Annotated in this window: 190 protein-coding genes, 1 tRNA gene, 4 pseudogenes and 1 riboswitch; of the genes and pseudogenes, 56 read left to right on the top strand and 139 right to left on the bottom strand. The window is 44.3% G+C overall.

Going from position 1 to position 193,330, the window contains the following annotated elements:
• Positions 1 to 129: zinc ribbon domain-containing protein (locus tag BLV90_RS07885; RefSeq protein WP_143035011.1), on the top strand; the 129-nt coding region annotated here is incomplete at its 5' end.
• Between the two features lie 428 nt (positions 130 to 557).
• On the opposite strand, the gene BLV90_RS07880 is transcribed toward BLV90_RS07885, so the two are convergent.
• From BLV90_RS07880 to BLV90_RS07830, 11 genes are all read right to left on the bottom strand, one after another.
• A complete protein-coding gene (locus tag BLV90_RS07880) occupies positions 558 to 1,022 on the bottom strand; it encodes a DinB family protein (protein ID WP_091738877.1) in 465 nt (154 codons plus the stop codon).
• 352 nt (positions 1,023 to 1,374) lie between these two features.
• Complete coding sequence (locus BLV90_RS07875; protein ID WP_091738873.1) at positions 1,375 to 1,815, bottom strand: Fur family transcriptional regulator; 441 nt, start codon at positions 1,813 to 1,815, stop codon at positions 1,375 to 1,377.
• A gap of 70 nt (positions 1,816 to 1,885) precedes the next feature.
• Positions 1,886 to 2,560, bottom strand: coding sequence for an endonuclease III (gene nth, locus BLV90_RS07870; RefSeq protein WP_091738870.1), 675 nt, complete (start codon positions 2,558 to 2,560; stop codon positions 1,886 to 1,888).
• A 136-nt stretch (positions 2,561 to 2,696) separates the two neighbouring features.
• Positions 2,697 to 3,188, bottom strand: a complete 492-nt coding sequence (bcp, locus tag BLV90_RS07865) for a thioredoxin-dependent thiol peroxidase (RefSeq protein WP_245726287.1) — start codon at positions 3,186 to 3,188, stop codon at positions 2,697 to 2,699.
• Between the two features lie 323 nt (positions 3,189 to 3,511).
• The gene (locus tag BLV90_RS07860; RefSeq protein ID WP_091738866.1) at positions 3,512 to 4,870 is read right to left on the bottom strand and encodes a sensor histidine kinase; all 1,359 of its coding nucleotides are present in this window, start codon (positions 4,868 to 4,870) and stop codon (positions 3,512 to 3,514) included.
• Positions 4,860 to 5,546 carry a response regulator transcription factor gene (locus BLV90_RS07855; protein ID WP_091738863.1) on the bottom strand — a complete coding sequence of 229 codons (687 nt, stop codon included), beginning with the start codon at positions 5,544 to 5,546 and terminating at the stop codon, positions 4,860 to 4,862. The genes BLV90_RS07860 and BLV90_RS07855 overlap by 11 nt, the downstream gene beginning before the upstream one ends.
• 87 nt (positions 5,547 to 5,633) lie before the next feature.
• Entirely contained in the window at positions 5,634 to 5,951 is a 318-nt protein-coding gene (locus BLV90_RS07850) for a hypothetical protein (protein ID WP_091738860.1), read from the bottom strand.
• Between the two features lie 67 nt (positions 5,952 to 6,018).
• Positions 6,019 to 6,261, bottom strand: coding sequence for a hypothetical protein (locus tag BLV90_RS07845; protein WP_091738857.1), 243 nt, complete (start codon positions 6,259 to 6,261; stop codon positions 6,019 to 6,021).
• A gap of 23 nt (positions 6,262 to 6,284) precedes the next feature.
• A complete protein-coding gene (locus tag BLV90_RS07840) occupies positions 6,285 to 6,497 on the bottom strand; it encodes a spore germination protein (RefSeq protein WP_091738854.1) in 213 nt (70 codons plus the stop codon).
• Between the two features lie 49 nt (positions 6,498 to 6,546).
• On the bottom strand, positions 6,547 to 6,750 hold the full coding sequence (locus tag BLV90_RS07835) for a spore germination protein (RefSeq protein WP_091738852.1): 204 nt from the start codon (positions 6,748 to 6,750) through the stop codon (positions 6,547 to 6,549).
• Positions 6,751 to 6,816: 66 nt separating this feature from the next.
• Entirely contained in the window at positions 6,817 to 7,287 is a 471-nt protein-coding gene (locus BLV90_RS07830; protein ID WP_091738849.1) for an Hsp20/alpha crystallin family protein, read from the bottom strand.
• Positions 7,288 to 7,391: 104 nt separating this feature from the next.
• Between BLV90_RS07830 and gerPC the strand changes: the two genes are divergently transcribed.
• On the top strand, positions 7,392 to 7,772 hold the full coding sequence (gene gerPC, locus BLV90_RS07825) for a spore germination protein GerPC (protein WP_091738845.1): 381 nt from the start codon (positions 7,392 to 7,394) through the stop codon (positions 7,770 to 7,772).
• A gap of 66 nt (positions 7,773 to 7,838) precedes the next feature.
• Here the strand turns inward: gerPC and BLV90_RS07820 are convergent, their stop codons facing one another.
• The 8 genes from BLV90_RS07820 to BLV90_RS07785 form a co-directional block, all read right to left on the bottom strand.
• A complete protein-coding gene (locus tag BLV90_RS07820; protein ID WP_091738842.1) occupies positions 7,839 to 8,624 on the bottom strand; it encodes an ABC transporter permease in 786 nt (261 codons plus the stop codon).
• A 3-nt stretch (positions 8,625 to 8,627) separates the two neighbouring features.
• On the bottom strand, positions 8,628 to 9,422 hold the full coding sequence (locus BLV90_RS07815; RefSeq protein ID WP_091738839.1) for an ABC transporter permease: 795 nt from the start codon (positions 9,420 to 9,422) through the stop codon (positions 8,628 to 8,630).
• Positions 9,415 to 10,422, bottom strand: a complete 1,008-nt coding sequence (locus BLV90_RS07810; RefSeq protein WP_091738836.1) for an ABC transporter ATP-binding protein — start codon at positions 10,420 to 10,422, stop codon at positions 9,415 to 9,417. Before BLV90_RS07810 ends, BLV90_RS07815 begins: the two co-directional genes overlap by 8 nt.
• 255 nt (positions 10,423 to 10,677) lie before the next feature.
• Complete coding sequence (locus tag BLV90_RS07805) at positions 10,678 to 11,439, bottom strand: sporulation protein (protein WP_091738833.1); 762 nt, start codon at positions 11,437 to 11,439, stop codon at positions 10,678 to 10,680.
• Positions 11,440 to 11,457: 18 nt separating this feature from the next.
• A complete protein-coding gene (locus BLV90_RS07800; RefSeq protein WP_091738830.1) occupies positions 11,458 to 12,198 on the bottom strand; it encodes a sporulation protein in 741 nt (246 codons plus the stop codon).
• Between the two features lie 36 nt (positions 12,199 to 12,234).
• On the bottom strand, positions 12,235 to 13,647 hold the full coding sequence (locus tag BLV90_RS07795) for a class II fumarate hydratase (protein WP_177167951.1): 1,413 nt from the start codon (positions 13,645 to 13,647) through the stop codon (positions 12,235 to 12,237).
• 104 nt (positions 13,648 to 13,751) lie between these two features.
• The gene (locus tag BLV90_RS07790; protein ID WP_091738824.1) at positions 13,752 to 15,797 is read right to left on the bottom strand and encodes a protein kinase family protein; all 2,046 of its coding nucleotides are present in this window, start codon (positions 15,795 to 15,797) and stop codon (positions 13,752 to 13,754) included.
• A gap of 268 nt (positions 15,798 to 16,065) precedes the next feature.
• Positions 16,066 to 17,007 carry a DUF1835 domain-containing protein gene (locus BLV90_RS07785; RefSeq protein WP_091738821.1) on the bottom strand — a complete coding sequence of 314 codons (942 nt, stop codon included), beginning with the start codon at positions 17,005 to 17,007 and terminating at the stop codon, positions 16,066 to 16,068.
• A 149-nt stretch (positions 17,008 to 17,156) separates the two neighbouring features.
• On the opposite strand from BLV90_RS07785, the gene BLV90_RS07780 reads away from it, so the two are divergent.
• Positions 17,157 to 18,461, top strand: a complete 1,305-nt coding sequence (locus BLV90_RS07780) for a glutamate-1-semialdehyde 2,1-aminomutase (protein WP_091738818.1) — start codon at positions 17,157 to 17,159, stop codon at positions 18,459 to 18,461.
• A gap of 42 nt (positions 18,462 to 18,503) precedes the next feature.
• Complete coding sequence (locus tag BLV90_RS07775; RefSeq protein ID WP_091738815.1) at positions 18,504 to 18,893, top strand: globin domain-containing protein; 390 nt, start codon at positions 18,504 to 18,506, stop codon at positions 18,891 to 18,893.
• A 483-nt stretch (positions 18,894 to 19,376) separates the two neighbouring features.
• Here the strand turns inward: BLV90_RS07775 and BLV90_RS07770 are convergent, their stop codons facing one another.
• A complete protein-coding gene (locus BLV90_RS07770; protein ID WP_091738812.1) occupies positions 19,377 to 19,751 on the bottom strand; it encodes an S-Ena type endospore appendage in 375 nt (124 codons plus the stop codon).
• Positions 19,752 to 19,841: 90 nt separating this feature from the next.
• Between BLV90_RS07770 and BLV90_RS07765 the strand changes: the two genes are divergently transcribed.
• On the top strand, positions 19,842 to 20,195 hold the full coding sequence (locus BLV90_RS07765; RefSeq protein ID WP_091738809.1) for a DUF3992 domain-containing protein: 354 nt from the start codon (positions 19,842 to 19,844) through the stop codon (positions 20,193 to 20,195).
• 383 nt (positions 20,196 to 20,578) lie between these two features.
• Here the strand turns inward: BLV90_RS07765 and BLV90_RS07760 are convergent, their stop codons facing one another.
• A complete protein-coding gene (locus tag BLV90_RS07760; protein ID WP_091738806.1) occupies positions 20,579 to 20,953 on the bottom strand; it encodes an S-Ena type endospore appendage in 375 nt (124 codons plus the stop codon).
• Between BLV90_RS07760 and BLV90_RS16830 the strand changes: the two genes are divergently transcribed.
• Both BLV90_RS16830 and BLV90_RS07750 read left to right on the top strand, forming a co-directional pair.
• Complete coding sequence (locus BLV90_RS16830) at positions 20,908 to 21,258, top strand: S-Ena type endospore appendage (RefSeq protein ID WP_425433870.1); 351 nt, start codon at positions 20,908 to 20,910, stop codon at positions 21,256 to 21,258. The genes BLV90_RS07760 and BLV90_RS16830 overlap by 46 nt on opposite strands.
• 616 nt (positions 21,259 to 21,874) lie before the next feature.
• Positions 21,875 to 22,435, top strand: coding sequence for a methylated-DNA--[protein]-cysteine S-methyltransferase (locus tag BLV90_RS07750; protein ID WP_091738800.1), 561 nt, complete (start codon positions 21,875 to 21,877; stop codon positions 22,433 to 22,435).
• Positions 22,436 to 22,601: 166 nt separating this feature from the next.
• Here the strand turns inward: BLV90_RS07750 and BLV90_RS07745 are convergent.
• Together BLV90_RS07745 and BLV90_RS07740 are read right to left on the bottom strand one after the other, a co-directional pair.
• Positions 22,602 to 22,675: transfer RNA gene (locus tag BLV90_RS07745), tRNA-Cys, on the bottom strand.
• A gap of 26 nt (positions 22,676 to 22,701) precedes the next feature.
• A complete protein-coding gene (locus BLV90_RS07740; RefSeq protein ID WP_091738797.1) occupies positions 22,702 to 23,355 on the bottom strand; it encodes a hypothetical protein in 654 nt (217 codons plus the stop codon).
• A 243-nt stretch (positions 23,356 to 23,598) separates the two neighbouring features.
• On the opposite strand from BLV90_RS07740, the gene BLV90_RS07735 reads away from it, so the two are divergent.
• The 6 genes and pseudogenes from BLV90_RS07735 to BLV90_RS07715 all read left to right on the top strand — a co-directional run bounded on the left by BLV90_RS07735 (position 23,599) and on the right by BLV90_RS07715 (position 28,317).
• Entirely contained in the window at positions 23,599 to 24,882 is a 1,284-nt protein-coding gene (locus BLV90_RS07735; protein WP_091738794.1) for a helix-turn-helix domain-containing protein, read from the top strand.
• Between the two features lie 169 nt (positions 24,883 to 25,051).
• On the top strand, positions 25,052 to 25,192 hold the full coding sequence (locus tag BLV90_RS16205; protein WP_177167950.1) for a hypothetical protein: 141 nt from the start codon (positions 25,052 to 25,054) through the stop codon (positions 25,190 to 25,192).
• An 88-nt stretch (positions 25,193 to 25,280) separates the two neighbouring features.
• A pseudogene (locus tag BLV90_RS07730) lies at positions 25,281 to 25,961 on the top strand (ABC transporter ATP-binding protein); the annotation flags it as partial.
• Between the two features lie 218 nt (positions 25,962 to 26,179).
• Positions 26,180 to 27,007, top strand: coding sequence for an ABC transporter permease (locus tag BLV90_RS07725; protein ID WP_143035018.1), 828 nt, complete (start codon positions 26,180 to 26,182; stop codon positions 27,005 to 27,007).
• A 13-nt stretch (positions 27,008 to 27,020) separates the two neighbouring features.
• Entirely contained in the window at positions 27,021 to 27,791 is a 771-nt protein-coding gene (locus tag BLV90_RS07720; RefSeq protein WP_091738785.1) for an ABC transporter permease, read from the top strand.
• A gap of 55 nt (positions 27,792 to 27,846) precedes the next feature.
• Positions 27,847 to 28,317, top strand: coding sequence for a winged helix-turn-helix domain-containing protein (locus BLV90_RS07715; protein ID WP_091738918.1), 471 nt, complete (start codon positions 27,847 to 27,849; stop codon positions 28,315 to 28,317).
• A gap of 240 nt (positions 28,318 to 28,557) precedes the next feature.
• On the opposite strand, the gene BLV90_RS07710 is transcribed toward BLV90_RS07715, so the two are convergent.
• From BLV90_RS07710 to BLV90_RS07675, 8 genes are all read right to left on the bottom strand, one after another.
• Entirely contained in the window at positions 28,558 to 29,190 is a 633-nt protein-coding gene (locus BLV90_RS07710; RefSeq protein ID WP_091738782.1) for a flavoprotein, read from the bottom strand.
• 29 nt (positions 29,191 to 29,219) lie between these two features.
• Positions 29,220 to 30,587, bottom strand: a complete 1,368-nt coding sequence (locus tag BLV90_RS07705) for a lanthionine synthetase C family protein (RefSeq protein ID WP_091738779.1) — start codon at positions 30,585 to 30,587, stop codon at positions 29,220 to 29,222.
• Positions 30,588 to 30,643: 56 nt separating this feature from the next.
• Complete coding sequence (locus BLV90_RS07700) at positions 30,644 to 32,509, bottom strand: ABC transporter ATP-binding protein (RefSeq protein ID WP_091738774.1); 1,866 nt, start codon at positions 32,507 to 32,509, stop codon at positions 30,644 to 30,646.
• Positions 32,493 to 35,681: a lantibiotic dehydratase gene (locus tag BLV90_RS07695; protein ID WP_091738771.1), complete on the bottom strand. Its 3,189-nt coding sequence runs from the start codon at positions 35,679 to 35,681 to the stop codon at positions 32,493 to 32,495. Before BLV90_RS07695 ends, BLV90_RS07700 begins: the two co-directional genes overlap by 17 nt.
• A gap of 68 nt (positions 35,682 to 35,749) precedes the next feature.
• The gene (locus tag BLV90_RS07690; protein WP_091738768.1) at positions 35,750 to 35,893 is read right to left on the bottom strand and encodes a gallidermin/nisin family lantibiotic; all 144 of its coding nucleotides are present in this window, start codon (positions 35,891 to 35,893) and stop codon (positions 35,750 to 35,752) included.
• Positions 35,894 to 35,934: 41 nt separating this feature from the next.
• The gene (locus tag BLV90_RS07685; protein ID WP_091738768.1) at positions 35,935 to 36,078 is read right to left on the bottom strand and encodes a gallidermin/nisin family lantibiotic; all 144 of its coding nucleotides are present in this window, start codon (positions 36,076 to 36,078) and stop codon (positions 35,935 to 35,937) included.
• A gap of 41 nt (positions 36,079 to 36,119) precedes the next feature.
• Positions 36,120 to 36,263 (bottom strand): gallidermin/nisin family lantibiotic, encoded by a 144-nt coding sequence (locus BLV90_RS07680; RefSeq protein ID WP_091738768.1) that lies wholly within the window; start codon positions 36,261 to 36,263, stop codon positions 36,120 to 36,122.
• 181 nt (positions 36,264 to 36,444) lie between these two features.
• Complete coding sequence (locus BLV90_RS07675) at positions 36,445 to 37,614, bottom strand: S53 family peptidase (RefSeq protein WP_091738765.1); 1,170 nt, start codon at positions 37,612 to 37,614, stop codon at positions 36,445 to 36,447.
• A gap of 325 nt (positions 37,615 to 37,939) precedes the next feature.
• On the opposite strand from BLV90_RS07675, the pseudogene BLV90_RS07670 reads away from it, so the two are divergent.
• The 3 genes and pseudogenes from BLV90_RS07670 to BLV90_RS07660 all read left to right on the top strand — a co-directional run.
• Positions 37,940 to 38,620 (top strand): annotated as a pseudogene (locus BLV90_RS07670) (ABC transporter ATP-binding protein); the annotation flags it as partial.
• Between the two features lie 218 nt (positions 38,621 to 38,838).
• A complete protein-coding gene (locus BLV90_RS07665; protein ID WP_091738760.1) occupies positions 38,839 to 39,666 on the top strand; it encodes an ABC transporter permease in 828 nt (275 codons plus the stop codon).
• A gap of 15 nt (positions 39,667 to 39,681) precedes the next feature.
• Entirely contained in the window at positions 39,682 to 40,452 is a 771-nt protein-coding gene (locus BLV90_RS07660) for an ABC transporter permease (protein WP_091738757.1), read from the top strand.
• 90 nt (positions 40,453 to 40,542) lie between these two features.
• Here the strand turns inward: BLV90_RS07660 and BLV90_RS07655 are convergent, their stop codons facing one another.
• Entirely contained in the window at positions 40,543 to 41,394 is an 852-nt protein-coding gene (locus tag BLV90_RS07655; protein ID WP_143035016.1) for a LysR family transcriptional regulator, read from the bottom strand.
• Between the two features lie 141 nt (positions 41,395 to 41,535).
• Here BLV90_RS07655 and BLV90_RS07650 point away from each other — a divergent pair, with 141 nt between their 5' ends.
• Entirely contained in the window at positions 41,536 to 42,831 is a 1,296-nt protein-coding gene (locus tag BLV90_RS07650; RefSeq protein WP_091738751.1) for an MFS transporter, read from the top strand.
• Positions 42,832 to 43,058: 227 nt separating this feature from the next.
• Here BLV90_RS07650 and BLV90_RS07645 read toward each other — a convergent pair whose 3' ends face one another.
• From BLV90_RS07645 to BLV90_RS16200, 5 genes are all read right to left on the bottom strand, one after another.
• Positions 43,059 to 44,177, bottom strand: a complete 1,119-nt coding sequence (locus tag BLV90_RS07645; protein WP_091738748.1) for a hypothetical protein — start codon at positions 44,175 to 44,177, stop codon at positions 43,059 to 43,061.
• A gap of 262 nt (positions 44,178 to 44,439) precedes the next feature.
• Complete coding sequence (locus BLV90_RS07640; protein WP_091738745.1) at positions 44,440 to 44,991, bottom strand: TetR/AcrR family transcriptional regulator; 552 nt, start codon at positions 44,989 to 44,991, stop codon at positions 44,440 to 44,442.
• Between the two features lie 302 nt (positions 44,992 to 45,293).
• A complete protein-coding gene (locus BLV90_RS07635) occupies positions 45,294 to 45,908 on the bottom strand; it encodes a PH domain-containing protein (protein WP_091738742.1) in 615 nt (204 codons plus the stop codon).
• Between the two features lie 255 nt (positions 45,909 to 46,163).
• Positions 46,164 to 47,429 (bottom strand): MDR family MFS transporter, encoded by a 1,266-nt coding sequence (locus tag BLV90_RS07630; protein WP_091738739.1) that lies wholly within the window; start codon positions 47,427 to 47,429, stop codon positions 46,164 to 46,166.
• A 95-nt stretch (positions 47,430 to 47,524) separates the two neighbouring features.
• Positions 47,525 to 47,683, bottom strand: coding sequence for a hypothetical protein (locus tag BLV90_RS16200; RefSeq protein WP_177167949.1), 159 nt, complete (start codon positions 47,681 to 47,683; stop codon positions 47,525 to 47,527).
• A gap of 491 nt (positions 47,684 to 48,174) precedes the next feature.
• Between BLV90_RS16200 and BLV90_RS07625 the strand changes: the two genes are divergently transcribed.
• The 8 genes from BLV90_RS07625 to BLV90_RS07590 all read left to right on the top strand — a co-directional run bounded on the left by BLV90_RS07625 (position 48,175) and on the right by BLV90_RS07590 (position 56,192).
• Complete coding sequence (locus BLV90_RS07625) at positions 48,175 to 49,035, top strand: hypothetical protein (protein WP_091738736.1); 861 nt, start codon at positions 48,175 to 48,177, stop codon at positions 49,033 to 49,035.
• Between the two features lie 219 nt (positions 49,036 to 49,254).
• Positions 49,255 to 49,800, top strand: coding sequence for a sigma-70 family RNA polymerase sigma factor (locus tag BLV90_RS07620; protein WP_091738733.1), 546 nt, complete (start codon positions 49,255 to 49,257; stop codon positions 49,798 to 49,800).
• Positions 49,801 to 50,472: 672 nt separating this feature from the next.
• The gene (locus BLV90_RS07615; RefSeq protein ID WP_177167948.1) at positions 50,473 to 51,684 is read left to right on the top strand and encodes a S8 family peptidase; all 1,212 of its coding nucleotides are present in this window, start codon (positions 50,473 to 50,475) and stop codon (positions 51,682 to 51,684) included.
• A gap of 215 nt (positions 51,685 to 51,899) precedes the next feature.
• Positions 51,900 to 52,616, top strand: a complete 717-nt coding sequence (locus BLV90_RS07610; RefSeq protein ID WP_091738727.1) for a glycosyltransferase — start codon at positions 51,900 to 51,902, stop codon at positions 52,614 to 52,616.
• Positions 52,617 to 52,795: 179 nt separating this feature from the next.
• A complete protein-coding gene (locus BLV90_RS07605) occupies positions 52,796 to 53,740 on the top strand; it encodes a glycosyltransferase family protein (protein ID WP_091738724.1) in 945 nt (314 codons plus the stop codon).
• Positions 53,741 to 53,784: 44 nt separating this feature from the next.
• Positions 53,785 to 54,498, top strand: coding sequence for a class I SAM-dependent methyltransferase (locus tag BLV90_RS07600; protein ID WP_091738721.1), 714 nt, complete (start codon positions 53,785 to 53,787; stop codon positions 54,496 to 54,498).
• Entirely contained in the window at positions 54,495 to 55,238 is a 744-nt protein-coding gene (locus BLV90_RS07595; RefSeq protein WP_091738719.1) for a sulfotransferase family 2 domain-containing protein, read from the top strand. Before BLV90_RS07600 ends, BLV90_RS07595 begins: the two co-directional genes overlap by 4 nt.
• Before the next feature lie 270 nt (positions 55,239 to 55,508).
• Positions 55,509 to 56,192 (top strand): type 1 glutamine amidotransferase domain-containing protein, encoded by a 684-nt coding sequence (locus tag BLV90_RS07590; protein ID WP_091738717.1) that lies wholly within the window; start codon positions 55,509 to 55,511, stop codon positions 56,190 to 56,192.
• Positions 56,193 to 56,399: 207 nt separating this feature from the next.
• On the opposite strand, the gene BLV90_RS07585 is transcribed toward BLV90_RS07590, so the two are convergent.
• The 20 genes from BLV90_RS07585 to BLV90_RS16195 all read right to left on the bottom strand — a co-directional run bounded on the left by BLV90_RS07585 (position 56,400) and on the right by BLV90_RS16195 (position 74,261).
• Positions 56,400 to 57,296, bottom strand: coding sequence for a cytochrome c oxidase assembly protein (locus BLV90_RS07585; RefSeq protein ID WP_091738715.1), 897 nt, complete (start codon positions 57,294 to 57,296; stop codon positions 56,400 to 56,402).
• 19 nt (positions 57,297 to 57,315) lie between these two features.
• A complete protein-coding gene (locus BLV90_RS07580) occupies positions 57,316 to 57,948 on the bottom strand; it encodes a cytochrome c oxidase subunit 3 (RefSeq protein ID WP_091738713.1) in 633 nt (210 codons plus the stop codon).
• Positions 57,948 to 59,804: a cytochrome c oxidase subunit I gene (gene ctaD, locus BLV90_RS07575; RefSeq protein ID WP_091738915.1), complete on the bottom strand. Its 1,857-nt coding sequence runs from the start codon at positions 59,802 to 59,804 to the stop codon at positions 57,948 to 57,950. The genes BLV90_RS07580 and ctaD (BLV90_RS07575) overlap by 1 nt, the downstream gene beginning before the upstream one ends.
• Positions 59,805 to 59,874: 70 nt before the next feature.
• Positions 59,875 to 60,903: a cytochrome c oxidase subunit II gene (gene coxB / locus BLV90_RS07570; RefSeq protein WP_091738912.1), complete on the bottom strand. Its 1,029-nt coding sequence runs from the start codon at positions 60,901 to 60,903 to the stop codon at positions 59,875 to 59,877.
• A gap of 45 nt (positions 60,904 to 60,948) precedes the next feature.
• The gene (gene cyoE / locus BLV90_RS07565; protein ID WP_091738711.1) at positions 60,949 to 61,887 is read right to left on the bottom strand and encodes a heme o synthase; all 939 of its coding nucleotides are present in this window, start codon (positions 61,885 to 61,887) and stop codon (positions 60,949 to 60,951) included.
• Between the two features lie 316 nt (positions 61,888 to 62,203).
• On the bottom strand, positions 62,204 to 63,109 hold the full coding sequence (locus tag BLV90_RS07560) for a cytochrome c oxidase assembly protein (protein ID WP_245726292.1): 906 nt from the start codon (positions 63,107 to 63,109) through the stop codon (positions 62,204 to 62,206).
• Between the two features lie 87 nt (positions 63,110 to 63,196).
• The gene (locus BLV90_RS07555; protein ID WP_091738707.1) at positions 63,197 to 63,502 is read right to left on the bottom strand and encodes a cytochrome C oxidase subunit IV family protein; all 306 of its coding nucleotides are present in this window, start codon (positions 63,500 to 63,502) and stop codon (positions 63,197 to 63,199) included.
• A 3-nt stretch (positions 63,503 to 63,505) separates the two neighbouring features.
• Positions 63,506 to 64,135 carry a cytochrome (ubi)quinol oxidase subunit III gene (locus BLV90_RS07550; RefSeq protein WP_091738705.1) on the bottom strand — a complete coding sequence of 210 codons (630 nt, stop codon included), beginning with the start codon at positions 64,133 to 64,135 and terminating at the stop codon, positions 63,506 to 63,508.
• Between the two features lie 6 nt (positions 64,136 to 64,141).
• Entirely contained in the window at positions 64,142 to 65,983 is a 1,842-nt protein-coding gene (ctaD, locus tag BLV90_RS07545) for a cytochrome c oxidase subunit I (protein WP_091738909.1), read from the bottom strand.
• A gap of 142 nt (positions 65,984 to 66,125) precedes the next feature.
• Entirely contained in the window at positions 66,126 to 67,151 is a 1,026-nt protein-coding gene (coxB, locus tag BLV90_RS07540; RefSeq protein ID WP_091738703.1) for a cytochrome c oxidase subunit II, read from the bottom strand.
• A gap of 125 nt (positions 67,152 to 67,276) precedes the next feature.
• Positions 67,277 to 68,212 carry a heme o synthase gene (cyoE, locus tag BLV90_RS07535; RefSeq protein WP_245726286.1) on the bottom strand — a complete coding sequence of 312 codons (936 nt, stop codon included), beginning with the start codon at positions 68,210 to 68,212 and terminating at the stop codon, positions 67,277 to 67,279.
• Between the two features lie 384 nt (positions 68,213 to 68,596).
• Positions 68,597 to 69,016, bottom strand: coding sequence for an anti-sigma regulatory factor (locus tag BLV90_RS07530; protein WP_177167947.1), 420 nt, complete (start codon positions 69,014 to 69,016; stop codon positions 68,597 to 68,599).
• Between the two features lie 20 nt (positions 69,017 to 69,036).
• The gene (locus BLV90_RS07525) at positions 69,037 to 70,815 is read right to left on the bottom strand and encodes an ABC transporter ATP-binding protein (protein WP_091738697.1); all 1,779 of its coding nucleotides are present in this window, start codon (positions 70,813 to 70,815) and stop codon (positions 69,037 to 69,039) included.
• 45 nt (positions 70,816 to 70,860) lie between these two features.
• Complete coding sequence (locus BLV90_RS16760) at positions 70,861 to 70,941, bottom strand: hypothetical protein (RefSeq protein ID WP_342707311.1); 81 nt, start codon at positions 70,939 to 70,941, stop codon at positions 70,861 to 70,863.
• A gap of 13 nt (positions 70,942 to 70,954) precedes the next feature.
• Complete coding sequence (locus tag BLV90_RS16670) at positions 70,955 to 71,077, bottom strand: hypothetical protein (RefSeq protein WP_281242006.1); 123 nt, start codon at positions 71,075 to 71,077, stop codon at positions 70,955 to 70,957.
• A 302-nt stretch (positions 71,078 to 71,379) separates the two neighbouring features.
• The gene (locus BLV90_RS07515) at positions 71,380 to 71,739 is read right to left on the bottom strand and encodes an NIPSNAP family protein (RefSeq protein ID WP_091738691.1); all 360 of its coding nucleotides are present in this window, start codon (positions 71,737 to 71,739) and stop codon (positions 71,380 to 71,382) included.
• A 124-nt stretch (positions 71,740 to 71,863) separates the two neighbouring features.
• On the bottom strand, positions 71,864 to 72,643 hold the full coding sequence (gene codY, locus BLV90_RS07510; RefSeq protein ID WP_091738689.1) for a GTP-sensing pleiotropic transcriptional regulator CodY: 780 nt from the start codon (positions 72,641 to 72,643) through the stop codon (positions 71,864 to 71,866).
• A gap of 220 nt (positions 72,644 to 72,863) precedes the next feature.
• On the bottom strand, positions 72,864 to 73,391 hold the full coding sequence (gene lepB, locus BLV90_RS07505) for a signal peptidase I (RefSeq protein WP_091738686.1): 528 nt from the start codon (positions 73,389 to 73,391) through the stop codon (positions 72,864 to 72,866).
• Between the two features lie 11 nt (positions 73,392 to 73,402).
• Positions 73,403 to 73,945 carry a DUF402 domain-containing protein gene (locus BLV90_RS07500; protein WP_177167946.1) on the bottom strand — a complete coding sequence of 181 codons (543 nt, stop codon included), beginning with the start codon at positions 73,943 to 73,945 and terminating at the stop codon, positions 73,403 to 73,405.
• Between the two features lie 160 nt (positions 73,946 to 74,105).
• Entirely contained in the window at positions 74,106 to 74,261 is a 156-nt protein-coding gene (locus tag BLV90_RS16195) for a hypothetical protein (protein WP_177167945.1), read from the bottom strand.
• A 213-nt stretch (positions 74,262 to 74,474) separates the two neighbouring features.
• On the opposite strand from BLV90_RS16195, the gene proC reads away from it, so the two are divergent.
• Positions 74,475 to 75,314, top strand: coding sequence for a pyrroline-5-carboxylate reductase (gene proC, locus BLV90_RS07495; RefSeq protein WP_091738680.1), 840 nt, complete (start codon positions 74,475 to 74,477; stop codon positions 75,312 to 75,314).
• Positions 75,315 to 75,567: 253 nt separating this feature from the next.
• On the opposite strand, the gene BLV90_RS07490 is transcribed toward proC, so the two are convergent.
• The 3 genes from BLV90_RS07490 to BLV90_RS07480 all read right to left on the bottom strand — a co-directional run bounded on the left by BLV90_RS07490 (position 75,568) and on the right by BLV90_RS07480 (position 78,301).
• The gene (locus BLV90_RS07490; RefSeq protein WP_091738677.1) at positions 75,568 to 76,866 is read right to left on the bottom strand and encodes a S8 family peptidase; all 1,299 of its coding nucleotides are present in this window, start codon (positions 76,864 to 76,866) and stop codon (positions 75,568 to 75,570) included.
• A gap of 146 nt (positions 76,867 to 77,012) precedes the next feature.
• Positions 77,013 to 77,462 carry a GNAT family N-acetyltransferase gene (locus BLV90_RS07485; RefSeq protein ID WP_091738674.1) on the bottom strand — a complete coding sequence of 150 codons (450 nt, stop codon included), beginning with the start codon at positions 77,460 to 77,462 and terminating at the stop codon, positions 77,013 to 77,015.
• Positions 77,463 to 77,617: 155 nt separating this feature from the next.
• Entirely contained in the window at positions 77,618 to 78,301 is a 684-nt protein-coding gene (locus BLV90_RS07480; RefSeq protein WP_091738671.1) for a hypothetical protein, read from the bottom strand.
• Positions 78,302 to 78,591: 290 nt separating this feature from the next.
• Between BLV90_RS07480 and BLV90_RS07475 the strand changes: the two genes are divergently transcribed.
• Both BLV90_RS07475 and BLV90_RS07470 read left to right on the top strand, forming a co-directional pair.
• Positions 78,592 to 79,818 carry a transporter associated domain-containing protein gene (locus BLV90_RS07475; protein WP_245726291.1) on the top strand — a complete coding sequence of 409 codons (1,227 nt, stop codon included), beginning with the start codon at positions 78,592 to 78,594 and terminating at the stop codon, positions 79,816 to 79,818.
• A gap of 21 nt (positions 79,819 to 79,839) precedes the next feature.
• Complete coding sequence (locus BLV90_RS07470; protein WP_177167944.1) at positions 79,840 to 80,760, top strand: sporulation protein; 921 nt, start codon at positions 79,840 to 79,842, stop codon at positions 80,758 to 80,760.
• Between the two features lie 570 nt (positions 80,761 to 81,330).
• Here the strand turns inward: BLV90_RS07470 and BLV90_RS07465 are convergent.
• From BLV90_RS07465 to BLV90_RS07455, 3 genes are all read right to left on the bottom strand, one after another.
• Positions 81,331 to 82,605 carry a VanW family protein gene (locus tag BLV90_RS07465; protein WP_091738661.1) on the bottom strand — a complete coding sequence of 425 codons (1,275 nt, stop codon included), beginning with the start codon at positions 82,603 to 82,605 and terminating at the stop codon, positions 81,331 to 81,333.
• A 174-nt stretch (positions 82,606 to 82,779) separates the two neighbouring features.
• Positions 82,780 to 83,919, bottom strand: a complete 1,140-nt coding sequence (mutY, locus tag BLV90_RS07460) for an A/G-specific adenine glycosylase (RefSeq protein ID WP_091738658.1) — start codon at positions 83,917 to 83,919, stop codon at positions 82,780 to 82,782.
• 38 nt (positions 83,920 to 83,957) lie between these two features.
• The gene (locus BLV90_RS07455) at positions 83,958 to 84,158 is read right to left on the bottom strand and encodes a hypothetical protein (protein ID WP_091738655.1); all 201 of its coding nucleotides are present in this window, start codon (positions 84,156 to 84,158) and stop codon (positions 83,958 to 83,960) included.
• Positions 84,159 to 84,907: 749 nt separating this feature from the next.
• Here BLV90_RS07455 and BLV90_RS07450 point away from each other — a divergent pair.
• Positions 84,908 to 85,948 carry a mechanosensitive ion channel family protein gene (locus tag BLV90_RS07450; RefSeq protein WP_091738652.1) on the top strand — a complete coding sequence of 347 codons (1,041 nt, stop codon included), beginning with the start codon at positions 84,908 to 84,910 and terminating at the stop codon, positions 85,946 to 85,948.
• A 54-nt stretch (positions 85,949 to 86,002) separates the two neighbouring features.
• Here the strand turns inward: BLV90_RS07450 and BLV90_RS16190 are convergent, their stop codons facing one another.
• From BLV90_RS16190 to BLV90_RS07440, 3 genes are all read right to left on the bottom strand, one after another.
• Positions 86,003 to 86,152, bottom strand: coding sequence for a hypothetical protein (locus tag BLV90_RS16190; RefSeq protein ID WP_177167943.1), 150 nt, complete (start codon positions 86,150 to 86,152; stop codon positions 86,003 to 86,005).
• 46 nt (positions 86,153 to 86,198) lie between these two features.
• Positions 86,199 to 87,095, bottom strand: a complete 897-nt coding sequence (locus BLV90_RS07445; protein WP_091738649.1) for a DNA-3-methyladenine glycosylase family protein — start codon at positions 87,093 to 87,095, stop codon at positions 86,199 to 86,201.
• Positions 87,096 to 87,240: 145 nt separating this feature from the next.
• The gene (locus BLV90_RS07440; protein ID WP_091738646.1) at positions 87,241 to 87,870 is read right to left on the bottom strand and encodes a 3D domain-containing protein; all 630 of its coding nucleotides are present in this window, start codon (positions 87,868 to 87,870) and stop codon (positions 87,241 to 87,243) included.
• A gap of 258 nt (positions 87,871 to 88,128) precedes the next feature.
• On the opposite strand from BLV90_RS07440, the gene BLV90_RS07435 reads away from it, so the two are divergent.
• Positions 88,129 to 88,980, top strand: a complete 852-nt coding sequence (locus BLV90_RS07435) for a DUF6612 family protein (RefSeq protein WP_091738644.1) — start codon at positions 88,129 to 88,131, stop codon at positions 88,978 to 88,980.
• Positions 88,981 to 89,061: 81 nt separating this feature from the next.
• Here the strand turns inward: BLV90_RS07435 and BLV90_RS07430 are convergent, their stop codons facing one another.
• Positions 89,062 to 90,318 carry an O-antigen ligase family protein gene (locus tag BLV90_RS07430; RefSeq protein WP_091738641.1) on the bottom strand — a complete coding sequence of 419 codons (1,257 nt, stop codon included), beginning with the start codon at positions 90,316 to 90,318 and terminating at the stop codon, positions 89,062 to 89,064.
• Positions 90,319 to 90,416: 98 nt separating this feature from the next.
• Positions 90,417 to 91,592, bottom strand: coding sequence for an MGDG synthase family glycosyltransferase (locus BLV90_RS07425; protein ID WP_091738638.1), 1,176 nt, complete (start codon positions 91,590 to 91,592; stop codon positions 90,417 to 90,419).
• Between the two features lie 253 nt (positions 91,593 to 91,845).
• Between BLV90_RS07425 and BLV90_RS07420 the strand changes: the two genes are divergently transcribed.
• From BLV90_RS07420 to BLV90_RS07405, 4 genes are read left to right on the top strand one after another with little or no spacing between them, the layout of a single operon-like run.
• Positions 91,846 to 92,895, top strand: a complete 1,050-nt coding sequence (locus BLV90_RS07420) for a FecCD family ABC transporter permease (protein WP_091738635.1) — start codon at positions 91,846 to 91,848, stop codon at positions 92,893 to 92,895.
• A gap of 2 nt (positions 92,896 to 92,897) precedes the next feature.
• Complete coding sequence (locus BLV90_RS07415) at positions 92,898 to 93,935, top strand: FecCD family ABC transporter permease (protein ID WP_091738632.1); 1,038 nt, start codon at positions 92,898 to 92,900, stop codon at positions 93,933 to 93,935.
• Between the two features lie 37 nt (positions 93,936 to 93,972).
• Positions 93,973 to 94,797: an ABC transporter ATP-binding protein gene (locus BLV90_RS07410; protein ID WP_245726285.1), complete on the top strand. Its 825-nt coding sequence runs from the start codon at positions 93,973 to 93,975 to the stop codon at positions 94,795 to 94,797.
• Positions 94,798 to 94,802: 5 nt separating this feature from the next.
• Positions 94,803 to 95,582: a (2Fe-2S)-binding protein gene (locus BLV90_RS07405; protein ID WP_091738900.1), complete on the top strand. Its 780-nt coding sequence runs from the start codon at positions 94,803 to 94,805 to the stop codon at positions 95,580 to 95,582.
• Positions 95,583 to 95,734: 152 nt separating this feature from the next.
• On the opposite strand, the gene BLV90_RS07400 is transcribed toward BLV90_RS07405, so the two are convergent.
• Genes BLV90_RS07400 through BLV90_RS07390 form a run of 3 tightly spaced genes read right to left on the bottom strand, consistent with a single transcriptional unit; the run spans position 95,735 to position 97,771 of the window.
• Positions 95,735 to 96,742, bottom strand: a complete 1,008-nt coding sequence (locus BLV90_RS07400; RefSeq protein ID WP_091738629.1) for an HPr family phosphocarrier protein — start codon at positions 96,740 to 96,742, stop codon at positions 95,735 to 95,737.
• Between the two features lie 58 nt (positions 96,743 to 96,800).
• Positions 96,801 to 97,211, bottom strand: coding sequence for a DUF6114 domain-containing protein (locus BLV90_RS07395; RefSeq protein WP_091738626.1), 411 nt, complete (start codon positions 97,209 to 97,211; stop codon positions 96,801 to 96,803).
• Positions 97,212 to 97,228: 17 nt separating this feature from the next.
• The gene (locus tag BLV90_RS07390) at positions 97,229 to 97,771 is read right to left on the bottom strand and encodes a DUF6230 family protein (protein ID WP_091738623.1); all 543 of its coding nucleotides are present in this window, start codon (positions 97,769 to 97,771) and stop codon (positions 97,229 to 97,231) included.
• Between the two features lie 257 nt (positions 97,772 to 98,028).
• On the opposite strand from BLV90_RS07390, the gene BLV90_RS07385 reads away from it, so the two are divergent.
• The 3 genes from BLV90_RS07385 to BLV90_RS07375 all read left to right on the top strand — a co-directional run bounded on the left by BLV90_RS07385 (position 98,029) and on the right by BLV90_RS07375 (position 100,327).
• Complete coding sequence (locus tag BLV90_RS07385; RefSeq protein ID WP_091738621.1) at positions 98,029 to 99,225, top strand: helix-turn-helix transcriptional regulator; 1,197 nt, start codon at positions 98,029 to 98,031, stop codon at positions 99,223 to 99,225.
• Positions 99,226 to 99,469: 244 nt separating this feature from the next.
• Positions 99,470 to 99,811: an IDEAL domain-containing protein gene (locus BLV90_RS07380; protein WP_091738617.1), complete on the top strand. Its 342-nt coding sequence runs from the start codon at positions 99,470 to 99,472 to the stop codon at positions 99,809 to 99,811.
• Between the two features lie 81 nt (positions 99,812 to 99,892).
• On the top strand, positions 99,893 to 100,327 hold the full coding sequence (locus BLV90_RS07375) for an RrF2 family transcriptional regulator (protein ID WP_091738614.1): 435 nt from the start codon (positions 99,893 to 99,895) through the stop codon (positions 100,325 to 100,327).
• A 43-nt stretch (positions 100,328 to 100,370) separates the two neighbouring features.
• On the opposite strand, the gene BLV90_RS07370 is transcribed toward BLV90_RS07375, so the two are convergent.
• The 12 genes from BLV90_RS07370 to BLV90_RS07315 all read right to left on the bottom strand — a co-directional run bounded on the left by BLV90_RS07370 (position 100,371) and on the right by BLV90_RS07315 (position 114,524).
• A complete protein-coding gene (locus tag BLV90_RS07370) occupies positions 100,371 to 101,402 on the bottom strand; it encodes an acyltransferase family protein (protein WP_091738611.1) in 1,032 nt (343 codons plus the stop codon).
• A gap of 89 nt (positions 101,403 to 101,491) precedes the next feature.
• Positions 101,492 to 101,686: a YwbE family protein gene (locus tag BLV90_RS07365; RefSeq protein ID WP_091738897.1), complete on the bottom strand. Its 195-nt coding sequence runs from the start codon at positions 101,684 to 101,686 to the stop codon at positions 101,492 to 101,494.
• A gap of 64 nt (positions 101,687 to 101,750) precedes the next feature.
• Entirely contained in the window at positions 101,751 to 103,370 is a 1,620-nt protein-coding gene (locus BLV90_RS07360; RefSeq protein ID WP_091738608.1) for an ABC-F family ATP-binding cassette domain-containing protein, read from the bottom strand.
• Positions 103,371 to 103,502: 132 nt separating this feature from the next.
• Positions 103,503 to 104,786, bottom strand: coding sequence for a TrkH family potassium uptake protein (locus tag BLV90_RS07355; RefSeq protein WP_245726284.1), 1,284 nt, complete (start codon positions 104,784 to 104,786; stop codon positions 103,503 to 103,505).
• A gap of 87 nt (positions 104,787 to 104,873) precedes the next feature.
• Positions 104,874 to 105,533 carry a potassium channel family protein gene (locus BLV90_RS07350; protein ID WP_091738602.1) on the bottom strand — a complete coding sequence of 220 codons (660 nt, stop codon included), beginning with the start codon at positions 105,531 to 105,533 and terminating at the stop codon, positions 104,874 to 104,876.
• Positions 105,534 to 105,691: 158 nt separating this feature from the next.
• Positions 105,692 to 107,056: an ethanolamine permease gene (eat, locus tag BLV90_RS07345; RefSeq protein WP_091738598.1), complete on the bottom strand. Its 1,365-nt coding sequence runs from the start codon at positions 107,054 to 107,056 to the stop codon at positions 105,692 to 105,694.
• 57 nt (positions 107,057 to 107,113) lie between these two features.
• The gene (locus tag BLV90_RS07340) at positions 107,114 to 107,881 is read right to left on the bottom strand and encodes an SDR family NAD(P)-dependent oxidoreductase (protein ID WP_091738595.1); all 768 of its coding nucleotides are present in this window, start codon (positions 107,879 to 107,881) and stop codon (positions 107,114 to 107,116) included.
• A 24-nt stretch (positions 107,882 to 107,905) separates the two neighbouring features.
• Positions 107,906 to 109,306 (bottom strand): glutamine synthetase family protein, encoded by a 1,401-nt coding sequence (locus BLV90_RS07335; RefSeq protein ID WP_091738593.1) that lies wholly within the window; start codon positions 109,304 to 109,306, stop codon positions 107,906 to 107,908.
• A 26-nt stretch (positions 109,307 to 109,332) separates the two neighbouring features.
• Entirely contained in the window at positions 109,333 to 110,787 is a 1,455-nt protein-coding gene (locus BLV90_RS07330; RefSeq protein WP_091738590.1) for an NAD-dependent succinate-semialdehyde dehydrogenase, read from the bottom strand.
• A 279-nt stretch (positions 110,788 to 111,066) separates the two neighbouring features.
• On the bottom strand, positions 111,067 to 112,443 hold the full coding sequence (rlmD, locus tag BLV90_RS07325) for a 23S rRNA (uracil(1939)-C(5))-methyltransferase RlmD (RefSeq protein WP_091738588.1): 1,377 nt from the start codon (positions 112,441 to 112,443) through the stop codon (positions 111,067 to 111,069).
• Positions 112,444 to 112,600: 157 nt separating this feature from the next.
• Complete coding sequence (locus tag BLV90_RS07320) at positions 112,601 to 113,449, bottom strand: DUF6612 family protein (RefSeq protein ID WP_091738585.1); 849 nt, start codon at positions 113,447 to 113,449, stop codon at positions 112,601 to 112,603.
• 145 nt (positions 113,450 to 113,594) lie between these two features.
• A complete protein-coding gene (locus BLV90_RS07315) occupies positions 113,595 to 114,524 on the bottom strand; it encodes a YegS/Rv2252/BmrU family lipid kinase (protein WP_091738581.1) in 930 nt (309 codons plus the stop codon).
• A 97-nt stretch (positions 114,525 to 114,621) separates the two neighbouring features.
• On the opposite strand from BLV90_RS07315, the gene BLV90_RS07310 reads away from it, so the two are divergent.
• Positions 114,622 to 115,116 carry a hypothetical protein gene (locus BLV90_RS07310; protein ID WP_091738578.1) on the top strand — a complete coding sequence of 165 codons (495 nt, stop codon included), beginning with the start codon at positions 114,622 to 114,624 and terminating at the stop codon, positions 115,114 to 115,116.
• Between the two features lie 384 nt (positions 115,117 to 115,500).
• On the opposite strand, the gene BLV90_RS07305 is transcribed toward BLV90_RS07310, so the two are convergent.
• The 5 genes from BLV90_RS07305 to BLV90_RS07285 form a co-directional block, all read right to left on the bottom strand.
• Entirely contained in the window at positions 115,501 to 116,697 is a 1,197-nt protein-coding gene (locus tag BLV90_RS07305) for an SMI1/KNR4 family protein (protein ID WP_177167942.1), read from the bottom strand.
• Positions 116,698 to 116,955: 258 nt separating this feature from the next.
• Entirely contained in the window at positions 116,956 to 117,729 is a 774-nt protein-coding gene (locus BLV90_RS07300; RefSeq protein ID WP_091738572.1) for a hypothetical protein, read from the bottom strand.
• A 110-nt stretch (positions 117,730 to 117,839) separates the two neighbouring features.
• Positions 117,840 to 119,021: a DUF4244 domain-containing protein gene (locus tag BLV90_RS07295; protein ID WP_091738569.1), complete on the bottom strand. Its 1,182-nt coding sequence runs from the start codon at positions 119,019 to 119,021 to the stop codon at positions 117,840 to 117,842.
• A 26-nt stretch (positions 119,022 to 119,047) separates the two neighbouring features.
• On the bottom strand, positions 119,048 to 119,599 hold the full coding sequence (locus BLV90_RS07290) for a YIP1 family protein (RefSeq protein WP_245726290.1): 552 nt from the start codon (positions 119,597 to 119,599) through the stop codon (positions 119,048 to 119,050).
• A gap of 105 nt (positions 119,600 to 119,704) precedes the next feature.
• On the bottom strand, positions 119,705 to 120,340 hold the full coding sequence (locus tag BLV90_RS07285) for a YIP1 family protein (RefSeq protein ID WP_091738562.1): 636 nt from the start codon (positions 120,338 to 120,340) through the stop codon (positions 119,705 to 119,707).
• Positions 120,341 to 120,473: 133 nt separating this feature from the next.
• On the opposite strand from BLV90_RS07285, the gene lepB (BLV90_RS07280) reads away from it, so the two are divergent.
• Positions 120,474 to 120,968 carry a signal peptidase I gene (gene lepB / locus BLV90_RS07280; RefSeq protein ID WP_177167941.1) on the top strand — a complete coding sequence of 165 codons (495 nt, stop codon included), beginning with the start codon at positions 120,474 to 120,476 and terminating at the stop codon, positions 120,966 to 120,968.
• A gap of 69 nt (positions 120,969 to 121,037) precedes the next feature.
• Here the strand turns inward: lepB (BLV90_RS07280) and BLV90_RS07275 are convergent, their stop codons facing one another.
• The 5 genes from BLV90_RS07275 to gatC form a co-directional block, all read right to left on the bottom strand.
• A complete protein-coding gene (locus tag BLV90_RS07275) occupies positions 121,038 to 121,316 on the bottom strand; it encodes a hypothetical protein (RefSeq protein WP_091738556.1) in 279 nt (92 codons plus the stop codon).
• 95 nt (positions 121,317 to 121,411) lie between these two features.
• A complete protein-coding gene (locus BLV90_RS07270) occupies positions 121,412 to 121,708 on the bottom strand; it encodes a hypothetical protein (protein ID WP_091738553.1) in 297 nt (98 codons plus the stop codon).
• A 31-nt stretch (positions 121,709 to 121,739) separates the two neighbouring features.
• Complete coding sequence (gene gatB, locus BLV90_RS07265) at positions 121,740 to 123,170, bottom strand: Asp-tRNA(Asn)/Glu-tRNA(Gln) amidotransferase subunit GatB (protein WP_091738550.1); 1,431 nt, start codon at positions 123,168 to 123,170, stop codon at positions 121,740 to 121,742.
• Positions 123,167 to 124,621 carry an Asp-tRNA(Asn)/Glu-tRNA(Gln) amidotransferase subunit GatA gene (gene gatA, locus BLV90_RS07260; RefSeq protein WP_091738547.1) on the bottom strand — a complete coding sequence of 485 codons (1,455 nt, stop codon included), beginning with the start codon at positions 124,619 to 124,621 and terminating at the stop codon, positions 123,167 to 123,169. The genes gatB and gatA overlap by 4 nt, the downstream gene beginning before the upstream one ends.
• Positions 124,622 to 124,633: 12 nt before the next feature.
• Positions 124,634 to 124,924 carry an Asp-tRNA(Asn)/Glu-tRNA(Gln) amidotransferase subunit GatC gene (gatC, locus tag BLV90_RS07255; protein WP_091738544.1) on the bottom strand — a complete coding sequence of 97 codons (291 nt, stop codon included), beginning with the start codon at positions 124,922 to 124,924 and terminating at the stop codon, positions 124,634 to 124,636.
• A 395-nt stretch (positions 124,925 to 125,319) separates the two neighbouring features.
• On the opposite strand from gatC, the gene BLV90_RS07250 reads away from it, so the two are divergent.
• Together BLV90_RS07250 and BLV90_RS07245 are read left to right on the top strand one after the other, a co-directional pair.
• Positions 125,320 to 127,392 carry a carbon starvation CstA family protein gene (locus tag BLV90_RS07250; protein ID WP_091738541.1) on the top strand — a complete coding sequence of 691 codons (2,073 nt, stop codon included), beginning with the start codon at positions 125,320 to 125,322 and terminating at the stop codon, positions 127,390 to 127,392.
• Complete coding sequence (locus tag BLV90_RS07245) at positions 127,392 to 127,598, top strand: YbdD/YjiX family protein (protein WP_245726283.1); 207 nt, start codon at positions 127,392 to 127,394, stop codon at positions 127,596 to 127,598. Before BLV90_RS07250 ends, BLV90_RS07245 begins: the two co-directional genes overlap by 1 nt.
• A 49-nt stretch (positions 127,599 to 127,647) precedes the next feature.
• Here BLV90_RS07245 and BLV90_RS07240 read toward each other — a convergent pair whose 3' ends face one another.
• Positions 127,648 to 128,889 carry an SGNH/GDSL hydrolase family protein gene (locus tag BLV90_RS07240; protein WP_177167940.1) on the bottom strand — a complete coding sequence of 414 codons (1,242 nt, stop codon included), beginning with the start codon at positions 128,887 to 128,889 and terminating at the stop codon, positions 127,648 to 127,650.
• Positions 128,890 to 129,143: 254 nt separating this feature from the next.
• Here BLV90_RS07240 and BLV90_RS07235 point away from each other — a divergent pair, with 254 nt between their 5' ends.
• From BLV90_RS07235 to BLV90_RS07220, 4 genes are all read left to right on the top strand, one after another.
• Positions 129,144 to 129,755 (top strand): DUF5819 family protein, encoded by a 612-nt coding sequence (locus tag BLV90_RS07235; protein WP_091738532.1) that lies wholly within the window; start codon positions 129,144 to 129,146, stop codon positions 129,753 to 129,755.
• A complete protein-coding gene (locus tag BLV90_RS07230; protein WP_091738529.1) occupies positions 129,752 to 130,732 on the top strand; it encodes an HTTM domain-containing protein in 981 nt (326 codons plus the stop codon). The genes BLV90_RS07235 and BLV90_RS07230 overlap by 4 nt, the downstream gene beginning before the upstream one ends.
• Before the next feature lie 205 nt (positions 130,733 to 130,937).
• The gene (locus tag BLV90_RS07225) at positions 130,938 to 131,861 is read left to right on the top strand and encodes a proline dehydrogenase family protein (protein ID WP_342707309.1); all 924 of its coding nucleotides are present in this window, start codon (positions 130,938 to 130,940) and stop codon (positions 131,859 to 131,861) included.
• A 114-nt stretch (positions 131,862 to 131,975) separates the two neighbouring features.
• Positions 131,976 to 132,728, top strand: a complete 753-nt coding sequence (locus BLV90_RS07220; RefSeq protein ID WP_091738523.1) for an SDR family NAD(P)-dependent oxidoreductase — start codon at positions 131,976 to 131,978, stop codon at positions 132,726 to 132,728.
• Positions 132,729 to 132,805: 77 nt separating this feature from the next.
• Here the strand turns inward: BLV90_RS07220 and BLV90_RS07215 are convergent, their stop codons facing one another.
• The 9 genes from BLV90_RS07215 to BLV90_RS07170 form a co-directional block, all read right to left on the bottom strand.
• The gene (locus BLV90_RS07215) at positions 132,806 to 133,351 is read right to left on the bottom strand and encodes a cysteine hydrolase family protein (protein WP_091738520.1); all 546 of its coding nucleotides are present in this window, start codon (positions 133,349 to 133,351) and stop codon (positions 132,806 to 132,808) included.
• 12 nt (positions 133,352 to 133,363) lie between these two features.
• Entirely contained in the window at positions 133,364 to 134,617 is a 1,254-nt protein-coding gene (locus tag BLV90_RS07210) for a M20/M25/M40 family metallo-hydrolase (RefSeq protein WP_091738517.1), read from the bottom strand.
• 35 nt (positions 134,618 to 134,652) lie between these two features.
• Positions 134,653 to 136,614, bottom strand: coding sequence for a GNAT family N-acetyltransferase (locus BLV90_RS16395; protein WP_218142287.1), 1,962 nt, complete (start codon positions 136,612 to 136,614; stop codon positions 134,653 to 134,655).
• An 836-nt stretch (positions 136,615 to 137,450) separates the two neighbouring features.
• Positions 137,451 to 138,572 (bottom strand): hypothetical protein, encoded by a 1,122-nt coding sequence (locus BLV90_RS07195; RefSeq protein ID WP_091738514.1) that lies wholly within the window; start codon positions 138,570 to 138,572, stop codon positions 137,451 to 137,453.
• Between the two features lie 102 nt (positions 138,573 to 138,674).
• Positions 138,675 to 138,998: a TM2 domain-containing protein gene (locus BLV90_RS07190; RefSeq protein ID WP_177167939.1), complete on the bottom strand. Its 324-nt coding sequence runs from the start codon at positions 138,996 to 138,998 to the stop codon at positions 138,675 to 138,677.
• A gap of 208 nt (positions 138,999 to 139,206) precedes the next feature.
• Positions 139,207 to 140,982: an acyl-CoA dehydrogenase family protein gene (locus BLV90_RS07185; protein ID WP_091738508.1), complete on the bottom strand. Its 1,776-nt coding sequence runs from the start codon at positions 140,980 to 140,982 to the stop codon at positions 139,207 to 139,209.
• A gap of 18 nt (positions 140,983 to 141,000) precedes the next feature.
• The gene (locus BLV90_RS07180; protein WP_091738505.1) at positions 141,001 to 142,182 is read right to left on the bottom strand and encodes an acetyl-CoA C-acyltransferase; all 1,182 of its coding nucleotides are present in this window, start codon (positions 142,180 to 142,182) and stop codon (positions 141,001 to 141,003) included.
• Positions 142,183 to 142,228: 46 nt separating this feature from the next.
• A complete protein-coding gene (locus tag BLV90_RS07175) occupies positions 142,229 to 144,634 on the bottom strand; it encodes a 3-hydroxyacyl-CoA dehydrogenase/enoyl-CoA hydratase family protein (RefSeq protein ID WP_091738502.1) in 2,406 nt (801 codons plus the stop codon).
• A 295-nt stretch (positions 144,635 to 144,929) separates the two neighbouring features.
• On the bottom strand, positions 144,930 to 145,166 hold the full coding sequence (locus tag BLV90_RS07170) for a ferredoxin family protein (protein ID WP_091738891.1): 237 nt from the start codon (positions 145,164 to 145,166) through the stop codon (positions 144,930 to 144,932).
• 376 nt (positions 145,167 to 145,542) lie between these two features.
• On the opposite strand from BLV90_RS07170, the gene tnpB reads away from it, so the two are divergent.
• Entirely contained in the window at positions 145,543 to 146,676 is a 1,134-nt protein-coding gene (gene tnpB / locus BLV90_RS07165) for an IS200/IS605 family element RNA-guided endonuclease TnpB (RefSeq protein ID WP_091738499.1), read from the top strand.
• 369 nt (positions 146,677 to 147,045) lie between these two features.
• Here tnpB and BLV90_RS07155 read toward each other — a convergent pair whose 3' ends face one another.
• The 12 genes and pseudogenes from BLV90_RS07155 to BLV90_RS07100 all read right to left on the bottom strand — a co-directional run bounded on the left by BLV90_RS07155 (position 147,046) and on the right by BLV90_RS07100 (position 159,075).
• A complete protein-coding gene (locus BLV90_RS07155) occupies positions 147,046 to 147,672 on the bottom strand; it encodes a YIP1 family protein (RefSeq protein ID WP_091738493.1) in 627 nt (208 codons plus the stop codon).
• An 18-nt stretch (positions 147,673 to 147,690) separates the two neighbouring features.
• Positions 147,691 to 148,431 (bottom strand): ABC transporter permease, encoded by a 741-nt coding sequence (locus BLV90_RS07150; protein WP_091738490.1) that lies wholly within the window; start codon positions 148,429 to 148,431, stop codon positions 147,691 to 147,693.
• Positions 148,432 to 148,445: 14 nt separating this feature from the next.
• A complete protein-coding gene (locus tag BLV90_RS07145) occupies positions 148,446 to 149,222 on the bottom strand; it encodes an ABC transporter permease (RefSeq protein ID WP_091738486.1) in 777 nt (258 codons plus the stop codon).
• Positions 149,222 to 150,144, bottom strand: a pseudogene (locus BLV90_RS07140) (ABC transporter ATP-binding protein). Before BLV90_RS07140 ends, BLV90_RS07145 begins: the two are co-directional and overlap by 1 nt.
• 18 nt (positions 150,145 to 150,162) lie before the next feature.
• Positions 150,163 to 150,639 carry an ATP-binding cassette domain-containing protein gene (locus BLV90_RS07135; protein ID WP_091738484.1) on the bottom strand — a complete coding sequence of 159 codons (477 nt, stop codon included), beginning with the start codon at positions 150,637 to 150,639 and terminating at the stop codon, positions 150,163 to 150,165.
• Positions 150,640 to 150,709: 70 nt separating this feature from the next.
• A complete protein-coding gene (locus BLV90_RS07130) occupies positions 150,710 to 152,458 on the bottom strand; it encodes a sensor histidine kinase (protein WP_091738479.1) in 1,749 nt (582 codons plus the stop codon).
• Positions 152,455 to 153,171, bottom strand: coding sequence for a response regulator transcription factor (locus tag BLV90_RS07125; protein ID WP_091738476.1), 717 nt, complete (start codon positions 153,169 to 153,171; stop codon positions 152,455 to 152,457). The genes BLV90_RS07130 and BLV90_RS07125 overlap by 4 nt, the downstream gene beginning before the upstream one ends.
• A 45-nt stretch (positions 153,172 to 153,216) precedes the next feature.
• On the bottom strand, positions 153,217 to 154,143 hold the full coding sequence (gene rnz, locus BLV90_RS07120) for a ribonuclease Z (RefSeq protein WP_091738473.1): 927 nt from the start codon (positions 154,141 to 154,143) through the stop codon (positions 153,217 to 153,219).
• A gap of 77 nt (positions 154,144 to 154,220) precedes the next feature.
• Positions 154,221 to 155,039, bottom strand: coding sequence for a malonyl-ACP O-methyltransferase BioC (bioC, locus tag BLV90_RS07115; RefSeq protein ID WP_177167938.1), 819 nt, complete (start codon positions 155,037 to 155,039; stop codon positions 154,221 to 154,223).
• A 65-nt stretch (positions 155,040 to 155,104) separates the two neighbouring features.
• Positions 155,105 to 156,109 (bottom strand): biotin synthase BioB, encoded by a 1,005-nt coding sequence (gene bioB / locus BLV90_RS07110; protein WP_425433869.1) that lies wholly within the window; start codon positions 156,107 to 156,109, stop codon positions 155,105 to 155,107.
• Between the two features lie 190 nt (positions 156,110 to 156,299).
• Positions 156,300 to 157,880 carry a helix-turn-helix domain-containing protein gene (locus BLV90_RS07105; RefSeq protein ID WP_091738467.1) on the bottom strand — a complete coding sequence of 527 codons (1,581 nt, stop codon included), beginning with the start codon at positions 157,878 to 157,880 and terminating at the stop codon, positions 156,300 to 156,302.
• A 460-nt stretch (positions 157,881 to 158,340) separates the two neighbouring features.
• A complete protein-coding gene (locus tag BLV90_RS07100) occupies positions 158,341 to 159,075 on the bottom strand; it encodes a YheC/YheD family protein (RefSeq protein WP_091738465.1) in 735 nt (244 codons plus the stop codon).
• 244 nt (positions 159,076 to 159,319) lie between these two features.
• On the opposite strand from BLV90_RS07100, the gene BLV90_RS07095 reads away from it, so the two are divergent.
• The 3 genes from BLV90_RS07095 (at position 159,320) to ptsP (ending at position 163,099) form a co-directional block, all read left to right on the top strand.
• Positions 159,320 to 159,769 carry a hypothetical protein gene (locus BLV90_RS07095; RefSeq protein ID WP_091738462.1) on the top strand — a complete coding sequence of 150 codons (450 nt, stop codon included), beginning with the start codon at positions 159,320 to 159,322 and terminating at the stop codon, positions 159,767 to 159,769.
• Between the two features lie 1,311 nt (positions 159,770 to 161,080).
• Positions 161,081 to 161,347, top strand: coding sequence for an HPr family phosphocarrier protein (locus tag BLV90_RS07090; protein WP_091738885.1), 267 nt, complete (start codon positions 161,081 to 161,083; stop codon positions 161,345 to 161,347).
• Between the two features lie 33 nt (positions 161,348 to 161,380).
• A complete protein-coding gene (gene ptsP / locus BLV90_RS07085; protein WP_177167937.1) occupies positions 161,381 to 163,099 on the top strand; it encodes a phosphoenolpyruvate--protein phosphotransferase in 1,719 nt (572 codons plus the stop codon).
• A 66-nt stretch (positions 163,100 to 163,165) separates the two neighbouring features.
• Here ptsP and bioC (BLV90_RS07080) read toward each other — a convergent pair whose 3' ends face one another.
• The 9 genes from bioC (BLV90_RS07080) to BLV90_RS07040 form a co-directional block, all read right to left on the bottom strand.
• Positions 163,166 to 163,966 (bottom strand): malonyl-ACP O-methyltransferase BioC, encoded by an 801-nt coding sequence (gene bioC, locus BLV90_RS07080; protein ID WP_177167936.1) that lies wholly within the window; start codon positions 163,964 to 163,966, stop codon positions 163,166 to 163,168.
• A complete protein-coding gene (locus tag BLV90_RS07075; protein WP_091738454.1) occupies positions 163,966 to 164,685 on the bottom strand; it encodes an alpha/beta fold hydrolase in 720 nt (239 codons plus the stop codon). Before BLV90_RS07075 ends, bioC (BLV90_RS07080) begins: the two co-directional genes overlap by 1 nt.
• Positions 164,685 to 165,866: an 8-amino-7-oxononanoate synthase gene (gene bioF, locus BLV90_RS07070; RefSeq protein ID WP_245726282.1), complete on the bottom strand. Its 1,182-nt coding sequence runs from the start codon at positions 165,864 to 165,866 to the stop codon at positions 164,685 to 164,687. Before bioF ends, BLV90_RS07075 begins: the two co-directional genes overlap by 1 nt.
• Positions 165,863 to 166,600, bottom strand: a complete 738-nt coding sequence (bioD, locus tag BLV90_RS07065) for a dethiobiotin synthase (RefSeq protein ID WP_091738450.1) — start codon at positions 166,598 to 166,600, stop codon at positions 165,863 to 165,865. The genes bioF and bioD overlap by 4 nt, the downstream gene beginning before the upstream one ends.
• Complete coding sequence (gene bioA, locus BLV90_RS07060; protein WP_091738447.1) at positions 166,597 to 167,940, bottom strand: adenosylmethionine--8-amino-7-oxononanoate transaminase; 1,344 nt, start codon at positions 167,938 to 167,940, stop codon at positions 166,597 to 166,599. Before bioA ends, bioD begins: the two co-directional genes overlap by 4 nt.
• A 47-nt stretch (positions 167,941 to 167,987) precedes the next feature.
• The gene (locus BLV90_RS16185; protein ID WP_177167935.1) at positions 167,988 to 168,341 is read right to left on the bottom strand and encodes a YunG family protein; all 354 of its coding nucleotides are present in this window, start codon (positions 168,339 to 168,341) and stop codon (positions 167,988 to 167,990) included.
• Complete coding sequence (locus BLV90_RS07050; protein ID WP_143035014.1) at positions 168,341 to 168,547, bottom strand: hypothetical protein; 207 nt, start codon at positions 168,545 to 168,547, stop codon at positions 168,341 to 168,343. Before BLV90_RS07050 ends, BLV90_RS16185 begins: the two co-directional genes overlap by 1 nt.
• A 108-nt stretch (positions 168,548 to 168,655) precedes the next feature.
• Positions 168,656 to 169,066, bottom strand: a complete 411-nt coding sequence (gene speD / locus BLV90_RS07045; protein ID WP_091738441.1) for an adenosylmethionine decarboxylase — start codon at positions 169,064 to 169,066, stop codon at positions 168,656 to 168,658.
• A 322-nt stretch (positions 169,067 to 169,388) separates the two neighbouring features.
• The gene (locus tag BLV90_RS07040) at positions 169,389 to 169,730 is read right to left on the bottom strand and encodes a DUF2512 family protein (protein ID WP_091738438.1); all 342 of its coding nucleotides are present in this window, start codon (positions 169,728 to 169,730) and stop codon (positions 169,389 to 169,391) included.
• Positions 169,731 to 169,867: 137 nt separating this feature from the next.
• On the opposite strand from BLV90_RS07040, the gene BLV90_RS07035 reads away from it, so the two are divergent.
• A complete protein-coding gene (locus BLV90_RS07035; RefSeq protein WP_091738435.1) occupies positions 169,868 to 170,218 on the top strand; it encodes a L,D-transpeptidase in 351 nt (116 codons plus the stop codon).
• A gap of 9 nt (positions 170,219 to 170,227) precedes the next feature.
• On the opposite strand, the gene BLV90_RS07030 is transcribed toward BLV90_RS07035, so the two are convergent.
• The 3 genes from BLV90_RS07030 to BLV90_RS07020 all read right to left on the bottom strand — a co-directional run bounded on the left by BLV90_RS07030 (position 170,228) and on the right by BLV90_RS07020 (position 172,187).
• Positions 170,228 to 170,785 carry a GNAT family N-acetyltransferase gene (locus tag BLV90_RS07030; RefSeq protein ID WP_091738432.1) on the bottom strand — a complete coding sequence of 186 codons (558 nt, stop codon included), beginning with the start codon at positions 170,783 to 170,785 and terminating at the stop codon, positions 170,228 to 170,230.
• Between the two features lie 66 nt (positions 170,786 to 170,851).
• A complete protein-coding gene (locus BLV90_RS07025) occupies positions 170,852 to 171,241 on the bottom strand; it encodes a hypothetical protein (RefSeq protein ID WP_091738429.1) in 390 nt (129 codons plus the stop codon).
• A complete protein-coding gene (locus BLV90_RS07020) occupies positions 171,234 to 172,187 on the bottom strand; it encodes an alkaline phosphatase family protein (RefSeq protein ID WP_091738425.1) in 954 nt (317 codons plus the stop codon). The genes BLV90_RS07025 and BLV90_RS07020 overlap by 8 nt, the downstream gene beginning before the upstream one ends.
• 140 nt (positions 172,188 to 172,327) lie before the next feature.
• On the opposite strand from BLV90_RS07020, the gene BLV90_RS07015 reads away from it, so the two are divergent.
• On the top strand, positions 172,328 to 172,648 hold the full coding sequence (locus BLV90_RS07015) for a DUF1811 family protein (RefSeq protein ID WP_091738422.1): 321 nt from the start codon (positions 172,328 to 172,330) through the stop codon (positions 172,646 to 172,648).
• A gap of 16 nt (positions 172,649 to 172,664) precedes the next feature.
• On the opposite strand, the gene BLV90_RS07010 is transcribed toward BLV90_RS07015, so the two are convergent.
• Both BLV90_RS07010 and BLV90_RS07005 read right to left on the bottom strand, forming a co-directional pair.
• Positions 172,665 to 173,255, bottom strand: a complete 591-nt coding sequence (locus BLV90_RS07010) for a GNAT family N-acetyltransferase (protein WP_091738418.1) — start codon at positions 173,253 to 173,255, stop codon at positions 172,665 to 172,667.
• Positions 173,256 to 173,390: 135 nt separating this feature from the next.
• Positions 173,391 to 173,591, bottom strand: coding sequence for a hypothetical protein (locus BLV90_RS07005; RefSeq protein WP_091738415.1), 201 nt, complete (start codon positions 173,589 to 173,591; stop codon positions 173,391 to 173,393).
• 204 nt (positions 173,592 to 173,795) lie between these two features.
• Between BLV90_RS07005 and BLV90_RS07000 the strand changes: the two genes are divergently transcribed.
• Entirely contained in the window at positions 173,796 to 174,500 is a 705-nt protein-coding gene (locus BLV90_RS07000; protein WP_091738412.1) for a tetratricopeptide repeat protein, read from the top strand.
• Between the two features lie 83 nt (positions 174,501 to 174,583).
• Here the strand turns inward: BLV90_RS07000 and BLV90_RS06995 are convergent, their stop codons facing one another.
• The 5 genes and pseudogenes from BLV90_RS06995 to metH all read right to left on the bottom strand — a co-directional run bounded on the left by BLV90_RS06995 (position 174,584) and on the right by metH (position 184,187).
• Complete coding sequence (locus tag BLV90_RS06995; protein ID WP_091738409.1) at positions 174,584 to 175,090, bottom strand: hypothetical protein; 507 nt, start codon at positions 175,088 to 175,090, stop codon at positions 174,584 to 174,586.
• 74 nt (positions 175,091 to 175,164) lie between these two features.
• The gene (locus tag BLV90_RS06990; protein ID WP_177167934.1) at positions 175,165 to 176,535 is read right to left on the bottom strand and encodes a UDP-N-acetylmuramoyl-tripeptide--D-alanyl-D-alanine ligase; all 1,371 of its coding nucleotides are present in this window, start codon (positions 176,533 to 176,535) and stop codon (positions 175,165 to 175,167) included.
• A gap of 541 nt (positions 176,536 to 177,076) precedes the next feature.
• Positions 177,077 to 178,039, bottom strand: coding sequence for a 4-hydroxy-3-methylbut-2-enyl diphosphate reductase (locus BLV90_RS06985; protein ID WP_091738880.1), 963 nt, complete (start codon positions 178,037 to 178,039; stop codon positions 177,077 to 177,079).
• A 785-nt stretch (positions 178,040 to 178,824) separates the two neighbouring features.
• Positions 178,825 to 180,700 (bottom strand): annotated as a pseudogene (locus BLV90_RS06975) (bifunctional homocysteine S-methyltransferase/methylenetetrahydrofolate reductase).
• Positions 180,701 to 180,716: 16 nt separating this feature from the next.
• Entirely contained in the window at positions 180,717 to 184,187 is a 3,471-nt protein-coding gene (metH, locus tag BLV90_RS06970) for a methionine synthase (RefSeq protein WP_091738400.1), read from the bottom strand.
• A 70-nt stretch (positions 184,188 to 184,257) separates the two neighbouring features.
• Positions 184,258 to 184,364, bottom strand: a riboswitch (SAM riboswitch).
• 400 nt (positions 184,365 to 184,764) lie between these two features.
• Here metH and BLV90_RS06965 point away from each other — a divergent pair.
• The 3 genes from BLV90_RS06965 to BLV90_RS06955 all read left to right on the top strand — a co-directional run bounded on the left by BLV90_RS06965 (position 184,765) and on the right by BLV90_RS06955 (position 188,194).
• A complete protein-coding gene (locus BLV90_RS06965) occupies positions 184,765 to 185,325 on the top strand; it encodes a hypothetical protein (RefSeq protein ID WP_091738398.1) in 561 nt (186 codons plus the stop codon).
• A 524-nt stretch (positions 185,326 to 185,849) separates the two neighbouring features.
• Positions 185,850 to 187,289, top strand: a complete 1,440-nt coding sequence (cshA, locus tag BLV90_RS06960) for a degradosome RNA helicase CshA (RefSeq protein WP_091738395.1) — start codon at positions 185,850 to 185,852, stop codon at positions 187,287 to 187,289.
• 110 nt (positions 187,290 to 187,399) lie between these two features.
• A complete protein-coding gene (locus BLV90_RS06955; protein WP_091738392.1) occupies positions 187,400 to 188,194 on the top strand; it encodes an EcsC family protein in 795 nt (264 codons plus the stop codon).
• Between the two features lie 621 nt (positions 188,195 to 188,815).
• Here BLV90_RS06955 and bla read toward each other — a convergent pair.
• Complete coding sequence (gene bla, locus BLV90_RS06945; RefSeq protein ID WP_091738387.1) at positions 188,816 to 189,616, bottom strand: subclass B1 metallo-beta-lactamase; 801 nt, start codon at positions 189,614 to 189,616, stop codon at positions 188,816 to 188,818.
• 281 nt (positions 189,617 to 189,897) lie between these two features.
• Here bla and BLV90_RS06940 point away from each other — a divergent pair, with 281 nt between their 5' ends.
• On the top strand, positions 189,898 to 190,380 hold the full coding sequence (locus BLV90_RS06940) for an SgrR family transcriptional regulator (protein WP_091738384.1): 483 nt from the start codon (positions 189,898 to 189,900) through the stop codon (positions 190,378 to 190,380).
• 55 nt (positions 190,381 to 190,435) lie between these two features.
• Here BLV90_RS06940 and BLV90_RS06935 read toward each other — a convergent pair whose 3' ends face one another.
• The 4 genes from BLV90_RS06935 to BLV90_RS06925 all read right to left on the bottom strand — a co-directional run.
• On the bottom strand, positions 190,436 to 191,704 hold the full coding sequence (locus tag BLV90_RS06935; RefSeq protein WP_091738381.1) for an MDR family MFS transporter: 1,269 nt from the start codon (positions 191,702 to 191,704) through the stop codon (positions 190,436 to 190,438).
• Positions 191,705 to 192,025: 321 nt separating this feature from the next.
• On the bottom strand, positions 192,026 to 192,151 hold the full coding sequence (locus tag BLV90_RS16665) for a hypothetical protein (RefSeq protein WP_281242005.1): 126 nt from the start codon (positions 192,149 to 192,151) through the stop codon (positions 192,026 to 192,028).
• Entirely contained in the window at positions 192,138 to 193,091 is a 954-nt protein-coding gene (locus BLV90_RS06930; protein ID WP_091738378.1) for a tetratricopeptide repeat protein, read from the bottom strand. Before BLV90_RS06930 ends, BLV90_RS16665 begins: the two co-directional genes overlap by 14 nt.
• 110 nt (positions 193,092 to 193,201) lie before the next feature.
• The coding region (locus tag BLV90_RS06925; RefSeq protein ID WP_143035011.1) for a zinc ribbon domain-containing protein at positions 193,202 to 193,330 on the bottom strand (129 nt) is incomplete at its 5' end.

Here is a 193,330-nt window from a genome sequence, read left to right as displayed (position 1 = left end):
GTGAAGAACCTGAATCTTCGCGCATGGACATGCCCTACGTGCCACTCTCACCATGACCGAGACATCAATGCATCCAAGAACATCTTGCAAGAAGGACTAAAGATTTTTGCGGTTGGGCAGACCGTTTAAGCTTGGAGTATATCCTGTCAGTAGACGGAGTTCCCAAGAATCCCACTGCGCCCGAAGGAAGTGCCCTTGGGGTGCTTCAGCTGTGGAATTGTCAATTGTCAGCCTTTTGGGGACGATGATCGCATAAGAATCATGCTTGCCGATGTATATGTTCTCCGACATCTTTTTCCCTATGGACAAGATGCCTCAGATCGCGCAAAAAATTGCTTGGTTTTCACCACTTTACCACGCTGCTCACTTATGTAGAGGGTTGATCTTGGGGCAATACAACGGACTCTGGATCAATGCGACGTGGTTAATTGTTGCTTCTCTAGTTTTGTTTACTTTGCCAATCGTTCTGATCAGGAAGCGGTTTGCAAGTTAATTACAGAGGAGACCCGGTTCCCTCATGTATCAGGGTTCGGGTTTCCTTCTGTACTTTCCATTATTTAATCCCAAATGTCAGGGCGCGCGATCTGAAGAGTTCGCATGTATTGCATGAGGTACCCCACGTGTACTGAATCATGATACGCGATTCGTAGTAACATATCTCCAAGAGTCCGTTTGTGTCCCTTCTCTCTCTCAATGCTTTTCTCTGCTAGGTCTATGGGAGAGAGGGAATGGATCCAATCGATAAGTTCTTGGCGATAGGGTAAGGAGTACGCGATCTCTTGTTCCACAGAGAGAATAGGAACTTTTTCAAAAGGGACCTCCTCTAGCCTCTGTCCATTGGTCTTCAGCATGTACATATACTCATGATCTCCTACCCAAGTATGGCGAATCGTTTCTCCAAATGAGTAAGCGTCTTTGTCAGGGCGCCAATCGAGATACTGGTCCGAGATCCCCCTCCAAGTAATAATTGATCGCCGTCGTGTTTCTTCAAAATTGTGAATAATAAGGTCAATCGCGTTCACAGTTGCTAGCACCTCCTATAGTATAGGGTATATATTCTGTTGTATTGAGGTGATCTCCTTCTTCGCCCCTTCTACCCCCTAGATGATTCTATTACCTCATAACTTATTAAAATTGAAGAAAAAAACTGGTGCAAGAAACTCGAGGGAAACAAATGAAAGCAGCTGTAAATGGAGCAACTAGATTGGCTAGGTTACCTTGCTTGCCATTGTTATGTTTACAGTCATGATCATTATTAATATCCTCAAGGATCGAACCATCATCAAGTGGCTCTCGTGGTTAACAGTCGTGGTCCTTTTTTAATTATAAAAATCCCCCTGGTGATTATCCAAGGGGATTTTTATTTAGTATGTTTTATTTCAACTGCATTGCTTCATGGCAACTTTTGCATAGCCCATATACTTCCATCCGATGATTTTCTACAATAAATCCAGTTTTCTGAGCCGCTTCCTCTTCCACATCCCTTAGGGAAGGATATTGAAAATCGACAATTTTACTACATTCCCTACAAATGATATGGTAGTGATCATACATATTGGCATCAAAGCGACTCGAGGCATCCCCGTAGGTGAGCTCACGAATTAATTCTGCTTCTTTGAAGACACGTAGATTATTATAAACAGTTGCCACACTCATATTTGGAAACCTGTCTTCTAGTGAGCGGTAGATCTCATCGGCGGTAGGATGGCCTAACGAGGACAGTAAATACTCCAGGATTGCATATCGTTGTGGTGTCATACGCACTCCTGTTGACTTCAACTGTTCAACTGCCTGATTCAAGCGTTTGTTTCCCATCACTACCACCTCGCTATTCCACCAGTCCCAATTCAAAAGAGATTCTCTTTTAATAATGTCTATAAACAGTCTACTTTCCATGTGAGCTTTTTGTCAATGGTTCCATATGGTTCTTCCCATACCAACAGTAGGGTAAGAGGTCACACACTTCGCATTTTGGATTGCGTGCCGCACATACTCTCCGACCATGCCAGATGATGCGATGATGGGTATCCGTCCATTCTTTACGAGGCACACGACGTGTTATTTGCTTCTCTACCTCTAGTGGGTTTTCGCTATCAGCAAGTGCTAAACGATTAGAAACGCGCAATACGTGGGTATCCACAGCAAGTGCTGGAACATCAAAGGCATTGGAGAGTACAACATTCGCTGTTTTTCTTCCCACACCAGGCAGGGCCTCCAATGCTGCCCTCGACTCAGGGACACGTCCACCGTATTGGCTAGTGAGAATTTTACAGGTCTGTAAGATGTTGCGACTCTTATTTCGATATAATCCAAGTCCACGGATCTCTTTAGCCAATTCTTCCTCAGTGAGATCGATATAATTCTCGGGTTGTGGATACCTCTCAAATAATCCTTTGGTAACAATATTTACTTGCCGATCCGTCGATTGCGCGGACAAGATTGTTGCGATCAGCAGTTCAAAGGGATTACGAAAATCAAGTTCACAATGGGCATCTGGATACATCTCTGCGAGCAATTCCAGGATTTTTTTCGTCGCTACTCGTTTTGGTTTTGGCTTCATTGTGCTCCCCTTTCTGATGTACCTCCCTTACCTCAGACCTTCACTGTCTTACTACTTCTCCCTACTAATTCCTGGCTATGCCCACGTCAAAAAAGAAGTTGGGAGACTTCCCTCCCCACCCTCTTCGTATCTCTTATTAAGACTTAGGAGTCAGATTCTCTCGTACCCACTCTAAAGTCTGTTCTACATGATTAGCCACTTTTACCTTCCGCCATTCTGCGGCCAATTTCCCTTCCTGATCGATAATAAAAGTGGAGCGTACGATTCCCATCTTTTTATGACCAAAGGTATTTTTCTCTTGATAAACACCGTATTTTTGTGAAACTTCAGCTTCAGTATCAGCTAGCAAAAGGAAGGGGAGTTGATGTTTTTCAATAAATTTCTTATGAGATGATAGATCATCTAAACTGATGCCTAGAATCACCGTATTTAAATCCGCAAAATCATTTGTGCGATCTCTAAAATCACAGGATTCTGTCGTACATCCTGGTGTTAAATCCTTCGGATAAAAATAGATAACCACGTTTTTTCCTCGATAATCCGATAGAGAGACCCTCTCTCCATTGGATGCCGGTAAGGTAAAATCCGGTGCTGCTTGTCCAATTGTCAGCATGCTGATCACCCCCATAATGTACCCCCTATATTATCACGAGTTGTCTGTCGATGAAAAAAATGAGGACAAGCAAAAAAGTCAGGTGGGTCACCTGACTTCTAAATGATCGCTGTATCCAAATTCTTATTCAACAAATGTTCATTAGAGGGAATTCTTAAACATGTCCACCAACCCTTGAAAACCCAGGTACATCTTCAATCCCCAAACAGGAACCACTAACAAAAAACTGAAGATTTCCATGAAGGTTTTCATAATCTCATCCCCTTTTCTAACTCTATCTTAGTGAAATAAAATGAGAGTATACTGAACTCTGGATGAGATTCTAATGAGAAATTCGTTTATGGCAAGGGGAGAAGGATCCGCACCTCTGTCCACTCGCCTAAGCGACTATCGATCTGAATGCTCCCTCTATGCAGTTGAAGGATTCGTTTCGCTATCGAGAGTCCTAATCCACTCCCTACCTGCTGCTTTCCTCTGACTTGTCCTGAGCGATAAAAGCGATCAAGTACTCGGGAAAGATCCCGTTTCGGAATCCCCACCCCATAATCACGAACCGTAAGACAGGCTATCCCCTCTTCTACATTCCAAAGGACATTCACAGATCCCTCCTTGGAGTATTTATGGGCATTATCTAAGAGAATATCGATAACTTCTTCCCAATCTAAGCGTTGGATTGGAAAATAGATCGGATCCAGATCTCCGGTTAATGTCACCTCTCTTGGCGAAAAAACAGGGATCCAACGATTCACCCTTTGCTGTAGCACTTCTACCAGCTCGATTTGTTCAGTTCCTAGTAGTAGATTACTTTCTCTTCGAGCAAGACTGAGGAGTTTGTCTGTCGTTGCTTCCATTCGATCCGTTTCTTGGTTAATCGCATTCAAGGCTTCCTCCAGGATATCTGGATTTTCTTTTCCCCAACGATTGAGAAGATTGACATACCCACGTATTATTGAAACCGGTGTTTTTAGTTCATGGGAAGCATCTGCTGTAAAGCGGCGTTGTTGCTCCAACAAACGGTAGATGCGGTCGAGGAGACCATTAAAGGTACGAGTAAGCTCTTCAATCTCATCTCCAGTGGCAGGAACATCCAATCGGCTATTTAATCGGGCAGGGTCCAATTCCCTTACTGTTCTTGTAATTTTCTTTACTGGATGAAAAGCCACTCTCGCCATCACATGTCCCCCAACAGCTACAATGACTAACAAAATCGAGGAGCCAATGGTAAGGGCCAAGAGCATCGTATCGAGGTAACGATTTAATGAGGTAAAATCCGTATAAAGCTCTACGCGACCATTTTTTACCCCTTGCAAAGGACGGGCTAAAATAGATACCTGCTTCCCTTCATTTTTATGGACTTTTGTAATATTGTGCCTTGCATCCTTTCCCTTTAGAAAGAATTCTGAAGGGATTCCTTGATTAACCTGCCACTCCACTTTACCATCAATGGTAACTCGAATAGCTTGTCCATTATCAATGAAGGGACTCACCCAACCGGACAATTGATCCTTCAATCGACGGCTATTTGTTTGTTCATGTTTATATATACCCGCCAGTGTAGCAATCTTCTGTTGTAAGACGCGCTGCTCTGTTTCCGTAATCATATTGGCAAACAATTGATATACAAAACCATGGAAGAGCCCAAGGATTATTAGCAAAAAAATAGCTGATAGAAGGGTAAGTCTCCATTTAATCGGCATCTTCTAAGCCTCGAATCACATAGCCAACCCCTCGCACTGTTTCGATCAAATCGGTAACACCTTCCTGGGACAATTTATTACGCAGATAGCGGATATAAACATCGACCAGGTTGGTATCTCCTGCGTAGTCAAACCCCCATACCTGATCTAAAATCTGCTCACGCCCCATGACACGATCCCGATTCTTCATCAGAAAAACCAGGAGGTCAAATTCACGAGCCGTCAGTCGTACATCTTTCTCATAACAAAGGGCCCGTCGCTGTTCTAACAGCAACCGGCAAGGACCATTAATCAAAACCTTCCCTTCGCGTGGTTCTTTTCTCCTGAGGAGCGCCCGTACGCGCGCAAAAAGCTCCTCGATCGCAAAGGGCTTTGTCATATAATCATCAGCACCAGCATCCAATCCACTTACACGATCAGGGATAGCATCCCGGGCTGTTAACAGCATCACAGGAACACTACTCTCCCCGCGAATTCGGCGACATACTTCTACACCACTTAGATCAGGTAACATCACATCGAGTACAATGATATCCCACCTATCTTCCAATGAACGCTGAAGCCCTACTCTTCCTTCAAAGGCAGTCTCAACTGTCCATCCCTCATGAATAAATTCCAACTCCAAAAAGCGTGCTAGGTTTGCCTCATCCTCGATGATAAGCACTTTTTTTTCCATCGTCGATCACACCCTGTCATCAGGTATACATCCTTATTATACCTTTTCCCTGATATCAGTAGATGAGACCTCAATGAGAAAATCACTCTAGTAGGGGGAATACATAGGATACATCTGCTGGCCTTGTCCTGGTGGAATCGTCTGTTGTGGAAACTGCGGAACAGGAAATGTAGTAGGTGGAACCACAGGCAAAATAAGATGGGGGAAAAGGATGATATGGGGCATGATGATATGAGGCATGATGGGCATGATGATGTGAGGCATGACGATATGGGGCATAATGGGTGCTTGAACTACTGGAGGGGCCATCGCACAATGTGATCCAGGCTCATAGGAGCTCACCACAGAGGGTTCACCCATAAATCCAAATGGCGGAGTCACATGATCAACCTTCGTTTGTGACATAACAAACCCTCCTTATGTTTGGTAGCACATTTCTTCAATCTCATGTCAATTCAACATAACCTCCTTTTTAAGGTTGGGAAACGTCCTGTGTTCCCGATTGATCTTGTTCAGGGAGGCTCCCTTCAGGGGGTTTAGGATTCTGTTCATCAGGAAGTCTTGGTGGTACAGTAGGTTCTTGTTCCTTCTCCTGCTCTTCACCTTGAGGGGGTTGCTCTTTTTTGACTAAAAAATTGAGTGTGGTACCGATATTGAGGGAGCCCACTTCAGAGATCGAATGCACTTTAATACTACGAATGCCTATCTGAAACATTGGATCTCCCTCCCCGATCGGCATCAAACAACATTGGACTGATCGATCAAATCTTGATCATTATAGATTGATTCACCTGTGTCGGTATTTTCACCGTAATCTCCAATAACGGATGAACCACCTACAGACTTGGTATTCGACTCAGTTCCTAAATTAATCGTGTTCCCCATATTGACGGATGATGCACCAGATACACTGATTATTTTCAGGATGTTGATGTTATTAACAGTCGCCATCCTCATCCCCCCTGCAGGCCCGGTGCTTAATGTGTTAAAAGTTTACCTATTACACTTGATCAATTAGGTCATTATCCAAATTGCCATTCGCTTCAACTGTCAAATTATTTCCAAAATCCCCGATCAACTGTGAACCACCCACAGCTTTTTCATTGGATTCAGCTCCAACATTGAAGGAGTTTCCAAAATTCATGGAACCGGGCCCCGATACACTTTGGATCTTTAGGTTGAAGATGTTATTTAGTGTTCCCATGACTTGCACCCACCTCCCCACCTGCACCTCATCGTATGTGTTTGCCCGGGGATATGTGCCCATCTCCTAGGAGTCAGAAATACGAATTCTCCTCGGATTAGAACCAGCTGCGATCATTGGCAGGCGGATCTCCAGTACCCCTTTGCGATAGTTGGCCCGACTTTTTTGACGGATAACGGGCACACCGAGAGGGATTGTTCGTTCAAAAGTTCCCGAGTTGCGTTCAGTAAGGATACGTTCATGTTTTTTATAGGCTGTAGGGATACGCCCTTTGATAAAAAGTGTTTCTCCTTCTACTCGAATATCTACAGCATCAATATCGTCAATCCCCGGCAAATCGATCAGTACGATCACTTCGTTCATCGAATGGATGACATCGGCCTTGGCTTGATTGACACTTCCCATCCCCGAAACATCAGACCAGAAATCCTCACCTAAGAAATCCTTAGCTATTTGACGCCATTTATCAAAGTTGGGAGGTCTATTCACTTCAATCACCCCTTCTAAAGACCCAACCATCACCAGTTTATTCTGCAACCCACCTATGGGTCACTGCCTAGAATCTATTCGCCCGACGGCATCTAAAAGGGGCTCTTGCCCCATATACTCTTAGAGAACTGTGTGCCGGAGGTGACAAACCGTTGTATGCTTATCTGTGGGACCGAATAAACCAACTGCAACAAGAGATGGATGCTCTTCGCCAAGAGAATGAAGAAATTCGCAAAAAATTAGACGCCATCGAACCCTTGCGAATTGAAAACATGGATTATAAAGTACAGGAACTCCATGTACAAACCTTAAGCGGAGCATTAAACATCGGTCTCACCCTTACCGGGGATGATGAAAGTATGCTAAAAATGGTAGAACGCCTACGAGAGAAAACCGATTCAAACATAGATCTGGGTTGGAATAATACCGGTGTAAAACCTCCTTGGGATGAAGACGATACCATCCCTATTACTGAGGAAAGCCCTGCTGATAAAAATTCAACAGATCGCAAAAAAGAAGAGGGTGAAGACTAGTTGTCTTCACCCTCTTCTTTTTATTGTTAAAAAATCACCTAATTCCTTGATAGGACCGACCCTCAGTCAGCTCCCTGCTCCACGATAATTCTTGATTCCTAAATTCCACACCAGGACTCCAAGGGAGAACCAAATTAAACCCATCACGGGTGTGAACATGGCAAAGGTGAGCCAACGCTCATCGTGTAACAAGAAACTAGCAGGATAAAAGCCAACAAAGGCAAAGGGCATGAGCCAAGTAAGGACGATTTGGATTACTTTGTTATAGATATCAATGGGATAACGGCCATAGTTCCCTATATTGTACATAATCGGCTGAATATCTGTTTTGGAATCGGAAAAGAGGCTAATACTCGTCAGCATGATATATAATCCACCGTAAACCGCTGCTCCCCCGAGGATAAAGAGAATAAAAAATAGTGGATCATACCAGTAAAAATCCAACTCCATCTCCCATGCAGCCCACCCCATCACGGCTAACCCTGTCACTGCACCACTTAACGACTCGGGTGTCATCGTCTCCATCATCACCTGAAAGAGACTATGAACAGGACGTGTGAGCACACGATCCAATTCTCCTTTAATAATATATCGTTCGTTAAACTCCCATAGATTGAAAAAAGCCGCAAAGATAGAGAAGGGGACTAGGAAATATCCGTAGATAAAGATAACCTCTTCCCGAGACCAGCTGGAAAGTTGTGTCGTATGGGAAAAAACCACGAGGATAAACACCAAGTTGACTGCTTGAAACATAATATCAGTTACCATTTGCACAAGAAAATCGCTTCGATATTGCAAGCGTGTCTTTACATATTGCATGAAATAATCAATAAAAAGTTTACTTGAAGTCATCACTTACCCTCCCTGTACAACCAACCGTCGGCGAGCATTTATCCACAACAAGCGGATCGGTACCCAAAGCAGTACAGTCCAGATGAGTTGCACTTCCAAAAAGGTGATTACCTCTGCCAACGGTACTCCCTTAGCTAGGATCGTACTCGGTACGTAACTAATCCCTTGAAAGGGAAGATAGGATAGGATCTCCTTCGCCCATCCTGGAAAAAATGTGATTGGGATCACCAATCCTGACAGTAGATCGATAATGACCCGCTTCGCCCGGATCATCCCCATATTGTTTAAGATGAAAAACGCCATCAAGCCCGTTAACACATTGATCTGGGTATTGATAATAAACCCAAACAAAAGACTAATAGCAAACCATCCCCAGGTAGAGGCGTCACTGGGAAGTTGGATTGGGAAAATAAATGAGACAATAACCATCCCTGGAACACTAAACAAGAGGAGACGGAAGACCCCTTCACCTAACCCTTGAAAACCTTTCCCCAGCACATAGCTATAAGGGCGGAGCAACTGTACAGCCACGGTGCCATCCCGAATCTCCTGGGCAATCTCTCGATCTAAGTTATTGAAATAAAAAGCCCGCGACATCCACGCTACTGCTACATAGGTTGCCATTTGCACGGAGGAGGTTCCATTGATCGAAGATTGATCCCCATAGATCGCCATCCACAAGAAATAGTAGACCCCAATATTTAAGCTGTAGATGATGATGCCACTATAATAATTCACCCGATAGGCTAACATCATCAAAAAACGAAGGCGCATCAATTCCATGTACTTCTCAAGCATGGGGGACACCCTCCTGATAGATGCGGCGCACAATATCCTCCGTCTTCGCCTCCTCGATCCGGATCTCTTTTATTGAAGCATGGGGAACCACTCTGGAAAGCACCTCGGAGACGGAAGGGTCAGGTCCAGTCAAGCCCACTCGATAGCAGCGACCCTCGATATGTTGCCACTCAGCAGATATATCTTTGGTAAAATCCTGTAACGCAGAGAGCGCCCACTCCTCCTTCAATTCCAAATAGAGACGCGGACCACCACCCCACTGCTTCGATAATTCCGGTAATCCACCGTTATAGATGATTTTCCCCTTATCTAACATCACCACGCGATGACTTAACGCCTCTATATCGGATAAGTCATGGGTTGTTAACAGGATTGTTGTCCCATACTCTTCATTGATCTGCTTTAAGAAGCGACGAATATTCTCCTTCACTAGAACATCTAAGCCAATCGTTGGTTCATCCAAAAACAAAAGACGAGGCTGATGAATGAGGGCCGCTGCAAGCTCACAACGCATCCGTTGCCCTAGGGAAAGCTTACGAACAGGTTGTTCAAGGAGGGGGCCCATTTCTAGCACTTCCGTCAGGCGATTTAAATGACGATGATAGTCCTCATCGGGAATACTATATAGTTTTTTTAACAAACGAAAGGACTCACGGACCGCTAAGTCCCACCATAGTTGACTTCGCTGACCAAAAACGACTCCGATGGTCTTTACAAATTGCTCCCGCTCTCCATGGGGATCATACCCATTCACCTTCAAGTCTCCAGAGGTGGGTTGCAAAATCCCTGTTAACATTTTGATCGTTGTCGATTTGCCCGCACCATTTTCACCGATATATCCCACGATCTCACCTGGGTTAATCCGCAGATCAATTTCATCCACTGCCCGAATCGTACGATACTGCCGATCAAATAAATCTCGAAAAGCCCCTTTCATCCCTTCACGACTCTGCACAATTTTAAAGTCCTTCGTTAAGCCCTGTGCTTCAATGCTGTACATCCTCTCCACCTCAACTTTACCTGCCTCCCTCTTTTATCCCTTTCAAAAGAGCACCCCCAATAAGGGATGCTCTCTCCACCAAATAAAAAGCGGGGGCGTTCTCTCATTTATCTATACTTATACCCTTATACCCTATCTATACACTTGTCCCAATTTACCATGCCTTTGATCAACTAGTCCTCATCATACTACCATAAAATCCACCTAGACATGACAAGGAAACAGGATAGCCTGTTTCCTTGTAAAAAAATAGTATTAGTGCACATGATGGCGAATCAGATCGTCAATCTTTTTCTGCAAATCTTCGGTACCGCCAGTTACATCCTGTTCGTTCACCGATAGACGTAGTGTACGTTGATCCAATTCCAAAGCTTCTTCCAAGGAGCTCATCAGATCTGTCGCCTTGCGATCCAATTGAAGGATCACTTCAACCTCCTTCTCTCCTATGTAAAACATCACTTCAATTTCATCCAGTAACCCTCGTAAATCACCGGTTGGTTTAAATTCAAATTCCTGAATAAAGGGATGGCGAGAGTAATAATTTTCAAATTCAAAATCAATCTCAACCAATTGAAAGCCCACTTTTTCGATTACCGATAAGACCTTTTCTACCAACGGGTGAGGCAGTACTTCAATCCCGTCGTTATCATCCGGGTCAACGGCCCGTTTGATGTCAAGTCCTGTCTTTAAGTAAACTGGGCACCCTCCTGTTGTTACAGGTGTATCATAGGGGAGACGAATTTCAAAGGGGATGACACGCGTCTCTTGTGGGGCAACGGTAAATACCTCAGAAAGGCGATACTCTTCCATTACGTACTCTTGCTGATTTCGTTCATGTTGATAGAGAACGACCAGATAAAGATAGATTTCATCGATCTCCTGTGCCACTTGCCCACCTTGGATATGTACTTCTCCTTCAATATACTCTCCTTGCCTAAACTGCGTCTGCCGAAGTCGGGTATCCACCTTGGCATTACCGACACCTAAACTAGCCAAGGCTTTGGTAAAGATAGACATGAGATTCCCCCTATATGGTTAGTTTTTGAGCAGGGACTGGATAGCAGCTAATGGACTTTTCACTTGCTTTTGTTGACCACCGATCAACATCGACAGCGATCCATCCGGATCTTTCATCTGCCAGGAAAACGCCGTGTTGAGAACACGGCTCCCCCTGCGGATCTCTACCTGCATCTGTACATCATCACTACCTACATCAAAGTAGAGATTCAGTTCATCAAGATAGCCATGGTATCTCTCTGCTGGTTTAAACTGAAATATCTGGATAAAAGGAACTTCCTTGCAAGATGGATCGTGCTCATTAAACATCCGATACATGATAAAACCAGAGCGTTCGATTTCGCTTAGCATCTGCTCCACTGTCGGATGGGGAAACACTTCGATTCGATCTCGATCCTTAGGATCAATGGCACGTTTGATATCCAATCCTGTTTTTAGATAGATTGGATAACGACCACAGGACATCGGGGTTTGATAGGGAAGCCGAATTTGGAAGGGAATGATTTGATCTCCCTTTTCCGAAATGGAAAAGGACTCGCTCAGCCGATATTTTTGCATGATATGTTCTACTTTTTTACCATTATTCAAGTAATGAACGATCAAAAATAGATAGATATCATCCACTCGTTGCAGAGCATGTCCTCCTCGAATCCTCACTTCTCCACGCACGACTTCACCCGGTTGATACTGACTGGTTTCTAAACGCGTATCTACAGTAGCATTGCCAACACCCATGCTTGCAAGGGCTTTGCTAAACATCCAATCACCTCCTCCCAATAGGCTGAGCAAAAAACCTTACCAGTCATCACCCGGAATCATCTTCTCAGGATCTAATGCTTGTTCTACCTCTTCCTCTGATAAATCCCCTTCTTGGCGGATGATTTCCCGGATCGTTTTACCTTCTTTAAAAGCCTGTTTAGCAATCTCTGCTGCTCGATCATATCCCAATGAGGGATTAAGTGCCGTAGCTAGCGAAAGGGATTGCTCCATCCATTCGCGACAACGTTCTTCATCTACTTCGAGGCCCTGCAAACACCGGTCATTAAATGTTACCATGCCATTGCTCAGAATCATGATTGAGTGAAGAAGATTGTGCGCGATAACAGGCATCATCACGTTTAGTTCCAATTGAGAATGCTCGCCAGCAGCAGTAAGGGCCGCATCATTACCAATCACCTGAATACAAATCATGTTCATCATTTCCGCCATCACAGGGTTTACTTTTCCCGGCATGATAGATGAACCAGGTTGAACAGGGGGTAGACGGAATTCAGCAAGCCCTGTACGTGGTCCTGAGGAAAGGAGTCGTAAATCACTAGCCAGTTTCCCCAAATGAATCGCCAGGTTTTTTAAAGCTACGCTTGCCTTCAACGCCGCGCCTGTATTTTGCATGAACGCAAAACGATTGCCTGGCTGGCAAAATGGTAAGCCCGTACGAGAAGCGATCTGTTCGATAGCTGCCCCGGCATAGCCGGAAGGTGTATTAATCCCTGTTCCTACAGCGTTTCCACCCAATCCTATCTGATATAGAAAGGGTAAGCTTTCCTCGATTCCCTCACGAGCATGTCGAATCCCGTAAGCATATCCTAGCAGCTCTTGCCCTACTTTCAATGGGACTGCATCCTGTAAATGGGTCCGACCGGATTTGATGATATCACCAAAATCCACTGCCTTTTGTTCAATGGTGCGAATCAACTGATCTGTAGCAGGGAGAAGACGATGAACGATCTCTTCAGCAGCAGAGATATTTATCGCAACATGAATCGTATCATTTGTGGATTGCCCTCGATTAACATGATCATTGGGGTGCACGAGTGAGTTATCCCCAGGCTTTCCTCCCAGTAACTCTGCAGCACGGCTAGCAATCACTTCGTTAGCATTCATGTTTTGGGATGTACCGGCACCTGCTTGATACACATCCACAACGAAGTGATCGTCCCACTTACCGTCCATCACTTCTTCTGCAGCACAGATAATCGCATCCGCTACGCGGTTGTCTAATTCACCGCAGTGACGATTGGCCTCAGCAGCCGCCACTTTGATCAATCCTTGTGCACGAATAAAAGAGCGGGGTAAACGGAAACCACTGATCGGAAAATTTTCCACAGCACGTTGAGTTTGTGCTCCATAATAACGATCCTTGGGAACCTTTACTTCACCTAGAGAATCTCTCTGTAATCGGTACTCTGCCACTAGAAGCACCTCCATTAGGGATAGCCACAGATTCAATCTATAAAATTGAAATCTCCTGGGACAACAAAAAGCCCCAGGACTTTCGGACCTCTCGCACCGAAAGTCCTAAGTACTTTTCCCTAGCTTTGCCGGTTAAACACATGGCGAATATATTCATCCAATTGGGATGCCAATCGATCATGTTGTCTCCGCTCAGCTTCTTCACCTAGTTGGATCGCTTGGGTAGGTACGCTCTTCTCCACTTCCCGGACATTGCGTTCTTTTTGTTTGGCTTCTTCTTCAGTTGCGCGACGTTTATTTTTATGACGCTCCGCTTCAACACGTGCACGGAATTCAGCATCCCAACGTCTCGCTTCTTCCCTTTCACGAGCTAGACGCTCAGTCTCCTTATGCTCCGCTTCCTGGCGTCTCGCTTCTTCTTGCTCACGGGCCAGACGCTCAGCTTCCTGGCGTCTTATCTCTTCTTGCACACGCATCCGACGCTCGGCTTCCTGGCGTTCCGCCTCTTCTCGAACCAAACGCTCGGCTTCTCGACCGCTCGCCTCTTCCTGTTCACGCGCCAGACGCTCAGCTTCCTGGCGTTTCGCTTCTTCCTGCTCACGAACCAGACGTTCGGCTTCCTGACGTTCGGCTTCTTCCTGCTCACGGGCCAAACGCTCGGCCTCTCGACGTCTCGCTTCTTCTTGCTCACGCGCCAGACGCTCCGCTTCCTGACGTTCCGCTTCTTCCTGCTCACGAGCCAGACGTTCGGCTTCCTTACGCTCGGCTTCTTCCTGCTCACGGGCCAAACGCTCGGCCTCTCGACGTCTCGCTTCTTCTTGCGCTAGACGCTCCGCTTCCTTACGCTCCGCCTCTTCTCGAGCCAGACGCTCCGCTTCCTGGCGTTTCGCTTCTTCCTGCTCACAGGCCAAACGCTCGGTCTCCCGACGTCTCACTTCTTCTTGCTCACGCGCTAGACGCTCCGCTTCCTTACGCTCCGCCTCTTCTCGAGCCAGACGATCAGCCTCCCAACGTCTCGCCTCCTCCTGTTCACGGGCCAGACGCTCGGCCTGTTCACTGGCCAAACGCTCGGCTTCCTGGCGTTTCGCTTCTTCTTGCTCACGCGCCAGACGCTCAGCCTCTCGGCGTCTTGCTTCTTGCTCACGGACCAAACGCTCAGCTTCCTGGCGTCTCGCCTCTTCCTGTTCACGCGCTAGGCGATCAGCTTCCTTACGCTCCGCTTCTTCTCGAGCCAGACGCTCCACCTCTCGACGTCTCGCTTCTTGCTCACGGGCAAGACGCTCAGCTTCTTCTCGAGCTAATTGTTCCGCTTCCAGACGATCCTGTTCCAACTTCGCTAATCTCGACTGTTCCAAGCGTTGTTGTAGCACTTTGGAACTTACTGACTCCTCCGTTTTATCCTGAGCTTTTTGTTGGTTTTCCGTTTTAGCCGCACTCTCACGTGTTACCCAGGTATCCCGAACCACTGAGGGAGTTTTCTCTTCAGGTTTACGAAAGAACTTATCAAAAAAGCCTTTGGAATCTCTCTTTTTTAGATAGGAATCAATCTGAGAGATCACCTGATTTCCCGGTTGGTTTAGACTTTTTTGTAGCACCCTACCCAATGTTTTAGAAAATTTTGTATCGGATGGTATTTTGCGAATGGGTTCTTCTATTACTTGACCAGTAAGCAACATCACCATCAGATTTCCCCAGTCATAAATTATATCCGGCTGGGTCCGTCCCTCTACTCCACAAGCAATCACCATCAGACTTCCGTCTTCGGTTACACCAATATTGGAAGGGTGAAGAACCATATGCATACGTAATGGTTTGCCAAACAATATATGTTCCACTGGCGTAAGCTCCTTCACCCAGAGGAACACTTGATCTTCTTCCTCTGGCCCATGCTCGTGAAGACGCTCCCGAAAAGGAACATAAGGACGAATAAACACCAGCGATCGTTGTTCAGAGAAGACCTGGAGGTAAGGCAGAATCCCCGGATGATCAAGCGATAAATACTGTTGAATGGCTCGGGGTTGGGCTGGTTTGACCAAGGGCGTGTGTTCTAAATAAAAACGCTCTCCGCCGGATTCCGCTACTGCCAGTTCTCCTGCGAGTAGCGGTTCGACGCTCTCGATTCGATAAACATCCCGGTAATAATCCCCTACTGTAAAGAACGCCAACGTCCTCTCCTCCAAAAACTTTATTTAAAGCTACTCGAATCCTTATCAACCTTATATGGGCTAGATATAAGACACCATTTTCAGAATACCATATGCTACTCATAGCGTATAGACAAAACCCATCATAATCATGCCTGCTCCCGATAAAATTCTCCTTGCAAAATTAACTCATCCCCTCTTCAAGAGGCTTCTACCCACTGGATGTGTTGTTCATCCAGAAGGAAGGGAGATTGGTTTACTTATGAAGTGACGATCATCAAATAAATTTTCATTTCTTTAACGAATCAATCTGAACAAGGTTCCCCACATGATCTCTCCTCCATATGTCATTCTGTAAGTGAACACCACCTAACCACCAGTCGATACCTACCACTTGGATTCGGTCCTCTTCTCCTGCTAATACTCTCTCTCCCAGAGCTGTCAGCTTCCAAACTTCCTCAGTTGTGGACGTCTCTTTACAGATTAAGGGGTTTTGCTCAGTAGTCAATTCATTAACAATCGCCGCAAAATGAACATCGCTCAAGCCATCCTCAGGTCGCTGAATGGTTACTTCGCGAAATAAGGACTCGAAGGAGGAAACTCCCGCCTGGATAAGGGACAAGACCATTTCCTCGACGATATTTAACCCCGTGGTTTGCGATGGAAAGTATTCTAGATGACGAGAGAAGGCCGCATTCACATGATCAAATCGACTCTCTTTCTTTAACCGCTCGACAATTCCCCGGGGGTCCTCTGCAATATAATCCTTCCATGCATTGGTTGCCTCAATTAAATGTTCCTCCCCTAGGGGGATTCGTTGATCAAAGAGATGCTTAATCACACTCTTTCCCGCATCTCCAGAGAGCACCCCTGTAGGAATGGTTACAAGATCAATCGTTGAGATACCCAACTCTCGACAACGTTTTAATAGATAGAGAAGCATCATCTGATCATACCGATCCGTATCGAACCACAGAACCAGATGACAGGAAGGCGGCATTCTCTTTAATCGTTGTTCCTGATAAACAAAAGTCATCTTCGTCTGCTCTGAAGGAATTCCCAAACGCTCCTCAAAGAAATCGGCCCGCTTATTGGCTTGCTCAACCATATCCCACTCTATATGAAAAGGACCAAAGTCCAGCATTTCTCGCCATACAAATACCTCACCCTGCTCAGGTGAGTTCTCTCGCAATGTATCTGCCCAAATATCTCCATTAACAAAATGAATCAATCACGACTCTCCTCTCTTAAGCCCGTATTCTTCTTGCCCTTGTACCGTTTTTATCCCCATACAAGATCCATAGGAAACAGGGAATCCCTTGCTCTACTATAAACCCATCGATAGAATAAAAGTCGAAGCACATTAAAGGAGGACTCAATTTGAACGAAACCCGTTCACACTTATTCCATAAAGAAGCTCTCGATGTCATTGTCGGTGGGGTAAATAGCCCCTCCCGATCCTTTAAAGCCATTGGCATGGAGAATCCGATCTACATGAAAGAGGCACAAGGAGCCTACTTTTTCGACGAGGATGACAAGCGCTACATCGATTATCTGGCCGCCTTTGGTCCGATCATCCTTGGCCATAACCATCCTCATGTCACCCAAGCCATTCAAGATACTGCTCATATGGGTACACTGTATGGAGCGCCTACTAAAAAAGAGATTCAATTTGCCAAAATGATTCGCGATGCCATCCCAGCGATGGAACAATTGCGTCTTGTAAATAGTGGTACCGAAGCGGTAATGAGTACGATTCGTCTAGCAAGAGCAGTCACCGGTCGAAATAAGGTGATCAAATTTGCGGGTTGCTATCATGGCCATTCTGATTTGGTATTAGTAGCTGCAGGTTCCGGCCCATCTACGCTAGGAACCCCTGATTCTGCTGGGATTCCACAAAGCATTGCCAACGAAGTAATTACCGTTCCCTTTAACCATATCGATGGTCTTACAGAAGCCTTAGCCCAATGGGGAGAAGAAGTTGCCGCTGTCTTGGTAGAACCCCTTGTCGGTAACTTCGGGATCGTAGAGCCTGCGCCTGGCTTCCTCGAAGCGGTGAATGAACTGGCCCACGATGCAGGTGCACTTGTGATCTATGATGAGGTCATCACTGCCTTCCGCTTTCACTACGGCGGAGTACAAACCCTATACAATGTAGAGCCCGACCTCACCGCCCTGGGTAAAATCATAGGGGGTGGTCTTCCTATCGGAGCCTATGGTGGGCGTCGGGAGCTGATGGGGCGAGTTGCGCCTAATGGGCCCACTTACCAAGCAGGAACAATGGCAGGCAACCCTCTCTCTGTCGCCGCAGGAATCGCTTGTTTAGAGGCCCTTTCAAAGCCAGGAGTATACGAAGAGTTAGATCGCAAAGGGCGTATCCTGGAGGAAGGCATTCTTTGCCATGCACAAAATGCAGGCGTTACCATTCAGGTGAATCGGAAAGGAGGCGCACTAACCGTCTACTTCAGTGATAAACCGATTACGAATTACGAAGGAGCAGAAGCAACGGATAGTGACGCCTTTGCCCAATTTTACCGCCTCATGCTACAGGAAGGCATCTACCTGGCTCCATCCAAATATGAAGCCTGGTTTTTAACAACCGCCCATTGTGATGAAGATTTGGATCACACCCTAAAAGCAACCGAAAAAGCCTTCCATGCCATGACGCGTTCACCATTATCTTAAGTGCTGTTGACTCCTATTTATCCCAACCAGGAGGAAGAATCCATGTCCGAACCCATCTCTCTCTATGAACGAATGGGCGGAGATTCTACAATTCGTCAAATCGTAGAATCCTTCTACCCACGGGTGCAACAAGATCCACTACTTGCCCCCCTCTTCCCTGAAGATATCGCAGAAACCATTGAAAAACAACGGCTCTTCCTGACACAATTTTTTGGGGGACCTCCATTATATAGTCAGATTCATGGCCATCCTCGCCTCCGTGCACGTCATATGCCCTTTCCTATCACACCCCATCATGCTGAAGCATGGCTGCGCAATATGGATGCGGCCCTCGATGATGTGGGGATTTCAGGCTCCTTGCGAGAAGAAATGTGGAGTCGGCTCACCTCCACAGCAGTCCATATGGTTAACCGTCTACCTGAAGAGAGGTAAGATTTCCATAAATAACCACCAATCACTTACAATAGAGGAATCCAAAGCGTCTCCTTTATCTCGCTTCAACTAATCAAGGATTTTTAATTGGCGATCAGAAAAAAGGCCTCAAACCCTTATATATTAAAGATTTGAGGCCTTTTTCATGCAGACAAATCGCCGTTGATCTGTTTCCATAGGTTCGACAAGGAACCCATTACCTGGTCCGGCAATATGAATGAATTAGGTGGTTGTGGGGGGAGTAGTCTGCTCATCCCCCCTTTGCCATTCGTTCTCCCTTCAAACCGTAGCACAGTTAGCTGGTACGAAAGTTTGGAGACACCCGAGGTACATAACTCCGAGTGAGCATGATCACCGCAAAGCAGGAGAAAGCATATTGTCTTCTCCATATTTAGGTTTTAACCCTTATTCTCAAACCCGAGCAGATTCCATCACCACGTAAGAACTAGTGAGTGGTGCATATGGCTGATTGATAGCCCTGCACTAGAAGATATTACGATATAGAGTGATAGAATACTTCCCTGTAATACGTTGTCCACCAGCAATAGCATGAATATTAACTGCATTTACACTCAGTAGGGTGAAACTTTTCGTTGTTCCAGCGGCAATTTCGCTAGCGGGAGGCGTTAATATTATGAGTCCAGCTGGAGTCACAACTTCTACCACCACAGGAAAGGAAGTCGTGTCAGCATAGACATTCAAGGTCATCACATAAAACGGTCCAGGGGTTGAACCGCTACTGGTATAGCTTTTCCAAACGGTATTATCTGTGCCAAGATCTGTAGAGAAATTACCACATATTTCTTCTTGAAACCTAGTCGGATCCGGACAGGTTGCACGTGATGAACAACAAGACATCTTGAATTCCTCCTTAAATTTTAACAAACCGGATAGTACAAAAGAAAAGGAGCTATAAAACATTGTGCGAATTTGGTCAGGTGATCAGAGATGAATTGTGAATTTGGCCAGGTGATCAGAGATGAATTTTGTGGCAAAATTTACATTTCTGGAGAAAATGAAAGCGATCATGAGATCCTTTGGGAATCCTCGTTGATTACCCCTCCGACAGGAACGATCAGTGTTTACAATGAGAGAACGAGTAGCGACTTTTTGACCTTTCGGATTATGCACATGAAAAATCAAAAAACCCTTTCGGTCTCCCCTGGAAACTCGCGTTCTTTTACTTCTTCTGGATTGCAGAGTTTCCAACTAGTAAACATCCGTGCGGTTACAGGGATGTCTCAAGGAACCTACAGCTTGACCATTCACTATGAATTTTTCTTGGAACCTTGCAATGATTAGTAGAGAGATAATTTATTCTATGAAAATATTTAAACTTTGTTCGGGCAAAATGATAGGATAGTAACCAAATTACCTTTTCCATTAACGGAGTTGGATGGCACTATTTTTGTCGGTATTACCAAGGTAAGAGCTGATATGATTATTCTCTCTGGGCTATGTAACAGGATGGAGGCCAAGGGGTTAAGGATCTTTAATTGGCGATCAGAAAAAAGGCCTCAAACCCTTAATACATAAGGGTTTGAGGCCTTTTTCATGCAAACAAATCGGCCGTTGATCTGTTTCCATCAGGTTCGACAAGGAACCTATAACCTGATTCGGCAAGCAGATTCCATCACCACAAAGGATCTAGTAAGTGGTGCATATGGCTGATTGATAGCCCTGCACTAGAAGATACTACGATATAGAGTGATAGAATACTTCCCTGTAATAAGTTGACCAGCAGTAATATCATGAATATTAACTGTATTTACACTCAGTAGGGTGAAACTTTTCGTTGTTCCAGCGGTAACTTCGGTACCGGGAGGCGTTAATATTATGGGTCCAGCTGGAGTCACAACTTCCACCACCACAGGGAGGGAAGTCGTGTCAGCATAGACACTCAGGGTCATCGCATAAAACGGTCCAGGACTTGAACCACTACTGGTATAGCTTTTCCAAACGGTATTATCTGCGGCAAGAATAGTAGAGAAATTACCACATATCGCTTCTTGAAATGAAGTCGGATCCGGACAGGTTGCACGTGATGAACAACAAGACATCATTACTTCCTCCTTTAATTTTATCAAACCGGAAAGTACAAAAGAAAAGGGGCTATAAAACATTGTACGAATTTGGTCAGGTGATCAAAGATGAGAGAACAAGTAGCGACTTTGTAACCTTTCGGATTATGCACATGAAAAATCAAAAAACCCCTTCGGTCTCCCCCGGAAACTCGCGTTCTTTTACTTCTTCTGGATTGCAGAGTTTCCAACTTGTAAACATCCGTACGGCTACAGGGATTTCTCAAGGGACCTACAGCTTGACCATTCACTATGAATTTTTCTTGGAGCCTTGCAATGATTAGTAGAGAGCTAATCTATTCTATGAAAATACTTAAACTTTGTTCGGGCAAACTGGTAGATCAGTTAAACAAATGATAGATTGCGAAGGAGAAAACCTAGCCCTTCAGGTTAGGATGAAAGTAAGCGTCGAATGAGGGAGGGGTGTTTTCCCCTCCCTTAAGTTCAACCACCCCCGTATATAATTGGATATAAGGGAGGAATTCAGTATGTACATGAAGGGCCAAAAACAAAAAAAGTACCTTCCTCTGGTACAATGAGGCACGGTTTCAGAAAAAATTTGGCGACCTTTCTTCCGTGGAATAACGAGAAAAGATCGCCGCTTAAATAAGGTTCTTTTTCTATTGTCTACTTGACGGGGTCAAGACCATGGGGAGGGTGGTTTCTATTCTTTTTTCTAACCATTAGGTGCGCTATTTATTGTATTATTATTTTATTGATGGTCACTTACTCTAAGTTTTCGTGCACGGAATAAATATATAGTTGAGCTAATGATCTGAATAAATATGACTATCAAAACGAAATAAATAAAGTATTCAGGTTTTATTAACTTCTAAAATCGCTACCAAAATAATGCCAGCAGTGAAACTTTAGATCTCTTGAAATGGAGGAAACTAACCGATGAGACTAACCAGAACCTCTGTATACTGGCATTCCTTCATCCATCCAATCTTTCAAAACCGCCCCCTTTATCTCGCTTCAACTGATCAAGGATTATGCCGCATTACTTGGCCTACAGAATCCTTAGAAACCCTACGTACTTGGGTAAAAAAGCAAATCCCTGATGCCACCCTGATCGAAAGCAAAAAACCACTCAATGCTGTCATCGCCCAATTAGAAGAGTACTTTGCAGGCAACCGGGAATCCTTTACTCTCCCCTATGATTTATTCGGTACCTCTTTCCAGACCTCGGTATGGAACGCCTTGGCACAGATTCCCTACGGTGAAACCCGAAGCTACTCGGATATCGCCAACACTGTTGGTAATCCCAAGGCTGTACGTGCTGTAGGGACTGCCAATGGGGCCAACCCCATCCCAATCGTCATACCCTGTCATCGTGTCATCGGCAAAAGTACCGCTCTCACAGGGTTTCGTGGGGGGTTAAAAGTAAAAGAAGAGTTGCTTCAACTGGAAGGATTCCACGACTATACCAAAAAAGGACATGCACGATTTCAATTTTGACATCTCGTTGAAGCAGATCCCCCTCCCGAATGATCCTGTGCCCAATAATGTTACTTGCAGAGAAACTCTTCACTTTGTCAGAGAATGATTAGACCTCGATTTTGTTCACGCCAGGCTAGGCAAAAAAGTACCTTCCCCGTTAACGGAGAAGGTACTTTTTTATCTTTGGAGGTAGCACCCGGATTTGAACCGGGGATCAAGGTTTTGCAGACCTTTGCCTTACCACTTGGCTATGCTACCAAGGATCGGAGGATCTATCTCCTCCCCTAATTTAGTGGGTATTGCGGTTGAATCCAATGGGTGATCAAAATCGGTGATAGGAAAAAGTCAGAGGGTTGTGGCTTCTTGAGGCCACTCGCTAAAGTGGGCACTAAACAAGTCTCCTTTAATCCTCCATGCAGTTGAATTAATTGAGAGAATGATTTCACAGCTGTTTGGATCTCCACAACCACATCATCCCAGCTTACTATTTCATCAATATTCACCAAGGCATATCCCAATGCCACCGCAGACTGGATGTTATTGGTTTGCAAAAAAGATTGAACCTTTTCTTCCACTTCACTATCCATCTCTCTCAAAAACTCAAATCGTTCCTCATTCTTATCATATCTATAAAATCCTGGGAAATAAAAGCCGCTAATCTGACTCTCATTGAGTATAATTAAAATGGGTAACAAATTGTTAAACGTTAGCCCCTGATTGTAAAATGATTCGTAGATCATTTGCGCAAAGGTATTTTTATGAATGAGGTACGAACTATCTTGAACTTTATCTGTATCCTGCCCTTTCTCAATGAGAAACGAAACATTTTTCCCTCTCTTTTCACGCATATTTACCTGAAAAAGTGGCTTTTGTTGAGCTAAGCTAATTTGTTTCAGCCCCTCACTCATCCACGATAATGCTGGGTCGATATCCATCATGGTAAATCCCTCCCTTCTTTTGTCTTTAGATTACACCCCTCACCTAGTTCAATACAATTTGTAAAGTTGCACTAAAAAAATACCATGTGGATACCACTTTCACCGATTTAAATTAACAAAAATACATTTCTTCACCAACTTTTTATCTTCCAATCTATCACTAAGTTACACATTTTGTCCGTATATTGATATAATAGTTTTGGATATGTTTTCATATATAAAACATAGGAGAGGACCAACATCATGGAGATTGGTGAAAAAATACGACAACTTCGCATACATAAAAAAATGACCCAGGGACAACTAGTAGATGGAATCTCCTCGATTACCTATCTAAGCCGAATAGAAAACGGAAATATAAAGCCTTCTCAAGCATTTATACAATCCATCGCACCACGTCTAGGGGTACAAATAGAAGATCTATGGGGGAACAATGAAGAAAGTATAAATAGAAGAATTATCACGATAGCAAAAGAATTTCGCAAGAAGCAAATTCTTACTGAAGAGGAATTATCTTTTCTATCATTACAAGCCAACGAGATTCACTCACTAGAGATATATTTGAATATATACACAACTTTAATAGATTACTACTTAAAATCAAACGAAGATATAGATGGAGCATGGCGAACCTATCAACTAGCTACTAAGTTTATTCCACGCGAATTGAATGAGTCTTTATTGAAGGAATTCTACTATTACTATGTAGTTTGCGGAAACCTGTTTTATTTTAGACAGGATTTCTTTATGGCAAATCAATTTTACTCTTCTGCTGAACAGTTTGTGGAATTGTTTAACGATCCAGTAGAAGAAGCACGGCTATCTTATAATTTAAGTCTAGTCAAAGATGAAATTATAGAAGACAAAACGGTTTGCATCTTTTATGCTCAAAAGGCTTATAATCTTTACAGTGAACAGCAATATGAGCAGGGCATCATAAACAGCTTGATTATATTAGGAATACAACATCACTTACATCAAAACGATGAAAAAGCCCTTACTTATCTTCATCAAGCCATGGAGCTTATATCATCTAAGGACAAGCTCTCACAGGCTTACGTGGAATACAACCTAGGTCAGGTCTATGCTGGTAAAGAGGACGAGGAGAAAGCGATTCAACACTATCTTACAAGCCTCGAATTATACGATCAAATCCCTAGCAATCACCGCAAAATCTACCCTTATCTTCGTCTCATCGAACTCTTCACACGTAAAAAGGATTGGAACCTTGTCGAAGACTACCTCCAACAAGCTCTCTCATTAGTAGATCCAGAAAAAGCCTCATTGATGCATCTAAAATTTCTATCTATTAAAGCCAACACCTATCGCTTACGAGACAATGAATTGCGATACGAAAAGGACATGCATAAAATTATCCAGTTAAGTATTCAAAAGAACCAATTAAAATTAGTGGCTACTTTTGCTAGTGAATTAGCAAATCACTACTATGAGAAGAGAGCATATAAAAAGGCAGCAGATTATTTTGTAACCGCAGAAAATTACACTAAAAAAATGAATTTATCTTAATTCGGTGAATACAGGCACTTCTCACCGTCTTTTTTTGTTTAAATTTAATGATAATTCCAGTAAGAAACCCCTCATAAAAATCATCCTATTTTACTTATTATATTGAACCTCTCTTAAGCTGTATTCTTAATTCAAGACAAACGCACTTCAAAATGTAGGAGGATTAATCATGAAAAAGTCAATCATCGTTATTGCCATGTTCTCCATTCTAACTCTAGGAATTCTTATTGGTAATAAAACGATATCCAACCACTACGCTGGTACAGTAATTGATAATCCATCAGGCACTGAGAGACCTGGCCCCAGCTAAATCTCTGGATATCAGAAACGTACAATAACAAATCTTTTTATTAAACATAATAAAAGAAATGCATTACAGATTTATAAGGAGTGATCAAATGTTCGTTTTAGAAGCTAAAAACGTGTCCAAGAAAGTTGGCTCACGTACGCTAATTAACAACATGTCCTTCGGTGTTGAAAAAGGTCAAATCTGTGGGTTTCTTGGTCCCAACGGTGCTGGTAAAACAACACTGATTCGCCTTTTAACTGGATTGATTCAACCAACCAAAGGCGAGCTCGCGATTAATGGAATTTGTGTCACCAAGGATCGCACTAAGGCATTGATGAATCTGGGTGCGATCGTAGAATCTCCAATCTTCTTCCCTTATTTAACGGGTAAAAAAGCGCTGCTCAACTTGGCTCGATTGCACCCACAGTTGCCACGGACACAACGTAAGGCAAAAGTAAAAGAAGTATTGGAGAAGGTAAGCCTCACTCATGCCGCGGATCAAAAGGTGGGCACCTACTCTCTCGGGATGAAACAACGCCTGGGTATCGCCCAAGCTCTTCTCGGTGACCCTTCCGTCATTATTCTTGACGAACCTGCGAATGGACTTGATCCGATGGGTATGCGGGAATTGCGTAGCCTTATCTTACAACTACGCGAAGAAACCGGGATCAGCTTCTTTATCTCTAGTCATCTATTGGATGAATTGCAACAACTATGTGATCACCTTGTTGTTATTAAACAGGGCAAGCTCGTCTGGCAAGGGGAGCTCGGGGATATTTCTGGCACACCGCTCTTCGCTTATACTCTCTCTCCTGTAGATAAAGCCCAGAAACTGATTCAACAAAGCTACCCCGTACAGCGAATTTCAAAGAATCAACTCAATGTGGAAATCAGTGAGGATGAGATCGGTGAACTCAACAAGGTTTTGATTGAAAATGAGATTCAAGTCCTCAGCGTTGAGAAAAAACAGAAGCGTCTAGAAGACGCCTTCATCGAGATGGTGTCCTCATGATGTCCCTGATTGCAAGTGAGTGGGGGCGATTGTGGAGTCGAAAAGTAACATGGCTCCTTTTTGCGCTTCTGCCCATTCTCATGTTGGTCACTGGTAACTATTATCATGGAAAAAATGATGGCATTGCACCAGGAAGCCCAGGTTATACCACTTGGGATAACTTCCCAGTCATGGCTCTCTCAGACCAGCTCATGACCGTATTTAATATGATCTTACTCCTTCTTTTCGTTTTCTCCATTACAGAGGAGTATCGTACAGGTCAGCTACGGATGGTGATGATTCGCTCCTATTCCTTTACTCAGCTATTGGTTGCCAAATGGATCACCATCATGAGTATCATGGTACTCTTTCACGGCCTCTACTTTCTTCTCAGTTATGGCGTAGGCGGTTTGTTCTTTGACACTTCACCACATCTTTATTTCGCCTACTATCAAGACCCTATAGGTGGTGGCCCTGCTCTCACCTACACGATTCGCTACTATGCTCTCGCCTTCTTAACCTTAGTAGCCGTCTCCTGGCTGATCACGTTCTTTGCTGTCGTCAGTCAATCAACCACCACAGCCATTGGTGTCACATTAGGGTTTCTGCTCATTTCCTTTGGATATCCTCAGATTTTACAAACCTTCACCAAAGGACTCAACCCGCCCCTTGATGCCAAATGGTATTTTATTTCTCTCACTCAGATCCAAACGGAAGGGATCGCATTGGCCCTGGGACAAACATCCAAGTTACTCAACTTTAATGCAGGTGTCCTTTTCATCTACGCCTTCGCCTTCGGGACTGCCGCGTATCTTTTCTTCACCAAAAAGGACCGCTTTATCTAAAGGAGGCTGACATATGAAAGAGCTTTTTCTTAGCGAATGGGAACGTATCTGGGCACGAAAAAAGACAATCGTAAGCCTCATCATCTATGTGGCATTATTAGGATTATTCGCTACTTGGCTTCATCGGGGCGGAATTGGCTTTTATACGCCAAAATTAGAAACCTCCCTCAATGCTCTTAACTTTCCAACCTTTCTCTTAAAAGAGACTGGCTTTATCCTCGCCTTGATTATGCTCCCCATGTTTTTTGTGGATAGCTTTAATGGGGAGTATAGCTCAGGAGCTTATCGCCTCATTTTGATCCGTCCCCATTCTCGGGGAAAACTATTACTTGCCAAATGGCTTTCGATGGCCGCTGTTGTTGCGATTTTTCTTAGCATAGCCTTTATCTTTAGCCATATCCTAGGCCAGATTCTCTACTCTGCACCTAACTCGATCACCTTTTATCCAGATGGTGATTCTTACTCGGCAGCTGGGGCCTTCGGTTATAGCCTTCTCTACTATCTCACTTTTTTCGCCATCTACCTTGCCCTGTTGGGAATTGCTAGCTTGATTAGCTCCTTTCTTCCCAATACGATTCTATCTTTCTTCTTAATCCTTGCTACACTACTGGCTACATTTTACACCCCAGATAGCTATCACTATTTCATCCTCAACGGGGAAGCTGCTTTCCGCGTTCTCAACGGAACTGACACAACAACCTTTATCAGCTCTGTGCTAGGAATCATCGTTGGAACGTTTATCCTCGTCTATACCTACTGGAAACGTCGCAACTGGACCATGTAATCGATTCTACCCTATTGAAATTCACATCCATGGGAGGTGGCAGACTGTGAGTGACATGATCATCTTGGCAGAAAACCTTCATCACTTCCCTATTTGCGAAGAGATTTCAAAGAGATCGGGTGTAAAGCCCATCTTCATTCAATCACGGCAACATTTCGAAGCATTGCTTCATCTCTTAAGGGAAGGTGATTCCACTCCTGTTACATCCAAGGGGGAATGGATTGAACTAGCCCCAGACGTTCGGTTTGACCATCGTCGACACCTTATCCACCGTCATGGAAAAGTATATCCCTTATCCAGTACAGAGTATAAAATTATGCAATCTCTATCTTCTCAGTTAGGAACTCCATGCCCAACGATGGAACTAATTGATGCAGTTTGGGGCATTCATGGTCATGTCGGATTAGATAGTCTTTACGTCTATATCCGTCGATTACGCGAGAAGATCGAAGACAACCCTAGTCGCCCCCAATTGCTCATCACCCACCACGGATTTGGGTATGAACTTCGATCACTAGTATCCTGAACAAATTTCAACTTATCCTAGCTAATCACAATAATAAGGTTAAAGGGCTGTTCTCTCGCACAAGGTTGTGCAAGGGAACAACCCTTTTCTTGTTGAAATAGCACTTAGGTAACTTCCTTCGATAGATGGGCCCTGATTGATCGCTTCGTCACATACACCACATACACACTTCAAATTAAAGAGAGAGCAATTTAAGCTCCCTCCTCAACTATCTTTTTGAAAATCTACGACTCTACAATCTTACGCACTGTGAATCGATGGATTACTAGGCGATTTCGTCGCTGATTGTGCAGGTTCTACTAGTTTCCCCCGCGTCTGAGCCACCTGGATGAGATCACGAAGCACTTGATCCGATGGCGGTAATAACAGGTTGGGACGAACACTGCGGGAGGCGATCTCATAAGCATTGGTACGGATGGGTTGAATAATGGTATGGCCATCTTCTTCTATGGTTTGGACATTTCGTTGAACTGCTTTTTTATCCCACATCAACAAATTCATGTTTGGATACAGAATAAGCGGCTGTGGGGATGCTAAAGCGGTGGAGGTTAACAAGTTGGTAGCCAGTCCATTGGCTACTAGACCAATCACATTGGCCGTTGCTGGCAAAATAATAAAAAGATCGGACCATCTAGCCAATTCGACATGGCTGATAGGCTCTTTCCCCATGGAGGGAGCATATACCTCATCTGCGAACAACGATACCGTAAAGGGTGGAATCATCTGTTCTGCTGAGTATGTCATGATGACTCGTACCTGATCAAAATAGGAGCGAAACATAGCGAGATACGGTGGCAAACCAGCCACCGCGATCGATCCTGTCATCCCTACCAGCAGTTTCTTATCCGCGAGTACTTGGGTAGGAACTTGCATTTTTCATCCTCCTTCTAGCTACCTTTCTGTTAGTGGAGTAACAAGGAACGGCTCCACCCACTTCCTTTTCCTTTCACACAAGAGAGCAGAGATAGGGCAACCCCTACGGCACCCTCTAGCAAGCCCACTTTATCTAAACCCCGGTACCCAATCGGCTGGGGCTCTAAATCTTTATATCCAAAGGGGGAGTCCGGATTAAAATCTTTTAATTGCCGATGGAGCAAGTAATCCCGTTGGATTTGTAAGGTACGATCATTACTATCCCAGTACATCTGCCCTGTCATCTCCAAGAGACCAGCTGTTCCATGACAAATGGTAGGAGAGTCAATATCCCACAAGATTTCGGGACGTTTAAAGATGGATTGATAGGCCAACACACTGGTCTCTTTTAATCCTTCATCCTGCAATGCTTTTCCCGCAAAATAGAGTGCCCGTGCCACTCCTGGAGTTCCATAACACCATGCTTCACGATGCCGATGGGTTAAGCGAGCCCCCTCAACTTCTTCCTCCCAAGCAACGCGATCATACCAATAGGAACCATAGGCATCTTCTTGCTTCCACTGCAGGAGCCACTGTGTCATGCGCTGAATCGCCTCTACCTGGCCCTTTACCTCGACGCCCTGAAGCTTTGCTAAGGATAATAGGGCGAGAGGACCCGGAATACCATGGGCGAGACCACAGTTAAAGTTCCCTTTTGCAAAGGATTGACGGTCATGCTCTGTAAATTGAGCATGCTGGGGGATCCACCACCCTGGAACCGTTTGTCGCTCCACAACAATAGGTTTGGATAATTCAACCAAATCAAGTAGGATCTCATCCAGTAACTCCCTCAACTCCGGTTGATCCTTCTGGATGAGCAGATATCTACCTACTCCGGTAATTCCGACGATGATGTCGTACCATTGAGCGAGCACTCCTTTTTCCTTTGAGCGTCTCTCTCTTTCAATCCTTAATTGTTTTCGTAATGACTCGGCAATCTGGGTGTGGAGTTGTTCCAATAAACGGCCATAACGCTCACCTTCTCGGGAAGCACTCCAGGTGGCAAAGGCAACACCTGTAATCCCCCCAAACAAAGAAATGCTCTGAAAACCCTCCGCTTCCAAATACCTTTGCATGGCTACTAAATGCTGATGGGCTACCTGATCCCAACCTGCTTGAGGGTCAAACCTATCTAACTCCCCATACAATAGCGCCGTACCTGGGTAACCGTGGGAGAGGGATAATTCTCCCCATGGATGAGCTTTGGCCTGACTGGAAACGTTGTTCGGATGAAGAGCTACTTTCCGAATGTACTCTGGATTACGCAAACGATCTGCAATCACACCCAGTACCTGCTCGGCATTTTTTCGTAACGTCACTTTTCTGCTCGTTGGTAACTCTCGCACAGTTGTCGCCATGTTATTCCCTCCTTACCAGAGACTTTGATTTAACAGTGGAAGTAGTATTCATTGATTTAAGCTGGATTTAACTGTTGCTCCTGAGAATCTACATACGCATCCGCTTGCATTTGATAGAGAACTGCATAGGAACCGTTTCGCTTCATGAGGGAGGCATGGGTGCCGCTTTCCAAGATCTCCCCTTGTTGCATGAAAACAATACGATCGGCATTGCGCACGGTGGAGTAGCGATGTGAAATAAAGATCCCCATCTTATCCACAGTTAGCTCAGCAAATTTATCAAAGACTTCCTTCTCTGCCTTTGGATCCAGCGCTGCACTGGGCTCGTCCAAGACATAGAGGGTTGCGTCACGCATATACGCTCGTGCAATCGCAATTTTTTGCCATTGTCCGCCGGATAATTGCACCCCTTCCTTAAACCATTTGCCTAGTTGGGTTTCTAATCCATGGGGCAAACCCTCAATGACGGTGGTTGCTCCAGAGTTCTTCGTAGCAAACTCTACTTTTTCTCCCTCTTCAGCCACACGCCAATTCCCAAGGGCAATATTTTCACGGGCGGTCATTTCATAACGAATGAAATCCTGGAAAACAGTCGCCAATAGTTCCCGCCACTCCTTTACTGAGTAGGAACGGATGGAACGACCATTGTAAAGAATATCGCCCTCCTCCAATTCATAAAGCCGAACCAATAGTTTCACGAGCGTCGTTTTACCGGACCCATTTTCACCGACGATGGCTACCGTCTCCCCAGGTTTTAGCTGAAAGCTAATATTCTTTAGTACATAACGATCCGTCCCAGGATAACGGAAAGAGACATTTTGAAAGACAAACCCCGTATCGTTCTTCTCCTTAGTAGAGATATAAGGTCTCTGCACAATCGTCTCTTCTGATTCTTCAATGTCTAGGAACTCAAACAATTGACTCACATAAAGATTGTTTTGGTACATCACAAAAAGCGTTTGTAAGAGGGAGGAGGATGTCGCTTGAGTCTGAGCAATCGCTTGAATATACGCCATCATCGTGGCGATGGTCAAAACTCCAGCAACGGTTTGTTGTACAACAAGCAATTGAGTACCAATGACCGCCAAAAAACCTATAACCTGAAAGAACAAGGTAATTCGCATTCGCTTAAGCAAAAGCCCTTTGTCTTCCCTGAAAAAACGATCATACAATTTTTGGTATTTACTTAAAAGCAATGAGCCAATCCCAAATACCTTCACTTCTTTTACCGAGGAATCCGTCGTCATCAGACCCAAAAAATAGGACTGCTTCCGACGCTCTGCTGCTCGTTTCCAATCAATTTGAAACTCTTCTTCCCCCACTCGCAAAAAGGAGAAAGAAGAAGTTAAAGGGATCAGTAGCAAGACCAATGCTAGCCACCACTGCCAATAAAACAGCACTCCTGCCACCGACAACAAGGTGATGGTACCGCCGATGATTTGGAGGATCTGCTGGAAAATCTGAAAGGGACGAAAGGTAGAATCTTGCCTTGCCCGTTGCAATTTATCGTATGCATCCGCGTCCTCGAAGTATTTAAACGGGAGGAGATCTGCTTTTTTCATTAATAGGATGTTGATGGAATTACTCAGCAGTTCCGCATAGATTGCCTGATAATTATCACTGATAATCCGGCTAATTTCTCGAAAGATAGCCATGCCAGCAAATAAACCAAATACGATAAAAACCGGTTGAACCACTTCTGTATACTTAGCAATGCCTACTTCTGTCATCAGCATTTGTGTCAACAATACGCTAGCCGCTGGAATCAAACTGGTGATCCCATTTAACCCAAACACCATGATGAAGTAGCGAGGATTGGTTTTCCAAAGGAGCTTTAAGATGCGTGGCCAAAACTTAAAAGACTCCATAACATTGCGAAAAGAGGGGCTAGTAGCCCCATTTATTTCACTGGTTTGTGGCATGCTCTTCCCTTCCTTTATCTCTCCAGTATTTTTGGCTATAGAGAGTATGACGGGCAAAGGCAAGTGCTTGTACTTCTTTGCCTCGATCTACATCCATCAGACGGTTACAATGCATATGAATCAAACTCCCAATAATTTGATGTGGGGTGTTGGATAGAGAAAGCTTGGGATTTTCTGCTCTCACCTTCTCACCAAACTCAGCCAAAAACGGAGCCCGCTGCTTCAGTAACATGTTAAGCACATGACCATTGCGGAATTCCTTAAGCGATTTCCGATTATCCCGCGGATCCATCAGTTTCATCAATTCTCGACGTCGGAGACGGAACTCCTCACGATAATCATCTTTATCCACAATTTCATCGAGGATTTTTAGCTGACCCTCATAGGAAAGGCCAAAATTCTCAAGCAGATCCACAATCGCCAGTGCCGCTACTTCAACCAAGGGGATATCGATCTCTTTATTCCAACTTAATTTAAGTAAATGGGTTGTTAATTTGCTGTCGGCCGCAAACACATCCTCAGCATCCCGAATCATATGAACGCCGCCATAACGCTCCACTTCCCGTTCATAGGTATCGATCATCAGTCGTTTGATGATTCCATCGGACATCAATGGATCCACCCAACGACTTAGTGCAGGGAGTAGCTTACTGACCAAATCCTCCTCGACACCACGGAATCGTATACGAATATGCGGTTCAGGATCGACGTAACGCATATAGAACCAATCTTTTGCAGCGCCACTCTCCACCATCGAGTCGGCAAACTCTTGCATAAATTGTGGGATAAAATCATCCTGCCGGCTTCGTGACACATACAACTTGGCATATAACCAATCCGTTCCTGGTAGACGCACCCGGTCTTTATGAACAACTAGCGGTGCCGAATACTGATACAAGACTGGACTTTCCGGCATCGTCTCCGCGTATTTTTCCACAGGGATGAGACACTCCTGTGAATAGATTCCATCGACACCTGTCACCCAACGATCATCAATCGAGCCTACATGTTCCTTCAATGCCACTCGTTTATTGGTTAGCAATTCTTTTTGGATCTGCTTCACATGATCTTCATGATCGAGATCCAATAGAATTCGGTTATCGGCAAAGGTCATATAGAGGTAGCGTGGAACCATCCACTCTGAACGCCAACGCTTAAGCGCTTCATTCCATAAGTGGGGAGCTACTTGCGCATCCTTAAGACCCAATCGCTCCAAATTGATATTCCAGGTAGCCAGATATATCACGGTTTTTCCATGGGTAACCCTTGGTAGGAATGGACCGATATCGTACTCTCCCCAGGAGAATGGCTGTACATTGCGCACACTTTCGATCGATACTTCCCTCATGAATCGATACACATTGGGTGCGTTCATAAAATTGAGCATATTACCCGAGGTAATAATCAATTCTTTATTATGTTTAGGTGACTTTAGGTATAGACGATCAAGGGATGCCCCAACATATACATCATCCAGGGTCAACCGCTCGTCGCTATAGGCATTGGTGCCAATCGTTAATTCCTGCTTTAACAACGAAGGACTCAAGGATATATTCCCGACTCTCCCGGAAGGAGGGAGATAATTCCCTTCGACGATCAGGGCATTGGGATACAGATTCTCCTCTCGCTTTACCGCACTGCGAATCCGCTCAACTTCATTCTCATCAAAGAGATCTAAGAACCTTCCAAAGGATTGACTAATTCGATGGGAAGCTGCATTGGGTGTCATTACGACACGGTAATCCCCTTGATCGATCGCTTCCTTTGAAGAGGACATGACCTCTACATATAACTCCATCGAGGATGGGGCCTCTTCTTCATCGATCTCGATTTCTTCAAGTCGATTCAATAACTCATCTGTGATTTCCACTTCAATCGATCCTGTGACAAGTGCTTTTTGGATCAACTCAAGTAGAATCGATTCCTTTTCCTTTGAAAAGACAGGTAGATCGTCATCCTTCCGTGTACTTTTGGGGCGCTTATATGGACTGGGGGCACCTAAACCAGTCTCTTCATTGAGAAGTTCTAATATCGGGATCTCGCGCCTCGTCCCATACTTCTCTAAAAAGTCCTTATGATAACTTTTCAAATGACTAACTCCCCGTTGTGGAAGAGAGAGCCGCCACAGAATCTCTGCCGCCTTTGCCACTTCTTCCCCTACTTGTCGATGAAGGCTAATTTTTTGATCCGCCACTCGCATATCGACCTGTACTTGGGAAAGGCTTGGCACGACATCTTTCATCTTTTCATTCAGCTTTAAATATTGGTCCAGTCCTTGACCGATGGGTAAGGCATCATATTCACGGATTAATTGTGCAATTTCTAGCAACAATTGCCGTTCTGCTGTCGCCTCAATGATCCCATCTAACTGATCAATCAGATATTGCAGAGGAGAAGGGTTGGTCATCGGAGGTCGTAGATTACTAATGAGATATTCCTGTTCAAAGAGTTGTTCAATTAAACCAGCGATTCTGTCACGATCTACATCAGGATACACGCCCTTCAAATGATCGAGGAGGTCAGGAAAGGAAATAGACTCCCTTGCGGCTTCAAGCACCTGTAGCACGGGTTCAGAAGCTTGAATATTGATGGACTCACGCAGATCATTATCATTATTGCGCTGTTGACCACACTCGGATGAAAAAGGAAGGATGAGGCGACGTCCACTATATTGCACAGCATGGTTACGAGTAAGGCGAAGCTGTCTAATTATATCGGAACGTTTCTCTAACTTTGCTACAAGGGAGAGTAGCCATTCCATATCGGGACGAGTGCGCTTCATATGATGATCCGATGAGTTCAATTGTGCTTCGGTATAATCCCCCAACTCCCCCATAGTTAGGCCAGCCAAAATCCCAAATGGGGTGGATCGTGTAGCCATGCGGGATAAGTAACGCATGATGCTTGTCTCCGCTTGCCGTTTCTTCTTCGCATCTTCACTATCTAGATTACCTAGTGCCACAAACAAGGATGGACTTGCAATGGCAATCGCCTCTTTAATCTTCGGATCTTGTACCAATTCCTTCAAAACACGATTGGAATCGCTTTGTTGTAATCGTTCAAAGATATCGAAGGGTAAAAGTGGGCTTCTAAACATAAAAAAATCAAGCGGACGATAAACACTCCGTTTTTTCTTGCGATGGGTCCGATGAGTATCAAGTGATGAAGCCATATTCTTACCTCCTTCATATGTAGTAGAAACGGAACATCCTTTCAGATGTTCCGCCTCTTTTCCTTTTATTAGCAGCAGTAGCTGTTGAATGAACCGGTTTCGCCGCAACCGGGGGTACACAAGGAAACGGAAGTGATTTGTGGCTCTACATCGCCTTTTGCTTTGTTCACCTGTACGTCTAGGTCGAATTGATCTTTTTTGTTGTTTGCCATGGTTGTATTCCTCCTCAAATTAGTTAGTGGTGATTAGGCGGTTAGCAGCAGTAGCTGTTGAATGAACCAGTTTCGCCGCAACCGGGGGTACACAAGGAAACGGAAGTGATTTGTGGCTCTACATCGCCCTTTGCTTTGTTCACCTGTACGTCTAGGTCGAATTGATCTTTTTTGTTGTTTGCCATGGTTATATTCCTCCTCAAATTAGTTAGTAGTGATTAGGTGGTTAGCAGCAGTAGCTGTTGAATGAACCGGTTTCGCCGCAACCGGGGGTGCACAAGGAAACGGAAGTGATTTGTGGCTCTACATCACCTTTTGCTTTGTTCACCTGTACATCTAGGTCGAATTGATCTTTTTTGTTGTTTGCCATTTTTTACTCCTTCCTCTCAGGGGGCGTTTTTGTTGTCCCTTCGTGTTTATCTTATATGGATAAGAATCTATTTACCTGAAAATGAGCTAGTAATTTACTTAATTAACATAAACATTCTGTAAGGTTTTCTTTTGAAACAACAGGAAATCCGCTTGTTTCCTGTTGTTTTTAGTGACCTTTATTATTTTTGTAGTTCCTGAATTAATGAAGCACCTATTGGACTACCAAGCCCTGTGACGAGATCGTACCCCACAGTAGCCGAATGCTCTTGATTAGTGCCTGCTACGATATCCCGATACACCCCTTTATCCTTTAGCGCGTACAACCTTTTCACCAGCTGTTCACTGCTTAAGGGCTTGGCTCGTTTCTCATTAATTAATGCGACGATACCGGACCAACAAGGGGTGGATAAGCTTGTCCCACCAAGTAGAAACCAACCCTTATACCCCTGGATCTCCGTCGAAGAGTACACAGCCGCGCCTGTCATAGGATCTCCTACAAAGGAGACATCGGGAACACCTCGAAAATCACCCAATGTTTCTGCCCATAGTTGTTGATAAGCGGGTCTCTTTGTAAAGGCACTAATTCCCCCACTACTACCTGACCAAGCAACCTCACTAAGAAAATTACCACTTTGCTCCATACGGAGGGTGGTCCCTCCAACTGCCAGTACATTGCGTGCAGAGGCCGGCCACAATATCCCTTTCCCATAATCACCTGCTGAGGCGACATAGGTCACTTTTTTGTTGCTAAAAGTAGAGTCCCATTTGTGTGCCTCTTCATCCTCAAAGGAACCCCAACTATTAGAAACGACATTGGCCCCTAGTGCAGTAGCTAACTTTATCGCCTTTACTAAATGTGGAATCTCCTTATCCTTAGCAACGACGAGGGAGATTTTAGCTTTGGGAGCGATGGCATGTACCCACTGTACATCCATGGCAGTCTCTGTGACCCAACGGGGGTTTGTTTCTGTTGGCTTTCCCTCTGGGTAATAAATCTTCAGCTTTGCTTTTGGCAGACTAAACTTCTCACTAAACACAGCAAGATCTTTTTTTATCGTTGGACTCCCATAGGCGACGACGACTGCGATATGTTGTCCTTTTCCCGTTTCCTTCACTTGATCCAGACCATACGCTTTTCGAATATGAAAAGGGGTATAGCCCCGAATCTCATCCAACACTTCTGCTTTGGATGTGCCATTCTTTTTGGCCATATGACTACGATTGATTTTCAACGTGGACTTTACATCGTTTACATCCCCTTCATTGGCATAACTGGTATGAAAGGGATAACTAACTAGTAGAAACCCGAATAGAAAGAGAAAACCTCGTTTTATCCATAATGATTTCATTTATCTGTCCTTTCTTTTAAGTAATCAAGGCACATTCCTCAATTCATCTCTAACCATATTCAATCTGGAAGGTTAAAAAATAGTAGTAAAGTTAGCAATTTTTCATCTAATAAAACGATGCCTTTTCTTCTAGTAAATAGACCTACCATAGCGGATCTACTCGATAACACTAGAAGGTAGAATCCTTTTTTCGGAAAAAAAGTTACAAAAAACAGTTGACAGATTTATCCGCCATCGTGTATTATTACGCTAATACAATATTGTACTGTTTGATTAGTACACTAATACGACAAATAAATTAAACCACCCTATGAGGAGTGATAGGATGAATGTTTTAGAGGCAAAAAATGTTACCAAGCGCGTCGGCTCTCGTACCTTGATCGATCAGATGTCCTTCTCCATAAAAAAAGGACAAATCTGCGGTTTCCTTGGCCCCAATGGTGCAGGTAAAACAACCCTGATCCGATTATTAACAGGGCTTATCCACCCTACCAAAGGAGACCTTTCCATCAACGGCATCAGTGTTACGCAAAATCGTACCAAGGCACTGATGAACATCGGAGCGATTGTAGAGTCCCCCATCTTCTTCCCCTACCTAACTGGGAGAAAAGCACTCCTCAACCTGGCCCGACTACATCCTCAATTAAAAGGAGCACAACGAAAAAGTCGCGTGAAAGAAGTGTTGGAGAAAGTAGGACTCTCCCATGCTGCAGATCAAAAAGTAGGAACCTATTCGCTAGGAATGAAACAACGTCTCGGAATCGCCCAAGCACTGCTCGGTAATCCCTCAGTGATTATTCTTGATGAACCCGCCAATGGATTGGATCCAATGGGGATGCGGGAATTGCGTAGCCTCATCCTAAAACTGCGGGAAGAAACCGGGATCAGCTTTTTCATCTCCAGTCACCTTTTAGATGAGTTGCAACAGTTATGTGATCATCTCGTGGTTATCAAAAATGGAAAATTAGTGTGGCAGGGTGAGATGGAGAGCCTCTCAGGAAAACCCCTTTATGCCTTCACCCTCACTCCAATTGATAAAGCCGCTCCGTTCATTAAGAAGCACTACCCTGTCGATCATATCGAAGGAAATCAAATATACGTGGAGATCCATGAAGAGGATCTCGCTATCTTAAACACCCACTTAATTGAAAATGGCATCCAAATACTTAGTGTAGAGAAAAAACAAAAGCGTCTGGAAGACGCCTTCGTTGAGATGATGAGCTCATGATCTCCCTGATTGCAAGTGAATGGCAACGTATCTGGAGTCGCAAAATCACCTGGATCTTATTTGCGGCCATCCCCCTCGTCCTCTTTGTTACTGGTCACTATTATCAAGGGCTGAACGATAATCTAAAGCCAGACAGCCCCGAATTTGCCTTGATGGATAATTTCCCAATACTCGCCCTCGCCGAACAACTGTTATCCGTCTTTAATATGACGCTTCTCCTCCTGCTCGTATTCTCTATCACTGAGGAATATCGCACAGGGCAACTTCGCATGGTCATGATCCGTTCGTACACCTTCACTCAATTATTTTTTGCCAAGTGGATCAATGTGATGATCATCATGTTCCTCTTTAATGCCTTCTATTTTCTTCTCAGCTATGCTTTTGGAAGCTGGATGTTTGATAGTTCCTCTCACCTGATGCTCTTCTTACATGATGACCCCGTCTCTAATACCTCAGCTTTGTTATACAACCTGCGTTACTATGGCTTTGCCTTTTTAACACTAATTGCCATTTCTGCGGTCATCACCTTTTTTGCTGTCATCAGTCAAACCACAACCACAGCCATCGGCCTTACTCTTGGCTATCTACTTGTCTCCGTTGGCTATTCTCAATTCCTACACACCTTTACCCAGGGATTAAAACCGGCCATTAATCCTGCCTGGTACTTTCTCTCCCTCACCGAGATTCAATATCAGGGAATTGCGTTGGCTCTGGCTGATGAACCAAAGTTACTCTTCTTTAATGCAGGGGTTCTCCTTGTATACACCTTGATTTTTGGCACAGGCGCTTACCTTCTCTTCACCAAAAAAGATCGTTTTATTTAAAGGGAGGAATCATCATTGAGCGAGTTATTTATGAGTGAGTGGGAGCGTATTTGGGCACGTCGTAAAACGATGGTCAGCTTAGGGATCTTCATCCTACTATTGGGAATGTCCACCTTCTTGCTCCACCGAGGGGGTATCGGCTTTTACACAGCCCAACTTGATACACAACTTCATGCATTGAACTTCCCTGTCTTTCTAATCAAGGAGTTAGGATTCATTCTCTCCTTTGTCATGCTCCCCATGTTTTTTATAGATAGTTTTAACGGGGAATATAGTTCAGGGGCTTACCGTCTGATCCTCATTCGCCCGCAAGCTAGAAAGCATCTCCTGTTTGCCAAATGGGGTTCTATGGCAGCTATCACCGCTATCTTTCTTACCGTAGCCTATATCTTCGGCCACATCGCCGGATGGCTTTTATACTCAGCTCCAAGTACCGTCACTTTCTACCCTGATGGTCCATCCTACTCCATCCTAGGAGCCTTTGGTTATAGTCTTCTTTACTACCTTATCTTCTTCTTGATCTACCTTGCCCTCCTTGGTATCGCCAGTCTAATTAGCTCCATTATGCCCAATGCTATTCTCGCTTTCTTTTCGACCATCGCTACGATTTTAGCTACACTGTATGCACCTAACACCCTTCAATTTTTTGTGATGAATAGTGAAATAACCTTTCAAGTACTTAATGGAATGGATCAAATCCCCTTCTTCGGCTCATTATTTGGTATCATCATCGTCACTTACAGCTTGGTGTATGGTGTCTGGGCACGAAAAGGTTGGATGACATAGATTACAGCGATAGGATAATAAAACCTCTCTATGATGATTACTTCCACACAGAAGTAGCTCATCAATAGAGAGGTTTTTGTATATATCCTTTCACTCATTCTCCATCAACTCTACCAATCGGCTCAATGCAGGAGATTGATAACGATCCTTTCGTTGGATGAAAACGGTCGTGGACTGATGATAATCCGTCGAGAGGGGATGGAGTTTTATTTCTCCACGTTTATATTCTTGTGCTACTGATCGCGTTACTAAAGCAACTCCAAAACCAGATTCTACACAACGAAACAATCCCTCTAACGTGCTCAATTCCATCCTCTTAACCGAATGGGCCTTCTCATCGCTTAACCACTGTTCCAACCTGGAACGATAGGAACATCCCACATCAAAAACGAGTAGGGTCTCATGTTGAAGATCCCTTGCTGAATGAATAGGAGGATGATGCGGAGATGAAATCAACACTAGCTCTTCTTCCATAAAGGTGAATGCTTTTAACTCTGGGTGATTGATAGGGCCAACAACAAAAACGCCATCTAATTCATAATGCAGCACTCGTTTTATTAACTCTTCAGAAGAAGCGGTGGTCAAGGATACATCCACTTGCGGATAAGCTTCATGATACTTCATTAATAACGAGGGAAGATGAACCGCGGCAGTTGATTCGGTAGAGCCCAATTTTAATGGACCTTGGGGAATAAGAAACGCATTTTTTGCCTCATTCACCATCTCTAAAATCGGATCCGCGTATTGGATGAGATTTCTTCCAGCAGAAGTTAACGACATCCCTTTCCCACTCCGGTGAAACAACTGCGCGTTTAACTCCTGTTCCAAGCGATTAATTCGATTGGTGACATTGGATTGTACATAATTTAGCTCGTTTGCCGCTTTAGTCACACTTTTATGGCGGGATACTGTTTGGAAAATTTGCAGATCGCGAATATCCACCAACAGCACCTCCAGATCATTTTTTGTGATAGGAAAGATCACAACCAGTAATTTTACAGGATACGCTCCCCTATTTAAACTACCATTAATATCTTCTTGAAAATACGAAGACAATATAATTTAACGTGGGAGTATAATTCTATGTATTTTTCATCTTCTTCGCAAAAATTCCGCTGGATGGTCCTTGGATTGGCCACTGGGACTCAAGCGACTGCTACCTTTGTAACCTATGGGGTTGGACCGTTAGCTGCTATATGGCAACAAACTTTTTCACTATCTCAAGCACAGGTAGGTTTGCTTATATCGATGGTCAATATTGGGCCGCTCATGTCGATGTTATTTATTGGTCGTGCATTAGATCAGCATGGAGAGCGATGGATTGTAGGCGTCGGGTCGATTTTGCTGGGACTTACGATGGGGGTATCCTCTCTACTGAGTAGTTATCTGTCTCTCTTAGTCACTCTTTTATTAGTCGGGATTTTCTATGGGACCGCACAACCTGGTGGTAACAAAGTCGTGATCAAGTGGTTTGATTCTTCCCAGCGAGGACTTGCTACAGGCATCCGTCAAGCCGGCATCCCCATTGGAGGAGCATTGGCTGGTTGGTTGATCCCATTGTTAAGCGTTCGATATGATTGGCCAATCGCTGTTCAATTACAAGCCTCATCAGCCTTTATAGGTGGACTGATGTTTCTTCTAATCTATCGAGATCCTGTTAAAGAGAGTAAAATACCCACGCAACATGTTAACTTTATTGGAGAACTACGAAATCTATCTCGCAAGAAAAGCCTCTATCCACTATTATTTTCGGGGTTTTCTCTCATATCATTTCAAATGGTCTTAGTCGCCCACTTGATGCTTTATCTAAAAAGCAAAATAGAGCATATGACACTCGTTTCCACTGGATTCATGCTATCTCTTTGTCTGTTATTCGGCATGCTTGGTCGGATAACCTTAGCCTGGTTAAGTGATACGATATGGAAGGGCAATCGTATTAAACCCTTAGAGATGATTTTATGGATGTCCGTAGTTGGCCTGGTGGTCTTGGTGGTCTTGCCAGAAAAAATACCTATTTGGTGCATATATGTAGTCTGTTCATGGCTAGGATTTTTTGGAGTCGGATGGTACAGCCTCTACATTGTAGAAATTGGCGAAAAGGCAAAAGAACATTCCGTTGGTTTGACGGTAAGCTACGCCTTAACAATCAATCAGGTAGCGATCATCATGGCACCTTTTTTCTTTGGACTGTTCGTGGACTGGAGTAACTCCTATGCCCTCCCCTGGATTGGGTTAGCTAGTTTGTTATCAGCTAGTGGCATTTGGCTAAGAAAAAGTAGTTCAATTCCATTCATCGAAAAAAGGATGGAATTTAATACACCCATCTCAGGTCAAAACACTCCCCATGAGAAGCGAAAAAAGAACAGAAAGATAGTCTGACGTCTATCGCTACTTTTTTCCCCCATTGCTGAAGTTAGAGATTTTCCCGCTCGCAAAGATAAAAAAGGCTCCAAGAGGTAAAAGCCTACCTACATTGTCAATGGTGATGAAGGCCATAAAAAAGTAGAGTAGCGAGGGTTCTATCCTGCTACTCTACTTTTTAACCATCGGGCTTTTACAATCGCTAATAGGAAGTAGAAGTTGTTTTAACTAGGTTTTTTTTGGAATTATTGTCCCCCAGGTCCAAGATGGGAACCCGGTGTTACGGGATAATACAGTTCTTTGCTATTATATTGGAATGAAGGATTAGCCAACCCTTGTTTAAAACCGAAGTCTCCCGGAAATTCCTCAGCGTTGATCAGTTCTTGTAAACCGGTTCCAGGTTCAAGGGTATAAGTGTTCGTTAATTGATACAATGCTCCTCGATAGACATCATATTGATAAGCTGGATTATCAGCTTTTGGTACTTTAGTTTGATCTTTATATGTTACTTTATCCGAAATAGTAGTCTCTTGGCCAAATGTATTCGTTAACTGCGTACTAAATTCTGTTGTTGTTTTCCCTGGTACAAAACCGCCACCTGCTTCAATACTAAGCTTGAAGCCAATAGTCCATGCAAGACTATATGATTCTGTTTCCGATACACCATGTTCAATATCTAGCCCAGACCACCACTCTGCTGAATTGGCAACGGTGCTTGTTCCAAGTAATTTAAATTTGCTCTCTCTTTTTAACTTGGAGGTTCCATCAAAAGCTTTACTCCAAGCCATCGATGGTCCATATTTTTCTACCATCCATGCTTCGCCGTTCTGAGCCCTCTCCTCATTTAGTTTCTCAAGTGGGGCAGTGTTTGTTGCACCTGTTTTCACTTCATAGAGCCCCTTTTCAATGGTGCCATCCGATTTTTTTTCTAAATAAACTCCAGCATCTGTGAACTCCTCTGACCCATTAAAGTGTGCTTGTACACCATTTAGTTTAAAATATACGATATCTCCTATTTTCCCCGGTGGGTCAGTTTTAGTCGTTCCGCTTTCCAGTGCAGGCGCATAGGGATCTTCGGATAATTTAGGGTAATTGGCCGCATATGGACTAGTGGGTTCATCTGCTTTTGGTGCAACTTTACCTTTGGGTGCGTTATCCGTATTATAAACCGGTGTTTTTTTACCATCTTTATCGATCTTATATCCTTGAATATACTTTTCGGGTAGCTTTTTCTCATTGTCTGGTGCAGCCGAGGCTTTCACCGGGCCAATGAATCCACCACTGAAGACAAAAGCTAAAGCCAAAGCGAAGACAGTCATCATTTTCATCATTTTCACACTTTTCTCACCAATCTTCTTTCTCATGCTTTACATTCCTCCTCTTTTGTGGTAACCCTTTTTTCTTTCTATTCTAAGTAGTGATCCACAAATTAAATATACCGATTAACCGGTTTTATTGCAAGGCTTTTATTGCAGGTAAAACAAGGTAATTAGTTGGATTTAGGGTAAGCTTCTCCAAAAAGAAAAAACCTACCCGCCAAAGGTAAATTTTTATCCCTACTAACTCAATTTCTAATTCACTTACTTCCTAAACCTCATGTAAAAAAGGTAGGCTTCTATCAAAACGTTATATACCACCCTTTGTTATTATTTTCGTCAACTCACCGTGTACTTTATCCCTCGTTTCTTTATCCAATGGTGCTAGTCCAAACATTTCTGCAAACCGTAAACCATCAGCGGCAAGCCTTGCGATAGTCGAATGGACGGGGTCTATTTGATCATTCTGTATCTGTTCTTGAAGCCCTTTATACTGAAGTTGGGCTTTTTCCATTAATTTTGGGTTGGTAAACATCGAAGCAAAAAGCGCTGAACTCATCTTTAAACCATCATCAACCCTCATGAACATCGTCTCCACATAAGCTCGGGTCCATTGCCCTTTTCCATGAAAGGCCTGAAGGTTATCTTTCATATCATTCTTAAAGTCAACGGATAACTCATCAATCATTGCTTGAACTAGATCTTCTTTACTAGGGAAATGATAGAACAATCCACCTTTACTAACACCTGCTTGGTTTGCTACCGCCTCAAGGGTAAGCTTTGATACCCCTTTTTCACTTACTATATTGGATGCAGCTGTTAACAACTGGTTTCTTGTTAAAACACCATTATTCATAGCCATATTGGTTCCAACTCCCTTCTGACGAAAACTTTGATAGAATAACCCTAAGTATGGTATAAGAAAGGCATATCACCATCTGTACCTCACCTTCTAGGGTAACATAGTATATTACTACCTGTTTCTCCGCTGTCATCGCTGATGACGAAGAGGTTCGGAGGGGAACAATCCCTATATTACCCGTGGAGGTTCTATCAAGAATATTTGTTCGCATTTACGAAATTATTTTCTCTTCCGCTATGCTTCCAAAAAACAAGAGAGGCCCCTTCGTTTGAAGGACCTCTCTTGTTTTTATCCACTTACCATTACATATTAATATAGCGCTCAAAAACAAAACCGAAATCCTTGATCCGATATCTTAACCGAGTCTCTTCCAACCAGTCAAAGGCAACTTGATTCATACCTGTAAACTCCTCAACCAAGTTCCCATCTGTTTTGCCCATTCGGCCGAGTGCGGCGGATGCTAACTCTAGGCTTTGGTTTGCAAAGTTCAAGGAAGCCGCGTTGTCAGAGGTGATTTCCGAGATGCGAATTAACGACTTATAAAGATCCTTTAACTCTTCCAGCTGATTTTTATTTACATCGATAGAGTAGTTGATGGAGCCCAATGTGAATTTAATTTCTACATCTCTATCCATAGTGCCAGCTGTCTCTAACATCACATCGGAGATACGATTTGCATGGTAATCATAGCGTCGTAGCATCCGTTTCTTACTGGTCGCACTAGTACCATCCAGATGGATCAACGCTTTATTTGTGAAGCAATACTCATCTGATTTTGACTTGATTAAAAAGTAAATCTTCTCTCCATCTTCATGAAGTACATAATCGTCCGAGTCTACTTTATCGTAATCCTGTGGCTTAATAACGGCACCTACATCACTTAGTCCAAGGACATCAGCGGCTACTTTACCAAACATGTCACTCATCCTCTCCAATGTATTCGCTAAAATAAAGTAAATCCAATATTTTCTTTTCTCTATAAGTATATCATTGTATTTCCTCTGCTTAAAAGAGTTCTTATTTTATTTCAGGTTTGAATATTTATGTAAAATATGTAAAGTAACCGAAGACCCATTTCCATTCCTCTTTGTAGAAACGGAAATAGGCCCTCAGTCAACAGTAGTGCTAGTAATATATTTTATATCTAGCTATACTCGTTTACTATTTTCCAGTTACCCTGTTTCTTGTTTTAAACGGCGGAAGAGGATGTGATATACCCAGGCTCCAGTAAAAGCAATTCCACCAAGGATAAAAAACATCCAGAAGTATCCTACCCAATCTGCTAATGGTATGGCCATAGGAGCAAAGGTTCGACCGATAGAATAGCGCAGACTAGAGGCAGCAAAATATTGACCTCGCATATGTTTTGGAGACAATTCAGAGACAAAGCTTTCCTGAAGCCCAATCACCAATAGTTCCGCAATGGTAAGAAAAACAACAGCAGCAATCGCCACCCAAAGGGCTGTGGAGCTACCAAATATAAGCATCGAAACTCCATACATTAGCGAGGAAACGATAAAAATCCTTCCCACGGGGAACTGAGAAACCCACCGGTTAACCCAAACAGTAAATAAGACGACGAGAATGCCATTTAAGGCGATAAGCCAACCAAAAAAAGTTGCTCCACCAGTATACACAGACCATATTCCTAAGGAAAATAATTTTTGTACGGGAATAGCTTGCGTGACATAAACCGCAACGGCTAAATCCAATTGTATAAACGTCTGGGCAATTAATATCCCTGCAATAATAAACAACATAAAGTTACGGTCTTTGACTATAACCCCATAATCCTTGAGTTGATCAACGATCATCTGTTTCCATTGCCTTTTATCCACTGATTCTCCCTTAGCTAACGAATGAGAAACAGCAGTTTCTCGAACATACCATGCAATCATAGCAGCAAGTAAAAAAGAGGCTCCAGCAGAAGCTAAAAGTAAAGCGAAGAAATGACTGAAAAAAAGAAAACCACCTAATATGGGTCCTATTACTATAGCCATACTGGCAGCTGTGTGAAAAACAGCGAACACTTCATTGCGATGCTTTGGTTCTACTAAGTCAGCGATCATAGCGTCACTAGCAGGATAATATAACATGTTAAATATGCCCAATCCAGCAAAACAAATGAAACTTAACACAGGAGAATCAAACCACGGTGAATTTGCAAAAGCAAATAATAAGAAACATAGTGCTTCTCCGATGGTGGAGATGAGCATGATGCGTTTACGTCCAAAACGATCTGCGCACCGACCACCAATTAAGTTGGCCAAAACACCCAAAAGTTGAGAGACAACAAGTAATATACCTGCTACCTCTTTCCCAAAAGCATCTGAAAAATACACAGCCATAAAGGGAAAGAACATCCAATAAAGAATGTTAATCAACCCTTCACCATATAATCGTGCCTTTAGATTTTGATCCCAATCACGCAAACGCATGATATTCCCTCTTTTCATTATTTCAAAGAAAGGCTTTATACAACAAAAAAGACCCCAGGCAGAATACCTGCCCAGAGCCCTTTTTCAGCTTACGATCAACTACGTAGCCGATGATGGGTTGGGTAAGGAATCCCGCCATAAAAGCAAGGATGGGGAATAACCGATTTGGACACACGAAACAACCCACAGCATGCCTGCATCTGAACCAAAATAATAGAAATGGAGGAAATCTCTTTAATCATCCAAGCTTTCATGGTTCCTTTCACCCCCCGTATAAAATCGCCGCTTTTTCCATATATTGTCATTCTTCGCTTTCTCACTACAATAGGGTTACAAAATCAATTCGCTATAACTCTATTCTTATGCAAATATCAAATATTTTTATACTCTTATTGTATACCACTTTTCGCATAATGGGTACCTTCATCACTTGGTAGGGTCGTCCGACCATTCTCCGTAAACTATTCCTAACTAATTGCGCGATAGTGGCGGGCTTTAACCTATTAGCCCTTTTTCAACTTCCAAAAAAGCTGCTAGTTTTTCTATGCACTCGTGACATTTACATCTATCCCTTTCAAACAGCGACAAATTTTAACCTAAATAATGGAAGTGGAATCATGTCATAAAACTTACTTTTATGGGTTCTAGTAAGTATAAGGAAATTTAAGAGAAGGAAGGAGAGGACCCATACTACTTATATTTTACAGAATACCAAATTTAAAAATGGGGAAGGAGAATGAGATCTATGGGCAAACTCACCAAAACACTAGTATCTGGGGTGGCTTCCGCCATTATATTAGCAGGTGCTTTGAGTGTTCCACAGATTCAAGCTGCGGTGAGCAATAAGATTCAACCTGCAAAGATTCAAAAGGCAAAGAATAATATCATTCGAGTTACGGATACTGATCTAGCCCAAATGAAATCAGCGCTAGAGAAAGAGGGTATAACCCTATCCAATTTAAAAGAGTTGGGTAGTTATGATATTAAACGGGATGAGCCTGCCTCTAAATCTTATACGTCAGTCGAACAGGCTAAAAAAGCGGGCTATGATCTGCCCCTCTCAACCCCTCAAGGGTATCGCTTTGATGGGATTTCCGTAAAGAACCCTTATAGTGTAGAATTTACATTAAATGCAAATCAGATCAACGACCTATTACGAAAATTAAATGTAGACGTACAATTAGGAAATGAGCTAGATGGTAAGAAAGTTACTGTGAACCAATCCGAAGCAGTCAGCACAAAGTTCTCAAAAAACAATTCTGCTCATGGCCTCATTTCTTATGAGGAAACAAAGATTCCACAAATCGATACCAATATTGATAAAGAAAAACTGCTGGCACTGAAGAACAACCAGCCTTTAGAGAAACTGAAGAACAGTAAACTCATCTCAATCATTCCACAGAATATCCTGAAACAGCTAGTAGGGCGTGATTGGCAGAATATGAATGGAGAAGAAGGTTTCCTCCAATTCAAGCAGAAGGATCAACACGGCGACGGGTTTAATCGGACACTATACTGGAAAGAAGGAGATACTTTACGGAAATTACAAGGTGAAGGAAATGTTTCTGCAAAAGATCTTCTAAAATTAGCGAAATCCATCCACTAACTGAATGAATAGAAGGAGAAAAGTGGCTTCCATAGAGAAGCCACTTTTCTTTTTCGATGAGAGGTAAAATCCACTCCAGAAGATGAATTATTTTCCATGTTTAGTGATTGGGGCGATGAGGAAGTAAAAGTTAACAAAAGGATACTCTGCAAAAATAGGTATATTTACAGATAAAAACTATTTATTCTGACTTATACTGAGGAAGGAGAATAAAGAGAAATGGATCGCGCCACTATACGGGAAGAGTCCGATCTGTTAACGAAAAGCGAATCATTTGAAGTATTTTTTCGCCGTTACTATCCTTACGCAGTACGTCTAGTAATGCGTCACATTCCGAATCAGTCAAGCGCAGAGGATATTACACAAGAGATATTTATCAGACTATATCACAAAGATCGAACTGAAATTGAAAGTATAAAAGCTTGGTTAGCAAAAGCAGCTATTAATGGTGTTTATAATTATTTACGAACAGAGGAAAGACATCAGGCAAGGATCGAAAAAGAAAAGGAACGTTTACCAAGAGTTTTCTCTACGATAGAGAGCGAATGGATGAGAGAAGAGGATGTTAGAGCAGTTCGTCGTGCCTTGACTCAGCTTGATGAAAAGGAACGAAAACTATTGCTTCTGCGCTATGAGGGTTTTGATTATGGAGAAATCGCCCAAGCCATTCAGGTCAAGAAAGCGTCTATAGGTTCCCAATTAGTCAGGGCTAGAGAAAAATTCCAAAGGATCTACCTTAAGATGGCACGGGAAGAGAATGGATGAACTGTCACAACCGCAGTGTATTCCAAGATTATTTTTGATGGTGAATCGCATGCATAAAGCACTATTTCCATATTCTATTTATAATACTGTTACATGTGTTTATCTCGAATACGTCTGGATTAGTTAATCTCTCTCAGTCATCATCATAACCAATCCAACTGTTTTAATAGAAAATATTCCTGGGCTTTATCAGGGAACTATAGCAGCTGATGTCGGATAGACATTCTCAATGGTTAATTATAAGTTGTGTAGTTCGCGTTTCTTCTCTCACTACTAGAGCAAGTTCTTAGGCTTTCCGGATGCAATCCTTTTATCCTGTTTCCTTTGGCTAAAAATGTGCTTGATACATTAACCATTAGCCCTCCCATGCACCTTAAATACACGTATATTATCAAGAAGTATGTCGTGTCAATAGGATTTTATCCATTCCAATCGATACCCATCCCTGTGTCTTCTGTCCGCTGAATAAGGGCAAGGTGCCGGCAAAATAACAGGCCCGACATCTACTGAGCCACATCTCTTTCATCAGATCGGCATACGATCTCCTTCTACCTGAATTGATCCGGTATCTATTCAATTATTTAAGTTTTTTGAATAAAAATGATTGAATTTTGGTATCGGCTTTTGATTAACGTTGTACTTATTGACAACGTCAACAGGAAGGATATACGAATGAATTATCCACCATCATTCTATGAAAAAATTGACCAACCGCTCTTCAAGCATGTATCAAGTATGATTGAAACGGGTAAGGAAGTTAAAATTTCTGTTGTGGGAAAAATGATAAAACACATCAAAGGAGAAAAGAGGTACAATTCTCTTTTATACGAAAATGGCAATATTCATCAGTTCCAGCATCTCCCCTTTTTCAGCGGCTCTTTTACTTTATCCGAGATAATAGCCCTTGCTTCTCTTCCTGAAATAGAGAGTCTCTACCTCAATCGCCATGTTCATGCCTTTTGTGAAAGAGCACGGAAAACAACGGAAGCCGATATCGTAAAGAAGCGATATGGACTTACCGGTAAAGGAGTTACGGTCGCCGTACTTGATAGCGGTATATATCCTCACCCTGATTTCACTTATCCCTCCAACCGGATCAAAGGTTTCAAAGACTTCGTGCATGACCATGAAAAACCCTACGATGATAACGGCCATGGCACCCATGTAGCGGGCTGTATTGCCGGAAATGGCTATAGTTCCAACGGGAAATATAAAGGAATTGCACCTCAGGCTAAGCTTTTAGTCCTCAAGGTTCTTGATAAAAATGGAATGGGAACTCTGTCAACTGTACTGGCAGCCATCGATTACTGCCTCGAGCACCAGCAGTACTACAACATCAAAATCATGAACTTATCATTCGGACTATCCATCGAGACTGCTATTAATCAAGACCCAATAGCTGTTGCGGCGGGTATTGTTGTGTCATCAGGCATAGTGATCTGTGCGGCGGCTGATAATACCTCAATTGGAGGGATTGCCTCACCTGCTTCCCATCCCTTTGTGATCGCTGTAGGATCCAAAAATGATAGAGCTTCTTCTGAACTCAATGAAGGAATGCAGAGTATCTACACCAGTCACACCAGATTATTTGGTAACATTGTGAAACCTGATTTCTTTTTTCCAGGAATAGCTGTTACAGCACCCTTGTCCCCTTATTCTATTCTAGCCAAACAGCTTGAGCCTTTTGTACTGAATCAGCACTATATGTCACTTTCAGGTTCTTCAATTGCTACAGGATTATGTTCTGGTACGGTGGCTTTATTTTTGCAGGCCTATCCTCCTTTATCACCAGCAGATGTGCTGCAGTATATGAAACAGACAAAACCGAAAGCAAAAATCTTCAAAGCATCGTCACTATTCCTATTAAAAATAAAGGAGATCTAATATAGTTAAACAAATAGAGCTTGCCCTCTTTTCTGATGTCCTCTGTTCCCAAAAGTGGAACCCAAGTTCCTCATTAAAAAAAGCAAGGATCAAGGCTTTACCAATGGGCAGAAAAGAAATTTCAAGTAAGAGATATGAATGGTATGAACCCAGACATTCAACTAAATCGAATTAACTATTTATTAGAAATTTTTAAAATACTGTGAGGCGGTCCCATGGTTAAGAGGGTTTCAATTATTATTCCGTTTTACAACTGCTCCTATATTGATCAGTCGATAGAGAGCGCACTAAATCAAACGTATTCAACTATTGAAGTAATTGTTGTAAATGATGGTTCTACAAAATATACAGAAAAAGTACATCCGTTTTTGCATCGGATCCACTATATTGAAAAATCAAATGGAGGTACGGCCAGCGCATTAAACAAAGGCATCCACCACATGACGGGAAATTATTTTTGCTGGCTTAGTTCAGATGATGTTTTTTATCCTGAAAAAGTAGAAGTACAGTTAAAAAAAATGGAAGCGATCCATTCAAAAGTAAGCTATGCCAACTATTATCCCATAAATGAGAAGGGAGAAATTTTTGCCGGGCTTCAGGGTGTTTATGTACCTGGAAGAGTGCCCTTTATTCGGCGCATGCAGATCGGAAATATCATCAACGGCTGTTCCGTAATGATTCACCGGAGTGTTTTTTCAGAAATCGGCCTATTTGATGACACCCTGCCATACACCCACGACTATGATATGTGGCTAAGAATTTTGCATCATCACGAATTTTTTTATTTACCTGAGCCTTTGCTACTTTACCGAGTCCATGAGGAAATGGGAACAAAGAAACATGCGCAGGTTATCAGTGCAGAAATTAGAAAAGTGAAGCAACGGCATGCTTCATCTATGAAAATACTGTTCAATCATTTTGGTTGGGGTTAGAGAGAAGACTCCATCAACTGAAGGTGCGCTCGTGTTGTCTGCGAGGATTGGCAACATTATCGAGTTGATGTCTGATCCCTGCTTGAATATAGAGACTCGAAAATATCAAGCAAGAAGGGAAGAGATTTCAGATATGAAAATCCGCATGCTCCTGAAATCACAGAGGGTACCAATGGTTTATGGCTAATAAAGGTCAATTAAAGATACTGTGCATTACAAATGACCGGTCACAGCAGATGGAAAAAAGCAGCTATTATTTGATGGAAGAATTGAAAAATCACTGCCAGCTTGCCATGTGGACGGAGAACGGCCATATTGAAAAAATTCTCGCTCAGTTGCCTTTCACTCCAGATTTTATACTTCTAAATGACTTCCTTGATCCACAAATGTGCCCCTTAATTGATGGATTAGGCTCGATTGCAATCCCTAAAGGTATGCTTTTTCATGATATTTCTTATGAATTGGATATTCGAAAACGCTATGCCAGGCAAAATAAGATTGATTATATTTTCACCCACTATCGGGACGCTTTTCTTAAATGGTATCCCGACATATCAAGTAATATGTTCTGGCTACCCCATCACGTCAATACAGACGTATATAAGGATTACCAACTAACCAAAACGATTGATTATTTAATGATAGGGGCAATGACTCCCCATATTTACCCGCTTCGAGTGATAATGCTAAATGCTATGAAAAAAAATCCCCAGTTTGTTTATCACAGCCATCCAGGCTATACAACCGTAAAGAATATTGTTAAAGGGACACTCATTGGAGAAGATTACGCAAAGGAAATTAATAGAGCGAAAATATTTTTAACATGTAATTCGGTGTACGAGTATACGTTATTGAAATATTTTGAGGTTATGGCATGCAAAACCTTGCTACTCGCTCCAAAAAATAAGGAAACCTTCGATTTGGGGATGAAGGATGGTGTTCATTTTGTATCCATTAATCGCGAAAATTTCTATAATAGGGCTCGATTTTATCTGGAGCATGCTAAAGAACGAGAACAAATTGCTGAAAATGGCTTCCATTTGGTTAGAAAATTCCATACTACTCGAAAAAGAGCAATGGAACTCGTTTCCCAAATAAAAGAAACATTGAAGAATTATTTATAACTTCAAGAAATTTATCTATTCATATTTATAGGAAGTACAAAAGATTGAATATTATCTTAGTTGTCGCTAACAAATATTATAAAACTTTATTAAGAAACGGAATGATTACTATGATGGATGAAACTTATGATAAAGATATTACCCCTTATCTCCAGAAACTAATCAACCCTTATCATAGCTTGTTAGATGTTGGATCCGGTTTATGCCAACAGCTTCATCTATTCGAGTGTTCGTTAATAATCGCCTTGGAGATCCATCGTCCCTATTTAGAAAATCGTAAAAATAAACTTCCTCATATTATACCAATTTGCGATGATGCCTTTAATATGGATCGCTTATTCATGAAAAAAACTATATCAACCGTATTATTCAATGACAGTATTGAACATTTCGATAAAAAGGATGCTTTAAATTTGTTGGAAACAGCTGAAAAAATTGCTCAAAATAGAGTTATCGTATTTACTCCTAGAGGATTTTTTCATCAAGAAAATTACGATTTCTTTGAATTAGGAGGCGAGCATTACCAATCACACCGTAGTGGATGGGAAGTAGATGACTTTATTAATCGAGGTTATACAGTCACCCTGTTTAAAGAGTTTCACGACAATAGAAATCCTTCGTTCATCATGAGCTATGGAGAAGATCATCCTTCAATCGATGCCATTCTCGCTTGGAAGGATCTCAACTCTGAAAATGCCAAAGCAGATAATAACGAGATGTCTTCTCCGGGACACCAAATAGGAGATAATAACGAATGAGAGAACAAATTGTTCAACGATTATTATCGATTCCTCCATTGTTTCACCCTTCATTCCCCTTCATTTTGTTTTGGAGTCCTAAAAGTGGGTGTACCTCTTTAACAAAGTGGTTTTTCTTTCAAATAAAATACCCATATGACTCTTCCTGGGTTCATATAGACAGAGAAAAATATACTTACGAAAATAATTATTTGCCAAAAATAAAGGAAAATATGATAAATGGAAACAAACAAGCTTTTAAATTAGTAAGAGATCCATATAGAAGAGCTGTAAGTTCTTTTATACATGCAATAAAATATAGTGAGCATCCTAGTATCCATTTGAAGATAAATTTACCGAAAAATAAAATGGCATTTTTACCTTATTTGTACTGGGTAAGAGAAACCCTTCATAAGAAGGGTTCAATTAATGAGCATATAGATCCACAATATATAGAAGGCGAAGAACACTTCATTAATAATCACTTATATTTAGAAAATATTGAGAGTGAAATTAGGAGCTTAGAAAACACTTTTGGCTTGGTATCAGCCCCTCTTCATTCATTGTTTACTTCTAATCATCACGAATCTAATCGAATGATTTTAGGAGGGAACTTTGCTAACACTCTCTTTACTAGAGAATGTATTTTAAACAAAGGGAAAGAATTGCCTAGGATTGAAAGTTTTTATGATCAAGAAACCAGGCAATTAGTGAGAGAAATATTTGAGAAAGATTTCTCTCATTATAAATACGAACTATAGACAAAAGTCGTTGTTCAGTTAGGATGATCGCTAACACCCAAGAAATTGAAGGGGTTTTTTTTTCGTATTCGTAGCGGTGAGATTTTCCTCCAATCCGAGCAAGGGAATGAAAAAGGCGAAGGGACGAAGTAAAACCTTCTGTAATTTCTTTGTGAGTGTATCCATAAATTTATTTATGGATACACTCACAAAACATAATTTGATTTATGGATAGCATGGACTTACAATAACCACTGTAACCAAAAACACCAAGGATAGGAGAGGGTATAAATGGCTAAAAAAATCTTAATGGTTGTAACCAGCCATGCGGATATGAAAGACACCCAGACGAATTTGGAAGACAAAAAGACGGGAGTCTGGCTGTCGGAGTTTGCAGAGTCTTATCTAGCTTTCAAAGATAAAGGCTATGAAGTCACCGTTGCAAGCACAGCAGGGGGAGTTAGTCCGGTGGACCCAGGCAGCGTGGATGAACAAACCCCGCAAGACTTTTTGAACGCTGCCAAGCTTCTGGAAAACACCAAACACGTTGATGATGTGACAGCAGACGGATTCGATGCCATTTTCTTGCCAGGCGGTCATGGTACGATGTTTGACCTACCAAAAAGCAAAGGGCTCCAACAATTGCTTCGAGATTTTTATGAAGCAGGAAAAATCGTCTCCGCTGTTTGCCATGGTCCTGCCGGTCTCGTCGGTGCGACATTGTCAAATGGCCAGCCTCTGGTCGCAGGCAAGCGCGTGAATACTTTCACGAATAGAGAAGAAACAGAGTACGGTGTAGCGCCCTATATGCCCTTCCATCTAGAGAGCAAACTCCGTGATCTGGGTGCCATCTTTGTGGCAACACCCAATTGGAACTCACATGTAGAGATCGACGGAAACCTGATTACCGGACAAAATCCTCAATCCACCGTCGCTGTAGCAGAAGCGGTATTAAGTCAATTAGAAAAAAATTAAAACCATGAGGGGACTGATAGACGAAAAATATCAGTCCCCTCATTTGTATTTAACCTGTTATTTTACCTATAAGGAGATCATCACCATGTCAACAGATATTGCCCAAAATTCTTTGCAGACTACAGGCTTTAACTCTCTGACACTCAGAGCAGGGGACTAGCCAAATTTTCATTTAACATCAAAGGCATGTACTACTTCACAAATCTTTTATCCTCTTCCCTTCTCACCACTCCCCTTTCCTCCCTCTAACACCCGTATATGCCAATTAGGAGCCGATCTACCTACAGCTGCTGCCACTGCTTCGGATTCCTCCTTTGCACGCTCTTCCCGCGCCCATTGAAAGAAAACAATGCCTAACATGACTCCATAGACTACCTCCTGAATCACTTTCATGATCACTCCACCCAGTTGTTGATCATCTAAGGGAGAGAGAATCGAAAACATCTGCCCACTTTCACTATAGGAAGCAAACAAGAGGTGATCAGCAAAGATTATCAAGGCGCAAGCGGGTGTGAGTAAAACCCCAGCTCCTGCAATATAAGCCAGTTTCCCTAAGGGGGTAAGGTTGACCTGCTCCTTCACCGGATTCATTACGGGCCACCACATCAACATAGCGGATAGGATCAATACAAAGTGAGAGAAAAGGTGGAGAAGCTCACTACTCATTAACATGTCAAACACGCGTGGGACATGATACAAGGAGAATAGTCCATTAAATAGCACTAACGAGATGAGGGGCCGCTGTGCTGGTAGAAAGAGTATTTGCATCCATTTTTCTGCAAATCCTCGCCGCCACATCCAAACAGGTAATCCCCGAATTAGTAGAGGAGGCATCACTAGATAAAGTAACGATTGTTGCAGCATATGAACACTAAACAATTCGTGACCGATCAGAACGATGGGGCTGCCTAAACATCCATACAGGCTGCAAAGTCCGAGTAAGAAGAGCACCTTCTGACCAGGGCGAACGGATTCTCCAGCAAAGCGATGAACTCCCCATTGACTCGTTAGTAATAGATAGACTCCGCCTAGGACGACAACGACGAGGTTAAGTCCTAAATTCCACATATCCAAAATCAAAAACTGACGGATCAGGGCTTCCATAACGAATGCTTCCTCCTTCTCATGTCAATCCTGTCGTCATCCCAGCCAGGTATACAACGGTAAAGATAAACACCCACACCAAATCAACAAAGTGCCAATAAAGGCTGGCTACATAAAATTTAGGTGCTGTATGAACCGTTATTCCTTCTCTACGTCCCTGAATGATCAGGCTCAAGATCCAAAAGAAGCCAAACAGCACATGACAACCATGGGTGCCTAACAAAAGATAGAAGCTAGATCCAAAGGCACTTCCTGTAAAGGTGTGCCCTTCGTGAACATATTCTATGAACTCATAGATCTCCAATGTAAGAAAAGCTGCTCCCAGTAAGATCGTTACCAAAAACCAGCCAGTCATGCGCGACGCCTGATTATGGCGCATCGCAGTAATCGCCAATACACTGGTCAGGGAGCTGACCAATAGGATCAGGGTAGAGGATGCCACCAATGGCATTTTAAAAAGTTCAGCCTGGGTAGGCCCACCCATATTGGCTCCTTTTAAGGAGAGATAGGCACCAAAAAGGGTTGCAAATAACGTGGTTTCCGCACAAATGAATAACCAGAAACCAAGTACTTTGTTTTTCCCCTCTAGTGTCGCCCGTTCAGGTTCAGCAGGAATACCCGCCACGGTTCCAGTCGTCTCTTCAATTTTCATTAGATCTCAACTCCCTTCTCACTCGGTTGCGGTTCGATATGGTGACCATGATCCTCTTGAAAGGAACGAATAAAGAGGGTAGCAATGACCACGATCAATCCAATGGCTCCCACCTGAGAACTTTGAAAAACAAATCCAAACCCTGAGACAAATAATCCAAGCGACATCACAAAGGGCAGGTGAGAGTCATTGGGCATATGGATGGGACCAAGGGGCTCTGCGGGCGTCATCTGATCATTACCCTCCATCTTCTCTAGCCACCATGGATCTAATCCCCGAACGAGTGGAAGTTGTGCAAAGTTGTATTCAGGTGGTGGGGATGGAATCGTCCATTCTAGTGAGCGACCATCCCAAGGATCGTTTCCTGCTGCTTTTCCTTTTGTGATGGTCACAAGTACATTGATGATGAAAAAGATCACCCCGATCGTCATCAGAAAAGCGCCGATAGTGGAAAGGAAATTTCCCATTTCTAAGTTATATCCTGGTTGCCAAGTAAACACCCGGCGTGGCATCCCAAACAATCCCAGGAAATGTTGCGGGAAAAATGTCAGGTGCATTCCTAAGAAAAAGGTCCAGAAATTCCACTTGCCTAGCTTCTCATTCAAGAGATAGCCAAACATTTTGGGCCACCAGTAGTAGACCCCAGCCAAAATACCGAAAATCGTTCCACCCAAGATCACGTAGTGAAAGTGAGCGACGACAAAGTAGCTATCATGAAACTGGAAATCTGCTGGGGGAACCGCAAGCATAATCCCTGTCACTCCCCCCATCACAAAGGTGACGATAAATCCCGAGGCGTACAACATCGCAGTAGTAAAGCGAAGTCGGCCTCCCCACATCGTAAAAAGCCAGTTAAATACCTTGATCCCTGTAGGAACCGAGATTGCCATCGTCGTAATAGCAAAGACCGTGTTGGCCACGTCTCCCAATCCCACGGTAAACATGTGATGGAGCCACACCATAAAACCGAGGAATCCGATCAGCACAAGAGCAAAAACCATGGAGTGATAACCGAAAAGACGTTTTTTAGAGAAATTACTGAGCACATCGGAGAAGACACCAAAGGCAGGCAATACGATGATATACACCTCTGGATGGCCAAAAATCCAGAAGATGTGCTCCCAAACCACGACATTCCCTCCATTTATGACCGAGAAGAAGTTACTTCCAAAAAGTCGGTCAAACATCATCATAAATAGGCCTGCTGTCAGCGGTGGGAAAGCAAACAGGATCAATGCTGATGTGACAAAAACTGACCAGGTAAACATCGGGAGTCGTAGATAACTCATCCCTGGTGCACGCATGTTGATAATCGTCACAAGGAAATTAATCCCACTCAACAATGTACCTATCCCGGATATTTGAAGCCCAAGGACATAGTAATTGACACCTGGACCGGGGCTATACTCAGGAAGGGCTAGTGAGGCATAGCTCGTCCACCCTGCATCTGGTGCCCCACCAAAGATCCAGGAAAGATTGAGCAACAATGCCCCAGCAAAATACATCCAGAATCCAAGGGCATTTAAAAAAGGAAAGGCGACATCCCGTGCACCGATTTGAAGGGGCACAGCCGCATTCATCAAGGCAAATAGTAAAGGCATTGCCACTAAAAAGATCATCGTCGTTCCATGCATTGAGAGCATTTGGTTATAGGCATCTCCAACGAGGAACTTCGCATTAGGAAACATCAGCTGAATTCGAATCAATAGGGCCTCTAAACCACCAACAGCGAAGAAAAAACCACCACTGATCAGATACAAAATCCCGATCCGTTTATGGTCCACCGTAGTGATCCATCCCCATATCGATGTTTCCTCCATCCGCTTGACATACCGACTGGTATATCCACCGCTCATTATCCCACCCAAAAACAATGCAAAAACCAGCAAAATAACGATCGTCGTCATGGAGAATTCCCCCTTTCCGTTACTGTGGTCTTCCTTTTAAGCTTTCTAGGTACTTTACCAATGCATCGACTTGCTTTTTCTTTAAATGTCCAAAGGAAGGCATTCGACTTCCTGGTTTCACATTCTGCGGATTTTTTAGCCAAACTCTCAGGTTTTGCGGATTGTTGTCCAACACCCCAGCAATTCGTGTCCGTTCACTAAAGGCCGTCAATTCAGGCCCCGTTGCTCCTAGTATCTTGTAACCTGCATTACGGATTGCGTGACAACCAATACAGTTTTGTCCAACCAATCGCTTCCCTTCAGATGCCAGTACACTTGTTGGTTTAGAAGCTGGCTTTTTCATGGAACGAACCCATTTTTCATACTCTGCTGGCTGATGAGCGATTACCCGAAAATTCATTAAGGCATGGGATGCTCCACATAGTTCCGTACATTTCCCATCATAAGTACCTGGCTTATCTGCCTTGAGCGTCAATCGATTGACCCGCCCGGGTTCCAAATCTCGTTTGCCACCCAGACTTGGCACCCAGAAAGCGTGGATCACATCATGGGATTGCATGACGAACTCGATGGGTTTACCCACCGGAATATGGACTTCATTCGCTGTAGATATTCCATCCTGGGGATAGATAAATTTCCACCAATATTGATACCCCGTGATATTAATTTGGACCGCTTTCTCAGAAGGAGCAGGGCGCTTCTCTAGCTTAAATGTAGTTGTTACAGTGGGAATAGCGAGAATGATGAGCAAGAGGATGGGAATCACTGTCCACAAAATCTCAAGTGTCGTACTCCCTTCGACCTGCTTAGGAATATGTGTATCCCCTGGTCTCTCACGAAAGCGAATCACCACATAGATATATATGGCTGCCACAACGACGGTCACAAAGGTCATAATCCCTGTCGATAAATAGATAAGACCTAACTGGGTCCTTCCTACCTCACCTGATGGATCAACAACGGACAATGAAGGATTCGAACACCCCGACGATAGGAGAAGGCCGACGAACCCTACACATATCAGCATTCTTAACATCAAACGTTTCATCCCAAGGCCCCCTTTCATTCCATCACCCCATTTCATAATGAAGGTCTAACCCCCACCATGAGCGCATGTTATAAAAGCAGCTAACATCCCTACCAGATAGATAAGCGAATACCGAAATAGCAAACGGCTCCACTTCTCCTCCGACCGGATGAAGAATCCAGCAATCGCTAACAAAAGATAGACACTTCCGAGAAGAAGGCTAATTCCTATATAAGCTCCATCCACTGCCCCTACAATTTGAAGAGCTAGGGACGTTGGCAACAAAAGGCTCACGTAGAGAAGAATCTGCATTTTGGTCTCGCTACTTCCTCGGATCACAGGGTACATCGGGATACCTGCTCGCCGATAATCCTCTACGTTTAACATCGCCAGAGCGAAAAAATGAGCCGGCTGCCAAAAGAACAAAATGAGAAAGAGAATCCATCCACCTACGTCAGGAGAACCAGTAGCAGCCACCCAACCAATCAATGGTGGTACTGCCCCAGAAATACCACCTACTACGGTATTCCAAGTGGAGACTCTCTTCAGCCATAGGCTATAAATCACGATGTAAAAGAGAGCCCCCACCCCTCCTAAACCAGCAGCCCAACTGTTGACAAAGAAAGCCAAGATTCCAATACCTAATATGACAGATAAAATACCGAAGATCGCCACCATCATAGGGTGAAGCCTTCCTTGGGGAAGGACACGGGATCGCGTTCGTTCCATCAGTGGATCAATATCTTGATCAATCCAGTTATTGAGCATACAACTCCCACTGACCAGAAGAACAATCCCTACCAATGTCCCTAAAAAGATGGGCAACTGATGTGTTGTGCTTCCCCCTGCTGTCCAAAAACCAACCACACAGGCGAGTGCATTAGAAATGGTAATACGCGGCTTGCTCAACTCTAACCAATCTCGCCACCAACTTCCTACTCGCACATCAGGAAGCGTCATCTCCCAATTGCCATCGGTTCCTTCCCTCGTAAATGCTCCGTTCATAAATGCCCCTCCCTCGCTACCATCCGGTTAGCGAAACCAGTCTCATCTTGGATTACGATTCCAAATTTGGGAAGTAAATATGTAATCACAAGTGTAAAGTCCATAAACTCCCGCAAAAAAAGTATGCTATCCCTGTTGTTAAGGGATAGCATACCGATCATTCATCCGATTTTTTCTTCATGGTTGACGATTCCACAAAAGGTGTTGATTTTTTCATTTCCTGGGAAAGAAATCGACATTCTCCATTCAAAAAACCCCTATAGGATTTTTCCCATAGGAGTTTGTGTAATGAATCTTGTAGAACGCCAAACCTGATTTAGTGATTAAAGGATACCGTTGAACCTTCTTTTTTATTAATTTCCTCACGCTGCTGTTGGCGGCGCGTAGCCAACTCATTCTCATCCTGTTGACGTTGTTTCCTCACCCAACCGAAGAAGGTATATCCAAGTACACTCCCATAAGCCAGCTCTTGGGTGATCTTCATTACGATGCCACCCAGAGCCTGATCTTCAAGTGGAGGCATTATCGCTGTTGTCATTGGCCCTCCCGGAAAGCTTTCATATAAAAGAGTTCCAGAAAAAGCCAGAAAAGCACAGGCTGGAGTGAGAAGGACCCCATCTGCAAAAATATACCCCATTTTTTGCAGAGGACTTAGTCGATCCTCCTCGGGGAGTGGACATACAAGCGGCCACCACATCATAAAGGCACATATCATCAAGATGATGTGTGAAAGTTGCATTAACCACATACTACCCATGATCGTATCGAAAACGACTGGCATGTGATAAATGGAAATCAGCCCGTTAAAGGTGAGCAATGCAATCAATGGATGGGTAAGAATACGTAAAATTCGTTTCCACCGAGGAATGTTCCATAAGCGGCGTAAAAGAGAGGGTGGTGCTCCAATAAGTAGCAAAGGAGGAACGATTAAATACACCAATGACATCTCTGTCATATGAGCGCTAAATAGAAAATGACTAAAGGCACCAATAGGACCCGTCGCTAGATAGTAGATAAGGAGCCCACTAACAAAAACACACCTCTTTACTATCGTCACCTTTTCTCCACTACCCCACCGATTCCGCCATGGACCCACAATGGCGAGATAAAGCAAGATTAAGAGAACAGTTAAGAGCAACATCCCTGGGCTCACAATATCCCAGAAATCAGGAAAAGGTGACCCTCCATGTTGCATAGGTTGTGAATGGTCCATATGATCCATGTTTTTCAATAGTCGTCCCCTCCTCTCCTCAGTAACCGATATAGATATCCCCCCTCCCAAGCGGGAGAGAGGATATCTCCTACATCTTTATGAAATCAACCAAAGAGCGACGGCACAGATAACCCCGATTCCGATACCACTAAAGGTAAAGATGACAGTTAGCCCATTCTTTTTTAGATCAAGATGCATGAATGTGAAAAACTGGAGCAATACCTGAAGCAACGCCAGAATAAGTAGAGCCGGAATCACCATTCCCTCTGGAACGAGACGCATGATTACAATCGCGAAGGAAGCTCCCGTCAATAAGAGCATCCAAACAAAGGAGAGTACATATTTCATACTACTATCCTGTGAGGCAGAGGTGCTTGTATTTTGCTGTACATTAGTCTGCATCGGTTAACCCACCTTCCCCATCAAGTAGACCACGGTAAAGATGAACACCCATACGACATCAACAAAATGCCAGTATAGACTAGCTACAAACAATTTCGGAGTCGTTTCTAGAGTGAGCCCGCGACGTGCTACCTGGATCATCAAGCAAGTGATCCAGGTAATCCCAAACAGTACGTGGGAACCATGGGTACCAATCAACGTGTAAAAGGCTGATCCAAAGGCACTTCCGGTAAATGTATGTCCTTCATGAACATACTCGATAAATTCATAGATTTCCAGTCCAAGAAAAGCGGCTCCCAGAAGTACGGTAATACCAAACCATAACATAACTTTTTTTACATTCTTTTGGTGCATGCCTACTACACCCAATACGCTGGTTAAACTGCTTGTCAAGAGAATGAGAGTGGCTGCTGCCACCATCGGAATTTGAAAGAGCTCCTCGGTAGTTGGCCCATTCATATTAGAACCCTTTAAGGCCAAATAGGTCCCAAACAAACAGGCAAACAAGACGGTCTCTGCACCAATTAAGAGCCAAATACCTAAGATTTTATTGCGCCCCTCCAGAGTTGCTTTTTCTGGATGGGGGGGCAGAGGAGCCGAGGTTTGCGCGTGATTCAGTTCCGCTGAACTCATCGATACCTACGCCCCTTTCTTCGTCGCTTTGATTTCTTCTACTTCAATATGGTAACCGTGATCCGGTTTAAAAGAGCGTACAAACATGGTCACCACTACTACGACGAGTCCTAATACGCCTACCTCAAAGGCTCGGAATACCAAACCTAAACCAGAAATGAAAAAGCCTAGTGACATGATAATCGGTAGAGGAGTATCGTTTGGCATATGGATGTGATCCAACGGTTCTGCTGGTTCCATCTCTTTATTGCCTTCCATTTTTTCATGCCACCAGCAATCTAAAGAACGTACCTGGGGTAGTTGCGCAAAGTTAAAGACTGGGGGAGGAGAAGAAATCGCCCATTCTAAGGTACGCCCATCCCATGGATCATTTCCTGCAACCAGAGAAGTTCGATTACGATAACTTACTACAATATTAGCTACAAAAAGGAGCGCTCCAACCCCCATCATCACTGCGCCCACTGTGCTGATTTGGTTGAAAAGGGTTATGCCATCTTCCTCCTGATACGTAAAATATCGGCGTGGCATGCCAAACAATCCAATGAAATGTTGAATTAAGAAGGTGAGATGGAACCCGATGAAAAAGACCCAGAAGTTCCATTTGCCTAAGGTTTCATTCAATTTGTAACCAAACATTTTTGGCCACCAATAGTAAAGGCCTGACAAAATCCCAAATACCGTACCACCAATGAGTACATAGTGGAAGTGTGCAACTACGAAATAACTATCGTGATATTGAAAATCAGCGGGGGGAAGAGCCAGCATAATCCCCGTCACTCCACCCAGGACAAAGGTGGGAATAAAACCGACGGCATATAGCATGGCAGTAGAATAGGTAATTTTGCCGCCCCACATGGTAAACATCCAGTTAAACACTTTGATACCTGTAGGCACTGCAATCGCCATCGTAGCGATAGCAAAGATGGAGTTAACCATCGGACCCATACCCACTGTGAACATATGGTGAGCCCAAACCATGAACCCTAAAAACCCAATGAGCAAGGTAGCAAAAACCATCGATGTGTAACCAAATAGACGCTTACGAGCAAAGTTGGAGATCACATCAGACATGACGCCAAAGGCTGGCAGAACCACGATGTATACCTCGGGATGACCGAAAATCCAGAATAGATGTTGCCAGATCACAGGATTCCCACCAAGAGCCACTTCAAAGAACTGTGCCCCGAACAAACGATCAAACATCACCAGAAAAAGTCCGGCAGTCAAAGGTGGAAAACCAAATAGGATAAGCGCCGATGCTACAAAACTCGTCCATGTAAAGAGCGGCATCCGCAAAAAGCCCATACCCGGAGCACGCATGTTAATAATCGTAGCAAGGAAGTTAAGACCACCCATCGTGGTTCCAAAACCTGCTATCTGCAGCCCAAGGACATAATAGTCAATCCCTGAACCTGGACTGTATTGATTTAATGCAATGGGCACATAGTTGGTCCACCCAGAATCAGGAGCACCTCCAAATAGCCAGCCCAGATTCATCAAGAGTCCGCCAGCCAGAAATAGCCAGAAACCTAGAGCATTCAGAAAGGGAAATGCAACATCCCGTGCTCCAATCTGTAGAGGGACCGCTACGTTCATTAGAGCAAATAGAAGCGGCATCGCAACAAAGAAAATCATCGTGGTCCCATGCATAGATAATAATTCATTAAAATCACGACCAACGATAAATTGGTTATCAGGGAAGAAGAGCTGGATCCGCATCAACAGTGCTTCAATTCCCCCGAAGATGAAGAAGAATCCTCCACCTATCGCATACAAGATCCCGATTTTCTTATGGTCAACCGTTGTTAACCATTCCCATAGCCAATGAGAACGAAATCGCGAGATCATCTGCTTGTTGTAACCGCCCGTCAAGATCGCCACGATGAACAGAGCAAAGACGAGTAACACAACCAGTGTAGCCAAAAGTTTTCCCTCCGTTCCAATCGGATACAGTGATGCTTTTATTTAAAAAAATCATCACGATCCGTTCTTATTTAAGACTCTTCAGATAGGTCTTTAACGACGATAGATCTTTCTTATTCAAATGGGAAAATCCTGGCATATAAGTGCCTGGTTTAACTTTTTCGGGATTTTTCAGCCAGCGGTCTAAGTTCTTTTCATTATTGTCTAGTAGGCCACCAATCTTATTACGCTTTGCAAAACCAGTAAGGTTAGGGGCTTTATCCCCTTTCATTTTCAACTTTGTACCATCAATCGCATGACAGCTCATACAGTTTTGGGCAAAGACTTTCTTCCCATCTTTTGCCTCAACTGTCTGTGGCTCGGATTTTGGTTTTTGACGCTTTTTCGCCCACTTTTCAAACTCACTCGGCTTTTCAGCTACTACCTGGAAGTTCATGAGCGCATGGGATGCACCACATAGCTCTGCACAGCGACCCTTGTAAATCCCAGGTTTATCCGCATCAATGGGTATTCGGTTGATTCGCCCAGGACTTGCATCCACTTTCCCTGCCAATCCAGGCACCCAAAAAGCATGGACAACATCATCCGAGGTAACTTCTACATATACTTTTTTACCTACCGGGATATGTAACTCCTGTGACGTGCGAATCTTATAGTCAGGATATTCAAACTCCCACCAAAACTGATGTCCAGTCGCTTTTACCCTGATAAAATCCTCGGACGCTGTCTTTGGAGCTTCCTTTGCTTGTGAAAAGGTAGTCATAACTGTAGGAATAGCCAAAATTACTAGTAAAATAATCGGAATCACAATCCAAAGCGTCTCTAACATCAGGCTACCTTCCACTTGCTTGGGAATGGCGTTATCCCCTGGCTTCCGACGGAAGCGCAACAATACGTAAAAGAAAATCGCAAAGACAATCACACAGACAAAAATCATAATATAAACGCTTAAATTAATCAGTTCTAACTGTTCTTTCCCTATCTTACCCTGGGGATCCAACACATTGGACAACGGTTTTTCACAACCAGTCAACAAAAGGGCGAACATAGCGAAAAATAAAAACAATCGCCCAATAGGTTTCCCTCGACTCATACCAGCTTAACCCCACTTTCTCTCATCAGATCGATCAGGCCATATCTATTTTCTATATGAAAACGCCTTCAAGCAAGGGCAAATAAAGCCGAGCGGCAAATGATTCGCCGCTCAGCAATTATTTGTTAGCTTAATAAGGCAGGATCCAGAAACATAGCAACCTGCATCAGTGTTAGATAGAACAGGGAGTAGAGGAAAAGCCTCCGCGCCCAGATTTCTTCCGGTTTCGATCGATACCCATCGAGTGTTAACCAGAGGAATCCAATTCCAAGGGCAACGGCTACTCCAAGGTAGATCCACCCAACCACTCCTGCGGTAAAGAGCAGGATCGATATAGGTATGGTAAAAAGTACAAAAAGGAGCGTCTGTTTTTTCGTTTCAGCAAAACCCTTCACAACAGGAAGCATCGGAATTCCAGCTGTCCGATAATCCTCCGTTTTCATAATCGCAAGTGCGAAGAAATGAGCAGGCTGCCAAAAGAACATAAACAGAAATAAAATCCATGCTGGCCATTCCAACGAGCCAGTCACAGCAGCCCAACCGATCATCGGTGGCACCGCTCCTGAAATGCTACCAACCACCGTATTCCATGTTGTCGTACGCTTCGTCCACGCAGAATAGAAAACCACATAGACAACATAACCGGTGGCTGCTAGGAGAGCTGCAACCGGGTTCACCATTGTCACCAATACAGCTACTCCAAGTAACCCTAGCAGAATCCCAAACCATAGTGCTGTGTGAGGCTGAATCCGTCCGGCTGGAATGGCACGATCCTTCGTTCGCTCCATTTTGGGATCAATATCCCGATCAATGAAGTTATTGACCGCACAACCCCCTGCGATAACTAACGCTGTACCAATAAGTGTCGCCAACAACAGCCCGAAGTTGAATGATTCGTGCCCAGCAAGCCAAAAACCAGTAAACGCCGCCATCAAATTGGAAGCATTGATTCCTGGCTTTGTCAGGATCCAGAAATCACGAATAGTTGCCTTTTCCGCTACTCTGGTTTGGGGTTCGGCGAGAAGGCTACTAGAGGACTGATGGGGCATAGGTTGTTCCACAGTAACCCCTCCTTTCTATGAACCGCTCCAATAAAACTTGGATACTGCCGACAAAACGTCGGATTTCGACAAAAAATGGCGCTAGGAGCCCACTTGTCTCTTTCTGGTAAGAAAAAAGGCTCAGCGTATTTAACTAATACCAACAGCTTCATAACTTCGCTGTCAGAGATATTATTAAATCTAACTATGCAATAGCAGTATCACTTTCAGATACCATTTTAGTTGCTTCCTTCGACAAGCGTCAAGTACACCTAGTAAAGGTTCATAATATGGCTACATACAGTCACCTCTGTAAAAACGTGACTAAACCCTTGTTAATCATGAAAAATACCACCTTTCAAGGTGGTATTTTTAGTAGGGACAAAAAATCTTTAGTAAAAAAGTTCACTCAGAAAACACATCATCGGATTCATCCTTCCATTTTGAAACCGATACATATGTTCCTTTCCCCTCTACTGCACGGATCGAAAATTCATCCATCAGTTCGCGGACTTGTTTTAATCCGTATCCTTCTACTGAAGCAGGTGACTCAGACAGACGCAGAATCTGATCCAAATCATCGATACCAGGCCCAAAATCCCGTACGATAATGTTTATCCCTGATCGGTTCTCCTCTTCGATCAGCTCTACCTGAACTCTACCTTCCTCCGCATGGTGAACCACATTGCTCGCTAGTTCAGAAACGGATTGAACAATGCGTGCTTGGTTTAATTCACTAAATCCATGCTCATTTGCAAGCTTCCTCACTTCTTTGCGAATAGTGACGATATCCCATTCATATTTAATTGGGAAGCTTCGTTTCACCGGCTTTTCCTCCCTAACCATCATCTCTCTGCCGTAGTACCAACTACCTCTTTCTCATTCTCCAGATCTTGAACATTAAACAAACTCGCATACTTGCCGTTAATTTCCATCAATTGTCGATGGGTCCCATTTTCGATGATTCGTCCATCTTCAATGAGACAGATCTGATCAGCATGGGTAATGGTTGACAAGCGATGAGCAACAATCAATGTTGTTCGATTTTCTGCTAAAAGATGGAGAGACTCCTGGATCAATTGTTCCGATTTTAAATCAAGGGCAGAAGTGGCTTCATCCAAAATCAATATAGCTGGATCCTTCAAAAAGACCCGTGCAATAGCTACCCGTTGCTTTTGACCCCCTGAAAGTTTTACACCCCGCTCACCGATCTCCGTATCGTATCCATTTGAAAGTTCCTGGATAAACCCATGGGCATTCGCCGCCTTAGCAGCCCTCTCTACTTCATCCAAAGAGGCCCCTGGTTTTCCCATGCGAATGTTGTCCAATACGCTACCACTAAACAAAATATTATCTTGTAACACCATACCGACTTGAGAGCGAAGGCTAGCTTGAGTCCAGTCCCTTACATCCCTGCCATCTACAAGCACGGCTCCTCCCTGCACATCAAAAAATCGAGGCACCAGTGCAACCAAAGAAGATTTTCCTCCTCCACTCATCCCTACCAAAGCAACGGTTTGTCCTGGCTCTATCGCAAAATCGACTCCCTTTAATACCGCTTCACCATTTTCCTCATACGCAAAGGTAACCTCTTGAAAATCAATAGCGCCACGTGCATCGACCAACTCTTTTGCATTAGAGCGATCCACAATATCGTATTGTTCATCAAAGAGCTCAAATACACGATCCATCGATGCAAGAGATTGTGTCAAGGTTGTGGATGCGTTAACTAAGCGTCGTATCGGTGAATATATAAGGCCAATATATCCGTAAAAAGCGGTCATTTCTCCAATCGTTACTTGGCCCTTAATTACCTGCCACCCTGCAAAGCCAATGAGTAAAAGCGGTGCAATATCAGTAATCGTATTAATCACAGCAAATGTTTTACCATTCCAGCGTGAATGAGCTAATGCCCGATCAAGAAAATGACGATTTCGTTCATGGAAATGCTTCGTTTCGTGCCCTTCTAAGCCAAAGGCACGGATGACAGAGATCCCTTGAATTCGTTCATGTAAATGCCCCTGCATCTCAGCTAACGCTTGAGACCGCTCCCGAGTTAGTCCTCGCAGACGCTGATAAAAAACTTTAACTGCTATTCCATACAAGGGAAAGACCGCCAATGAAATAAGGGTCATCTTCACATCCATCGAGACCATTATCGCAACAGCAATGAAGAGAGTGATCATATCTAACCAAATATTCATCATTCCCGTGACAACAAATTCCTTGGTCTGTTCTACATCATTAATCACCCGCGAGATGATTTGACCCACTCGCTGATTGTTATAAAAACGTAGAGATAGTTTCTGAAGATGATCAAACAAGCGATTGCGAATATCAAATAAAACTCTGCTAGAGGCCCATTGTGCAAAATATTGTCGATAATATTCAATGGGCCATCGCAAGACAGTAAATACAAACAAGGCCCCGATCAATAGCCAAGATAGTTGCTTTAACTTCTCTTCAGCAGCTTGATGAGATAGCAAGACATCATCCACAACAAATTTCAATATAAGCGGCAACAACAGTGGAATGCCAAACTTCAGCACACCTACAATCATGGTAATTATAATTTCTTTTTTATACGGCCGTATAAATACAAGATATCTTCGAATACTGCCCACAGGTCCCATCCTCCGTTAATACAAAAAGTCGAACCCTATACACCATCAAATGAAGCGTGGGAAATGATGCCATTCACATGTGATAATGCAATCCTTTAAGCTTCCTTTATAAAGGGAAAATCCCATATATAGACAGCGATTATCCACCGCATACATTTCCTTCATGAAAAAAGAGAGCAATCCCATGTCTCTTTCCTTTGATCACCTTCGCACCGGCTCCTTCTAACTCTGCTACTGTTCCTCCTGATATCCACTCACTCATCGATCTACCGACCCTTCCTACTTTGAGTATTCCTTCTCTTTCATTGTAGGGGGTTTTCCCTTCCGTGGCCTCCGTATAGGGATGTGTTTTTTTCTCCTTCATCTGTCTTACTTTTAGCCCGACTCACCTAGGACTATCGTCGGAGAAGTCCACCTATTATTCGCAATAAAATCGCTTTTTAGTTTGAGTTTGTTTCATATATTTGCTCACAACCAACAAATTTTACTATTTTCATGCTGCACAACTCGAGGTCCTGCTGAATTCCCCTACCATCAATACAACGGATTTTTTCGTTTCTAGTTTCATTGTTCTCCGAAAAAATCCAAATCTCTTACCGTCTCCACTCCATCTGCTGTTTCATGGATAATAAATTCTTCTTTTACAGTGAGATCATTGAGGTCAAAACCTCGTAGGAGTCCTACCTCCCTGGCTCTCCTTGACAACGGATCCGCAGATACGTGACGTTCGATCTCTTCATAATGGGAAAGGCTTGCATATTGCCAAATCGTTGTTACTTCTCTTCCTGACACATCCAGCCAATATCCAGTCAGTTTCGCCCCGTATTTTACTTGTACGGGATATAAAAACTGATTAAAAAAGCGATGGAAATCATCTACAGTTGGCGGTGATGTAATATGATATACCCGTTTGCGGAATATCATGGAGCTTCTCCTTTCCCTCTGCTCAATCCCCTTTATTTCTTATTTACCCCGATTCACTCCTCATCATGTAATTGAACCTCTCGAAACAAACAAAAAGTGGTCACCGTTCCGGTGACCACATTAATTAACTGCGCGCTTTTTCTAGAGCGGGAAGCAGTTTTTTATTTAAGATCTTGATGTAGGTTCCCTTCATTCCAAGGGAGCGGGATTCCACCACACCCGCACTCTCCAACTTACGGAGTGCATTTACAATAACAGAACGGGTAATTCCTACACGGTCAGCAATTTTACTGGCTACCAGAAGTCCTTCATGCCCTTCCAGTTCGTTAAAGATATGTTCAGCAGCCTCTAACTCACTAAATGAAAGTGAATTGATTGCCAATTGAACAACTGCACGGCTCCTTGCTTCATCTTCAATCTTCCCTGCTCGTTCCCGCAGGATTTCCATCCCTACAACCGTTGCACCATACTCAGCTAAAATCAAGTCATCATCCACAAATTCATCATTGATCCGGGAGAGAACTAGGGTTCCTAGGTGATCTCCACCACCGACGACAGGTACCAATGTTGTGTAACCATGCTTAAACATGTCCCTCATTTCCACAGGATATGCCGTATAAGGGCTGTCCACACTAACATTGAAAGTCGCCTTCTCTACGCCCATGAGCAAGGTTGCGTACTCTTCTGGGAATTGGCGATCTTTTAGGTATTTTTGCATGCGCTCATTTTCAATATCATGATTGGTAGCAAGCCCCAAGATCATACCTTCCGGGCTTACTACATAGATGTTTGCACCGATTACATCACTCAAGGCTTCGGCCACTTGGTCAAAGTCCACGAGATGATGACCAACGTTTTCCTGTAAAATACGTGAAATGCGTCGGGTTTTGTTTAACAGATCCATGAATCAGGTCCCCCCTGGGTTTGTCTTTCTATTCACAAAAACGCACTATAGCAGTTTTCCATCTTATATAAAACTGCCCTTGCGCGATGCATTGGAATTCTGTAGAATTGAACGTTTCCAGCCCCTTAACTATTATGCGCCTGGGACTAAATTCACGCAAAAGGTTTTTGTGAACAGTTTTTGACTCTTTTTATTATTTGCAATTAACTTACCACTAGCTTCAGAAAAAATCTTCCAAAGACGGTCGCCATACAATCCACTCTACCTTGCCTTCAAGAAGCGAGTCAGGCACTTGTCCAACACTGTCGTAGCGGCTATCTCGGCTTGCATACCGATGACGATTGTCTCCCATTACGAAGATGCTGTCTTTCTTGACAACGACTGGGCCATAGTTCCCATCTTCGATCTCCGTATTAATATAGGGTTCTTCTACAAGTTTATCATTACGATAAAGGGACCCGTTTTTTATTTTGATTTTATCACCGGGAATCCCCACCACACGTTTCACAAGATACCGATCATCGTTGGATGGGTCTCTAAAGGTAACGACATTCCCTCGTTCTGGCTGATTAAACATGAAATGAAACTTGTTTATCAGCAAACGGTCCCCATTTTCCAGTGTTGGCTTCATCGAAGTTCCATTAACCACAGAAAGCGCAACACCAAATTGATTGATTACCAACGCGAAAGAAACAGCGAGAAGGACCGTCCTCAGCCAGGAAACATACCGAGGCTTACCTTTCTTCATGTCTCATCACTTCACCCCATTAATTCTTTTTCAAAAGGAAGGTAGCGATGAACCCCCGCCTGGATAAACGATGAAGTAAATGGACCCCTGCCCTCGGAAAAACACTTGTTAAGCTCTGCTTCCGCTTTTTCCACTTGGTTTACAACCTCATCAGGGTAATCCATTTTGCGACGATTTGCCGCAAATTCCTTCCGATCCAGCCACTGGGCACATCCCATTTCATCTACCGCGAGATCAAGGTCATAATCAACATAGACGAGGCACTTTCCCTCGAGTCGACAGGGGGAGGCGATGTTGCAATAATAACGAGGATTTCTTCCATAGCCATTAAATATTACTATGGTATTGTACCAGCGCGTTCTATGAAACTGACAGATTGCTAGACTTTTAGAAATCCACTTTTCCCCACTACCGTCCGTCACGTGAACATCACGATTGGCTAGCAATAAGGGCTCTCCACCTTCTAATACCACCGATCGATCCCAACTACGGTGAAAGCTACCGTCATGTTTATAACTCTCGATGCGAAGAATCTCCCCCGCTCTGACTGCCACATGCTCACCCTCTCTCACGCATTCACATCTATTTCCAATTTTGCCGATTTATAAAACATATTTTCTGAATTGATTCTGAAAAGAAGTTATTTGTCGATTCACTCTTCGTGATATATCCATACATACCCTAGGATAAAGCCTTAAAAACAGCGCTTCCCCTTCATTTAGGGGAGAAACGTGTCAATGCCCCTTGACATTCTTTTACACTTGCCTGCATAATAATAAAAACTAAAATCAGATGACTCATAAACGCAATGACGGGATCAGTAAGAAGAGTGGAACGAACAGAGAGTGGCACCCATTGGCTGTAAGGCACCACCGTTACCCTCTTCCCAAACCCAGCCCCGATGCGGACGGTGAAGAATCGAACGGGAAACTCCCCTTATCGAGAGCGAACGGCATACACCGTTCCGCAAGTGGGGCACAAACGTGCCAAATAAGGTGGTACCGCGGAAGAGACCCTCTTTCGTCCTTAGGACGAGGGGGGTCTTTTTGTATATTTATGAACTTAAATTAGGGAGGGTCTCTCATGAGACACAGTGAACGCTATTGCTTCATCGGAGCAGGTTCAATGGCCGAAGCGATTATCAGTGGTATGATCGCTAATGGACGAACAGAGCCCGCTATGATTGATGTGGTCATTCGCAGTGACCGTGAGCGACTGCTTTATCTACAGGATCAATATCATATTCATTGTCCTGAAAGCCAAGAGGATGCTATTCATAAAGCAGGTACGGTCATTCTAGCTGTAAAACCAAAGGATCTCCTCGAAGCTCTCCAGCAGTGGGGGAGATTCATCCATCCTCACCAACGTGTGGTTTCGGTCATTGCAGGCATCTCCACGTCATTTATTGAACAACATCTTACAGCAGGGGTTACTGTCATCCGGACAATGCCAAATACCTCTAGTTTGATTGGTCGTTCAGCCACCGCGCTGTGTGGTGGGCTTCATGCTGAAAAGGAAGACCTCCAAGCCACCCAGGAGGATTTTAACGCTATTGGTTCCACCGTTCTCGTTGATGAGAAGGACATGGATACCGTCACAGGCCTCTCTGGAAGTGGTCCAGCATATATCTATTATTTGGTTGAAGCCCTTGAACAAGCTGGAGTAAATGAAGGGCTCTCTCGTTCAGTAGCTCGTCAACTTACATTACAAACGTTACTCGGCGCAGCACACATGCTTCTGGAAACTGGTAAAGACCCAACAGAATTACGGCAAAGGGTTACTTCACCTGGTGGTACGACGATGGTGGGGATCGAGACGCTCTCCAATCATCACTTCCAAGACGCTCTAATGAGTGCCGTCCATTTCGCCCGTAAGCGCTCAGAGGAATTGGGAAGTGCTTTTTCACCTTCAGCAACAAAATAGCAATACGATAGTTAAGTAGACTACTACTTTGCTATGTATCTTTAGTTATTCCCCGAAGCTAATATCAGCTTCGGGTTTTTGTTTCTCAAACTACGGAAGAAGTACGAATGATAACCGCAATAACTTTAAGGGTACGACTAAAGATTCTCAGCTATTTATTATGTAAACGGACTACCTCTGCTGAGCCCTATTTTGGACATAACAAACCCCAAGGCTGATAGCATTGGGGTTTGTTATTCCACCTAATTTTCACCTACACATCCACTGTTGAGCCCTGGAACTCCGCATATTGCTTCGCTAACTTCACTGCGGCAACTACATCGATATAACCTGCTTGATCCCCTTTAAACAGTCGTGCTGTATCCATGAGAATCGCCTTTACATCATTAGGACTCAAATGAGGATTCGCCTCTAGGAGGAGAGCAACTACACCTGCTGTCAACGGTGTTGCCATAGACGTACCCGACAAGCTGATATAATGCTCACCAACGAGGTTTTCAGGCATTTGCTTCTCAAGCGGTGAACCTGGAGCAAGCAAGGAGATGATATTGGTGCCTGGTGCATAAATATCTGGTTTCACGAGGAAGTCCAGTGTAGGGCCCCGACTAGAGTAGGATGCCTTTACATCATCCTTCAACTTCGGTGTATTTTTATCATCTGCTGATCCAACGGTAAGGATTAAAGGATCAATCCCTGGTGTATTTATTGACAATGGAAAAGGACCTTCATTTCCTGCCGCAGCACAAACGACAATCCCATGATGCCACGCTTTCTCCACTGCTTGACACATTAAGTCATCTACATAAGATTCAAAGGCTGGTCCGCCCAGTGAAAGAGAAATAACATCAATACCATACTTCTTCTTATTTTTAATGCACCATTCGACGCCACGGATGATCGTGGATAGTTGGCCACTTCCTTCAGCATCAAGCACTTTTATACCAATAAGATCTGCTTCAGGAGCAGGTCCTACATAAAGGCCTTCAGATAGCTGTCCATTACCTGCAGCATCCCCAGCACAGTGTGTACCATGCCCTTGATCATCATAGGGCTCTTTGCGTCGGTTCACCATATCTACAAAAGCTTTAATGCGTGAGGTTGGCTTCATCAAGTCACCGTGGGGGTGAATTCCGGTGTCAATGATAGCGATTGTAACCCCTTTACCCGTCAAATCCGACTTCGCCTGTACCTCGATAGCACCTATCGATTTGGTTGCCACATCAAGAAGAGCGTGCACCTTATGATCATAGTACACTTTATCCACACCATCATGATCGATAAGACTACGTATTTTTTCTGGACTTAAGCACCCATAGGCACCATGGAGAAAATCAAATTTCCCCTCCATAAAATTACTCTCACCATCGTTACACAGATGGAGTGCATCTTCATGGCGATGCTCCTCTACCTCACGATTAAAGCGAATGATCACAGGTAGAGATTCCTTCGTTTCATCCATATGTTGCACACGGTGATTCTTTAATTTTTGGACCAACCCAGGGTTTAGAAATCCAGTAGCTTGCTCAAACCATACTCGATCTTTTTTACCCACGAGCAGATCACCTCCATTTTCATGGATTCGTGATCACAGAATTGATCCCCTTCTTTTTTGTCAATTTCGAAAATTAATTATATTAAAAAACCTTATACCGGTTGGCAAAGGTTCGGGTAACATACAGAACTGCCTATATCGATTAGTTAAGATAATATCGGGTGAAGAGATTCTTGCAAATTAAATAACCAGTTATTCTCCACTAAACGAGAAGAGGGAACTCCCTGATAACCCATATGGGTATAGAAGGGACATAGCTTTTCTGTTCCTTCATCGATGACCGCCTGGATCTCTGTCACCCCTTTGCTGCGAAAACGATCCTCCAGCATCGTGGTGAGCTGGCGCCCCACTCCGCGCCCTTGGAAAGCAGGATGAACAGCAAGACAATAAAAGAAACCGACATTTTTTTCCATCGTACCGACGATTGCTCCGACCACCTGGCCTTCAATCTCCGCCACGAGAACTAAATCCCGATCATAAGCCAACTGTCGAGACAATACGATTAGAGTCTCTGCTTCTCTTTCTCTTGATGCGTTCTGTTTCCAGATCGCTTGGACGGAATGGATGTCGGACAATTGAAATGATCTCAGTTTCATCAATAAGCCTCCCACAGACGATGGTACGAACAGTTTACAGGAGCATAGTTTCCTATGCAATTGTGATAAAAGTGTGAAGAAACCCCTTTACCACCCTGTGTGTTTACTCATCCGCCTTTTTTCGGCAAATTTCGGCCCATCTTGTCCATAAAAGATTATTGACAACCTGGCCTTGGCAACAGCTTACTCAACCTCCAGAACCATGGAACTAGTAACAAAAGCGTACAAATGATTAACCATGGGAACCAAGAGATTAACCACTTTGCAGATACGGCAATCGCCAATACAAAACACCAAACGACAAAGAAGTACCTAGACATCACGATAGGTACATCTTTTGTCCTGAACATTACGGCTGTATAGATCAAACCACTGATTGCATAACAGGTGAGGCCAAATATCCCAATGAATCGAAAGAGAAGCTCTTCCCATGCACGGATATACGTTGCCAACTCTCCAGTAGGTGTGGCCAAAAACCATTGGGAGAGAAGGGGCATCAAGCGGATTTGAATCAAATCATGCAACACCCATCCCGATGCACCAATTATCCATATCATAAATGCCATTTGTAGTATTCCACGATACTGAGAATCCATGAACCATAATAGAATAAAGAAAACACTGGTCATCCCAAGTACAGATAAAATACTAACTCCCCATGACCAGCGAAAAGCCACTTCATTTATCCCAATCGAATACATGCGGCTTCCAAATGAATTACCTCCTCCTTGACTAAGCAATAAAAACGACATCACCGCTGCTACTAGGTTGCTTACTGCTGCTGATCGAGCTACCCAGGGAGTCCAAAATACCCCCTTTTCCCTCCATGATCGTGCCAACCTCATCACCTGCTTTCTATTTCTCTCTATTTCTATCCTATGAATATATGGCAGAATCTATTTCTCTACTTTTATTACATCTTCTCCTCACGCATTCCATTTCAAACCTCAGTTCTTCAACCATTGCAATTGACATGCTTTTATGGGTAACTGATAGGATTTACTTGTTTTTGTCCTGCGCATACCCCTACTCTTTTCTCGTATAGTTCGATACAATAATAATATCTAGTATTCTCAGGACATCATTCATTTTCAACAATTACAGAATAGGAGGTCATGAAGAGTTGGACGTGGACGACGACCTTATCTTCTTGATCTATGCTGGTTTGTGGATCCTCTTTACATTGATCCACTGTTGGTTACTAACGGTTGAATCATTATTAAAAACTAGTATCTCCTACGAGAAGGAACCTTCTTCTGCCCAGGAAAACCGAAGAAAGTCACTTTGGCGCATAGCCCGATCTGGGCTGACAATCACCTCTTTGGGCTGGATTGCGAACGGTATCTCTTTGCTCGTATTTTCCGGCTTTCCTTTATCCAACTCCAGTGGGTTAATCATCGCTCTTTCAATCCTTGTCATCGCTCTTCTCTGGTTCCAGGATTGGTGGGAGCATGCTATCATGACGCAACAAGATTCCCAAGGATTTATCGCCACTGTAAAAATGATGGCGCGAAAAAGCTTGTTTTTCCTTGGTACGGGGTTACATAAGGATAGATCAGAAGTTTCTGACCACAGAACTGAAGAGCCCCTTCTAAATGAAAAAGTATTGCAGTTCAATCAACGGATGGTACGTGAGGTGATGGTTCCACGCGTTGATATGGTTTGTCTCTTTTTGGAGAATCCCTTCACAGACAACCTCTCAGTCATTCGTCATCACCGCCATACTCAATATCTTTTGTGTGATCGCGATAAGGATCATATCCTTGGTGTCATCCACATCCAAGATGTATACGATCACTTACTTACCAAGGGCTCCCCTCCAATTCTAAGCACCTTTACTCAGCCAGAAGTGGTTATCCCTGAAACCATGGATATCATCCAAACGCTACGCACCCTAGAAGAGAAACAAGCCGGGATTGCTGTGGTAGTGGATGAGTTCGGAGGTACTTCTGGGATGGTTACCTTGGAAGATATCACCCGAGAAATGTTTAGTGACATTCAAGATAAATTTGATCTCAGTCCTCGCCTCTTCTCCGAAATGGAAGGAGGCGTCTCAGTCCATCCACGAGCACTTATCACAGAGGTGAATGAATTTTTCCATATCAACATCAATGACCCGGGAAATGATACGATTGGCGGATGGTTCTTTTCACAGTTGGAGAAGGTTCCAGAAAAGGGGGATGCTATCTTCTTTGGTGATTGGGAATTCATCGTAGAGAAGGCTCATGATCGTTGGATTGATCGCTTACTGGCTCGCCCCTTATCTAGAGAATCTACCATTCCCCTATTTACTCAAACGGAGACACTCTCTAAACCACTATCTACAGAAACTTACATGGACACATCCCTCTCTTAAATGAAGAACCAGGAGGTTATTATGTTTAAAAAAATGATGGCTAAATTGGGAAAAGGCGGAGCTACGGTAGATCTCGTTCTCGAAGGCCAGGATTACCTACCTGGAGAGAATGTTCATGGACAGTTAGTTATCCAGGGTGGAACCATTGAACAGGAAATTAACAAAATCGACATAGAACTCATGATGTATCTCCACTCGGGAAAGCGAGAGCTCAATCATTTGTTAGAGCGCTTTCCTTTTCATCAAGCGTTTACTATCCTTCCGGGTGAGAAAAAATCTTTCCCATTTTCTAGCCACTTACCTGATGACCTACCTGTCTCTGGCAACAAAGTAGCCTATTTTTTTAATACTCATCTGGATATTGCTCAAGCTGTGGATCACTCGGACCATGACTACATCAAAGTCCATCCCCCACATCCTTTACAGAAGGTATTGGATGCCTTTGCTGAACTTGGTTTACGAGAGAAGTATGATTCTCGCTCTTTCAATGGCTATACTCAAGAGTTCACCCTTTTTCCCACTTCTTTTTTGAAGGGACATGTTGAAGAGGTAGAATTCGTCGTGGGTATCGAGGATCAACGGATTCACCTTCTCCTCGAAGTAGATATTTTCACTTGGACCGGTGAGCGTGAAATTCGTTACGAAATATATATAGAGAAGGATGAATGGGAAAATCATGAGACTTTGTCGACGACCCTTCGCAGTATCCTTACGAATATGACAGAAAACCCATCCTCTTATCGGATACCAACTAAACATGGATACCATAAACACAGTGGTCTATCGAAATGGGGAGGAACCGTAGGCGGCTTTGCTACTGGAGCCCTCGGGGCCATCGCTCTCTCGGAATGGATCGATGATATGGATGGTACCGGAGACATCAGCGATTCTCTTGGGGATGCTTTATCTGACATAGGTGATCTACCTTTCGGGGATGACTAAAATAAACAAAGGCCTCTCATCTTTCCCCCTATCAGCTTCCTTTTCCATAATAGTCAACAAGACATTTTATCCCATATAAACAAAAGGCCACCTGCCTGAAATAGGTAGTGGCCTCAGGTTGTCGAGACTTTCTCGACAGCCTGAGCGTCCTAGATGGACGCTCACCCCTTATTTTTTCTGTAAGTTAAGGGAAACAAACATAGGGTGGATGGGTTTTGGTATGCCTCAATTATATGGCAGTGAATTGTTGAGAAACAGTGAAGGAAAAAGAGAATTTGTCCATGTATAGATAAAATGAGGGCAAATTATCCAGTTTCCTATAAAAGAACAAGGGTGTCCCTGACACCAATCATGGGTGTTCTCAGGCTGTCGAGAAAACTCTATACGCAAATAGAGGGGTTCAACCCCCTCTAGAATCAAATCTAGCCCCTTTATTAAGTTGATTTGTCCTATTATAAGAGAAAGCACCTCTTTGTTGAAAAGAGGTGCTTTCTCCACACACTGAGGCCACCACCACATAGGTAGTGGCCTTTTAAGTAAATGGATCTGACAACTTCATCATCTACTATTCTAATTTGGTAGACGGATATCGTGTACACCCGTTGGCGCAGATTGGACACCACGAGGTTGGTGGTAGGTACCAGGAACCGTATAGATATCTATGGTTAGAGCTCCTCCCCCTAAGCTCGCGCGAATCATCACTGGTTTAGCTAAGTTGTTGCGAAAACGATAATCAGGACCATACCAGGCAACCGTCGCATCCCGCCTTTTAGGTACATAAGTAACTTCTTTACTATGAGAGAAACGAGCCACCGTAAGAAGGCCTGCACTATCCACACTATTGTACAAAGTAGAGGACGTCTGACAAACTCCTCCTCCAAGCCCTTTTTCGTAGGCGCCTTTAACAATGATGATGGATTCTTTATAACCACGTGCCGTTGATCGTTCACCTACCGTTTTATTATATGAGAACACTTCGCCGGGATTGATGATTCGATTATTAAGCGCCGCAGCGGAGAGTCTCACATTCTCCGTCCGATTTCTATTTCCTGGATTATAGTAGGTAACATAGTGACCGATGCGTTGCCCACCTACTTGTTTTAAGTCTTCTTCCGATACTTGGGGTGAGTCTGAAATCAAAGGCACAAGATGAACACCATTTACCTTCCCTTTGATATTATCCGACCACTTTTCTAACTCCTTTACATCAAGTTTCCAACCCATTCTCGCCGGCTTAATAGGAGCACCTAAGCGTGAAGTATGGGCATTTACCGCTGGCTCATCTACTTCTTTCTTCACTTTTGCGATCCATTCTGCCCACTTTTTACTGTCTACCTTAGAGTCTTTCTTCCCGGTGTAACCCATTTTGCGAAGGTCCGCTGTCCATTCTTTTTTACCATAGACCAATGTGATCGATAACTGCTTCGGCTCTTCTTTTTTCTTCGAGGAGGGTACTGCTTGTGTGTTGGTCGGCCATGAGTAAATAATTCCCAAAGAGAGAATCATGATCACGATTGCAGCACAAATGATGGACCCAACAATTTTGGTCTTTTTACTCCAGTGATGAACTGGAGTAAGGTTCTCTTTTTGTTCCTCCTCAACGTCCTTTTCTTCCACGATAGGGTCTTGGGAAGATTTCAATATAGGGAGACCGTTCTCTTTTTCTTCTGCTACTTGTGACTCTGGTGAATTCTCATCCTGCTCCGTGGCGGGCTCTTCTGGTCGATTCTCATCATGCCCCGCGGTAGGCTCTTTTGTGCCATCATTCTGAGATAATTCCTCAGTGTTCTCTTTATCCGTTGTCTTTTCCCCCGAAGAATGTTCGTTTTTATTTTTTTCTTCCACGGGCCTTCTCCCCCTCCGACTAGGTCAAATCGTCCCATATCATGACGTCTCCCCAGCCTCTCGTTTTATTTCTGTACGTATCAATTCTATGGTCCGATCCCTTGTATTACACCGAAGTTCTGAATATTAACTAAAGGGAGGGCGAGCTTTCTACCAAGTAATTAATGCATATTTTTAGAGAAGGCGCCCTTGAAAGCCAGATAATCCTTTTTTTCTCTTCTCTGCTAGTGCAAACGCTTTACGGTATACATTAGGGAAAGCGAGCCTTCTTCGTTCCGTTTCATTCGCCCAACGCCATCCATCAGGGAGAACCGAAATATCCTCACGAACGAACCCGTCGACTACTGTAACCTGCCAACGTTGATGACTAAACACATGTTCAAACTCTCCTAACACCTGTCCCCACTCAACAGGAACCTCTTGCTCTGTCAAAAGAGGCACTAGTGAATCTCCAGGGACTAGTTCTCCCTGTCCCGCCTCCATGGTAGGTAATCCCCACATTCCTGCTAGTAATCCCTCATTCGGACGACATTGAAGCAGTACCTGACCTCCTCCCTTACGTATCCATGCCATATTGATCCGCATCGGGCGTGGAGGCTTCGCTTTCTTTTTCACGGGTAATTCAGCTTGAACCCCTTGTTCATAGGCCTGACATGTAGCTTGGACTGGACATTTTCCACAAGCTGGATTGACAGGTGTGCAGATCAGTGCACCTAGTTCCATCAATGCTTGGTTAAAGTCTCCCGGTCGATCGCTGGGAACGAGATGAGTCCCTAATACTCCCATCTTACGACGGGTAGATAATTTTACAATGTCATCCCACAGGGCAAACCAACGGGAAAAAACACGCATGACGTTCCCATCCACTGCTGGAACTGGTTGATCAAAAGCAATCGATAAAATCGCACCAGCAGTGTAATCCCCTATTCCTCTTAAACTAGCCACTGCCTTAGGGTCAGTCGGCACCTTCGCTTCATATGTAGCTGCAACCTCCTTCACTGCTTGGTGGAGGTTACGTACTCGAGAATAATAGCCTAGACCCTCCCAGGCTTTCAGTACTTGCTCCTCCTTTGCCTTCGCCAAGGCAGTGATATCAGGAAATGACTCCATAAATCGCTCATAATAAGGGATCACTGTATCGACACGTGTCTGTTGAAGCATGATTTCCGACACCCAGATACGATAGGGATCTTTGTTTTTACGCCACGGGAGTTCTCTTTTATTTTTGTCGTACCAGCGTAATAAATTTTCTCTAACAAAAGCCGTCCATTCTTGATCAGGGACCTGAACGGAATCCGCTATTTTTCTGCTCACAATCTACCGCCTCCTAGTTGACTTTAGCTATGATAGATCTAGGCGGCTTTCCAATCGACAGGATCAGATAGTTTCACTAAGCAAAGTCGTTCTCCCTGATTCGTCTCCTCCATGACCAATAAATGATCCCGTTGAGCAGAGAGGTAAAAAACCTTAACATTCGCATTAGTGGAATACACATTTTCCTCTTCCATCTCTTTACTTAGGAAGAGGACCCTATGACGCTGTCTTAACCACATATCTCCTGGATCATGCCATACTCTAACCTGCTTACCCTTTGCCTCTTATGTAACATTGCGGTATGCTCTGGTTTCCTGTTTTTTGAGATAGATCACTTATAAAAGGTCCCGGATGGAGTAGGAAAGCATCCTCGCGATAAACGCGAACCCCGCCTCCTTTTAAACAAGCAGTCTTTTTCTATATCAAAAGCATACGCTTCTTCTCCTTCAAAGCGAAAAGATATTTCCGGAAAATTTAACCTCTTTTAAAACCACAATACTCCCAATACTTACAAAGAGAATAATAATGGCCAGTGTCACTTTTCAGCGGACATATATCCAGCTGAGAAGGAAGCGGTGGATTACCTGCCGGATCCATTTTTTAGGCACTCGGGCCGAAGCCGCTTCTCCTCCATACGGTAAGTTCCCCTTTCAAACATAACCAAGTGGAGCACCGCCATGATAGCTCCTTATTAATCTTTCTTATGGCTATCGATTAATTGAGTGACTTCCCCCCTCTTATTGCTATGAATACGATTATAGAAAAGAGGGATTCCTAACAGCGATTGGGGACCCTCCTTTACATTCAGTGTATCAAAAAAAGAGTTCTCTTTAATACCCCTCTATAAGATGATTTTCCCAATTACCTTTACCTGTTGCCAATTGGAGAAGATAACCTCTTCCCCTCAGCTCCGCATGCTATGTTATAATGACAATTACTCCTTGATTCATTCAAATCTACCTGCCTTTGCAAAGGGTGAAGAAAACTAATGCAATGGATGTTGGTTGCTGCTGGTTTAAATAATGACGTTAAAGATGTACAAAAAAAAGCCGAAGAGATAGCACAAAATCCGGCGAAAAAATTTTGGGATCCATTATTTAATGATATACTGATCCCTCTATTTCAGATTGCTATCATAATCGGTATCACTTATATCGCACTTCGTTATGTGGGGCACGTTGTAGACAGACTCCTCAATATCAGTCGGTTCAAACAAAAACGTGGAGCTACTCTAGCCCGTCTCCTTAAATCCACGGCACGCTATGCTATTTACTTCATATCAGCTATTACTATTTTGAAACAGGTCAATATCGATGTGACGCCAATCTTGGCTGGAGCTGGGGTTATAGGTCTGGCTGTCGGATTTGGTGCACAAAACCTCGTCCGAGATATAATAACTGGCTTTTTCATTATTTTCGATCAGCAGATGGAGATTGGTGATTTTGTACAAATCAACGATAATATCCAAGGAACTGTTGAAGAGATTGGCCTTCGTGTAACCAAGGTCAGAGAGTTTAATGAACGAGTCCATTACTTTTCCAATGGTGAAATCACCCGCGTCACGAATTACAACCGTGATCGGATGCGGCCTCTGATGGCCGTCACTGTCCCCTATGAGGAAGATCAACAGTATGTTCAGAGTATATTGGATGAAATCTGTGAAGATTTAAGCCGTCGTTTTTCCCCTTATATCATTGAACCCTTCTCTGTTTTTGGAATTACCAATATCCAATCAGATGGAGTGGAATATACCCTAACTGCTGTTAGCACGCCAGAGGAATATTGGATGATCGAACGGGAAATGAGAAAAACAATTGTGACTAAATTCATTGAGAAATCGATTGAAATCGCTTATCCACGCCAAGTTTTAACTGCCTCCAACGATCTTCACGCTATGATGTCCAAACGACAGGAAAAGGAACGCTTCCGCGAAGTAGCCGCTACTACTGGAGATCACATCCCTCCTCGGAAAGATCGGGGAGGACCTAGAAAGGATGAAGATGGCGACGGAGATGGTGAAGCTACATGAAGAAGAAAAATACCCAGTAGCGAGTTCCTCGCTACTGGGTATTTTTCTTCCTACTTAGGTCATCGAATCTACAGCAAAGGCAACTACCAAGGTGACCCCTAAAGAGATTCCGCACCAGATAACGACTCGTTTCAAGTCATGGATTAACAACTTTACTGGATCGACTACCCGTGTAATAGCTTTTTTCTGCCGTTTTTTCGCCATCAAAAGTCCCTCCTCTAATTTCATGAACCAGCTAACATGCATCGATTTACGAACTCTTTTTGGTTGTACTCAGATAATCCCACAGATAAAAAACAGCATAGCTACGCCAGGGTGACCATGCTTCACCCAACCGGCGCACTTCCTCTTCTGAAGGTTGTTCAACGGTACCGTATACTTTACGTAGAGCATTTCTAAGGCCGATATCTGCCGCTGGGAATAAGTCTGGACGACCCATTCCAAAGAGAAGGAGGCACTCAATGGTCCACCGACCCACCCCGCGCAAGGGAAGCATCTTCTTAACGATTTCATCATCGGAGAGACTCTCCAATTTGCCTAGATCTAAACTACCATCCACCACGTTACGGGAAAGGTCAATCACATACTCTGCCTTCCTTCGATTAAACTGGAGCTGTTGAAGATCTTCATAGGAAAGCTTCGCTATCTGCGCCGGCGTGGGAAAAACCAACAATTCTTCTCCACGATGGGAGAGCCTTTCCCCTGAAATCTCAATCAGACGACGTATTAACGTTCCAGCGAAGGATAGATTGAGTTGTTGACTCACGATTGTTTTAATCAGACATTCATATGGCGAAGCATCCAACACGACATGTAAACCGCGACGTTCGCGAACCAGTTGTCCTAGATCTGGGTCACCGTCTATCCTGTGATAAAAAGGAGTCAAATCCACATCTAACGAAAACATTCGACGTAATATTTTCGTTAGTTCCTCCATTTCGATAGGAGAAAGATCCTCCCCTATTTCGACGGCTAAGGCATTACCCGTCCACCATAGTTCCACAGCAATGGGCTTTGCTCCGATGCACAACGTACGGACCAACCGACCGTCTCGTTCTTGATATGCTGATTTTTCAAACTGAGTTAGCCGGCGAGAAGTCTCCTCAAAGGAATAAATCCCCGTTGGCGCTAGCTCCAATCGTGTCAACCTGTCATCTCCCTTCCCCTAAAAACCCTCTCTATTATAGCATGTTCATCAAGGCTCATCCCTACATCCAGTAAATCAACTACTCCCTCTTAATCACAAACAAAAAACCCAGACAAAGGGCTGGGTCTTATAATTTCTAGTTCCTTTACTCCACCAATTCCACGCGGACATTCTTTTTCACACCAAATTGGCGCGCTTTCTCTAAGTCACTCATGTATATATCAATTCGCTTATCTTGAATCGCACTTCCAATATCCTGTGCTACCCGATATCCAATTCCTTCAATATAAACCCGCGATCCTATTGGAATCACATCCGGGTCAACAGCAATGGTAACCCCATCAGCTACTTGAGTTCCACTTGAGGTAACACCATAGCTGTCATCTTGCGGTTTCTTACCTGTCGATTCAGGCCCTGCAGTATAAGCGGTTAACGTAAATTCCCCCAGGGATTTACCACGCACCATCGTTGGAACGGTTTTACTAGCGGTTTTTACCTTCTTCACCGCTTCTTCTTTACCTGGGATCCTTAACTCCTGTCCTACTCGGATCAATGAAGGATTCTTTAAACCATTGATCCGAGTCAAAGTGCCTACATTGGTTCCATTCTCGTGAGCAATTTTATAGACCGTATCCCCTTTTTCCACCCGAACGGTTTTCTGTCCCTCCCGTGCATTAACACGACCTACTCCATCTGGAAACCATCCATGAAAAATCACCCATGTTAACACTCCCGCTGCGCACAAAAATCCTGTCATCCGACGGCTCACAACCATGATGGATCACCTCATAAGAATGATAGATCGAATCTTCGCTATCCATCATCGCCTTTCAAAACATGATCCATACATTGAACAGAAAAATTAGACAAGTGAAATTTTCCGGACAAAACCCACTATTTATCTAGTACTTTAATACTACTCATCGTCCTTTTGTCTCATTGTAACAATGAAAGAAATAGGATAACATCTTCCATGTTGTATAAATTATTTGTCAAGATATAGAACATATCTAATTTATTAGGAGGAATTTAATTGAAACGTCTATTTCAAATCAGTACAATGGTCATCTTTACTGCTCTACTCTCAACAGGATGTCAAAGCATTACAGCACCAGAAAAGCTCTCATTTCAAGATGTCATCAACCGAACCGCAAAAGCGGAGGAAAAATCCCATGGATCTCGGTTCAAAATTGACGGTGAGCAAACCTTTACTATCAACGCAAAGGGACAAAAACAGACCATCAACCAAAAAGTGGATGCTAATGCGGAAATGACTACGAAACCAATGGCTGTCCACTTCAAAGGAAACATCCAAGGAAATGGACAGAGTCAACAAATCGAGTCTTATCAGGTAGGAAGTTCGATTTATCAACTGGCTAACGGATCCAATTGGCTTAAAAGCGAAGGAGCCGATCTCGATCAATTTGCTAGTAATCAGACTCCTTCTGAAACCATTCAAAAGCTTCAGGGTCTCCTTTCGAAGCTGCAGAAAGACAAAAAGGATAAAGCATTTAATTTAAAAGAAAAGAAGGATAAATATATTTTAAGCATAAATTTTATAGAAGCTCCTGAAAATATAAAACAAATGTTTCAAAAACAAATGACTGGAGCAATTATCCCCCACCTTAAACAAGCAAGAGTCACTGTAAATGAGAACGATATTCAATTAAAAAAACTTGATCAGGTTATTACCATCGATAAAAAAACCTTTAAACAAGAAAAAATGGATCAAATCATGGAATTAAATATCTCCATAGCTCAGAATGGTGACACAGGTACTATTCATGGTAGTCAAAAACAAACACAGACCCATCAAGGAGAATATAAGGAAACCATCGAAGTCCCAGCAGATGTTAAAAACAATGCCAGTCCTGGACCTCAATAATAATATAAAAGATAAAAAAGGAAGGGTGACATCGCACCCTTCCTTTTTTTTATTAATAACATTACCCGATATAAACTTCGCCTATTTCATAGATGGTTCAATCTCTTTTTCACGACTGTACCGACTTGGCTCCAGACATCGACGTTCATACTGAGCGTTAATTACAATGATCGCAGTCATGAAGATCACACCGATTTGGGGATTGATAATGGGATAGTCATACATCCCATGTCCTAAGAGAGCAACTACCATAGAGATCAATACCCCTGCCAACCTTTTCTCCTTCCGCTCGCTAGCCGTCTTCCGCCAACGTCGTGCACGTGCCGTCGACACCACAATTAAAATGAGAAATAAAACTAACCCAATCACACCATACTCTACTGCTATCCCCAAAAAGACATTATGAGCATGAAACAAATAAGTACCCGACACTTGCTCGATTAAATAACCAAAATGGATGGGTAAAACTCCAAATACCCAGTTACCGAGAAAGATGCTAAAAGAGTCTTCCCATACATTGAGCCGACCAGCAATGGTCAATAGGAGAGAATCATCCCGTGGAATAAGACTCATATTTGTAACGAGAATAAGCGCTATGGTCACAAGGCCTAGAAAAAGAGCAACCGTTCTCTTTCGCTTCCCAGTCATCCATACTTGTACTAGCAAACCAATGACCAATCCCATCCAAGCTCCACGCGAACCCGTACACCAAATCGCAACACAGTAGTAAAAGAAGATCGCAAAAGCAGCTATCTTCTCCCAACGATTACGGGCCAATGAGGTAGCGTAAATACTAAGCAATGCAAGACACATCAGTAGTGCTGCTGCCAGATTGGAGTTAAAGGAAGGTCCAATGCTCCGTGGCCCTTCCGATTGCATCCGATAAAACCCCCATAGGATATTAATCGAAATCGTGTTATCCATAGGAATTAAGCTGAGACGTTGCAGAATCGTTACCGTCGCAGAATATAAACCTGCTAGCCAGAAGGTAGTATATAGTTTTTCAAAGTGTTTCCAAGACCATTGAAGACCTCGTTTCATCCATACAGCAAGTACTGCATATAGACCAAAAAATGAAATTGGAAGCACCGCTACCGGCAACCAACCTAAAAGGAGATACGGATTAAGTACCCAACTAATCGTGCTCAACGCGACGAAACCTATAAATATCTTCTCCGGCAAACCAAAAGGACGCCAACTTCCCTTCAATATTACAGGGGCAGTGAGCCCCATCACCAACAATATAACTACAGGGATCACCGGGGAGAATAGAATGGATACAAATAAAAATTGAATTGCTCGTTCTTTTATCTTACTTCGCCGCGGGTCAATAACCAACTTCACAAGCTCCCTTAACAACAAAATGTAAGTACTTTAGCATTATATCCATGGATAGACTAAAGAACAATAATAGCAAAGAAACGGAATAAATGGGATTATCGACCTTCATCAATTATAGATAATTTAAGTAGCCCGAGTACTTCACGGATACTCTGAGAAGGATGGATTTTCCAACGCCATGCTAACATCTGTTCCTTGAGCTGCTCATACTGCTTATCTCCAATAAGAAGTCGATGGAACCATTCATCTAATTCTTTCTCATTTGACACCCTCACAGCCATCCCTTGTTGAGTCATAAATCGTCCATTTCTCTCTTCTTGTCCAGGTATAGAGCCGAATAGGAGCAGGGGTTTTCCCTTGGCAATCGCCTCTGTACAGGTAAGCCCCCCCGCTTTTGAAAGAATCACATCCGCTGCATCCATCCAATCTGGCATTTCCTCCGTATATCCTGTGATTCTTATATGGCGGTGATCTAACTCCGTGCATTGGGATAAAGAAGCGTGTAACCGATGATTGTGTCCGGTACAGACAACAATCTGAAGGTGTTCTCTCCAACGTGCTGCCATACGTACTAAGTTTTCCGTTGGCCCCAGACCCAGTCCTCCACCCAATACAAGTACCGTGGGCATGGGTTGTAAGCCTAAGCGTCTGCGAATTGCCTCACTATCGCCTTTCTTCCAAAACTGCCCATCCGATGGGATCCCTGTCACTACCACACGCTCTGGGTTCACTCCCATCTCAAGCAATTGTTGCTTTACCCCATCATGGGGAGCTAAATAAAGATCTGTCTCTGCATAGATCCACGATCCATGGGCTGCAAAATCAGTAATCACTGTACATAGGCTTAATGAGATTCCATCTCGCTTTAAACGAGCAATTGCTGAACTAGCAAAAGGATGGGTAGAAACAACAACTCTTGGCGGAGAATCCGCTATGTATTCAGAGAGACGTGAGTACAAGATTTGGTTTAAACACCATTCAATCCAACGCGGAAAGGAACGGGCATGATGGCGTCCATAAACTCTTCTCCACAAACCTGGTGCTCTGCGAATCATACCCATATAGGAATGAAGTAGAGCTTGATTGATTTGGGGACGTAACTCCCTACCTAGCTCTACAAGGTTTATTTGGACAGAAGGGGCTAATTCCTCAATCCCGCTCGCTAAGGCCTCTGCAGCCCGGGTATGACCAGTACCAAAATTTTCCGAAACGAATAAAATATCCTTTTGTCCCGCCGTTGGAGACATCGAGGAAATTATCTGGTCGATCATCTTCTTCCACCTCACTATTATGCCAGGCAAGTTGACTCATATGATGCAACGTCATCGGGTTCCGTACGGTTTCAATTGTCCCTTATTATACCATACACGCCATTACCCACGGACATGTACAAACAATGTACCCTTTATCAGTGAGTTGAGAATGATAATCAAATTTATTGACGTATTCATTGATAATGATTATCATACAAGAAGAGAAGAAAACTTTACACTCCGTCTTTAGTAGACTCCTAGGAGATTGTCCATGCCTTTCCTTAAAAGATATCGTACAGTAGGTCTTTTTATGTCACTGATTGCCTTAATTCTTAGCTTTATCGGCAGTCTCAAACTAGGACTAACTCATATTAATTGGATGACTTTATTAGATGTTTGGCAGGCAACAGACCCTACTAGAGAACAACTCATCGTACAAAATACGCGGATCCCTCGTGCTTTGATTGCTACTTGTGTGGGAGCTAGTCTCGGCATGGCAGGAGCGTTAATGCAAGCCCTCACCCGTAACCCACTCGCTTCACCAGGTGTATTTGGAATCAACGCGGGCGCTGCCCTGTTTGTAGTTATCGCATCATCGATTTTTTCCGTTTATTCCTATGTATCATTTACTTGGTTCGCTTTTCTTGGTGCAGCCATGAGTGGGGGGCTTGTCTACTTACTTGGTTCTTTTGGTAGAGGTGGATTAACTCCGTTAAAGCTCACTTTGGCAGGTGCTTCCTTGACCGCTTTCTTTACCACCTTAACCCAAGGTATCCTGGTCTCTGATGCAGGAACCATGGATCAAGTACTCTTCTGGTTAGCAGGTTCCATTGCAGGTAGAAACCTGGATACACTCATCTATGTGATTCCTTTCTTTGTTATCGCGTGGATCTGTACCCTATCACTAGGGGGTGCCATTACAACTTTAACCATGGGCGAGAACGTAGCTAAAGGCTTAGGGCAAAGAACCGGCTGGGTTAAAGGGATTGCCGCTATTTGTATCATCCTTCTAGCTGGTGGGAGCGTAGCCATCGCCGGGCCGATCGGGCTTGTAGGACTTATCATCCCCCATATCGCACGGTCAATAGCGGGTACAGACTATCGATGGATCCTTCCCTACTGCGCCCTTTTAGGTGCCACCTTCTTATTGCTCGCTGACATTGGTGGCCGCTACCTCATTATGCCTGGTGAGCCCCTTACCGAGCTTTTGACTGGGGCAGGAGCAAGAATAACTTCGGATGAAGTACCCGTCGGCGTGATCACCGCCCTCATCGGCGTTCCTTTCTTCATCACGATTGCCCGAAGGAGCATCTCTGAGTAACTATGAAGAATTTCACAATCCGATCGCGCAAATTTCCTTTATCTAATCAAATCCACCTACCCTCACTCATCGTCTTTCTCATATTAGCTCTTCTCTGCGGAGCCGTTATGATCATCAGTGTCGGACTAGGTGAGATGAACATTTCTCCTCTTGATGCTACTCGTGCTCTATTTGGAATAGGAAATCCCTCTGACGAGGTCATTATCTATACATTGCGGCTTCCCCGTCTTTTAATGGCTCTGCTCGTTGGTGCTTCATTGGCGGTCTCAGGAGCAATTCTTCAGGGAGTGATGAGAAATCCCCTCTCTTCTCCTGATGTGATCGGAATTACAGGGGGAGCTTCTGTTGTAGCGGTCTTCCTTCTTACTTTTCTCACTGACCTAGCTACTTATTGGCTACCTCTTGCTTCCTTTGTTGGAGGAAGCCTAACTGCTCTATTCATCTATTCCCTGGCTTGGAAGCAAGGGGTTTCACCTTTACGCATCGTTTTGATCGGTATTGGCATCAACGCAGCAGCGAATGGGTTAACCACCTTGCTATTGATCCTCAGCCCAATGTATGCCGTTAACCAAGCAATGGTCTGGCTAACGGGGAGCGTCTACAGTAGCTCATGGAAAACAGTAACTACTTTCTTCCCATGGGCCCTCGTACTACTCTCACTATCATTTGTCATCAGCCGCCACCTAAATGCTCAACAAATGGGCGATGAGGTAGCAACAGGCATTGGACATCAAGTCCAGCGTCATCGTCTAATCGCTGTCCTTGTTAGTGTCGGATTAGCTAGTTCAGTCGTCGCTTTCACTGGACCGATTGCTTTCGTTGGCCTAATGGCACCCCATATCGCTCGAATGTTAACTGGGCCTTCCTACGGCAGGATGTTGCCGATAGCGGCCCTAGTAGGCTCCTTTTTGGTAATGAGCGCTGATCTGATTGCTCGTACGGCCTTTAGCCCTTTAGATCTACCTGCTGGATTATTCACAGCGGCACTCGGTGCACCATTTCTTATCATACTCCTACATCGCAGTGGACAAAAGTTTTAACTCCCCTCAATCGGAGGGAAAACGGGAGGGTTCACCCTTGAAACCGACTCTGGCAACTGACCGTTTAACTTTAGCCTACGGTTCTTCTCCAATCATCAACAACCTGAATCTTACCATTCCTAAAGGGAAAGTTACTACCCTCGTAGGAGCTAACGGATGTGGCAAGTCCACACTACTCCGTTCTCTTGCCCGTCTTCTCAAACCCAGGAACGGGGTCATTTTATTGAATGGCAAGGATATTACTCAGCAATCTACCCGTAAAACGGCATGTGAAATGGCTATTTTACCCCAAGGCCCTGTCGCTCCTGAAGGACTAACAGTTCACCAGTTGACCAAACAAGGTCGCTATCCCTATCAGTCATGGCTGTCCCAATGGTCTGCTGAGGACGAAGAAAAAGTAGCTTGGGCTCTTGAGGTTACAGGGATGCTACCCCTCAAGGATCGCCCTGTTGATTCCCTATCTGGGGGACAACGTCAACGGGCCTGGATCGCCATGACCCTGGCCCAGGATACTGATACCTTACTACTTGATGAACCTACGACTTACCTAGATCTTACTCATCAAATTGAAGTGCTTGACCTTCTCTATGATTTAAATGAACGGGAAGGGCGCACCATTGTTATGGTGCTGCATGACCTGAATCTAGCTGCACGTTATGCCCATGAAATGATAGCCATCTGTCAAGGTAACGTCTACAGTCAAGGATATCCTGAAAATATTGTGACTGAGGAATTAGTCCGAGAGGTTTTTCAATTAGACTGCCAGGTCATCTCCGACCCTGTATTTGGTACTCCAATGTGTATCCCCCATGGGAAGGGGCGTATCTTACAACATCGTAAGTTGACAGCTATAGGGGGCTAAGGGACATGATAAGTACAAAAAGCAAAGTCACTCTTATAAAAACGCAAATAGTAGAATACACTCCTCAGCCACCTGAGGAATTACTAGTGACGGTAAGAGCATCCGAGCTAATCGATTCTTCCCTATGCGAAGATCTCCTCCACCTTTGGGCACGGCGAATCGACGTAAAAGAGCTACCTGTAGCAGCCTCTATGCTAGCTAAACGATACTCCTCCCAATTGATCTATCAAGCACTACACCATTTATCTGTACAAAATTCTGCACCGGACTGGTCCGTAGAGAACTTACATCTTCATTTTAATTCTGGCTGGGAGCTCACCCTTGCTCCTATTAATCTTCAGCTGAATCCTTGTCCTGAAGATCGTAGAGATGAGTGGCGAAGGAAAAAGCTTCAGCAAATCCTAACGAACAACTTGGTTCCTGTATTTAATAGCCTAGCTAACTACGCTCCCGCCTCCATCCTGTGGGAAAGCGCAAAGGGATATCTTTATTATTTCTACAATATTTGGATACGCGAAGCATCAACTAATTGCGACCAAGCTAGGATCCTTGATGATTTTAACCTGTTAACTTCTCCAACCTCCCCTCTCATCGTTGAGAAATTCACCAATCCTTTCCATGGCGGATTTCGTACGATCCCTCACCCTACAGAGCCTGAAAAAGAGATGCATGTACGGCAAACCTGTTGTCTCTATCATCGACTACCTGGGGCAAAACCCTGTAGCACATGCCCCCGCTTACAGAAACCCTCCTGCGATAGCGGGAGATCCCTACTCGATTCATAATATACTATCCAACAGAAGACAATTGGGAACCGGAACACTGCACCCGGTTCTTTTTTTGAGGCATAAGAAAAGACAGACTCAGAACGCTATCTCACCGGTTCTGAGTCTGTCTTACCATTCCTCTGCTCTGCATCCACTTCAAAGAGATCCCCTTACTTAAACCAATCAGCAATTTCACGAACAGCTTTTTCAGCATCACTGCCCTCTGCTGTGACGGTAACCTCTGAACCCTTGAAACGATTCATCAAGATCATATTTTCCCACTTTTTGGCGTCATATTCTTTATCGCCGCGTTTCAAAGTTACTTTAGCACTATACTCTTTAGCCTTGTTTACGATCTCTGCCACCATGAAATAACGATGCAGTATTACTTTTTCTTGCAACGGATCTGGATTATCAGGCGTTGGTGTACCTGGGTTCGTTGGATCCGTTGGATTACCAGGGTCCCCTGAATTATCCGAATCAGGGGGATCTCCTCCAGCAGGATCATCTGGTTTGGAATCATCCTTATCCCCTGGTTCCTTCTTAGGATCTTTCTTTGGATCCTTCTTATCTTTTCCTTTATCAGGGCTGAGGGACTTATTGATCTGCTTTTCCCGTTCGCCCTTGCTTAGCGAAGAGAATTTACGCAAATCGATGAGAAGTCCATCATCGGGTGGATCAATGGAGACACCTTTCCCGGCTTCTAAATTAAGGTTTGGCATCTGTGCAAGCGCCGCATCCATGTTTTCAACACGCATATAGACATCGTGCAGAACAATAGAAGGCATCAGATTGCCGAGTTTAAAAGGTTTATTGAAATGAATGAAATCCTTCCAGTCGATTTTAAAACCGACTGCACTCGCACTGACCGAAAGCCCATCGATGGATACAGGTCCTGGATCCTTAGCGCTCATAGTCCATTTACTACCATTACCTGTATCATATAAGGCTCCCATCTCCATCCCGGAGATCTTCGCCTCGCTAATCGACATTTTCATAACCAAACCATGGTTACCTTTACCGATTCCCATCAATAATCCCTTGGACTCGATACGGTCTGCACGGATGACTAAGGCTTCAGGGACCGCTTTAGGCGCTCCCCAGACGGGCATTGCCGGGAGCATCACAAGGGATAGAACAAGGCTCCATCCAATGATGATGGCAATCGCTTTTTTCAAGGATACTCCCCCTTTCTTCACCCCGTGACGTTTTAGTAGATCCGTCCATCGGGAATTTTTAAACTGCTGCAATTGGTTCTTCGCTCAGATCTTCAAGTGACTCATTTTTTCCAACTTCAGGATTTGATTCCCAAGCTATACAAAGACTACCGCCGGTAATCCCCGCTATCATACCAATTAGCAATCCACCCAAGGCACCAATTAATGAAAGAATAGAGAGCAAGATTCCAAATACTCCGAGTAGGCGGACATAACGGGGCATCAACCAACCAATTACGCCACAGGCGAGGAGTAGACCCCCGAAGAGAATACCCGTGAACGCGAAGTTACCTGGCACAAAGGCCAACCAATATAGTTGAGCCGGAACATAGAGCGTCAAAAGGCCAGCAAACATAAGCAATATCAAACCGGCTTTTGGTCGGATAGACTCCTTCTTTCTCCGGTGCGTTCCCGTCTTCCTCTCTTCCATAAGTCATCCTCCTTTCCTTAGTTTAATTTCTGAAATTCCAGCTTCATTCCTGGTAGAGAGATTGTATTGTTGAAGAGATAGTGACCTCGCAGCTTCGCATTTGTCAGCACAAGGGAATTAGCCGACATTTCAAATTTTTTCTGCACATCTTGAGAATAATTTTCTTTTGTTGTGAACTTTTTGAAACTGTGATTCCCCTCAACTTTTGAAGCATCCATGACCATCCCTGTTGACTTTGCCACACCAGAACAGGTGACGAGAACTCGGACTTTTCCATAACCAGGGATATCAAAGTCTTTGTACAATTTCATACCATAAATTTCTGCATCCATCTGCATTGCCGCCTGAGGAGTCATCTTCTTTTCACTAGTTGGCCCCATCTTAGGCAACAATTTAAAGTCTGTAGCGACAATCTTATCTGCTTCTACCATAAAGCCGCCCACTCCAGCAATCGGAACAGCAGCAGCGACACCACCAGCTAGCAAACCTGTAACTAGCAATGATAATACGGTGAAGGAAGTAACTAAACTAATCCAAAAAAGCTTACCACGATACCTCATTCAATCACCCCGCCTTTTCTCACGAAATGAAACCGCTTACATTATATGCAGTGGTAACAAAAAAAGAGGCCTTTTCCACGGCATAAAGAAATTATAACCTCATCCTAACCCGATACCAACCCTGCGAATACAGGAACTTGCTCCCCCACTTCATGGGGTTCAAATGTTTTTCCCTCATGCATTTCCTAATTGTTATATAATATGGGCAAGGTAATATTTCAACAACTACTTTGTCAGCAAAAAAAGGAGATAGCCACATGCAATTCCCCACGCTTCTCGACATCCCTATGCTTTCCCGCAAGGAAATGCAAACCATTATTGATGCAGTTTCCCGGGGCTACTCCGATATTTTGGTTCATTGGAATATCAAGTTGGCAACGCTCTCTATAGATAATAAAGAAAAATCCATCGTCAATGAGATGTTTTTAACTCTGATTAATAATTTAAATCTTCTTCCGGACAATCGGAATGGATATAGTGATAAATTCTTACGTTTAGTTAAAAAGAATCATACCACCCTACAACCGCGATTCGTCACCTTTACTTTAGGCGTTTTTGAAGAGATTCTCACTGGATTACTGCCTCGGACAACCACTGAAGATTGGACGGGCTTCCGTTGGATACACTCTCTAGTCTTTTCTCTGCTAACTTCCTTATTAAATATCACTCATCCCGACAACGAGACACCATCCAAAAATAAAATCACGACCACCTACCCAAACTCGATCATTAACAAAACGAGGTCGATGTTAGAAAGCATCGTAAAATTTGATACCCTCCTCCTTGGCGCCCACTCTTTAGAAGATGTGATGCGGTTAACCGTTCATCATCTTGTTGAAGCTATCGGTTATAAGCGAAGTGCACTCTTCTGGTATTCACCGATTACGCGAACAGTTGAAGGAACTCATTCTCATCAGGTAGATATTACTGAATTACGCCGAGTACGTGCATTTGAATCCAATATACCCGGGATTCCGTGGTTGATCAGACAACATCGTCCGTTATATGTCCAAGATGTATCTCTCCATCTCCCCAATCACTACATTAAGCAGTTCCGTCTGCAATCATTATTGATTGCTACTTTACACGTGGATCAACACCAACCTGTTGGCTTTCTGCTTCTCGACCGTGATGGAGACTCCTTTGTGTCAACCACAGAGGAGATGGATCTACTAGAACAATTATCTACTCGCGCTTGTATCGCCCTTCGACCCAAGTTGTACGATTATACCTCCCTTTCCACTCATCCTCCTGCATCTCCTGTGCTCACGCACAGGGAACAGGAAATTCTACAAATGATCGCGTACGGCTACTCAACTCGTCATATTGGAGAGACATTACATATCAGTGAGCATACTGTGGCAGAGCATGCTCAAGGAACGTTAAAAAAGCTAAACTCCAAAAACCGGCCCGAAGCTGTCGCAAAGGGGATTCGATTAGGACTCATCCGGTAACTCTTCGGCCTCTCATCTAAATAGGATTAAATCTTGTAAAATCGGGAATCATTATACTAGAATCGATAGGAAAGAGATGGCAATACGGTCGGACAAGAATGTAGGTTGACGTCAGAAATCACGGCCTATTATAATAAACTAAACGCGGATGTAAAATTCGCCCCTTTTATCGCACTCTTAAATGAAATAAAAAAGATTGCAGTTGTCCGCCCGACACACCTCATCAAGGAAGGCGGTGCGTACCATGGAAACTCTATTAAACCCTCCGCTCAATACCGGGGATTGGGTTCAAGGTAAAACAGAAAATGACGAATTGTTCCAAGGATACGTGGAAAGCATCGACACCCAAAGAGGAATTGTCCACGTGCGTGTTATCCAATCCGATAATAATGACGTTCTGGGGAAATTATTTAGTAGCCCTATGGACCGAATTCGACGCCTTAACCAAGGTCCTTTGGATCAAGAGGGCTACCTTTTAAATTTGATTGACCTTGCTCTTGCTACCCGAGACAAGACGTGGTTTATGGAACTTACTGATCTGCTTAATCAGTTGGAACACGGTACAAAAACGGTAAACGCTGCCTGACTATAGGCATATCCACATGGGATGGGAACTTTTCCCCTCCCTTTTTATTTGATTATATAATGATATAAAGGAGGTAACCCAATGAATAGTGATTTTAGCCTTGCTGTCCATAGCCTAGCTTTATTTGCTCTTCACCCGGAAAAAAAGCGAACGAGTGATGAGCTTGCAGAAAATACAGGTGTTCATCCCGTCCGGATGCGTCGGAGCCTTGGCCTACTAAAGAAAAATGGATATATCCGCTCCAAAGAGGGGGCTGGTGGAGGATTTTCCCTCGCTTGTAACCCGGACGTTATTACGCTAGACCGTCTCTATCATCTCACTTGTCCAAGTACCTTACAACCCAAAAGTACTCCGGTCAACTGCGAATGCCCTGTAGGCTCCATTTTGACTGATGTATTAAATGATATTTTATCGGATGGAGAAGATGTACTTACCAGGTACCTTAAACAATGGTCCATCAGTGATGTAGTCAACCATATCCAGGACAAAAAACAATGTGATCCAGAAAAGGTCTGACTCTAAGAAATGAGTCAGACCTTTTTTAATGAATACCCACTGATTAAGTTCTTGCTGCAACCGTACTTTTCTTATTCCATCGGAGGAAGGACATGAGGGGTCTCTCCACTACGAGATATAAAAGTGAACCAACCAACACTGTCAATAGTGACAATACGATAACAGCCACCTTGGGTCCCATCAGTCCGTATAATCCCATCACATAGAAAAAATACTGCAACAACACAATGATAGGAAAATGAGTCAGGAATAAGGTATAGGATGCACTCCCCAGGAAGTGTAGCCAGCGTGGAATCCACCACTCTCGCTTTTGTTCCAATAAAGCTAATCCTAATAAAATTGTTGCGGATGGAATTCCATAGGCATATAGATCATCCAGTGGTATCCAATGACTCTCACCATTTAACCAGGCTCCGACTAGACCCGCAAATCCGCCCGTCACCAATAATTGTGGATAGGGGATATCTACCTTGGTTACCAGGTTAGCAATAAATCCGCCCGCTAAAAAATAGATATGGTATTTAGAGAAGAGCATTTCTAACCAAATATTTCCGGACCAAATTTCATTGGTGAATTGAATAAATACGCCCATAAACCACAGAGATAATAGTACAGTTCCTCTACCTTTACCAACATAAATCGCTATCCCAAATAGGATGTAGAAAATCAGAAAGCCGCTCAAAACCATTGTATGAGGGGCTACCGTCTGTTCCTCGGGAAGGAGTAAAAACGCATAGACGATCTTTTTCAGTGATGGCTCCACCCCAATAAAAAAGGGGGCAAATACTATCATCGGAATTAACGTATACCAATAGGTTGGAAAGATTCGTAGAAGCCGCTTCTTCATATAATTGATCGCTACTTGCGTATCACCGAAGCGACTATTATAAGTATGAAAAAGGACAAAACCACTGACAAGCATAAAGTAGTCCATTGCACCAGAGCGCACCGTGCTATCCCAGTCAAACAAGCCTACTTTCCAATAGCGGATTCCCAGCTGATGAGCGGTAAAAAGAATCATCAACAGGCTAAAAAAACCACGGGAAGCATGAATCAAATTCCACTTCTTTTTCATGGGTACTTCCTCCGAAAAAATATTCACTTTTTATTATGGCAAGTAGATGCCTCCCCTGCAATGGGAAACCCTGTCTTTTTAGTTGAGATTCACGTGTGAATCACTTTCACACGTCCCACTTGGCCATTCTCCAAACGGACTTTAATTCCATGTGGGTGATTGGGTGATGAGGTCAAGATATCTTTTACTACACCCCGTGTCTGTTTGCCTGTGCGTTGATCCGCCTTCAATACAATCTCGACAGTAAGACCTGGTTTAATATCCTTACGTCTGGTACCGTCCATCATCCTCACTCTATCCCCTCTCGATAAAAAGGCTGTCCCACCACCAGGTGAGTAGCCTTTTTGATCATTCATACATGTTTTTCACTTTTTCCTGAAGAGCTTGATCCTCAAGGTACTCATCATAGGTCGTCATTTTATCAACCAATCCTTGTGGCGTAATCTCCATGATACGATTGGCCACAGACTGAATCATTTGATGGTCATGGGTAGTAAAGATGATGGTACCAGGAAATTCTTCTAACCCTTTGGTCAGAGCAGTAATGGCCTCCATATCCAAGTGGTTCGTCGGCTCATCCAGAATCAAGACGTTTGAGCCAGATAGCATCATCCGAGACAGCATACAACGTACCTTCTCGCCTCCGGAAAGAACCGAAGCTTGCTTCAACACATCTTCTCCCGAGAAAAGCATCCGACCAAGGAACCCACGGATGAAAGTTTCCGACTGATCCTGCGGGGAGTATTGACGTAGCCAATCGATCAGATTTAAATCAACACTTTCAAAATAGGCATTATGATCCTTAGGGAAATATGTTTGGCTAGTGGTTACCCCCCAGTTATACTCCCCTGCATCCGGCTCCAACTCACCGACTAGAATCTGCATCAATGTTGTCTTTGCTAATCCATCTGGACCAACAAGCGCTATTTTATCTCCTTTATTGATTCGAAGGGATAGATCATTGAATACTTTCTCTCCTTCTACGGTCTTCGAAAGGCCCTCTACTCCGAGAAGGTCATTACCAGCTTCCCTTTCGGGCTCAAAGTGAATAAAGGGATATCGCCTAGAGGAAGGTTGAATATCATCGGGCGATAGTTTCTTCAGCATTTTCTTACGAGAGGTTGCTTGTCTTGCTTTGGATTTATGAGCACTAAAGCGGGCAATAAAAGTCTCTAACTGCTTCCGCTTCTCTTCCATCTTCTTATTCTTCTCTTTTGCTAGTGATAGAGCCAGTTGACTGGACTCATACCAGAAATCATAGTTCCCTACAAATAGTTTAATCTCTCCATAATCGATATCAGCCATATGGGTACATACAGTATTTAAGAAATGACGATCATGGGAAACCACGATGACGGTGTTTTCAAAATTGAGCAGGAAATCCTCTAACCACCGAATGGCTTGGATGTCTAAGTGGTTTGTCGGCTCATCCAGAATGAGAATATCTGGCTCACCAAAAAGCGCTTGAGCCAACAAAACCTTCACTTTTTCGTTCCCTTCCAAGTCTTTCATTTTCTTGCTATGGAGTTCATCCAGAATACCGAGACCAGAGAGAAGCTGAGCAGCTTCGGATTCAGCTTCCCACCCATTTAATTCAGCGAACTCCCCTTCTAGTTCAGCTGCTCTTACACCATCTTCATCAGAGAAGTCCGGCTTGGCGTAAAGGGTATCCTTCTCCTGCATAATCGTATAGAGCCGCTCGTGTCCCATGATGACTGTCTGTAACACTTCTTGCTCTTCATATTGGAAATGATCCTGCTTGAGTACACCCAAACGTTCTCCAGGGGTAATGTGTACTTCTCCTTTATTCGCTTCTACCTCACCTGAGAGGATTTTCAGGAAGGTAGACTTTCCTGCACCATTGGCCCCGATCAAACCATAACAGTTCCCTGGGGTAAATTTGATATTCACGTCTTCAAATAACTTTCGCCCACCATAGCGCAGGCCAATTCCTTGTACACTGATCATAAGAAAACCGTCCTCCAAACCACATAAACTTCTCTCATTGTAACACGGAGGAGAAGCAATACGCGCTGTGTATACAAGAAATTCATTTTCGTCCATGGTAGACTGGCGTATTCTTCATCCTAAAGAATCCCTCTAAACCGTCAACGTCTTCTCTTCAGGATAGCGGATGAGCTCTTTACTTTCACGTTGTGCGATGGCAAAGGCGAGGGTTAGCGGTCCTAGTCGGCCCGCAAACATCGCAATCGTAGCCACAATTTTCCCAAAGGGAGTCAACTCAGGTGTCAATCCCAGGGACAAACCCGACGTACCTGCCGCGGATACTGCCTCAAACATGGCCGTCATTAAATCAGTACGTTCTGTGATCGTAAAGATAATGGTAACCAGCACAATAATCGTAAGAAATACCGCAAAGATGGTTAAGGCTCGGTACACTTGTTCATGGGGAATCCTACGCCGAAAAGAAACCACATCACCTTTCCCTCGGATCATGCTCAAAACAGCTAAGAACACGATGACAAAGGTAGTGATCTTAATCCCACCCCCGGTAGAACTGGGTCCCGCACCAATAAACATCAACATGATCAGAATGAACTGGGTTGCAGGATACATATCGGCGATGGGCAAGGTGCTAAATCCCGCAGACCGAGGGGTTAATCCTTGAAAAAAAGAGGCTACGATTTTTTCCAACCAAGAAAGAGAAGCTAAGGTTTTTGGATTGGACCACTCTATCAATAGAACAAGGAGCACCCCCAATACCACCAGGACCCCATAAGCCGTTAAGACAAGCTTCGTAGTTAAACTGAGCCTTCGTCTTTTAGGGTACTGAAGCAGATCCATGATCACCACAAACCCAATCCCCCCAATAAGGAATAAGCCTGTAATCGTCAAGTTAATCAAAGGATCTTGAGCGTACTTGGTCAAACTGCTAAATGGAGTATCGTAACCAAAAAGGTCAAAGCCAGCATTATTAAAAGCAGAAATCGAATGGAAAAGAGCATTAAATAACCCCTCTCCCCACCCCAGTTCCGGTACCCAGCGTATAGCAAGTAAAATGATACCCAGGACTTCCGTGATGAGCGTAGTAACAAATACAATTAGCGTCAGCCGTACAATCCCTTGCAGTTGGCCCTGGTTAAAGGATTGCTGTAACACCAAGCGCTCCTTGATGCCAATTTTTCGTCCCGTCAATATAGCATAAAGTACACCAAAGGTCATAAAGCCCAAGCCACCCAGTTGCATCAAAACCATAATGACACTCTCACCAAACCGACTAAAGGTTGTTGCTGTGTCCACGACTACAAGCCCAGTAACACAAACAGCAGAGGTTGATGTAAACAGAGCATCCAAAAAACTAAGGGATCGTCCACTCTCGGTCGAGATCGGTAAGGAGAGGAAAAAAGTCCCCACTAGGATCATCACTAGAAATCCTAGAACTAGAATTTTAAGAGGGGATAAACTACGAAAAAACTTTCCTGTCATATCACCCACAACCTTTATTAGCCATCACTTTAAATTATAACTCTCAAACCTTCGTAGATTCTCATTATGACCGATAACCACTAAGACATCCCCTTTTTGAATCACATCCTGGGCCATCGGGGCGATATTTATCTGTTTATCGCTTTTGATCGCCATGACATTGCATCCAAATTCAGAGCGAACATCTATTTTTTCCAAGGATTTTCCATCAAAAGAACCCCCTGCACTAATTTCAATGATACTATAGTCATCCGCTAATTCGATGTAGTCGAGAATAGTGGGGGAAATCAAATGATTTACCACTCGCACTCCCATATCTCGTTCTGGAAAAACCACTTTTTCTGCACCAATCTTATACAAGACCTTCCCATGAAGATCGTTAGTCGCTTTCACGACCACTTTTTTTACACCGATTTCCTGCAAAATCAATGTTGTCATAATACTGGATTGAATATCTTCACCAATAGCAACAACAACAACATCAAAGTTATTAATTCCTAATGCTCGAAGTGCCTTCTCATCCGTCGAATCAACTTCTACTACATAGGTAACAATTTCTGAAAATTCTTGAACGCGATGAGGGTCCTTATCCACAGCCATCACTTCATAACCCATCTCATATAACGTTTTTGCCACACTCGCGCCAAAGCGACCGAGGCCAATTACTGCAAAGTTTTTATCCATACCCATCCCTCCGCTATCCAAATGGCCTCATTATATATCAGGGATACCCTATTGACGATAAAAAATACCCTTTAGAAGTAGTTGTTAGCTACTTTTTAAAGGGTAAATGAGAGGATGACTATCCTACTGTAGGTAAATATCACCTAACCTATTTTTACTTAATTCCCCAACTCTGTCTTTAACGAAGGATCCTCGGATTTTCGCAATTGGGCGCGAGTTTGCACCCAATAGTAGATCACCCCTACAGCGAAAATACTCAAAATAATCCATTGCAATGGGATTTCCACTCCCAGAATGGGTAATTTGGTGGTTAAAACACTGTAGCGAATAACACTATACAACGATAGAAGACCGAGGGCTAGTGCGACGCCTGGCACCAAGGGATAGAATACTTTATAGGGACGCTCCAGATTCGGTTCTTTTCTCCTCAAAACAAAAAGGGAGATCATACTGAGGCAATACATCAATACTGCTCCAAATACCGATAAGATAATTAACCCACTGGCAAAATTAGCAGAAGCCGCACAGATGACACCAATCAAACCCGGTACAATCAAACCCCAATGGGGAACTTTTTGCTTATTGAGACGAGAAAGAAAACGAGGGAGATAACCTGCTCTAGAAAGAGCAAAGGTCTGACGAGAGTAGCCAATAATGATCCCATGTAAACTAGCAATCAACCCTGCCAACCCAATCACCGCTACCATAGTAGGGAGTATCGAGTTCTGACCATAGACTGCCGATAATGCTTGGGGCAAAGGATAATCTGCTGGATCCCCCTTGCCTCCGCCCAATCCAGCAGTAACAAAGAGAGTACCCACTGTACAGATCGCTAATGTCAGAATCCCAGAAATAAACCCTTTGGGAATGTCCTTCTTTGGATTTTCCACCTCTTCTGCAGCCATCGCCCCTCCCTCAACGGCTAGATAAAACCAGAGAGCAAAGGGAATAGCGGCAAGTATACTCGTCCACCCTCCAGCGAAAGGATCATTTGCGAAAAGTTGATCGATTTTCACATGAGGGAGACCTGCTCCATAATAAAGAAACAATCCCACGAGGGCAAGGATCGTGGCTACCATCTCAATCAAAGCCGCTCCCTTCACTCCAATCAGATTGATCAGAATAAAGAAGAGAAAAACAGCTACTGTTCCATAAATAGGCGAAACTGAAGGTAATAGAAAGTGTACATATGCACCCGTGGAAACAGCAATAGCCGGCGGAGCAAAGACAAACTCAAACAGAACAGCTAATCCTGTCAGATATCCCATAAAAGGTCCTAATGCTCGGCGGGCATATTCAGAGGGGCCATCGGCTCGGGGTATTGAGGTAGACAGTTCCGCATAGCTAAAGATAAAGGTGGTATAGAAGATGGTAATAATGCCCACGGCAATAGCTAGCGCCATAACACCCCCTGCCTCAAACCCATAATTCCAGCCAAAGTATTGTCCAGAGATCACCATTCCCACCGTAATCCCCCATAAATGAATGGGTTTGAGCGCTTTCTTTAATCCGGTATTCTCCATCGGATGCCCTCCGTTTCTATCACATTCTACTTCTCTCCCTCTTTAAACATTCATTTCTCAGAAGTAGTTACTCGTTATTCCTCCATCGATGGGAATGATAGAACCATTGGTCCAATCGGACTCATTCGATGCCAGATAAATGGCACAGTGAACAATATCCTCCGCTCGCCCAAACCGACCACTAGGTTGACGACCGAGACGAACCTGACGAGCTTCTTCATCCTTCAATAGCCAATCCGTTAGCAAAGGGGTTTCTATAGGACCCGGACAAATGGCGTTACTTCGAATACCATGGGGTCGAAATTGAATCGCTAGGGATTTAGTAAGTGCAACCACCGCTCCCTTGGAAGCCGTATAGGCATCCTGGGGAACGCTACAACCCATCGACGCAACGAAGGAAGCAATATTGATGATGGACCCTGCCCCCTTTGACACCATGAGAGGGATCGTATGTTTACACATCAGGTAAATTCCCTTCACATTGATCTTAAGAACCTGATCCCATACCGCTTCATCCGTATCCACTACGGAATGATCCTCAGCAGGCATGATCCCTGCATTGTTATAAAGCACCTCAGGAGTGCCACATGATTCTTGTATCTTCTCTATCGTCTGCTTTACACTTTCTTCGTTCCCCACATCACATAGAAAGTACTCCGCATGGCCACCTGACTTGTGAATATCAGCTACCGTCTGTTTGGCAGCCACTTCGTCAATATCTAAAACCGCTACGATCGCTCCCTCAGCCGCAAACATTTTCGCGGCAGTGCGCCCCATACCGCTTCCTGCACCAGTAATTACACATACTTTATTACGTAACCGCATTGTACTCCCTCCTATTCTCTTCAATTACCCTTGTTCAAAATAGCGTGCCCGTTCCCAGTCTGTCACAAAGGCGTCATAGGCTCGCTGCTCTACACGTGCCGCATGGCCATAATGATGGCGCACTCCTTCACCCATCACCTTCTCAACGACTCTACTCTTCTCCCAACACTCAATCGCCTCATAGAGAGAAGTAGGAATGCATTGTACTCCTTCACCTTGATAGGCATTTCCTTGATGCTCCTGTGGAAGTTCAAGCTCTTCCTCAATTCCTTGCAAACCTGCTCCAATCATAGCCGCATAGGCCATATACGGGTTAATATCAGCGCCTGTGATCCGATTCTCAATCCGTAAACTCTTTCCTGAACCTACAACGCGATAGCCCGATGAACGATTATCACGCCCCCATACAATATGGACGGGTGCCCAGCTCTCAAGGACAAACCGTTTGTAAGAATTGACGTTAGGAGCAAAACAGAGGGCAAAGTCTCTAGTATACGCCATCAAACCAGCAAGAAAGTGACGCATTGTACTGGACATGACATCCCCATCAGAACCATCCTCATGAAAAAGGGATCTCCCACCATCAATATCCTGAGCACTGATATGGATATGACCACTAGAACCTGTCCAACGCTGGTCTGGCTTTGCCATAAACGTTAGCGCTGCACCTTCTCTAATGCCAATCTCCTTTGCTCCGTGCTTGAACAGCACATGACGATCCGCTGAGATAAGTGCCTCATCATAACTCATATTTACTTCATGCTGTCCAATGGAGGCCTCTCCTTTAGAAGATTCGATAGGAATATCCGCCGCTGTCATCCACTGACGTAACTTTCGATAAAATGATTCATTGCGAGTTCCTTGCAGAAGGTTATAATCCTCGTTATAATGACCGGCTACATTTAAACTTCCATATCCTTTATGATGGGCTTCTTCATAGGAATCTTTCATTAAATAGAATTCCAACTCACTCACCATGGTAAGAGCGATTCCTCTTTCACGTGCCCGCCCAAGCTGTCGCTTCAAAATACTACGTGGTGAAATCTCGATTAACTCACCGGTTTTCTCATCCACTACATCACACATGACTAATGCTGTTCTCTCTAGCCAAGGAATCACACGCACAGTATCCCAATCCGGCTTTGCTAACCAATCACCATATCCACCATTCCAGTTCATATCACGATAGCCACTTAGCGTGTTCATGGCCATATCCGTACCTAATAGATAATTACAAAAATGTGTCCCATGCTTAGACCCATGTTGGAGGAAAAACTCCCCGGTCAGTCGTTTTCCCATCAATCTTCCTTGCATATCACAGAATGCTAGAATCACAGTATCAATCTGCCCATTTCGGATCGTTGATACTAGCTCCTCCTTTGAAATCCGTCCTCTATTGCGAGTGATTTGAATAGTCTGATCCATCGGTTGCCACACTCCTTTAAGGTGGGTTAATCAAGCATCGTCAGAATGGATTTCAGCTCTAAAAATTCCTCTAATCCATAGCGTCCCCCTTCACGACCCACTCCACTTTCTTTTACTCCACCAAAAGGGGATTGTGGAAAGCTTAAAGAAGTTCCATTGACACCGATCATGCCAAAATCTAACGCTTCACTCACTCGTTTGATGCGGCGTGCATCATTCGTAAATAGATAAGCCGCCAAGCCATAGGGAGTACGGTTGGATCTTTCTATCACCTCAGACTCCGATTGAAAGGAGAGGATCGGTGCAACCGGGCCAAAAACCTCTTCCTCAGTCAAAGCCATCCCACTCTCTACTCCAGCCAAGACAGTGGGAGAGTAAAAGAAGCCATCAGCGTACTCTCCTGTTGTTAGTTTCTCTCCACCACAGAGTAAGCGGGCTCCTTTATTTACGGCATCCTCAACAAAGAATGCTACCTTCTCCTGAGCCGCCTGGTTAATCAAAGGACCCATCTGGCTTTTCTTGTCAGTTCCTCTCCCGACCATAATCTTCGCCACCCTGGAGCGAATCTTCTCTTCCAATTCTTCCCGAACAGACTCTTGGGCGTAGATCAGGTTGATTCCATTACACATCTGACCACAATTTTCGAATTTATTGTCTACGATTGCATCGGCTACCCGATCACAATCAACATCATCAAAAACAATAGCAGGTGCATTTCCGCCTAGCTCTAAAGAGAGACGTTTCATCTGATCGGCTCCTTGACGCATCAACTCTTTCCCAACAGCAGTCGAACCCGTAAAGGAAATTTTCCGTACCCGATGATCTTCCAGCCAGGTCTTACCGATCAACTTTGCATCTCCGATAACTAAGTTAGCTACCCCGGATGGTAGTTCTGTCTCTATCAACAATTGAATTAACGCCGCGGCGATCAGCGGAGTCTCACTTGCTGGCTTAATGACTACCGTACAGCCTGCTGCTAGAGCTGGAGCCACTTTGCGTGTTACCATCGCTGCTGGATAATTCCATGGCGTAATGAGTGCGGCCACCCCTACCGGGCGATGTAGCACGGTGATTTGTTGTCCCCGTTTCCCTGGAGGGAGAACCTCTCCTCCCAATCGCTTTGCCTCTTCGCCATACCATTCAACAAAGGACGCTGCGACCTCAATTTCTCCCAACGCTTCAGCAACGGGCTTTCCCTGTTCGCGAGACAGAAGCTCTGCTAAGGAGTTTTTGTTATGGCGGATTCCAGCAGCCCATTCCTTAAGTACCTCTGCTCGTTCATGGGGCAGACGATTAGACCATTCAGGAAAGGCAGACCAAGCGGCTTCTACTGCCTTTTCCGCCATTTCCGTTCCCCCCCATGGAACCTCACTGACACTTTCTCCTGTCGCCGGATCGACTACTTCTAGTTTCTCAGAACTAGTTTGTCGCTCCCCGTTGATCCAACAAGACGCTTCATCCTTCCATGCATGTACAAGCATGTTCTCCCTCCCTTTCACTCTCCTTCGTCTTCTCAGGAGAAAACCTTCCCCTTGCCCCTAAGATTAAAAAACATTGTATCAAATAGAGAAGGGGCAAACAACAGAATTAATAAAATGATCTGACTATCTTTAGTGAGATAAACAATTAATATGCTAAAATGACAATATTTGACGAGAAGGACCTAGGAAAGATATCCCTCATCTCTTACTTATAAATAAAGGCAATGGATGACAAAAAAGAGCGGAACTTTTTGCCATCCATTGCCTTTTACTTTTAGGTTACTCTCTTTCAAACACTGTAACACATTCAATATGATTGGTTTGTGGAAACATATCCACAGGTTGCACCTGATGCAAATGGAAGCCCATCGCTTCTAGACGAGCCGCATCACGAGCCAAGGTAGCTGGATTACAAGAAACATATACGATGCGCTTGGGGTTCATCTCAACACATGCTTTTAAAAGCCTCTCCTCACACCCTTTACGTGGCGGATCAACGAGGATGACATCGGCACGAACGCCTTCTTGCTCCCACTGCGGCATTACCTCCTCAGCTGATCCACAGGTAAAACTAGCATGATGAATTTCGTTCATCATCGCGTTTTCCCTCGCGTTTTCAACTGCTTGTGGAACGGATTCTACCCCAAGAACACGAGTGGCATGTTCTGCGAGATACAACCCAATCGTCCCTGCTCCACAGTACACATCGATTACGGTTTCCTGCCCTGAAAGAGAAGCAAATTTTTTCACTTCCTCATATAACTTTTCCGTTTGCACAGGATTCACCTGAAAGAAGGAATGAGGGGAAATTGCCAACTGAATCTTCCCAATGTAATCATGGATCACCGAGTCGCCCCAAAGAAGACGATTTTCTGTACCTAACACAACATTGGAACGCCGGGGATGAATATTTTGGATCACGGAAGTAAGCCCTGGGACCTTCTCGACTAACCGAGAAAGAAGCTCCTTACTTCTAGGTAAGCGATCTCCATTGGTAACCAATACTACCATGACATCTCCCGTATGGACCCCTGTACGAACCATCACATGGCGCAAGATTCCCCGGTGATTTTTTTCGTTGTAAGGAGGGATATTTAACTCCTTTACCAGGTTTTTTACCAACTGAATCGTTCGATCATTTTCTGGTTGCTGAATCATACAATGACTAAATTCAACGATCTGATGAGAACCCGCTGCGTAGAAACCAGCAACCGTCTTCCCTTGACGTTGTCCAAAGGGAACCTGAGCTTTATTGCGATAATTCCAAGGCTCTTTCATCCCACGGGCTGGCAATACCTCTACATGATCCAACCCTCCAATCCGGCGAAAGGCCTCTAGGACTTGTTGTTGCTTCATCGCGAGCTGAGCCGGATAAGCAAGGTGTTGGATCTGACATCCTCCACACGTTTCAAAGACTGGACATGGTGCATCCACTCGATCAGGACTAGCCTCCATGATCTCTAGCAAACGAGCATGCGCATAGGTTTTCTTCACTTTCGTCACGGTGATTCTTACATGTTCCCCAGCCAGGGCAAGTGGGGTAAAAACAGTAAACCCTTCTTTCGTCTTCCCCACTCCATCACCGGTATGGCTCTGACCCGTAATTTTTAATTCTAATCTCTCCCCCGGTTTCACTGGAGGAATCAACTTTGACATGATCGATAAACTCCTTCATCACCATGGATAACACCACCGTATTCTTCCTGCGCTTCATTGTAGCACAGCGAACAATATGGAAACCAACGAGTCCCACAGGAGCATAAACTCATCAGCTAGTCTAGGTATTCATACATTTCACATTCATTTGTCCTTATTATTGAAAAGGAGGTATCTTCTTGCCTTGAACTCCGGAATAAGGCAGGGCCTTCTCATATATTTTCCGTGGAATGGATATTTTCTTCACTTGGCCACGAAGTTGATGCGTCCATTCTTGCCGTGCTTTTACCTGTTCATTTTTGAAATACATCGTAAACTCTACGGCTTGCTCTATTTGAATCAAACGGTAGTTTTCCTTATTTATTCGAACGCGTACTTTCATTTGTTTCCCTTGAATCTTATCGCTTAAATGAGCAGGGAGATCGATTCCTTCAAGTGAACGTTGATCGATAAAAGAGCCCACCTGTTTTCCTGTGAGCGTTGCTATCAGGGTGATATCCTTCCCCGATGGTTCTACCTGTTTCATCCGGGCGGAATCTTTCATTTTACGGAGCACCCACATTGGATCGGCATATACTTTCTGTTCACTTTTCTTATTTGAACGTTTCTTTACATGCCAACGATTTTTAATAAATATGTACTCTCGATCATCCATCACATACCAACTCTCAGGGGTGGTTTGGCTCACAAAGTCCGTAGCAACGGTACGGGACCCTTCTGCGTGGATATTAAGTGGTTTACGGGTAACAAAGGCATTTTGCTTCCAAGAAACACGGGTATTTTTTTTATCATTCTGTGGGAATCGATACTGTTGATTATTAGCACTCTCCCAACGGTACCCTTTCATCTTTTTCATTGAGGATAATGAGCGATCGATTAGTTCATATGCTGTTAAACCCTTCTGCTTCTTTGGGCTACCTTTTTGACCTTCTGTTACAAAAGAACAGGAACTCATTAATAAACAAAAAAGAGCACATAGCATCCACATACTTAACCATTTTTTCATGCGACATCTCCTTTTTTGATAAAAACTTTGTCCATTATAGATAGTACCTCCATGGTATCACAATCACAGCTTCCCTCCCCATATCAGCCCCTTACGCTTTACATGAAAAAACTGCTCCCGATAAGGAAAGCAGTTCTGCTCCTCTTCAACCAGATGCTTGAGAACGAAGATTCACCCTCTGTTGCATACTCATCGGGTAACAGATCTCTATATATCCTTTCAGGATTTCTATTTTGCCAGATAGCTCTCCACCCCATTCTCCATCAAGGTTTAGTCGCATGGGCTTTTGTGAGGTGATACTCAGAAAATCAGTTTGAAAGTAGAGAATTCGTTCATCATGGATATGCTCCCCTTTGCGCACCAAACCCATCAGGTGAATCAAATCGGCAATATTCCCCTTCTTTACCACCAACACATCCATTCTTCCATCTGAGACATCTGCTTGAGGAGCCAACCTTTCAAACCCACCAATCGAAGGACTATTCGCTACGACAAAGAGCAGTATCTCCTCTGAAAAACTTCGATCAGAAGCTTCCAGTTGCACATGGAAGGGATGAAGTAACGAACCGATTTTCTCCAACCCCTTTGCATAGTAAGCCAAAGGACCAATCGCTGATTTTAAACGACTAGGAGCCTCATAGGAAACCTCCGTCAGCCATCCAGCCGCCGCCACATTAATGAAAAAACGATCATCCAGCCGGCCTACATCTATCCGCCGAATCCCCCCCTGCCCAATTACATCACAGGCCTGAAGAAGATCTTTGGGTAACTTTAACGAGCGTGCAAAGTCATTACTCGTTCCACAGGGGAGTACGCCTAAGCGAGGCCGTTTTCCACCGGTCGCTAGACCGTTGACCACCTCATGGATCGTACCATCCCCACCTGCGGCAATCACAATATCAAAGCCTCGCTCCATAGATTGGCGAGCCGCCTCCAAACCATCCCCTTTACATCGTGTTGCGTGGCACGAGGTTTCCAATCCATAGGATTCTAATCGTTCTAAAATACGCGGAAGCTCACGTTCAATGCTTTCTTTTCCTGCTGTCCGATTATAGATGATACGGGCACGTTTCATAGTTGGCTCCCCCTAATCCCTCTTTCTCCATTCACGACTGCTCCCCGTTCTCTTCGCATAAATTGATTGGTAAGACGAACGAAAAGGAGGAGGATGTATGACCGACGACTTTTCCCAGCTAACCGCTGATCCTGCCGGACCCGCACTGGATCGCATAGAAACCATCCAAAAAACAATGGGTAAAAGTATCCATGCGGAATCGATGATATGCTCTATCAGTGCTCAGTTGGCTACCCTCCCCAACACCCGTGAGCTATCTGGTATTGCCGATGTCTTAAAGGAAAATCCTATCACCTGTAACAATCGATTGACCGCCCAGGGGTGTATCGAGCGATTGGTGACCCAAGACTGGCATGAAACAGTGATCATCATTTGTATAAAAAGCCTCTATACCGCTCGCGATCATGATCGAATCCGACGCGGTTATATGTTAGAAACCCAGCGTGTCGCTCCTCCAGCGATCAAAGCTACTGTGGAAAATTGGATACAATGGTTGGATAACGCGGAGGGTTATCTGCAGGAAACGATGGTGCAAACTCAACAACTGATCGGCTATCGCCGCTGGCATCAACTAACATCCGATCCTTTGTAAAAATAGCCACTTAAAAGGTGGCTTTTTTCACTTCCACTTCTATTGTATGCCCTTCCTAACCATTGGCAAACGCTGAGGATGCGTTAGGGTGAGCTACTTGAGAAAAGTGTTAGATTAGTTAATTTTACCACAGTTGGTATATTCGCGAGAGATCACGAGAGATTTAATGTTAGCACTCTTACCATGGAATGGTCCGTGGATGATTGCCAAATAGCCTATACTTTACAAGTGTGTGGCATTCAAAAAGAAAACCACTTAGTGAGGAAATTCCTCATTAAATGGCTAATGTCTGGAGCATTTCGATTACACTTTTGTCGGTCACTTGATTCACTCATGCCACAGTAGCTTCCCTTGTGTATAACGCACCCAAGGTAAAATCCATTCTTATTGATAGCGAAGATACTGCAAAAAGCGGGCAAAGCTACTGTTCACAGGGTGAAAGGCATCCTCAGCTTGCGACCATAATACTACCGTTACTTCTTCACCCTGGTAGCTATGACATAGGATATCCCCATTTGTGCACATTGCAAATGGAAAATGTTTTGTATCAGCAAAGTGTTCCTGATAGATCCTCCGTACACTATCCTCTGCATCCAAGTCAATTAGCTGGAGCAGATGGCTTACTTCTGCTCGTGCCCGATTGGTATAGATATAGGGAGCTTCAGGAGTCCCACCTTCGTGCTCCAACACCAGCTTTTTATAGGGGGTGGGAAACGTTATCTCCCACTCCTTTTCCAATTTGAACAGTTGTTGAGCAATTCTTTCCCTCAATTCCGCGGTTGTATCCCTTCTCCATCCCATTAAGTTAGAAAGGGAGCGCAGAAATACCCGGAAATGATCGGCTAGATGAATAACTTGTTCACTCTCATCCTCTTCCTCAAGATCCACGATTACAATAGCAGGTTCACCTGCATTTACCCGATAATCAAGACAAAGTAAGCCCCTGTCTGAATTACCAAAGGGATATAGCCCAGCAGGTAATTTCTCATCCAACTCAATCTTGGCTGAAAAGTCCATTAAGCGTAAGAATTCTCCCCACCGCTCTTCATCAAGTGGAAACTGATAAGGGAGTGGCCCACCACCATTACAAGAAAGGATGATCTCCTTCAGATCTTCGGGAAGTTGAACACCCCATACCTTCTCCAGTTTCTTTAGCGGATCCAGTGCCACATCCGATTGTTTATCTTCCCATTCTATTTCAACAACACCGAGCAACTGATCCACGTTATTGGATGAAATAGAGTCGGGGGGCAATTGGCTACGATAACATGGAACGTCATCAGGCATCTCCATTAAGGAATGGATAAATGCCACCCCCTCTTCTATCACCTTCTTCAACTTTCGCCAACTCTCTGCATTCTTTTGAAAAGGTTCTTCTCGCTTACCAGATACCACTCGGACGATAAAACAACCTTCACCAGAACCGTACCAACCCACATCGAGATAAAATTTCCCTTGCAAATACATAACCAATAGCAAATCCTCACCAAGGAACAACTCCGGAAGCGAAGCATCCCGATCAACAAAAGACAATGTATCATGGATAATCGTTCCCCGACCGAAATCAATCTCATCTCTCATAAATCTTTTGCTCACTCCTCTCATAAGAATCTACCTGGAAAGTGATGCTCAACATAAAGAAGATCCTTGAAGGATCCTCTTTATGTTTACAATTTCTACGTTGTGATATTTTACTAGTCAAGGAAGGAGAATGCCTTAAATCCAACAAGTTTGTATATAGTCCCACCAACGAATGAAGCTGTTTTTCACTTCGTAAAATCTTCATCATGGATTATCCTGACTAATCAACACGCCTGTAGCAATGCAAAAATAACATAATCATATGATTATCCGATAAGTATATATATAACTATTGTAATTATTTTTAATTTCAGATGAAGTAACTGCAACTTTATTATATTTATCATCATACGGCAAAAATGAAACTCTCATAAATATAAATCCACTATCCGGTTTTAATACATCAATTTTTTCACTTCCCTTATAGACCAAAATACAGTCTTCGGAAACGATAATGCTTATATCTTCATAAACGATGATATCATGTACATCGAATTTATCAGGGATATTGATGGAAAATAGATTTCTTTCTGCCAAATTCATTACATGCAATACATTTTGATCGATTTTATAAATATTATTGTGCGTTTTTTTATACTTATTAAGGTCATTTAAATGGAATGGTAATTCCTTAGAATTGATATTTGATATATCTTGACTCTTGTTATTAAATTTAAATAAAGAACCCTCTGAATCTATCAGAATAAAACCACCATCTACCCATGAATGTACATCTACAAATATTTTTCTATTCAATGGTTTTATCACATTTAAGAAGTCATTTTTCAAATCCACATAAACTACACTATCATTATCAGGGCAATTTAGTATTAATTTACTTTCTTTGTTGTTAATAAATACAGAATGGATTGCTATATCATCAAATACATCGATAATATTTATAGTTTCCAAATCGTTGTCAAGTATTTTCAAACCTTTATATTCATTATTAATAACAATCTTATCTGATACTACTTCAGTTATATACAAATCATTTTCCTTTTCATTTCTTTTTTTCAATTCTTTTAACAAAATACAGGTCCCCTTTTTATAAATTTATGTATGGTTTCATCATGAAACCATACATAAATTTATTTTTTATTTTCTATTATCAGTGTTATGAAACCAAGTGTATATTCTTCTTATTTCGGGAGGGTTCTACCAGAAACCGCTGTACCTGGTATTAATTCGCCCGTAAGTGGATCTCCTTTACCCATATGAATCCCTTGGCTGTTATATATCTCTAAATGAGCTCCTTCCCCCCTATGCAAGGTATCACGATGGTAAAAGAACTTCCCTTTTTTATACACTTGAGCTCCTTTCATTCGTTTACCCTTTACTCGTTCAAATCCTCCTTTTCCTAAAATTGTCTGCGAATCAGTTGGGACATCATTATCTCCCCATGTTCTGTCCTTCGTCTTACCCGCTTCCTCCTGCTCCTTCGCTTTCTTCTCTTCTTTTTTCTTCTTGACCTTATCTAATTCTTCATCAATTTCTTTCTTCCGATCCAGTGTATCCTTTTTCAATTCATCTTTTTCTGCCTTCGATAGATCATCCATGCCATCGATTTCATCCAGTTCATCCTGTAAATCTTTTTGTTCCTGCTTTAGCTGTTTTTCAACATAATCATCACAGGCACAAGGCTTCTTCCTTGCCTTCTCCAGGGCCTCGCTCATTTTCTTCCGTTTGTCAGCGATTTTCTTGATAAACTCTGGTTTTACCTTCGATACTGCCTTCCCACCATCGATTAATTTCTTCCCATACTTTAATCCTTTTACCGCTTTCGCTGCGGGTAACGGGATGACTGAAACACAACTTAATCCTCGATCAAATCCAGATACCTCTTGCCCATCGGTATCTTTCCCTTTAAAGCAACCGGAGAGATCATCAAGGACAAGGAAGTCTGCCGTTTCCTTCGCACCATGCTTTACATCCTTCCATGCTTCACCGGATGTGACGTAATCCACGCCTCCCTTGACAGGGTCTTTAACATATTTATCAAACCAGCCCTTATCCTCTTCCTTTTCCTCTTCCTTTTCCTCTTTAGGAGGTTCCGGTTTTGGAGGTTTTGGTTCGGGGTTTGGAGATGGTTTAGGCGTCGGACCCGAATTACTCCCCTTGATGGACGTCACTTTCCCATTGATCGCGTCCGTAACCTTTTGCTTTACTTGTGTTTCTGTTTTTTCGCTACTTAAGGCTGTATATAAAAATCCCGCTAACACCGCTGCAAAGACGAGAATAACTACATATTCGACAGTAGAAGCACCCTTTTTATTGCTAACACTTCCAATCCATTCTTTTAATTGATCGCGCCAACTATTCATTTAAGAAATCCTCCATTAATGATGGACTAGACCGGGAGCAACACGATATTAAATAACATCTTTGATACCAGCCAAACCAATCCAACAGAACAAAGAACAACCACCATTCCCAGCCATGATGAAAGCTGATGAGCTTCCCCTACCACCCGGAAACTCAATATGTAAAACCACACTGCTGTTACTAGATCAATGAGGACCGTTAAAAAGTAAACGACGAGTGTATATAAATTACTATCCACATGGGGCATCTCATTAGTAAACATCTCTTCTTTAAATAGACCCCATTGAGCACACCATAATACGAATTTAAAAACGTAGGGGATAAAAGAAACCGCTACAGCGATTTGAACCTTCTCCCATGTTCCCTTTCCGCCAAATACTCTTCCAAGCCCATAAAACAGGGCTGAATACGTTAACCACAACAAAGGCCCAACCCCAACTCCCACACCGATAATGAGAATAATGAGTGTCCCCATTCCAAAATAATCCCCATAATCATGGAATGAGGCTTGATCGAGGGTAAAGGAAATACCATAAAGGACGATTAAAATTACTAGAAAATACCATGGCAGGCACATCTCGTAGAAGGATCGAAGAGATTTCCTTGGAGCAATGACATAACGCAAACAATGCCGGAGAAGATTCTTCAACAAATTCACCTACGTGATCTAATTTAAAATCCCTTAGAGTAACAACAACACGATAGGACCGCCAATTAATAAGAACACCAACGTTAGAACCACACCAGTCAGTAGCACCAAGCCAAAGCCTGCCCAGGAGGATAGACCGTACACCTCGCCTATGCCTTTGGACAATACAGCCACGGACCAAGCCACTAAAATAAAATCAATCAGATAACATAAAACAATCAGAGCAACTAATGTAAGACTCTGATCAATCATCGGTGTTTCTGGGGTGAAGTTTTCCTGACCAAAGGCAAAGATTTTCACGATCCATAGGACGAATCCCCATACATAGGGCACATTAGAAAGGGAGACCGCTTTTTTAAGGTCCTTCCACTCGGCTTCCAAACCTAACACACGTCCCACCAGGAGAAGTGATCCACTCAACATCCACCACTGTAAAATACCAATAAAAGATCCAATAAAAAGTGCCCAAAATAAAATAGCCCCAACCGGAACTTGGTCCCCAAAATTTTGTATGTTTGCATTGTCTAAAACAAACTTCATCCCACTGACAATCACTAAAAACCAAATCCACTTAGACAAGTCTTCTTGGATATACTGCCTTACTGTCTCTCGTGGATGACTCCACATCGATAACCATGGGTTTCGTTGTTTTTCATCTAGGTAACTCATCTCTCATCCACCATTCTCTGATTGCTAGAAAATGAAAACTTTTTCCTATCACTCTGAATTATATTACATAAAATTAATATTTCAAGTTATACTGACAATTAACGAAAAAGCATTTTTTATGGGGGAAACTTCATTGGAAAAAATAATAAAGACGCTACTTGGCGTCTGGTCTTTATTTCTTTTATGTCTACTTATTTTGTCTCGTAGTTATGACCTCTATGTAATCGTTGGATCTAGTATGAAACCAACCATTCACTCGCAAAACACCGTAATAGCAGAGCAAGATCCCGATAATTTCGCACGCAGGGATATCATCCTCTTCCAGCCTCCAGGAACTACTCGACTATATGCGAAACGAATCATTGGATTAGCGGGGGATCGCATCAAGGTGAACCACCATCGCATCTATGTAAATGATCATCAAACGGTGTCTCCAACTTCCCGTACAAAAAAGTACGATAGCTTCCCTCTCCGTTTAGTTCCCCAACACCACTTATTTGTCATGGGAGATAATCCAAAACAGAGTGTTGACAGCCGTGATTTTGGGCCTATTTCTCAAAATACTGTAGAAGGTCGGATCGTAGGAGTTTTACAACCATGGTCACAATTTAGGATATTCAATAAATGATTGTCTACATAAAAAGCCCCCTCAACAGTAAACTCATTTTTCTTCGTGTGACTGTTAACGGGGGCTTTTTTAATATACCTCATACCCAACTGGATCACTGATCGAACTGGATAAAGTTAAGTTATTCCTTGATTGCTCCAGCTTAGCCAAGCTTTGGCTAACCTCATCCGTTTCTAATTCTTCCTCTTTCATCATAGCTTCTAAATGGGATTTCGCTTGTTCTAATTTTCGCTCAGCCTGTTGGATCACTTGGGGATCTGCTGAATTTTGAGCGACACGAACAAATTGAACTGCTTCATTGGCTATTTGTAAGGCTTGATCGATTCCTTGATCTCCTACATCTTGCATTGGCGATCCCTCCTTAAAGCCCTATTCTTTCTCCATCCGACTATCCTATACAAAAGAAAAACTGCCCTGAAGGTTATTCGGGACAGTTTGATCGATTAATCATTGAGACGCCTACGGGATTGTAATGCAAAGTAGGCAAAAAGGAGGCTGATCACACCAGCGAAGGAGTGGTTTGGTGCAAAGAAAAATTGGAGCATCGCACTTCCTACAAGTAGCAAGGCAAGCAAAAGATACACCTTGCGAGAAAATGGATTCCCACGGAATTCAAATAGGATCACAAAGAAATACATCCCGATTACAAAATAATGAAGGGCCAAGGGAGGCTGATCTTGTAATGTATAGCCCCCCATTACGAGGGAGATCAGAACCGTGGCTGCGAATAAAAACTGCATACAAACACCTCGTTTTCCCTCAACTGAAAGGTCATAAACCAATCTCTTCGCGAATTAGCTTATTGACCAGCTTCGGGTTGGCTTTTCCTTTGGTCGATTTCATTATCAACCCTACCAAAAATCCTTGGGCACGATCTTTCCCGTTCTTCAAATCCGTCACCGATTGGGGATTCGCAGCGACTACTTCTGCTACCATTTCCCGTAGCTTTCCTTCATCACTAATTTGAACCCAACCTTTATCTTCTACGATCTTGCTAGGGTCTCCACCCTGCTCAATCAATTCCTTAAATACTTTCTTCCCAATCGTACTACTGATCGTCCCTTTTTGGATCAGTTCAATCATGCCTGCGAGAGACTGAGCCGTGATCGCTGTTTCACTCAATTCCTTATCATGGGTATTCAGATACCCGAGGAGTTCACCAGAGATCCAGTTGGCAGCCGCCTTGGAATCGGCCCCCTTCTCCGTAACTTCATCAAAGAAATCGGCAATCGACTTCGTAGAGGTCAGAAGCTCAGCATCGTAAGCAGATAGTCCAACCTCTATATAGCGAGTACGGCGAGCATCTGGTAGCTCAGGAAGAGTCGCTTGGATCGATTCTTTCCACTCTTTATTGATCAAAAGCTGTACAAGGTCAGGTTCAGGGAAGTAGCGATAATCATGGGCTTCTTCCTTGGAACGCATCACCTTTGTACGGTTTTCCGTCTCCAACCAGCGCATGGTTTGCTGAGTAACCTTTTCTCCACGATTTAACACTTCTGCTTGACGGGTTTGTTCATATTCGAGGGCCCGCTCCACGTTACGGAAGGAGTTCAAGTTTTTCATTTCTGTCTTAGTGCCAAACTCTTCTTGGCCAAGCGGTCGTAAGCTGATATTGGCATCACAACGAAGGGAACCTTCCTCCATCTTTACATCGGAAACCCCGGTATATTGAAGGATCTGCTTCAGCTTCTCCAAATATGCCCGTCCCTCAGCAGGGGTACGTATATCCGGCTCTGAAACGATCTCAATCAACGGGACACCCACTCGGTTATAGTCTACCAAGGAGCCGTCACCATTTTCCGAGTGATTCAGTTTTCCTGCATCCTCTTCCAGATGAACACGGGTAATGCCTATGCGTTTCTTTTTCCCCTCTACCTCAATCTCAATCCAACCACCCTCACCGACCGGCTTATCGTACTGAGAGATTTGGTAGGCTTTTGGAAGGTCGGGATAGAAGTAGTTTTTACGGTCAAACTTGCTGGACTCAGCAATCTTACAATTAAGAGCAAGGGAAGCTTTAATCGCAAACTCCACTGCTTGTTTGTTCAACACAGGCAGTACACCCGGATGACCGAGGCAAACCGGACAGGTATGAGTGTTGGCAGGTGCTCCAAATTCAGTAGCACATCCACAAAAAATCTTGGTCTTTGTGGACAGTTCAGCATGGACCTCCAGACCGATCACTGTACCGTATTGGGTCATGAAGCGTCACCTCCAATAACAGGTGCGGAAAGCCGTTCTCCATGTTGTTCATAGGCATGGGCTACCTTAAGTACCCCAGCTTCATCAAAGGGTTTCCCTACGATCTGTAAACCAACAGGTAATCCATCAGCCAAACCACAAGGCACACTAATCGCCGGTAGGCCTGCAAGGCTTACTGGGATAGTACAGATATCGTTGAGATACATCGTCAAAGGATCGGATGTTTTTTCACCTATTTTAAATGCGGTGGTTGGGGATGTAGGACCGATTACCACATCATAGTCGGCAAAAATTTTTTCAAAGTCCTGGCGAATCAAGGTGCGCACCTGTTGGGCTTTTAAATAATAAGCATCATAATAACCAGAAGAGAGTGCATAGGTTCCCAGCATGATGCGCCGTTTTACTTCAGCGCCAAACCCAGCACTACGTGTGCGACAATACATATCAATTAGGTTTTCCCCATCGACACGGGTACCAAAACGGACTCCATCATAGCGCGCTAGGTTCGATGAAGCCTCTGCAGGAGAGAGAAGATAATAGGTGGCGACAGCATACTCCGCATGTGGAAGAGAGACTTCCTCCACTTCAGCACCCAAGTCGTTTAGGACTTTAAGCGCTTGCTTCACCTTCTCCTTTACGCCAACTTCTACACCCTCACCGAGAAATTCCCGGGGCACAGCCACTTTAAGTCCTTTTACATCCCCAGTCAAAGCAGAGGTGTACTTCACATTGTCCACTTCAGCGGAGGTGGAGTCACGATGATCATAACCCGCGATGGCTTCAAGAACATGGGCTGCATCCTCAACGGTAGGCGTCAATGGACCAATCTGATCCAAGGAGGAGGCAAAGGCTATCAGGCCATATCGTGACACACGACCATAGGTAGGCTTTAATCCGACTACACCACAAAAAGCAGCCGGTTGACGGATCGAACCTCCTGTATCCGAACCAAGGGCAAATCGCACCTGACCTGCAGCAACAGAGGCGGCCGCCCCACCACTGGAACCACCTGGAACTCTGCTTAAATCCCACGGATTACGAACGGGAAAGAAGCCTGAGTTTTCGTTGGAGGAACCCATTCCAAATTCATCCATATTCAACTTTCCTACCATATTAGCACCAGCATAGTAAAGTTTATCCATCACCGTAGCATCATACACAGGGGTATAATCACCGAGGATCTTACTACCTGCGGTCGTCAGTACATCCTGGGTAGAGATGTTGTCCTTAATCCCAATAGGAAGAGCAACTAAAGGACCTACCTCTCCCTGCTCATCTAATTTGTTTGCCCGAGCCCGAGCCCCTTCATCATCTATTTTTAAAAAGGCACCTAGCTTTCCCTCTGTTTCCTGGATACGAGCTAGTGAAGCCTCAACGAGGTCGGTTGCGGTAATTTCTTTTCCTTGTAACCGTTTATGTAACGAACCTATCGGCTCTTGCAACAAAGACATGGTGTTCCTCCTTTACTCTTCGAATACAGCAGGGACTTTAAACATCCCATCCTTTTGTTCTGGAGCATTCGCAAGTGCTTTTCCCCGATCAAGGGAGGATTTTCTTTCATCCTGGCGCAATACATTAGCCATCGGGAGTACATGGCTAGTTGGTTCCACATTCGTCGTATCTAATTGATTCAACTTCTCTGCGAAACCCAAGATGTCGTTCAACTGTCCGGTATAAAGCTCTGCTTCTTCCGAAGTTAAGTAAATCCGAGCCAGTTTGGCGACGTGTTCTACCTTTTCCTTGGAAATCGACATCTTCGCTTCACCTCCACAAGTTACCTATATGACAAATGACAAACCGTGAAAACACAAGTTTTCACTACATCCCGCTCGGTTGTCCAATCGGATATTGACAGTATAGCACAAACATCTAAACTTCTACTCCCTGCCTCTGTGACAAGAGCATGGAGGATGGTCTATCCTCTCTCTAAAACGATTTTTTGAAAGCGCTGACAATCAGCGTCACGATCAGTTATTATATAAGGACTAACTTTCCATAGAGGACTTGCTGAATCCACGTAAACTCCATCATTCAGGGATCTCCATGGAAAGCTACTTTCAATAAATGGGTCAATTGAAATTATCTTGTTAATTATAAGTATTGATTCATTCATGTGTTAGCTGCCTACTATAGAATGGAGGAATAAACATTGAAAAATAAGTGGGTCTCCTTTCTCATTTGGGCGTTGATTTCTATCCTTGGTGGAGTCGCCTTTGGCTTACTTGCTCTTTCACAAGGAGAAAGTATTAACGCTATCTGGTTATTGATTGCCGCAGTATGTACCTATGCCGTGGCCTACCGCTTTTATAGTCGTTATATCGCGAGACGGGTTTTTGAATTAGATGACAGCCGCAAAACTCCAGCAGAAGTAAATAATGATGGCAAAGATTTTGTACCTACCAATAAATGGATTCTCTTTGGCCATCATTTTGCAGCCATCGCTGGTGCAGGTCCCCTAGTAGGCCCCATCCTAGCAGCGCAAATGGGATACCTCCCTGGTACACTTTGGATTATCGTCGGTGCAGTGATTGGGGGAGCTGTGCAAGACTTCATCATTCTTTTTGGCTCCATGCGTCGCAATGGGAAATCCCTTGGGGAGATTGTTCGGGAGGAGATCGGGCCAGTCGGAGGGTTTATCGCTCTGTTTGCCATCCTCGGCATTATGATTATCCTCTTAGCCGTTCTCGCCCTCGTCGTTGTACAAGCTCTTGCCAATAGTCCTTGGGGGATGTTCACCCTAGCAATGACTATCCCAATCGCTTTATTAATGGGAATATATATGCGTTTTCTTCGGCCGGGTCGTGTATTAGAAGCCTCAATTATCGGCTTTGCTATGCTCATGCTTTCGCTTTGGGCGGGCCAATATGTCGCCCAAGATCCTACCTGGGCCGCCCTCTTTACCCTTGAGCCAACAACGATTAGCATGCTTTTGATCGCCTATGGCTTTATCGCCTCGGTGATCCCAGTGTGGCTCCTTCTCGCACCAAGAGACTACCTGAGTACCTTTCTAAAAATCGGGGTGATCTTTGGCCTCGCCTTAAGTATCCTCTATGTCATGCCAGAACTTTCGATGCCCGCTCTCACCCCCTTCGCTCAAGGAAATGGACCTGTTTTCTCAGGAAACCTCTTCCCCTTTGTCTTTATCACCATCGCCTGTGGTTCTATCTCTGGATTTCACGCCCTCGTCTCCTCAGGGACGACTCCCAAAATGATTCGCAGGGAAAGCCAAGCGCGCTTTATCGGCTATGGTGGGATGCTTACGGAGTCCTTCGTCGCTATTATGGCATTGATCGCCGCTTGTATTCTCACTCCAGGCATCTACTTTGCCATGAATAGCCCTGCTGCGGCGGTAGGTACGGATGCTTCTCAAGTGGCATCCACCGTCTCCTCCTGGGGCTTTTCCATTACACCCGAAGAACTAACCAATATGGCAAAGGACGTTGGGGAGGAGAGCATTCTCTCTCGGACAGGTGGAGCCCCTACCCTTGCAGTCGGTATGGCCAATATATTCTCTCAAATCATCGGTGGAAAATGGTTAATGGCCTTCTGGTATCACTTCTCGATTCTCTTTGAAGCTGTATTTATTCTGACGACGATCGATGCTGGAACACGAGTCGGTCGATTTATGTTACAAGATCTGCTCGGCCAATTTTCGAAAAAATGGGGGCAGACCGACTGGCTTCCGGCTAACATCGTCACGAGTGCATTGATTGTAGCGGGTTGGGGCTATTTCCTCTACCAGGGAGTTGTCGACCCCCTAGGCGGAATCAATACACTCTGGCCGCTCTTTGGCATCTCTAACCAAATGCTCGCTGTGATCGCCCTTGTTGTTGGTACCACGATCCTCATTAAAATGGGGAAGGTTCGCTATTCATGGGTTACCTTAATCCCAGCCGTATGGTTAACGACGGTTACTATGACAGCTGGTTGGCAAAAACTATTTAGCCCCGATCCAAAAGTCGGCTTCCTTGCCGCCGCAGATAAATATAATGCTGCTGTTGAAGCTGGTAAAGTCCTGCCCCCTGCTAAATCGATCAGTGAACTTAAACAGATCGTCTTCAATAATCAGGTGGATGCCGCTTTGACTGCAATCTTTATGCTCCTAGTCACAGCGATCATCCTGGATGCGGGTCGGGTGTGGTATAAAAAACTGATTCGCAAAGAGTCTCTCCCCCTTGCTGAATCCCCTTATATTCCGTTGAAAAAAGGAGAGGTCAGCTGATGAGTTCAATTCTTCATTCCTGCATCCGAGCAGTCCACGGAGTAGCCGATTACTTGAACGCCATCGCAGGTGTACCCAACTATGAACGTTATCTGGAGCATTTTAAGCGGGAACACCCTGGTGAAACGCCACTCACAGAAAAAGAGTTTCATAAGAAGGCAACCGATGAAAAGTATGGTGGAGGTAGCATCCGCCGCTGTTGCTAGAGAAAAGAACCCGCCCCCCTATTTAGGGGTCGCGGGTTCTTTTCATCACTTACCGAAACCATTTCAAATTGATCGCATTGGCCATCTCTTGATAACCAGCATCTCTTGGGTGAAGATGATCCCCTGAATCATAAGCAGGTCTCAACCGACTTGGATTCGATGGATCCCGCATCACTTTATCAAAGTCCACAACTCCATCCGGTACACCACTGTTGCGAATCCAATCATTTATTAGTTTTCGTGTAGCTTCCCCTTCTGGTGTATGGTAAGTTGCTCCTCCAAAAGGAAGAATGGTTCCCATATAAACACGAATACCTTGTTTATGTGCCTTCTCAATCAACTGACGATAGCCCTTGATCAGTGTATCTGGATCATAATTATGAGGCAAATGACCGATATCATTAACGCCTTCTAAAAGGATGACATCAGATACCCCTGGCTGATTCAATACATCCCGTTCAAAACGATCCAACGCCTTAGGTCCGTAGATGGGATCATCTCGTAAGACCTTATTCCCTGAAATTCCTGCATTTAATACAGATCGTTGAATTCCTTCTCTGCGAAACCGCTCTGCTAAATAATCAGGATAGCGACGATCACTATTTCCAGTTGAACCTACACCATCCGTAATCGAATCACCTACCGTCACAACGGCTTTTTTTGTCTGATCCACGGGCTGTACATTCACTCCGGATAACCAATACCACGAGGTAATAGGAAATGTATAGTTATCTCCATTCAAATCGAATGTATGATTGCCTTTTTCTGAGATATAGGAGATCTGTCTCGCTATTCTGTGCCAACTAACAGGCCCACTCGCTTTTGGAACAAACATGCTGACCGCTAGTTTTTCATCCCGGGAGATCTGTAGAGATATTGGATCACTTTGAATCTCTTGCCCTACTGGCACGATGACAGAATTTTTTCCATTGAAGGTTACTTTACGTAACGTATCAGGTAAAACTTCAGCTCCAGACCCTGCAACAGCGATAGACACATCCTGGAAGGTGATCGGCATTTTACCGTAAGCGTTCGATATGCGAATCTGTACCTTCTCCCCATTGATATGGGGCTTGACGATCATCCGTACTGTCTGATTTTTAATACCCACCAATGCAACACCTGAGGGATATTGATGAGCAGCCGTCCAAGCTCCTACCCAATTCGTATTTTTAGGTTGGAAACCTACTGCTCGTTCTACTGCTCGTTCCTTCGGTCCCATGTTGTTCACAGCCAACCCAACTACTACAATGGTCACCAGTAGTAGCCCAAACCGTATCCAACGTTTCATACTACAACCTTCTCCGTTCTTAATAGAATGAATCATTTTCTCATAATATGTAATTGAAATCGTTTATGTCCATAGACTCTATTCTCAAGGAAACAGGTTACAAAAAGCAACCATAAAGATTACATCCTCATTAAAGTTGGTTTAAAAGTACCCTACGGGACATTACTTGCCCCTGGATGGACAAAACGCCTTTTGCCCCTATTATGGTATGATGAAAAATATACTGCGGAAAAATGGACTATCGAGGTGATCCTATGGAAAAAAGACGTTGGTTCCTCCATATTTGGATTGGATTATTAACCAGTCTTTTTATCCTCCACTTCGCTGTTACTGCCTTCTATCTCACGCCAGATAACGCTTTAAAAACAAAGTGGTGGAAACCTCTTAATCAATATATGGAGCCCCTCTTTTCCCAAAATTGGAAATTATTCGCCCCAAACCCTGTATCACAAAATAAAGATCTATGGGTCAAAGTACGAATCGTCACCCCTGAAGGGAAAACGAAGGAAACAGGGTGGAAAAATATCACGCGCCCTCTCTTTAAAAAGAAACAAGCAGAGCGTCTCTCCTCAGAAGGAAGAGTGATTCGCTATCTGCATGCGGGAATGCGCTCCTTTGAAAATAAAGACACAACCGAACAGAAAAAAGGGGTGTGGATGTTGAGGCGAGCTGCATCAACCGCGATCACCAACCTCTACCCTAACAAAAAAGTCCGTGCAATCAAGATACGAATCGTCACCAACACCTTTCCAGAATTAAAAAAGCGACACCAGCCAGACCGTTCAGGCCCGCTCCATTTCAAGGATACCAAGTGGCTTGATTTCTCTCCAACACCCTCTCCCGTTGCAAAGGAGTGGCCTTCATGAAGCGTTGCGAAAAATTTCTAACCACCCAACATCTACTCATCGGGACAAGTCTTCTACGAATCACGATGGGTTTAGGCATGCTCTACTTTTTCTTTTATCACTTTTCCGAGCGGCATCTGCTCTGGGGTGCCTCTGGTCTATGGCCGACAACTCCCTTCATAGAAGGAGCGAAGACACGGGGCCTGGTAACATTATTTCAACTGACTGACTCGTCCTGGTTCTTAGACATGGTCTATTTTAGTGGGATTATCGTAACCATCCTCTTCATCATCGGGTATCGCACTCGTTTGTTTTCCATTCTTGCCTTCATAATTATCTGGTCCATCTATTTTCGCAACCCCTACGTCACAAATGGGGGGGAAAATATCCTTCGACTCGAAATGTTTTATCTGCTTTTCGCCAATGCGGGAGCCTACTTTTCCATAGACTCCTGGCTAAAGAAACGACGTGGAACTCCCTCTGCACCCAAATTTGCTTCACTACTCCCTTATCAGTCTGTGTTACATAACTTTGCTGTTGCTGCTATCATCGTTCAATTACTCTACATGTATTTCACAGCAGGCATCTATAAAGTAATGGGTCCCATGTGGCAAAATGGTACAGCGGTCTACTACGCGATGCGGGTACAAGATTACGTCTGGCCAGGCGTTAGCGAGAAGGTATGGTCATCGGAAGAGTTTATTCTTCTCCTTACCTACTCTTCCGTTCTCTTTCAAATCGCCTTTCCTTTTCTATTATTGAATCGATATACGAAATATATCGCGCTTCTTGGGGCCATGCTCTTCCATCTTGGTGTAGGCCTCTTGATGAACCTCATGTTATTTTCCTGGTACATGATCAGTTGTGAAATGATCCTGCTGACGGATCGTGATTACCGCTTCATCGGAAATAAACTACGGAAGTTACGTAGAAAAAAAGAGGAGAAGAGGCCTCCCAACGGCCACCATGAGCAAGTGCTTCTCTTGAGTGATAAATGAATATTTCAGCTATACAGTGCATCCTCTCAACATGACTGGTTCATTTCACCAACCACTTTATTTCATGCCCACCATTTTCAGACCATTCCATACAGAAATATATTGTATAATGAAAGCGATTTAATAGGCGCTACCCCTGCCTATTTGAATACTATCCTATTTCATTTTCATTTTTCTCACTAATTCGCATGATTGAGAGGGAAGGATCATGTCCATGGCACGTAAAGCAGTTCTTACTCTATCCTCTAATCCAATCGTTACTCGGCTTGTCTCCAAATATGGAATGAAGCTGGGTGCATCCCGCTTTGTCGCTGGGGAAAATATGGAGGATACCCTTCACAAAGTGAAGGACTTAAACAAGGATGAGCTTCTCGTCACCCTTGATCTACTCGGAGAGAGTATCTATACACGGGAAGAAGCCGTCGTAGCTACTGATGGAGCAGTACGTTCCTTTGATGCCATTCGGCAAAAGGGCGTCACATCCAATGTCTCTGTTAAGCTGACTCAACTGGGTTTAGATATCGATCCCGCCTTCTGTCTTGAGAATATGGATCGAATCGCCGCTAAAGCGAAGGAGACCGAAAACTTTGTCCGGATCGATATGGAGGACTCTCCTCGAATCGATGCGACAATGGATATCTTCCTCACCTTGCTTGAAAAGTATGGTCGGGAACACATCGGTCTTGTGATCCAATCCTACCTCTACCGTTCTCAAGAAGATGTGGATAAACTCGGCGCCCTTAAGGCTAATCTGCGCATCGTTAAAGGGGCATATAAGGAACCCAGAGAAGTTGCCTACCCTGATAAAAAAGATGTGGATGATGCCTACCTTCGCCTAGTAGCCTCCCATTTGAAAAATGGTTGCTATACAGCTATCGCAACCCATGACACAGCAATCATCGATTGGACGAAAAGGTTTGTCAGGGAAAATCATATTCCCGCGGATCTTTTTGAATTTCAGATGCTCTACGGTATTGCTGCCTCTCTGCAATTGGAATTGGTACGTGAGGGCTACAAAGTTCGTGTCTATACTCCTTACGGAAAAGATTGGTATCCTTATTTCTCACGTCGAATTGCAGAACGCCCAGCCAATGCCCTCTTCATACTAAAAAGCCTTTTCCGGAAATAATCCTTTTCTTATATAAACTCTTTTCCTCGCGCTTAACCCACAGGGAACTAGCGCGATTTCTATATGATCCATCTGTAGCCCATCCACGATTTTATTCTATGGAGGTGTCCCTAAATGCCTACCGCACTGATTACCGGTGCATCCGCCGGAATTGGAGAAGCATTCGCCTGTCTACTCGCTGAAAAAAAGCTCCATCTGGTTCTCGTCGCCCGGAGGGAGAAACGTCTACAGAGTATTGCTTCTGAAATTAACACCCGAGGTGGCTCGGCCGAAATCTTAGTTGCCGATCTTGCAACTCCAGAGGGGCTTACTCGAGTTCAAAACTATATCTTAACCCATCCGATTGACTTACTTATTAACAACGCCGGTTTTGGTTTATATGGCCCCACAGCAGAAACGAATCCAGAGAAGGAGGCAGAGATGATTCGGCTCAATGTTGTTGCCCTTACTACGCTCACCCGTGCCGCACTTCCCTCTATGCTAGCAAAAAAATCGGGGCAGATTATCCAAGTAGGATCGCTTGCCTCCTTTTTCCCCACTCCTTATATGACAGGGTATGGGGCAACAAAATCCTTTGTTCTTCACTATAGTGAGGCACTACATAGAGAGGTAAAAGGTAGCGGTGTGACGATTACAGCATTGTGCCCCGGCAGTACGAAGAGTGAGTTTGCAGAACTTACCGGAATCCGCCAGTATCGTCCGATGACAGCGGTGGAGGTGGCGCGTCAGGGGTTACTTGCTAGTGAGCAAGGGAAGTCGTTTATTCTCCCTGGGATGAATAACTGGCTACTCACTTTCTTCTCGCGCTTAATTCCTCGGAACTGGATGGTTGCGATGGTTGCACGAGTGTTTCGTGACCGGAGTTGATCGGATGATCCATTCTTCTAAAACAAAATAAGAGAGGTACTAGACCCGAAGGGTCAGTACCTCTCTTTGAACTACCTTTATTTCGTTACTCCAAGAGAGTTTAATACATCTTCTGTGGAAATAACTTTGGAGAATGTGGCTAGATATTCTGTCGCATGGTCATGATGGGAATCTTCATCGAAGCTATTGGTCTGTTTTGCACGGGAAGCATCGTGGATGAATACCATCTCATAGCCCTTGTGATAGCCTTCGATGATCGTAGAGAGGCAGCACATCGTAGAACCGTAACCAACAATATGAATTATATGGTCTTTCAATCCTTCTAAGAGTTGTTCAAACTCGGAGGCGGAGAAACAGGAGAAATTGTCTTTATGAATCTCTTTCTCTCCTTCTCTTGGTTCAAAGCCGGGTACAAAGTCAGCAAACTCGGAATCCTTTGCAAAGAGATTACTCTCTTGGATATGGCGCACATGGATGATCTCCCAACCATCCTTCCGTGCTTTTTCCAACACACTTTGGATATTGTTCAAAGAAGAATTGATACCATTTAGGAAAAATGGGCGACCCTCGGTCACATATTCACGCTGAACATCAATGACAACCAACGCATTTTTCTTTTCCAAATCGGATCACTCCTATTTTTTTAATACTTTCCCAATCAGGGATAGATTTAGTTTCAACCTCTTTTCATAGTTAGCGGCATCCATAAATTCGTTATTGGTATGCATGCCTCCACCATATGGGCCAAGGCCAACAAGTAGCTTCAATCCAGTAGGGGCGAGGTGGTTTGCATCACTTCCATATCCTACTTGCTTACCGGTTACGGATTGACCTAATTCTTTTCCAGCTTCCTGTGCAAATTTGAATAAATCAGCAGTGGAGGATTCTGTCATCGGCGGCAATTCCGCCAATTGCTTCAATTCCGACTTAGTCCCTTGTTTCAACTTTTTGTTATACACGGTACTATGATCGGTGATTTTTTTAATCCTTTTCGTTGCACGGTCGAGATCTTTCTTACCAAAGAAGCGAATATCCATTTTTATCGTTGCATTTTCACAGACCACATTGGGTTTTGTTCCACCCTGGATCACCCCTGGATTGACAAAGGGACCTTTTTTGTAATCGGTAATGCGAGAAAGTTTTGTGGTTTTGTATGAAGCTTCTGTACAAGCGTCAATCCCACTTTGTGGTTCTAAACCAGCATGGGAAGCTTTCCCGTGTACATCCACTTGAAGCCAGCGTACACCCATATGTGACGTTACCAAGGACCCATCCGGTAGTCCAGGCTCTAGCACTAACCCATATTTTAAGTCCTTTGTAAGGTCTTTAAGGATCGCGTTGGTACCCACGGAGCCCGTCTCTTCATCATCATTGATGATCACGCGAATCTTTCCAGCTAGCTCAGGATCGGTGCGGTTCAACTCATCGACGATGTTTAGCATCATGACGAGTCCACCCTTCATATCTATCACACCGGGGCCAGACAAACGGTTCCCTTCCACTTTAAGCTTATCGAAGGAAGAGTCCTTTGGAAAAACAGTGTCTACATGACCAATTAGCGCTAATTCCGGCTTCGCTCCAGCCTTCTGGAAAGAGACTACTTTCCTACCTTGAGTCCCTTCTTTCACTGTGGACTTAAATCCTAGTTTATCAAATTCCTGGATCATTATCTCGCGATTTTTTTCTGAACCTGCTACATTATCCGTCGATGAATTTTCATCGACGAGCTTTTGCAGAACATTTACCCAGCGAGAATCGATCCCTTCCACCGCAGGAGTTGTATTGTCTTTCGCTTCTATACGTATCACACCAACGATAAACAATCCAAGTACTAACGACAAGCACAGACTCCACACGACTTTTGTATTCCAACCTTGCCATCGCTTCATTGGAATCGACTCCTTTCTAACGTTATCCGTTTCTTTCAACTGACCGTGTTCAACGAATCTTCTTTAAGACGGTCCAAGGACTCTTCCATCGGCCCTGGCTCATCCATGTTTCCTTCAGGACGATTTAAGCGAAGAGGCTCTGTCCCTATCCATTTATCGATTTCGGGACGGGAGGCAAACCCTTGCCCTCCTGCTACCATCTCGATATAGCTATGGTCAGAGAACATAAAGGGATCTCCTACACGTTTAAATCCATACTGCTCATAAAAGCTCTCTAGCCTCGTTTGGGAATGAAGATAGAAACGTCGATACCCTTTCTTTTCCGCAAGTCCCATCATGAACTGAATAAGGTTGTGACCATATCCTCTTCCACGATATTCCTCACGAATTCCTAACCGCTCAAATTTCACAAAACCGCCAAAATACCGAATACGTGCTGTAAGAATTGGCTCATCACCCACGGTTCCTACAATTTGAGTGGCTGTATGATCATTGAGATCAAATTCTTCGCGATAGGGGCATTGTTGACCATGCATATACACAATTCCGCGCACTAAAAAGGACTTGATCCGATCATCTTCAGTTTCTACCACACGAATATTTAGTTTTGCGTTTTCATCAGGTTGGATAGGAGACAAAATAGCCGTTGCACCTTCAACCACTAATCCTGCTGCGGTTTCTACTCCACCTACTCCCTCTAGTTCTTTCTCTATTTCAGGCGTAGGTGTAACTTCCTCAAGTAGACCCTCCTGAATATCATAGAGACGTCCACTGATAAGGATGGATTCATCCCCAGCTGCAAAGGCGGCCAACACCCTTTCCACTGCTTGGGAAGCCATCCCCTTCGCTCCATCCCGAATTGCTGTGGCAGAGACACCATCTACCCGTCGAATCGGGAAAGGAGTGATCCAACCTGATTCGTCATAAATCCGCCGCACCCACATCCCACCAAGGTCACTACCGTGAATGCCATGAATTCGCTTCCCAGGATGAAGGCGACGAATTTCACCCAGGATGCCGTAGAATCCATCTCGTTCATACTGTTCAGGTAGAGACATGATCTCTACTCGATCCGACATCCCTGCCTCTTCTACTGCCCACTCCATCAATTTCTTACGGGTATCAAATTCATAAAAACGATGACCCGTTGGGAAGTAGCGTACATGAACATCCGCCTTATCCGTTGTCTTATAGACACGCATTCCTCGTTCTCTATGATCAAGAACGATTTCACCACTTTTTAGCGCATCCGCGTGCAGCTTAGGAATGACCGTGGAATGGATAATTACCCTCTCTAATCCCCGTTCTTCGATTGCTCGCTGCACAATAGCAAGATGAGTATTATGAATTGGGTTAAAAGTCCCAAAAAAAACACCGATCCCACCCTTACGAGGGAACATTCCCCTCCAATCAGAGGCAATCCCTAGCCCAAACACCAACACGCCAAAAACAATTCCGACAATAATAAATGCAGGTCGCGTCCAACCCAAACCAGCCGCTGCGGCTGCTGTAATCAGAATATTAATAGCAAGACCAGCAGCCACATTTCGGTTGGTTTCCCCAATTTCACGGTTGGCTAGGGCGATAGCTAGATACTGAATTCCTTGAGAGGCAGCGGTAGTTAATATCGCAATGCCCCACACACCACCTAGTGCTCCCGCGTCCTCTGTGCGAACTACTTCCGTAGCCAAGAAGGTGAAGAAGACAGCGAGGTTAAAAACCAACTGTATCATAAAACGGCCAATTCTACCTGGTGTTACGAGAGCCGTTTTAAATGCAAACCACTCATCAACCCGGTTGCTAACCTTAGAGTAATACGGAAGACAGATCCCGATAAATAGACATACACCCAAAAGTCCAGGGTTTAACCAAGCATCCCCAGCAAAGGCGTATGACAAATACATCAGTATTGCCGACAGATATCCCATCCACGTAGATGGGCTAGTTATGTGTGAATAAATCGTTATCCACAACGCTTTACTTTCTTGATTCTTCATAGTCGTCCCTTCCTTTAATGAACTCAAACTCCTTTTTCTCCAATAAACCTAGTCAACAAGAGTCGGCATCTTGGATAGTGACACATTTAAACCTGTTCCTCGTCTCCTATCCATCAATTACCAATACGTACGGTAACATTATAACTCTACTTACTTGTCGAAATTTAGGGAAATTTGTCTTATGAAAAAATTATTTTATCTCAAAAAAACATTAATGGTAAATTCAAAATAGTCAGTTTGGTGATTTTCCAATTTTTTTATTTTTGTTTATTATTTAATTATTTTTAAATCACTTAAATAACATAACTTTGTTTTTATTTGATTTATAATTTGTATAAAAATATGTTTTTTATATTCATCCACAAGCCCCCTATAATTTAGGGGGCCTTGTGGATGAAATAGCAAACGCGCGACGATTGATTCATACGTGTCGGACGACCTGTGATGCTTAGTGGGAATAAATTGATTGTATCGCCTTTAAAAAGGCAATACAGGACAAAGAAGAAGACAAAATCGCGGATAATTTGCCTTACATTGATCGAAATGCGAAGCTATGGGTAGATAATCTATCTACTTGGAGCAAATGGTTTCAAAACAATGGTCTGCTTAAAGGCGAGCTGGATATCACCAAAACTGTAGATACTAATATTTATAAAAAAGCTTTAACAAATTGAGGTAGTTAGGAAATTCCACATGATGCGTTACTTGAACGCGATGGAGCGTATGCACTCCTACATTTCAAGTTCTTTTGAAACGTGATCAACAGTATTGATCTATTAAACAAGCCCACTGCGAGGACAGTGGGCTTGTTTCGCCGTTCTTGAGCTAGAACCCGACTATCCCTCATCATCACAAAGAGAGTGAACAACAACCCCTGTATCTGGTTCCACTCGTGTTGTATATTGGAGCTTCATCTCTTCCCAGCAAGCAGTAACCCTACTAGCTAACTCCTCATACCATGCCTGATCGAGATATCGCCGATCTGTAATGGTATGTACAGTATCATCATCTAGCTCAATCTGGATGAGTGAATCCCAGGATAAAAGAAACACCTTACGATACGGTACCGTCCATCCCTTGTCACCTAGACAGATGAGGCACTCTTTTTCAATACGTAGCTCTTCACATTGTACATCACGTATCCATCGTTCTCCTCCCAGCAAGGGTGTTAGGCCTGTTCGTTCAGCAGCAGCAACTACCTCCCGTGCCCCCTCCACATCATAGGGAAAGTTATATACCATCTCTTCTGTCTCTATACGAATATCTTCTTCTGTTTTATCTAAATGGATATGAATGACGTCGTTCAAGGGGATATGACTGGTTGGCTGACGCCAGTTACGGATTCTAACTTCGTTTTTGCCCACTTCGATATCTCTCCACCAGATCCGCATCGTTACCCAGTAAAAAACGGCGAATACGATAAAGACAAATAATGCCGTTCCCAAATCCATTAATCGTTCCATAACCTTATAAGATGCAAATTCAGGCTCTACGAAAGCCACAATAAGTGACTTCTTTTCCACTACCCAGGCATTAATCGTCTCTCTTTCACGAATACATTTAAGCAGTCGCTTTTCATCATAAGGAAAATATAGAACTTCATAGGTCCCATCCGCTGTCAAAACATCCCCTTCCACGACTCCTAAGGGATGTAACTTCTTTTGTTTGACTTCACCGAAATCTTTTTTCGCATCTTCTGTTCCAATCCAGGTAGCCCCTATCAACAACAGCAGGGTTAACAATAGATAAAGTAGCGGATGACGTTTTCCCCAATGCACCCGCCATACTACAAGGGCTACCACCGGAAAAATCGGAAATATGTACGACTCCCCCAGCCAGAAAAGATAAAAGTGAACGGAATCCCGCCAACCCAGATAAATGGCCACATAGAGCAGAGCCAGGACACAAGGAACGCCCAAATAAATCGCTAAATAACGTCCCATCCATCGTTGGAGCAAGACCTTCACCTCCCAGCGGTCATCCCTTCTAGGAAAGTCAGCCCGACAGAGATAGTCAGCATTACTCCAAAGGAAAGCTGACTCCTTTATCAACAAAGATCTCTAGGCCCGTGCACCCGTAGCCTGCCGTGCCCAACTAGGAATAAGCAACCCATCTATCAACCACCAAAGAGCAAATGGAGCAATTGCAATCCATGGGGAGACACCAAGCCCTTTCAACTGGTAAAAAAACAATCCAAAAGCTAGAAAAAGCGGGCCAAGTAAGGCCATGACGAGTCCGGAGTTCTTTCGTCCAAGATAAAAGCGATGAAAGCCAAAGGTACCGAGGAATAGCCATACGAGATACGCTGTTACTAAACGATCGCGAACATTTTGTTCTGGTGTTTGATGAATCGTTGTCGAACTTGATCGGTAATTAGATGGCATGGGACCCATCTCCTTTTCAATATGGCGTTTGTTAATTAAAAGTTCCTCTTCTCTTCATGATACCCTTTTATGAAGAGTGCGACAAAACCATTCGATTTCTTTCTATAAAGCAATGCACCCCCTAATGTAGGTTGGAACCTGCCCAGGGGGCTCCACTGACTACTTTAAGAGGTGCACACATGTAGCTAGAAGGGTTTATCTTTGTTAATCAGATTACATAACACTCTTCTTCGATGATGCGCTTAGCGATATTTCGCTTCAGCTCAATCTCGTTGATGAGGTCGTAACGAGTTAATTTCTTCAGAATGGAAAGCTGTGTACGCAGGGTGTCTCCTTCTTCCATGGCAGCTAGAATACGCTTCGAACATTGCTCGATGCGTGGGAAAGCTTCATAAACATAAGCGGTGGTGAGTTCCACTTTTGCTTTTGCTTTCTCTTCACCGTCTTTTTCAATCGCTTTTTTAGTACGCAGTAGCGCACTTTCCATCGCGAAGATTTCTATTGCGATGTCTGCAGCGTCAGATAAGATTTCTTGTTGTTTATCGAGCTTCATACCGAACTTCTCAACAGCAAGGCCAGTTCCCATCAGGAAGATGTTTTTGGCATTGGCGATTAGTTCCGCTTCTTTTTCAAGCAGAGCTGGCTCTTCATCAGAGAGAGACGGCATCATCATCATAAGCTCTTCTTGCAAACCACCTAGTTTCTCCATTACAGGTAGTTCGCCCTTCATGGCTTTACGGAGAAGGGTTCCTGGGATCAACAGACGATTGATTTCGTTGGTACCTTCAAAAATCCGGTTAATCCGAGCATCACGGTACATGTTCTCTACTTCATACTCCTGCATGAAGCCGTAACCACCGTGGATCTGTACACCTTGGTCAGCAACGTAGTCAAGCACTTCAGAGCCAAAAATTTTGGTGATGGAGCATTCTACAGCGTACTCAGCGATTGCTTTTGCAGCTGCTGCACCCTCAGCATTTTCCAGGTGGGACATACCTTGTTCGAAGAAGCCACCTGTCCGATAGATTGCGCTCTCCAAAGCATAGGTCTTCGCTGCCATAGTGGCCAGCTTCTCTTGGATCAATGGGAACTGAGAGATCGGGGTGTTAAACTGCTTGCGTTCGTTAGCATACTTCGCGGAAATTTCGATCACCCGCTTGGAGGAACCAAGGGTACCTACACCCAGCTTGTAACGGCCGATGTTTAAGATATTGAAAGCGATTTGGTGACCTTTTCCGATTTCGTAAAGAACGTTTTCAACAGGTACTTGAGCATCATCGAGGATAAGGGTCCGCGTGGAGGAGCCTTTAATCCCCATTTTCTTTTCTTCAGCACCGGTGGATACACCTGGGAAGTCCTTCTCGACGATGAAGCCGGTGAACTTTTCCCCATCAACTTTTGCGTAAACAACAAAAATGTCAGCAAAAGCAGAGTTAGTGATCCATTGTTTGGTACCGTTGAGGATATAGTGCTTACCATCTTCAGAAAGCTTAGCAACGGTTTTAGCACCGAGAGCATCCGAGCCGGAACCTGCTTCAGTTAACGCGTAAGCTGCAAATTTCTCTCCAGATGCAAGAGGTGGGAGGTATTTTTTCTTCTGCTCATCGTTACCGAAGAAAACGATTGGAAGTGTACCGATACCTACGTGAGCACCATGGCTCAATGCGAAGGAACGAGCGACTGCAAATTTTTCGGTGATGAGTGAGGAGCTGATTTTATCCAGTCCAAGACCGCCATATGCTTCTGGTACATCTGCACCAAGGAGACCCAGCTCACCAGCTTGACCGAGTAGTTTCACGGTGTGATCAAAGTTGTGACCTTCGATCTCTTCCAGTACTGGAAGTACTTTATCCTTCGCGAAATCTTCGGTGGTCTTACCAATCATCTTTTGTTCTTCGGTAAACTCCTCAGGGGTGAAGATATCCTGGGGGGAGTGATCTTCGATGAGGTAGCTTCCCCCTTTGATGATGGTTTTCTCAGCCATCTTCTATTCCTCCTTTATTTAAGAGACCATTTCAATGACGCCAGCGGCACCCATACCGCCACCGATACACATCGAAACGAGACCATATTTTCCATTGCGGCGTTTCAATTCGTTCAAGAGAGTTACCGTCAGCTTCGCACCAGAGCAACCTAGCGGGTGGCCGAGAGCGACAGCACCACCATTTACGTTGACGATATCTTGGTTCAGACCCAGGTGGCGGGAAACTTGGATGGCTTGGGAAGCAAAGGCTTCGTTCAGTTCGATCAAGTCGATTTGATCCAATGTGATGCCTGCCTTCTCAAGGGCTTTCGGGATCGCAACGATTGGGCCGATCCCCATTACATCAGGATCAACTCCACCTACACAGAAGGAACGGAAGATCGCAATCGGCTTAATACCGAGCTCATCAGCCTTCTCACGAGACATGACGATGACACCAGCGGCACCATCACTTGTCTGCGAGGAGTTCCCTGCAGTTACAGAGCCACCCACACGGAATGCTGGTTTCAGCTTCGCCAGCGTCTCCATGGAGCCCCCTTTTCGTGGACCTTCGTCGGTATCAAAGATGAATTCTTCTTCTTTAAATTTGCCCTTCTCGTCCACATAGCGCTTTTTCACTTTAATCGGCACGATTTCATCCTTAAACTTGCCTTCCTCAATCGCCTTCAGTGCACGCTGGTGACTTCGTAGGGCAAAAGCATCTTGATCTTCCCGGGATACTTCGTAACGCTTAGCTACTTCCTCCGCGGTGTGACCCATGGACATATATACCTCGGGGGCATTGTCCATCAACCATGGGTTAGGAGCGGGCTTATACCCACCCATTGGGACTTGACTCATACTTTCCACGCCACCAGCGATGACGACATCAGCAAATCCACACATGATTTTCTCAGCAGCGATGGCGATGGACTGTAGGCCAGAAGAACAGAAACGGTTGACGGTAAGACCTGCCGCGGTGTTAGGTAGTCCTGCACGGACAGCAACAACGCGGGCGAGGTTCATCCCCTGCTCCCCTTCCGGGAAGGAACAGCCCAAGATAACATCTTCAATCTCCTTGGGGTCCAGCTGGGGGGCACGCCTCATCAAGTCCTCGATGACGGCGGCACCCAGATCGTCGGGGCGAGTGTCCTTCAGCGTACCGCGAGGAGCTTTCCCAACTGCAGTACGTGCGGCGGCGACGATGACTGCTTCGCGCATGTTCCTCTCCTCCTTCAGTGTTCGTTATGAAAATATTACGCACCGATTAGTTGCGTAGAGGTTTATTGTTAATGAGCATATATTGCATCCGTTGTTGGGTTTTCGGCTCAGCTACAAGGCTAAGGAACGCTTCCCGCTCGATGTCGAGGAGGTATTGCTCATCCACCAGCGTACCCTCCGGCAGATTACCACCAGAGAGAACAAAGGCCAATTTGGTAGCAATCTTGAAGTCATGTTCACTGATATAACCGGATTGGAGAAGATTGTAGGCACCTAGTTTCAAAGTGTTGAAACCTGTTTCCCCAACCACTGCGATCTTCTTCTTATCAGGAGCACGGTAACCTGTTGCAGAGAGGCTGAGCACTTGTTGCTTCGCATCATACAAGAGGTGATCTTCGTTCATGCTGATACCATCGACACCTTCGCGTAGGAATCGATAGCCCTTCGCTTCAACGGCACTTGTGGAAACTTTGGCCATTGCAATGGTTTCAAATACTTTATTAACACGATTCTGGCGGCCGATCTCATCCTTCGGATCCACATCTTCGGTCCAGCGGAGAAGCATCTCTTTGTTACCACCACCACCAGGAATGAGGCCGACACCCGGTTCCACTAGACCCATGTAAGTCTCAGCGGATGCTTGGATGCGGTCTGCTGGCAGAGAAACCTCTACACCGCCACCTAGAGCCATCTTGAAGGGAGCAGCTACTACAGGTTTGTTGAGGTAACGCAGCGAGCCCATGGTTTTTTGAAACTGACGGACCATCAGGTCAAGCTCTGGCCAGTTGTGATCTTGCGCTTCCATGAGCATCAACATCAGGTTGGCACCTACACAGAAGGTTTCTCCTTGATTCCCGATAACTAGGCCACGCCAGTTTTTTTCGGTTTCCTTCACACCGTAGTTGATCATCTGGATAATGTCTGCTGCGATAGCATTTTTCGGAGAATGGAACTCGAGGCAAAGTACATCGTCACCGATATCTACCAAACTTGCACCGCGGTTCGATTTCACCGTCTTCCCTTGTTCTTTTAAACGATCAAGGTTGATTTCACGCTCATCGGCTTCTACCTCTTTGAATTTTCCCCCAAGATGGAATGCTTTGACGCTTTCTGGAGTCTTCTCATAGAAGGAGGTAGCACCCGAAGCAAGGAGTTCTTCCACGATGGATGGAATTGTCTCTCCTTCTTCTCTCATACGAGCAACGGATTTTTCAACCCCGATCTCATCCCATACTTGGAAAGGACCAAGATCCCAGTTGAATCCCCAGCGCATCGCTTTGTCTACGCTTTCAATATCATCAGCGATTTCTGGGATGCGAGCTGCGGAATATAGAAGTACTTTCTTGGTGATGTACCAAGCTAAACGACCCGCAGCATCATCAGCATAGACGAGAGCACGAAACTGTTCCTTCGTGGTTTTTGCCCGTTTGGACATTTCCAAAGAATCCGCTTTCAACTTTCTTCTTGGCCGATATTCCTTTGTCTCGGGGTCAAGAACATGAATTTCCTTTTTGCCCTTCTCCCCTTTGACTTTCTTGAAGAAACCTTGACCACTTTTCGCGCCATACCAACCATTGTCCACCATCTCTTGAAGTAATGCTGGTACTTCGAAGGTTTTCTTCTCTTCTTCATCCTTCACATTCTCACGAACGTTGTTGTACACATGGATGAAGGTATCGAGACCAACAAGATCCAAGGTGCGGAAGGTCGCACTCTTTGGACGACCCATGGCCCGCCCGGTTACGGTATCTACCTCGTCAGGAGCTAGTTTTTCATCCAGCATTTTTTGGAAGGTAACAGCAAGGCCATATACACCGATGCGGTTCGCGATAAAGTTGGGTGTATCCTTCGCTAGGACAACCCCTTTGCCTAGCCGATCCTCAGCAAACGCTTTCATTTCATCTACAATTGCATGATCTGTATCCTTCGTTGGGATCAGCTCAAGCAATTTCATATAACGGGGTGGGTTAAAGAAATGCGTACCCAGGAAGTGAGAACGGAACTCAGTAGAGCAACCTTCCACCATATCATTGATGGAGATCCCCGATGTGTTAGAACTCACGATCATACCTGGTTTCCAAATGGATTCTATCCGACTGAAGAGATCTTGTTTAATCTTGAGATTTTCAACAACTGCCTCGATCACCCAGTCCACTTTCCCTAGGCGATCCAGATCGTCCTCCAGATTTCCAACCTCGATTCGCTCAACGATACTCTTATGAAACAGTGGAGCCGGCTTCTCTTTTAAGAGACGGTCTTTCCCCGTTTGGGCTAAGCGATTACGCACCGCTTTATCCTCCAGGGTAAGGCCCTTCGCCTGTTCCTTATCGTTCAGTTCCCTCGGAACGATATCCAGAAGCAATGTGCGGATACCTGCGTTAGCTAGGTGGCCTGCAATTGCAGCCCCCATCACCCCAGCACCGATCACAGCAACATGTTTGATTCTCGCCAAAGGTCCTTCCTCCTCTCCGATAATCCGCAGGGACAATCACATGAATGAATGGTCATTCATTTAGTAGGTGAAAAAAAATCCTCCTGCTTTCTTTAGGCAACGCTTTTCACTTTGCCGCAACACAGGGAGGTGCTCCAATTCTCTCCAATTCCTTGGAGACGGTTTTACCCGTTCACATATTATTATTTATCTGATGCACTCAGACGTCAAGGGTTCTTGCTCATTTTTTTGTGAACAATCGAAAATAAAACGCACCTCTATTATAACGAAACGGGCGCTATCTGCGCCCGTTCCCTCATTCCTTAAAAAAGTTGGCATTGATTTCAATGTACTGCTTTTCTTCCTCTGGCACCATGTCTTCCTCGTAGATCGCTTCTACCGGACAAACCGGTTCACACGCTCCACACTCGATACAGGTATCAGGATCGATGTAATACATGACTTCATCGCCATGAATACAATCGACTGGACATACTTCCACGCATTCGGCAGCTAATTCATCTTTACAGGTTGAAGTAATAACGAAGGCCAACAATAATGCCCCCCTTTGACAAGTCTATTCGTGGTACGAATTTTTTTAGTACCTATAGTGATGGTATACCCTGAACCCCCATCTGTAAACAGGACCCTTCACCAATACATCTCATTCTCTTTTTACCCACTCGGTTCCTTTTTTCTACGCAAAAATTGTCACGATACGACATTTCCTTCATGCTATAACCTTCACCATAACACTATGTTTCTTTTTTATGGAAAATCCCCCTTTACTTTATAGATTGTGAACGAGAAAACCTAGCCCTTCAGGGCTGGGATGAAAGTGAGCGTCAGACGAGGGAGGGGCTCATTTCCCTTTCGTAAGTTTTGCCATTATCGCATATAATTGGATATAAAGGAGGTGAACCCAACCCATGCACAAAGCGTTTAAATTTCGTTTGTATCCAACGGAGGAACAAGCGATTCTCATAAACAAATCCATTGGATGTAGCCGATTTGTTTTTAACCAATTCTTAGCGAGGTGGAATGAAGCCTATGACAGTACGGGAAAAGGCCTTACCTATAGTGCGTGTTCCTCCCAGTTAACCCACCTAAAAAAAGAGATGGAGTGGTTACAAGAAGTCGATTCTACTTCGCTACAGAACACCTTGAAACACCTAACGGATTCGTTTTCACGCTTCTTCAAAAAGCAGAATAACCGTCCTCGCTTCAAAAGCAAGCGAAACCGTGACCAATCCTACACCAGTCAGTGTAACCATCCGAAAAAGGGGAGACCCACGATCGAGGTGGTAGCCAATCGGATCAAACTTCCGAAACTCGGATGGGTGAAGGTTGCAAAATCCCGTGAAGTAGAAGGGCGGATTCTTTCCGCAACTGTCAGGCGCAATCCCGTGGGCAAGTATTTTGTATCGGTCTTGTGCGAGATCCATCAATGTCCCTATGTGCCCGTAGATAAAGAAAAAGCCGTCGGTGTCGATCTCGGGTTAAAGAACTTTGCGATTCTGACCGATGGAACGAAAATAAAACCATCCCGGTACTTCCGGCAGTACGAAAAGAAGGTAGCGAAAGCACAGCGGATCATGAGCCGACGAACCCAAGGCGGTTCCAATTGGCACAAAGCACGGATCAAGGTTGCCCGTCTCCATGAGAAGATCGTAAACGCTCGCCATGACTTCCTCCATAAACTGTCTTCCAAGCTGATTCGTGAAAACCAAACGATCTGCATCGAAGACCTCTGTGTAAAAAACACGGTGAAGAATCACAAGCTAGCCAACAAATCCATCACAAATGCCTCATGGTCAGAGTTTGTCGCCATGCTTAGCTATAAGGCGACCTGGCACGGAAGAAACGTGGTGAAAATCGGGAAACAGTTCCCTTCCAGCCAGCTATGCTCTTCCTGTGGCTATCGCAACCAAGATGTCAAAAACCTCAATCTTCGGGCTTGGACATGTCCCAGATGTGGTTCCCATCATGACCGTGACATCAATGCATCCAAAAACATCTTGCAAGAAGGCCTTCGCGTTTTTGCGGTCGGGCAGACCGTCTAAGCTTGGATAGGATCTCATCAGTAGATGGGAGCTCCCAAGAATCCCCTGCCTTTCAGGCATGGGATTGTCAAAGAAAGTATGTTAACAAACCATCATCGGCATTGATTCAATCATCATACACATCAACCCACTGTATCACGATGTTTAAAGTGCATCCAGCCTCCGATAAAAAAGAGAAGAAATCCGCCGATGATAACCACCATCAATTGGGTAGAATCTACCTGAAACATCCCCTGTTCCAGGGAATACATGGCCAAAGCAGGTTGTGCCCAGGGATACCAGGGACCGAATTGTTCGGAATTAAATGCAAAGTTCACTTATTGATTTAGGGCGTCTTTGTGAGATTATGATTCTAGATCCTTCTTAGGATTAGCCAACAAGTAGTACAATCGCAATCTCAGCAAAATAAGCTTCCATTGCAATAATGAATGCTTTTTTTCTTGGAACCCCAAACATTTTATGAATTCCAATGGCAATCAATACAAAATGCCAGAGACTAAATAGTTCGATCGCTGTCAATAACCTCTCCTTGGCTGGTTCTAGATCTGTATAGAAAGCCAAACTAGTCATCGGTGAAGCAAAATCTCCTTGCAAGAAAGCAATCGATACAAAGATAAACACATATTTTAAGAGGATGACACTCCACAGATACACATTTAAGACAAACAACTTCTTAAAAGAAAGTCTTTCCTTTACAAAATAAGCGATAAGCTTTTGAAACAACGCAGAGAATAGCAAAGTCATTGGTACGTTGACCAGACCATAAGCTCCAAAGACCATTCCCGCATTTAGAGGCTCAAATATTCCAAACTTCATTTTCTCTAAGGTTCCAGGATCGATATAACCAATACCAAAGAAAATGACTACTTGGAGCAGAGTGATTAACAGAAATGGCAATATAATTTTTTTCGTATGTACAATCTTCTCTAATTCCGAACTCGGAGAAACAATAATCTTACTCCACGAAACTTTTGAGTTAACTTGTAAATTAGTCATCGAACTCTCCTTTATCAATTATCTAATCTCGGATCGTTTAAACTTCCACAGTCCGCCTAGGAAAAAGATAAGAAAGGTAACAAGCAAAGCGACATAAAAGTAAGAAAGTGGCTGAACATACTCGAGACGATCAACAGGTGTCATCGCATATACAGGTTGTGACCAAGGGAAGAATGCTCCAATTTTCGTATTAGAGATAAAGATATTTGGGATGACAAAAATGAAGTTTAAAATGATAGGAATCGAGAAATTATCCCATTGAGTAGAAATCCATAGCTGAATAGCAATCAATGGAACGGTTGCAATCCACCCATTGATCATCATCGTCAAAAAGGTTAACCACGGAATTTCCCCTTGTACTCCCCACATTATACCAAGCAGTAAAAATACAACTAACATAGCCACATTAGTTAAAACAATCAAAATCATAGACCATAACAGCTTCGATACGTAGATATCTGTCCACGAGATCGGGTAAGAAAACATCTGCTTCCATCCACCGCTTAAATATTCAAAGCGACAAAGTAAGCATACATAGACGCTAATCATCACAGGAAGTAACATCATGCCGTATAGAAATTCAACCTGAGTCCAAGCTCCCATCCATCCAAGCATGCCCTCTTTCTTAAATACATCTAGATGACTCATATAATTATTAATCCCAATCATCGAGATGAAGATTGGAACCGATATCATGATCCACCAAACAACAGATCTCCGAATCTTAATCCAATCTACAATAAATATATCCCGGAACATCGAAATCCTCCTTCTTAATCTACCTCTTTATTAGCCAAGTGAAAGGCTCCTGCTACAAACAACACCACACTCATTCCTATACTAATGAAAACCCAATTCCACTCTAGCGTTGGATCCATCGTGATATAAGATGGTTCGGTCATCATATTCAACCCATTAAAAAGAATATGAAATGGTAGAGACCAAGGATTATACTCTAGACCACCTGAGAGGTTAAGCCCATAGATCCCGATAATTGCCCCTATTCCCCCTGCAACGATTGAGACGGCTTGGTTCTTCATCACCATCGATAGCCATAGTTGAACTCCCATTAAAGCAAATGCTGCCAACACAGGAAAAACTGTAAAGGAAAATAATCGATTCCAATTTAATGAATCCTGTGCTCCCATAGCAATACCTATAATTACATATGCAAGCATTAATAGAATTCTAGAGGTAAGAACACCTACAATTAGCCAAAAACATTTGGTCAAGTATAATTGTACACGTGAGACCGGCATAGATAAGATCAACTTCCACGTACGGGCTTGATGTTCCATATTTGCTAGAATTGTGGCTAATAAAGTAACCAGTAAGTGGATCCCCACAAAATCACTATAGTATGTAATCGTCCACATGGAGCTCCAGATCATATAGCCTTTCCCATGCGCTAATTCGGATTGCACTTGATCCCAGTTCATGAGCATAAGACCTAGCTCTAACGTTATTATGAAAAGAGGGAACAAAATGACAAGCCGCCAAAACCAAGCACGTCGCATTTTAATGAGATCAGATGATAAAATGGAGTCCATTACAATTTTCCCTCCTCTTTTGTAAGTTCTAAGAAGATGTCCTCCAATGACGGTTTTCTTTCTTCCAATCGATAAACTTGGAATCCTTTTTCTACTAATAATCGGTTCATATTCCCTGCTACTACTGGGGTCGGGTCTGGTAAGTACAAACACTCATCCTGTATTTCTCTAGTTACTTCAATTCCTTGTCCTCGAAGAAACTCTGTTGCAACATCGGGTTGATCGATTGAGATGTACAAACGTACTTGGCTCTGCTTGCGTAATACATCGATATGATCTTGAAAAATGAGATTTCCTTGATGAATAATGCCTACATCCGTAGCAGTCTGCTCTACTTCATGTAGTAGATGACTAGAGATCAAAACAGTCATTTCATATTTTTTCGGTAATTCTTGAATCATATCTCTGATCTCTCGGATTCCCTCAGGGTCTAAGCCATTAGTTGGTTCATCCAAAATAAGCAATTCAGGATTATTTAATAATGCAATCGCAATTCCAAGTCGTTGCTTCTACCTAATGAGTATTCTTTCACCTTTTTATCCTTGGCATGGGTTAATCGAACCATATCCAGAACTTCCCCAATACGATGTGTATTTTGATCTCTCAGCAAGCGACGGGCTACTTCTAGATTTTCATAACCAGTAAGGTGTCCGTAGTATGAAGGCATCTCTACAAGTGAACCTATTTTCGTGAGAATCGACATTCTTTCCTGTGTTAAATCCTTATTAAAAACTTTTATTTCTCCTTCTGTTGGACGGATCAAGCCTAACAACATTCGAATCGTCGTTGTCTTCCCTGCACCATTAGGTCCTAAAAACCCAAATACTTCACCTTTTCGTACTTTCATATTCAACTGATTGACCACTGCATGACCTTTATATTTTTTGGTCAAGTTAGATGTTTCTACGATAATGTCACTCATTCTAATCACCTCAAATTATTACGTATGTTCTCTTTTATAGACAGGAAGAGTGTAAATCACCATCACCCTATATAAAAAACATATAGAATACTCTTTCAACATCTTTGCATCCGCCACATTTTCCAGACGTACCATTTTCAATACGTGATTCACCCGAGAACGTGTCACACCCAGGATACGACGAGCCACTTCTAAATTCTCACGTCCAGTGAGATGTCCATAATAAGAAGGAGACTCAACTAAGGAACCAACTCTTTGTAAGATCTCTTTCCTCTCTTTTTTTATCGGTTTCCCAAATATCTCAATCTCTCCTGAGGTCGAACGAATTAACCCCAATAGCATGCGAATCGTTGTTGTTTTCCCAGCGCCATTGGGTCCCAGGAAGCCATAGATCTCTCCGCGTTGAATCATCAGATCCACATGGTCGACGGCCGTGTTGTTGTGATAACGACGAGTTAAGCCCATCGTACGTACAATGATATCTGTCTCAGACATCCTCTTCACCTCCAAGGATCATGCTACTTCATGAAGATAAAGGGAAGTGAAACACCACCTGAACAGGAGCTTAATTTTTTGGAGGCAAGGAAATCGTCACCAGCGTACCTTCTCCTACATTACTTTGAATATGAATAAATCCACCATGGACCTCAATCAATCGACGCGCGATGGCCATGCCAAGACCGGCTCCTCCTTCGTAGTCGGTACTCACACCCCGATAATACCGTTCAAAGAGATGTTCTAACGTCTCTTCATCCATCCCCCGCCCATCATCTCGAATCCGGATGATTACTCCTGGTTCCACTAGGGGAACCTCCCTACAAGGATGGATCTCCTCCACTTCGAGATGGATCGATGTTCCCTTTGGATTGTGCAATAGGGCATTCAGCGCTAGGTTATCAATCGCTCTCTTAAACCAATGACCATCCAAAGGATACGTTAGTTGCAACTCTTCTGGTACTGTAAAATGGATCTCCTGTCCCTGGGATAGCGGATGATTGACAAGGTCAATTGCAGATCGACGGAGGAGTTCTACCACATCCACATTCTTTTTCACCAAAGGAAGTGCGTCGTTCTCCAGGCGAAAAGTAAGGTTAAAATCGGCTAATAAGCGTTCCATATGTTCTGCCTTTTCCCGAACTACTCGAGCATAACGGCGCACCTCCTTCTCTTCCCAATGATACTGCTCGGCTTCAAGGAGGTCGGCATATCCTTTGATGGATGCCAAGGGCGTTTTGAGATCATGGGATACTCCCGTCATCCACTCTTCCCTTGTCCGTTCTAAACGTTCCCTTTCATCCTCCGCCCCTTTGAGAGTACTTGTTAAGGATTCCATCGCCCGGATCACCTCTTGATAGACCCGAAATGGACGCTGAAGGGATTGCCCGTCCACCCCTCGACTCTTTGGGAATCCACTCTTAGCCAGGGGTTCATGATAATGCCCCTTTGCCAGATTCTTAAGCCATTCCATCATATGAATCAAAGGAGCTCCTAACCGTCTGCCAAAGAACCATGCAATTAATAATGCGAGTCCGATCCCTAGGAAAAACACCCACAGGTACACGATCTTCCATCGATTAGCCAGAATGGTTCTCGAATTTACACCTGGTCGCCCATATATCCATGTCCATTTGCGCTCTGGATCGTACCACACTTTCATCTGCCACTGATCTTGGGTACTTTTCACCCTCTGTACCAATTGCCCACTTGAATAATGCGTTGGGAAGGATTTTGGTCTCCCATAGTTAACCATCTCTTTCCCTTGAGCATCTAGCACTTGTACCCACGCGTTTCTTTTGGCGATCTTCTTCTCCCATGCTTTGGAAAGGATCATCTGCCCTCTGGTAAGAGATACGCTGGAAGCAAGTTTCCGCAACGGAAACCCAAACTCCCTCCATAAAACCCATGTATAGGACTCCCCTTTCTTAGAACTGTGCCATGTAAAAAGAGAACGCCCATTAAGCTTTTTCTCTCGCAGGAGATACCCTGGATTCCATTTACGAGGCCAATGATCCTCCATCCCTCGTCGATATACCTCTTTCCCTTGTTCATCGAGTATCTGTAGTCCAGTCTCTCTTTTGTCCAATGTGCTCTCGACACGAGAGGTTACCCGAGCCCTTCCCTTCACAATGGAAGTACCCTTTGCAATCTCGCGTAGCCAATCCCCTTCGTAGTAATCTTCGCAATCGCGCGAACACTCTTCTCCGTAATAATTAAAAAAGTAGAGGATCGCTGAATACCACGTAGCCGTCACCACAACAAACATAAGCCCTAACCACAACAAAAACCGGGTTGCTAACCTTCGTCCCAGGCTCACGACTTCACCCTATTCGGTTCAGGAATCAATTTATATCCAAGCCCCCGAACGGTCAGAAGGTGCTCCGGCTGAGAGGGGTTCGTCTCAATCTTCTCTCGTAGCCGGCGAATATGAACCATGACCGTATTTTCATCACCTAAGATCTCCTCTCCCCATACTTCTGCATAAAGTTGCGCTCTACTAAAAATGCGTCGCGGACGACGAGCTAGAAAAGAAAGTAGCTGAAACTCCCTTGCTGGACACGGCACATCCTCTCCATCCACCACCAATCGTCCCTCGGCTTCGTTTAGGTGACAGCGCCCAAATGCGATGACGTGAGATTCTTCTGATAACTGACTACTGTTTAATTTTTGGCGACGCAATTGTGCTTTAACTCGTGCAACCACTTCCAAAGGATTAAAGGGCTTTGTAATATAATCATCGCCACCAATCCCTAACCCCATCAATTTATCAAGGTCATGATCCTTGGCCGTTACAAATAAAATGGGTGCAGATGTTCTCTGGCGTAAATGCCGACACAGATCAAAACCATCCCCATCCGGTAGCATCACATCCATGATAATCAAATCAGGATGAATTTCTTGGCAAAGTCGTTCTGCCTCAGCTACAGTCTCTGCTTGATATAAATCTGTATAGCCTTCTTTTTTTAGAACAATGGTTAATAAATCGAGGATCGCCCGCTCGTCCTCTACCAATAAAAGCCGTGTAGCCACAGAGTCTCCCTCCCCTGCCACTCATTTCAGTGTATTGACGCTCAATCACACCGGTCGTTCTACCGAAAACATACTATGGTCAAATGCCACATCCACATAAGGAAATACCTCACACGCCTGGGCCATTAACTCTTCAATATCCGTGGTTCTATAACGGGAACTAATATGGTTCAAAATTAATCGTTTGGCTCCAGCCCCCCGTGCAACCTCTGCCGCTTGCCGACTGGTGGAGTGAAAGTAACGATGAGCATGATCCTCACACCCATCCGCAAAGCTACCCTCATGGACAAGGCAATCCACATCCTGCGCTAGCTCAACTCCACGTTCCACCGGACGAGTATCGCCAAGGAATGCCACCCGTCGCCCCCTCTTGATAGGGCCTAGATAATCTTTACCTCGTAAACGGCGACCATCTGCGAGAACCACCTCTTCTCCTCGCTTTAGCTTGCCAAAATGAGGCCCTGAGGGAACACCCTCTCGGCGTAGCTTCTCTACGAGTAATTCCCCAGGAGAATCTGGCTCTTCTATGCGATAGCCATAGGAAGGAAGCCCATGCTCTAGTTTCCCTACGGTGACAAGAAACCCCGCACAGTCAAACACTTTACCGTCTTCTACCTCCTCGATCATCAACGGATATCTTAAATGGGTTCCACTGGTACGCAGGTTAATCTCGACAAATTCAGTAAGCCCCTTGGGACCGTATAAAGTGAGAGGGGTAGTAACTCCATGGAACGAACGGCTCCCGAGCACGCCTGGCAATCCAAAAATATGATCCCCATGAAGATGCGTAATAAAAATTCGATCCACACGAGAGAGGCGTACTGGAGATTCTAATATCTGGTGCTGTGTTCCTTCCCCACAGTCAAAAAGCCAAATGTTCCCCCCGGTTTCTGTAAACCGGAGAGCTGTACTGGATGTATTTCGATCTAGTGAAGGAACACCTGCCCCCGTACCAAGAAATATCCATTCCATATCCGCATCCCTCCTTCTAGTAAAGAAAAAGACGAAGGGGACGATAGTAGCCCCTCCGTCGTATCATTTACTGAATCTCAAGTGGGCAACCCTTTTCGTCCATAAGCATAGACTGATTGATAGGTCGCATACACCCCACCCTCACGAGTACGATAGATTCGGTTATACTGTTCTTGGATCACCGCTCGTACCAACTGACTCTGACCATACAGCTGCTCTTCTTCTGGATGGATATAATCCGCCCCCATACGCTGAATCGCGTTCATGAGGCTATTTGAATCAGGGTAATGAATCCGATGCCAGCATACGACATAGTCCCCCTCTAAATCAGCCATTTTCATCATCCTATACCATTCTTCGGGAGGTTGAAAATAGTACCTTCGCTGGGTAGAATACTCTTCATTTAATCCCAGATTCTGATACACCTGATCCAGTTCCCCTAAGGTGTCGGGCCCAAAGGTTGAGGCGACAAACCCCCCTCCTGGTTTTAATGCTGAACTTAGCTGACACAAGGTACTATCAGGACGAGCCAACCAATGTACCATCGCATTTGAAGCAATCAGATCAAAACTCTCAGGCTCCCAGGACTCATTTTCTACATCACCGACTACGAATCGCACATCAAGGGATTCGTTCGCCCGTCGCTTTGTCAGCTCCATCATTTTCTCGGCGATATCAATGATCGTAAACTTCGCATCAGGGTACTTCTCACCTAACAACTGGGTCAAATATCCTGTTCCACAACCAATCTCTAGTATGTTTTGTGGCTCCGCTCCCTGTTCATCCAGGGTCTCAAGTATCCGGTGGGCCATCCTTTGTTGGACAACTGCCACCCGATCATACTCATCTGCAAAACGGTTAAATTGCCGTGCGATGAGCTCTTTCTCTTTTTCCACGTCCATCCCGCTCCTTATTACACCCACTCAGGAATGGCTCCTCCTCAGCCATCTGAGTGAATCGATTATAAGGCACATTCTTCGATCTCAAAGCCGAGGTCGCGGATTATCTGATGATCTTGATTAGCTACTTGTCCTTCTGTTGTTAAATAATCCCCTACAAAAAGCGCATTTGCTGGATACAAGGCAAAGGGTTGCAACGTACCTAGATTCACTTCACGCCCTCCAGAGACACGAATCTCTTTTTCAGGACATACAAAACGAAAAAGTGCCAACACCTTTAGGCAACGACGGGGGTTTAACTCATCCATCCCTTCTAAAGGTGTACCCGGGATGGCATGTAGAAAGTTGACCGGGATCGAATCCGCATCTAAGGTGCGAAGCTCATAAGCGACCTTTACGATCTGCTCATCACTCTCACCCATCCCAACAATACACCCTGAACAAGGTGAAATCCCTGCCTCTTTTGCTGCCTCAACCGTCTGTACCCGATCATCATAGGAATGAGAGGTCGTAATTTTATCATGGTGGTCTGCACTGGTATTTAGATTATGATTATAGCGTTCTACCCCTGCCTCTTTTAATCGAGCAGCTTGTCCTTCCTTTAAGATGCCCAAACACGCACAAATCTTCAGCGGCATTTCTTCCTTGATCTCCCGCACCGCCGCACAAACTTCATCCACTTCTCGATCCGTTGGCCCCCGGCCACTCGCTACGATGCAATAAGTTCCAGCTTTCCGTTCCATAGCTTCACGCGCTCCAGAGACCAATACATCTTTTTTCAGTAGTGTATATTTCTCAATAGGTGCTGTAGAGATTATCGACTGTGAACAATAACCACAGTTTTCTGGACAGAGGCCACTTTTTGCATTGAAAATCATATTTAGCTTCACTTTTTTACCAAAATGATGATGGCGAACACGGAAAGCCGCTTGAAGTAGCGGGAGTAGTTCATGATCATCGCTTTGCAAAACAGCTAAGCCTTCTTCTAAAGTGATACGCTCTCCAGCAAGGGCTTTATCCGCTAATCTTTCCCACTGATTGATATACGTTTGTACCTCTTGGATCACATTGAATCCTCCATTCAATCATTTTTCTCAATTCTACCGAACCATTCTAAACATTTCTACAAAATTGGATGAAAACGTTTACGTAAACTTATAAATATCAAAAGTTGACAAACAATCGGGTTAAGTATACCATGCTTATAAAAGTAACGTCAAAACAAAGGAGGTACCCTTAAGGGTACCTCCTTTGTTTTCATTTTTTGATGATAATATGGATTGTCTTATTTGCATTAACACTTTGTCCATTAATTGTGAGGTCTACTTGATTTGGCGAACCTATCGTTACCCACAGTTCCTTCGCCTTACCTTTTTTATACTCATACGGGAAGGTTTCTCCACGATTCAAAGTAACATCCTTTAGATAACCCTCTTCTGCATTTTTTTGTTCACGAATCTGTATCCAGGACTTCCCTTTAGTCTGAAAGCGGAATGAAACGTTATCCGGTTTGCTCAATTGATATTCACTAAGACTTGACCCTTCTTTGAGCGCCAGCAATTTGGCTGTACCACCCTTGGGTGCATCTGCACTAGAGGAAGAACCGTCCTTTTTCTCGCTAGTAGTAGCGGGTTTTTCACTGTTTTTATCGAAAAAACCCATCGTATTAGCCGCCCAAATCGATACAAGAATTAATAAAACCACCACGATCAACGACCAACGAACCAGAGGGGACTTAAACCAATTCCCGGCTTTATTCTGAGCAACCGCCTTACGATGTCGCTTTGAATTAGAACGGGTGATTTCCCCAGAGGCAACTAATGCTGGCAGATTAGAGACTGACTCATGACGACCGGAACGGGAAAGTATGGGTTCGGATTCGGTACTGTCATTCCCCACCATTTGTTGTTCAGAGAGCGATGCACTCTGTCCACGTGGTGGTAGATTCGATGAAAGATCGTGACTACCACTCTCTTCTCCTGCCCATGCATCACTTCGGTATCTTCCGCTACGAGAAAGTGTTTGAGGGGTATCCATCGGAGGAGGCGATACGGATGGCTCATTCATCATCTCCTCAGACTCACGCGACTGGAAATCTCTATTGAGAGCCTCCTCTTGATCCATAGGAGAGGACATTTCTTCTTCTGAAATCGCTCCTCTCTTACCCTGTGAGCGTGGAGGTAATTCGCCTTCTGCTGAGGAAGATGATAGAGAGTCCCCTTCCTCTTGTTTATTCTCAGCACTCTGTTCCTCATCTTTCTTGAGAATGGGAACATTACCTAGTGCCTTCATTTTTAACGTTTGGGTCAAATCCGAGACAGACCACTTCTTAGACTTTGATGTGACTGATCGAGAAAGATGCTCCCCTTCTTCCGAACCAGATGCATTTTCGCCTCCATCCTCTGATTCCTCTTCTTTCATATTGTGAAAAGGATCATAGGATTCTTCATTTGCCCCATCGTTCATACGAAGAGGCTGAATGGGTTGAGTCGTGTGTACACGCCCAGAATCTGTGATTTTTTCGACTGGCTGAGAGATTGTACTAAATTTCCCCGTCTGTCCTAATCCACCTCCTGCTTTGTTCGCTTCCCCTTCTCCGGTTTCATCTTGTACCGGATGATAATGCTTTAGCAGGTTTGTAGGTTCCAAATCGATTTTTTTCGCAACAGTACGGATATATGAACGGACGAAAAAGGGACTGGAGATTTTGTTGAAATCACCATTCTCTAATGCTTTCAATGAAACCATATCAATCTGAGTCTGTTCCTGTAATTCTTCTAAAGATAATCCTGCTTTCTCTCGAGCTTGTCTGAGTTGATCACCTATCTCAACCCACATTGCTGTCACCTCCGAAGATGGTTACCACAGTTAGGCAACCACATAGGGCTATTGCCCTTAACACCCAATACTGATTTGCGATTTATATTAACCTTTAATTTTCAACTCATCATCCATACAGCGCTGACTCTACATGTTACAATAGAGTAGTCTCACCTTTATTTTGAAAAACACAAATTGCCCTAGGCATAATACTTATCATGAAAGGGCGTATTCACCTGATTATCATAAAGTAATCTACCTAAACAATCAAGTCGAGATGCAGGAGGGATCTATTATTGAAAAGATTGGTAGCTAATATCTATCTCATCATCCTTATCGGCTTGTTTATATTAGTCCTACTCTTCGGAGGTATACGATTTCTCTTCTAGCATTACTAAAAGAAGCAACCCTTCGCATATTCGCAAGGGTTGCTTCTTAAATTAGTTATTTCTATCCACCCTATGTTTCACCATTACTTTCAGGATGCGGACCGTTGAAAGTCCATAATCTTTCGGTACATCTTATGATCCTTTAATTTTAAAAATGCGTTGTACCGTGGTTTCGGATTCGCTTCGATGATCCATACCTTTCCTTCTTTATCTACACCCATATCAAATCCGACAACACGTTGCCTTGGCGCAGTTTTACCTAAAAATTGAGCTGCACCTAGTGAGATATCCCTCAGATCTCGCAATATTCTTTCACTATTTTTACTCGCATTGGAAAGAGCAATCGCCTGCTCAACGGTATATACGCTTCCTCCAGAACGTCCATTCGTGATAAAGAAACCCTTCCCCGCTGTTTTTGCTACCCAACCTGTGAGAACCCATTTAGAGTTGCTCCGACGCTGTGTAATCGTACGGATGGTAAATGGTCTCCCTTTGATTTGAGCGAGAGAGACGCATTCTTGGACCAAATATCTAGTCTGTGTGTTATTAGTAAGCTTTTTCACCCACTCAATGAGAGAGTTCGCATCTGGAATTTGTTTGGTATTTTGATTTAATTGCACGGTATATCCACCCTTGGGATTGGAACAAACGAGAGTGACTCCATGGCCTCCCGTTCCACCCGATGGTTTTAATACCAATAAACCAAACTTACTAAGCATTCTGGTAAAAACTCCTGCAGAATATAGCATGGTTGTTGGTAAAGAACTCTTTATATTGGTTTTAATTAAGTTCCGATGAACGGACCATTTATATGACACCTTCATATTCGAGTAGCCTCCCTCTTCAGCCCCACAGAGTAAATAACCATTTGACTTCAGTATATGTACGAGGAGTGATATGCGCGTAGGTATCCGCCTGAAACAGTAAAGTTAAAAAAGATTTTTTTCTATTGGCTGCTAACAGGATAAGATCAGCATCTTTTCAGCAATTCATACGAAAAAGACTAGACATATAATGGTAAATGAGGAAATATAAAAGGATGAGGTGAAAAGAAGGTGGTTAGGTGAAGTGGCTAACATGGATGAATACATAACGACTACTGATGCATCTAAACTTTTTAGGTTAGAAAAAAGCTACATAGCACGACTAGCGCGAGAAGCAAAAGAAAGAGGAGAAGAATTTCCGGTAAAACGAGGACGTGCTTGGGAAGCTCCTCTAGATAAGTGGGAGGTTATTTTAAAGCCTGTTAATAAAAAGGTCAGAAAAACAAGAAAACATATTGAAATAACAAGTAACGGTCATGAGGAAATAAGAGAAATGCAAGCAAACTGGATTTCATGTTCCAAAGCAGCTGAACGATATGGTATTAGTAATAGTTGGGCTTGTAGATTAGCCCGAAGAGCTGTTAAACAGGGTTCTACATGGCCTCGAAAATATGGATCTCAGTGGATAGCAGCATATGGTGAATGGATACAAATATTTGAAGAAACATCTATCCGATCTTGTAAATATAAATAAGAAATATGCCTAAGTCTTCTTGCGACAGGTCAGGAAGTTGGCTTATAATCAATCTAGTACGGCAACCTTACCTACAAGGAGAGTGACAATGGATGAAGAGCCTATTTAAAGGTGGGTGTGGCTGCCTAACTTTTTTGCTTGTCGTTCTAGTTGGTGCCATAGCTCTACTGATTTTTCTCTTTTCGTATCTAGGAAAATGAGAACAGGGGGCCAAATATGACTTTCGAAATAGACAGTCGCAGGTTCTCGTCTTGGGCCAAAAAGCATGTACTTAAAAATAAAAGATATAAGCCCATCTCCAGAGTATTTTAAAGGTGATGGGCTTATTTAATAGTAACAATTATCTCAGTACTTTTTATGCACCTTTGTTGCAGTAACCACCCAGAAAAGCGTCGCTGACTGGAAGGGGTACCGTTTCCCTACTATACCCACGTTTTTCCTGCCAGGCTGACTTGTAGGTGAGCATGGCAACGTCTATAATCGAGTTGGTTAGCTTATGGTTTTTCACTTCACCATTCCTAGATTGGTAATATAAGGTTTATATTACGCAAATTACTCTACTACTCGTATAAATCCATTTGAATTTATCTGTGTAAAGTGTGTATGATGAGAGGGTATGGTGTGAGCTATTGTGACCCAGCTAGAACATGTGGAAAAAACCTCGAATCTTGCTGGGGATAACGGGATTACTGCGGAGGAGTTAGCACACAACCTTCATCTACCTCAAGAAAGTCACTTCCATCCCTTCATGGAAACGAATACAGGACGACCTTTCTCCTCCCCTTCATATTGATTATCCAAAGGAGTGTGTTGCAGATTTAGCCTCTCTCATCCAGCCTCCAACCTCTATCGTAAAACAACAATCCGTCACTCTTATCTGACCCAGCTGTGCAAACTAAAAAACAAATCAAGAAACCCTGTCATTCCAGGCGGGATTTCTTTTCGACATGAAACTTGCTTTATATTTATGCATAACCGTTTTTATCAATTTTAGTGGTTTGCATAAGGAAATTGACCCAGGCAAGAATAACGAATGTATTCTTCCTCTTAGGAACGGAGCCACCATGAGATGTGCGACCACTTCGTTACTTCTTTGTCTTTTAGGAACTTCTTCACAGTTTTAGCTACTCGTCTTCAAACTTACGCTAGAAATAGAAGTTCTCTTAATTATCGAGGTATCGCCCTCGTTTGCTGATCCTACTTACATCCCAAGTCCTTTACACGCAATTCACTTTTATGGATACAGGCCAATCTCTTTCCCCATCGATTCCCGAGCATTTTCCAAATTTAACAATGAAGCGAGGAATTACCATGAACTACGAAGAAAAAGTGACCATCCAGAATGAAACCGGTCTTCATGCACGGCCCGCTGCCCAACTTGTGAAAGAAGCCGGTTCATTCCAAAGTACCATTCAACTGATCAAAGGAACCCAAGAAGCAGATGCCAAGAGCCTTCTCGGTGTGATGTCCCTCTCTGTTGGTAAGGGAGATGAATTGATCATCCGTGCTGACGGAGAAGACGCAACCGAGGCGGTACAAGCACTACAGCAATTGATCACAACTCAATTAAGTGATTAACCATGAACTCTTCGTTTAGAGAGGATGAACTTGATGACCGCGGAACACTACCAAGGAATCAGCGCAGCACCAGGCTTAGCTATTGGCCATGTCGTCTGGTGGCGAAAAGAGAAACCAGAGATAGATAACAGTAGTATCTCCGACCCTGTTGCAGAAGTCGAACGTTTGGATGAAGCTGTTCAGGTCGCAAGGCAGCAGATTGAGCATCTGCGCAAAACCACTGTGGATCGGATGGGGGAAGAAGCCGCAGCTATCTTCGATGCTCATATCGCCTTTTTAGATGATCCTGCTTACATCGGTGAGATGAAACAACGGATTCAAAAGCACCAAAAAAATGCATCCCTCACCTGTAACGAAGTCACTACACAGATGGCCGAGATGCTCTCGTCCCTCCCCGATGAATATATGCAAGCTCGAGCAGATGATATTCGAGATGTAGGTAATCGTATTCTCCTCCTTCTAGCAGGCATAACGCCCTTTGATCCCTTATCGATCCAACCGGATAGCATCGTCGTTGCACCAGAGCTTGCCCCATCGGATACCGCACAATTCCCCCCTGGAGTTGTGGCAATGGTGACCGCTCGTGGGTCAAAGACCGCTCATGCGGCGATCATGGCACGTACCTTAGGAATACCTGCTGTCCTGGGATTAGGAGAAAAGATAGAGGAATTCATTGACGGAGACACCCTTGTCATTGATGGCGATGCGGGTACCGTCGAGAAAAACCCGACTCCCCAGAAAAAAATTGAGACTTGTATAGTGATTAAACGCCATCAACAGCAACGGGAGGAAGCCTTAAAAAAAGCAGACATGGATGCAGAAACTGCTGACGGCAAGCGAATGCAAGTATTCGCCAATATCGGTAGCCCAAGCGACGTGGATCAAGCTATCGCAAACGGTGCTGAGGGAATCGGACTATTTCGGACAGAGTTCCTTTATTTAGAAAACGACAACTGGCCTACGGAAGAGGAGCAAACCCAAGCTTATAGCCGTGTTCTTAAAGCATTTGGTGATAAGCCCGTCGTCATTCGTACCCTTGATATCGGAGGGGATAAAGATCTCCCCTACGCAAATCTTCCTACCGAGGAGAATCCCTTTTTAGGGCATCGAGCGATTCGTTACTGCCTCGCCAACCCAGAAATTTTTAAAACCCAACTAAAGGCCCTCCTTCGCTCCAGTATCCATGGAGATCTGTGGATTATGTTACCGATGGTGGAGAATTTATCAGAGATCCGAGAGGCAAAAGCACTACTGGCTGAATGTCGGACCGAATTGATGCAGTCGAATATTCCCATCGCAGATTCCATCAAAGTAGGGATTATGGTTGAAGTACCTGCTGCCGCGATCTATGCCGATGTATTGGCTAAAGAAGTGGACTTTATGAGCATTGGTACCAACGATCTCACTCAATACACCCTTGCTGCTGATCGTGGCAATGAACAGGTAGCTCACCTCTATGATGCTGCACACCCTGCAGTTCTCCGGTTAGTGAAAAAAACCTGTGATGCTGCGCGGGAGGCTGGCATTGTAGCTGGAATGTGTGGAGAGCTGGCTGGGGATTCACAGATGACCGAAATCCTCATTGGGCTGGGTCTTGATGAACTATCGATGAGCGCAGGTGCCATTCCAGAAATAAAAGAAAAGATTCGCCCTCTTCATAGTGAATCTGCTCAGAAACTGGCAGAGGAAGCCCTGCGTCAGGAAAGCCCAGAAGCAGTTCGTCAATTAGTTCAATCTCAATTAGTAAAATAACCATGAAAAAGGCTGATTCTATCGAGCAAAACATGCTCTGTGAGAATCAGCCTTTTTCTTCATGCTCTATCTTCTTCCCCACATCCATAACCCTTCGTAGGTCGCATAAACTCCATCATCCGAAGGATAGCGAAGGTCATAACGTCGAAGCACCTCTGATAGTAGTCTTCCAGCAGCGATCAGGGAATGGTTGGACTCACTGTGAGTGGCACCCATCCCTCGAATCGCTCGCACAAAGCCACGAGCATGTTCGTAATTAGCAAGATAGGTTTGTGCTATCGTTTGGGTATCAGTAAATCCTGCACCGACCATCCTTTTCTCCCACTCCCCCCTGCCCTGAAGTGCTAAGCCATGTTGTTCAAAGGGTAATCCTCGTTCCTCTTCAACCTCCCTGAATAGCGTATGTAATTCATTAAAGGTCTTTGCACCAAACGTAGAAGCGATGAACCATCCTCCCTTGGAAAGCCCACGAATGAGATGGGAAAATGTCTCATCCGGCTGGGAAAACCACTGTACAGCCGCATTGGAGACAATCAGGTCAAAGGGGCCTTCTTTCTCCCAATCCATCTGCTCTGCATCTCTGATCGAAAAGGTAACCTGTTTCCCAACACACTTCTTCGCTCTCTCTACCATTTCCCAGGAGATATCTAGCGCGGTAATAGTCGCATCGGGAAACATTCCTAACAGCTTTTCGGTAAGATAGCCCGTCCCACAACCAATCTCCAAAATCCGTTTACCTTTTCCCAAGGGTATTCCACGGATACGCTCTATGAGTTCTATAGCCATCTCTCGTTGCACACTCGCATGCTGATCATAGGTCAACGATGCGCAACCAAATCGTAGCGATACGGCTGCGTTATCAATCACTATGTCTTCATCCTCTCTTCTAACCACTCCCGAAACTGTTCCTGCTGCGTCCAAAAGGGGAGATGCCCCACCCCTTCCCACAAACTTAGGGTGGCGCTAGGGAGCGTTTTATAAAGTTGAATCGCCCCTTCAGGTTGACATACTCGATCCTCCTGTCCACTCAACAAATGAGTGTCGATTGCCAAGGATACATCCCATTGATACCAATCAAAGGCGGCTAACATCTGCAATCCCCCGATCATACTCCCTTCTGATGGAGTCCTCTGCCGGAAAACACGCCACCGTTTCTCTTCCCCACGATCACTCTCGGCTTTAGAAAACAATAGAGAATCAAAGTCGTTTAACGTCCCTACCATATCCTTATCCAAACGCCTCTCCATCCGGCCAAGAACCCGCTGATCCCAACCAGGAAGATCCTCTCCTCGTACAAATCGTCCAGTAGATCCGATTAGAAAAAGCTGATGGATGTGCCCTTTCCATCGATGAGCGAGCTCCAGCGCGACTAATGCGCCTAACGACCACCCAACGATTCGTACTGGAGAAGGCAGAAGTGCGAGCACCGTTTCAACCCTCTGAAACATCTCTTCCACATTCGTACAGCCATTAAAATCGACTTTCCGATGCACCATTTCGTGGGATAATCCCTCGATCACATCATCCCACACCGAGGAATCGACAGACCATCCTGACAACCATAGCACAGAACCCTGTCCTGGCATTAAATCACCCCAAGTTCCCGGCCAGTATCCACAATCACTGTAATGGATTCCTGTAACTCCTGCTCCTTCATCGTTGCCATCAAGGAGAAGCGAAGCCGTGCTTCTCCATCAGGCACCGTCGGGGGACGAATCCCTACAGAAAGCACTCCCCGCTCACTGAGGAGTCGACTATATTGCAACGTTTGGTCTGATCCACCTACCATGATCGGAACAATTTGCGTCATGGACTCGCCCGTATCAAATCCTGCTTGGCGAAGCTGATTACGAAACATACTGCTCTTTTCTGCTAAATCCCTTCGTAAATCTTCTCCCTGTCGTATCAGCTCCAGGGAAGTAGTAATCCCTGCGATCATCGTAGGAGGAAGGGCTGTCGTGTAAATTAGACTCCGGCAGGTATTCACCAGATAGTGGAGCCACTCTTTTTTACCTGCAACATAGGCACCATAGACACCATAGGCTTTGCTAAAGGTTCCCATGTGAAGATCCACCCCATCCGCTACACCGAGCTGATAGGCTGTCCCTTTTCCCTCTGGGCCAAATACCCCACTACCATGAGCATCATCGACCATCAGGGCGGCCCCATACTTCTCCTTCAAATGGATGATTTCTCTTAAGGGAGCAATATCCCCATCCATACTAAATACGGTATCTGTCACAATTAAACGATTACGAATACCTAGCCGATCTGCTTCTTTTAACTGTGCTTCCAAATGATTAAGATCCCGATGACGATAGCGATAAGGTCGTGCCCCACTCAATCGGATTCCATCGACGATACTGGCATGATTGAGACGATCACTAAACACCCCATCGTTCCTACGGAGCAAGGCTGATAGCACACCAACATTGGCTGTGTATCCACTTGTAAATATTAATGCGTCTTCGCATCCCTTATACGTAGCCAATTGTGCCTCAAGGGCCGCTGTCTCTGGAGAATAACCTACGATCAGCCTGGAAGCAGTCGCTCCTGCACCCTGTTCTGCTCCCTGCTGCTGAGCAGAAATAATTGCTGGATGTCCTGCTAGACCGAGATAGTTGTTGGAGGATAAATTGATAAGACGTTTCCCCTCTCTTACCACCACAGGTTGAGCGGCCTCTCCAGTGGTAATCGACTCCCGTAAACGTCCTTGTTTCCGGATCGCTGCCATCCGCTGGCGAATCTCCTCATCCCAGGTACTCATTCATTCTCACCTCGCCAATTCTTCGCGTCATCTAACAAATGAACCAATCGGTCGATAGGGAGATCCTGTTGAAATTCTTCCTTTAATTCCACAGCTGTAGGCCGCTCATTTCCCCAAGGAATCGCCCCTAAAACAGGCACCTTTGCTACTTCCTCGATGAGTCGCGGGTTATGTGGAAGATCAGGGGCCCTATCCCCTTTTTTCAACCCGTTTAGAATCACACCAGCCGGCTCTAAACCACGAGCTCGAATCGCTAGTGAGGTAAGAGCAGTATGATTGACTGTCCCCAATCCAGGACGAGCTACGATCAGGGTAGGCCATCCGATATCTACCGCTAAATCAGCAATCGTCCAACCCTCCCCCATCGGTACAAACCATCCACCCGCCCCTTCGATGAGAAGCACATCCCATTTCTCAGCTAATTTCTCGACTCGCTCCAAGAGGACAGAGCGATCCAGAGACTCTCCGGCCATCTGGGCCGCTAGACCAGGAGCCACAGGAGTCGGCCAACAATACGGAGCGACCTCCTCGATGGAAGAGGATACACCGCTCCATTCCTTCAATAACATCCCATCACCAGCTGGATCCTCACGAAGATGTCCACTTTGCACTGGCTTCATCACTCCGACCCGATACCCACGATTTCCTAGTGCACGAGCAAGTCCAGCCGTAATCCTCGTTTTCCCAACTCCTGTGTCCGTTGCCGTCACAAAAAAACCGCGTCCTCGAATCACGGACCTGTGACCTCACTAATTGCTTGATTGAGAATGCTCACCATCGCCTCTAACTCTTCCTTTGTGGATACGAGCAGCGGTAAAAAGGTAATCACGTCCCCTAATGGACGAGTCAACATACCCAACTCACGCGCATGACGACACACTCTAGCTCCCATCGCCTCTTCCCAGGGATAACGTTCTTTTGTTTCTCGATCCCGCACCAATTCAATACCCACCATCCAACCTTTGCGACGCACTTCCCCTACATGGGGAAGCTTTGCCGTCTCTGCTAACAAACTGCCAAGCCACTCATCTAGCTCTTGTACATGACCGACTCGATTCTCTTTTTCATATAGTTCCAAACTGGCTAGTGCAGCTGCACAGCCTAGTTGGTTTCCTGTATACGAATGCCCATGAAAAAAGGTTTTCCCCTCAGCATGATCGCCCCAAAAGGCATCATAAATCTCATTAGAGGCCATCGTAGCCGCTACAGGAAGATAACCACCGGTCAATTTTTTCCCAAGACATAGGAGGTCCGGTTCCACTCCTTCATGTTCACAAGCAAACATCTTTCCTGTCCGCCCAAACCCTGTAGCTACTTCATCAACAATGAGAAGGACTCCGTACTGACGACACAGACGCTCTACTTCTTTTAAGAAACCGTTAGGCATGACAATCAACCCACCGGCACCTTGCACCATCGGTTCTATGACAACAGCGGCAATCTCTTTCCCCATCTCCTTTAGCTTTTCTTTTAACTCTTGCAAAGACGATTCCATACACTCTTTCTCTGTACCTGGAAAGCGATACGGATAAGGATAAGTCACTCGTTCTACAGGAAAAATCAGTTGTCGAAACGCAGCATGAAAACGATCAATTCCACCTACACTAACCGCTCCCACGGTGTCCCCGTGATAAGCGTTGCCCATGCTCAGGAAGCGCTGGCGCTCAGGTTGACCCCGATGCTGCCAATACAGATATGCCATCTTGAGAGCCACTTCTACAGCTGTTGCTCCACTATCCGAATAAAACACCTTCTGTAGACGCTCAGGTGTAAGTCCAACCAAGCGTTCTGCTAGTAATATAGAAGGGACATTGGCTGAACCAAGCAACGTGGAATGGGCGATTTTATCCAATTGTTCAATAATCGCTTGATTAATCTCTGCTCGGTTGTGTCCGTGGGGGTTCACCCAGACGGAGGAATTACCATCGTAATACTCTTTCCCATTTACATCGATCAGTTTTACCCCTTCTGCACGTTCGATGATAAGGGGCTCACCCTCACAATATTCTTTCATCTGTGTAAACGGGTTCCATAAATAACGTCGATTCTTTTCCAGGAGCTCCTCATAGGTCATGTCTTTGAATCCTCCTCCGATTTGTCAACGATCTTTTCATTGTAGGTTTACATTTGGAATATAACATGACCTTGAGGGGTCGTCCACACGTAGAAATTTATGTTAAGTGATACTTTATGATGGACATCCCAAACAAAAAGACCCAAGTCAGTGTTACCCTTGGGACCCCTCCGCTTCAAACCAAGCTTTTTCAACGGCTTGTTTGAGATAATCATATTGTACTGCCAACCCTCAGCCACTCTCGTCTTTACAATTTCTCCTGCAAGGAGATCTTGTACGACTAAAGCAGTCACACCACACTGACCCTTCGCTGGATTGTCTGGCGTATATAATGAGCTGGTTTTTGCTGACCAGCTAGAAAATAGGATCGTCAATAATCTTTGTATTTTCCCCTCCCTCATCAGCGCTCACGCTCCTCCAAATATCGTTCTAATACCACCCAACACGTGATAGAGAGCAGAAGGAAAAAAAAGAAAAGAGAGCAGCGGTACAACCAATCTTGCGCTGTCCCTGAAGACACAGAAGATAACCACAAACAGAGCACCGCTGCTCCTCCAGACAGACTTCCTAGCCACATCAACCTTCGCACGCACTCATCTACCTCCATATGGAATGCTCCCTTAGGCTTCGATTCATGTGCAAGATTCTCCTGTTAACCGTTAAAAAACGCCCCCCTAAAGGGAGCGTGCTGATTAGTTTTATATAGATACTTTTTTTATTGATGGACTAACCGTTTTTTTACTGGACTTACCGGTTTGACGACTTCAATCGGGCCGTCGCCGCGACGCATCACTTTTTCAAAGGCTTGTGTTGGTTTTAGCACGGTTAACATGTACTGGATGGCAACCATAGGATCCACATCATAGCCGCAGGTGTAGCAATCCAAAGCGGCAAATCCTTTTTCAGGGTACGTATGAATGGAGATATGGCTTTCCGATAAAAGCACCAGCACCGTTGCCCCCTGAGGGTCAAAAACCTTTGCCTGTGAAGAAAGAACCGTCGCACCACTCTTTTCAGCAGCGTCTTTCATGTGTTTCTCCAGCGTGGTGGCGTCATTGAGCAGACCAAAATCGACACCCCAAGCATCCATGGCTACATGTCGTCCGAAAGTCGAGTACTCCTCCATATCTTTCGGCCCCCTTCCTAGGAAATATCGTGGCTTGCCAATATTCCGCTAGGATCTGCTCGTTCACCACGGGGGAAGGTTAGTCCTCAGAGGTCCCAACCCTTTAAGTGAATCTTGGATCCTTCTAGCGCAATTTCACGAATAATAACTTATCACATTTCCTTTAGAGGTGCAACTATCAATTTTAGGATAATTCCTCTTCAATAAAGATCAAACATACTCACAGGAGTCCCTGTTTCTTCAGATAATCCGCCCCATGACCAATAATTTCCGTCTATCATTTTTCCTGGGATGTACCATGATCAAAAAAGAAGGCCTATTATTAATATGGGGGCCTGTATTTTAGGAGATCGATGTGCATGCGATATTCTACTATCCCAAGGAACACCCCCACCATTAAAGCACCCCAGCCACTTACGACAAAGCCGGGCAATATCGCCTGCGCTCCATAAGTGACTACAGCCATAAATAATCCTCCTAGAAGCGCCGACCGAATATTTCCTAGGCGGGGTAGTATCCATTCATCTGCGTAATGACCTACAGTAGCAAAAAATAAAACAATCACTGCGGGTACCCAAACGGAGTAGTAAGAAAGAGTCCCAGTCAGTTTAGTAATTGCAAAAATCACCGTACTATACATCACGATTTTAAGTAACCAATTCATGGGCATACCTCCCTCTTCTCTTTTTAATATGCCCCCAAATCCTTACATCACCAAATAAAACAAAGGGAGTCGATTCATTTTTATAACAATCAAAACCCCCTTTTTCCCATACATATAGAAAAAGGGGGTGCTATCAGATGTGGATTATTGTGGATCTTTCTGAGCGGCGGTTATATCTTCTTTCTAATCAAACGGTCCTCCGGGCATGGCCTGTAGGAATTGGCAAAACACTGACACGAACGCCAATTGGCACCTATTCTATCGTCAATAAACAGCCCTATCCCTTTAGTCATCCAGGTGGCCAGCTCAGTCCCTATGGTGTCCTTTGGATGGGACTCTCCCGTAGTGGTTATGGAATTCACGGTACAAATAACCCATCCTCCATTGGAAAACAGGTCTCCAAAGGATGTATCCGTATGCATAATCGAGATGTTCAGGAACTATCCAGCTACGTGCCCATAGGTACCCAGGTCACCATTCGAGCCTAAATCGCCCCTCTAATCCATTGCATCCTTATCCCATTCTCTTCTTAAAATCCCCATGTAGATGCGATCCACTTTTTGATGATCGCGAAGGACACCTTCCCTGATTACACCTTCTATAATAAATCCTGCTTTTTCATAACTACGGATCGCAGCACGATTACTGCCGATAACATCCAAGCCCACCCGATTGAGGTTTAATTCATGAAACGCATATTGCAGAAGCAGTTGTAGCGCTTCTGTACCATACCCCTTATTGCGACAATCCTTCTCCCCAATACCGATGGACAATCTTCCTGCTTGGTTATTCCACTCAATACTATGTAAAGCAGCAAAACCGATCAGCTTATCATCAGTAACTGTATGGACTGCAAACTCGATGCCCCCACCTTGACCAGAGCCGGCCTGTATTTCTGCACGAAAGGAGTCCGCTGATCGCGGCACGGCATAATCGGTATCTAAATTACGTAAATACTCAGCGTCCTCACTCCATTTGGCATACGCCTCAGCCGCCTGCTCTGTCACTGCTGTAAAACGAATACGAGCACCTCTAAATATATTAGATGGGTTCATACGTTCCTCCTGTTTCTATACCAACTAGCTAAAGGTACCATTCAATTCCGAGTACATCAACGTTCCCTACCAGCCAGCACGTGGATGCCGTTTCAGTGAAACCTCACTCAGTAAGAGCATTGAGGACGATTCTTCCGCCTCTCCTATAGGCTCTGAAGTTAGTAAGATAGAAAACGGACCGTAAGCGCGCTCATCTCTAAGGAGCAAACCTCCATGATCCTTAGCAAATGCGATTGCTCTTTCTATTCCATCCTGTAATCGGAAGCAAAAAATATAGGCATCCGCCTCTCGATCATACATCCAAACTTGTTGATAACCGATTGCCCCCCTCGCCATGATATCTTCCCATTCAGGAATATATAATATCAATAAATTGTCTTCAGAAAGTTCCGCCCAACCCCCATCCTCTGGGATTGCTGCTGTTGTCACTTGGGGTACATAACGTTCTTCAGCCATGTTCTAACCCTCCCTTTTTATGTTTTCGTACCTCCGCCAATCGAATGAGAAGTGGCGCTACATAAGTTAAATCAATGGATTGATCCGTCCACTCATCATAAATTTTCTCTGCCTCAGAACCTATGATCAGTAAGGGGACGTGATTCATCGTGTGCGTGGACACACGGAAGTCTTCACTATTCCCATGATCGCTTACCAGAACAAGGGCATCTTCCCTACGTAACCTTTCCACCAAGCTTCCCAAAAAGCGATCATAATCCTCCACTACTTTCTGCATCAACGTCTCATCTTGACGATGACCTGCCAAATCACTGAGAAAGTATTCATGGATCGTCAAGTCCACCTTTTGAGCCAAGTCAAACAGATGCCCCGCTGCCTCTTCAGGGGTGATCGTTTCCACTTCTGGTATGACGCGCTTTAGAGTGTGTCGCGTTAAATCATGGTAGACCGCTCTACCTGCGAATAAATCCTCCCCTGTACGCAAGGGAATGCCCGCACTTCGCGCAGCCGCGGTAGAAGTAGAGATCCAGCCCTTCTTTGTAGCGGATCGTTCAAAAAATTCCCGAGTATAACTGTTAGCGAAGGCGGCAGTCATCTCCCGATGTGCAAACTGATGATAGATGTTATCTTGTTCAACCCATTCCCGTAACCGGCGAAAGGGGAATCCACTCTGGTGGGCACCCATCGCTTGGGGAGCATTTCGCCCTGTGAAGATCGTCGCTTGCCCTGTGGCACTTTGAGGTAGCCCTGCCAATCCCATAGAAGGGTTCGCAGACAATAGGGCAATCCCTCTTCTTCCTTTGATTTGTGTCGTTTGATGTACGAGTGAACCTCCTAAAAACCCATTTAGATGCGGAGTCGAAAGAGATGCCCATGGATTATACGCTTTCTCTTCACCTAATCCCACCCCATCAATAAATAATAGAATGACAGCGATGACTACCACCCCCTACTACTCTAGTACCCAAGCCCATGTTAACCATTGTATCATAGGGCATTCACTAGACTCGATCCATGATTCCACGCTTTATTTTCCAATCTGGTATAATATCTGAGGTACACTATTACAGCAGGAGGGGCAATCCCATGCAACACTTTAGCCGGATGAACCGGGGGGAACTCCTAACCGAAATCCGTCGACTTCAGGAATCAGAGAATCAAGCGCGTCGCTCTTCAATGATCGGGGAAGAAGCAGTCATTCAACAACAAATCCGTTTTGCCAAATCCTACCTAACGGACCCTTCCTCGATACATCCTGGGAAACTTTACAAAGTTGAGGGGGAGGAGAGCCTATTCCTCGTCGAATACCTGAACGGTGTGATGGCCTGGGGGAACTTTGTAGATCGTCGCATTCGCGAAGCTGTGCCCATTGGCATCCTTTCACCAAATGAAACGGATCATTCATGATGGCGTGCAGAATATATTATCGACTTTTCCCGTGAATCGCCTCGTTCTCTTCGGACGAGGTTTTATGTATGTCCGTCAATTCACGAACCATCCACGTCTGATCGATGTACTCATTGCCTAGTTTCATCACCTTTGGTTCCGTACCTACTGCTTTAAAACCTACCGAACGATAAACTCTACAAGCAGGCTCATTGTTACTTCGAACTTTAAGCCGCAACATCTCAAGCCCCCTCATTCCACGAGACTCTTTGATTATTTCCTTTAACAGTGTACGGGCAATACCTAACCCCCGATAATCTTTATCTACATGCATCGCCCATAGCATCGCATAGTGTTGACTCATCACTCGATTCCCTCGAGAAAAACCAAGGGTCCCTAGTAATTTTCCTTCCATCCAAGCACCTAATATAAAATGATCCGGCTCACTCCATACACTATGGAATTTTTCTACTAACACAGACAAGGTGTTTTCACCTCCCCATTCATCTGCCATCATGCCTACATCAGTCACAGATGACCGACATCCTTCCAACATCAAGTGCCTGAAAGGAACTGCATCTAACGGGGTAAGCTTTTTGATCTTTACCGCGGATCCCTTCACAATCATCAGGAGTCCTCCCTTCTCTTTGTAAACTTTACTGTCCCTCTTTCCATCCTACCTCTCCTATTCCCTGCTATCACAGCATACAAAAAGAAAAGAACGATCCTCTAATAAAGATCGTCCTTCTCTAATCTATTCCTATCATGATCCTTGTTCTTCGAGTAAAGCTTCTGATAACGTGGCAATAACACCCTTTTGGTCACGTATCCTGCGGCTTAGTTCTTCGTGATGATCACGCGTCGCCCCTGACTGGACATCCTCTTTCATCTGTTGCCGCAACTCTTCCAGTTTGCCGATTTCCGTTTCTAAGTCCCGCCTAAGGCACTTCCTTGAGTTGGGCATAATGGATGCTCCTTTGTATTAGCAGGCATTTTGTCCATTGTACTCCTGTATCTGGACAAAAGTAAACCATCTATTCGGCATATCATATAATTGTCCGTGGATTACTTTGCTTACTTTTTAAAAGCCCCTGTGGTACGCTAATCTAAACCACCTGCATCCTTAGCAAATAAGCCCTGATGCGGCGGAAAATGTGGAGGCGGTTTGATGAGTAAATTAGCTATCTTTTCGATTCTGTGGTGGCTTACGGGGAATCCCATTACCGCCTTGCTTTTCTTCCTTTTCATTCTTTACTTATTGGACCGTCGTTTTACTCGTTTTTTTCCTAGCGCGACTCGCCCACTGCGTAGAAATCGCCAGATACTTAAGTTGAAAGATGCGCTAAAATTAAACCCTCATGATACCTCAAATAAACGGGAACTCGCTCGTCTCCTCATCGAGAAAAAAAATTATAAAGATGCTCTTCCATGGCTCTCTGAGGCTTTAACGGCCATACCCGATTCTGCAGCGATCCAAGCGGAGAAGGGTCTTTGTCTCTTGAAACTGAACAGGAGAACCGAGGGCGAACAAATGTTATTAGCGGCATTGGAAGTGGAATCCCTCGTTTTATATGGAGAACCTTATCTTCGGCTCGGGGAGGCTTTTGCCGCTCATGATCAAAAAAAAGCTCTAACCTATCTTGAAAAATTTAAGGACATCAATACTTCTTCATCAGAAGCTTGGTATCGACTTGGCCAGATATATCGTAAACTCAGCCGAAGCGATGACGCCCGTCAAGCCTTCGAGGAAGCTATCGAAATCTACCGTATTTTACCAAAGTATAAAAAACGTTCGGAACGCACCTGGGCTCTACACTCCAGTATTCGACTGGCCCTCTTGCCTTTGGGTGGATCGAAAAAAAGAGATACCTAGGATACAAAAAAGCCTTGTCTATTTTCACAGCAAGGCTTTTTTGTTCCTTTTTCTTCACTAGTACTGCTAGGTCAACTTATCACTTAAAAAGGAATTTCAATGAGTTGAGGTTTTACATGAACCGAACGAGGACTTCCTACATCTTTCGCAAAAGCAACGATGTTATCTATGACTATGGGTGCATTGATTGTGAGAAAAACCACTGACATGATTGCTGTACTTTTGGGTGGAGGTGGAACGATAGCGAAATAGGATGTAAAACGAAGCGTATTCGGTCGTGGCGGAATTACTAAAAGGGGTGTGGTACGCAACAAATGCTTTTTTTTATCCATCCATGAAACGACAGCAAATAACCGGGGTTGAATCGATCGAGGGTTTTCATTTAGGAGGCTGAAGTAGAGATAGTAGGCACATGTTCTGATAAAGGTACCAGAGACATTCTGAAATAAAATCCCCCCTTTGTCGATTCGAACAGAGGTATCCTTGGGTCGAATCGGATTGGGCAATGTTTCAATTCCTCTACCCTGCCAGGAACTTAATCCATCTCTAAAGCCGCCATTTGTTATAAGATTACCGCTGGAGCAAGCCATGAGGTTTCACCTCTTTTCTCAAATTCTTCATTTTATTTTGATTGGATGAACATCAACAATTCTGGGTTCGTGGTTTATTTGGCTCGTAATGGACGAACAATGTGTTCCAGTTCCATTATGCGAGACGCTTTAAAATAGAAAACGGAATTAGCTGGCATCTTGGTATGAAGAAAGTTTGCAATGGCCAATGGACGATTAGCACACGTTAGAATTTGATTGGCTGGATACCCTGCTATTCGGGCCGCTACTCCAATCTGGGCAGCCCGTGGCCCTACGGTCACGAGAAATGAAGGCCGAGTTTGAGCAACCTTGATTCCCACATTACGATGCCCCTGTGCGGTTAGTTTTCCAAGTTCGTGCATATCCCCTAAAACTGCAACACTGTGCCCACTGCCTGCCACTTGTTGCAAGACTTCTAGTCCTGCCATTGTCGAAGAAGGATTCGCGTTATATGCATCATTAATCAATAATCGACCGCGTCTTCCACCGATCTTCTGTAACCTCATTTTGGGAACCGGGAAGGTGCGAAGAGCTTTTTGTATATTACTGACTGGCACTTTTAACAAAAAACCCACAGCAATCGCCGCTAAGGCATTATAAACATTGTGGACTCCCCAAGTAGGGATTTGATAAGGAACTCCACGAACGTGGAAACCCATCCCACCCTTTGAATATCTAACGTTTGTAGCTTGGACTGTAGCTCGCTGTTTAATGCCAAAGGTCCATGTATGACGACCCTTCGTATTTAGCTTACGAACACCGTCATCATCTCCATTGACAATAAGAAGACCATTGGGGGAAACCCCATCAATCAGTTCTTGTTTTGCGCGGACGACATTATGAAGAGAACTGCCCAAACTACCTACATGTGCTTCTTTCACACAGGTTACGATCCCAATAGATGGCTTGGCTACCTGACATTGTTTACGAATATCCCCTAATCTTGACATCCCCATTTCTAATACGATAGCTTTTTGACTAGGATTGAGACGTAGGAGATGATGATGGATCGTACGCGCAACATTCAAATTATCCCTAGACTTTAATGTACGAAACCTTCTCATCAGCACAGCCGCTGCCATTTCCTTAGTCGTTGTCTTTCCTGAGCTACCAGTAATTCCTATGAAAATAGCATTGGAGCGAGATCGTTGCCAATGAAGTAATCTCCATAGAGCTTGCTTGGTATCTCGTACACTGATTAGAGGATGTCGAGAGGGAATACGGTGTTCCAACCCCTTAGGAGCGACGATACCAGCACTTGCCTTTCTTTGAAGCTCATGGAGTTGACGACTCAAACTTCGTCCGGGATTAATTATAAAAACGACTCCACTCTCTAAATGCTTGGGAAATTCATAGAGGACATGCTTTACTGGAGTTTGGGGAGTTCCACGAATCAGTTTTCCTCCGATTACCGAAGCTAGATGTCCAAGATCTATAGGGTACAACCTTATTCACCACTTCTCGTCTAATTTTTCTAGTATAATATGTTCAATGAATCTATGTGTGCTAGGGCAGTCGAGGGATTTTAATTGTTATGGACAATATAGCGAGCCCATCCAGATGGATGAGCTCGCTTCCTTTTCTATGGATTCAATCAATCTCCTCTCTTTTAAATTAGCAAAGGGTGATTTTTCCTCTTATTTCGTGTTCTTTGGTTATGTTCCGACGGTTTGGACAATACTGTACCCGAGGAGGTGCAGTCCATGTATTATGTAATCTTAGATTCTGAAAAATTTCCTTTGTCAATCCTTCACGAGGAACAGTATTTCGAATATTATAACCCCCTGAAAAAAGACCATCGGGTTGAGTTCAGGGGATCTATGAATCAATGTTACACCTTTGTAGCTAGACAGGACCGTCTTTCTCCTATGAATTGACGGAATCTTTAACCTATCAGTCATCACAAACCATTTACGACAGTGACACGAAAATACAAAAAAGGACTGAAAACCCATCAGCCTAGGTTTCAGTCCTTTTTTTCTTGCATCAAGCTTCTTTCACCTTGTTTCGCTTTTTACGAACAGGAGGGAGAAGCTTATCTGGGTTAACCGAACGGACCGGTTCCCATGTGCTTGGGTTCTGATCGTCGAATTGCTCCAGGTATTTAATCACTTCACGTGTAATCGGAGTAGGAGTAGAGGCACCTGCAGTCACACCGACATAACTTTTTCCGCGTAGCCACTCTACTTTGATCTCCGTCACATCACTTACCCGATGGGCTTCTACACCAGCAACTTCCCTTGAAACTTGCTCCAATCGGATCGAGTTGTTACTCCGAGGATCACCTACGACAATCACCATCTCCGTTTTACCCGCTTGCTCCGCAACGGCTTCCTGTCGTTCCTGAGTCGCTAGACAGATCTCGTTGACGATTTCAGCAGTTGTATATTTCTCCTGTATTTTTTTCATCAAGTTCCGGGTATCCCACTGACTCATCGTTGTCTGGTTCGTGATCAAAATTTTACCAGAGGGAACCGCTAATGCTTCCACATCCGCCTCAGTCTCAATTAAGTGTACATGATCCGGAGCGACACCCATCGCTCCTTCGGGTTCAGGGTGTCCCTTTTTGCCGATATAGGCGATTTCATATCCTTCGGCTACCCGGTCACGGATTAGGTCATGGGTACGAGTCACATCTGGACAGGTCGCATCCACTATAGTTAATCCCTTCTCCCGTGCCCGACGGCGTACCTCAGGTGAGACTCCATGAGCAGTAAAGATGATCGTTCCCTGGTCAACTTGATCCAAAAGCTCTAGCCGACTTTCGCCATCAAGTGTAATAATGCCCTCCTTTTCAAAGGCATCTGTCACATGGCTGTTATGAACAATCATACCTAGTATATAAATCGGCCGAGGCAAGTCTAAGTTGTTCGTCGCTTCCCTTGCCAATACCATGGCATCTACCACACCATAACAATAACCCCGAGGGGTAATTCTCAGTACATCCATTCCAGCGATACCTCCCGTGTCCGTATCCGCATCCGCATCCATCCAGACACAATTCTCCTCTATTATACCTCACTTCATTACTCTTGGCCAAAGTCTCGAATAATTGCAGAAAATATGGGCCTTTCCACCCGGTACGAATGTCAGGGGCCATCATAAGATATCGTGTCGCAGTGAAGAAACGACAGTATTAAAGGAGTGGAAACCTTGGGAGAAAAAAAATTGCCTATGCCCATTGCGCCACCTATACAACCTCAACCTGTCCCAGTTCCAGTACCCGTACCGATCCCCTACAACCCCTGTCCGCCTCCACCAGATCCATGTGGCTGGGGTGACTGTGGATGTGGCCCTGTAATACATCCTCCATGTGGTGGTGGTTATTATCACCACGGTCAACGTGGTTATTGTGGCCATGGTTACGGCGGCGGCTACGGCGGCTATGGTGGTGGCGGCTTCGGTGGCGGTGGCTTCGGTGGCGGTGGCTTCGGTGGCGGCGGCTATGGTGGCGGCGGCTATGGTGGCGGCGGCTATGGTGGCGGCGGCTATGGTGGCGGCGGCTATGGTGGCGGCGGCTATGGCGGCGGTGGCTATGGCGGCGGTGGCTATGGCGGCGGTGGCTACGGCGGCTACGGCGGCGGTGGCTACGGCGGTATGAAGATGCCTGGTGGAGGTTACGGCTTTGGCCGTAGCTACGAGAGCTCCAGTACCTTATAGAGAATTGGTTCGCCAACCAATTGAACCACCAATTTGTCTTCCGCCTCCCCGATGGGAGGCTTCCTTATTGCTTCCTATTGATGATCCGCTTGCATGATATTGGTTTTCCCTCGTATATACCGTGTCAGCTCAGCAGTCATCTCCCAATAGTTAAAGGGAGTGATGAGATAGATTCCATTAAAGTATTTAATCGCCTCATCTAACAGTCCCCTCGCTTGAGAGATCCCTATCTCCCGAGCTTCGGCTCCCTTTTTGTTGGTCATTTGTTTCAACACAGAGTCCGGGATTTTAACCCCTGGTAATTCATTGTGTAAAAAAAGAGCATTGCGGTGACCGGTAAGTGGCATAACGCCAAGGAAGATCGGGATATCAAAATCCTTTGTTGCCTCAGCGACACGTTGAACCGACTCGGCATCATAAACCGGTTGGGTCATGATAAAATCTGCACCCGCCTCCACCTTTCGCTTCAGCCTGCGGATTGCTGGCTCCATTTTGGATACATTCGGGTTAAAAGCGGCACCCACAGTAAATCTGGCCTTTTGCTTTAAGGGTTTACCCGAAAAAGAAATACCTTCGTTTAGTTGCTTCACCATCCGAATAAGATCAAAGGAATTAACATCGTAAATCGAACTAGCACCTGGTAAATCGCCAATTCGGGTGGGATCCCCTGTGATCGGGATCCCCTGTGATCACAAGGATCTGATCGATACCTAGAGCATGGAGTCCCATCAAGTGAGACTGCTGACCAATCAGATTGCGATCCCGGCAAGTTATATGAACAAGAGGTTCTGCACCTGTCTGCTTTTTCATGATAGAGCCTAGTGCCATATTGCTCATACGAACCGTCGCCATAGAATTATCCGCTAAGGTAACTGCATCCGCTCCTGCTTTATCTAGCTCCCGAACCCCCGTGAGAAAGTCCTCAATCTCTAAATCCTTCGGTGGATCAAATTCGACGATGATGGTGGTCTCTTTCTTAACTTGCTCTACTACGGTAGGACGGCTTCTCACGACCAGCCGCTCCTTGGGATCATTGTTCATTTTAGGAACAGGGACGGGATTGATTCGCGGGAGTGGGGCAAGACCTGCTAGACTCTTTTTCATCGCTTGGATATGTTCCGGCGTTGTGCCACAACAACCTCCAATCAGCCGTGCACCCTGTTCGCGGAAAGAAAGAGCACGCTCTCCAAAGTACTGGGGCGTGGATTTATATTGAAATTCCCCATCCGTCTGTGCCAATCGGCCCGCATTGGGAAAAATCGATAGCCAAGTATCCTCTGGAACAATCGTGTTCTCTAAGGCACGTTGTATTTCCAATGGCCCTAACCGACAATTTAGCCCCACTCCATCGGCCCCTGCCTTTTTTAAAGTGGAAAAGGCCTCTGTCAGTGTATGCCCATCTCGTGTCTGTCCCACTTCGATCAGGGCTAAGTTAGCGATGATTGGCTTTGTTGTCAAAGGGCGGATCACCTCAAGAGCAAGGAGCAACTCCTTCAGGTCAAGGAAGGTCTCTAGGGTGATCCCATCCACCTCTGAGTGCAACAGTGCTGTTGCCTGTTCTTCATACATATCACGGTACTCCGCTGGATCATAGTTGGGCACACGACCAGCATTGATGGAACCTACTGTCCCAATGACATAGGCATCTTCTCCTACTCCCCGACGGGCAATGCGAACAGCCTCCCGATTGATCCTCGTAATTTTCCCTTCCATGCCATAGCGAGAAAGGCGCTCACGGTTCGCTCCGTAGGTATTTGTTTCAATTACTTGAGCTCCTGCTGCATAATATCGTCGATGAACCTCTTCCACCCAGTCGGGACGGGAGAGGCAGAGTTCTTCTACGGATACACCTACTGGAATCCCCTGTTGATACAGATAGGTGGATATCGCCCCATCCCCGATCAGGATCGATTGGGATAAGGCCGTTCTAAGATCTGGTTTCTCCTTCATAGTTTTTCTCTCCCCCTCACACTGCATTGAAATACCGACCTTCAGGATGGGCAAAAACCATCGCTGACACAGATGCTTCTGGTTCCATCATAAAACCTTCTGTAAGCTCAATCCCAATCGCTTTGGGGTCGAGTAACTGAAAGAGTTTCTTCTGATCTTCCAAATCAGGACAAGCGGGGTATCCAAAGGAGACTCGCACTCCTTGGTAACGGGCACCAAAGCGTTCTCTCATGGTCATTTCTGCTGGATCAGGGAAACCCCATGCATCCCGCATAATATGGTGAACACGTTCGGCAAAGGCTTCCGCTAATTCGAGGGCGAAAGCTTGCACCATATGAGATTTCAAGTAATCTCCACTCTCTTTCCATCCATCAGCTAACGCCCTTATACCCTCTCCAGCAGTTACAGTCAAAAAACCAACATAGTCCATCTCGCCAGATTCCACGGGCCTGAGGAAATCTGCTAAACAAAGATAGGGTTTCTTGGATTGCCGAGGGAAGGTGAAGGTAGTAAGAGTCTTCGTTCCTGGATGATCTGGATCGTACACATGGATGGAATTCCCCTCTGCCTGGGCAGGGAAGAACTGATACATCCCATGGGGGTGGACCTTATTCTCCCGGGTAAGTTCACCGATAAGGTCATCCAGTGCCTGTTGTAATTCCAGGGCTTTGGCATCCCCGTTGGCAAGTAAGGTTTGGATATTTCCCTTGAGCCCGAGATGCTTCCCAAGCAGCATCTGCGGATTAACATAAGGCATTAGGTGACTGACTGGATATTGCCTAAGAATATGCCGGTTAAAATCTGGAGGAAGATAGATCGGAGCTTGTCGGCTCACCTCAGATCTGACCAATGGTGCGGAGGTTTTCTTCGCAACCGCCCCTTCTTTTTCTTCTGCTGCCTTCAGGGCTGCTTCCCGATTACGACGAAGTTCGTCGACTAATTCTTGTTTTGTTGTTTCTCTACAGAGTCGATTGGCCAAATCCAAGCCATTCATCGCATCCTTGGCAAATAAGACAGGGCCGTCGTATTGCGGAGCAATTCGGTTCTCCGTAAATTTCCGTGTAAGTGCGGCACCGCCCACCATGATCGGCAGATCCAAGTTGGCTGCCTTCATATCCTGGGCAGTGAGTACCATCTGTTGAGCTGACTTCACGAGTAGGCCTGATAGACCGACCACATCGGGCTTCTCCCGTCGACAAGCTTCGATTAGCTCTGCTGGTGGCACCTTAATTCCCAGATTGACTACCTCATATCCATTATTTGAGAGGATGATCTCCACTAGGTTTTTGCCGATATCATGGACATCCCCCTTCACAGTAGCGAGAACGATCTTCCCCTTGCTACCTGCGGAGGATTTCTCCATATAGGGTTCTAGGTGGGCAACTGACGCTTTCATCACCTCTGCGCTTTGCAACACCTCGGCTACGATCAGCTGATTGTCATTAAATAGACGGCCTACTTCATCCATCCCGGTCATCAAGGGTCCATTAATAATCTCTAGAGGGTCATCCACCTTCGCTAAGGCTTCATCCAAATCTGGGATGAGACCATCTTTGGTTCCCTCTACTACATAGCTCGCAAGGCGCTCTTCCAAGGGAAGGTTTGTCACAGCTTCCTTCGTTACACTCTTCTTTCCCCGGTAAAAATCAGCAAAGGTAGCTAAGGTCTCATCATAGTTTTCATCATTCGTCTCAAAGAGGAAATGCTCCGAACGCTCCCTCTCCTCCGTCGGAATGGAAGCATAGCGTTCCAATTTCTCCGTGTTGACAATGGCATAATCAAGACCTGCCCGTGTGCAATGATAGAGGTAAACCGCATTTAACACTTCACGACCCGCAAGAGGCAAGCCAAAGGAAACATTGGAAACCCCCAGGATTGTCCCACAGGCAGGAAGTGCTTCTTTGATTCGGCGAATCCCTTCCACGGTTTCTTTAGCCGATCCAATATAGGCCGCATCCCCTGTACCAACGGGGAAAACAAGAGGGTCAAAGATGATATCCTGCTCAGGAATCCCGTATTTATGAACAAGTAAATCATAGGAACGACGAGCAACTTCTAGCTTCCGTTCCGCAGTGACCGCCATCCCTACTTCATCGATCGTCCCCACAACTACCGCCGCACCAAAACGGCGAATCAGAGGGACCACCTCAGCAAAACGTTCCTCGCCATCCTCTAAATTAATCGAGTTGATAATCGCTTTCCCCTGAGAGAATTTCAGGGAGTTTTCAATAACTTCAGCATCGGTTGAATCAATCATGAGGGGGATTTTTACTTTACGAACAACAAAGTCGAGAAACTTGACCATATCCTCTGCTTCATCTCGATCTGGATCAGCTAAACAGATATCGATTACCTGAGCGCCGCCTTTTACCTGGCGACGAGCAATCTCCGAAGCATCTTCATACTTGCCGTCTTTGATTAGCTCCCGAAATTTCTTCGACCCAATCACATTGGTACGCTCACCGACTAACACCGGGCGATTATCCTCTTCCAAATAGAAAGGTTCGATTCCTGAAACTGCCGTAAGCTTCCGTTCACTTTTAAACCGAGGCGTTTTATCCCGCAAGGCCTCATCGAGAGCGCGGATATGTTCAGGTGTCGTTCCACAACACCCTCCTGCCAAGTTGAGCCAACCCTGATCCGCAAAAGCAGCCAATTTTTGCGCTAAGCCCTGTGGTGTTTCATGATAATTGCCATCTTCATCAGGAAGACCCGCATTGGGGTAACAACTGACTCCACAGGAGGCCATCCCCGACAAGGTACGAAGATGATCCCGCATAAACTCAGGTCCAGTCGCACAGTTAAGCCCAACGGCTAGCGGTTCTAGATGTTGAATCGATAGATAAAAAGCCTCCACATTTTGTCCGGCAAGCATGGTTCCCATCGGTTCAATCGTCCCAGAGATCAATAACGGAACCTTTCGTCCTGTATCAGCAAAGGCTTGATAAATCCCGATCCCCGCCGCCTTTACATTGAGGGTATCCTGGGAAGTCTCTAGCAAGAGGGCATCGACTCCTCCCTCCAAAAGGCCCACCGCTTGCTCATGGTAATTCTCAATCAACTCATCAAAGGTGGTTCCCCCAGTTACCGAAAGGGTCTTCGTCGTTGGCCCTAGCGCACCAGCGGCATATCGAGGACGTTCAGGAGTGGAATACTTCGCCACCGCTTCCACGGCAAGTTGAGCTGCCGCAAGATTAATCTCCCTTGCCTTATGGGAAAGATCATACTCTGCCAATACGAGGGGAGTCGAACCAAAGGTATTCGTCTCAATAATATCTGCACCTGCAGCTAGATAGGCTTCATGAATCCTCTGAATCACGTCGGGACGAGTCAGATTAAGGTTTTCGTTACAGCCGTCATATTCCTCACCACCAAAATCATCTGGTGTGAGGTCCGCTACTTGTAGTTGGGTACCCATCGCACCATCCAAGATGAGGATTTTCTCCTTCAGTCGTTGTTTAAGGGGCGTTTTCTGCTCCTGTGTCATCTGTACCAATCCCTTTTCGATATAATAAAAAACCTTTCATCTCTCGGGATGAAAGGTATGTCTGCACACTCTCTCATCTGCCAGAGAATTACTCTGCAGAATTTGGCACCACACCTCCATGATCGGGTAGGTTGCCGGGCTTCATCGGGTCTGTCCCTCCGCCTCTCTTGATAAGAGATCTATAAAGTTTATGAAGTTCATCGTACATGATTTTCTCCACTATAAGGAATCACCCGTCAATTGTCAACCAATACCTCTATGGCAAGGTTTTTTCACAGATATCCTTCACTTTACAAAATGGCCCAACCATAGCGACCATTCCTCTGTAAAATGATCAAATCATCCTCATTTACAGTGTATGCCAATAACTTCCAGTTGGTGCGTGCTCATCTCCACCATTCCCCGAGAGCCGACCCCATGCACTTTTTAGCCTCTTATGGTCCTCATAGGCAAATTAGCCATGATCAAATACAAGTAAATCAATGAGAATAATGAAATATCCACTAAACGCCCCATATCAACCTCTATAGGCCTTTCATAGAATGTACGACATTCGCAGAAGAAAGGAGGGATATTCATGTCAACAACCACTAAAGACTCCGTTCGCGTGCAACTTAGCCCCCCTCAATTCACTTACCTGAGTAAATTAAAATTTACAGTAGGAAGAGATCCCAATGTACAGGTGGGCGATTTGAAATCCGTAGATGGTAATACACTTCGTATCACCATTCGGGTAAATGGCCGTCAAAGAGCACGGGCCCTTGCCACAATACTCACAGCCAACAAATCCATCGGTAACATAATCATTCAAGTCCGTATCGTCAACCAGGGAACCACTGTGTGTCCAATTAGAAGATCTCTTTCACCAAGTGCCATTTCAGACCTTTACAAAGTGGGATTGAGCACCAACGACCTTTTCCTCTTTTCAGTCGCTAGAGGGATTGTTCCTGGTGGTTCAGTAGCTATTTTCCCTGTTTTCAGAGCACGCATTGTCCAGTTTTTCAATGATGATCTTTCCGATCTATTTCGCAACTTCAACGGTGTAGCGGCATTTGTGTTCAGAGATGTATGCAGAAATAGAATTCAAGGATCAATCATCAACTTTTCAACCCAACAAAAAAATCCGCCAACTTCTTAAACTTAGGAAGGATCTACACCCCAACCCCCATTGATTGGGGGTTTTGTACGTTAATTTGTCAAAGGGCACTTGTACCAGATAACTTCGTTCTAATGCCTAAAACGATAGCAGCGGAACGCCTGACATCTTCTTACCTGAATCGCAGGTGCACTAGTTGAATACTCGCTCTTATATCCTTTCACTCAGGCTGATAAATTCACTAAATATCTGGAAATCAGCAAATCTAGTTCTCATAATCTCCCCAACAACCTATGAGTATTCTCCTTTTATTATTCGGGTAGATGAGCTTTTTTAAAAGATCGACACACCCCATGTAAGTACATAATTAGAAACTCGGCTAAAATAAGAAGAGTGTTCAACCAGTGACTCATCGATAAATCATGAGCGATTCACGATATCGCTAAAAAAAAGGTTTCCGTTTGCGCCGAGACTCGATATGATGAGTTAGGTCAACACTATAAAGAACGGTTCAATATACCGGTATCAACCGTCTCGACTTACGGGACAAAAAGGAGACTTAAGCATTGACTACTTTTCAAGAATTGGGATTGGATCCTCAGGTGACCCGATCTCTAAGCGACATGGGTTTTGAAGAAGCAACCCCCATCCAAGCGGAAGCACTACCTGTGGGGCTATCTGGTAGCGACCTCATCGGACAAGCCCAAACGGGTACAGGGAAGACCGCTGCCTTTGGGATCCCCCTCATCGAAAAAGCAGATCCTACATTGGGTGGTATCCAAGGGATCGTGATCACGCCTACTAGGGAGTTGGCTGTACAAGTAGCGGAGGAACTTAACAAGATCGGTCAACATAAAGGAATCCGTACACTTCCTGTCTACGGTGGCCAAGATATTGAACGGCAAATCCGCTCCCTTAAAAAACGGCCTCATCTAATTGCCGGTACTCCAGGGCGCCTTTTAGATCACCTTCGCCGGCGCACCATCCGTACAGATCATGTTGCGATAACCGTATTGGATGAGGCAGATGAAATGCTGAACATGGGCTTCATCGAAGATATCGAGGCCATCCTAGGGCAATTCCCTGAGGAACGACAAACGCTCCTCTTTTCAGCAACCATGCCGGAACAAATCCGTCGTTTAGCAGGCCGCTTTATGACGAACCCACAAACGATCCGGGTAAAAGCAAAAGAGATGACGATGCCACGCATCCGTCAACAATTTTTAGAAGTCCCTCAACGACACAAGTTTGATATCCTTTGCCGCTTGCTTGACATCCAATCCCCTGAGCTTGCGATCATCTTTGGTCGTACGAAAAAACGAGTGGATGAGCTTTCAGAAGGGCTTAATAAACGCGGTTACTCCGCAGAGGGTATTCATGGCGATCTGACCCAGGCTCGGCGAGACACCGTCATGCGCCAGTTCCGTGAAGGGATGATTGACGTCCTCGTAGCGACTGACGTTGCAGCTCGAGGCCTCGATATCAGTGGGGTGACTCATGTCTACAACTTTGATATCCCACAGGATCCAGAAAGCTATGTTCACCGCATCGGTCGTACCGGCCGTGCTGGAAATGATGGACTGGCGATTACGTTCATTACCTCTCGTGAAATTGGTCATCTCCGTACCATCGAGCGTCTGACCAAAAAGCGGATGGAGCGTCTCCCGATCCCATCGATGGATGCTGCAATCGAAGGGCAACAGCGTCTTGCAATGGACAAACTGAACAAGCTGATCAAAGAAGGTGGCTACCAGCCATACAAAACTCTTGCAGAGGAACTGCTCGAAGAGTCAGACTCTGTCACTCTGCTATCCGCTGCACTAAAACTACTGACAAAAGAACCAGACACCACTCCCGTTCGCATTTCAGAGGATTCACCCTCCTTTGGTAAAAAAGGCGGCGGACGCTTCCGCAAAGGTGGTGGCGGTGGTCATAACCGTCATCGTAGCGGCGGTGGCTCTGGTGGTCACTCTGGCAACCGTCGACGCCAGCACCGTCACAACTAATCCTTGGACATACTTGGAACCCCAATCTCCCCCCGCCATAGGAAGATCGGGGTTTTTCCTTCTATTCATAAAAGGCGAGGTGAACAACTGTAAATACCAATACAGAAACCATCCATTCTCTCGAGAAAGAGCTAGAGATCATCGCCAAATGGGAAGCTGAACAAGAAGACCTATGGTTTTGGGAAAAGCTTGGTCGCCTTCCCTTTGCCATTTTAGACAAGATCACTCCACGGTTCGTCCATGAATGGCTCGGCAAAGCTCTCGATGAATTGGGTGCATACATCCAGACAGGTGGCCAGTATCTCATCCGTGACACCCGTGTGTTGCAACGATTAGCCACTGAAGCTTCCGTAGACCCGACTACTCTTTCCCTCACTGATGTCCGTACCCTCCCCATCGACGCGATGAACCGTACAGCAGAAGCTCTTAAAGAATCTCAGGTTCAACTTGCAACCTATCAAGGAGCGGCTACTGGAATCGGAGGCGTATTTACCCTCGCCATCGATATTCCCGTACTACTTGGTCTTTCATTAAAAGCCGCCCAGGAGATGGCGCTCTCCTATGGCTATGACCCGCGTGAAAGGAGCGAACGAATCTTCATCGTTCAGTGTCTCCAATTTGCCTCCTCTGATTATGTAGGAAAACAAGCTATCCTCCAAAATCTATCCAACTTCCATACTGAAAATGCCGCCCGTGAATCGATCTCCCAATTTCAAGGTTGGCGCGAGGTAATTGCTACCTATCGTGATAACTTCGGGTGGAAGAAACTATTTCAACTGGTCCCCATCGCAGGCATTCTCTTTGGAGCCTGGATTAATAAATCAACTGTCAAGGAAGTGGCAGAGGCGGCTCAAATGCTTTACCGAAAACGACGCGTCCTCGAAAAGCAAGAATTTCTTCAATAAAACGGGCATAAACACCGGTTCCTTCGTGGATAGACGGGCATAGGATACTGTGGAAAATGAAAGAACCAAGGAGAGATGCCCCTATGGAACGCGGTGGACCAATGATGCCTTATTACCCCCCACCTGCCCCCATACCGGTACCCATGCCGATGCCTTGTCCGGTCATGCATCATCATGGGTGTATGGTCGATGTCCACGAACTTATGAAAGCTTACCGACGTAGCAAAAAAACTACCCGAATGCTAAAACATATGCTGGAAGGTTGCCATTCCTGTGCTCCCCCTTGTCCCCCAGACCCTTGTGGATGTGGTTGTGATCCATGTATGGGACTGTGTACAAACTCTAACTTTACAGAAAAATAAGGGGTCAGCGTCCATTTAGGGCGCTCTTTTTCTTTTTCTTTTTCCCATATTGCCTTATCCACTTTAATTTTGTTTCCCTGAAGGTAGACAGTGAAAAAAAGTCCATCACATACAATGGACAAAAGGTCACTGATTATCGGTTGGGAATTTTTTATGTCGATATTCATGTAGAAAATAAAGAAGAGTCTCCTTGATCTCCCGTGCTGAACCATGGTAGTTTACTTGTAAGGTTGCAAACACCCGCTTCCTTTACAGGATCCTATTGTTGTTGCTCCAACAAATCGAGAGTGTGGGTCAACAATCGTTGATATCCCCACTTTCCATGACCAGGAACCACTTGCTCAGCATTTGGGTAACGTTCACGCACTTTCTGAATCGAGTCTGACCATGCTTTCAAATTAGCATCATCTACATTGCCCATATCCTTTGACTCCAAGGATTTCACTAAACAACCACCAAAGAGAACCTGATGTTGTGGGAGCCATACTGTGATATTATCCTTCGTATGACCCTCTCCAGGATACATCGTCTCTATGATAGTGCTCCCTACTTGAAACCGAGGACGATTATCCAAGAAAACATCCGGTGCTGGATAACCTTCTGCCTGGGCCAGCTTCGCCGTCTTTATCGTCGTACGGACTTCAATCCCTGCCTGTTGTAAGGCTCGAATCCCGCCCATCCGATCAAAATGGGAATGAGTGATTACCGCGACAGACAGTTTCCGGTCAAAATTTTGTCGAATCAACGCGAGTAGCTCTTTGGTTAAGGCATCGTTCCAAGTGGAATCGACTAAAACCAATCCCTTGGTCGTTTGAATGAGTAACCCATTTGAAGGAACTCTAGAGGCTCCATTATAATCACCATACGTGGTATGTACCCAAACCTTCGGGCTGATCTGCTTCAACTCAACGGTCTTATCTGGATTGGTGATCAGCTTACTAGAAGCTTGCTTTCTCGCAAATGCCATCGCTCCTTGATCTCCCACTGTATTTAAAAAGATTCCCCCCATTAAAAAAACACATGCGAGAAATACAATGGCCCATCTTTTTGTGCGATTCAAATTTGCCGTCCTCCCTATTCCATGTTATTATATGCTTCAATATAAAAAAACAATCTCCTTCTTTTAACAAAATTTTACTACTTATGATCTATACCTAATACTACAAATCCACCCATCTACGCAACCTCACCTACTACTTCAACGGATCCAACCCCTTGTCCCAATACGGAAAGGTACTATTCATCCCTAAACAAGATTTCCAATATCAAACCAAAGAAGCCTCATGTCTTAAAAGATCTTTTGTAATCTACATGAAATCGATGGAAATTTAGGTGATATTCATGAATGCGCTGGATCATTACATTGAGCTTCGTCTTCGCTATATAAAGGATACTAAGAACGAGACTCTCTCCGTCGGTCGCGATGAATTAGCAGACGCTTTATTTTGTTCCCCTCGTAACGTAAAACGTCTCTTAAAAAATATGGAAGAAGAAGGTCTTATCTCCTGGACACCTGGAGGAGGAAGAGGAAAGCGTTCCTCGCTAACCTTTCTTCGCCCACTTCCCGAAGTATTCCCTACCTATTTCAAGCAATTGCTACGGCAAGGACATATCAAGGAAGCTACCCGAACGTTAAAACGGGATGGCATCCCTCCAGATATCCGAAAATCTTGCTACCAACAGTTGATGAAGGAGCTTAGCCTTCCCCAATTCAAACTGGACCTCAACGAACGCCCTCTTAAACCCACAGGCATCTCTACAGAAACTGGTAGCTGGCTCTATGTTCAAAGTTATCGTGGGGATAAGGAATCTCCATCCCATTGATTAAAAACCCCTACTTCGCCCTTTGGCTAGGTAGGGGTTGATTATTATATAACCCCTACCCTTCCAATTGAAGCTCCTCTTCCGCTACCAAATCATGATCTCTTGCCCTTCGTTGGACCCTTCTAAAAATAGTAAAATGAATAAAAACACCCCCTAGTCCAATACCTGTGATCACTACCGTTGTAGCCAATGGTGGTAAAAATGCACTGATGGTAATCGTCAATGAAGCAATTAACATCCCACCATTCAATATCAGTCCACTTACTGCCATATAAGAACTTCTAAGACGTTCCGGTGGAATGGAGGCTAGATACGACTGCTGAATTGGAATTTGAAGCATTTCTCCAATCGTTGCAACTATTATTAAGATTAATAATATCCAGATATTAAGAACATACGAGATCATCCCATATCCAAGGGCAAAAATGAGTGATCCAAACAGCAATACCCATTGATCATCTATTTTTTTAACCATTTTTACCATTAAAATCGACAATGTAACAACTAGAATGGTACTTACCGTCCTTAAAAATCCAAGTGCTTGCACACCATTTATATCCCAAAATAGGAACTGTTGACGAGGCAACTCGTCACTCAATCGTATGCCTATATAATTAATTAATTGTACTTCCATCGAATAAAGAAAGGTACCCGCTAATACAAAAAGGATAAACAATCGATCACTCAATACAGTCTTATATGTATGGATCATTGTACGAACATGGGATCCTGCACTTACTTTTTTATCCACAAAATAAGTCTCTTTTATAAAAAATACAACTAGGATCACACTCAAAAGCGACCCACATGTTAGTCCGATTAATAGTTCAAACATATATTTCTCAAAAAAGAAGCCACCTAATATCCCTCCAATGGCTACTGCTAAGTTAAAAGACCAGTAAACGATTGAATACATGAGTTTCCGTTGCTCTGGTTTACTAGCATCAATCAACATCGCATCATTTGCTGGATTCACCATCCCCCAACAGATTGTATTAACGGTCATCATAAAAAAGGTAATCAACGGGGATTCATACCAAGGTGAATTACAGATTAACATGGTTACAAATGCGAGTAACCTGATGACTTCTGCATACATCACCACTTTTTTTCTTCCGAAGTGGTCAGAAAGATATCCACCGAAAAATTTTACAATTACCCCTATAAAAACATTCATCAGAAGTAATAATCCAGAAATTTTAACCCCAAAATTTTTAGACATGTAAATGGCCATAAAAGGGAAAATCATACTTCCTAATAATGTACTCAAAAAAGTTTCTAGTAATCTTATTTTTATATTTAAATGAAATTCACTAATTTTCATTTAATATCCCCCTATATGGAAATGAAAACAATAAAAAACCCTACAAACATAAAAAATAACGAATCATGTTTTTCATGAAAAGCCCTTTAGTCGTTATCTAATCTAATATGTTATAATCACACCCCTCTTCTACTCACAATATTTTCTTCATAGGTAGTTATTTTCCTCCTAATAATCTTTTAATTTGCAAATAATAATTTTCTACTTGCCATTAATATTCAAAAACCCCAATCCAATGAATCATCTACTTACTTTTTAGAGATCAATGTACCTATACAATATAAAAAAGCCAAGGATTAACCCCTCGACTTTTCCTCCTCTTTAACCTATAGCTGGGCTGTTCTTATCTACATACTTTGGAGAGACTCCTGTTACAGGTCCACCATGGGCGACATTCACGGGAATTTTCACTACCAAACACTTAAGGATCAACTTACAATATTTCATGACAAGCCGCCTCCTCTCGCGCCTTCTTCATTTCTAGTGTATACAACCGCTTTAAAGAATTGATAAATATTTTTTCATCTACGTGTTCGTAGGCATGGGAGAGATGAAGTACTGCAACATGCTTTTGTGTCTGTAATCCATACTGATCGGCTAGTTCAAGGGCCTCTTCCAAAAACTCAGCAGACTCCTGGTATTTTTCTTGTGCATTGGCGCACTGACCAGCAACGATGAGTACATTCGTAAGCGATAAATAATCTTCTGTGTTCCGAGCCAATTCAATCCCTTTGCTAATCTCAACCGCCGCTTCATCAAAACGTTTTTCTGCCATGTAAAGTGACCCTATCCGAGCATAAACGTTGACGACAATATATCGATCTGCATCAGGCCAATGATCCGTATATTTTAATGCTACCTCAAAGGCTTTTTTAGCAGCGGAGTAATTACCCTCATCAAGATATGTACTTCCGATCACTGATTGAAGATCAAAGCTACGCTCACGATTCCTATTGAGACGAGCAATCTCTGCACCTTCCATCGCGCATTGAATTGCTTCATCATACATTTTGCTCTTTCTAAAGAGGTTAGCACGCGTCTCATATACCAGTAGTAGAGTTGGCATAGATTTTATCGACTCCCGAGCATTCCAAAGCTGGTCTAGGATCCGATGAACCTCTTCAACCCGGCCTACTCTTTCATAATAGACTACCAAGTTTCCATGCAAGATATCTTTATAGTAGAGCCGTTCCCCACGATCATCAAAGGAATCTAAACCACTTCGGGTATACTCAATCGCTTTTTCTAAATCATTTTGAAAAAATGCACAGACTCCCAATTCATTAAAGCTAGCTGCCTCGATATTCTCCTCACTACTGGATTGACTGGCCAATCGCACCGCTTTAAAAAAAGATCGCTCCGCCCTCAGCCATACTTTTGACTTCACCCGTTAAATAAGCCATTGACACTCCCACAGCTGAAGCACCCCAAGGGCACTTCCTTCGGGCGCAGTGGGATTCTTGGGAACTCCGTCTACTGACAGGATATACTCCAAGCTTAAACGGTCTGCCCAACCGCAAAAATCTTTAGTCCTTCTTGCAAGATGTTCTTGGATGCATTGATGTCTCGGTCATGGTGAGAGTGGCACGTAGGGCATGTCCATGCGCGAAGATTCAGGTTCTTCAC

It is taken from the genome of Marininema mesophilum (assembly GCF_900106775.1).
Lineage (GTDB): Bacteria > Bacillota > Bacilli > Thermoactinomycetales > DSM-45169 > Marininema > Marininema mesophilum.
This window is presented reverse-complemented; position numbering and strand designations above follow the sequence as displayed.

Coding starts and splice junctions, on each gene's coding strand:
- BLV90_RS07875 (WP_091738873.1), bottom strand. CDS start 1,815: ATGGGAAACAAACGCTTGAATCAGGCAGTTGAACAGTTGAAGTCAACA.
- nth (WP_091738870.1), bottom strand. CDS start 2,560: ATGAAGCCAAAACCAAAACGAGTAGCGACGAAAAAAATCCTGGAATTG.
- bcp (WP_245726287.1), bottom strand. CDS start 3,188: ATGGGGGTGATCAGCATGCTGACAATTGGACAAGCAGCACCGGATTTT.
- BLV90_RS07860 (WP_091738866.1), bottom strand. CDS start 4,870: ATGCCGATTAAATGGAGACTTACCCTTCTATCAGCTATTTTTTTGCTA.
- BLV90_RS07855 (WP_091738863.1), bottom strand. CDS start 5,546: ATGGAAAAAAAAGTGCTTATCATCGAGGATGAGGCAAACCTAGCACGC.
- BLV90_RS07850 (WP_091738860.1), bottom strand. CDS start 5,951: ATGTCACAAACGAAGGTTGATCATGTGACTCCGCCATTTGGATTTATG.
- BLV90_RS07845 (WP_091738857.1), bottom strand. CDS start 6,261: ATGTTTCAGATAGGCATTCGTAGTATTAAAGTGCATTCGATCTCTGAA.
- BLV90_RS07840 (WP_091738854.1), bottom strand. CDS start 6,497: ATGGCGACTGTTAATAACATCAACATCCTGAAAATAATCAGTGTATCT.
- BLV90_RS07835 (WP_091738852.1), bottom strand. CDS start 6,750: ATGGGAACACTAAATAACATCTTCAACCTAAAGATCCAAAGTGTATCG.
- BLV90_RS07820 (WP_091738842.1), bottom strand. CDS start 8,624: ATGACTTCAAGTAAACTTTTTATTGATTATTTCATGCAATATGTAAAG.
- BLV90_RS07815 (WP_091738839.1), bottom strand. CDS start 9,422: ATGCTTGAGAAGTACATGGAATTGATGCGCCTTCGTTTTTTGATGATG.
- BLV90_RS07810 (WP_091738836.1), bottom strand. CDS start 10,422: ATGTACAGCATTGAAGCACAGGGCTTAACGAAGGACTTTAAAATTGTG.
- BLV90_RS07805 (WP_091738833.1), bottom strand. CDS start 11,439: ATGTCTATCTTTACCAAAGCCTTGGCTAGTTTAGGTGTCGGTAATGCC.
- BLV90_RS07800 (WP_091738830.1), bottom strand. CDS start 12,198: ATGTTTAGCAAAGCCCTTGCAAGCATGGGTGTTGGCAATGCTACTGTA.
- BLV90_RS07795 (WP_177167951.1), bottom strand. CDS start 13,647: ATGGAGGTGCTTCTAGTGGCAGAGTACCGATTACAGAGAGATTCTCTA.
- BLV90_RS07775 (WP_091738815.1), top strand. CDS start 18,504: ATGTCCGAACCCATCTCTCTCTATGAACGAATGGGCGGAGATTCTACA.
- BLV90_RS07770 (WP_091738812.1), bottom strand. CDS start 19,751: ATGTCTTGTTGTTCATCACGTGCAACCTGTCCGGATCCGACTAGGTTT.
- BLV90_RS07765 (WP_091738809.1), top strand. CDS start 19,842: ATGAATTGTGAATTTGGCCAGGTGATCAGAGATGAATTTTGTGGCAAA.
- BLV90_RS16830 (WP_425433870.1), top strand. CDS start 20,908: ATGAAGTCGGATCCGGACAGGTTGCACGTGATGAACAACAAGACATCA.
- BLV90_RS07760 (WP_091738806.1), bottom strand. CDS start 20,953: ATGTCTTGTTGTTCATCACGTGCAACCTGTCCGGATCCGACTTCATTT.
- BLV90_RS07750 (WP_091738800.1), top strand. CDS start 21,875: ATGAGACTAACCAGAACCTCTGTATACTGGCATTCCTTCATCCATCCA.
- BLV90_RS07740 (WP_091738797.1), bottom strand. CDS start 23,355: ATGATGGATATCGACCCAGCATTATCGTGGATGAGTGAGGGGCTGAAA.
- BLV90_RS07735 (WP_091738794.1), top strand. CDS start 23,599: ATGGAGATTGGTGAAAAAATACGACAACTTCGCATACATAAAAAAATG.
- BLV90_RS16205 (WP_177167950.1), top strand. CDS start 25,052: ATGAAAAAGTCAATCATCGTTATTGCCATGTTCTCCATTCTAACTCTA.
- BLV90_RS07725 (WP_143035018.1), top strand. CDS start 26,180: ATGATGTCCCTGATTGCAAGTGAGTGGGGGCGATTGTGGAGTCGAAAA.
- BLV90_RS07720 (WP_091738785.1), top strand. CDS start 27,021: ATGAAAGAGCTTTTTCTTAGCGAATGGGAACGTATCTGGGCACGAAAA.
- BLV90_RS07715 (WP_091738918.1), top strand. CDS start 27,847: ATGATCATCTTGGCAGAAAACCTTCATCACTTCCCTATTTGCGAAGAG.
- BLV90_RS07710 (WP_091738782.1), bottom strand. CDS start 29,190: ATGCAAGTTCCTACCCAAGTACTCGCGGATAAGAAACTGCTGGTAGGG.
- BLV90_RS07705 (WP_091738779.1), bottom strand. CDS start 30,587: ATGGCGACAACTGTGCGAGAGTTACCAACGAGCAGAAAAGTGACGTTA.
- BLV90_RS07700 (WP_091738774.1), bottom strand. CDS start 32,509: ATGCCACAAACCAGTGAAATAAATGGGGCTACTAGCCCCTCTTTTCGC.
- BLV90_RS07695 (WP_091738771.1), bottom strand. CDS start 35,681: ATGGCTTCATCACTTGATACTCATCGGACCCATCGCAAGAAAAAACGG.
- BLV90_RS07690 (WP_091738768.1), bottom strand. CDS start 35,893: ATGGCAAACAACAAAAAAGATCAATTCGACCTAGACGTACAGGTGAAC.
- BLV90_RS07685 (WP_091738768.1), bottom strand. CDS start 36,078: ATGGCAAACAACAAAAAAGATCAATTCGACCTAGACGTACAGGTGAAC.
- BLV90_RS07680 (WP_091738768.1), bottom strand. CDS start 36,263: ATGGCAAACAACAAAAAAGATCAATTCGACCTAGATGTACAGGTGAAC.
- BLV90_RS07675 (WP_091738765.1), bottom strand. CDS start 37,614: ATGAAATCATTATGGATAAAACGAGGTTTTCTCTTTCTATTCGGGTTT.
- BLV90_RS07665 (WP_091738760.1), top strand. CDS start 38,839: ATGATCTCCCTGATTGCAAGTGAATGGCAACGTATCTGGAGTCGCAAA.
- BLV90_RS07650 (WP_091738751.1), top strand. CDS start 41,536: ATGTATTTTTCATCTTCTTCGCAAAAATTCCGCTGGATGGTCCTTGGA.
- BLV90_RS07645 (WP_091738748.1), bottom strand. CDS start 44,177: ATGAGAAAGAAGATTGGTGAGAAAAGTGTGAAAATGATGAAAATGATG.
- BLV90_RS07640 (WP_091738745.1), bottom strand. CDS start 44,991: ATGGCTATGAATAATGGTGTTTTAACAAGAAACCAGTTGTTAACAGCT.
- BLV90_RS07635 (WP_091738742.1), bottom strand. CDS start 45,908: ATGTTTGGTAAAGTAGCCGCTGATGTCCTTGGACTAAGTGATGTAGGT.
- BLV90_RS07630 (WP_091738739.1), bottom strand. CDS start 47,429: ATGCGTTTGCGTGATTGGGATCAAAATCTAAAGGCACGATTATATGGT.
- BLV90_RS16200 (WP_177167949.1), bottom strand. CDS start 47,683: ATGAAAGCTTGGATGATTAAAGAGATTTCCTCCATTTCTATTATTTTG.
- BLV90_RS07625 (WP_091738736.1), top strand. CDS start 48,175: ATGGGCAAACTCACCAAAACACTAGTATCTGGGGTGGCTTCCGCCATT.
- BLV90_RS07620 (WP_091738733.1), top strand. CDS start 49,255: ATGGATCGCGCCACTATACGGGAAGAGTCCGATCTGTTAACGAAAAGC.
- BLV90_RS07615 (WP_177167948.1), top strand. CDS start 50,473: ATGAATTATCCACCATCATTCTATGAAAAAATTGACCAACCGCTCTTC.
- BLV90_RS07610 (WP_091738727.1), top strand. CDS start 51,900: ATGGTTAAGAGGGTTTCAATTATTATTCCGTTTTACAACTGCTCCTAT.
- BLV90_RS07605 (WP_091738724.1), top strand. CDS start 52,796: ATGGCTAATAAAGGTCAATTAAAGATACTGTGCATTACAAATGACCGG.
- BLV90_RS07595 (WP_091738719.1), top strand. CDS start 54,495: ATGAGAGAACAAATTGTTCAACGATTATTATCGATTCCTCCATTGTTT.
- BLV90_RS07590 (WP_091738717.1), top strand. CDS start 55,509: ATGGCTAAAAAAATCTTAATGGTTGTAACCAGCCATGCGGATATGAAA.
- BLV90_RS07585 (WP_091738715.1), bottom strand. CDS start 57,296: ATGGAAGCCCTGATCCGTCAGTTTTTGATTTTGGATATGTGGAATTTA.
- BLV90_RS07580 (WP_091738713.1), bottom strand. CDS start 57,948: ATGAAAATTGAAGAGACGACTGGAACCGTGGCGGGTATTCCTGCTGAA.
- ctaD (WP_091738915.1), bottom strand. CDS start 59,804: ATGAGCGGTGGATATACCAGTCGGTATGTCAAGCGGATGGAGGAAACA.
- coxB (WP_091738912.1), bottom strand. CDS start 60,903: ATGAAACGTTTGATGTTAAGAATGCTGATATGTGTAGGGTTCGTCGGC.
- cyoE (WP_091738711.1), bottom strand. CDS start 61,887: ATGAACGGAGCATTTACGAGGGAAGGAACCGATGGCAATTGGGAGATG.
- BLV90_RS07560 (WP_245726292.1), bottom strand. CDS start 63,109: ATGGATCATATGGACCATTCACAACCTATGCAACATGGAGGGTCACCT.
- BLV90_RS07555 (WP_091738707.1), bottom strand. CDS start 63,502: ATGCAGACTAATGTACAGCAAAATACAAGCACCTCTGCCTCACAGGAT.
- BLV90_RS07550 (WP_091738705.1), bottom strand. CDS start 64,135: ATGAGTTCAGCGGAACTGAATCACGCGCAAACCTCGGCTCCTCTGCCC.
- ctaD (WP_091738909.1), bottom strand. CDS start 65,983: ATGATCTCGCGATTTCGTTCTCATTGGCTATGGGAATGGTTAACAACG.
- coxB (WP_091738703.1), bottom strand. CDS start 67,151: ATGAGTCGAGGGAAACCTATTGGGCGATTGTTTTTATTTTTCGCTATG.
- BLV90_RS16760 (WP_342707311.1), bottom strand. CDS start 70,941: ATGGGATTTTCCCTTTATAAAGGAAGCTTAAAGGATTGCATTATCACA.
- BLV90_RS16670 (WP_281242006.1), bottom strand. CDS start 71,077: ATGAGTGAGTGGATATCAGGAGGAACAGTAGCAGAGTTAGAAGGAGCC.
- BLV90_RS07515 (WP_091738691.1), bottom strand. CDS start 71,739: ATGATATTCCGCAAACGGGTATATCATATTACATCACCGCCAACTGTA.
- codY (WP_091738689.1), bottom strand. CDS start 72,643: ATGGATCTGTTAAACAAAACCCGACGCATTTCACGTATTTTACAGGAA.
- lepB (WP_091738686.1), bottom strand. CDS start 73,391: ATGAAGAAAGGTAAGCCTCGGTATGTTTCCTGGCTGAGGACGGTCCTT.
- proC (WP_091738680.1), top strand. CDS start 74,475: ATGAGACACAGTGAACGCTATTGCTTCATCGGAGCAGGTTCAATGGCC.
- BLV90_RS07485 (WP_091738674.1), bottom strand. CDS start 77,462: ATGAAACTGAGATCATTTCAATTGTCCGACATCCATTCCGTCCAAGCG.
- BLV90_RS07470 (WP_177167944.1), top strand. CDS start 79,840: ATGTTTAAAAAAATGATGGCTAAATTGGGAAAAGGCGGAGCTACGGTA.
- BLV90_RS07455 (WP_091738655.1), bottom strand. CDS start 84,158: ATGTGGTTAAGACAGCGTCATAGGGTCCTCTTCCTAAGTAAAGAGATG.
- BLV90_RS07450 (WP_091738652.1), top strand. CDS start 84,908: ATGCAATGGATGTTGGTTGCTGCTGGTTTAAATAATGACGTTAAAGAT.
- BLV90_RS16190 (WP_177167943.1), bottom strand. CDS start 86,152: ATGGCGAAAAAACGGCAGAAAAAAGCTATTACACGGGTAGTCGATCCA.
- BLV90_RS07440 (WP_091738646.1), bottom strand. CDS start 87,870: ATGGTTGTGAGCCGTCGGATGACAGGATTTTTGTGCGCAGCGGGAGTG.
- BLV90_RS07425 (WP_091738638.1), bottom strand. CDS start 91,592: ATGATCGACCAGATAATTTCCTCGATGTCTCCAACGGCGGGACAAAAG.
- BLV90_RS07420 (WP_091738635.1), top strand. CDS start 91,846: ATGCCTTTCCTTAAAAGATATCGTACAGTAGGTCTTTTTATGTCACTG.
- BLV90_RS07415 (WP_091738632.1), top strand. CDS start 92,898: ATGAAGAATTTCACAATCCGATCGCGCAAATTTCCTTTATCTAATCAA.
- BLV90_RS07405 (WP_091738900.1), top strand. CDS start 94,803: ATGATAAGTACAAAAAGCAAAGTCACTCTTATAAAAACGCAAATAGTA.
- BLV90_RS07395 (WP_091738626.1), bottom strand. CDS start 97,211: ATGGAAGAGAGGAAGACGGGAACGCACCGGAGAAAGAAGGAGTCTATC.
- BLV90_RS07390 (WP_091738623.1), bottom strand. CDS start 97,771: ATGAGGTATCGTGGTAAGCTTTTTTGGATTAGTTTAGTTACTTCCTTC.
- BLV90_RS07385 (WP_091738621.1), top strand. CDS start 98,029: ATGCAATTCCCCACGCTTCTCGACATCCCTATGCTTTCCCGCAAGGAA.
- BLV90_RS07380 (WP_091738617.1), top strand. CDS start 99,470: ATGGAAACTCTATTAAACCCTCCGCTCAATACCGGGGATTGGGTTCAA.
- BLV90_RS07375 (WP_091738614.1), top strand. CDS start 99,893: ATGAATAGTGATTTTAGCCTTGCTGTCCATAGCCTAGCTTTATTTGCT.
- BLV90_RS07370 (WP_091738611.1), bottom strand. CDS start 101,402: ATGAAAAAGAAGTGGAATTTGATTCATGCTTCCCGTGGTTTTTTTAGC.
- BLV90_RS07365 (WP_091738897.1), bottom strand. CDS start 101,686: ATGGACGGTACCAGACGTAAGGATATTAAACCAGGTCTTACTGTCGAG.
- BLV90_RS07360 (WP_091738608.1), bottom strand. CDS start 103,370: ATGATCAGTGTACAAGGAATTGGCCTGCGCTATGGTGGGCGAAAGTTA.
- BLV90_RS07355 (WP_245726284.1), bottom strand. CDS start 104,786: ATGATCCTAGTGGGGACTTTTTTCCTCTCCTTACCGATCTCGACCGAG.
- BLV90_RS07350 (WP_091738602.1), bottom strand. CDS start 105,533: ATGGATAAAAACTTTGCAGTAATTGGCCTCGGTCGCTTTGGCGCGAGT.
- eat (WP_091738598.1), bottom strand. CDS start 107,056: ATGGAGAATACCGGATTAAAGAAAGCGCTCAAACCCATTCATTTATGG.
- BLV90_RS07340 (WP_091738595.1), bottom strand. CDS start 107,881: ATGCGGTTACGTAATAAAGTATGTGTAATTACTGGTGCAGGAAGCGGT.
- BLV90_RS07335 (WP_091738593.1), bottom strand. CDS start 109,306: ATGGATCAGACTATTCAAATCACTCGCAATAGAGGACGGATTTCAAAG.
- BLV90_RS07330 (WP_091738590.1), bottom strand. CDS start 110,787: ATGCTTGTACATGCATGGAAGGATGAAGCGTCTTGTTGGATCAACGGG.
- rlmD (WP_091738588.1), bottom strand. CDS start 112,443: ATGTCAAAGTTGATTCCTCCAGTGAAACCGGGGGAGAGATTAGAATTA.
- BLV90_RS07320 (WP_091738585.1), bottom strand. CDS start 113,449: ATGAAAAAATGGTTAAGTATGTGGATGCTATGTGCTCTTTTTTGTTTA.
- BLV90_RS07315 (WP_091738581.1), bottom strand. CDS start 114,524: ATGAAACGTGCCCGTATCATCTATAATCGGACAGCAGGAAAAGAAAGC.
- BLV90_RS07310 (WP_091738578.1), top strand. CDS start 114,622: ATGACCGACGACTTTTCCCAGCTAACCGCTGATCCTGCCGGACCCGCA.
- BLV90_RS07305 (WP_177167942.1), bottom strand. CDS start 116,697: ATGAGAGATGAGATTGATTTCGGTCGGGGAACGATTATCCATGATACA.
- BLV90_RS07295 (WP_091738569.1), bottom strand. CDS start 119,021: ATGAATAGTTGGCGCGATCAATTAAAAGAATGGATTGGAAGTGTTAGC.
- BLV90_RS07290 (WP_245726290.1), bottom strand. CDS start 119,599: ATGTGCCTGCCATGGTATTTTCTAGTAATTTTAATCGTCCTTTATGGT.
- BLV90_RS07285 (WP_091738562.1), bottom strand. CDS start 120,340: ATGAGTTACCTAGATGAAAAACAACGAAACCCATGGTTATCGATGTGG.
- BLV90_RS07275 (WP_091738556.1), bottom strand. CDS start 121,316: ATGCAAGATGTAGGAGATCAAGGAATCGATCAAGCCTTACAAATAGCC.
- BLV90_RS07270 (WP_091738553.1), bottom strand. CDS start 121,708: ATGCAGTTTTTATTCGCAGCCACGGTTCTGATCTCCCTCGTAATGGGG.
- gatB (WP_091738550.1), bottom strand. CDS start 123,170: ATGACCCAATACGGTACAGTGATCGGTCTGGAGGTCCATGCTGAACTG.
- gatA (WP_091738547.1), bottom strand. CDS start 124,621: ATGTCTTTGTTGCAAGAGCCGATAGGTTCGTTACATAAACGGTTACAA.
- gatC (WP_091738544.1), bottom strand. CDS start 124,924: ATGTCGATTTCCAAGGAAAAGGTAGAACACGTCGCCAAACTGGCTCGG.
- BLV90_RS07245 (WP_245726283.1), top strand. CDS start 127,392: ATGAGTTCAATTCTTCATTCCTGCATCCGAGCAGTCCACGGAGTAGCC.
- BLV90_RS07240 (WP_177167940.1), bottom strand. CDS start 128,889: ATGAAACGTTGGATACGGTTTGGGCTACTACTGGTGACCATTGTAGTA.
- BLV90_RS07235 (WP_091738532.1), top strand. CDS start 129,144: ATGGAAAAAAGACGTTGGTTCCTCCATATTTGGATTGGATTATTAACC.
- BLV90_RS07230 (WP_091738529.1), top strand. CDS start 129,752: ATGAAGCGTTGCGAAAAATTTCTAACCACCCAACATCTACTCATCGGG.
- BLV90_RS07220 (WP_091738523.1), top strand. CDS start 131,976: ATGCCTACCGCACTGATTACCGGTGCATCCGCCGGAATTGGAGAAGCA.
- BLV90_RS07210 (WP_091738517.1), bottom strand. CDS start 134,617: ATGAAGCGATGGCAAGGTTGGAATACAAAAGTCGTGTGGAGTCTGTGC.
- BLV90_RS16395 (WP_218142287.1), bottom strand. CDS start 136,614: ATGAAGAATCAAGAAAGTAAAGCGTTGTGGATAACGATTTATTCACAC.
- BLV90_RS07190 (WP_177167939.1), bottom strand. CDS start 138,998: ATGCCATCTAATTACCGATCAAGTTCGACAACGATTCATCAAACACCA.
- BLV90_RS07185 (WP_091738508.1), bottom strand. CDS start 140,982: ATGGCTGAGAAAACCATCATCAAAGGGGGAAGCTACCTCATCGAAGAT.
- BLV90_RS07180 (WP_091738505.1), bottom strand. CDS start 142,182: ATGCGCGAAGCAGTCATCGTCGCCGCCGCACGTACTGCAGTTGGGAAA.
- tnpB (WP_091738499.1), top strand. CDS start 145,543: ATGCACAAAGCGTTTAAATTTCGTTTGTATCCAACGGAGGAACAAGCG.
- BLV90_RS07155 (WP_091738493.1), bottom strand. CDS start 147,672: ATGACTAATTTACAAGTTAACTCAAAAGTTTCGTGGAGTAAGATTATT.
- BLV90_RS07150 (WP_091738490.1), bottom strand. CDS start 148,431: ATGTTCCGGGATATATTTATTGTAGATTGGATTAAGATTCGGAGATCT.
- BLV90_RS07145 (WP_091738486.1), bottom strand. CDS start 149,222: ATGGACTCCATTTTATCATCTGATCTCATTAAAATGCGACGTGCTTGG.
- BLV90_RS07135 (WP_091738484.1), bottom strand. CDS start 150,639: ATGTCTGAGACAGATATCATTGTACGTACGATGGGCTTAACTCGTCGT.
- rnz (WP_091738473.1), bottom strand. CDS start 154,143: ATGGAATGGATATTTCTTGGTACGGGGGCAGGTGTTCCTTCACTAGAT.
- BLV90_RS07105 (WP_091738467.1), bottom strand. CDS start 157,880: ATGTGGGTTGAGATAGGTGATCAACTCAGACAAGCTCGAGAGAAAGCA.
- BLV90_RS07100 (WP_091738465.1), bottom strand. CDS start 159,075: ATGAAGGTGTCATATAAATGGTCCGTTCATCGGAACTTAATTAAAACC.
- BLV90_RS07090 (WP_091738885.1), top strand. CDS start 161,081: ATGAACTACGAAGAAAAAGTGACCATCCAGAATGAAACCGGTCTTCAT.
- ptsP (WP_177167937.1), top strand. CDS start 161,381: ATGACCGCGGAACACTACCAAGGAATCAGCGCAGCACCAGGCTTAGCT.
- BLV90_RS07075 (WP_091738454.1), bottom strand. CDS start 164,685: ATGCCAGGACAGGGTTCTGTGCTATGGTTGTCAGGATGGTCTGTCGAT.
- bioF (WP_245726282.1), bottom strand. CDS start 165,866: ATGAGTACCTGGGATGAGGAGATTCGCCAGCGGATGGCAGCGATCCGG.
- bioA (WP_091738447.1), bottom strand. CDS start 167,940: ATGACCTATGAGGAGCTCCTGGAAAAGAATCGACGTTATTTATGGAAC.
- BLV90_RS16185 (WP_177167935.1), bottom strand. CDS start 168,341: ATGAGGGAGGGGAAAATACAAAGATTATTGACGATCCTATTTTCTAGC.
- BLV90_RS07050 (WP_143035014.1), bottom strand. CDS start 168,547: ATGGAGGTAGATGAGTGCGTGCGAAGGTTGATGTGGCTAGGAAGTCTG.
- speD (WP_091738441.1), bottom strand. CDS start 169,066: ATGGAGGAGTACTCGACTTTCGGACGACATGTAGCCATGGATGCTTGG.
- BLV90_RS07040 (WP_091738438.1), bottom strand. CDS start 169,730: ATGAATTGGTTACTTAAAATCGTGATGTATAGTACGGTGATTTTTGCA.
- BLV90_RS07035 (WP_091738435.1), top strand. CDS start 169,868: ATGTGGATTATTGTGGATCTTTCTGAGCGGCGGTTATATCTTCTTTCT.
- BLV90_RS07030 (WP_091738432.1), bottom strand. CDS start 170,785: ATGAACCCATCTAATATATTTAGAGGTGCTCGTATTCGTTTTACAGCA.
- BLV90_RS07025 (WP_091738429.1), bottom strand. CDS start 171,241: ATGGCTGAAGAACGTTATGTACCCCAAGTGACAACAGCAGCAATCCCA.
- BLV90_RS07015 (WP_091738422.1), top strand. CDS start 172,328: ATGCAACACTTTAGCCGGATGAACCGGGGGGAACTCCTAACCGAAATC.
- BLV90_RS07010 (WP_091738418.1), bottom strand. CDS start 173,255: ATGATTGTGAAGGGATCCGCGGTAAAGATCAAAAAGCTTACCCCGTTA.
- BLV90_RS07005 (WP_091738415.1), bottom strand. CDS start 173,591: ATGCCCAACTCAAGGAAGTGCCTTAGGCGGGACTTAGAAACGGAAATC.
- BLV90_RS07000 (WP_091738412.1), top strand. CDS start 173,796: ATGAGTAAATTAGCTATCTTTTCGATTCTGTGGTGGCTTACGGGGAAT.
- BLV90_RS06995 (WP_091738409.1), bottom strand. CDS start 175,090: ATGGCTTGCTCCAGCGGTAATCTTATAACAAATGGCGGCTTTAGAGAT.
- BLV90_RS06985 (WP_091738880.1), bottom strand. CDS start 178,039: ATGGATGTACTGAGAATTACCCCTCGGGGTTATTGTTATGGTGTGGTA.
- metH (WP_091738400.1), bottom strand. CDS start 184,187: ATGACACAGGAGCAGAAAACGCCCCTTAAACAACGACTGAAGGAGAAA.
- BLV90_RS06965 (WP_091738398.1), top strand. CDS start 184,765: ATGTCAACAACCACTAAAGACTCCGTTCGCGTGCAACTTAGCCCCCCT.
- BLV90_RS06940 (WP_091738384.1), top strand. CDS start 189,898: ATGAATGCGCTGGATCATTACATTGAGCTTCGTCTTCGCTATATAAAG.
- BLV90_RS06935 (WP_091738381.1), bottom strand. CDS start 191,704: ATGAAAATTAGTGAATTTCATTTAAATATAAAAATAAGATTACTAGAA.
- BLV90_RS16665 (WP_281242005.1), bottom strand. CDS start 192,151: ATGAAATATTGTAAGTTGATCCTTAAGTGTTTGGTAGTGAAAATTCCC.